The organism is Streptomyces sp. A 4/2 (genome assembly GCF_940670765.1).
Classification (GTDB): Bacteria; Actinomycetota; Actinomycetes; order Streptomycetales; family Streptomycetaceae; genus Streptomyces.
The window spans coordinates 1-230,686 of record NZ_CALNVW010000016.1; the positions used below are offsets into that span (position 1 = coordinate 1).

The following is a 230,686-nucleotide window of genomic DNA, read 5'->3' on the forward strand; positions in this document are numbered from 1 at the left end:
GGTGCTAGGCCGTGTATCGGAAGTGGATCTCGAACGGTGCGGCGAAGGTTCAAATCGCGGTGGGAGATCCAAAGTTGATCAGTCATTGACGGCGACCGGGACCCGATCGACACAGCCGCAGTAGCACAACAGAAGCAGCAGTGGGCCCGTGGTGTCGGTCGGCACCGTGGGCCTACGTGCGTACGCCGATCATCAGTCCCAGATCAGCCTGCCGCCCTGAACACGTCCAGTTGCGCCCTGCACCCCCGCAGAAATCTGCTCCATGAGGACGACCGTCTCGCTGAACAGAACGGTCAGTGACTCGTGAACTCCGAAGGATGGCGCATCCCCATCGCCGAATGAACCGATCTGACCGCTACGCACATCCAGGAACTTGCCGTAACAAGCATCATCGTCCGAGATGATCGGAATCCACTGCTCATGCCAGAAGGGAAACTCCGGATCGTCGGACGGGTCGTCGCGCTCGATCTCCATCTTGAAGTGGTACGTCCGTTCCATGGCCGCGAGTCCCAGCAAATCGCGGTTGCCGGGCACGACCCCCTCCGTGACACCCTCAGGGTCATTGTCGGCCCCGGATGCCTGGAGCCACGTCCGAAGCTCGACCGGGAAAACGACGCACATGCGCTCCTCAGCCGCAGTGATCGCTGCCGGCGGAGCGGGAGCAAGGATCGACGACGCAGTCGTCGGTGCATTCGTCTCCAGCCAGTCCACCAATCGCTGCCACGCCAACTGCACGTCCCCCATGGTCATTCCTTCCTCTGAACGTCTACCTCACGGCCTGACGGCGCACCCTACGGCCCCGGCAGCGAAGCGCCCCAGAAGCGCAACGTCGTGCGCGAGGACGACTTCGGCTGTGTGTTCTGCGGCATGAAACCTGGATCCCACCGCATGACAGCCGAGGGTCACAGCCACTCGTTGACGGCCGCGAGATGAGGACGGTCGCCTCGTAGCGGACCGCGAGCTTGTCGTACCTCGTGGCCACAGCTCGGTGTCTCTTGAGGCGGTTTGATACCGCACTCGACAGCGTGGCGCTCACCGTAGTCGACCGGGTCGAAACGTGGCGGCCGGCCGCCACGGGAGCCGCGTATTCTTCGGTTGCGCGCCTGGTCGGCCTTGTCAGGGATGGTGCAGCGGATGCCGCGGCGGTGTAGGTAGGCGCGGTTCGCGCGGGAGGCGTACGCCTTGTCAGCGCGCACGCGATCAGGGCGGACACGTGGCCGTCCCGGCCCTGCGCGAGGCACAACGGCTCCAGCACCGTCCACTGCTCGTCCGTGAGATTTTCACGCCCCATGAACCGGGATCATCCATTACTCAAGATCCATTTTCGATACACGGCCCAGGCGACCAAGATCAAGTCCTTAGCGCCAACGGCTGTACCGCTGGTCCCCAACGCCGTGTCAGGACCACGAAGCCGGGGCCGCGAACGTGACGTCCGCGGCCTGAACGGTGACCTCGGCCTCGCTGCCCAGGGCCCATGCGGCGACCCGTGAGACCGCAGCGGCCGGGATCTCCTCACTGATCCCGGGCGCCGCCGGGACGTCGTGTGTCGCGTGGGCGTCGTACGGCAGGACGACGCGGTACCCCCGGGCCAGGGCCGTGCGGGCCGTCGCCTGGACGCACATCTCCGACATCGTGCCGCAGACGGCGAGCGACCGTACGCCCGATTCGGCCAACAGGCCACCCAGTGACGTCCCTTCGAAGCCGTCGTCCCTGGTCTTGCGGATCACGGCCTCCGTGAGGCCGGGCTCGACGGGGTGGTGGAGTGCCCAGCCGGGCGTGTGTGGCTCGTCGTCCGCTCCGGGCCGCCCGTCGTTCTACACGTGGACGACGAGCGCCCCGCTGCTTCGCGCCCGCCTGATCAGGTCCGTCGTCCGGTCCAGGAGCCGGGCCGCCCCGGGAACCGCCCTGGCCCCGGAGACAGCGGCCGACTGGACATCCACCACGATCAGGGCATCAACGATCAATGCATCAGCGGGAAGCGCGCGATGGTCCATGGCGTCATCATGAACGCGGGCGCCGCGCCCTTCCAGTGATTTCGGATCATCCCCGGCGGCCCACGCTCTCGGGCTCGTCCCGCACGCCGACGACCGCGCAGTCCAGGGCCGCTGCTCTAGAAGACCGGTGGGCCTTGCTCGATGCGGTGCAGCACGGGTGCGAGCCGGTCGAGGTCGTCGCCGCTCTGCAGCTGCCGTTCGTCCCACCAGGTGGCACCGGCATCGATCAGCGGCCCGATCAGGTCGTGCGCCTTGGCCGGGGCCGCGGGGCTGACACCACCGAGAACCACCTCGAAGGGCCGGTCGTCCTGGGCGTCGCGGTGCTGCCCGACGTACGCCACCAGATCCCGGACCTGATCGGCCGGCGGAACCTGCCCGTGCCTGGCGGAGGTGAACAGCGGGACCGCGCCGTCCCAGCGGGCCGCTCGGCGCATCGGCGGGCGGTTCGGCCAGAATCCGGCGATCCAGACAGGGGGACGGGGGCGCTGCACCGAAGCGGGCAGCAGCGTCACGTCCCGGACCTGGTAGTGCCGTCCGTGGTGGTTCACCGCCTCACCCGACCAGTAGCGTTGCAGCAGGTCCAGGCCCTCGTCCAGGCGTTCCGCGAGTACGGCGGGGTCGGTGGTCTCGCCGAAGCTTCCGTACTCGTCCTCGATCGGGCCGCCGAGACCCGCGGCGAAGATCACTCTCCCGTTACTGAGGCCGTCCAAGGTGGCGACCTGGCGGGCGAGTTGATGCGGGCGCCGACGGGCTACCGGTGTGACCAGAGTGCCCAGCCTGATTCGGGACGTCGCCAACGCCGCGGCGGTCAGCAACATCCAGGGGTCCCCGAAGGCCCGGCCCTGGTGCATGCGTTTGTCGTGCACGACGTGGTCCCAGACGAACAGCCCGTCCCAGCCCGCCTGTTCGGCCGCGACCGCCACCTTCGCCACCGTCCTGGCGTCGGCGAAGTCCCCGAAGTTCGGAATGTTGATCGAGAAGCGCATTCCTGCATACTGCTCCGCCGCGACGGTCACGGCAATCGGTTGAGGGCGTAATGCCGCCACGCCCCGTCCACCGGGCCGGAATTGGCGCACAGTGATCGTGAAGAAGACACCGTGTCACCTGAATACTGTGACATCAGGGGCAGCCAGGGCCGACAGGGGCGTTGGCGACACCGGCCGGAGGTACGAGCATGGCGGACCCAGCAGCTGCGCGATCAGCCGCCCACGACGGCGGGAACGACCACCTCGGCGGCGGCGAAAAGGGCGGCAGCCGTGCCGTGTTCACCAGTGGCACGGCCACCCGTTCGCCAGGGCACCGGCAGCGCCATGCGGTGGTCGTCGGCGGAAGTATCGCGGCCCTGCTGACCGCTCGGGCACTGGTCGGGCATGCCGACCGGGTGACCGTCGTCGAACGTGACCGCTTCCCCGACGGTCCCGGGCAACGTGCGGGTGTGCCGCAGGGCAGGCACATCCATGTCCTGCTGGAGGGCGGCGCACGGGCCATGGAGGAACTACTGCCCGGCATCGTCGCCGAGCTGAGCGAGCACGGCGCACCCCGGGTCGGAATGCCCCGGGACCTCGTGCAGTGGCAGGCCGGACGCTTCTACCGCCGTACCACCACGACGGCCGATCTCCTCACCGGCTCCCGCCCCTTGCTGGAGTGGCTGGTCCGGCGTCGCGTCCTGGCCGATCCGCGGATCACCGTGATGGAGGGCACGGAGGTTGTGGGACTGCTCGGCGACGCGGCTCGCGTACGGGGCGTCCAACTGCGTGAGCGCGGCGCGCGCACCCGTACCGATGTACGGTCACTGACCGCCGATCTGGTCGTGGACGCCTCGGGTCGCGGGTCGCGCGCCCCGCAGTGGCTGGCTGCCATCGGCGCCGATCCCGCACACGAGGAGCGGATCGACACGGGCCTGTCCTACGCGACCAGGATCTACCGGAGCCCCGAGGACGCGGAGGGAGTGGAGACCGCCGGCTACTACTTCATCCCCGGTGGCGGAACCGAACGGGGCGCGGTCGCCCTGCCGTTCGAGGACGGCAGATATCTCGTCACCCTGTCGGGGCTCCGCGGGTGTGAGCCGCCTTCGGACGAGGACGCCTTCACCGAATTCACCGCGCGGCTCGCCCATCCGGTGCTGTACGAGTGGCTGTCGAAGGCCCGGCCCGAGTCCGCCGTACATTCCTTCCGCTCGACGGCCAATGTCCGGCGCCGCTACGACCGTCCAGGCCGCCGTCCGGCCGGATTCCTCGCCACCGGGGACGCGCTGTGCGCCTTCAACCCGGTGTACGGGCAAGGTATGACGGTTGCCGCGTTCGGTGCGCTCGCACTGCGGGACGCTCTGGCCGACCGACGTCGGACGCCTACCACACGGCGCGTCCAGAAGGTGCTGCTCCAGGCCTCGCGGCAGGCATGGGACATCGCGGCCGGCGCCGACAAGAACCTGCCGGCCGCCCGGGGCAACGTACGCGCCGGACGTGCGGTCGAACGGCCCGCGGTCTGGTACATGGCCCGGGTGGTCGAGCGGGCTCCGAACAACCCGGTGATCGGCACGGCGTTCCGTGGCGTCTGTGCGCTGGCCGAACCGACCAGCGCACTCTTCGCACCCGCCGTGGTGCGCGCGACCCTCTTCGGTGCGCTCCGCCCCGCGCTGACGGAACCGCCGTTGCGGCCCGAGTCCGTGGACGGCTGATCCCGGGTCGCCGCGTTCCCGGTGGCTTTCGCGGCGTTCTCCGTGGTCCGGACGGTCGGGAGCGAAGCCCCTGGGCCGACCCCACCCAAGCTGGTCCAGACCTATTGACGGCAGGTCTGGACCACTTTACGTTGAGTGGATCGCGCGGAGCCCTCGCGTCCATTTGTCAGGTCCACGCCATTTCTTGTTTCCGGTTCACGAAGGGACACGACATGATCCGTCGTACGACACGCCTCCTGGGGGTCGGCCTCGCGACGGCCGCCGCCGTGCAGATGCTCGTCGCAGCAGCGCCCCGCGCCACCCCGAGCGACGACACCTGCGCGGTCAAGTCGAGGCCCGCCGGCAAGGTGCTCCAGGGGTACTGGGAGAACTGGGACGGCGCGTCCAACGGTGTGCACCCGCCGCTGGGCTGGATCCCGGTCACCGATTCCCGCATCACCGACCACGGCTACAACGTGATCAACGCGGCCTTCCCGGTCATCCGTTCCGACGGCACCGTGCTGTGGGAGGACGGCATGGACTCGACCGTGAAGGTCCCGACGCCGACGGAGATGTGCCAGGCCAAGGCGTCCGGCCTCACGACCCTGATGTCCATCGGCGGGGCGACAGCCGGTATCGACCTCAGCTCCAGCGCTGTCGCCGACCGGTTCGTCGCGACGGTGGTACCGATCCTGAAGAAGTACAACTTCGACGGCATCGACATCGACATCGAGACCGGCCTCACCGGCAGCGGCAACATCAACGAACTGTCGGCCTCGCAGGCCAACCTCATCCGCATCATCGACGGCGTGCTCGCCCAGATGCCCTCGAACTTCGGCCTCACGATGGCACCCGAGACCGCCTACGTCACCGGGGGCAGCGTGACGTACGGCTCGATCTGGGGCGCGTACCTGCCCATCGTGAAGAAGTACGCGGACAACGGCCGGCTCTGGTGGCTGAACATGCAGTACTACAACGGCAGTATGTACGGCTGCTCCGGCGACTCGTACTCGGCCGGAACGGTGGAGGGCTTCACCGCGCAGACGGACTGCCTCGACAAGGGGCTCGTCGTCCAGGGCACCACGATCAAGGTTCCCTACGACAAGCAGGTGCCGGGGCTCCCCGCCCAACCCGGCGCCGGTGGCGGCTACATGTCGACCGGCCAGGTCGCCCAGGCCTGGGGCAACTACAACAACGGCCTCAAGGGGCTCATGACCTGGTCGCTCAACTGGGACGGGTCGGCGAACTGGACATTCGGCGACAACGTCAAGTCCCTGCAGGGGCGTTGATCTCCAGCACAAGGATCGGCCCGTGACGGCGCGGTGGGTGCGGAGGTCGGCCGCACCCACCACCGCTACGGCGGCGGCCGATCAGCAGGACAAGTTACCGCCCGCACTCGTGCCGAGGACCCCGACGAACTTCTGATAGAGGTTGATGCGGTCCTGGCGCTCGCCCGGGTTCTTGCCGTTGCACTCCAGGGCGCCGTTGATGCTGCGGATCGTCTCGCCGAAGCCCTTGTTGTGGACCATCGCGTCGTGCGCGGTCATGCTGCCCGCGCCCTTCTGGCTGTTCCAGAACCACAGACCGGTCTTCCACGAGACCGCGGCGTCCCGCTCCACCTTGTACGGGTCGTGCAGCAGGTCGATGTGCAGCGCGTCACCGGCAGCCTTGTAGTTGAAGTTCCAGCTCAGCTGCAGCGGGCCGCGCCCGTAGTAGGCGCTCTGCCCGGCCGGACAGCCGTACGGCTGCGAGGCGTCGCAGTAGTGGCTGTAGTTGGCCTTGTTCTGCTCGACGACATACTTCAGACCGCCGGTCTCATGGCTGACGTTCGCGAGGAAGGCCGCCGCCTCACGCTTCTTGGTCGTCTCGTCACCGGTATTGGCGAAGCCGGGGTAGGCCCCCAGGGCGGCGGTGAGCCCCTGGTACGTGTAGAAGGAATTGCGGCCCGGGAACATCTGGTTGAACTGGCCCTCGCTGACCACGAACCCGGCGCGGACGCTCTCGGATCCGGTGGCAGCCGAGGCAGTCAGCTGCCCGACCAGAGTGAGCGAACCGGCGAGGGCAGCGGAGGCCATCAAGGCAGTGATACGGCGTACGGACATTTTCATACTCCTTGCGCGGCTGGATGAGCCGCCGAAGCCGATCGATCGGATTTCTCCGGGTCCCGGAGCGAGACACCCGATGATCGTCCGCAGATCTTCCAGACATCAAGGGCAAAAGAAATGAACCACTCTCTTGGGTGAGTTGCCGGGCACGGCGCCAACCAGCCGTGTTCCGCGCCCGGTTGACCGGGACCCGATCCTCTCCGGCGCCGCGCGCATCGCCGCCCACCCGTCTCCGGCCGCCCGCACGCCTCGCGACGGCCACGGCCCCGCCCCCTCTGGCGCATATGTATTCGGCAAGGTGAGAATGTGGCTGCCGGGCCGTCCGGCGCACACGGCGGTACGGAGGCACGAGCTATGCGCGCCAGGGCGCAGGCGGACAGACACAGCGCAGCAGGCGACCCGTCCGGCCTCCTCCCCGTGCTGCGCCCGCCCAGGCTCGTCGGCCGCGAGGACGAACTCCGTTCCTTCACCGACGCGTTGGCGCAGCCACCGGCCGTGGTACTGGTCGAGGGGGAAGCCGGGATCGGCAAGAGCCGCCTGGTGCGCGAGGCGCTCGCCGGGCACTGCGGCACGGGGCGCCCACTGATCGCCGTATGCCCGCCGTTCCGCGAAGCTCTCACCCTCGGCCCCCTGGTGGACGCGGTCCGGGACGCCTGTCCCGACGGGGTCGCGGGCCTCGCGCTGACTCCCCTCGCGGGCGCGCTGCGGCCCCTCCTGCCCGAGTGGGCCGACGACCTCCCGGCCGCGCCCGAACCGGCTGCCGACGCGGGCGCGGCCCGGCACCGCCTGTTACGGGCACTCGCCGAACTCCTCGACCGCCTCGGCGTCTCCCCTCTCGTGATCGAAGATGTCCACTGGGCGGACGACGCCACCCTCGACTTCCTGCTCTTCCTCACCTCCAGTCCCACTCGCGACCTCGGCCTCGTCCTCACCTACCGCCCTGAGGACGTCCCCTCCGACTCGCTGCTGCCCCGCCTGACGTCCCGGCCGAGCGCGGGCGTCCGCCAGACCCGCATCACCCTCGGTCCGCTCGACGTGTCGCGCACCGCCGAGCTGGTCTCCTCCATGCTTGACGACGAGCGGGTCTCCGAGGCCTTCTCCGCCTTCCTGCGGGAGCGCACCGACGGCATCCCGCTCGCGCTGGAGGAATCGGTCCGGCTGCTGCGCGACCGTGCCGACCTGGTCCGACGCGACGACGAGTGGGTACGTCACGCGCTCGCGGACATCGCCGTCCCGCCGACCATCCGCGACGCGGTCAGCGAGCGCGCCGCCCGGCTGGGGCCCGATGCCGGACGTCTCCTCCAGGCTGCCGCCGTGATCGGCGAACCCGCCGAGGAGTCCGTGCTGTTCAGCGTGAGCGGCCTGCCGGAGGAACGCGCCCGCTCCGCCGTCGAGGCGGCGATCCGCAGCGGGCTGCTGACCGACGACGACTTCGGCCGGGTCGCCTTCCGGCACGTGCTCGCCGTGCGGGCGGTGTACGACGGCCTGACCGCGACCGACCGGCGCCGGCTGCACCGCAGGGCCGGGGACGCGCTGGAGACCGCCGGGCAGCCGTCCGCTTCCCGGCTGGCCCGGCACTTCCGTGAGGCGGGCGACACCGGACGATGGGGGAGGTACGGCGAACAGGCCGCCGATCTGGCCCTCGCCGCGGGTGACCACGCCACCGCCGTCGCCTTCCTCAAGGACCTGCTGGCCCGCCCCGGTCTGCCCGCCCCGGCCGTCACGCGCCTCGTACAGAAGATCCCGCTGCTCGCCATCGGCGGCTTTCCCGACCGGGCCGCGTTGATCCGTACGCTGCGCGCCTTCCTCGGCAGCGGCGCCCTGTCCCCGCGCGACAGCGCGGAGGTCCGTGCCCAGCTCGGCCGGCTGCTGATCGACGCCGGGGAGTACGGGGCCGGGACAGCCGAACTCGAACGGGCGCTGCCCGGCCTGTCCGACGAACCACTCGTCGTGGCCCGCGCCATGACCGTGCTCGGGGTACCCACCGGTTCCCCGGTGCCCGCCGCCCACCACCGGCGCTGGCTCGACCGCGCCGCGGAGCTCGTCGAACGCGAGGTCCCGCCCGCCGCGCGCCTGCCGTTCCTGGTCGACCACTCCAACGCGCTGCTCAGTCTCGGACAGCCCGACGGCTGGGCCGGTCTCGCGGCGCTCCCCGAGGACTCCGCTGACGCCGACCACGTACTGCACCTGGACCGCAGCAAGCTCAACGCGGGCGACGCCGCCATGCACTGGGGCCGCTACGAACAGGCCGGCCGGTGGCTCGACGACGCACTCGACCGTGCCGAGCGCCACCACTTCCAGGGACTGCACGATCTGATCAGGGCGACCCGGGTCCACCTGGACTGGTTCACCGGCCGCTGGGACGGCCTGGCCGGACGCGCGGCGGCGCTGGCCGATGTCGGCTCGGAGCCGCGGGTCCGGCTGGAGGGAATGCTCCTGACCGGTCTGCGGAGCCGCGCCGACGGCGACCTGCGGGCCGCGGAGGAGAACCTCGACGAGGTGTTCCAGGAGGGTCTGCGGCGCGACGTCATCGAGATGCAGCTCGAACCGGCCGCCGCACTCGCCGGTATAGCCCTCGCCCGCGGCGACACCGACCAGGCGCTCGCGCTCACCGACAACGCGGTGCGGGTCGTGGTGGGCAAGGAGATCTGGCTGTGGGGCACCGAGGTACTGCCGGTGCGCGTCCAGGGGCTGCTGGCCGCGGGCCGGTCCGAGGAGGCCGAGCGGATCGCGGAGGGTTTCGCACGCGGGCTGCTGGACTGTGATGCGGCGGCGCCCGCAGCGGCGCTCGCCGTCTGCCGGGCGCTGCTCACCGAAGGCCCGGGGCGCCACCGTGAGGCCGCCGAAGCATGGGAGAGCGCTGCTGCGGCGTGGCGGGCACTCCCCCGCCCGTACGATGCGCTGCTCGCCTCGGAACGGGCGGCGCTCTGCCGGCTCACGGCGAACGGCAGCACCGAGGGCAGCGCCGATAGCAGCGCGAACGGCAGCCCGGAAAGCAGCGCGGACTGCTTGGATCAACTGAGCTCACTGCACGGCCAGTTGGTCACTCTGGGGGCGCGTGGTGACGCCGAGCGGATCGCCGGCACACTCCGGGAACACGGCAGAGAACCCCGGCCGGTGTGGCGTGGCGGCCGACGGGGGTACGGTGACCGGCTCTCGCCGCGCGAGACGGAGGTGGTCAGGCTGCTGCTCAACGGCCTGACCAATCGTGAGATCGCGGCCGTGCTGTGCCGCTCGCCCAAGACCGTCGCGACGCAGCTGAATTCGGCGATGCGCAAGCACGGGGTGACCTCGCGGACGGCGTTGGCCCTGGGAGCGGCGCGCGCCGGAGTGACTCCGGCGGACCCGGACATCTCGTAGCGGCCGGGGCGGGACCGGCGACAGGACGAACCGCCGACCGGCCTCGCGGAAGGTTTTTTGGGTCATCCGCCGCATCGCAAAGCCCGTGCCGCGCCGCCCATACTCCTGTGCGGACCACCTGTCCCCAACCCCCGCGAGAGCGAAACCGATCCTGTGAGCACCCCAGGCGACGCCTCCCGTCGCACCGACGGTCAGGACCCTCGTCCCGAACCACTCCCCGATCCGAGCGATTCCGCCGAGGCCCCCGCGGTGGAGCCGTCCGACGCTTCCGGTCCCCGGCAGCAGCCGCCGTCCGCAGCCACGGACGGCGGCTACGAACCGCTCTGAACGGCCGCCACTTCCCCACCGACTTCCCCTCCGTGTTCTCCCTCCGTGTTCTCCCCCGTGCTGAAAGGCTGCTCGCCTTGAGACCCAGTCGAGGGCGCATACGCGCCCGAACATGCCTGCTGCTGGCCGGATGTCTCGGCTTCGCCGTCCTGTCCGCCGGACCGGCCTCGGCCGATCCGGCCACCCGCTCCGGCTCCGCCCCGACCGCCCCCGAGGCCCCGGCCGGCGGGCTGGACCGGCCCGACTACGCACCCGCCGGCTGCAACTCCCCCGATGTCGCACAGGGCGTGGCCCGCTGCTTCGCCATGGTGAGGACCGGCTCGAACCACGCGATCAGGTCGGCCGTCCCGGGTCCGCCGGCCACCGCCCTCGGCCCGGCCGACATCAAGGCCGCCTACCACCTGCCCGACGGCGGCGAGGGCCGGACGGTGGCGATCGTCGACGCCTTCGGTGACTCCCACGCCGAGGACGACCTGGCCGCCTTCCGGAAGCACTACGGGCTCCCCGCGTGCACCACCGCCAACGGCTGCTTCCGCAAGGTCGACCAGAACGGCGGCACGGACTACCCCGCCGACGACACCGGCTGGGCCACCGAGACCGCGCTCGACATCGACGCGGTCTCCGCCGCCTGCCCGGCCTGCAAGATCCTTCTGGTGCAGGGCGATTCGGCCGATGTGAACGATCTCGGCGCCGGGGTCGACACCGCTGTCCGGCTCGGCGCCAAGTACGTGTCGAACTCGTACGGCATCGCGGGCGAGACCCCCGAAGAGGCCACGTACGACCAGCACTACGACCATCCCGGCGTCGCCATCACCGCTTCCACCGGAGACACCGGCCATGTGCAGAACTGGCCCGCGGTGAATCCGCGGGTCGTCTCCGTCGGCGGCACCACACTGGTCCGGGAGCCGGGCAGTGACCGCGGTTGGGACGAGTCCGCGTGGGCGTCCGGCGGCTCCGGCTGCTCGCTCTACGAGGCCGAACCGGCGTACCAGCAGAACCTGGTCACCGGGTGCGACACCCGGTCGACGGCGGACATCTCCGCCGACGCCGACCCCGCGTCCGGCCTCGGCATCTACGACACCCTCGGCAGCGACGGCTGGTTGCAGGTGGGGGGCACCAGCCTCTCCTCGCCGCTGGTCGCCGCCATGTACGCGCTGGCCGGTGACCCCGAGCCGGGTACCTACCCGGTGACCTACCCGTATCTGAACGGCACCGGGCTCAACGATGTCACCAAGGGCGGCAACGACTCCGACGGCACCTGCGAGGACATCACCTGCACCGCGGGGGACGGCTACGACGGCCCCACCGGTCTGGGCACCCCGGACGGTCTGCGCGCGCTGACGTTCGGCGTCAGCGGGACGCTCACCGGACGCATCACCGACAAGGCGTCCGGTGACCCGGTCGCCGGCGCCACCGTGCTCGCCGAGGACAAGGCCGACGGCCGCAGCTACCACACACTCACCGGCCCGGACGGCCGGTACACCCTGCCCGCCGCGGTAGGCACCTACGACGTGACAGCTTCCGTGTTCGGCTACGGACGGTCCGTGCAGTCGGGCGTCGAGGTCACCAAGGACACCTCGACCGGCACGGACCTCGCCCTGTCCAGGACACCCAGCCACCGGGTCACCGGCAAGGTGACCGACAACTCCGGCCACGGCTGGCCGCTGTACGCGGGCATCACCGTGGACGGCTACCCCTACGGCACGGTCTTCACCGACCCGGCCACCGGCAAGTACTCAGTCGATCTGCCGGACGGCGCCACCTACCGGCTGCACGTCACTCCGGTCTCACCCGGGTACGAGCGCACCGATCTCAGCGTCCCCGTCGACACGGCGGACGTACGGAGCGACGTCAAGGCCGTGGTGGACAGGTCAACGTGTGTGGCACCCGGCTACTCCTTCGCGGGCAGCGCCGACTTCGAGGGCTGGACCGGCACCGAGGCGGGCAAGGGCTGGAGCGTGACGGGCGGCGGAGCGGCTCACGGCTGGGAGTTCGACGCCCCGGGGAACCTGCCGAACCTCACGGGGGGCGACGGCAACTTCGCGGCTGCGGCCCCCCTCGCGTACGACTCCGGCAGCGAGGACACCACCCTGGTGTCGCCGGTCGTGGATCTGCGCGGCCGGACACCGGAGCTCCAGCTCGACACCGCTTACCTGATGTCCGACACCAGCTCCGCGGACATCGATGTGACCACTGACGGCGGCCGGACGTGGACCACCGAGTGGCACGGCGCGGAGAGCGCGGGCGGTCATCTCACCGTCCCGCTGCCGCACGCCGCCGACCGGTCCCGTGTCCAGGTCCGCTTCCACTACAAGGGGAGCGGGACGACCCTGTGGCAGATCGACGACATCCACATCGGTTCGTGCACGGCCACCCCCGGCGCATTGCTCACCGGAACCGTCTCGGACGCCAACACCGGTAAGCCCGTCAACGGTGCGACCGTGACCGACAAGGCCGCTTCCGACGCCCCCGCCGTCAGCACGGCCACCCCGGACGACCAGGCCACCGCGGACGGCCGCTACACACTCTTCGTCCCCGGCACCGGCCGGCACACCCTCGCCACCGCCGCGGCCCGGTACGCGACGTCGACCCGTACGGTCAAGGCCGGTACCGACCAACTGGCCCAGGTGGAACTGCCCTTGCAGACCGGTCACGTGGTCGCCACCTCCCGGGTGTCCCTCGACGCCGAACAGGGCCGCCGGGCGACCAGGACCGTCACCCTCACCAACACCGGCAGGGCGCCGGTACGGGTCGCTCTCGGCGAGCAGACCACCGCGCCGAGCGCGGGTTCGGCGGCCCCGAGCGCCTGGCGCACGATCGCCGACTACCCCGAGCCGGTCATGGACAACATCGGCGGCACCTACCAGGGCAAGCTCTACTCCGTAGGCGGGATCAACCGGGTCGTCGGAGCGACCATCACCCGGCACGGTTACGTCCACGACCCGGCATCCGACTCCTGGAGCAGGATCGCCGACCTGCCGGAGCCGCTGTCCGCGACGGCCGGGGGCTTCCTCGACGGCACGCTGTACGTGGCGGGCGGCATCGGCGGGGACGAACAGCAGCCGCGGTCAGCGGTGTACGCCTACCACCCGGCGAGCAACAGCTGGACCAGGGCCGCCGACCTGCCGACGGCCGTCGCGACGGCGGGCTCCGCGGTCATCGACGGCAAGCTCTACGTCGTGGGCGGCTGCACCGGGGAGAGCTGCGCCACCCCGCTCGCGTCGCTCTACCGCTACGACCCGGCCGCCGACCACTGGACCCGTCTGGCCGACCGTCCGCTGGCCATCGACTGGGCGGGCTGCGCCGGTGTCTCCGACGCGATCGACTGCGTCGGTGGCTACGGTTCGGAGGGCGCCACGGCGGCGGGATACTCCTACCACCCGCGGACCAACACCTGGACCAGGCTGCCCGACGCACCGTTCACCGCGGCTGCGGCGTCCGTCGTGGGTGCCAATGGCAGGCTGCAGGTCATGGGCGGCTACGAGGTGGGCGCGTCCCTCAGGGACGCGGCCGAGTACGACCCGGTGTCCAACCGCTGGACCCGGATGCCCGCCACCGGCCAGGCGTCATGGCGCGCCGCCTCGGCTTGCGGCCTGTACCGGATCGGCGGTGGCGGGAGCGGCAAGTCCACCAACGTGGGGACCACGGGCGCCCAGTTGCTTCCCGGTTACGACCAGTGCGAGGGCGACGACGTGTCCTGGCTGTCGGAGAACCGCACCCGGTTCACCCTCGCCCCCGGTCACTCGGTCGAGGTCCGCGTGACCGCGGACGCCGGAGCGGTCGCCTCGCCCGGCCGGTACAAGGCGGAGCTGACCGTCGGCACCGACTCCCCGTACGCCGGCCAGACCATTGCGGTCGTCCTGCAGGCCGACCCGGCGAAGGGACATCACCACTGACCCCGTGAAGGGTCCTGCACAACCCCCTGCACAGGCCCCTGCACAGGCCTGACCGCCCGCCGGGAGTTCCTCGTTCCGTCGCCCCTTCTCCGGGGCGGCGGCGGGGTTCCGGCGGGCGGTCCGTCGTTCGCCCGGCGGCTCGACGGCGCCGGCGGGCAGGAAGCTTCGGTCAGCTCCGTACGGTGAAGCCGTCGACGATCATGTACTGGCCGCTCTTCATCACGCCCGTGAGGGTGTGCACGCCCGGGGAGAGCCCGCTGACCGAGTAGAGCGTCTTCTGGTACTCGCGCGTATCGCTGGTGGCGTCGACGGTCTTCCGGAAGACCCCGTCGACGGAGATGTCGATGGTCCCCTCGTCCGCGTTGAGCTCGGTGAGGAGGTCCGCTCCGGTCCCGTTGAAGGTGAAGGAGAAGGAATCGCCCACGGTGGTGGTCGCGTCGATGTCGTCCTGGAAGGAGTTCAGGCCGCCCGCCCGTGCGCCTCTCCATCCCCAGCCGGCCCCCGTGTAGGTGACACCGGCTGTGTTGTTGTACTGCTGGGCGCCGGTGGGCTTGACGAAGGTGACGGTGGTCGCGGACTGGGCGCGCCAGATCAGCGCGGTGACGGTGCTGCCGGGGGCGAGCCGGTTGTAGACCGTCCAGAAGCTGTCGCGGTCCGTCACCGCGGTCCCGTTCACCTCCCGGATCACGTCGAGGGGCCGCAGTCCCTGCCCGTAGGCGTACGAGGTGGAGGGCACGGCCTGCAGGTAGAGACCGTCGAAGTCGCCGAGCCCGACGGCGGACTGGGTGGCCTTGTCGTAGACCTGCCGGACGGTGGCTCCCATGAGCGGTTCGGGCTGCGTCTGGATCACGGTGTCGGGTACGGGAGCGGCCGGCCAGGTGACCGCGGGAGGTGTCGCCTCTCCGGCGGTTCCGGTGCCGAACCGGTCCATGGGGAAGTTGACGAAGCCGAGGGCCACCGCGGGAGAGCCGGACGCGAGGGTGTAGTCCGTCATCCCGGGAGAGTCCCAGGGGGATCCGTGGGTGAACTGCGGGTCCGCGGTGACGGAATGGGCGTCCAGCTTGGCGGCGCTCCACACGTCGGGCAGTGCGACCGGCCGGTCGTTGTCCCAGAACAGGTTCTTGTCCACGGTGTACTTCGCGGCGGCCGGATCGCTCCCGGTGAGCGAGTAGGGCGAGCCGGTCAGGATGACGTTCCTGGTGAGGGAGTCGTCGTTGTCGCGGTGCGAGATCTGCTCGTAGACCGATCCGTTGACCAGGATGTTGTTGCTGACCGTCCGGCGGAAACCGTCACGCAGTTTGATGCCGGCGTTGAGCAGGAGGTTGTTCTTCACGATGTAGTTGCTGGAGCCGTCGTCCAGGTCGATGGCCCATTCGCTGTTGTGCCAGATGCGGTTGTTGCTGATGGTGATCGGCTGGACGACATCGAGCAGTGCATAGCTCTTCTGCAGGGCGTCCGACTCCGCGCTGGGGTTGATGCTCGGACCGGCGATGGGCCAGTACCTGTCCCGGCCCCAGGCGTTGATCGGCCCGTGGTCCGAGGTCTCCTTCACGCAGTCGAAGATGTCGTTGTACTGGATCCGGTGGCCGCCCCAGGTGCCGTCGTTGATGTTGACGCCCGACCGGGGACTGCCGTGAATGGTGTTGTGGGCGACCGTGACCCGGCTGCTCATCGAGATGTTGACGCCGGCGCTCTGCTTCTCGAAGCGGCCCATGTCGGCCATGCTGTTGTAGCTGACAGTGATGTCGCGGGGGTAGTCCTCGGTTCTCGGACCGGGGGTCAGGTCGGTGGGCGGATCGACCATGTGCGCCCAGGTCGAGGGATTGCGCACCGCCTCGGTGGAGCCGACTACCTGGACGTCGCTGGCGCCGGAGCCGGTGAAGCGGTTCCTGGTGATGACATCGCCCTTGTTGTACCCGTCGACGAAGACGCCGTTGCCGCCGACCTGGGCGAAGGCGGAGCGGGAGACGGTGATGTTCCTGGCGTTCTTGAGGTGGACGGCGCCGGCCCGCGCTATGGCCCAGTCGCCGAGTTGCAGCGGCTCGTAGGGGGTGTCGAACAGTGTCCGGTGTGTCTCGGTGTAGGTGAAGCCGTCGAACGTGAGGTCGTGCACCGGCTTCGCGGCGGACGAGCCTTCGACGCGGACGAGTTCGTCCAGTTCCGCCGTTTCCACGGTGGCCGACGAGAGATCGGTCCCGGCCGGGGGTATCACGTACAGCTTCCCGGCAGCCTTGTCGTAGAACCACTCGCCGGGCGCGTCGAGTTCCTCGAAGATGCCTTCCGCCACGACGTGGTTGGTGTCCACGTCGCCACCGCGGTTGTTGTCGCCGACCCACTTGGTCTGCAGGGCGGAGTTGCTGCGCCCGGTGATCGTGTAGTCGTTGCCGCCCCAGTCGGACGAGTGCAGTCCGCGGATGTCACCGGTGGTGGGGTTCTTCCAGGCCGCGGAGCGTGCGTTCAGGGTGGCCATGGTGGTGGAGCCGCCCAGCACCGCGGTGTTGGGGTCGAAGTTCGGGAACCGGGCGAGCACCTGCTGGGTTCCGCCCACGAACAGCCCGTCGATCTTCAGGCCGGCGCCGACCTTCGCGACCTGGACCGCGGAGTTGTGCGGGTCGGCCGACCATGCGGCCGTCACCCGGCGCCCTCCGCTCAGTACGGCCTTCTCGCCCGGGTAGGAGGAGTACGTCACGGGGGCGGACGCCGTGCCGGAGTCCGCTTCGTCGAACGTCAGCGTGCCGGCGAGGTGGTAGGTGCCGCCGCGGACCCATACGTGGACCGCTCGGCCCTTCCTGGTTGCCTTCCGTGCGGCGGTCCGGGCAGCCGCCAGGGTCCGGAACGGCTTGTGCAGGGACCCGGAGTTGTGGTCGTTGCCGCTGGTAGACACGTAGAGGCTGGTCCCTGACGGCCCGTGGGCCGCCCACGCGTCGGTCGCGGTGAGCGCGGGGGCGCCCAGCGCCACGGCCGCGAGTACCGCCACTGCGGCAAGCCGCTTCGGGGCGGCTCTGCCTCCTGGTCTGCGAGTTGAGCTGCGGTGCACGTCTGACACTCCCTGACGAGGTAGGCCGAACTCCGCGTCGCCGTACGGACGCGATGGTGCGGAACTCTGCTCTCCGTCGCCATTGAGTGTCAATAGATCCGACGTTGCATGCGGGATATCGCCCCAAATCCAAGACGATCACGGCAATGCCCGGCAAGTGCTCCGATGACTACCGTCAGGGATACGTCGCCGCTGCTCTACTCGTGCTTCGTACCGTTGTGCCGGGCCCATGGGTGCCGCAGGTGGATCCAGACGTCCCGGGCCCGCCGTCCGGCCTCGGTGCGGCTGGCCGCGACGAGCGAGCGCGCCTGGTCGACGCTCTCCACCATGGGGCCGGATCCCAGCAGCGGCTTGCCCGCCGTCTCGTGCAGGAAGTAGGTGGAGACGAGTCCGACGACGCCCGCGACCATCAAGTAGTAAGCAGGGACCATGTCGTTCCCGGTCGCCTCCACCAGCGCCGAGGCGACCAGGGGCGTCGTACCGCCGAAGAGGGAGACCGATACGTTGAACGAGATCGACAGGGCCCCGTAGCGCAGCCGGGTCGGGAAGAGCGCGGGGAGCGTGGACGCCGAGGTACCGGCGAAGCACACCAGCAGCAGCCCCAGGATGAGGCAGCCGAACGCGGGCAGCAGAATGCCGCCCTCGCGGATCAGGAGCATCGCCGGGAACGCCAGGACGATCAGTGCGATGCTGCCCGCCATGAAGACGGGCCGGCGCCCCCAGCGGTCGGAGGTACGGCCCACGGTGGTGATGGTGAGCACCACCACGATCATGGTGCCGAGCACCAGCAGCTGGGCGGTGAGGGCGTCCTGACCTAGCGTCTCCGTCATGAAGGTCGGCAGGTACGAGGTCACCATGTAGTTGGTGACGTTGTAGAGCAGGACCAGCCCCATGCAGACGAGTACCGCCTGCCAGTGCTGGGTGAAGATCTCCTTCAGCCGCCCCTTGCCGGACTGCCGGGCCACCTCCACGGGGTCCTCGTCGCCCTCCGGGTGGGGTTCGCGCGCGTACTGGGCGGCGTTCTCCTCCGCCTGCTGCTTGAAGGCCGGGGTCTCCTCCAGCCGCAGCCGCATGTACAGGCCGATCAGCCCGAGTGGTCCGGCGATCAGGAAGGGCAGCCGCCAGCCCCAGTGCACCATCCCGTCGTGGCCGAGGGCGGCGGTGAGTACCGTGACGATGCCGGAGCCGAGCGAGTAGCCGACGAACGTGCCGAAGTCCAGCCAACTGCCCAGGAATCCGCGCCTCTTGTCCGGTGAGTACTCGGCGATGTAGGTGGTGGCGCCTGCGTATTCACCGCCCGTGGAGAAACCCTGGACGAGCCGGCAGACGAGCAGCAGGATCGGTGCGGTGAACCCGATCGAGTCGTAACTCGGCAGGAAGGCGACGGCGAACGTGCTGATCGCCATCATGATCATGGTGGCGGCGAGTACCCGTTTGCGGCCGATCCGGTCGCCGAGCGGACCGAACACCAAACCGCCCAGGGGCCGGACGAGGAAGGCCGCGGCGAAGGTCGCGAAGGTGGAGACCACCTGGGTCCCCGGCGAGCTCGACGGGAAGAACACTTCGCCCAGGATGCCCGCCAGATAGGCGTACACCCCGAAGTCGAACCACTCCATCATGTTGCCGAGCGCGGACGCCGACACGGCCCGGCGCACCTCAGGCTTGTCGGTGACCGTCACGTCCCCGGCGCTCAGCGACCTCTTGCGCCGCCGCAGCAGGATGCGAAGCAGCCGGTCGTTCGCGGAGCCGGCTCGACCGGCCGGGCGTGTGCCTCGTCGGGGGCGTCCCGTGCTCATGTGATCCCGTCCGTCGGGCGGCTTCGCCGCGTTCGTCCTCGCTCCGGTCCCCCTCCGACCAGTTTCAGCGGAGAACCGCGGGAATCCGCGCGGCGGCGCGCCTTCGGGTACGACTGAACTGCGGGATCAGCGGTTCGCTGTCGCGGACGCTCCGTTCAGGTCCTGGTGGATGACGCGGGATGCCGCCTCGATGGTGCCGACGCCGTACTTCATGGTCTTGTTGCCGCTCGACAGCACGGCCATGCCGTAGTCGTGGCCGCTCCCGGTGAATGCGCCGACGCTGTGGACCCGCCATGCGTCGTCGGTCGTCCGCGACAGCCAGCCGTTCTTGACGTGGGCCGTGGCCGAGGCGGGAGATCCCGCGGGGACGCCCCAGCGCTGGTCGGCGGCGACATGGCTCATCAGCCCGAGGGCGTAGTTGCGTGCCGACGTGTCGAGCACCGCGTTCTCCGTGGTCAGCAGCCGCATCAGGGTGACCTGGTCGGCGGCGGTGATCTGGGTGAGGCCCCACGATCCGCCCGCGCCCGGGACCGTGTCCCGCATCTTGGCCAGGTCCAGGAAGTGCTGGATGCCCTTCGGCCCGATCTGGCGCCACAGGGCGGAGGTCGAGTCGTTGTCCGACTTGGTGATCATCGCGGTGGTCAGTTTCACCTCGCGCGGTGTGAGATCGCGGTGCGCCTCCCCGGCCTGCCGCAGCAGCGCGCCGAGCACCGTGACCTTCACCACACTGGCCGAGTCGAAATGCGTGTCCGCCCTGAGCTCACAGCTGGTGCCGGTGCTCCGGTCATAGACGGCCAGCGCCGATGCGCCTTGGCGTCCCTTGAGCGCGTGGGCGATGTCACGCGACAGTTCGGGGGCCAGACCCGGCACCTTCGAGGTGCATACGACCGGCGAGCCCCCCGCGGAGGCGCTCGCGGCAGGGGCCGGGGCCGCGGCGGTGAGCGCGGTGAGCACAGTCCCGGCGGCCAGGGAAGCGGCCAGTCCGCGCCGTGCGCAGCGCGATATACGTGATCGGTGCATGAGCGTGTGTCCTGTCCCGCTGTGGGTCGGGGGCCGTACGGCCGGACCTCGCACGGCCGGCTGGAGCGCCGGTCTGCCGCTGTCCTGCCGGAGTCACGCCCGGCAAGGGGGCCGAACGGGCCGTCCGGCGTCGCGGGGCCCGTGGAGGAGGTCGCCGATCCGGGAGGCCGATCCGCCGTGCAGCTCGGCTCGGGTCCCGTTCATGGGTCAGGACAACCGTACGGGCAGCCCGGACGGACACAGCGAGAAATTCGGGCTATTTGTCCGAAATGAGAAGTATGTCGCTACGTGATGTTCATCAACCCGCGCGGCCGTCGGGTCGGCGGGTGCACCCGGGCCTCCGGCGCTGTCCGCGCAGGGGAACAGCGCCGGAGGCGTGGCGGGCTCAGCGGATGGTTCCCGTTGCCGGGTCCAGGACCTTCTCCGTGAGGAGTTCCAGGAGGCGGCGGTCGTCGGCCGCCGTACCGCGCAGGCCGGGCGAGTCCGGGTTGGTGTCGAGAAGCAGGTGGGTGGCGCCCAGCTCGGCGAGGGCGGTGAGGTCCTCGCGGATCTGGTCGACCGTGCCGTGCCCGACCGGGTGCTCCCCGTCGAGCCGCGCCTCGGTGATCCGCACCTGGAGCCGGGGTACGAGCGCGGGCGTCGGCCGCTCCGCGCGTTCCGCCTGCTCCGCGAGAACCGGGAGCGCCGCGCGCATCGCGGACAGGGTCGCCAGATAGGGGTGCCAGCCCTCGCCGAGCCGGGCGGCACGCCTGAGCGCCGTCGCCGAGTTGCCGCCTACCCAGACCGGCAGCCGCGGCGCGGTCGCGGGGGCCGGAGCGGTGCACACCCCCTCGTACGAGACGTACTCGCCCCGGAAGGTGGTGGGGTCTTCGGACCAGGCGGCGCGGATCGCGGTCAGGTACTCGTCCGTGATGCGGCCCCGCTCGGCGAACGGCACGCCCAGAGCGGCGTATTCGGCCCGCGACCAGCCGACGCCCGCGCCGAGGATGAACCCGTCGGCGTTCAGGCAGTCGATGTTGGCGGCCAGCCGGGCGGTGTGCAGCGGGTGCCGGTAGGGGATCACGGTCACCGTGGTCCCGAGTGTGAGTCCGGGCACCCGTCCCGCGATGTGGGACGCGAGCACGAACTGGTCGTAGAACGGGGCCGGGTACGCCTCTTGCACATCGGCGGTCACTGCGACGTGGTCGGAGATCATCGCGAACGAATATCCCAATTCCCTTGCGTACACTGCCTGTTGCAGGAGTGTGGCAGGTACGGTGCCGGGGCCGAAGTTGAGAATGTTCACGCCGAATTTCATCCGCAGAGCCTAACAACCCGGTCTGCGCCCTCGCGGTCTCGCCTGATCCGACAGTCCCGCATGGCCCCGGCCCGTGGAGGGAACGGACCGGTGCCGGTGGGACGGTCGGCGGTTCAGCCCTGGAGGCCCAGATCTGCCGTGTCGAGGATCTCGATCCGCTCGCCCGGCCGGTGCAGTTCGAGGATCACGAGCTCGTTGCGGCCGGCCCGCCACACCGGCGCGGGGGCGTAGAGCGTGCGCTGGGGGCCGCGGTCCCAATAGCGGCCCAGGGCGAAGCCGTTGAGCCAGACCTGGCCCTTGGTCCAGCCCGGCAGGGCGAGGAAACCATCGGCCGGAGCCGGGATCTCCACCTCTGCCCGGTGGAAGGCCGGGCCTTCGACGGCTTCGGGTGCCCCGAACCGCAGGGCGCTCGGATCGGTCAGCGGGAGAGGGCGGATCTCCCAACCGGACTGGTACTGGGTGTCGATCCGGACCCCGCCGCTGATGCCCTTGCGATCCTCCAGCCAGGGGCCGTAGTTGACCCGCCCCATGTTCTCCACCAGCAGGTCGAGCTGGGCTCCGGTCCCGGGAACGCTGATCGCCAGCGCGTCCAGTGGCCCGTCACGCTCCAGGAGACCGATCGGCTCTCCGTCCAGGAACACCTGGGCCCGGTCGGCCAGGCCGTGCACGCGCAGGGTCGATTCGGGGAACGGCCCGCGCAGTCGGGTGCGGTAGTGGATCAGGCCGAGTGACTGGCCCAGCGCCTCCATCGGCTCGGGCGAGAGCCGGTGGTGCGGGGTGGACAGCTCGTCCAGGCAGTTCAGCAGCGCCACCGTCCCGCTCGGGCCGACCGTCTGCGGGGCAAGCCGGGCCGGCTGCGCGGGCGCCTCGTGCCCGATCGGGCCGCGGTACCGCTCGATGACCTCGCGGAAGACGTGGAACTTCTCGGTCAGCTCCCCCGCCTCCCCGACCGGAGCGTCGTAGTCGTAGCTCGTGCAGGTGGACCGGTAGTCGGATTCGTCGCGGTTGGCGCCGTTCCACCAGCCGAAGTTGGTGCCGCCGTGGCCCATGTAGAGGTTGACCGAGGCGCCCCGGGACAGCATCCGGTCCAGTTCCGCGCCGGCCTCGCGCGGGTCGCGGACGTGGTGGTGCTCGCCCCAGTGGTCGAACCACCCGTGCCAGTACTCGGAGCACATCAGCGGGCCGGCCGGCTGGTGGCGGCGCAGGGTGTCGAGCGCCTCCTCCGGCTGCGAGCCGAACGTCGCGGTGGCCAAGGTACCGGGCAGGATGCCACCGCGCAGCACTCCATCGGTGGGACCGTCGGCCGTGAACAGCAGGCAGTCCACACCGCGTTGGCGCAAGCCCTGCCGCAGGTGGTCGAGGTAGGCGGTGTCGGTGCCGTAACTGCCGTACTCGTTCTCGATCTGGACGGCGACCACTCGCCCACCCCGGCCGGCGAGGAGCGGGCGCAGAACGGGGACCAGCTGGTCGAACCAGGCGTCCACGGCGGCCAGATAGCGCGGGTCGCTGCGGCGCAGGCGCAGCGTGGGATCGGCGAGGAGCCAGGCCGGCAGGCCGCCGAACTCCCACTCGGCGCAGATGTAGGGGCCGGGCCGCACGATCACGTCCAGGTCGAGGTGTGCGGCGGTGCGGATGAAGCGGGTGATGTCGGCCTGACCGGAGAAGTCGGTCCGGTCGGGGGTCGGCTGGTGCAGGTTCCAGGCGATGTAGGTCTCGATGGTGTTGACGCCCATGGCGCGCAGTCGGCGCAGCCGGTCCTCCCACAGCTCGGGGTGGACCCGGAAGTAGTGGATGGCGGCGGAGATGATCTGGTGGGGGCGGCCACCGCGCAGGAACCCGTGGTCGGTCGTGGTCAGTTCGGCGTCAGGGCGAAGACGGGCCACAACTACTCCCTGTGGTCGAGTGGTTTCAGGTGCTGACGGTCGTCGTGGCGGTGGGGCGGGCGACGGCCTCTGCGCCGCCTGCCCCACCGGGCCTTCAGGAGGCCGGGCGCAGATCCTGCAAGGTCAGCGTGGTGTCCGGACCGGCGGAGGTGTACGGCGTGTACGTGGCGGTTTCCGGGGTCGGCCAGCCGGTGAAGCGGCTGGAGTTGATGTCGACGAACGAGGCCGAGCCGCCGATCGGGATGAACGGTGCCTGCTGGGCGAGGATTCTCACCGCAGGGTCGGCCAGTTGCTTGAGCCGGGCGGAGTCGGCAGGGTCGACGGTAGCCATTTTCTTCAACTGGGCATTGTAGTCCGGGTCGTTGAAGCGGCCGAAGTTATTGACGGCCGGCTTGTCGAGCGGGGTGTAGTAGTCGCCGCTGAAGGCGTTCAGGGCTCCGAAGATGCTGCCGTCACCGGAGGGCGGGGTGAACGCGGTCTCCATCGAGAAGTCACCGACCGGCTCCTTCTGCGTGAAGGTGGCCTCCGGCATGTTGTCGACCGTGACGTCCAGGCCCAGGACCGATTTCCACTGGTCCTTCAGGGCGGTGCCCATGTCGACCCAGTTCGCGTAGGGCTGGAAGACGTTCAGCGTCAGCGGGTGGCTCTTCCCGTCCTTGCTGAGTTCTCCGTGCCGTACGGTCCAGCCGCCGGCGGCGAGTTCGGCGCGGGCACCGGCCGCGTCCTGCTTCAGGGTCCGGCCGGCCAGGTCGGCGGGCAGCCAGGCGGCACCGACCTTGTTGTTCAGCCCGGCCGGGTTGACCGCGGGTTGCCCCGTCCCCATCACCTTGAGCACCCTGGTCACGTCGACTGCCTTGGTCAGGGCCCGGCGGACGTGCACATCGGCGGTCGGGCCCTTCGCCGTGTTGAACAGCACGCCCTCGGACCCCAGCAGCGGATAGACCTGGTACTTGTGGTGCTCGGGGTCCGCAGCCACGTAGTTCTTGTCCGCGCCCTGCCAGGACATGGTGCTCCAGTCCAGCTTGTCCTTCAGGAGCAGGCTGCGCGTGCTGGACTCCTGCGCCGCGACGATGGCGACCTTCCTGACGGCCGGGAACGAACCGTTCCAGTAGTCCTTGCGGATCTTCAGGGTGATCTGCTGCGGGCTGAAGGAGTCCAGGGTGACCGGGCCGCTGCCGACCGGTTCGAGATTCTGATCCGTCTTCAGATTCCTGCCGCTCCAGATGTGCCGGGGGTAGATGTTGCGGTTCTTGAAGGCCCCGAGGTCGCTGTAGCCGACCTTCGGGTAGTGCACTACCACCGTGGTCCCGTCGGGTGCGTCGACCGAGGTGTAGGGCACGCCCGAGAGGTTCAACTCGCGGTGTTCCAGAGGCACGTCCAAGCTGTACTTGACGTCCTCGGCAGTGAGTGGTTTGCCGTCCGACCACTTCACTCCGGGGTGCAGGCGGAAGGTGAGGGTCCTGCCGCCGTCGCTGAACTTCCAGGAATCCGCCAGCCACGGCTGTGGCGAGGGCTTCTGGGGGTTGACCCGTATCAGCGGCTCGTAGAAGAAGGAAACTCCGGCGTTGGGCTGGGCCGCGAACGGGTTCCACCCGGCCTGGAAGGCCTGCGTCGGGTGGGTGGTGAGGCGCACGGTGCTCGTGGCCTCGGAACCGGATCCGTCCGACTTGGCAGTGCTGCAGCCGGTCAGCAGACCGGCGGTGGCCAGTACCGCGGCGGCTGCGGCCGTCGAGCGCTTCATGGAAGCTCCTTTGCGGGTGTTCTGTCGAGCTCGGCCGTGCGGCCGTGCTGGTGCAGCCAGCAGTGCGCCCACTGGCCGTCGGCGAAGGTGGTGCGGTCGGGGAAGGCGCGCCGGCAGTCGTCCATGACGAACGGGCAGCGGGGGTGGAAGCGGCAGCCACCGGGCGGCGCGGTCAGGTTGGGCGGCTCCCCCAGGTCCTCGGCGTCGTCCTGGTCGCCCAGGCCGCGTCCGGTCCGGCCGGGGTCGGGCGAGGAGTCGATCAGCAGGCGGGTGTACGGGTGCTTGGGCGACTGGATCACCGCTTCCTTGGGCCCGCCCTCCACCGTCTGCCCGGCGTACATCACCTGCACCTCGTCGCACAGATAGCGCGCGCCGGCGATGTCGTGGGTGATGTAGAGCAGTGCCAGGCCCTCCTCGTCGCGCAGCCGGGCCAGCAGGTTGAGCACGTCGAGGCGGATGGAGACGTCGAGCATGCTGATCGGCTCGTCGCCGAGGAGCACGGTCGGGCGTACCGCCAGTGCTCGGGCGATGGCCACACGTTGCAGCTGGCCCCCGGACATCTCGCGCGGACGCTTGTCGATGAACTCCTCGGCGGGGGTGAGGTTGACGCGGTTCAACAGGGCGAGGACCTGCTCGTCCGCCTCGGCGCGGGTGCGGGCGTGGCCGTGGAGGCGCAGAACCCGCCCGAGGATGTGCCGCACCGGATGGAGGGTGTTCAACGAGGAGAAGGGGTCCTGGAAGATCAGCTGCACCTGGCGGAAGTAGTCGCGCCCGGCGGGCGGTGCCGGCTGCCCTGCCAGCCGGATCTCCCCGGAGCTGACCGGGTGGAACTGGGCCAGCATCCGGGCCAACGTGGTCTTCCCACTGCCGCTCTCGCCGACCAGGGCCACCACGCGGCCTCGGTGCAGCGCCACCGAGGCGTGCTCGACGGCGTGCACGGTGGCCTTGCGGCCCAACTGATCGCGTACGGTGAAGTGTTTGCTGACGTCCACCGCCGCCAGCAGCGCGGGCTCGTCGGACGTGTCGGAGGTTCGGGACATCGATGTCATCGGGCGCCCTCGGGGTCGGTGGTGTCGTGCAGCAGACACGCCGCCTGCCGCTCGCCGCCGTGCGACGGGACCTGATGCAGACGCGGCACGACCTGCGCGCACTCCGGCAGGCGCCGGCCGCAACGGGGGTGGAAGGCGCAGCCGGGCGGGAGGTCGCGCAGGTCGGGCGGGCTTCCCGGGATGCCGGTGAGGTGTGTGAGCGGTGCGTGCAGGGGCGGGAAGGCGTCGCGCAGCCCGCGGGTGTACGGGTGCAGCGGATCGGCGTAGAGCTGGTCGGGCGCGCCGACCTCCACGATCCGGCCGGCGTACATGATGGCGATCCGGTCGGCGATCTCCATCAGCAAGGACAGGTCGTGGGTCACGAAGACCACGGCGAAGCCCAGTCGGCGCTGCAGGCGCAGGATCTGGCCCATGATCTGACGTTGCATCACCACATCGACGGCGGTGGTGGGTTCGTCCATGAGGACGAGCTCGGGTTCGCAGGCCAGGGCGAGCGCGATGAGGGCTCGCTGGCGCATCCCGCCGGACAGTTCGTGCGGGTAGGAGCGCTTGCGTTCGGGCGCGATGCCCACCATGCGCAGCAGCCGGCCGGTCCGCTCGGCCACCTCGTCGCGGGTGATGCCGGGCTGGTGCTCGGCCATCACGTCGGCGAACTGTGCCTGAAGCCGCATCACCGGGTTGAGCGCGGCCATCGCGCTCTGCAGCACGATCGCCAGGTCGGTCCAGCGCAGTGCGCGCATCCGGCGTTCGTCCAGGGTGACCAGGTCGAGCACGTGCCCGTCGCGGGTGTGATAGCGGATCTCGCCGCCAGTGGTCAGCGCGGGTGGCCGCTGAAGTCTGGCCAACGCGGTGATCAGGCTGCTCTTCCCGGAGCCGGACTCCCCCGCCAGGCCGAGGATCTCGCCGCGTCGCAGGGTGAAGGACACCTCGTTGCAGGCCGGTACCTCTCCGCGCTCGGTGACGTACTCCACCGTCAGCCGCGACACGTCGAGGAGCGGCTCGCCGCGCAGCGGAGAGGGAGGTGTGCTCGTCGGCCGGGTGGTGTCGAGGGGGCGGGCAGTCATGAGGTCACCTCTACGGTGTTCGTACGGTCCCGGCGTGCGGCCAGGTGTGCGCGGGCGCGCCGTATCGCGGCTCGTCCGCTGTGTCGCAGCACCGGATTGCCGATCTCGTCGAGGCCGAAGTTGACCAGTGCGGTGGCCGTCCCGAGCAGCGCGATGAACAGGCCCGGCGGCACGAACCACCACCACATGCCCCGCAGCACGCCGTCCTGCTGCTGAGCGAAGGCGATCATGGTTCCCCAGGTGACGCTGTCACCGCCGCCGATACCCAGGAAGCGCAGCCCCGCTTCGGCGAACACCCCGGTCACCACGGCCCGCAGGAACAGCGAGGAGAGGACGCCGCTCAGGTGCGGCATGATCTCCACGAGCACCATCCGCCAGCGGCTCTCGCCGACCATGCGCAGGGCCTGGACGAAGTCCCGCCCGCGCAGCGAAAGGGTCTGGGCACGTAGATAGCGGGCGCAGACCGGCCACTCGAACAGGCCGATCAGCAGGGCGATGACGACCGAATCCACCCGGGTCATGTATCCGGCCACGATCAGCATCAGCGGCAAGCTGGGCAGGGTGGCGAATATGTTGGTGACCGCGGTGAGCAGTTGGTCGGTGCGCCCGCCGAGGAAGCCGCCGGTCACGCCGATGAGGGCGGCCACCCCGACGGCCAGGACGCCGGAGAGCAGGCCCACCTCGACCGACCCCCGGCACCCGGTGAGCAACTGAGCCAGTACGTCCTGGCCCGAGCTGGTGGTGCCGAGCAGATGGTCCGCGCCGGGCGCCACCCCCAGGGCGTCGTAGTCGATCCGGTGCGGGTCCGTGCCCAGGACGGAACTCACCAGCCACGGCCCGACGAGAGCGAGCAGCAGGAAGCCACCGAGGATCACCAGCCCGATGCGGACCTTGCCGTTGGTCAGGAACTGCCTCATCGCTCCTCCCGGGTGCGTGGGTCGAGCAGCACGTAGGTCGAGTCGGCAATCAGGTTGGCGGCCAGCACACCCAGCGTGATCAGCAGAAAGATCGTCTGCATCAACGGGTAGTCGTGGCTGCTGACGGCCTGGAACAGTACGTAGCCCAGCCCGGGGTAGGTGAAGACGATCTCGGCGAAGACGACGCCGCCGAAGATGCTGCCGAGGGCCAGGGCGAGGCCGCTGACGTTGGGCAGGAGCGCGTTGCGTGCGGCGTACCGCAGCATCACCCGGCGCGGGCGCAGGCCCTTGGCGTGGGCGAGCAGCACGTAGTCCTCGCTGACGGTGCCGGCCATGACGTTGCGCATGGCGAACATCCAGCCGTTGATCCCGATGAAGATCAGCGTGAAGGCCGGGAGCGCGCCGTAGCGCAACACGCTGAGCAGGAACCACAGGTTGTTCAGCTGGAAGGGGACATCCGGGTCGTAGCCGCCGGAGATCGGGAACCAGCCGAGGGTGAAGCCGAATACGTAGACCGCCAGGAGCGCAAGCCAGAACGGCGGCAACGAGTAGAGGAAGGCGGTGATCGGGGTCAGCAGCGAGTCGGCCCGGCCGCCCGGCTTCCACCCGACGAAGGCGCCCAGCAGGGTGCCGAGCAGCCAGCCGATCACGGTGGTGGTACCGGCGAGGAGCACGGTCCACGGCAGTGCGTCGAGCACGATGCCGGAGACCGGGGTCGGGTAGTGGCTCACCGAGAGTCCGAAGTCGAAGTGCGCGAGGTTGTTCCAGTAGTCCAGGTACTGCTGGAGGAGGTTGCGCGTCGGATCGCCGTAGAACATCCGCACCGCCCGCACCGCCGCCGTGTTCGGCGCAGCGCCGGTGGTCTGCTGGAGGTTCTTCAACAGCGCGACCGCGGGGTCGCCCGGCATGAAGCGCGGGATCAGGAAGTTCAGTGTGATCGCGGCCCACGCGGTGACCAGGTAGAACCCCAGGCGGCGCAGCAGGAAGGTCCAGCCGGCGTGCGAACCGGTGCGTGGGCCACGGGACTTGCCCCGCGGTGTCGGCGCCGGCACGGGCGCGGCGCGTGTCGCAGCCATCCCCGCTCCTTTCGTCGGTGGTGCAGTGGTGGAACCGGTCGGTGCCGCGGCCTCGGGGATCAGCGGCCTGCGCCCGGCACGGTGATCCCCGAGGCCACCTCGGCGCGGACGGAGCAGGAGCGCTTGGGCGGTCATGAGCGCAGGAACTGAAGACAGATAGATCTGATGCATTTCACTCCGCGAGGCGGAGTACGTCGACCTGAGGGGCTGATCGTCACAGGTACGGAAGGTTCGACAGCGGTCACCGCGGGGCGCCCTTCACGTCAACTCCCTTACAGAGCAACCCGACCGGGACGGGAAGAGTCTGGAGTTATCGAGTCCCGGCGTCAAGGGTTTGGATGTGATTCACCGAGTCTCGATCGGCCCATGTATAGGAGACATTGACGGGCACCCAAGCCAGGATGGCAAGCCGGACAACGGGCATGGGCGGACAGACGTCCGCGGTCACAGGATCGGGCAGCACGCGCGGCTTCCTGGGCACCACAGCCTTCGGGACCGCCTCGGGTACCGGCGCGCGATCACCTTCACCGGCAGCCCCGCCCGGACGTACTCGCCGGCGTTCTCCGGCTGTTCGCAGGACCCGTGTGCGGGCGGGGGTACCACCGCCCGCACACGGGTGACCGCAGGCGAAGACCGCTCTCTCCGTAGCGAGAGAGCGGTCTTCCGCCGTCGCCGGACAACCGCCAACTCGCCTAATTCACCGTGACCTTGATCCGGTGGTTCACGGATGCGTCGGGCACTCCGCCTCCGTTGCGGGCCGTGATGGCGAAGGCCCTGGTGCCGGAACGGGTGGGTACTCCGGTGATCCCGCCGGTGTCCTTGTTGAGGGTCAGACCGGCCGGCAGGGCGCCGGACGTGATCTCGTAGCGCACCGTCCGGGGCGTGTTCGAGGTGACCTTGAACGTGTACAGCTCACCGACCTTGGCCCCGGGAGGCGCGGGCGTGGTGAAGCCGGGCCGCGGCGCCTGCACCACCTGCGGGGCGCCGACCGGGTTGTTGTCCGTGTCCATCTCCTGCAGCGACCAGCGGCTGCCGGCGCTCTCCTCGCCCAGGTGCCAGTACTTGCTCTTGTCCGCCATGAGCTGCTGCTGAGCGGAGGTGAAGGCACCGGCCGCGATCGCGGCGTTCCAGGTCTTGATGACAGCGAGGACCGCTGTGGTGTTGCCCCCCTGGGACAGGCTGCCCATGCTCGTCTCGAACCAGCCGAAGTTCACTCCGAGGGACGCGCCCCGCGCCAGGTTGGTCTCGATGTCGAGCGTCTTCGACCCGCCGTCGATCGGGAGCGAACCACCCATCAGGGGAAGGTAGTTGGCACGGTAGAAGTTGACGTTCCTGGACACCTGGTCGTAGTTGGAGTCGGACCAGCCGATGCCGCCCCAGCTGACCCGTGACTGGGCCTGCCAGGAGTTGGACGACGGGTTGGAGGCTTCGGAGATGAAGTTGTCCTGGGACTTCAGCTGACGGTGGAAGCCGTTGAGCATGTGTGCGAAGCCCTGTCCGCTCCAGCCGCTCCAGGCCACCTCTTCGAGCCCGTCGAACGAGATGTTCCTGATGCCGGTGGTGTTGCATGCCGTGGCGAGGCGGGTGGCGATCTCATCGACGACCGGCAGGTCGCCCCGTGCTCCGCCGTACTGGTTCTCGGAGATCCGGACGGCGTTGGTCCCCTGCGGGTAGGACGCCGCGACCGAGCCCCACTGGGCGCGCTTGACACCGGTGAACTGCCATTCTCCTGAGCCGACTTGGGACACGCTGGAGAAGGTGACGAACTCGTCGCCGAGGCGCAGGCGGGCACCGAGGACGTACCCGCCACCGCCCGGGTCGCCGTCGGCGTACAGGGTCGTGTCGGCGGCGGCGAGAGGGCGCGTCAGCTGCACCGTCCGGCCGACCGTGAACCGCTTGTCGGCCGGCGCCGGGACGATGTACGTGTCGTTGGAGGCAATGAAGTTGGACAAGGTGTGCACACCGACCCGCACACCGCTCGCGGCGGCCGTCGTCGCCATCTGGGTCGCGGTGGCGTCCGATCCGCCGAAATTGCCGTTGAACTGGTAGTGGCCGGTCGACTTCCAGGGCCCTGCGGCCCCCTCGACGGAGTAGACGTTCTTGATGCCTGCCTGCTGGGCGAACGCAACGGCGGCAGCCAGGTTGGTGGTGCTCAGGTCGTGCAGCACGAGGAACGGCTGCCGGGTCGCCTCGGCCACCTTCTGCCACTGCCCGTCGATGGTCGGATACGGCAGGTCCGCGTCCTGCGCGACCTGGCTGAGCACGGTGAGTACGAGATCCGGTGCACTGCCGTAGACCGCGAGCTTCGACCCGACGATCTTCGCTTCGGATCCGGAGAGCGGGCCGGTCGGGATCTGTCCGTCCCTGATCCTGGTCCTGGTGTAGTCGTAGGTGTAGGCGCGCAGGATGCTGCCCCAGGACGTCCTGGCGCCGGCGCTCCAGTCGTTCTGGGTCCCGCTCTGCCCGTACGGATTGGCCTCGACGTCCGCGCCGAATCCGAACTCGGCGAACTCCTTGGGCCAGGCACCGACAGTCTTGTCGTTGAGGGGGTGGATGCCGAACACGAAACTGCTGTCGCCGACGGCGCCGACGCTCTCGCCCACCGTCTGGTTGACGCGTGACGCGAGCGGCCCCCACAGCAGCGTCTGCACCTCGACGCCCGACGCGGCGTCGAGACCCACGACCTCCAGCGTCGAGTAGGCCGCGTGCGAGACGGCCTTGACCTCCACGGTCACCTTGTCGCTGCTGAACACCAGCACCCGCGGATCTCGTCGCGACGCCTGCACCCGGGCAGGGACTTCGTGCGTCCCGTCCGCCAGGACGACGGAGACCAAGGGGCCCGTTCTGTCCGCCGCCACGTAGTCGGTGCCGTTGCGCAGGTCCACGAGGCCGGCCACTCGGCCCGTCCGGTCAAGGCCTATCGACAGAAAGCCCGCCCTGATGCGCAGTGCGCCGGATCCGCCGGATTGACTGGATCCGCTGGACTCCTGTGCCGCGAAGGCCGGTTCGGTCAGCGCCGGGAGGGCAACCGTCGCCAGCGAACTCGCCCCGCCCGCGATCAGGAAACTCCGCCTGTCCATGATTCCTCCTGGTGGTAGTGATCAGTGCAGGTGCCAGTGCAGGTGCAGGTGCAGGTGCAGGTGCTGTCACGGACTCGTGACCCGGGCCTCGAATCGCCGGAGAACGAGCAGCCGAAGGACGATGCGCGTACGTCGCGGAGGCCCCCGCGGCGTACGGCGCAGCACGATGCGGCTGTACCGGCGCAGACCCAAGGAGCCGGCACCGCCCCGCCACTTCCGGAGGACAGGTCCCACCGTGAGCGTGGCGTTGACGGGGGTGGACGCGGGGAGAGCAGACACCCGGAGCGTCTCGGGGCGGGATCTTATGGCGGGCTCCAAGCGTTCTCGAAGGGCTCGTTCCTGGAGGTTCGTGCGCGTTCCGAGCGGGGGCTGGTGCGGGACCGGTGGAGCATCCTCCCGAGACGACGGGGCAGATGACTTGAACAATCGATCGAGGAGAGTCCATATTGTTTAGACTCTTTTGATTGCCGTACAGGCCGGGATGACGCTCTTGCGCCCGGCACCCCGCCTTCAAGCGCCCTTGGCCCAGAAAAAGTGTGCGGTTTAATCGCGAGCACGTCAAGAAGCGATGAACAATAGATCCGATACATCTTGAGAGCGCACATCACATAGACCTGCGACCTGGTAGCGGTGGTCAGGTCACCGAGGAGGAGACGACCGACCGGACAGGTGCTAAGACCGTTCCGGGCCGCGGTACGAGTCCATCAGATCGAGCAGCCCCTGCGGCGCGTCCGGACGGAAGGAGATCTGCAGGTTGGCCGCGGACACCTCGGCGGAGGGCTCACTGCGCGGGAACAACGCCTGTTCGTACATGGCAAGTGCCGATTCCGTGTCGCCGGGGTGCGCCACGACGGCAGCCGCCAGTTCGGCGCCGTCGAGCATCGCGAGATTGGCGCCCTCGCCCGCGAACGGAGACATCAGGTGCGCCGCGTCGCCGAGCAGAGTCACCCCGGGAACCCGGGTCCAGCTGTGACCGGCCGGCAGGACGTGGAGCGGCCGTGGAACGAAAGCACCGTCGGCGCCCTCGACGAGCGCGCGCAACTTCGCGTCCCAGCCGTCGAAGTGCTTGAGCAGTTCCGTCCTGGCCGCCTCGGTGTCGCCGAAGTCGATCCCGCCGGAGGACGCCCAGTCGGCAGGCACCTTCAGCGCGATGTAGAAGTGCACCCGGCCGTCGCTGTCGCGGTGGCCGACGAGCCCCTTCTCCTCCGCGAGGGCGAACAGGGAGCCACCCCCGACCAGGGCCGCGCTCTCCGGGTGGCGGGTGTCGACGTCGTCCAGGTGCGCCTCGACGAAGGTGATCCCGGTGTACACGGGTACGGCGTCGGAGACCAGCGGGCGCACCTTCGACCAGGCTCCGTCGGCGCCGATCAGCAGATCGGTGGTGAAGGCGGAGCCGTCGGCGAGTGTCACCTCGTGACGGCCGTCGCCGAGCGGGCGGGCTCCGGTGCACTTGGCGCCCCACCGGACCGTCCCCGCGGGCAGGCCGGCGAGGAGCAGATCGCGCAGGGCGCTCCGGTGCACCTCGGGCCGGTCGCCTCCGCCTTCGTCCGCCAGCCGGACCCGGGCCTGCTTGTCGAGGATGCGCATCGCCTCGCCCCCGGGATGGACGATCCGGAGGAACTCCTCGTAGAGCCCGGCAGCGCGCAACGCGGTCTGGCCCGAGTCCTCATGGATGTCCAGCATGCCGCCCTGCGCGCGAGTGGTGGGCGACGCGTCGAGGTCGTGCACGGTCGCATCGATCCCATGGGTGTGCAGGACGCGGGCGAACGTGAGTCCGGCGAGTCCCGCACCGATCACGGCGATGGGGTGGTGGGGCGTTTCGGCCGACATTCTGCTACCTCTTCCGGGAGGGGGCCGCGAACGTTCAGCGGCCCTCGGGGCTTTCGGGGGTGGGCGTGTGCAGCGTCCCGTTGATCAACATGTGGAATCCCCAGGCGAGACGGGCCTGCCCCGACCCGGAGAACAGTTCGGCGCCGAGGGCGGCAAGGTGGGGGTGCGTCTCGTCGGAGACGCCCCGCACCGCCCCTACGAGCGCGTTCCATTCGTCCCGGGAGTCGGGGTTCCGGCCCCTGTCGGCCTGCTCGGCCGCTGTCGCGGTCGCGTACTGGAGCAGGACGTCCACGCCCCAGGCCGCCCGGCCGGTCGGTACGCCCCCCTGGTCGAGCAGCGACAGCAGCGCCTCCAGCAGATTCAGATAGCGCTCCCCTGAAGGGCGGGCCACCAGCGCCGATCTGGCGAGGCTGGGGTGTTCGAGCAGGACGGATGTGTACGAGGTGAGGACCTGCACCAGCCGTTCCCGCCAGTCCCCCGCCGCCGTGGCCGGGCCGAGGTCGACCTCGCCGAGCAGCTCGTCGAGGACCGCCGCGTGCAGTTCGGCGGTGTTGCGGACGTAGACGTACAGCGATGCCGGTCCGGTGTCGAGCTCCTGCGCCAGGCGGCGCATGGTGACCCGCTGCATGCCTTCGGCACGCAGCAGTTCGACAGCGGTCGCGATGATGCCGTCCCGGGTCAGGGCCGGCTTCGCCGGCCGCTCGCGGCGACTGCGGGATGCTGGGGTGCGGGCTGTCATGCCTCGACCGTAACGAACATGTTCGTTACGTACAAGTTTCTGACGAACATGTTCGTCACACTCCTGCGGAATCCCGTCGCAAGTCACCCAGCACGTTCAACCTGATGAACACTTCCGTCGAAACAGAACGCAGAAAAGTCTGCTTCATTCACTTCGCAAGGAATACACGTTCAAGTACCGGAACCGATTTCACATTCGTCGCAAAGCCTTGTCGCGTCGTGGCGACACTCCTACGCTGTGCGCAGCCTCAACCGGCTGACGTTCCGCTCCATCTGCCATGAAGTCGGAAAGTGGGAGTGAGTGATGTTGAAAAGGTACCGACTGGCCGCCGGTCTCGCGGCCACGTGCGGGCTGCTCTTGGCCGCACCGCAGGCGAATGCCGAGGTCGAACCGGGGGGCTGGACCGCTCAGTCCCCGTCCTTCACCGTCCAGGAGAGGGGTTGCGGTCAGGTCGACGGACTGACCTTCACCCTGACGTGCGGCGACACGAGCGGCGAGCAGCGCGGTGAGCGGCGGTACGCCACCTACACCGGCGGTACGCACCAGTTCGAGGGCTACTTCCGCATCTCCAGCATGGGCGGCAGCCGCATCAGCCTCAAGCAGACCTTCCGGGACACCAGCGGCAACCAGGGGCCGTACTTCCTGATGGCCGTGGAGAACGGTGGGCGTCTGTACAGCGTGGAGGGGGGCACCACCCTGTCCGATGCGGGCACGGTCGGGGCCACGGTTCGCGTCAACACCGTCAACGAGGTCGGCAAGACACATCGGACGTACATCAACGGATCACTGGTCAACACGGTGGCCAGCCCGTCCGGCAGTTACTACGACAAGATCGGCGCCTACCGCACCAGCAGCGGGAACGGGCCGATCACTGTCACGTGGAGCAATGTGAAGTTCTGGAGCAAGTGAGCACGGGCCGCCCCCGGTTCGGTCCGCTCCGGAGGCGGCCACTCCCCCGGCCACCGAGTGCCTGCGAGGTCCCTGCCTTGAACCGCCGATTCCGCTCTCTGCTCCCCGCCCTTGCCGCGCTGCTCGTCTGCGGGGGGCTGGTGAGCTGTTCGGCCCGGGACGGGGGCCGAACAGCTCCCGCCGCGGTACCGGTCGCGGGGACTCTCCACGTGACACTCACATCGCCGGTCGACACGACTCTCACCTGGACGGACGGCGGCCGGGGCGTCGCCGGGCAGGCGGTGGAGTTCGCGACCGCTCCCGGCGGCCCTTACACACTGCTGAGTTACGTACCGGCCGGGCAGCACACCTACCACCACCCCGACCTGATGCCGCAGACCCCCTTCTACTACCGGCTCCGCCCGTACTACGGACCGGCCTCGCGGGCGGTGGACGTCGACCTGCCGCCGGGCGGACCCGGCAAGCAGGACAAGAGGGACGACAACGTCTGGGCCGAACCCCGGACGGTGCACGGCAGGAGCAAGGTGTCCACCCGGTCGCTGCACGTGCCCGGCGAGGGCGCCCCGACGGGTCTCACGGCAACCGTGATGCAGGCGAACGGCATCAAGTTCACCTGGACCGACCATGCCCGGGACGAGCAGGGGTACCTGCTGGAGGACAGGACACGAGGCAGTGCCCGCTACCGGGTCGTCGCCGTACTCGCCCCCGACATCGACTCCTTCGGACTGAGCACCCTGCCGGACGAGAAGCACGCCTCGTACCGGGTCCGGGCGTTCTACTACGGCAAGCGTTCCCGCACGGTGCACGTGACGACCGGCAGGGCCCCGGACGGGCAGTAGGCCCTGCCCGGCCTCACCACGACTGCTCGCCACGGCCAGGCCGGGCAGGGCCCGGTTCGGTTCACGCCTGGTGACTGGCCTCGAACTCGGCCCGCTCGACCTCGTACCGCCACTGCAGGGACGCCTTCGGGCTGGCGTTCAGCAGCGCACGGCAGCTCGCGGTGACCCTGCCGGTGCGCGGATCGCTCGTCGCGCAGGCCCTGGCGGGACGGTGGTCACCCACGGCGCGCCACAGGCTGCGGCCCTGGATGAACGCGTGCTCCAGCGAGGTGCGGGCGCTGTCCCGCAGCTGCCGGTACGACAGGTGGTGGTCGGTGACGGCTCGCGCGTACTCAAGGGTGATGTCGGTACGGGACACCCCCTGGTCGTCCGTGGACAGGGCGACGGGAACCCCGGCGGCCAGGTAACGCCTCAACGGGTGGTCGTCACCGCACACTTCCAGGATCTGGCAGTTGCTCGTCAGCGGAACCTCGACGGCGATGTGCCTGCGGGCCATGGTGCGCAGCAGTTCCTGCGGCCGGTCCTCGCTCATGATGTCCACGCCGTGGCCGATGCGTTCGGCTCCGGCCGTCTCGATGGCGTCCCGGACATGGAAGCGCAGATCCTCACGCGGGGCGACCTTGCTGGTCAGTTCGCCCGCGTGGAGCGTGACATGGGCCTTGCCGTAGACGGAGCGCAGGTACTTGATCATGCGCATCTGCAGCCGGTAGTCGCGCAGGGCGATCGGCGCGTCCTCGGCCTGGACCAGGTTCACACCCACGTAGCGGGGGTCCTGCTCGGCCATCTCGAACCCGGCGAGGAGCTGGGTGAACACGTACTGCGGATCGGCGGCGCGGCCGACCTGGAAGTCGAATCGCACCTGCACGCCGCAGGCCCGCTGCGGATCGGCCGTTCCGCAGCCGAGCACGTCGCGCTCCTCGGCGAGCTCCCTGTCGGTCTCCGCCTTCGCGTCACCGAGGATGCGGCTCAACTTGCCGTCCGCCAGCAGGGAGGCGCGTACGGCGGCGAAGTCGGGGCTCCACTTCACGTCCGCTCCGAGATCCCACAGGGCGCCGCCCTGCGGGGTGAAGAGCGGTTCCACGTAGTCCTGGTGGTTCTCGGCGGCCACCTTGGCGACCTCGGCGACCAGCCTGCCCCGGTGCGACCCGGTGACGGCCTTGAACTTGCCGAAGGTGGCGAAGAAGTGGTCGTGGCCGCTCTCGGTGGCGGACTCCTTGAAGTCCTCCATCGTCCAGGCGCGGATCACGCTCTGCCTGAAGTCGTGGTCGGAGACGGCGTCGCGGGCCGGGCGGGTGCCGGCGGCGCAAGGCGCCGCGACCGCGGTGAAGGTGGTCGCGTCGATGCACAGCCCGTCGTCCGCGGCGAAGCGGATCAGGGCCTCGGCGGGTACGGCGCCGGAGAGATGCGTGTGGAGGTCTCCGCCCTTGGGCATCGGGCGCAGGAAGTCCCGGAGCCGCTCGGGGTTGTCCCGCACCCTGTCCAGGTACCGCTGCGTTCCGGTGGCGCCGTCCGCCCAAGCGCCGTCCGCCCAAGTGCGGTCCGCGGCAGGCTTGTTCGCCGGGAGGACGGTTGCCGACGCACTGGGCACGGCGGCCACCAGAGCGGCCGTGGCGGCGGCGAGGAGCGACGCGCCGACGCGGAAAGCGGCCCGGGTGCGGGCCCGTTGGGCAGCTCTGGCGGTGCGCGCCGAGACTGATCGGAGGGGTCCTCTTGTGTTCATGCGCAAGGAATACCCGATCTTGATCCACATTCCGGTGGAACAGGCCCGTGCCCCCCGATAAGAGTGATGATGAACCCGCCTGTCCGGCTGGACCGTTCGGTTTCCGGAACGCGGCTGCCGCCGTACTCCCCTCCGTCCCGGGGTGTACGGCGGCAGTGTGCAGCGGCGTCAGTCCTGCGGGGTCAGCCGCACCGGGAGCGTGGCGGTGCTGTTCGAGAACAGCGACGGGACGGGGGGCAGCCGCTCCGGGTCCGCGGCGAGGGTCAGGCCCGGGTACCGGGCGAAGACGGCCGGCAGCGCCACCGCGGCCTCCAGCCTGGCCAGCGGGGCGCCGAGGCAGAAGTGCGGGCCGTGGCCGAAGGCCAGGTGCTTGCGCTGCTCCCGGGTGATGTCGAAGCTCGTGGCGTCCTCGCCGTGGTGCTGCTCGTCCCGGCCCACCGCACTGTACGGGGCCATGATCGCCTCCCCCTTGGGGATCCGGACCCCGGCGATCTCGACGTCCTCCAGCGGGTACCTGAAGGGGAAGTTCCCGATCGGGGCGTCCCAGCGGAGGGTCTCCTCCACCACGTTCGCCCAGACCGACGCGTCGCCCTGCTCGGCGAACGCCCGCTGTTCGGGGTGGGTCAGCAGCGCACGTACCGCATTGGTGATGAGGCTGAGTGTGGTCTCCTGCCCTGCGGAGAGCATCACCAGCAGCGTGCCCACGAGCTCTTCCTCGCTCAGCGCGTCGGGGTCCGCCTCGCGGGCGGCCACGAGGGCGCTCGTCAGGTCGTCGCCGGGCTGCTTCCGCCGCGTTTCGACCACCCGGGCGAGGAGCTGGTACTGCTCGATCTGGCTCGCTCCGACCTCCTCCGGGGAGAGGTCCGAGCGGAAGATGTTGTCCATCAGTTCACGCAGGCGCGGCCGTTCGTGCTCCGGGACGCCGAACAGTTCACAGATGACCTGCATGGGCACCGGATGGGCGAAGTGCAGACGCAGATCGACGGTGCCGTCCGGGCCGGCCTGCGAGGGAAGCGCGTCCAGCAGGTCCTGCACGATCTTCTCGATGCGGGGCCGCAGTTCCTGCACCCGGCGGGGGGTGAAGGTCTCGGTCACCAGCCTGCGCAGCCTGCGGTGCTCCTGGCCGTCCGCGGTCACCATGTTGGTGACCTTCACCATGCCTATGAGCGGCCAGTCGTCCGATATCTCGCCGCGCAGGACGGCGTTCCAGTGGTGCCAGTCCTTACTGAAACGGGGGTCCGCGACCAGGTCGTTCAGCAGGCCGTGATCGGTGACCGACCAGGCCAGGACGTCTCCGGGCAGCCGCACCCGTACGACAGGACCGCTCTCACGGAGCAGCGCCGCCTCCGCATGGTGATCGGTTCCGTGCGGGTCCAGGGTGATGACCGGGACCTCCGGGGACGGGGGCACCGAGTGCGAGGTCATGTGTCTCTCCAAGCTGACGCGAGGGATGGGTGTCCGGTCACTGGGATGTCTCGGCGCCTGCCTCGGCAACCGCTCCGTACTGCGCGGAGAAGTCGACGGGCAGCGAGACGGGGACGCGTGTCCAGGGCGAGGGGCGCCAGGCCACGTCCTCGGCGGGGATGCTGAGCCGCATGTCGGGCAGCAGGTGCAGCACGGTGTTGACCGCGGTACGGGTGATCAACCGGGCGGGTACCTGCGCGGGGCATACGTGCGCACCTGAGGAGAACGCCAGATGCGCGCGGTTGCCGGGCTCCACGCCGCCGGTGGCCGACCGGACCGCGGGGTCGTCGTTGGCCGCTCCGATCCCGAGGATGAGGACGTCGCCGCGTCTGATCTGCTGGCCGCCGAGCTCGGTGTCGCGCAGCGCGTAGCGGGCCGGCATGTTGTTCATCGGCGGGTCACGCCACAGCGCCTCGTCCAGCGCGTCGTCCACTCCCAGCCGGCCACCGTGCATCCGGGCCGCGAAGCGCGGATCGGTGAGCATCAGCCGCAGGGTGTGGGAGATCCAGGCGGTGACCGTCTCGTTGCCCGCGGAGATCATCACCACCATCGACTGGAGGTGTTCGGCCTCGTCCCGCAGGTTCGGGTGACGGAGCAGAGCGGTCGTCAGATCGTCCTTCGGCTCGTCACGGCGGGCCCGCAGGGTGTCCGCGAGGATCTCCTCGAAGTGACGGTTGCCGACCTGTGAGTCGTCGGCGCTGCCGAACAGCGCGATGAGCGCGCGCAGCAGTTCGCGTCCTTCACCGCTGTCCAGTCCGAACAGGGAGGCCAGGGAGAGCATCGGGATGATCGTGGCGTACTCGTTCACCAGGTCCGCGTGGCCGCGCCCGGAGAACTCGCCGATGAGTTTGGCGCACATGGCCTCGACCTGGCGCCGTGTTCTGCGCTGGTCGATCCGGGCGACTCCGTCGTCGAGCGGCTGGCGCAGTCTGCGGTGTTCGGGGCCGTCGGCCCCGATGACATTGGCCCGCCAGGCCATCATCGGGAGCAGGCCCGAGTCCGGCGAGACCACACCGTCGTCGAGGTCGCGCCAGTTCCGGGCGTCCCGGGAGTAGACCTGTTCCTGGCGGGTGATCGTCAGCAACTCGCGGTAGCCCATGACGAGCCAGGCGGGGACGCCGGGCTCCAGTTCCACCTTGGCGACGCTCCCCCACTGCTCACGCAGCCGGCGGTAGGCACCCTGTGGATCCTTGGAGCCGACCGCTTCGGCCAGCGGGAGCAGGCCGGTCGTGAGGCCGTGTGCCGGACACGTCGCCGGAGGAAGGGGGTGGCTCATCAGACGTTCTCCGTCACACGCGCCGTGTCGGCGCTCATCACGTAGTGGACCAGGCTGATCAGGGCGTCGAGTGAGGAGGTCCGCTCGCGTGCGTCGCAGATCACCACGGGGGTGTCCGGCAGCAGATCGAGGGCCGTCCGCAGCTCTTCGGTGGAGTAGTACTCGCTGTCGGGGAACTGGTTGACCGCGACGGCGAACGGCAGCCCGCGGATCTCCAGTTGCTCCAGTACGTCGAAGCTGTCCTCGATCCTGCGGGTGTCGACGAGCACGAGCACCCCGATGGCCCCTTCGGCCAGTCCCTCCCACAGGTCCCAGAACCGGCGCTGGCCGGGGGTCCCGAAAAGATAGAGGACCAGCCGGGAGGTGACGGTGATCCGTCCGAAGTCCATCGCGACGGTCGTGGTGGTCTTCGTTCCCATTCCGGCGAGGTCGTCCACCCCGATGCTCGCCTGGGTCATCACCTCCTCGGTGCGCAGCGGTTCGATCTCACTGACCGATCCGACCAGGGTGGTCTTCCCGACGCCGAAGGCGCCGACGACGAGGATCTTGACGGCCTGCTGGACGGTGTTGGCCAAATAGCGGTCAGCGGAGTCGGCGGAGACCATCGAGTACCTCCTGGAGCAGTTGTCTGTCGGGCGGAACGGCCTGTGGGACACCGGAGCGCGCCGACAGATGACCGCTGTCGACGAGATCGGACACCAGCACCTTGACCAGGCTGACCGGCAGTTGGAGGTGGGCGGCCGCCTCCACCAGGGAGAGCAGCCGCCGGCACATCCGCATGAGGGCGCGTTCTTCCCGGGTGGCGGAGACGGGCAGGTCGCGTGGAGGGTCGACGGCGATGAGAAGTGTCTCGATACCGATGGTGTTACGGGTGGGACGGGAACGCCCCTTGCTGATCACATAGGGACGTAACGCCCGGTCCGCGTACTCCCCCTCCGGGTCGCTCACAGAACGGAGCCCGGCCTCGGCGGGCTGCTCAGGTTGGCGGCGCCGATTCTCATCACCTGGGCCTGCATCTGCCGGGCGACGAGCTTCGGGTCCACCACCGGGCCGGTCACCACGGCGAGATGGACGTTGTCGGCGCTGCGCATGAACAGGAAGCCGCCGTTGAACTCGACCATCTGCTGGTGCACGGCGCCGCCCTCCTCCCCGAACTCCCGGCCGAGGCTGCGGCCCAGGGACTGCAGACCCGAGCAGTTCGCCGACAGCCGGTCGGCGGAGTCCCGGTCCATGCCCTCGGAGCTGACCAGAAGCAGGCCGTCGGCGCTGAAGACGATCGCCTGTCGCACGCCCGGCACGGCGGCGACCTCCGAGATCATCCAGCCTCGCTGCTCCGGGTTCTCCACGTAACTCATGCTCACGCCTGTCCTTCTATGGAATCGGGGGTGTGGGGGGAAGATCCGTCCTCGCCGACGTGCGGTCCGGAGCGTGGGTCGGGCACCGAACGGCCGCCTTCGAAGAAGGCCTCCATCCAGTCACCCGCCTCGTCGGGTGTCGCCGACGACATGGCGGGGGCAGCGGTTTCTCCGGCCGTTCCGGTCCCGGGACGGAACTCGTCGCGGCGCGAACGCCGGCGCGGGAGCCGGCCGGCCCGCGAAGGGTCCGGCGCGGCGTGCCGGGCGTGGCCGGGGGCGTCGTCCGCCCCGGGCCCGGGGGCGGTGGTGTCCGGGGCGGGCCGGGGGGCGTGCTCCTCGCCGTACACCGTCGCCGGTGTACGGGAGGCCTGACCCGGTACGGTCGGCGCCGGGCCTGCTCCCTCCGTCGTTCCTGCCGTGGCCCCGGGCGGTGATGCGGGCGGCGGTACGACGAGGGAGCGGTCGGCGGAGCTGCCGGCCGGGGCGATCGTCTCCAGGACGTCCGTGGGGATCAGTACGACGCCGCGAACACCTCCGTAGGGTGAGGGGCCCAAGTCGACGTGGAAGCCGTGGCGTTGGGCGAACCGGCCGACCACCGCGAAGCCGGTCTGCGGAATCTCACCGACGTCACCGACACCCAGCAGCCTGCGGCCCGAGGCGACTTCGCGTGCTTCGGCGAGCCGGTACTCGTCCAGACCCAGGCCGCCGTCGTCCACCTCGATGACGGCGCCGCGCTGCACGGTCCGCACCGTCACCGGGACCGCGGTGCTCGGCGGGGAGTACTCGGTCGCATTGGCGAGCAGCTCCGCCATCAGATGGATCAGCGGCTCGACGACGGGTGCGGCGATGCCCACGTCCGGGTCGCCGGACACCTCGATGCGGGTGTACGCGACGATCCGTCCGGAGGCGGCCCGTACCGCGTCCACCAGGGCCAGCGGCTTCTGCCACTGCTGGCCGGGCCACTCACCGCACAGCACCTTGAGGCTCTGGGCGTGCCGGGCCTGCTGGGTGGCCGCGTGGTCCACCTGCATGGTGGATTCGAGCAGTTCGGCGTCGGTCGGATACCGGTCCGCCAGCCCCGTCACGGCGGCCTGGATCCGGTGGGCCGACGTCTGGACGCGGCTGGCCAGTTCGACCAGGGCCAGTCGCTGCGACTCCTCGCGGTGTTCGACGGCTTCGTGCACCTCGGCCAGCAGCCGGTCCAGGAGTCCGGCCACGGTCTCGTCCAGCGGCCACCCGCCGGACAGCGGGCCCGGGTCCTGCCTGCCGTCGAGCGCGGCGGGCAGCCGCTCCTTGACGACGTGCTCGACCTCGGCCTGGATCAGGCTGTTCTGCTGCTGGGACCTGCGGCGCCATTCGGCGTCGAGGCGGGCCGTGTCGTCCGCGCGCTCCCCGGCGTCGCGCAGATGGCTCGCCGCCTCGGACCGGGCCTTTCTGAACTGCCCGCGCAGTCCGACCAGGAGCGCGAGATCCGACAGGGCGACCACTACGTAGATCACGACGGCTAGGGGACCGCTGGTCGTGCCGGACACCAGCGGCGCCGCGAACACGAGGAACGTGAGGACCAGAGCCGTCGGCCAGAGGTACTGCGTCCGGCGTGGTGGGGGTACGGACGCGGAGGAACGGGCCATGAAGAACCTTTGAATCGGCTTCGAATTGGCTGGGAACCGCTGCTCAGTTGGGGAGAACAACGGCCCCCACGGGGGCACTACAACGCTACGGCGCCGACGCATCCATCAGGAACAGACCTGGTACGGGCCTGCCCCGTCGGCACTCTGACAAGCTTTCACCCCGCACTACGGCTCATCTGTCCGTCTACCGGACGGCTTAGCGAGATCGTATAGTCGCCTTGCATATCCCCAGAGCGCTTTTCAGCCACTCTTCGGTCCTTCGGTCACCTTGGGACGCGGGAGGCGACGGCGCACCCGTCCGGCCCCCGGCTCTCCGGCAGTTACAGCTTGCGGGCCGCGCCGTGAGAAGTGCCGCCGGAACACACCTCAGGTCTCCAGAGGCAGCGGCTGCCAGGTCCAGTCGGCCACCTCGGGCAGGTCGGTGCCGTGTTCCCGGATCCAGGAGTGGTGCCGCAGCCGGGCGTCCTCCATCACCTGCCGGGTGTGCGTCGCGCGGACCGCGAGGCCCGGCACCCGGTCGATGACGTCCAGAACGAGCCGGTAGCGGTCCAGGTCGTTGCGTACCACCATGTCGAAGGGCGTGGTGGTCGTCCCCGATTCCTTGTACCCCCGCACGTGCAGGTTCCGGTGTCCGGCCTGGCGGTAGGCGAGGCGGTGGATGAGCCACGGGTAGCCGTGGTAGGCGAAGATCACCGGCTTGTCGCGGGTGAACAGCGCGTCGTACTGCCTGGCGGACAGTCCGTGCGGGTGCTCCGACTCGGGGAGCAGCCGGGCGAGGTCGACGACATTGACGACGCGGACGGCGAGCTGCGGCAGATGACGGCGGAGCAACAGGGCGGCTGCCAGCACCTCCTGGGTCGGGACGTCACCCGCGCAGGCCAGCACGACATCGGGTTCCTCGCCCTCCCGCTCGGTACCGGCCCACTCCCAGACGCCCGCCCCCCGCGCGCAGTGGGCCCGTGCCTCGTCCAGCGTGAGCCAGTCGAAGGTCGGCTGCTTCCCGGCGATGACCACATTGACGTAGTCACGGCTGTGCAGGACGTGTTCGGCCACCGAGAGCAGCGTGTTGGTGTCCGGCGGCAGGTACACCCGTACGACCTCGGGCGCCTTGTTGAGCACGTGGTCGACGAAGCCGGGGTCCTGGTGGGAGAAGCCGTTGTGGTCCTGGCGCCATACGTGCGAGGTGAGCAGGTAGTTGAGGGAGGCGATCGGGCGGCGCCAGGGCAGCGTGCGGGACACCTTCAGCCACTTGATGTGCTGGTTCACCATGGAGTCGACGATGTGCACGAAGGCTTCGTAGCAGGAGAAGAGCCCGTGCCTGCCGGTGAGGAGATAGCCCTCCAGCCAGCCCTGGCAGGTGTGTTCGGACAGGATCTCCATGACGCGGCCGTGCCGGTCGAGGTTTTCGTCGACGTCGCGGGTCCGGGCCTGCCAGGCCTTTCCGGTGGCCCCGTACAGGGCCTGGAGCCGGTTGGAGGCCGTCTCGTCCGGGCCGACGACACGGAAGTCGCGGCGCTCCTTCGTGGCGTCCATGACCGCTTCCAGCAACTCCCCCAGGACCCGGGTCGGTTCGTGGGAGGTCGCGCCCGGCCGGTCGACCCGCACGGCGTACCCGTCCAGGGGCGGCACGGGGAGCCGGCGGAGCAGCAGTCCGCCGTTGGCGTACGGGGTGGCGCCGAGCCGACGGGCGCCGTCAGGGACGCAGGCCAGGACCTGCGGGCGGGGGCTGCCGTTGTCGTCGAACAGTTCCGCGGGCCGGTACGAACGCAGCCAGTCCTCCAACTGCCGGAGGTGTTGCGGGTTTTCGCGTACGTTCGGCAGCGGCACCTGGTGGGCGCGCCAGGTGCCTTCGACCGGCAGCCCGTCGACGCTCACCGGCCCGGTCCAGCCCTTGGGCGTGCTCAGGACGATCATGGGCCAGCGCGGACGCACGGTGGCCCCGGCCTCCCGGGCGGCGCGCTGGATCCGTGCGATGCGGTCCAGCGCGGTGTCCATGGCCGCGGCCATGGCACGGTGGACCGATTCGGGGTCGTCGCCGGTGACATGGAGTACGTCGTGGCCGTAGCCGCGGAGCAGCTCGTCCAGTTCCGCCTCGGGGACGCGGGCGAGCACGGTCGGATTGGCGATCTTGTAGCCGTTGAGGTGCAGGATCGGCAGCACGGCGCCGTCGTGCACCGGGTCGAGGAACTTGTTGGAGTGCCAGGACGCGGCGAGCGGGCCGGTCTCCGCCTCGCCGTCACCGATCACACACGCGACCAGCAGGTCCGGATGGTCGAGCGCGGCTCCGTAGGCGTGGGAGAGGGAGTAGCCCAGCTCGCCGCCCTCGTGGATCGATCCCGGTGTCTCGGGTGCGACATGGCTGGGGACTCCTCCGGGGAAGGAGAACTGGCGGAAGAGCCGGGCCATGCCGTCGCTGTCCCGGCCGATGTCCGGATACGTCTCGGAGTAGCTGCCCTCCAGCCAGGAGTTGGCCAGCACGGCCGGGCCGCCGTGTCCGGGACCCCAGACGCAGACCGCGTCCTGTCCGCGCGCCTTGACGACACGGTTGAGGTGGGTGTGGACCAGGTTCAGCCCGGGAGAAGTGCCCCAGTGACCGAGCAGGCGGGGTTTGATGTGTTCGGGCCGCAGCTCCTCGGTGAGCAGCGGATTGCTCATGAGGTAGATCTGGCCGACCGCCAGGTAGTTCGCGGCGCGCCAGTGGGCGATCAGCGAGGCCAGCTCCTCGTCGCCGACCGATGCGCGTGCTTCCGTGCCGGTGTCGCCCATGGCATTCCTCCGCTGCGGTGGATGTCCTTGCCAGCCTTACGCCGAGCGGGCGGCGCCCGCGACCCGCCGGGACCGTCCGGGCCACCGGGCCGGAACGGCCGGGCGCCCGTACCGGCTCATCCGTGCGGGACGACCGCCACCGGGCAGGGCGCGTGGTGCACGGCTGCCGACAGGACGTGTCCCACCGGGGACGACCAGGTGGGACGGTTCCTGCGGCGGCCGACGACCAGCAGTCCGCCGCCCGCGGCGCCCCGTACGACGGCGCTCGCGGGGCTCTCCATCAGCACCCGGTCGACCGTGCGCACTCCGGGGAACTTCGCCCGCCAGGGGCGCAGCGCCTCGGTGAGTTCCCGCTGGGCTTCCTTGGCGACCTCACCCGACACGAAGGGGTCGATCCCGTCACGGGTGTAGGCGGGTGCCGGGAGGCTTCTGCCGTGCACGGCGCGCAGTGCGACGCCCCGTCTGGCCGCGGCCTCGAAGGCGAACTCGAACACGGCGTCGTACGGGCCGTGCAGACCCAGCCCCACCACCACGTCACCGTCCTGGGCCACGGGCCCGGTGTCCCGGCGCGCACGGACGAGAACGGTCGGGCACCCGGCCCGTGCCACCACGTGCAGACCGATGTCGCCGAGGAAGTAGCTGGCCAGCGGCGCCATGTCCCGCGAGCCGAGGACCAGCAGCTCCGACTCCCCGGCGGCTTCCAGCAGCGCGTGCGCCGGGTCCTCGGCGATCAGGTCCTCCATGACGGACAGGCCCGGGTAGCGCTCCTCGATGACGCGGCGCGCCCGGTCCACGATCCACTGGGGCCAGTCGTTCCGGTCGCCCTCCACGGCCTGCCGGGCCGGGTCCTCGGGTACCGGTACCCACGCGTGCAGCACGCGCAGGGTCGCGTGGCGCGACTCTGCTTCCTGGGCCGCCCAGTGGGCGGCGGACAACGCCTCGGACGTGCTGTCCAGGCCGACGGTGACGATCGGCGTCATGTCGATGCTCCGTTCCCGGCGGGTCCGCCTCGTCGACGCTCCGGTGGATGCGCCGTTTTTCGACCGCGGGCAGCCGCCTCACATTCTGCACCGCACCGGGACGAACCGCCTCTCGCTCCGGCTCCGGGTGCCGGTGTCCGGAGCCTCACGCCGGACGCCCCGACGCCGTAGGGCCGGGACAGCGGAGGGCCGGGACAGCGGATGCGCCGTCCCGGCCCCGTTTCCGGCTCGCTCGATCTTTAACCTGTGCGGCGCGGATCAGGTGGGCAGGGCCCAGATCTGATTCTGCTGGTTCGGCCGGGAGGTGCCGCAGTCACCGACGATGAGCGGGTTGTCGTCGGCGGTGAGAGAGGCGTAATCGTCCAGGCACAGGCCGGTCAGGCCGGTGTTCTGGAGGAAACCGTTGCGCTGGTAGGACCACTTCTGGGTGGCACGGCCGTCGCAGGGCTCCAGTACCGCCCAGTAGCCGGTGTACCTGCTGTCGTCGTTCCGGTACGAGGCGTCCAGGCACTGGCCGAGGGTGCGCACCGTGCCGTCGCCGGGCAGCGTCCACCGCTGGTTGGTGCCCGCGTCGCAGTTGTGGAGGACCACCGGATTGCCGGCCGCGGTGCCCGAACCGCTGTCGTCGACGCACTTGCCGCCGATCCCGGTGAGCTGGCCGGTGGGCTGCTGACCGGTGCAGCCCGCTCCGGGAGTGACCCGGAAGACGGCGGTGCTGTGGGCGTCGAGGGTGGCGCCGATGGTTCCGTCGGTGGTCGAAGTGGCGCCCGTCCAGAGGTCCTTGACCTTGGCCCGGCACTGGCTTCCGGTGAATCCGACCCCGGCCAGCGTGGTGCTCGCGGGGACCGCGGTGGTACCGCGGTTGAGGAGTGCGACGGCCCGGTCGCCGTTGGCGAGCGGCCGTGCGAGGACGTCCACCGTGCCGTCACGCGAGACGACACCCGCCTGCCGCCCCAGACCGTCCTGGTCGACCGCGATGACGTCCTTGTTGCCGAGGGTCTTCAGCGACGGCGCGGACAGCGCTGCGACATCGGTGCTGAGGATCAGCGGCGAGGCCATCATCGCCCAGAGCGACACCTGGGTCCGCGACTCGGCGTCGGTCAGCCCGTCCCCGGTGATCAGGAAGTCCGGGTCGTTCCAGTCACCCGGCCCCGAGTACCGCGCGAGCAGCGAGTTGTACCCGTACTGGGTCATCACTCCGCTGCCGTTGGACGTCTTGTCCCAGGCCGAGCCGCCCATGTGCAACATCTTGACGTCATTGCCCTCGCGCCACAGCTGCCCGCTCTGCGAGGCTCCGTCGATGACCGTGTACCAGTCGGACAGGTCGGAGACGCCGATGGAGAAGTACGCGGGCGACGACTCCGAGAACACCATGTCCCGCTTGGAGGAGTTGGCCTTCATCGCGGCGCCGAAGTCCTTGTACGCCTTGATGTAACCGCTCGCGCTGTCCGCCTCCGACGGCATGTTGCAGCCGTCGAGCTTGATGTAGTCCACGCCCCAGGCGGCGAACTGGTCGGCGTCCTGCTGGAAGTGGTTCCAACTGCCGGGGAAACCACCGCAGGTGTACGTGCCGATGTCCTCGTAGATGCCGAACTTCAGCCCCATGTCGTGCAGTCGGCGGCCCAGGTCGGCCATGCCCCGGGGGAACTTGCCGGTGTCGGTGACCAGGGCGCCCTGCGCGTCGCGTGCGTGGGTCATCCAGCAGTCGTCGACCGTGACGGTCCGGTAGCCCTTGGCCGCAAGCCCGTTGTCCACCAGAGCGCGGGCCTGCCCGAGGATCAGGCTCTCGGTGGGGCCGGTGTCACCGGGATTGGGGGCGTCGGGCCCGCAGCCGAACCGGGCCCAGTTGTTGAAGCCCATCGGTGGGGTCACCGCCAGCGCGTGGCCCTGCGGACTGGTGGCGGTCGTGGACGCTTCTGCCGCGGGGGCCAGCAGCGCGCCCACCAGTGCCGCTGCCACCGTCGCCGTCAAGGCGACACGTCTCGGGCGCCGCGACTGATGTCGGCTCCTCATGGTTTCGACTCCTGACATTGATACGCGTGCATGACAACGAATCAGATGGCCATCAGTGCAACGCACCAACGGCCCTACGTCAATAGGTGATTGAAACTCCGCCACTTCGAGCAGTACCGATCATTTTCAGCTCAGACCGAGCTGCGATCGTCGCGACCGGGAGAAGGCCGCACAGTCGCACCGGGCGCGCTTCCGCGTCCCGCCGACAGCGGTCCACAGCCGCTCCGTAGGGTGGAAGCCCCGGCGCGAACCCCGCGCCGGCCCCGGTCCGTCACGTCATCCGCACGAAAGCCAGAGGTATCCCATGAGCCGGCAGTTGGTCACTGTGGTCACAGGCGGCAGCCGCGGCATCGGCGCGGCCATCTGCAGGCGGCTGGCCGACGACGGTCACCATGTCGCTCTCGGATACCGCTCCGACGCCGCAGCGGCCGAGACCGTGGCCGCCTCGGTGCGCGAGACGGGCCGCCGTTGCGTGACCGTACGCGTCGACACCACCGACGAGGCCGCGGTCGACCGGATCTTCGAGACCGCGGCCTCCGAACTCGGCCCGGTCACCGGCCTGGTGAACAACGCCGGAGTCGGCGGTCCGCTCGGTCCGCTCGCCGAAGCGGACGCGGCCGGCATCCGCCACGCCCTGGACGTCAACGTCATGGGATACCTGCTCTGCGCCCGCCGGGCCGTCCGCGACCTGACCCGGACCGGCGGCGGGGCCGTCGTGAACATCTCGTCCGCCGCGGCGACCCTCGGCAGCCCGGGAGAGTACGTCCACTACGCCGCGGCCAAAGCCGCCGTCGACGCGCTGACCGTCGGCCTCTCGAAGGAGGTCGCGGCTGCCGGGATCCGGGTGAACGCCGTGGCGCCCGGCCTCGTCCGGACCGAATTCCACGAAGACCCCGAGCGCCCCGACAAACTGGCCTCGACCGTACCCCTGGGGCGGGCGGGCAACCCGGACGAGATCGCCGGCGCCGTCTCGTGGCTCCTGTCGGACGACGCCTCGTACACCACGGGGGCCGTCCTGCGGGTGGCCGGAGGCCGGTAGTCCGATCCGGCCGGGCGCCCGGCCGCTCCCCGCCCCGCGCCCGGCCCGGGGACCGGCACCCCCAAGATTGACATGTTCCTGATATTTTGATCGCCCGTTCCGTCCCGGGCACGCCCTCGCCGGCCCCGCCCTGTCGCGCGAGGCCCCGGTCCGCCCACCGACCCGGAAAGGCTCACATGCCCTCACCACGTAGACGCAGCGCACTGTTGGCAGTGATGTCGTGCCTGCTGCTCGGTTCGCTCCCGTCCGTGGCGTCCGCCGACGCCCGGTCCGCCCTCTGCAACAAGTACTGCGACGCCCGCGACCCCTCGGCGGCCTCGTCCGACCGGGTCCCGGTGAACACCACCATCTACTCGCGCAGCATCCAACTGCACCTCTCCGACAACGATGTCATGGGATGGGCCTCGATCGACAACGGCAACCCCGGGGACGAGGTCTGGCTGGACCGCTCCTTCGACGGCGGCCGGACCTGGGCCTCCGGCAGCAAACTGGGTGACACCAGGACACCCCAGGGATCGGGGGGTTGGCGCTCCCAGATGTACAACGTCGACGACTGGAACACCGCGGGGGTGGGCGCGCTCCGGGCCTGCGGCAAGGCCGGGGACCGCCCGGAGATCGCCTGTACCGGGTGGGCGCGTGTCGACTGGAACGCCGGAAGCAGGAGCACCGCCGCCGCGACCGCACTGATGATGTCCTTCGACCGCAACTCCGGCCTGTTCGGGGGCAACGGCTGGTGGACGAGCGCCAACGCACTGACGGCGGTCATCGACAACATCCGCGTCAGCGGGATGCCCAGCTACACGTACGCCGTCTCCAGCACCTACGACAAGAACATCGACGCGCAGGGCGGCAACTTCACCAACGACTATCTCGACGACACCGGGTGGTGGGGGCTGGCCTGGGTGGCCGCGTACGACCTGACCGGCGACAGCCGGTACCTCGACACCGCGCGGGCCGATGCCGACCACATGTTCGCCAACTGGACGGGCGCCTGCGGAGGCGGTGTTCTCTGGAACGAGAACAAGACCTACAAGAACGCCATCACCAACGAGCTGTTCCTCCAGCTCAACGCCGCACTGCACAACCGCATCCCCGGCGACTCGGCCTATCTGGACCGCGCCGAGAAGGAGTGGTCGTGGTTCAGCGCGAGCGGCATGATCAACTCCGACCACATGATCAACGACGGCCTGGACGACGGCTGTTCGAACAACGGGCAGCAGACCTGGACGTACAACCAGGGCGTGATCCTCGGCGGGCTGGCCGAACTGCACCGGGCCACCGGGGACAACACCCTGCTGGACACCGCGCGCACCCTGGCCGACGCCTCCACCACCCGGCTGGAGACCGACGGGGTGCTGCGCGAGCCCGGTGAGTCCGACGACTGCACCGGTGACGGCCCCTCCTTCAAGGGCGCCTATGTCCGCGGTCTCGGCAAACTGAACGGCGAGCTGACCGGCCACCCCTACGACACGCCGCTGGCCCGGTGGGCGAACGCCGCCCACGACAAGGACCGCAACGCCCTCGACATGTACGGGCCGCACTGGAACGGGCCGTGGGCCGGTACGCCCGACTACGGCTGCCAGCAGAGCACGCTCGATCTGCTCGACGCGGCTCCCGCGGGCTGAGCCGACGGGCCGACCGCGCGGGGGCACTCGACTGCCCCCGCGTATCCGGTCAGGTCATCGACGGGTCGCCCTTGATCAGCGCGAAGACCGCCCCGGCGGGGTCCTTCAGCAGCGCCAGCCGTCCGACGCCCGGCGCGTTGCTCGGCGGCATCAGGGTCGTGGCACCTCGCTCGGTGGCCGCCGCGAAGGTGGCGTCGCAGTCCTCGACCCCGAAGTACGGGTGCCACTCCGATGTCGAGCCGGCCCGGACGTTCTCCTTGGGGAGGGCCATGATGCCGCCCTGTGACGTGTCGTCGTCCTTGCCGCCGCCCGCCGCGGACACGACGGTGTAGACCATTCCGTCGCCCATGGGCATGTCCTCGTACTGCCAGGAGAAGACCGACCGGTAGAAGCCCTTCGCCGCCTGCGCGTCGGTGGTGTGCAGCTCGGTCCAGCAGAGCGAGTTGGGTTCCATGACCGTCTGAAGGCCAGCGTTCTCGCCCGGCTGCCACACTCCGAACTCACCGCCCGTCGGATCCGTGAACGCCGCCATCCGCCCCGCGGTGAAGACGTCCGTCGGGGGGACGCGGACCTTGCCTCCCCCCTGCTCGACGGCGTTGCGGGTGCTGTCGGCGTCCGGCGTGTGGAAGTAGACGGTCCAGGCGGATGCCGCCCCCTTCTCCGTCAACGGGCCGACGGCCGCGACCACCTTGCCGTCCCGCTGGAAGAAGCCGTAGCCGCCCGCGTCCGGACCCGCGGGCTCGAAGGTCCAGCCGAACACGGCGGTGTAGAAGGCGACAGCGGCGTCGGTGTCCGGGGACCCGAGATCGAGCCAGTTCGGTGCGCCCGGGACGTAGTCGGTCGTCAGCATGGGGAGATCCTCCGTCGTACGGGTGGTGGTGGCGCCCGCCGCCCGCGGCCCGGGAATGCCTCTTCCTCGACGGGCACGGCAGCCATCGGCTCTTGTCCGATGGTTACCGGCCGCACGCCCCTGCCGAAACGGGAAGCGGGTCCGGGGCCTGCGGACGGACCTCCATCCTCACCCGTACGGCCCGACGTTCACTTCCTGCCGGGGAGCCACTTCTTCCAGATGTCCGGATTCTGCTTCACCCAGCGCTCGGCCGCCTCGTCGGCGGTCAGGCCCTGCGAGGCGATCATCGCGGAGACCTTGTTCTGATCGTCCTTCGTCCACCTGAAGTTCTTCAGGAACGTCGCGGCGTCACCACCGGTCCTGGTGAACTCCGTGTTGAAGTACTTCTGCAGCGGAGTCGACGGGTAGGCGCAGTCGACGGACTTCGGGTCCTCGACCCCCTTGTCCCCGCACTTCGCGGTGTAGGCGGGGAGTGCGACCTCCTTCATCGGTACCTCGTTGAACAGCCACTGCGGCTCGTACCAGTACGTGAGGAAGGGCTTCCTCGCCTTGGCGAACTGCTGGATCTGGGTGATCTGCGCGGCCTCCGACCCGGCGAAGACCACATCGAAGTTCAGCTTGAGGTTCTTCACCAGCGCCTTGTCGTTGGTGACGTAGGACGGCGAGCCGTCCATCAGCTGGCCCTTGCCGCCGCTCTCCGCCGTACGCAGCTGACCGGCGTACTTGTTGAGGTTCTTCCAGTCGGTGACGTCGGGGTGCGCGTCCGCCCAGTACTTCGGCACGAACCAGCCGATGTGGCCGGTGACTCCGAGATCTCCGCCGGCGGTGATCGTCTTCTTCTCCTCGACGTACCGCTTCTCCTGGTCCGCGTGGCCCCAGTCCTCCAGGATCGCGTCGACGCGGCCCTGGCTGAGCGCGTCCCAGGCGGGGATCTCGTCCACCTGGACGGTGTCGACGCGGTAGTCCATCTCGTGTTCGAGCAGGTACGTGGCCACGGCGACGTTCGCCTGGGCCCCGACCCAGCTCTGCACCGAGAGCGTCACGGACTTGGCGCCCTTGGCCGCGGCGAACGGCGAGGACTGCTTGGTCATGTCGGCCGCGCCGCAGCCGCTGAGCGCGACCAGCAGGGCGCCCACTGCCAGGGCCGTCACGGCGATCGTGGTCCGACGGCTGTCTGTGATGCGGGTACCGGTCATGGCTCAGGCTCCCTTCCTGGTACGGCGTTCGGTGGGCTGGGTGACGCGGTCGAGCATCAGCCCCAGGCAGACGATGGCCACGCCCGCGACGAGTCCGACCGCGAGGTCACCCGTCGCCAGTCCGGTGACCACGTCGTAGCCGAGGGCGCCGCCGCCCACCAGGCCGCCGATGATGACCACGGCGAGCACCAGGACCACGCCCTGGTTGACGGCGAGCAGCAGAGCCGGGCGGGCGAGCGGGAGTTGGACCTGGCGCAGCGTCTGCCAGCGGGTGGCACCGAGCGACCGGGCGGCCTCCACCGCCGCGGGGTCGACCTGTCGCAGACCCTGGGTGGTGATGCGGATGACGGCGGGCAGCGCGTAGACGACTGCTGCCGCCGCGGCGGGTGCGCGGCCCACGGCGAAGAGCGCGACGACCGGGATGAGATACACGAACTGCGGCATGGTCTGCATGACGTCGAGGACGGGCCGCAGTACGGCTTCGGTCCGGCGACTGCCCGCGGCGAGCACGCCGATGCCGAAGCCGACGACGAGGGTGACCGCCAGGGCCGCCAGGACCTGGGAGAGGGTGTCCATCGAGGGCTTCCACATGCCGAGGACGCCGATGGCGCAGAGCGCGAGCACCGCGGTGAGGGCCGTCTGCCAGGTGCCGATGAGCCAGGCCAGGGCGGCGACGATCAGCAGCGCGCCCCACCAGGGCAGGCCGGTCAGTCCGTCCCGCAGCGGGTCCAGGACCCAGGACGTGAAGTGCGCGGCCCAGTCGGCGGTGCCACCGACCACCGGGACACCGGAGTAGAGGTGGTCGACCATCCAGCCCTTGAAGTCGTTGACGGGCCGGGCGATGGCGATCGTGGCGCCGTTCGGCCAGAGCGCGGATCCGGCCAGCCTGCCCGCGACCGCCACGACGGCCGTGACGGCGACCGCGAGGGCCCAGCCGCGCCGGCCGCGTACGGCCCGGGGACCGCTGGGTTCGCTGCCCAGCCGGGCGCCCGCGGCGGCGGTGGTGCGGTCCATGACGACGGCCAGCAGCACGATCGGGACGGCGGCGGCCAGGGCGCCGCCGACGTCCACGGAGGCCAGGGCCTGGTAGACACGGTCGCCGAGGCCCGCGGCGCCGATGAGTGAGGCGATGACGGCCATCGAGAGCGCCATCATGATGGTCTGGTTGAGCCCGAGCAGGATTTCCTTGCGGGCCAGCGGCAGCCGCGCGGTGATGAGCCGCTGCCGGGCGGTGGAGCCCAGTGAGGTGACGGCCTCCAGCACTCCGGCGTCGGCGCCGCGCAGTCCGAGCGCGGTGAGCCGGGCCATCGGCGGGGCCGCGTAGACGACGGTGGCCAGCAGAGCGGCCGGCACGCCGATGCCGAAGACGAGGACCACCGGCAGCAGATAGGCGAAGGCGGGCAGCACCTGCATGGTGTCCAGGACAGGGCGCAGCAGCCGGAAGAGCCGGTCGGACAGACCGCCCGCCAGGCCCAGGACAGCGCCTACGACGGCGGAGACGACGACGGCCACCACCATCAGCGCGAGTGTCTGCATGGTCGGCACCCACATGCCCAGCAGGCCGCTGACCAGGAACGAGATCAGCGCGGTGAGGGCGATGCGCGGTCCGGCGACCCGCCAGGCCACGAGTGTGGCGGCGGCGGTGACGCCGGTCCAGCCCAGGGCGAGGAGCAGCAGGTACACGGCTCGCACGGCGATGATCACGGCATTGCTGAGGTAGCCGAGGAAGTACAGGAACAGCGGGTGGGTGTCGCGGTTGTCGATGATCCAGTCGCTGACATCTCCCAGGGGCCGGGAGACGTCCACGGTCAGCGCGCCGGGCCACAGTCCACTGCCCCAGTGGGCGTTCGCGATCGGCACGAGGACGGCCGCGACGACGGCGAGTACCAGGAGTTTGCCCGGCCATCGGTGGAGCAGCGCGGCCCGGAGCCGCTCCGCGCCGTCCTTCGCGGACCGCGGGGTGCCGGTGCCGGCGGAGTCGGCGGTGGTGGCCGTCATGCCCGCCTCCGCCGCACGGTACGGGCGGGGGTGGTGCCCGGAGTCGGATGCGGGCGCATCAGGCGGCCACCTCCGCCCTGTCCAGCCGGGACACGACGGAGAGCAGACAGGCGTGGTCCACGACGCCCAGGCAGCGTCCGTCCTGGACGACGCGGACGGGACGGCCCGCGCGGACGACGACGTCGATGGCGTCACTGATGAGCGCGGTGGGGTCGAGGCTCTCGTCCTCGTCGCCCTCCGCGCCGACTGCCGGGCGCATGGCGCGGCGAACAGTGAGGACCTGTTCGCGCGGCACGTCACGGACGAAGTCCCGTACGTAGTCGTCGGCCGGGGATCCGACGATCTCCTCGGGGGTGCCGAGTTGCACGATCCTTCCGTCGCGCATGAGGGCGATGCGGTCGCCGAGTGTCAGTGCCTCGGACAGGTCGTGGGTGATGAAGACCATGGTGCGGCCTTCTTCCTTGTGCAGCCGGACGACCTCTTCCTGCATGTCGCGCCGGATGAGCGGGTCCAGTGCGCTGAACGGCTCGTCGAACAGCAGGACTTCGGGGTCCACGGCCAGGGCGCGGGCGAGGCCGACGCGTTGCTGCTGGCCTCCGGAGAGTTCGCTGGGCCGTCGCTGTTCCAGGCCCGTGAGGCCGACCTTCCGGATGAACTCGGCTGCTCTGGCACGTCGTTCGACCCGGCCCACCCCCTGGATCTCCAGCCCGTAGCCGACGTTGTCCAGGACCGTGCGGTGCGGAAGCAGGCCGAAGTGCTGGAAGACCATGGCGGCCCGGTGCCTGCGCAGTTCGCGCAGTTGGGCCTTGTCCATGGCCCGGACGTCCTCGCCGTCCATGCCGAGGCTGCCGCTGGTGGGCTCGATGAGCCGGGTCAGGCAGCGGACCAGGGTGGACTTGCCGGAGCCGGAGAGCCCCATCACCACGAAGACCTCGCCCTCGTGGACGTCGAAGGAGACATCGCGGACGGCCGCGGTGCATCCGGTGCGCTCGCGCAGTTCCTCGGCGGACAGTCCGGTGAGCGAGGCGTCGCCGGGGATCCGGTCGGCCCTGGGTCCGAAGACCTTCCACAGGTTACGGACGGAGAAGACGAGTGCGCGGGGGTCCGTCGCGGGCTCGGGGGCGGGGGCGGGTGCGGTGGTCGCCATCAGACGTCACCTCCCGGTTTCGGGGCCGCGGCCAGCAGTTCGGCGCACTTCTCGCCCACCATAAGGACGCCGATCATCGGGTTGACCGCGGGCATCGTCGGGAAGACCGACGCGTCGGCGATGCGGATGCCCGACAGGCCGCGGACCCGCAGTTCGGGGTCGACCACGGCCAGGGCGTCGTCGGCCGCGCCGATGCGGCAGGTGCCCGCCGGGTGGTAGACGGTGTGGGCGACCTTGCGGGCGTACTCGCTGAGGTCCTCGTCGGAGGTGACCTCGGGGCCGGGGCAGACCTCGCGCTTCAGCCAGTGGGCCAGCGGTTCGGTCTTCGCGATCTCGCGGGCGAGGCGGATGCCGTCGACCAGTGTCCGGCCGTCGTAGTCGTCCTCGTCGGTGAAGTACCGGAAGTCGAGGGCCGGTTTGGCCTCGGGGTCGGAGCTGGTGAGGTAGAGCCGTCCGCGGCTGCGCGGCTTGGGGATGTTGGGTGTCATCGACACTCCGTGCTCGGGCTTCTCGTAGCCGAGACGTTCGGGGTTGTCGGTGAACGGGATCTGGTAGAAGTGGAACATCAGGTCGGGCCCGCGGGATCCGGGGTCACGCCGTACGAAGAGTCCTGCGTCGGAGTCCATCGCGGAGTTCTCCGGGATGGGTCCGTCGGTCTCCCAGACGATGACCGACTCGGGGTGGTCGAGGAGGTTCTCGCCGACGCCCGGCAGGTCGTGCACGACGGGTATGCCCAGGGCTTCCAGGTCCTGCTGTGGGCCTATGCCGGACAGCATCAGCAGCCGCGGCGTGTCCACCGCGCCCGCGCAGACGAGCACTTCGCGCCCGGCCCGCAGGAGGATCTCCTCACCGTCCTTGGTACGGACGTGCACGCCGGTGACCCGGTTGTCCGCCAGTTCCAGCTTGTGGGCCCAGGTCTCCAGCATGATGCGGAGGTTGGGGCGGTCCCCGGCCTCGATGTGCGGGTGGAGATAGGCCACCGACGCGGAGGACCGCTTGTTGTTCTCCGGGTGGTAGGCGAGGTCGAAGAAGCCGACGCCCTCGTGGAAGGGCTCTTTGTTGAACCCCTCGACCCGCGGGACGTCCGCGGCCTGCTGGGCCGCCGCCACGAAGTCCCGGGCGATGGCGTTCCGGTCCTCCTCGTCCACGGCGACGATGTTGTTGCGGAGCCTGTCGAAGTAGGGGTCCATGGACTTCGCGTCCCAGCCGGCGGCGCCCCGCTCGGACCACTCGTCCCAGTCGCCGGGCAGCGGCTTGAAGGAGATCAGCGTGTTGTGCGACGAGCAGCCGCCGAGCACCCGGGCGCGGCTGTGCAGGATGTGCGAATTGCCGCGCGGCTGCTCGGTGGTGGGGTACGCGTAGTCGAGGTCGCCGCCCAGCAGGCCGAGCCAGCGCCGGAGGGTGAGGACGTCGTCGCGGTCGATGTCGGTCGGGCCGCCTTCGACGACGACGACGCTGACACCGGGGTCCTCGGTGAGCCGGGAGGCGATCACCGAACCCGCGGTGCCGCCGCCGACGACGACGTAGTCGGCGGTGAGCGTGGATATCTCGGAGGGCATGAGGCGTGGCTCCTTCTGCTTCTGCGAAGTGCTGGCGCGCTGAAGACGTGACGCGGTGAACAGAGAGGGGCTCAGCCCGCGAACCAGCGGACCGGTGCGGGCCGCAGGTTCTCGTAGATGTGCTTCGACTCGCGGTACTCGTCGAGGCCCGAGGGGCCCAGTTCCCGGCCGATGCCCGACTTGCCGAAGCCGCCCCACTCCGCCTGCGGGAGGTAGGGGTGGTAGTCGTTGATCCAGACGGTGCCGTGCCGCAGCCGGGCGGCGACGCGCCGGGCGCGGGCGGTGTCGCCCGACCAGACGGCGCCCGCCAGTCCGTACTCGGTGTCGTTGGCGAGGGCCACGGCCTCCTCCTCGTCGCGGAAGGACTCCACGGTCAGGATGGGGCCGAAGGTCTCCTCACGGACGACCTTCATCTCGCGGTGGCAGCCGTCCAGGACGGTGGGCAGGTAGAAGTAGCCGGTGGCGGGCCGCAGTTCGGACGGTTCCGGGCGCTGTCCGCCGCAGCGCAGCTTCGCGCCCTCGGCCAGCGCGGAGGCGACGTACGCCTCGACCTTGTCGAGTTGCTGCTGGGAGACGAGCGGTCCGCACTCGACGCCGTCGGCGGTGCCCCGGCCGAGCCTGATCTTCTCGGCGCGGTGGGCGAGTTCGGTGACGAAGCGGTCCTTGACGGACTCCTCGACGATGAGCCGGGCGCCTGCCGAGCAGACCTGGCCGCTGTGGATGAAGGCGGCGTTCAGGGCCTGGTCGACGGCGGTGTCGAAGCCGTCCTCGGTGGCGCAGGCGTCGGCGAAGACCACATTGGGGTTCTTGCCGCCCAGTTCCAGTGCGATCCGCTTCGCCCCGGCGACCGCGGACTGTGCGGCCCTGGTGCCGCTGGCCAGTCCGCCGGTGAAGGAGAACAGGTCGACCTGCGGGTGTTCGGCCAGCCGGGCGCCGACGGGGACGCCCGGTCCGGTGACGATGTTCGCCACTCCGGCGGGCAGACCGGCCTCCACCAGCAGCTTCACCAGGTGCACGGTGGACAGCGGGGTGACCTCGCTGGGCTTGACGACGAAGGTGTTGCCCGCCGCGAGGGCCGGTGCGATCTTCCAGCTGGCCTGCAGCAGGGGGTAGTTCCAGGGCGTGATGAGGGCGCAGACGCCGACCGGCTCGTGCACGACCACGCTGTGCACATCGGGCGATCCGGCGTCCACGACCCGGCCGCCGCTCTCGTTCGTCACCAGATCGGCGAAGTAACCGAAGGCGTTCGTGACGTCGTCGACGTCCACCCGGCCCTCTTCCAGGGTCTTGCCGGTGTCGCGGCTCTCGATGAGCGCGAGCTCCTCACGGTCCCGCTGCAGCAGTCCGGCGACCCGGCGGAGCAGGGCGGCGCGTTCGGCCACCGGGGTGCGCGGCCAGGTGCCCTGTCCGCCGTCGAAGGCGCGGTGCGCTGCCAGGACCGCGGCGTCGGCGTCCGCCGCGCCGCCCTCCGCCACGGTACGGAACGGCCGGGCATCGGCGGGGTCGAGAACCTCCCGTACGGCGCCGGATGCGGCGGCTCGCCACACCCCGTCTACATGAATGGTCTCTGCTGCCGACACGTTGTTCTGCCTTTCCTTACCCAGCACTTGCCACTGGTTCCGACCAGCGACTTGGTCACCTCCCCGATTGCTCTTTACCTATGCCTGAACTTCACCGGAAAGTGATCCGGCTCACCGAATGGACGTACGGAACCGGTCCGGCCCGCCCCGGCGAACGCACTGGTGCGTGGTCGGCGGGCCTGACCTGCTCCGTCGTCAGGCCGTGTGCAGCGGCCCGTTGTCGAGCCCCGTGGGGCCGTCCGACCGCAGTGCCCGCAGGAACCGCAGCTGCTCCAGGTCCTGGAAGTAGCCCCCTCCTTCGTGCCGGTTCCAGGGCCACACCCGGATGCTGCGCGGCCCCGCCCAGTGGTTGTACGCGGCGAAGACCGTCGACGGCGGGCAGATGTCGTCCATCAGCGCCACCGAGAACAGCGCGGGAACGTGCGCCCGCGCGGCGAAGTTGACCCCGTCGAAGTAGGACAGGGTCCGGAAGACCTGTTCCGCGGAGTCGCGGTGGGTCCGCAGATACGTCCAGATCTCGCGGTAGGCGTTGCCTTCCACCACGTCGAGTGCCCGTCGGAAGTGGCACAGCGACGGCTGGTCGACCAGGGCGGCGGTCACCCCGTCGGCCAGTGCCGATGCGGCGAGCGCGATGCCGCCGCCCTGGCTGCCGCCGGCGATGACGATGCGCTCGGGGTCGACCGACGGGTGGCTGCGGGCGGCGTCCACGGCGCGTACCGCGTCGGTGAAGACCCGGCGGTAGTAGTAGTCGGCCGGGTCCTGGATCCCGCGGGTGACCATGCCGGGCGACGACGAACCGGCGCTGCCGTGCGGGTCGCCGGTGGCACCGGGCTGCAGTGAGCCGCCCTGGCCGCGGGTGTCCATCAGCAGATGGGCGTACCCGGCGGACGGCCAGGTCAGCCACTCGTACGGGAAGCCGCGCCCGCCGCCGTAGCCGAGGAAGCCGACCACGCAGGGCAGTGGTCCGGTGGCGGAGGCGGGGACCAGCAGCCAGCCGGCCACCGGGTCGCCCCCGAAGCCGGGGAAGCTCACGTCGAAGACGTTCACCTCGGTCAGGCAGGCGTCGTACGGGGTGAAGACCGCAGGCCGGTCGTGACGGCGGGCCTCGGCGAGGGTTTCGTTCCAGAACGCGTCGAAGTCCTCGGGTTCCTCCCGGTCCGGGAGGTAACTCCGCAGCTCCTCCAGGGGTTTGTCCATCAGCGGCACGGGGGCAGCTCCCCGGTTCCGGGGGTGGTGTGTTCCGGACGGGCCGGGCCGTGCGGGGGCGGATTCGGGTGCGCCCCGCGCTCGGCGCCCCGGACGGTGAGCTGGTCCGGTGCGTCCACCCGGGCCCGGCCCGCCGCGTCGAGCGATACGGACAGGGGGGCGCCGGCGACCTGGAAGCCGCTCAGGTCCAGCGGGCCCAGGCCGTCCGAGGCGTGCGGGGCCAGGCGCAGCGTGCCGCCGGGCACGTCCGCCTCCAGGCCGAGGGCCGCTTGGAGCAGCAGTACGACCGAGGCCGCCGACCAGGCCTGCGGGCGGCAGGACGCCGGGTAGGGCGCGGGGGAACTGTCGACGGCGGATCCGTGGCCCGCGAACAGTTCGGGGAGCCGGGCGTCGAAGGCCGCGGAGGCCTCGACCAGTCCGGCGGCCAACGAGGCGGCCTCGCGCGGGAATCCGGCCCTGACCAGGCCGTGCACCGCGATGGCGGTGTCGTGCGGCCAGATGGAACCGATGTGGTAGCCGAAGGGGTTGAACCCGGTGGAGTCGGTGCTGAGGGTCCGCAGTCCGAAGCCGGAGTCCAGCTCGGGTCCAGCGAGGCGGGCGGCGAGCAGGGCGCTCTCCTCCGGGTCGAGCAGCCCGGTGCCCAGGAGATGGCCGAAGCCCGAAGTGACCGCGTCCACCGGGCGCTTGTCGGCGTCCAGCGCCACCGCCGGGTAGCGACCCGACGCGTCCTCGACCCAGAAGCTCTCCCGGAAGCGGACCCGCAGCCGGGCGGCCCACTCCTCCCAGCGTTCGGCGCCCGGCCGGTCGAAGGCACGGAGCAGCGCGGCCCCGGCGAGCGCGGCCTCGTAGCCGTACGCCTGCACCTCGCACAGCGCGATGGGGGCCTCGGCGAGGCGGCCGTCCCGCCAGCGGATGGAGTCGCCGGAGTCCTTCCAGCCCTGGTTGGCGAGGCCGTGGCCGGTGGTGTCGATGTATTCGAGCAGACCGTCCCCGTCGGCGTCGCCGTGGGTGGCGAGCCATTCCAGGGCGGCCTCCATGTGCGGCAGCAAGTCCCGTACCTGCTCGGGATCCAGACCCCAGCGCCAGGCGTCGTGCAGCAGGATCACCCACAGGGGGGTGGCGTCCACGGTTCCGTAGTAGACCGGCGGCAGAACGGGTCCCTCTGCCAAGTCGCGTTCGTCGCGGCGGACTTCGTGCAGGATCTTGCCGGGCTGTTCCTCGGTGTCCGGGTCGGTGACCGCGCCCTGCCGCCGGGCGAGGGTGCGCAGGGTGCCCGCGGCCAGTTCGGTGCCGAGCGGCAGCAGCATCCGCGCGGCCCAGAGGGAGTCCCGCCCGAAGAGCGTGAGGAACCACGGGGAGCCGGCCGCGAGGAAGCGGTCACCCGGGTCGAGCGGGTCGGACAGCAGCAGCCGCCCCAGATCGTCCACGGACCGGGCGAGCAGCCGGTCCAGGCGCCGGTCGGCGCTGCGCAGTTCGACGGGCGACCACGGTACGGCGTCACGGGCCACGGCCGGGAACTGGTCCGGCTCCGCGTCGACGACGGTGCACTCGACGGACGTCCGCCAGGTACCGCCGGAAGGAATCGTCACCTGGTAGTGCAGCGCGCCGTCGGCGGGCTCGATCCGCGGGGACCCGGAAGCGGGGCGCAGCCGGACGGTGACCTCTCCGTCGCTCCAGGCCAGGCCGTCGCCCTCGGCACGGGCGGGCAGCGCGGGACGGGGCCGGCCTGCCTTGACGTCGGCCATCCGCGCCAGATCGGTCCCCGCGGTGAGGGTCATCGCGAACCGGACCTCCTGGAGCCCGGCGTTGGTGATCTCCACGTCCTCGCGCAGGGTGCCCGGGTCGACCGAGCGGCGGCGCAGGAGGGTGACCGCGGGGTCGGCGGTGTGCTCACCCACACCGCGCAGGACTGCCCGGAAGACGGTCTGCTCGGCGGATATCAGCACGGTGCCGACCGGTGCCAGCGGGATGTTCCGGACCTGGAGGGACAGCGTCGCGAGCATCCGGCGATCGCCGTGGAAGAACCCGTCGGCTCCGCCCGCGAAGTCCCCGTGCGACCTGGAGAGCACCAGGCTGGGGGCGTAGAGCGTGGTGCAGGTGTCATGCAGGAAGGGCTGCAGACCCTCGGTGACGACGTCCGTGGGCGGAGGGCCCCCGGCGGGGTGTCCCTGGACGGCCATGTTCACTGGGTGGCGCCTCTCGTTCATGGGATCGCGGTTGCGGACCGCGGATTTTGGATCGATCAAAATTCACCCTAGCCCTTGCCAAGCTGGTGTTGAAGAGAGTTTTATCGATCCATCGCAGATGCAGCGCCGCATTTCGAGTGGGCGGCGTACGGATGACGGAGGCTGTTGGTGGCACGTACAACCCCTGGTGGCGGGCGCGGAAACGCGCCGGTCACGCTGGCTCTGGTAGCCCAGCGCGCGGGAGTGTCCACGCAGACGGTCTCCAACGCGCTCAACTCCCCCGAGCTGCTGGCACCGAGGACACTGGAGCGGGTCCGGGCCGCGATCACCGAGCTGGACTACCGTCCGCACCAGGCCGCCCGCTCGCTGCGCACCCGTTCGAGCCGGCTGATCGGATACGGCATCCAGCCGACGCCACCGGGTCTGTCGACGCCCGTGCACGATCACTTCCTGCACGCACTGTCGGACTCGGCGGACAAGGCCGGGTACCGCATGCTGCTGTTCGCCGCCCCCATCGGCGGGGACGACGAGACCGAGCGTTACGACGATCTGCTGCGGGAACACTCGGTCGACGCCTTTGTGCTCAGCAACACCTACCGCGGCGACCGCCGGCACGCCTGGTTGCACAAACACGGCGTTCCCTTCGTCGCGTTCGGCCGGACCTGGGCCGCTCGCGACATCAGTGACTGGGTGGACGTCGACGGCGCCCACGGCACCGGGGCCGCGGTCGATCATCTGGTGGCCGCCGGTCACCGCAAGATCGCCTTCCTCGGCTGGCCGCGCGGTTCCGGTGTCGGCGACGACCGGGCCCGCGGCTGGCGGGAGGCGATGCGGCAGCACGGTCTGCCCGTACGCGAACTACGGGTGTCCTCGGTGGACGACGTGGACGCCGCACGGGACGCGGTGGGACCTGTCCTGACGCGTGCCACGGCGGTCGTCGCGGCCAGCGACACCCTGGCGCTGGGCTGCTACCGGGCGCTGCGCGACAGCGGCCGGAGTCCGGGCAGGGACGTGGCGGTGGTCGGCTTCGACGACTCCCCCGCCGCCGGTCTGCTCTCCCCGAGCCTCAGCAGCGTCCGCCAGCCGCTGGAGGAGGTCGGCCGGGCGTGCACCCGGCTGCTCATGTCCCGTATCAACGACCGGCGGGTCGAGCCGGAGCAGATCCTGCTGGCACCGGAACTGGTGGTCCGGGAGAGCTCTGCGACCACGCTCCGCCCGTAACGGCCCTTTGCCCCGCCCCCTTTCACTTTCACCCTCACCACCTTCACCTTCACCCTGCACGCCTCAGCTCCGCCTTCGGCGTCTCTCCGTCCCGTACAGAAAGCCCTGGAGAAAACGATGACAGTACGCAGAGCCGCGACCGCCACCGCTGTGTGCGGCGCGTTCCTGCTCACCGGGTGTTCGTCCAACTTCGGCAGCAACAGCAGCGCCGAACAGGACACCAAGAGCAAACAGAGCCTCAACGTGATGATCGGCTCCTCGGGCGACGCCGAGACGAAGGCCGTCAGGACAGCGGCTGCGGCCTGGGCGAAGAAGACCGGCAACACCGTCACGGTGGTGCCCGCCCAGAATCTGGACCAGCAGCTCGGCCAGGCGCTGGCGGGAGGCAAGCCGCCGGACGTCTTCTACGTGGGCTCGTCGGTCTTCGCCAACTACGCCAAGGGCAACTCGCTGTACGCCTACGGGGACCAGCTCGCGGACAAGGACGACTTCTCGGCGTCGCTGCGCAAGTCCTTCAGCTACGGCGGCAAGTTCATGTGCGCGCCCAAGGACAGCTCCACCCTGGCGCTGGCGGTCAACACCACGATGTGGAAGAAGGCCGGTCTCACCGAGGCCGACTACCCGAAGACCTGGGAGGACCTGGAGAAGACCGCCAGGAGGCTGACCACGAAGAAGGTCACCGGTCTGGTCGTGGACGGCTCGTACAACGAGCTCGGCGGCTTCCTCAAGCAGTCCGGCGGATGGATAACCGACGCCGGGCAGACCAAGGTGACCGCTGACAGCGCCGCCAACGTCAAGGCGCTGACGTACCTCAAGAAGCTGCTGGGCGAAGGCGTGCTGAAGTACCCCAAGCAGGTCGACACCGGCTGGGGCGGCGAGGCGCTCGGTACGCAGAAGGCCGCGATGACCATCGAGGGCAACTGGCTGACCGGGGCGATGAAGACGGACTACCCGTCCGTGGGCTACAAGGTCGTCGCCCTGCCCGAGGGGCCGTCCGGCAAGGGCACGCTGTCCTTCAGCACCTGCTGGGGCATCGCCAACAAGAGCTCCCACCACGCCGCCGCCGTGTCGCTGGTCAAGGCGCTCACCACCGCGGAGCAGCAGCTGTCCTTCGCCGATGCCTTCGGGGTCATGCCGTCGCGGGACAGCGCACTGGCCACCTTCAAGGAGAAGCACCCGCAGGACAAGGCGTTCAGCGACGGGGCGGCGTACGCGCAGGGCCCGGTCACCGTTCCCGGGTTCACCAAGGTGCTGACCCAGTTCGACACCGATCTGGCCGGGCTGGCGACCGCCGATCCCAAGAAGATCCTTTCCGACCTGCAGACCAATGGTGAGCAGGTACTCAAGGGCGGCAACTGACCCGTCTGCAGCACCTGGTTCCACTTGATGTCGCACGACGCCCGCCGGGCCCCACCGGCGGGCGCAGGAGGAGAGAACAATGAGCCAGCACGGCAACGGCGCCGTCGCGGTGCCGGTGGGGGCCGGAGGTGCCGGCGCGGGACCGGCCGGCCGCGCCCGCGGCGCCGGAACGCAGCGCGGACGCCGCGGCCCCGGGGGTCGCCGAGGCACCGGTATCAAGGGCCGCCAGGGAATGTGGGGGTGGCTGTTCGTCAGCCCCATGGTGATCGTCCTCGGGCTGTTCCTGCTGCTGCCCATCGGGATGGCCCTGTGGGTGAGCATGCTGCACTGGGACGGGCAGTCGAACCCGTTCAGCGGCGCCGCCGACTTCGTAGGAGTGCACAACTACACCGATCTGCTGACCCGCGAGGGGCAGGACCGGAAACTGTTCATGACGTCGGTACGCAACAACCTGTACTACGTCCTGCTGGTGGTGCCGTTGCAGACGGCCCTCTCGCTGGGGCTGGCCATCGCCGTCAACAGCCGCCGGATCAAGGGGAAAGGGTTGTTCCGGACCGTCTTCTACTTCCCCTCGGTGACCAGTTCCATCGCCATCTCGACCGTCTTCCTCTTCCTGTTCCAGGGCAGCGGCGCGGTGAACGCGCTGCTGAAGTGGGTCGGCATCACCGGACCGAAGTGGTTCACCGACGCCCACGGCCTGGTGTGGAGCCTGCTCGGCATGCTCGGCATCGTCGACCCCGACAGGCCGGTGCCCGCGCTCGCGGCCCACGGATTCCTGGGACTGTCCTGGTGGGACTGGCTGTCCGGGCCGTCCATCGCGATGTGCACCATCATCGTGCTGGCGGTGTGGACCACCTCGGGCACCTACATGCTGATCTTCCTCGCCGCGCTCCAGGACGTCCCCGCCGAGTTGGAGGAGGCGGCGCTGCTGGACGGCGCCAGCCGCTGGCAGTCCTTCCGCAACGTCACGCTCCCGGCCCTCAGGCCGGTGCTGTTCCTGGTGGTCACCCTCGGACTGATCGGCTCCTGGCAGGTCTTCGACGCGGTCTACGTGATGAGCCAGGGCGCACCCGCCAACACCACGCTCACCCCCGCGTTCCTCTCGTACACCGCCGGATTCCAGGATGCCGACTACGGGCGCGCGGCAGCGATCGCCTTCATCCTGCTGGCGATCATCCTGGCGATGACCGTGGTGCAGCGCGTGCTGCTCCGCGACCGCGACGCGGCCGGCACCGGTACGCGTGGCCGGTTCCCCCGCAGGAGGACCTCATGAGCAGCCGGACCACCACCACGGCCCGTCGCCGTCCGACCGGCGGTACGGGGGACCGCACCGTGCGCACGGTCGTGTACCTGCTGCTCGCCGGTGTCGGGCTGATGTACCTGCTGCCGTTCGTCATCCAGGTCGTGACGTCCCTCAAGACCGATCCGGACGCTGCCGCGCATCCGCTGTCGCTCCTGCCGGACCCGTTCTCGCTGAATTCCTACCGGCGGCTGTTCGGGCTGGGCGGGACCGGCGACGCCGTGCCGTTCACCCGGTGGCTGGCGAACTCCGCACTGGTCACCCTCTTCATCACCGCCGGGCGGGTCTTCTTCGACTCGCTGGCCGGGTACGCGCTGGCCCGGCTGGACTTCCGCGGGCGCGCCCTGCTCTTCAACGGGCTGCTCGCGGTGATGTCGGTGCCCGGTGTGGTGCTGCTGATCCCCAAGTTCCTGGTCCTCAACCAGCTGGGCATCTTCGACAGTTACGCCGGCATGGTGATCCCGTTGCTGGTGGACGGGGCCGGCGTGTTCATCATGCGGCAGTTCTTCGTGTCGGTCCCCAGGGAGGTGGAGGAGGCGGCCAGGATCGACGGGGCGAGCATCTTCCGTACGTTCTGGTCGGTGGTCCTGCCGATGGCGAGGCCCGCGCTGATCACCCTGACGATCCTCTCGTTCCAGGGTTCGTGGAACGAGTTCACCCACTTCCTGGTGGCCACCCAGTCCCCGCAGTACGAGACGCTGACGACCGGTCTGGCACATCTCGTCTCGGGCAGCCTGAGCGCGGGCACCCAGTACCCGCTCAAGCTCACCGCGGCGCTGCTCGCGACCGTCCCGGTGGCCGTGCTGTTCTTCGCCTTCCAGCGGCACTTCGTGCGCAGCGCGAACTCCGGAGCGGTCAAACAGTGACAGTGGCCGGGAAGTAGCAGCGGTCAGGGAGGAGCAGCGGACCGGCGGTGACACCGGTCGGGGAGGAGCACCGGGCGCCCGGAGCGCCCCTCACTTCTCGGCGGACGCCCCCACCTGACGGGGGGCGTCCGCCGTTTCCGTATCCGCCGCCCGACCGGTCCGGTACGCCGCCCGTCCCCCCGAGACCGCTGCCCGCCCGCCGTTGTGGAGCTCGAAGCGCAGGTCCGGGGAGGCTGCTGCGTCGGTGGGCTCCCAGGTGTGTGCCGTGAGGAGGTCGCCCGGGAAGACGGGGGCGGCGAACCGCCCTTCCAGCCGGACCAGGTCGGCCGGATGGGCGCCGGCGTACCGGGCGAGCGGAAGTGTCGCCGCGGCGAGCGAGCACAGACCGTGCAGGAACGGCCGCGGCTGCCCGGCCGCGCGGGCCGCCTCCGGGTCGATGTGCATGGCGTGGCGGTCGCCGAGCAGACGGTAGAGCGCCGCCTGGTTCGGCGCCGTCGCCACCTCGGTCCGGTGGTCCGTCGGCCCCGGCGGGACGGCCGGCGCCGACGGTCCGCGTTCGCCGCCGAACCCGCCGCGGCCCGGCGCGAAGAGGGACCAGGTCGCTACGGAGAAGTCGCTGACCACCACGACGTCGAACACCGCGGCCGAGCCCTTGTCCCACACGTCCCCGACGTACGCCCGCATCGCCACCTTCCCGGCACGCGGCAGCGGAGCCAGCACCTCCAGCCGCTGGGCGCCGTGCACCGCGGTGCGGATGTCGAACGCGCCCAGCGCGCCCAGCGCGTCGGGGGCCCACTGGGCCAGGGTGAGGGCGAACGTCGGCAGCACCCTGAGGCGCTCCTCGAAGACCAGGTCCAGGTCGGTGGCGTCCGCGCCGATCGCCAGGGCGTAGAGGATCGCGTCGCTCTCCTCGTACGAGACGGTGCGCTCCCCCAGCGGACGGCCCCGCCAGGCACCCGCCCCGGTCCCTTCCGGCGCGCTCACCCGGCCGCGCCCAGGACGAGGCCGCTGGTGGGTACGCCGGTGCCCGCGGTCACCAGCACATGGCCCACGTCCGGTGGCTGGTTGACGGAGGTGCGGCGGATGAGGCGGACCGCCTCGGCGATGCCGTTCATCCCGTGCAGATAGGCCTCACCGAGCTGGCCGCCGTGGGTGTTGGTGGGCAGCAGGCCACCGATTTCCAGGTGCCCGTCGGCGATGAAGTCCTTCGCCTCGCCGGGCGCGCAGAACCCCAGTTCCTCCAGTTGCGGGAGGACCAGCGGGGTGAAGTGGTCGTAGAGGACGGCGGCGTCCATGTCGGCGGGGCCGAGGCCGCTCTGGGCGTAGAGCTGTTCGCCGACCAGACCCATCTCGGGGATGGCTGCGGCCCCGGTCCGGTAGTAGCTGGTCATCATGTGCTGGTCGCGTCCCGATCCCTGTGCCGCGCCGAGGACCTGGGCCGGGGGATGCGGCAGGTCGCGGGCGCGCTCGGCCGACACCAGGACGAGCGCCTGGCCGCCGTCGGTCTCCTGGCAGCAGTCGAGGAGCCGCAGCGGTTCGGCGATCCAGCGGGAGGCCTGGTGGTCCGCCAGGGTGATGGGCCGGCCGTGGAACCAGGCCGCCGGGTTCGTCGCCGCGTGCTTGCGGTCCACGACGGCGACCCGGCCGAAGTCCTCGCTGGTGGCGCCGTATTCGTACATGTAGCGGCGGGCGAACATCGCCACCCACTGGGCGGGGGTGCTCAGGCCGTGCGGTGTCATCCAGGAGTACGCGGCCCGGTCGGCGCCGGTGTCCATGGCCCGGTCGGCCTGGCCGAGCCCGTAGCGCTCGCCGGAGCGTTCGTTGAACGCCCGGTAACAGACCACGACTTCGGCCACCCCGGTGGCGATGGCCATGGCGGCCTGCTGCACCGTTCCGCACGCGGCGCCGCCGCCGTAGCCGACGCGGGAGAAGAACTTCAGCTCCCCCATGCCGGTGTTGCGGGCGATGTGGATCTCGGAACTGGTGTCGGAGGTGAAGGTCACGAGCCCGTCGACGTCGGACGGTGTGAGCCCCGCGTCCGCGACGGCGGCGAGCACGGCCTCGCAGGCGAGCCGCAGTTCGCTGCGCCCGGACTTCTTGGAGAACTCGGTCGCGCCGATACCGGCGATGGCGGCGGCGCCGGACAGGGCGTTCATCGGGATTCCTCCTGCGCGAACTGGACGACGACGGTGCCGGTGACATGGCTGCCCAGGCGGTTGTCACCGCGGACCCGGATCTCGGCCCGGCCCGCGTCCACGGCGGTCACGGTGCCGCTGAGGACCATCGTGTCGCCGGGGTGGTTGGGGACGCCCAGCCGGATGCGGATCGCTTTGACGACGGCGGACGGTCCGGCCCACGCGCTGACGAACCGGTCGACCAGGCCGTTGGTGGTCAGGATGTTCATGAAGATGTCCGCCGACCCTCGCTCGACGGCCGAATCCGGGTCGTGGTGCACGTCCTGGAAGTCGCGGCTCGCGAGGGCGGTGGCCACGATCATCGTCCGGGTGAGCGGAACCGACAGCTCGGGGAGGGTGTCGCCGACGGCCGGCCCGGTTCGGGCGCGGGCCGTCACGGCGTCACCGGTCCGCCGCCGGCGAGTTCGGCGCCGAGCTGCGCGAGGGTGGCCCCCGCGCCGCCGAGGGTGCCCGCGATCTGCCTGCCCCACAGGAAGTGCCGGTGCACCGGGTAGTCGGTGTCGACGCCGATCCCGCCGTGCACGTGCTGCACCCGGTGGACCACGTTCAGGCCCGCCTCGTTCGCCCACCACCGTGCCACCAGCACCGCCCGCGCGGCTTCCGCGCCCGCCTCCAGGTCGGAGACCGCCTGCCAGTGGGTCACCCGCATCGCGTCGATGTCGATGTAGCAGTCGGCGAGCTGGTGCTGCACGGCCTGGAAGGTCGCCAGCGGCCTGCCGAACTGCTCCCGCTCACTGAGATAGGCGGCGGCATGTGCCAACGCACCCTGTGCGACGCCCAGTTGGACGGCGGAGAGGGCGACGGACGCGCGGTCGAGCAGCCACTCCAGCACACCGGTTCCGGGGGTGCCCACGGCCTGCGCGGCGGCGTCGTCCAGGACGAGATGCCCGCTGAGGTCGTACGTCGTGGTCTCGGCGGCCTCCCAGCGGGCCCCCTCGGTGTCCGTCTCGACCAGGAAGAGCCCGGTGCCCTGCTCGGCGGTGGCCGCGACCAGGACGTGCCCGGCCCCGAACGGTGAGGGGACGGCGGCCTTCGTCCCGGTCAGCCGCCAGGCCGCCGGTCCGTCGCCGTCCACCGGGACGGCCCGCGCCCGGCACGCGGGGTGGGCCGCGTCCGCCGGACCGAACTCCTCCAGTGCGACGGTGAGCCGTCCGCTCCCGTCCACGGCCCCCGGCAACAGCGCGGCCCGCTGCCCGGGGGTGCCGTGCGCGGCGACCGCCAGGGCGCCGACCCCGGCCGACCACAGCGGTACGGGTGCGACACGGCGTCCCTGCTCCTCCAGGAGCACGCTGAACGCGCCGAGTCCGAGGCCCGCCCCGCCCGCGTCCACGGGCAGCACGATGCCCAGCAGCCCGGCCTTCGCCAGCTGCGCCCACAGCTCCGGGTCGGTACGGTCCGGCCCGCTCTCCACCTCACGCAGCCGGGCGGAGGTGGCCCGGTCGGTGAAGATCTCGGCCGCGAGGTCGCGGACCGCCAGCAGTTCCTCGTCGAGCGTGAAGTCCATCAGTGTGCTTCCTCCTGCGCGAGCGGCCGGAACACCGGCAGTGACAGCTCCGGATCGGGGTCGGTCCAGTCGAGTACGACGTCCATGCCGACGTGCACGCCGGACGGTTCGACACCCGTCAGGCCGGCGATCAGCCGGGTGCCCTCGGTGAGTTCGACGACCGCCACGACCAGGGGGAAGTCGAACGCGGGGTGGCGGGGGTGGTGGTTGACGGTGAAGCTGTGGACGGTTCCGCCGCCCGCGGCCCCGACGGTGTCCCAGTCGAAGGAGTGGCAGTCCGGGCAGCAGGGCCCGGTCGGATGGCGCAGGGCACCGCAGCCCGTGCAGCGCTGGATGACCAGCCGGTGTTCCCGGGCGGCAGCGAACCAGAAGGCGTTGTCGCTGTTGAGCGCGGGCCGCGGGCGCAGCGCGGGCGGCTCCTGGGCCTGCGTGTTCCGCGGCCGGAACCGCAGGGTGCGCCAGCGCTGGGTGGCGACGGTCCCGCCCTGCGCGTCGGTGTACGTCTTCAGGGTGGTGACGAACCGGCCCTCGCCCAGCGCGGTGGTCTTCTGCGGGGAGATCGCCTCGACGACCTCGGTCACGGAGATGTGGTCGCCCGGGACCAGTTCGCGGAAGAACTCCAGCTCGGAGTCGGTCGCCACCACCGAGGTGTATCCGCCTTCGGCGAGCAGCCCGGTCAGTTCACCGAAGGCTCCCTGGTCACCGGCGGCTGTGGCGGCGGCGTAGCCGGGCATGGTCCATGCCTGGATCATCGAGGCGGGGGCGACCACGCCGGGGCGGCCGGCGGCCCGCGCCGCTGCGTCGTCCAGATGCACGCGATTGCTGTCGCCCATCGCCTCGGCCCAGTGCCGGATCATCGGTACGTTGACCGGGTCGGGTCCGGGTGTCACCGGCCGCAGTTCGCGTCCGGTGAAGGCCTGGAGCCGCTTCTCGTACACGTCGCTCATGCGCTCCTCCTCCGCCGCGGCAGGCCCAGGCCGTTGGTGGCGACCAGGTCGCGGAGAATTTCGTTCACACCGCCGCCGAAGGTGTTCACGATGCCCTGCCGGGAGAGCTGTTCGACCTGTCCCGACAGTGCGGCGCCGGGTGACTCCGGGCGGATCCGGCCGGCCGCGCCGAGGATGCCGGTGAGGGTGCGCTGTACGTCGACGTGCGTCTCGGTGCCGTACGCCTTGGCCGCGCCCGCGTCGGCGCCGGACAGGGTGGAGCGGGCGACCTCGCCCGTCATCTTCCAGTTCATCAGGCGCATCGCCTCCAGCTTGGCGTAGCTGCGGGCGAAGTCCCGCTGGACCCAAGGGAGTTCGGCGAGGCCGTTCTCCTTGGCCCACTCCAGGGTCTGCTCCCACAGGTCGATGGTCCGGCCGCCGAGCGCGGCGAGTCCGATGCGCTCGTGGTTGAGCTGTGTGGTGATCAGCTGCCAGCCGCCGTTCACCTCGCCGACCACATGGCCCGCTGGGACCCGGACGCCGCTGTAGTAGGTGGCGGTCACCAGCAGGCCGCCGACCGTGCGGATCGGGCTCCAGGAGAACCCCGGGTCGGTGGTCGGGACGGTGAGGACGGAGATGCCCCGGTGCTTGGGCGCGCCGGGGTCGGTGCGGCAGGCGAGCCAGATGTGGTCGGCGGTGTTGGCGCCGCTGGTGAAGATCTTGCTGCCGTCGATGACGAAGTCGTCGCCGTCCCGTACGGCCCGGGTGGTCAGCGAGGCGAGGTCGGTCCCGGCGCCGGGTTCCGTGTAGCCGATGGCGAAGACGATGTCGCCGGAGAGGATGCCGGGCAGGAACTTCTTCTTCTGTTCGGGGGTGCCGTACGCCATCAGCGTCGGGCCGACCGTGTTGACGGTGACGAACGGGAACGGCAGCCCGGCCCGTTGCACCTCGTCGAAGAACACGTACTGCTCCGCCACGGAGCGGCCCTGACCGCCGTACTCCTCGGGCCAGCCGATGCCGAGCCAGCCGTCGGCGCCGAGCCTGGCAACCACCTCGCGGAAGCGGTCGCCGCCGACTCCCGCCTCGCCGGCCCGGCGTCGCTCGTCGGCCGGGAGCAGTCCGGCGAAGTACGTCCGCAGCTCCTCGCGGAGCCGGCGGTGCGCTGGTGTCTCGCGCAGGTCCATGGATGTGCTCTCAATCTGGTGCGGCCCCCAGGGGCCGGGAAGGGCGGGCTACGGAAGGAAGCGCCGGCGGCCGTACAGCAGGAACTCCTCGCGCAGCCGCTGCTTGTCCTCGCCGGTCATCAGGGCGTACGCGGGCCGGTCGCGGCCCGCCCAGCGGTGCACCGGGTCGTCGGTGTGCCAGCCGACGAGCTGCATCTCCTTCTTGCGGAGCTTGTTGGAGCCCGTCGTGGGCAGCTCGGTGGAGAGCCTGACGAAGCGCGGTGCGCTCTTCGTGCCGAGGTCGTCCTGCCGGTCCAGGAACTCCGGCAGCCGCAGGTCCTCGAAGGCGGTGCCTTCGGCGACTTCCAGCGCGGCCATCACCTGGTCGCCGGAGCGGGGGTCGGGGACGCCGAACACCGCTGCGGCGAGGACCTGGGGGTGGCGGCGCAGGATGCGTTCGACGAGCAGGGCGGAGGTGTTCTCCCCGTCGGCGCGTATCCAGTCGCCGGAGCGGCCCGCGAAGTACAGACAGCCGTCGGGGTCGAGGTAGCCGAGGTCTCCGGTCCAGTACCAGCCGTTGCGGACGCGTTCGGCGTTCGCCGCGTCGTTCTTGTAGTAGCCCTCGAACTTGGCCGCGCCGTGCCGGTCGACGATCTCGCCGATCGCCTCCTCGGCGTTGGTGACGCGGCCGTACGCGTCGAGCAGGGCCGGCGGGCGGACCTCGAAGGTCTCGGGGTTCACGACCGCCACCCCGTCGTGGGCGGGGCGGCCCAGTGCGCCCGGCGGGGCGTCGGGGTCGAGGCGGATCATGCCGCTGCCCTCGCTGGATCCGTACCCCTCGAAGAGCCGCGCCCCGAACCGGCGCCGGAAGGCCGCCTGGTCCTCCGGGGAGGCCTCGGTGCCGAAGCCGTGGGTCAGCGGGTTGTCGTGGTCGTCGGGGCTCTCCGGGGTGCCGAGCAGATAGCCGATCGCCTTGCCGACATAGGTGAAGTAGGTCGCGCCGTGGAAGCGTACGTCGGGCAGGAAACCCGATGCGGAGAACTTCGGTACGAGTGCGACGCACGCGCCCGCGGCCAGCGACGGCGCCCAGAGGGCCATCAGCGCGTTGCCGTGGAAGAGCGGCATGCAGCAGTAACTGATGTCGTCCCGGCCGATGTCGTACTTGGCGCTGTTGGAGTGGCCGAGGGCCGCGAGCCGCCCCTGGGAACAGCTCGCCGCCTTGGACGCCCCCGTGGTGCCCGAGGTGAAGAGCAGCAGCATCCGGGTGTCCGGTGCGATGTCCGGGGCCTTCCGCGGGACTGCCGGAGTGAGCGTCCGGGCGGTGTACGACGCGTCGTCGACCAGCAGGAAGCGGTCGGGCGGAACCCCGGTGTCCAGCCCGTCGAGGAGTTCCTGGCCGGCCCGGTCGGTGATCAGCAGCTGGCAGTCGGTGTGCCGGACCTCCTGTTCCAGATCGGGGCCGCGCCGGGTGGAGTTGATCCCGACGACGGTCGCGCCGCTCAGCGCCGCGCCGCCGAGCCAGAACAGGAACTCGGGGACGTTGGCCAGCAGGATCCCGATGTGGAAGGGGCCTTCGGTCCGCAGCTCCGTGGCGAGTGCGGCGCGGGCCGCGCTCTCCTTCACCACGTCGTCCCAGGTCCAGGTCCGTTCGCGGGTCCGCAGCCCGGGACGGTTGTCGCCGAGCCGGTCGAGCAGCAGGTCGGCGATCGTGTCGTGCTGCACCCTTCTGTCTCCTTCCTCTGCCTTCGCTGTCCGCCGTGGGGGCGGAGTGGTCGTGGAGCCGTTCACGAGACCGTGGTGCGGCCCCAGTTGTCACCGCGCGGGCTGCTCGTCTCCACCAGGACGCAGCGGGTTCCGTTGAAGGAGGCGGGCATGCACTTGTTGCAGTGGATGCACAGGGAGCGGGTCTTCTCGTCCGCGCGGATGCGGTTGATCAGGTCCGGCTCGCGGAGCAGGGCGCGGGCCATGGCGACGAACTCGAAGCCCTCGGCCATGGCGCGGTCCATGACGGGTTTGTCGGTGACTCCGCCGAGCAGCACCATCGGCGTCTTCACCGCGGCCCTGATCTGTTTGGCGTCCTCCAGGAGGTAGGCGTCCTGGTAGGGGTAGCTGCGCAGTTTCTGCTTCCCGAAGAGCTGCACGCCGAGTTTGACCGGCTGGGGCATGACGGCGGCGAACTCCTTGAGCGGCGCGTCGCCCTTGAAGAGGTACATCGGGTTCAACAGCGAGCTGCCCACGGTGAGTTCGAGTGCGTCGAGGCAGCCGTCCGCGTCCAGCCACTGGGCGACCGGGATCGCCTCGTCGAGCCAGATGCCGCCGGGGACGCCGTCGTCCATGTTCAGTTTGGCGAGGACCGCGATCCGGTCGCCGACCGCCTCCCGCACCGCCGTGGTGATCTCGCGGGCGAACCTGGCCCGGTTCTTCAGGCTGCCGCCGTAGCCGTCGGTCCGGTGGTTGATCTTCGGGCTGAGGAACGAACTGGCCAGGTAGTTGTGGCCGAGGTGGATCTCCACCGCGTCGAAACCGGTGTCGGCGGCCATCCGGGCGGCGTCCGCGTGGGCGCGGGTGATGCGGCTGATGTCGTCGCGGGTGGCTTCCTTCGCGAAGCTCAGCGAGGTGAGGTGGAACTGGCGGGACGGCGACAGCGCGGGCAGCCGGTTGCCCTTCGGGTTGGCGACGGGACCGCCGTGCCCGATCTGCGCCGAGACCGCGGCGCCCTCCGCGTGGACCGCTTCGGTGAGTTTGCGCAGGCCGGGCGCTGCCTCCGGTTCCCAGAGGAGCTGGTGGCGGTCGGTGCGTCCCTCGGGTGCGACCGCGCAGTACGCAACAGTGGTCATCCCGACACCGCCCGCGGCGTACCTGCGGTGGAACTCGATCAGTTCCTCGGTGACCCTGCTGCGGTAACTCAGGGCCTCGTAGGTGGCCGCTTTGATGATGCGGTTGCGCAGCTGCACCGGGCCGAGACGGGCGGGCGCCAGTACGTCGGGCACCGCGGGGCCGTCAGGGGTCGAGGGGGTCTCAGGGCTCATGAAGATTCCTCCGTCCACGCGCGGGGCGTGGGGCGTGTGGTCATCCGAAGTGGGCCTGGCCGCCGTCGAGCGGAACGGTGGCGCCGGTCAGGTAGCGGGCGTCGGGGCCCGCGAGCATCACGACCGCACGGCCGATGTCCTGCTCGCAGTCACCGATGTATCCCAGGGGAATGGTCCGGCGGAACGCCTCCGCCTCCTCCGGGTTGGTCTCCGTCCAGCTCTTCAGGCCGGGCGAGAGTGCGTGCGGGGCAATGGAGTTGGCCCTGATCCCGTCGGCGCCCCATTCGGCCGCCGCGGTGCGTGTCAGCGAGCGCAGGGCCTGTTTGGCAGCCGCGTAGGCTCCGTACGTCGTCGGATCCCAGCGCACCATCGCCGAGCTGACCAGGTTGATGACGCTGCCCCCTCCGTTCCTCCTGAGGTGCGGATGGCAGGCCTTCATGAACGCGAAGGCGGCGAACGGCCCGCTGTGGAAACCCCGTCGGAAGTCGTCCTCGGTCATGGACAGCAGGCGCCCGTAAGCTCCGTCGTAGGCGTTGTTGACGAGAATGTCCACACCTCCGAGGTCGGCGACCACGCTGTCGACGACTGCGGGGATCGTCTCGGTGCGGCTCACGTCGCACACGTACGCCTCTGCTCGCACACCGCGTTCCCGCAGCGTCAGGCAGGTGGTCTCCAAGCGGGCGCGGGTACGTCCGACGACAGCGATGTCCGCGCCTTCGGCCGCCAGCGCCAATGCGATTCCCTGGCCCACCCCCTGGCCTGCGCCGGTGACGAGTGCGACCTTCCCCGCGAGGGTTCCCATGGGTGTTCCTCCCGTGATCATCTCCTGGAGTGCCCCATCATCGGGGCGGCGTGGTGCGGGTGGTCGGGGCTGTCCCGCTCATCGGGACCGGCCGCCCGGCGGGTTCGGGTGTCGCGGCCACAATGTCGGCGCACGGGCTCGACGTCACCGAGGGAGAGATGTGCCATGGCCAGGCCGACGGATCAGCATGCGGTTCCTTCCGCCCCAGCAGCCGGTCCCACCGGACCGGGCGAACCGTTCGAACTCGTCGACGAGGAGGTTCTCGGCGCCCGGATGCCGGTGTTCAAGAACCGTCGCAGAGCGCTGCACGAACTGCTCGCCGACTCCTTGCGCCACGGTGAGAGCGACTACGTGGTCACCACGGACGAGCGGCTGACCTTCACGGGGCACGCCGCGCTGGTCTCGTCGCTGGCCGAGTCGCTGCGTACGGATCACGGAGTGCGCAAGGGCGACCGGGTGGCCATCGCGGCGGCCAACTCGCCCGAGTGGATCATGTCGTTCTGGGCCGCGGTGTCCATCGGGGCCGTCGCGGTGGGCTTCAACGCCTGGTGGTCGGGGCGTGAACTGGCCTACGGCATCGGGCATGTCCGGCCCACGGTGGTGATCGCGGACGCCAAGCGGGCCGCGCTGATCGACGATCCGCGGGTGCCCGTGCTGAGCGTCGAGACGGACGTGCCGCTCCTCGCCCGGAAATACCCGCAGGCCGCGCTGCCGTCCTGCGACGTGGCCGAGGACGACCCGGCCGTCATCCTCTACACCAGCGGCACCTCGGGCCTGCCGAAGGGCGCGGTGCACTCGCACCGCAATCTCCTGGCCGTGGTGGACTTCCACGCGTTCAGCAACTCGCGCGCGCAGGAGTACGGCGGACCGGCCGCCGCCGCGCGCCGCCATCTGCTGGCGCTGCCCCTCTTCCACATCGCCGGTCTGCACAATCTGGTGGTGCCCCAGCTCGCGGCCGGCGGCACGGTGGTGATGCACCGGGGTGCGTTCGACGTGGACAAGGTGCTCCGGCTCATCGAGCGGGAGCGGGTCACCAACTGGGGCGCCGTGCCCACCATGGCGCACCGGCTCGTCGAGCACGGCGATCTGTCCGGTTACGACCTGTCGTCACTGACCGCCTTCTCGCTCGCCTCCGCACCGTCGTCACCGGCGTTCAAGGACCGGCTGCGCGAGGCGCTGCCGGTGGCGCGGCAGGCGTTGGTGGACAGTTACGGACTCACCGAGACGTCCACCGGGGTGGCCGCGGCCACCCCGGCGGAGCTGGCCGAGTTCCCGGGCACGCTGGGCAGGCCGAACGTCACCGTCACGGTGGAGATCCGGGATCCCGCAGGGAACGCCCTTCCGGAGGGCGAGGAGGGCGAGGTGTGTGTGCGCAGCGCGTTCAACATGCTGGGCTACTGGGAGGATCCGGAAGCCACCGCGAAGACGGTCCGGGCCGGGCGCTGGCTGCACACCGGTGACATCGGCCGGATCGACGGGGGCCTGCTGCGGCTGACCAGCCGGCGTTCGGACCTGATTCTGCGCGGTGGCGAGAACGTCTATCCGGCCGAGATCGAGAACGTCCTGGCGGAGCACCCGGGGGTGCGGGAGTGCATCGTCCTGGGCGTGCCCCATCCGGACCTGGGGCAGGAGGTCGGCGCGGTGGTCGTGACGCAGGGCGAACCGGCGCCGACCGAGCGGGAGTTGACGGCGTACGCACGCGAGCGGCTGGCCCACTACAAGGTGCCGTCCCGGTGGCGGATCACCGGCGAGGAGCTGCCGCGCGGGGCCAGTGGGAAGGTCGTACGCCGGGACGTCCGGCTCTGACGGACAGCGGCGTACGGGGGGGCGGGGCGCCGGATGGATCCGGCGCCCCGCCCCCGTACGCCGGTCACGCCCGTGCGGCCGGTTCGTCACCGTCTCAGCGTGGCCGCTCCGGCTGGACGGCGATGAACAGCCCCTCCGCGCTGACGCAGACCTTTCCGGCGGCCGTGATGGCGCCGGCCGTACTGATCTTGCGTCCGTCGACCGATGTCTGACGGCCCGTCACGGTCAGCGGTTCGAACAGCGGGGTCGGCCGGTGGTAGCGCAGGGTCAGTTCGGCGGTCATGCCCGACGGGCCGCCCCAGTGGTTGGCCACGCCGAGTGTGTGGTCGAGCAGGAGCGCCGAGACGCCCCCGTGCACGTACCCGGGCGGCCCCTGGTACGGCAGGCCCAGCGTGGTGGTGGCGGTCACCGAACCGTCGTCCTTGCCCCGCAGCACGAGCGGCGGGGCGATGGCGTTCTCCGGGCCGGTGACCGGGTCGTGGCGGGTGACGCCCTCCCCGGCCCACATGGTGACGAGCCGTTCCTTCAACGGCGGGGCGTGCTCGTCGAGATGGTCGGCGACCTCGTGGAGCGTGCTCGCCACCCGGCCGAGGTCCGCGCCGGGCGCGTCGCCCGCGGCGAGCAGGGCGGCGATCACCCTGCGGGCGGCGGCCACCGCGGCGTCGACGCCGGTGTCCCGGGTGTCGGCGGTCAGGGCCGGACGGCTGTCCTGCGGCCGGGCGGTGTGCACTCCGGGGTCCGCGGTCATGACATCACCTCGGCGGTCGCCCGGCTGAGCACGGGCGCGCCGTCGCGTTCCGGGCAGGTCGATTCCAGGGTGAGCGCACCGTTCTCGCGCCAGACCGCCGTACGGAGCGTCTCGCCCGGCAGAAGCGGTCCCGCGAACCGGACCGACAGTCCGGTGAGTGCGTCGGTGTCGCCGTCGAGCACCCTGTCGACCAGGGTCTTGGCCAGCACTCCGTAGGACGCCAGCCCGTGCAGGACGGGCCGTTCGAAGCCCGCGGAGGCTGCGAACGCGGGGTCCGCGTGCAGCGGGTTGAGGTCTCCGTTGAGCCGGTAGAGCAGTGCCTGTCCCTGGGTGGTCGGTACGTCGACGACCTGGTCCGGCGCGCGATCGGGGGCCCGCCAGGGGGCCTCCGTCCCCGGGTCGCCGCCGAAGCCGCCCTCGCCGCGGGCCCAGATGTCCATGGTGGCGGTCCACAGCGGGGCGCCGTCCGGGTCGGCCGCGATCTGTTCGAGGGTGACCAGCGCGGCCTTCCCCTTGTCCCGGAGCCCGGCCACTCGGGTGGTGATGTCCGCGGTGCCCGAGGACGGGAGCGGCCGGTGCAGGGTCAGCGCCTGTCCGGCGTGCAGCATCCCGCGCGGGTCGAGGTCGAGGCCGGGCAGGTCGAGCGGCGCCGCCGCCCGCTCCCCGGCGGACGGTCCACGGCCGGCCACCATGGCGAAGGTGGGCAGTACGCGGAGCCCGCGTTCGTAGGTGTACGGGAGTTCGGGGTCGGTGGCGGCGTGCGTGCCCGCGCCCAGCGAGAGGTGGTACAGGAGGACGTCCCGCACGGTCCAGCTCACCCGCTCGGCCGGGGTGGTGGCCCCGAGCGCCTTGTCGGGATCGATCGGCATCGTCTGTATTCCTTCGTCTCTTCGCTTCTTCGTTCGCTGTCCGGCCGGTGCCGGACGGCGTCGGCCGCGCTCGTGGGGTCGACCGGTCAGCCGCGCGGTACCGGAGCGGGATCGCGGGCGAGTCCCAGCAGGCGCTCGCCGATGATGTTCAGCTGTACGTCGGTGGTGCCGCCCGCGATCGACAGGCACCGGGTGTTGAGGAACATCCAGGTGGCGGTGCGCGGCCGGTCCGCCCGCACCGGCGGACGCGGCTCGTCCGGGCCGGGGTCGCAGGCGGGTGCCACCGTCAGCGCGTCGGCGCCCTGCCAGTCCATCGCGGTCTCCCACACCTGCTGCATGTGTTCCACACCGAGGAGCTTGGCGACGCTGGACTCCGCCCCCGGCTGCCCGCCGGCCAGCGAGCGCAGGGTCTGGCGCAGGCCGAGCAGCCCGGTCGACTGGGCGTCGCAGAGGATCTGGCCGAGCACCGTGAGCCGTTCCTCGCCGGGGTCCCGGCCGGCGAGTGCGAGCAGTTCCTCGCCTCCGGAGCCGAGCGAGGAGTCGTTCGAGAGCGAGACGCGCTCGTTGGCCAGCGTCGTGCGGGCGAGTTTCCAGCCGTCTCCCGGACCTGCGACCAGCAGGGCGTCGGGGACGAAGACGTCGTCCAGGAAGACCTCGTTGAACAGGGACTCGCCGGTGAGTTCACGCAGCGGACGGATGTCGATGCCGGGGCTGCGCATGTCCACCAGGAAGTAGGAGATCCCCCGGTGCTTGGGCACACTCGCGTCGGTGCGGGCCAGGCAGATGCCCCAGTCCGCCTCGCGCGCCATGGACGTCCACACCTTCTGCCCGGTGAGCCGCCAGCCGCCTTCGGCCCGTTCCGCCCTGGTGCTGAGCCCGGCCAGGTCGGATCCGGCTCCCGGCTCGCTGAACAGCTGGCACCAGACGAGGTCGCCGCGGAGCGTCGGCGGCAGGAAGCGGCGTTGCTGTTCCTCGCTGCCGTGCTCGATGAGGGTCGGTACCACCCAGCCACCGATGATCATGTCGGCGGGTTCCAGCCCCGCCGCGCCCAACTCCTCGGCGATGACGAGCTGCGCCACCGCGTCGGCGCCCTTGCCCCAGGGGGCCGGCAGGTGCGGGGCGGTGTAGCCGTGCTCCGCCAGGTAGCTGGTGCGCTCCGCGCCGTCCAGCGCGATGGCGGGCGCGAGTTCGGCCCGGGTCCCGGCACGGACCGTCTCGGCCTCCGGCGGCAGGTCGACGGAGAACCTGCGACGGGTACCGGCGCGGGTGAGTGCGGCGACCCGGCGCTGCCAGCCGGTGGTCGGTCCGAGCAGGATGCGGAGCGTCTGGGCGCGGCGCAGGTACAGTCCCGCGTCGTGCTCCCAGGTGAAGCCGATGCCGCCGAGGGTCTGCACACAGTCCTTCGCGGTGGTGAAGCCCGCCTCGACACTCGTGGCGCCCGCGACCGCCACGGCGAGGGCGGCCTCCTCGGGGGTCCCGACGGCGCCGGGGTCCTGGGCGCGGGCCGCGTCCCAGGCGCACGCGCGGGCCTGTTCGGCGCGGGCCGCCATGCGGGCGCAGCGGTGCTTGACCCCCTGGAACTGTCCGATCGGCCGCCCGAACTGCTCGCGGACCTTCGCGTACTCGGCGGCGGTCGACGTGGCCCGGTCGGCCAGCCCGGAGGCCTCGGCGGCGAACAGCGTGGCGGCGAGGTCCAGGGGCAGCCGGGGGTCGATTCCGGAGAGCAGCCGCTCCGGGGAGAGTTCCAGGTCCCGCAGGGCTACGCGGACCAGTCGGCGTGTCGGGTCGTGGCTGTCGACGGCGGTGACCTCGGCGTCCGTACGAGCCACCACTGCCCAGCGGGTCCGGCCGCGGGACTCGACCGGCAGGACGAACACATCGGCGGGCCCGCCGCCGAGTACCGGCGCGGAGGTGCCGGAGACCCGCAGGGTGCCCGCCGCGTCCCGGGTCGCCGTCAGGGTGCCCGGGGCGAGGGCGGTGGCCCCGACCGTACTGCCGTCGGCCAGCCCCGCCAGCCGGTCCCGGTGGCCCGCCCGGTCCAGGACGGCGCTGGTGAGCACCGTGGACAGAAAGGGGCCGGGGACCAGGTTGCGGCCCAATTCCTCTGTCACCACGGCCAGTTCGAGCATGCCGTAGCCGGACCCGATGTCCTCGGGAAGATGCAGGGAGAGCAGCCCCTGTCCGGCCAGGGCCGCCCAGAACGGCGGGAGTTGCTCGGTCCCGGCGTCGGCGGCGGCGCGGACGACGGTGGTGGTGATGTGCCGTGCGGCGAAGGCACGGACGGAGTCCCGCAGGTCGCGGTGCTCCTCGGTCAGTCCCATGGTCATGGTGGTTCAGATCCGTTCGATGATGGTGCCCGTGGCGTGGGCACCGCCGGCGCACATGGTGACGAGAGCGGTCGACTTGTCGGACCGTTCGAGTTCGTGCAGGGCCTGGGTGAGCAGCCGGGCACCGGTGGAGCCCACGGCGTGTCCCAGCGCGATGGCGCCGCCGTTGACGTTGACCCGGTCCATGTCGGCCCGGTGGACCCGCGCCCAGGACAGGACCACGGAGGCGAACGCCTCGTTGATCTCGACCAGATCGATGTCGGAGAGTTTCATCCCCGCCCGGCGCAGTACGTGTTCGGTGGCCGCGACGGGCCCGTCGAGGTGGTAGTACGGGTCCGCGCCGACCATGCCGGAGGCGACGATCCGGGCGCGCGGGCGCAGCCCGAGTTCCCTGGCCCGTTCTGCGCTCATCAGCAGTACAGCAGCCGCCCCGTCGCTGATCTGCGAGGAGTTGCCCGCGGTGTGGATGCCGTCGGGCACTACGGGACGCAGCCCGGCCAGCCCCTCCGCGGTGGTCTCCCGCAGCCCCTGGTCCCGGGTGACGACGGCGGTCCGGCCGGTCGGCTCCCCGGACTCCAGGACAGGGGCCCGTACGGGAACGATCTGGCTGTCGAACCGGCCCGCCGCCCAGGCCTCGGCGGCCTTGCGCTGGGAGGCCAGACCGAAGGCGTCGACGTCCTGGCGGGTGATCCCGCGGTTGCGGGCGATCCGTTCGGCCGCGGTGAACTGATCGGGCAGGTCGAGTGCCCAGCTCTCCGGTACGGGTGATCCCGTTTCCGGCGTACTGGCCTGGCCGAGGAACACCCGGCTCATGGCTTCGACACCGCAGCCGATGCCGATGTCGACGGCGCCGGACGCGATCAGCCCGGCGATCAGGTGGACGGCCTGCTGGGACGAGCCACAGGCGCAGTCGACGGTGGTGCAGGCGGTGGTGTACGGCAGGCCGCTGTGCAGCCACGCGGTGCGGGTGACGTTGTTGGACTGCTCCCCCGCCTGCGTGACGCAGCCGCCTATCACCTGGCCCACCTGGTCCGGGGCGACGCCCGCGCGTGCCACGACCTCCTGCTGCACCGCGCCGAGCAGTTCCGCGGGGTGCAGCCCCGACAGGACGCCCCGGCGGCGTCCGACCGGGGTGCGTACGGCTTCGACGATGACGGCCTCAGGCATGGGTCCTCCTCGCAGTGGTGGCCGCGACACAGCGGCGGCCACCACAAAACTAGAATCAATTCTCGTTCAGTACAAGGGAAGGTCGCCCGTTTCTGTCGGGGCGTCAGACATGCTCCCCGGGTGTCAGAACTGCTCCGGTCCGCGGAGCGTGGCCTCGGCGCCGCCGTCGACGTACACCACCTGACCGGTGATGTGGGAGTTCTCCGGCGCGGTCAGCCAGGCCAGGGCGTGTGCCACGGTTTCGGGGTCCGCGTATCCGTTCAGCGGCATGGGGACGGCTTCCCGCATCACTTCACGCATCCGCTCGTCGGCGACGAGTTCCGCGGACATGGGCGTCAGGACCACGCCGGGGGCCACCGCGTTGAGCGGGATCCCGGCGTCGGCCCAGCCCGGTGAGACGCAGGTGCGCCGGAGCCACTGGGCGAGCGCCGCCTTGGACGAGGGGTAGAGCTGCCGCGCGTCGCCCCGGGCGACCGCCTCCTCCGCCCGCGCCGTGGCAAGGGACTCGTCACCGGACAGGCAGGCGGCCACGATCCGCGGATCGCCCTGCTGTGTACCGGAGATGGAGCCGACCACGCCGACCCGGGGCCGGTCGGCCGCGGCGAGGGCCGGGCGCAGGGCCGTCACTAGCTCGGTGGTCCCGAAGTAGTTGACGCTGATCATCAGCCGTCCGGGCGCCGCCACCCCGGCGCAGGTGATGAGCGCGTCGAGGACGCCGTCGCAGCGTTCCAGGACTCCGCCGACGGCGCTCGCGCGGCCGTCGGGCGTGGAGAGGTCCGCGCAGACCTCGGCGTCGGCCAGGTCGACGCCGATCACCTCGTCACCGCGCGCGGTGAGCAGGGCGGCCAGCGCGTGGCCGATACCGGAAGCGGCGCCGGTGACGGCGACATGACGTGTCATGGGTTCTCCTCGGTGGCAGTGCCGGCCGGTGAAGGGTGCCGGTGGGGTCCGGCCGGGCGGGCCGCGCAAGCAGGACGGGCGGCCGACGGCCGGACGCTAGCGGGCGGGCCGCACCCCGCGCGGGCTCCCTCCCGCTCACCGGGAGAGGAGATCCCGAACCGGCGCGACGTATGCCCCGCGCCGTGACCGCTCAGTGGGACCGGCGCCCCGGCACCGCCCGGGGAGCGGTTGGCTGGCTTTCGCAAGGAATTCCGGCCGGTTCCCGCCCCCGGGACGGGCAACGGGCCTCGCCGGATCAGTCGGCCCCTCGTATCAGGAGAGACACATGGGATCAGCTCTCAGGCCGCCGGGCGGCCGGATCACGGTCGTCACCGCGGTCGCGACCGTCGTCCTCGCGGGACTCACCCCGCTCGCGGCGCAGGCCCACGAACCGCATGCCCCGGCCCCGGTCTCGGACACGGCCGCCGGAACCCTCCCCGGTCAGCGCGGCTCGCTGCTCACCGAACGGACACTGACCGGAGTGGCGGCGCTGCCGAGCGCGGCCGAGAACCGCACGGTGACCTATCTGTCGGAGGACAGCCAGGGACGCCGGATCGTGGTGTCCGGCACGGTGTCCCTGCCGAAGACACCACCGCCGCCGGGCGGCTGGCCGGTCATCAGCTGGGCGCACGGCACCACGGGACTGGCCGACATCTGTGCCCCGTCGGCCGACACCCCGGACGGCCCGGAGCACGAACAGCTCGCCCAGCAGGTCCAGACCCTCGACCAGTGGGTGACACACGGCTACGCGGTCGTACGGACCGACTACGAGGGCCTGGGAACCCCGGGCGACCATCCCTATCTGAACGGCCGCAGCGCGGCGAACACGGTCGTGGACTTGGTCAGGGCGGCCCGCAGGGTCGACCCGCGGGTGGGCCGTCGCTGGCTCGCGGTGGGGCACAGCCAGGGCGGTCACGCGGCGCTGTTCTCGGCCGCCGCCGCTTCCACCGGCAAGGACGTGCAGCTGGTCGGCGCCGTCGCCATCGCCCCCGGTGGGTGGGAAGTGAGCCAGACCGTGCCGTACATCCGTGCCGGCGGTCCCGGCGCCCAGGCCTCCGTGGCCTTCCTGCCCCCGCTGCTGCTCGGCGCGGCGGCGGCGGATCCGGCGGTCGTCCCCGAGGACCTGCTGACCAAGAAGGCCCTGCCGCTGATCACCGCCGCCCGTACCGGCTGTCTGGAGAGCGTGCGTGAGGTGGCGGCGACGATCCCGCCCGAGGACGTCTTCAAGCCGGACGCCGATGTCGCGCCGCTCACCGACTACTTGAAGAAGCAGGAGACGGGCGGGCTGAAACTGCGGGTGCCCACGTTCGTGGCGCAGGGCGCGGACGACCAGCTCGTCGCGAGGTCCACCACCGACGACCTGGTGAAGAGTCTGCGCAAGACGTCACGCGACGTCAGTTACCGGGTGTATCCGGGTGCGGACCACCGCGGTTCCATCGCCGCCTCGTGGGGTGACGCCGAGAGGTTCGCCGACGCCCTGTTCTCGCAACACCGGCCAAACGCCTCGCGCTGAGCCGGGCACCGGGGCCTTCACGCGCGAGCGGCGCGGCCGGCTTCGCGCAGGCCCCGGTACTGGTTCAGAGCAGGTTGTCCTCGACGGTGAGACCGAACGCGCCCCGGCCGTACATGGCCAGGGTGCGCTCCACGTCGTTCGCCACGTGCACGCTCCCGGCGTGCGCGTCCCGCCAGGCGCGCTCGACGGGGTTCCCCCGCCGCAGGGAGTTCCCCCCTGCGGTCTTGAAGAGGATGTCGACGGCCTCCAGCGCCCGTTCGGTGCCGCGCACCTGGTCGCGGCGGGTCCGCAGCCGCAGTTCCATGGGGATCTCACCGCCGTTCGTGGCACAGGCGTACAGCTCACCGATGTTGCGGTCCGTCTGGAGGACGGCGGCATCGATCTCGGAGGCGGCGCGCCCCACCGCGACCTGGGCGAATCCGTCGTCGGCGAACCGCCCGCCGCCCAGGCTCCGCCGGGACCGCTCCCGCATGGCGTCGACGTAGGACCGGTAGCACCCGGCCACGGCGCCGACGACGGGTGCGGTGATCGCCGAGGTGAAGACGGCCCCGAACGGCATCCGGTAGAGCGGTCCCGGGTTCACCCGCTGCCCCGGCCCGCGCAGCCTGGAGTGCTCGTAGTTGCGCAGGGTCCGGTGCGCGGGGACGAAGACCCGGTCGGCGGCGATGTCGTTGCTGCCGGTGCCACGCAGCCCGATCACGTCCCAGACGTCCAGGATGCGGTAGTCCTCCCGTGGCACCAGGACCGTCATGAAGTCGACCGGCTTGCCCTCGGCGCCCACCAGCAGCGCGCCCAGCAGCGCCCACGAGGCGTGGTCGCAGCCCGAGGAGAAACTCCAGCGGCCACTGAGCTCGTACCCGCCGTCCACCGGGGTGAGCCGGCCGACGGGGGCGTACGACGACGAGATCAGCGTGTCCGGGCCGGGCCCCCACACCTCGTCCTGGGCGCGCTCGGGGAACAACCCCAGCTGCCAGGCGTGCACACCGAGCACGGAGGCCACCCAGCCGGTCGAGGCGCAGGCGCCGGAGACCTCCCTGACCACCTCGTAGAAGTGCACGGGGTCGCTCTCGGCCCCGCCGTACCGCTTCGGCTGGAGCATCCGGAAGAATCCGGCCGCACGCAGTTCGCGCACGCTCTCACCGGGCACCACCCGGTTCTCGTCCGTCGCTCCCGCGCGCTCCGCGATGGCGGGGAGCAGCGGGCGGACCGACTCCAGAACGCCGTTGCTCGCCATGTGTCCTCCCAGGTGTGTCGGAACTGCCGGGATCGATGGTGCGCCGTGTCACCGCCCGGCGCCCCGGGCGGTTCCGGTCAGTGGGACTCGGCGGTTGCCGCGCGTCACCGGCGCCTACGTTTCGGGAGGAGGAATCCGGGCTCTCAAGGGATGGGTGAGCATGACCGCAGTGGAGTCTCAGAACGACGGCGTCCGCAGTATCGAGGCAGCGGCGGCCCCGGCCCGCTTCGCCCGTGGCTGGCACTGTCTGGGCACGGCCGCGAGGTTCAAGGACGGTTCGCCGCACGCGATCCACGCCTTCGGGCAGAAGCTGGTCGTCTTCCGGAGCGGTGACGGCTCGCTGAACGTTCTGGATGCCTACTGCCGGCACATGGGCGGTGACCTGTCGCAGGGCACCGTCAAGGGCGATGCGCTGGCCTGCCCCTTCCACGACTGGCGGTGGGGAGGCGACGGACGCTGCCGGCAGATCCCGTACAGCCGCCGGGTCCCGCTCAGGGCGCGCACGGCCGCCTGGATCACCATGGAGCAGGACGGTCTGCTGTTCCTCTGGAACGATCCCGAGGGCAATCCGCCGCCGCCGGACGTGACGATCCCCCGTATGGCGGGAGCGAGCAGGGACGACTGGACCGACTGGCTCTGGAGCGAGATCACGGTCAGGAGCAACTGCCGCGAAGTGATCGACAACGTGGTGGACATGGCGCACTTCTTCTATGTGCACTTCTCCTTCCCGACGTACTTCAAGAACGTCTTCGAGGGGCACGTGGCGAGCCAGTTCCAGAAGGGTGTCGGCCGCGAGGACCGGCGCCCCGCCGCGACCGGCGACGAGCCGAAGCTCCTCGGGAACACCTCGGTGGCCGCCTACCACGGGCCGTCGTTCATGATCGACGAACTGACCTACCACTACGACCGGATGGACCTGAACTCCGTCCTGATCAACTGCCACTACCCGGTGGACGAGAACTCCTTCGTGCTCCAGTACGGCGTGATGGTGGAGCGCAGCGACGCGCTCGAAGGCGACGCCGCGGACGAAATGGCGGCGAAGATGGCCGACTTCATCAGGATCGGCTTCGAGCAGGACGTGGCCATCTGGCAGAACAAGACCCGCATCGACAACCCGCTGCTCTGCGAGGAGGACGGCCCGGTCTACCAACTGCGCCGCTGGTACGAGCAGTTCTACGTGGACGTCGCCGATGTCCGGCCGGAGATGGTGGAGCGGTACGAGTTCGAACTCGACACGGAGCGCCCCGTCGAGGCGTGGCGCAAGGAGGTCGAGGACAACCTCGCCCGCCAGGCGTCCGAGGGCGCCGCAAGTGGGCCGTCGCGGTGACGCCGCGGGACAACCGCCTGCTGGACGCGCCCATGCGACCGGTGGCGTGCCTGCGGTGCGAGGCCACCGTGCTGGTCCGCAAGAGCAGTTGGCACCAGACCAGCATCCAGTGGGACGGCGCCGCCATGTCCGCGTGCGCGGAGCGGCCGGCCGCCGCGACGGACGCCGGGCGGCTCGAGACCTGCCGGTCGCTGCGTGACAGCGTCCGGCAGGCGGCGCTGACCGGCGCCATCGAGGTACCGGACCCGCGGACGGAAGACGCAGCAGAGAACGACGCGGACGACCAGGCAGACGGCGAGAGGAGCACTCCGTGATCGACAGGGGCACGTACGGACCGTGGGCGGTCGTCGCGGGCGGATCCGAGGGGGTGGGATCCGCCTTCGCCCACCAGTTGGCCGACGCCGGTCTCAACCTGGTGCTGATCGCCAGGAAGCCCGGACCGCTCCATGACACCGCGGAGCAGGTACGCGCGAAGGGCGTCGAGGTCCGCACGCTGGAACTCGACCTCCTCGCCCCGGACGCACTCGGAGCGGTCCGCGCGGTCACCGACGGACTTGAGGTCGGGCTGCTGGTCTTCAACGCGGGCGCCAACAGTTACGGCCACGAGTTCGTCACCGGCGACCTCGACGGGGTACAGGGCGTCATCGACCTGAACATCACCGCGCAGCTCCGGCTCACCCACCATTTCGGCGCCCTGATGAAGGAGCGGCGCCGGGGTGGCATCCTGCTCGTCGGTTCGCTCGCCGGGTACATGGGCCAGGCGCACATGAGCATCTACTCCGCCGCGAAGGCGTTCGGAAGGATCTTCGCGGAAGGGCTGTGGCTGGAACTCAGGGAGTACGACGTCCAGGTGCTGGAGCTGGTGCTCGGCGTCACCCGGACCCCCGCCATGGTCCGTGCCGGACTGGACTTCGACCTTCCGGGGCTGCGGGTCGCCGACCCCGAGGACGTGGCGCGGGAAGGGCTCGACCATCTCCACGAGGGGCCGGTGCGGATCGCGGGCGGCAACGAGGCGACCGCCGCGCAGCGCGGCGGCCCGGACCGGGCCGCCCTGGTGGCGGGGGCGCACGAGGCGTCGAAGCGGCTGCTCCGCCGTACCTGAACCCGCCCCGCTGCGGCGGCGCTCGTACCTCCGCTCCGCGGACCTCCCGAACAAGCCTTCTCCGTAAGCCTTCTCCGTAAGTCATCTCCGTAACGAAAGGTGCGCCGATGCGCATCGGTATTGTCAGCCCCGTCGTGACCCGGGTCCCCGGCGCGCACGCGGAGTGGGAACGCTCCGCCGGCATCGAGGAACTCGCCCGGATCGCACGCACCGCCGACGGGCTCGGTTTCCATCACCTCACCTGCAGCGAACATGTCGCCGTCCCGGCCGATGTCGCCGAGCAACGGGGCGGCACCTACTGGGATCCGCTCGCGACCCTCGGCCATCTCGCCGCGCACACCGAGCGGATCCGGCTGGCCACCCAGGTCCTCGTCCTCGGCTACCACCACCCGCTGGAGATCGCCAAGCGGTACGGCACGCTCGACCGGGTCAGCGGCGGCAGGCTCGTACTCGGCCTCGGTGTCGGCAGTCTGGCGGAGGAATTCGCCCTGCTGGACGCCCCGTTCGAGGGGCGCGGGGCGCGCGCCGACGACGCGCTCGCCGCGCTGCGCGCTTCGCTGTCCCGGCGCGAACCCGAATACCACGGCGCGTTCTACGACTTCGAGGGCTTCGTCGTCGACCCGCACGCCGTCCAGCCCCAGGTGCCGTTGTGGATCGGCGGGCGCACCGCCCGGTCGCTGCGCCGGGCCGTGGAGTACGGCGACGGGTGGGTGCCCTTCGGGCTGCCGGTGGACCGGCTGGCCGAGATGCTGGCCGCCGCGGAACTCCCCGAGAACTTCGACGTGGTGCTCTCCGCGGGGCGGACCGACCCCTCCGGGGACCCGGAGGCCACCGGACGTGCCCTGCGGCGGGTACGGGAGGCCGGGGCCACCGTGGTGAGCACCGCCATCGACGCGCGCTCGGCCACCCACTACTGCGAACAGCTCGAAGCACTGTGGGCGCTGGCCGGGAAGACCGACTGACAGCCGGGAGGCCGAGATGACAGTGATGCACGGGAACGACGACACCGGTGCGCCTGGCCGGGACGGCGCAGCCGGTACGCAGGGCGCGGACGGGAGCGCGCGGCGCCTCGCCGCCGTCGAGGAACGCCTCGCGCAGTTGGAGGACGAACGGGAGATCACCCGGCTGATCGCCTCGTACGGGCCGCTGGCCGACAGCGCGGAGGCCGATTCGGTGGCCGCCCTCTGGGAGCCGGACGGCGTGTACGACGTCGAGGGGTGGCTGATGACGGGCCGCGCCGAGATCGCCGCGATGGTGGGTTCCGAACGGCACGGACAGTGGATCTCCGGCGGCTGCGCGCATGTCGTGGGGCCGCCCCGGGTGGCGGTGACCGGTGACGAGGCGGTGGCGGTCTGCCATTCGCTGATGGTCGTGCACGGCGAGAGCGGCTTCACGGTCCACCGGGCGACCGCCAACCACTGGCGGCTGCACAGGAGTTCGGCCGGGTGGCTGGTGACGTACCGGACCAACCGCGTGCTGGACGGGCGCCCCGAGTCGCCCCGGCTGCTCGCGTCGGGTTTCGAGTCCGGGACCTGACCTTCCAGAAGACGCGGCGGTGTGCCGGGAGGGAAGCGATTCCCTCCCGGCACACCGCTGTGCGTTCCGGTCCGCGCTGCCGGTCAGTGCACGGCCTGGCCCGCGGGGACGCTCCGCACGGCCGCCCCCGCGCCTTCCCGTGGACCGGCGAAGGTGGCCGCGATCGCGGCACACAGACCCACCGCGGCCATCGTCAGGAAGGCGGCGACGAAACCGGATTCGGGGTACATCGTGCTCCTCCCGGCCGTCACGACGCCCGGCGCCGCGAGTATGACCACGAGCATCTGCGTACCGAAGGCGCTGCCGAGGGAACCGGTCAGATTGAGCATGCCGCCCGCGATGCCCTGCACCTGGGCCGGCACGTGCTGCACCAGCAGGTTGGGCAGCGCGGACGAGGAAGTGCCCAGGCCGATCCCGAAGACGACCATCGCGATCATCATCTGGGGAACGGTGTCGTGCCGCAGGGCCAGCAGTACCGCTCCCCCGGCCACCGCGACACCGCCGAACATCAGGGCGGGCCGGGCACCGAACCGCCTGGACGCGTGGCCCGCCAGGGGACCCGAGATCATGGCCACGATGCCGAGCGGCAGCATGAAACGCGCCACCCCGAGCGCGCTGGAGCCGAATCCGTACCCGAGACCCGCGGACTCGGGCATCATCACCAGCATCGGGACGAGCATCGACTGTCCGACGAAGGCGATCTGTACGACGGCGCTGGCCGTCAGGGCCATCGCCACCGGTCGTTGCTTCAGCAGTGCGAGGTCGATCAGCGGCTCCGGCAGGCGGCGTTCGTGGGTCAGCCAGACGGCCAGGACGACGACACCGCCGATCACGCACACCAGGGTCCGGCCGGAGGTGAATCCCCAGTCCTTGGACTCGCTCAGCCCGAGCAGCAGCACGGTGGCGCCGAGCGACAGCAGTCCCGCGCCCGCCCAGTCGAGCCGGGCGCGGGCACGCAGAGCGCTCTCCGGCAGCAGCACGGCCACCAGGGTCAGGGCGATCAGCGCATGGACGACCTGGAACCAGAAGAGGCCGGTGTAGCCGAAGTGGTCGATGAGATATCCGCCGACCACCGGGCCGATGACCGCGCTGATTCCCATACCGGTGGAGACGAGGCCCAGCGCCACCGCGACGAGCTTGGGCCGGAAGATGTCCCGCACCAGCCCGTACGCGAGCACCATGACCGGCAGCCCGATCCCCTGGAGCGCCCGGCCCGTGAGCAGCAGGGGGAAGTCCGGGGCGAGCGCGGCGAGCAGCGAGCCGGCCACGAAGACCACCGCGACGGCCAGCAACACCCGCTTCTTGCCGTGGACGTCGCCGAGCTTGCCCACGACCGGTGTCGCGGCGGCGCCCACCAGCGTGGTGAGAGTGATCACCCAGGCGACCTGGGTGGTACTGAATTCCTCGGCGATCTGCGTCAGCGCCGGTGTCACCAGCGTGTAGGTGAGCGGGACGATCTCGACCAGCAGAACAATCACGAGGAGCAGAAGGACGGAACGTCCGCGGGAGAGCGGAGGCCGTTCGGCCTCGCCCGTCGGCATAGGTATCTGATTCATGGTGAGACTCCCGGCCTTGCGCATGAGGAGGAGTGAGATACGGCCAGGCCGAGGCCGGTTCATCGGAACCGTGACGTCTCGGTGAGCCGGAATCGAACGTCCGGCTGGCCTGTAATTGATTTCACCAGCGACCCATCAAGCGGTCAAGAGAATGGACCGATATCCCGGCAACACGAGGTGCAAAACGGGGTCAGATCGGTTATTCAGGAACACTCGACGTGCAGAACATAACTAGAATTCAATCTAGTTAATGCATTGCAGGCATGCCAGGGCCACGGAATTCCAGGAGCGGGGGAACGCCGGGTCAGCCGGATGCGTGGCCGCCGGGTGACACGCCCCGGAGCAGCAGGGTGCAGGCGAGCCGCAGATCCGCCTCGGCATCCGGCATGGAGATGCGGCCGTTCAGGCTGGACTGCAGGATGCCGAACCACACCTGGAGCAGCAGGCGGACGACCGCGAGGTCGTCGGCGGTGGGCCGGTCCACCCCGGCCGCGGCCAGCAGCACGTCACGGAAGGTCGCGTCGATCCGCGCGACGTCCGTCACGACGGCGGCGTTGGCCGCGTTCGAGGACTGGATCATGGCCTTCGCCAGGGCCGGCTTGCTCAGCAGCGACCGGTTGGCACGGACCAGTACGTCGAAGACGCGTTCCGCGGCGTCGGCCTTGCCGCGCGGACGCCTGGCGATGCCTTCGCTCATCCGGTCCACCTGGTGCGCCATCACACCGACGAACAGGTGGATCTTGGAGGGGAAGTAGCGGTAGAGCGTCCCGATCGCCACCCCGGCCCGCTTGGCCACCTCGTGCATCTGGACACGGTCGAGGTCCTTCTCGGTGGCGAGTTCCTCCGCGGCGTCCAGGATCCGGATGTGCCGGGCCCGCTGCTCGACCGAGCTCGGTTCGACCGCGGCTCTGCCCGCTGCGACTCTGGGCACCGTTCCTCCACCTGTCATGGTCCGACCGGCCCGAGGATACCCAGGCCGGCGGCGCCGGGCCCACACCCGCACCCCAGGGGTCCGCACACCGTCCGGACGCGAGCCCCGAACCCGGCCCCCGCACCCGATCCCGCGCGCGCCCTGCCCCCGGATCCGGTCAGCTCCGGTCGAGCGCGCTCTTGAGCACCTTGCCGACCGCGTTGCGCGGCAGCCGGTCCACGACCACCACGTCGCGCGGCACCTTGAAGTTGGCCAGCCGCCCCCGGCAGAAGGCGATCACCTCGCCGGGGTCGGGGCGCTCCCCCGGCCGGGCGGTGACATAGGCCCGGCCCACCTCGCCCAGCCGGGGGTCCGGTATCCCGACGACCGCGGCCTCGGAGATCTGCCGGTGCCTGGTGAGGAGTTGCTCGATCTCGGCGGGGTACACGTTGAACCCGCCGACCAGGAACATGTCCTTGAGCCGGTCGGTGATCGTCAGGTTGCCGTGCGCGTCGAGGTGCCCGACGTCTCCGGTGTGCAGCCGGCCCTGGGCGTCGACGGCCTCGGCGGTGGCCGCCGGGTCCTCGAAGTAGCCGCGCATCACGTTGTACCCGCCCACCACGATCTCACCGGTCCCGCCCGGCCCGAGCGGTGCTCCCGCCGGGTCGACGACCTGGAGTGCGACGCCGTCCACGGCGCGGCCGGAGGTCGTGGCGACGGTCCGGGTGTCGTCGGCGACCGTACACATGGAGACCATGCCGCAGGCCTCGGTGAGGCCGTACGCGGTCAGTACGGTCAGGTGCAGTTCGTCCCGCATGCGCTCGACGAGTGCGACCGGGACCACGGCGGCGCCGGTCACCGCGAGGCGCAGCGACGTGATGTCGTAGGCGTGCCGGTCGGGGTGGTCGAGGATCGACGTGTAGACGGCGGGCGGGCCCGGCAGCACGCTCACCTGCTCCTCGCTCACCAGCCGCAGCGTCTCCCGGACCTCGAACACCGGCTGGAGGACCATGGTGGCCGCCCTGAGCAGACAGGCGAGCACCCCCGCCTTGTAACCGAAGGTGTGGAACAGCGGGTTGACGATGAGATAGCGGTCGCCGTGGCGCAGTCCGGCCCGTTCGCTCCACGCCTGGTAGGCGCGGATGTTCTGCCCGTGCGCGGTGAGTGCGCCCTTGGGCCGGCCGGTGGTGCCCGAGGTGAAGAACATGTCGCAGACGTCCTCCTCACCGACCTCGGCGGCGCGGCGGTCGGCCGCCGCGTCGGGAATGTCCCCGCCCGCGGCGAGGAACTCCGGCCAGGTCCGCGCGCCGGTGACCTCGGCGCCGCCGATGAGTACGACGTCGAGCAGGTCCGGCAGCGCGGGGACCGGGCGTCCGGCGGCCGGCGTTCCGGGGGCGGACGCGCCACTGTCCCGCAGCATGTCCAGGTAGTCGTGGCCGAGGAACCCGTTGTCCACGAAGAGCGTCCGGGCCTTGCTCCTGGCCAGCAGCCAGGCGGCCTCCTCCCCCTTGTAGCGGGTGTTGACGGGTACCAGCACGGCGCCCGCGCCGAGCGCGCCGAGGGCGGCCACCACCCACCGGTGCCCGTTGGGCGCCCAGATCGCCACCCGGTCGCCCGGGGCGATGCCGGACGCCATGGCCGCCGCCGTGGCCCGCCGTACCTGCGCGGCGAGTTCGCGGTACGTCAGCCGGACCGCGCCGTCGACCAGCGCCTCCGTGTCGGGGTGTCGCTGCGCCGTGGCGGCGAGAACACGGGGAACGGTACGGACCGGGCCGTCCTGGGTCATGGGGACTCCTCATCCACTCATCGGCTCATCCACGCATACATCGGAATTCATTGCACTTCCGCATTCAGCGCACTCTAGTCCACCTACCAAACGCTTGGTAGGTTTGCTCGACACCCGGCCGCCTTCCGTGGCGTCCGGACCCGGACGCCACGGAAGGCAACGCATGAGCATCAGCAATCCGGTGGACTTCACCGGACGGGCGGTCGTCGTCACGGGAGGCACCAAGGGCATCGGCTTCGCCATCGCCGAGGCGTTCCTCGGAGCCGGGGCGGACGTCCTGGTCTGCGGTCGCGGCGAGCCCCTCGCCCTGCCCACGGCGGGCGGCCGGACCGCGCACTTCCTCGCCGCCGATGTCCGCGATCCCGCCGCGGCGAGCGGTCTCGTCGAGCATGCGGCGGCTAGCTTCGGCCGACTGGACGTGCTCGTCAACAACGCGGGCGGCTCGCCCGACGCCGACGCCGCCACGGTCTCGCCGCGGTTCGTCGAGAAGATCGTCGCCCTCAACCTGCTGGCCCCCTTCTACACGGCGCAGGCCGCCAACCGGGTCATGCAGCCGCAGGAGAGCGGCGGTTCGGTCATCAACATCGGCAGCGTCTCGGGGCACGACCCGCAGCCGGGCACGGCCGCGTACTCCGCGGCCAAGGCCGGACTGCTGGGCCTGACCCGCGCCCTGGCCCTGGAGTGGGCGCCCCGGGTCCGGGTCAACCACATCACCACCGGACTGATCCGCACCGAGAACGCGGCGGCCGTCTACGGAGACGACGGCGGAGCGGCCGTGGCCAGGACGATCCCGATGAGCCGGATGGCCGCCCCCGGGGACGTGGCGGGTGCGTGCCTCTACCTCGCGAGCGGCCTGGCGTCGTACGTGAACGGCGCGGATCTGGCGGTCCACGGGGGCGGCGAGTTCCCCGCGCGCTATCTCGCCGTGCAGGACGGAGCGCGGGCGCACGGACCGGAGTCCAGGACCGTGGAAGGTGCCACGACCCTGGACCGCTGAGCGTGGCGTCCCGCCACCCCCTGTCGCAGAATTAGAATTCATACTAGCTTGGTAGGTGTCCGGGTCCCCCGTGCCGGGACCGTCGTGCAACGAGGAGCGAAGCCATGCATGAAGCAGTCAGCCTGGACGGCCGGACGGCCGTCGTCACCGGCGCTGGTGCGGGCGTCGGCCGCGCCGAGGCGCTGGCCCTGGCCGCGGCCGGGGCCAGGGTCGTCGTCAACGACGTGGGCCCCGCCGCCCAGGCCGTGGTCGACGAGATCATCAGCGGGGGCGGACAGGCCACGGCCGTCGTCGGCGACGTGGGTGACTGGTCACTGGGCGAACGGCTGGTGGAGAAGGCAGTCACCCGGTACGGCAGCCTGGACATCCTCGTCAACAACGCAGGCGTACTGCGCGACATGATGCTCTTCAACCTGACCGAGACCGCCTGGGACGACGTCATCCGTGTCCACCTGAAGGGACACGCGTCGGTCTCACGGGCCGCCGCCGTCCACTGGCGCGCCCTCAGCAAGACCACCGGGGGTCCGGTCTACGGACGGGTCGTCAACACCTCGTCGGAAGCGTTCCTGTTCGGCGCCGCGGGCCAGCCCAACTACTCGGCCGCCAAAGCCGGCATCGTCGCGCTGACCCTCTCCACCGCCCAGGGGCTGAGCCGGTACGGCGTGCGGGCCAACGCCATCTGCCCGCGGGCCCGTACCGGCATGACCGAGCACGTCTTCGGCGAGGCGGCCGACGGCGCGGGTGAGCTGGACATCCTGGCCCCGGAGCGGATCGGCACGTTCGTCGGCTACCTGGCGTCACCTGCGGCGGCGGAGATCAACGGCCAGGTCTTCGTGGTCTACGGCGACATGGTGGCGCTGATGGCCGCACCCCAGGTGGAGCGGCAGTTCCGCACCACGGGCCCGGCGTTCACCCCCGACGAACTGGACCAGCAACTGACCCCGTACTTCAAGGGCCGCAGTCCTTACCAGTCGTACGCGGCATACAGCGTGGCCGACCTCGACACCACCGGTGTGCAGAGCGCCGCGAACTGAGACCTCTCCGGATTCCCCGCCGGCGGGCGGGGAATCCGGAGAATCACGGCGCGGGCGCGGGAGGCGACATCCCGGCGAGCAGCATCCGGCAGCCCAGCCGTAGATCCGACTCCACCTCCGGCATCGAGATCCGCCCCTGCAGGCCCGACTGAAGTACTCCGTACCAGAGTTGGAGCAGCAGCCGGACGCGGGTCAGGTCCTCGGGGGTGGGATGTTCCAGACCGATCACGTCCAGGATGACGGCACGGATGCCGCTGTCGATCGCGGCCACCCCGGGCACCTTCCCGGCATCGGCGTTGGTGGCCGAGGTGAGCATCGCGTTGGCCAGCTCGGGGCGGCGCAGCAGTGCACGGCTGGCCTGCTGGAGGACACCGAACGCGGCCTCGTGGGACGGCAGTCCGGCGACGGGCCGCCGCTGGGCGAAGGTGTCGCCGAGGCGTCCCACCTGATCGGCCATCACTCCGACGAACAAGTGCGTCTTGGACGGGAAATACCGGTAGAGGGTCCCGATGGCGACGCGGGCCTGCCGGGCCACCTCGTGCATCTGGACCCGCTCCAGTCCGTTCACGGCGGCCAGCTGGGCAGCCGCCTCCAGCAGACGCAGCCGCCGGGCCCGCTGGTCCGGCGAGCTGGGCTCCGCCGCCGGGCGGTTCTCCGCAACTCTGGGCACTGGCTTCCCCGTTCCTCGGATTCAGGACGGCCGGGACTTCTTCACCGTCCCGGCCGTCCTGGGTGAGCGGCATCAGCCGGTCACGAGCACACCGGCCCCGTGCCGATACGCCGTCACCTCGCGCACGGCACAGGCACACGGCGTCGTAGGGGCCTTCGGGTCAGCGCTCCTCTCCCGCGGGCAGCGGGGCGAAGGCGGCCAGCGGCTGGGTGCCGGACCAGTCGTGGCCCCAGTAGCTGTCGGCGGTGATCTCCTCGGCCGTGTAGTGGGTCTCGTCGACGAGCATCCCCTCACTGCCGTACTCGACGTCCCAGCCGCCGGGCGCCCGGACGTAGAAGGACACCATCTTGTCGTTGGTGTGCCGGCCGAGGGTCGAGGACAGCGGGAAGCCGTGCTGATGCACCCGGTCGAGGGCGATCCCGACGGCGTCGAGGCTGTCCGCCTCGACCATCAGGTGCACCAGGCCGGGCGCTTCGCCGTGCGGCGCGGGAACGACCGCCAGGCTGTGGTGGCGCTCGTTGACGCCCAGGAAACGCACCCGGCGCGGCGGGTCGGTGACCGGGCCGCCGAGCCGCATCGCGCCGCGCGGCAGGAAGTCCAGGACCTCGGTGTAGAAGGTGACCGTCTCGTCCATCCGGGTCGTGGGCAGTACGACATGTCCCATGCCGGCGCCCCCCGTGACGAACCGCTGGCCCGCGCCCGTGAGCAGGGGGCTGTGGTCGAGTACCGGCGCGTAGAAGACTTCGAGCGGGGTGCCCCCGGGGTCGGTGAAGGCAATGGCCTCCTCCACACCCCGCTCCGACGTCCGGTCCGGGGAGAGCTCCTTCACCGCTGTGCCGGAGGCCTCGACGGCGTGCCGTACCCGGGCGAGTGCGAACTGGTCGCGCACCTCCCAGCCCACGGCCTCCACCCGGTCGCTGTCGCCGGGGAGCAGGGTCAGCCGGGCCCTGCGCTCGTCCATGCGCAGGTACAGCCCTTCGGGGTCGGGCCCCTTCCCCTCGGCGAACCCGAGTGCGTCGACGGCCAGTTCACGCCAGCGGTCGAGGTGTCGGGTGCGGACCACGAGGTATCCCAGTGCGCGGATCTCAGCCATCTGTCGTCGGCTCCATCGTCAGGTCGGAACGGGTCCGGGCGGGTCGGGCCGGCCCGGTGCGGGCCCTTGCGGGCCCGGGGCACGGGTGTCAGATCATCGAGCGCATCGGCCCCTGCGGCGGCTCGATGCCCAGGTCGGTGAGCGCCGAGGCGTGGAACACCGAACCGGGTACGTGGATGGCGTGCGCGAGGCCGGTGTGCGCGTCGCGCCAGAAGCGCTGCAAGGGGTTGTCCATGCGCATGGCGTTGCCCCCGGAGCGGGCGACGATCTCGTCCATCGCACGGACCGCTCGCCAGGCCGCCCCGACCTGGATGCGCCGGCCCGCCGCCCGGTCCCCGAAGGTCACTTCCCGTCCGGCCTCGACGGTGTCGTACATCCGGGAGACGTTGTCGAGCAGGGCGGTGCGGGCCGCGCCGATCTCGGCGGTGGCCTCGCTGAGCGCGTACAGGGCGTGCGGGTCGTCCTTGATCCTGGTGCCGGTCACCGTGGTGCGGTGGCGCTGGTACTCCACGTGGTGGGCGAGTGCGCCCTCGGCGATGCCGATGACCGCGGAGGTGATGCCCAGCGGGAAGGCGCAGGAGAACGGCAGATGGTAGGCGGGGTTGGTCAGGCCCGCTTCCTTGGCGGCGGTGCCGTCGACCACCTTGTTGTACGGGATGACCCGGTGGTCGGGGACGAACGCGTCCGTGACGACGACGTCCTTGCTGCCGGTGCCGCGCAGCCCGACGACGTCCCACGAGTCCTCGATGATCTCGTAGTCGGAGCGGGGCAGGATCAGGTGCAGCGACTGCGGGGGCGATACGGGGGTGCCGTCGGCGTCCCCCAGGAAGCCGCCCAGAAAGATCCACCGGCAGTGGTCGGTCCCGGAGGAGAACTGCCAGTGCCCGCTGAAGAGATAGCCGCCGTCGACCGGCCTGGCCACACCCATCGGGGCGTACGGGGAGGCGATCCAGGTGTCCTGGTCCTCGCCCCAGACCTCCTCCTGGACCTTCGGGTCGGCGAAGGCCATCTCCCACGGGTGCACCCCCACCACGCCGCTGACCCAGCCGGTGGCGCCGTCCAGTGCGGCGACCGCCATCACGGTCTCGGCGAACTCACGCGGGTGTGCCTCCAGGCCTCCGTGCGTCTTCGGCTGGAGCATCCGCATGGTTCCGGCCTCGCGGAGCAGTTCGGCCGTCCGGTCGGTGAGCCTGCCCCGGGCCTCGTTGCGCGGGCCGAGTTCGCGGAGCTCGTCCGCCCTGGCCATGATCCTGTCGAGTGCGGTGTCGGCCATCTCTTCCTCAATTCCTCTGCTGCGCTGCGGCCCTGTCGGACCGGGGGGACTGCTCAGGCGCCGACGGCTGCCTTGTTCTTCGCCGCCAGACCGACGGCGATCTCGATCAGCTGGTCCTCCTGGCCGCCGACGAGTTCGCGCCGTCCGGCCTCGATGAGGATCTCCGCGCCGGACACCCCGTAGCGCCGGGCCTGCCGGTCCGCGTGCTTGAGGAAGCTGGAGTACACCCCCGCGTAGCCCATGGTCAGGGAGAGCCGGTCGAGCAGGCACTCGCCGTCCATCACGGGACGGACCACGTCCTCCGCCGCGTCGATGATCTTCAGGGTGTCGATGCCGGTCCGGATGCCGAGCTTCTCCGCGACGGCCGCGAAGGCCTCGACCGGGGTGTTGCCCGCACCGGCCCCGAACCGCCGGGTCGAGCCGTCGATCTGGAGGGCGCCGGCCCGTACGGCGAGTACGGAGTTGGCCACTCCCAGCCCGAGGTTCTCGTGTCCGTGGAATCCCACCTGGGCGTCCGCGCCGAGCTCGGCGACCAGGGCCGCCACCCGGTCACTGGTCTGCTCCAGCACCAGTGCCCCGGCCGAGTCCACGATGTAGACGCACTGGCAGCCCGCGTCGGCCATGATGCGGGCCTGCGTCGCCAGGGCCTCCGGCGGACTGCTGTGCGACATCATCAGGAAACCCACGGTCTCCAGGCCGAGTTCGCGGGCCAGTCCGAAGTGCTGGACGGAGATGTCCGCCTCGGTGCAGTGGGTGGCGATGCGGCAGATGGCCGCGCCGTTGTCGGCCGCGCTCCGGATGTCGTCCTGTACGCCCAGTCCGGGCAGCATGAGGAAGGCGATCCGGGCCCGGGTGGCGGTCTCCACCGCGGCCTTGATCAGTTCCTGCTCGGGGGTGTGGCTGAAGCCGTAGTTGAAGGACGATCCGCCGAGTCCGTCGCCGTGGGTGACCTCGATGACGGGCACTCCCGCGTCGTCGAGAGCCGCCACGATCGAGCGGACGTGCTCGACGGTGAACTGGTGCTGCTTGGCGTGCGAGCCGTCCCGCAGCGAGGAGTCGGTGACCCGGATGTCGAGGTCTGCGCTGTAGGGCATGTGAAGGTGTCTCCCTCGAAGAGGTGGGGGCCCGGGGCCGGTCAGGCCCGGCCCGTGGTGATCTGCCGGGCGAAGCCCTCGCCGACCCTGGTGGCGGCGGCGGTCATGATGTCGAGGTTCCCGGAGTACGGCGGCAGGAAGTCACCGGCGCCCTCGACCTCCAGGAAGACCGCGACACGGGCGAACCCGCCGCTGCCGGGGCCGGGATCGTCGAACTGCGGCTCGGCGCGCAGCCGGTAGCCGGGGACGTACGCGGCCACGTCGGCCACCATCCGGTGGACGGAGGCGGAGACGGCCGAGCGGTCCGCGTCGGCCGGGAGCGAGCAGAACACCGTGTCCCGCATGAGCATGGGCGGTTCGGCCGGGTTGAGGATGATGATGGCTTTGCCCTTGCGGGCGCCGCCGATCCGCTCGATGCCCCGGCTGGTGGCGTGGGTGAACTCGTCGATGTTCTGCCGGGTGCCCGGCCCCGCCGACGGCGACGCGACGCTCGCCACGATCTCGGCGTACGCCACCTCGGTCACCCGGGACACGGCGTGCACGATCGGGATGGTCGCCTGGCCCCCGCAGGTGATGAGGCTGACGTTCGGGGCCTCCAGGTGCTCGCCCTGGTTGACGGCCGGCACCACGGCCGGACCGATGGCCGCGGGCGTCAGATCGACGGCCTGGATGCCCAGTTCGGCGTAGCGCGGGGCGTTGGCCCGGTGGACGTGGGCGGAGGTCGCCTCGAAGACGATGTCGGGGAGTTCGTCCTGTTCCAGCAGCGGGCCGACCCCCGTGGAGCCGGTGGTCAGGCCGTGGTCGGCCGCACGTTTCAGTCCGGGGCTGTCCGCGTCGACGCCGATCATCCAGCGGGGCTCGATGGCGTCCGAGCGGAGCAACTTGTACATCAGATCGGTGCCGATGTTCCCGGAACCGACAATGGCTGCACTGGCCTTGGTCACTGCTCTCGCCTCACTGGAAGATGACGGACACGGAGCCGAGTCCGCCGAACTCGGCATGGAAGTCGTCCCCGGGGCGGACGTCGACCGCCCGGGTGCACGAACCGGGCAGGACGAGGTGACCGGCCTCCAGCCGCACGCCGAACGCGGCGACCTTGCGGGCCAGCCAGGCGACGGCGGTGGTGGGGTCGCCCAGGACCGCGCCGGTGTTGCCGCGGGCGGCCTCCTGGCCGCGGCGGTGCAGTACGGCGGGTATGTCGGCGAGGTCCAGGTCCGACGGCCGGACCCGCGCGGCGCCGAGCACCACCCCGGCGGAGGAGGCGTTGTCGGCGACCGTGTCCGGGAGTCCGATCCGCCAGTCCTTGATCCGGCTGTCGATCAGCTCGATGCTCGGTACGACGTACTCCGTGGCGGCGAGTACGTCCGCCGTCGTACAGCCCTCACCGGGCAGGGCGGCGCCCAGCAGGAACCCGACCTCCACCTCGACCCGGGGGTAGCAGTAGTCGCCGGTCTCCACCGGCACGTCCTCGGACAGCACCATGCCGGAGAGCAGATGGCCGTAGTCCGGTTCGTCCACCCCCATCATCTGCTGCATGACCTCCGAGGAGAGCCCGACCTTGTGACCGCGCACCGTGGCGCCGTCGGCGAGTTGGCGGCGGATGTTGGCCAGTTGGATCTCGTAGGCGTCGACCACGTCGATGCCGGGGTAGCTGTCGGTCAGCGGGGAGACCGGGGAGCGGTCCCGCTGTGCCGCCCACAACAGGTCTGCGGCTTCGGCACGTTGCGCCGCATCGAGCATCGGGACCTCCTGGAACCGAATCGGGAAGGGAAGAGCGAGGACCGGGGTACGTGGGTACGGGCCGTGGGGACACGGGAAAGGTTGCAGTCCCCGTGCGGTCGCAGGAGCCCGCTCCCGCTGAGTGGGAATCGCGCCGGGGCCCGGAGCCTGTCGTCCGGATCAGGCGCTACGCGTCATAGCTGACCGAGAGCCGTTCGGTGAGCGCGGTGGACTGGCAGGCGAGGATGTAGCCCTCGTCGAGGTCGGCCTGTTCCAGTACCTCGTTGCGTTCCATGGCGACCTCACCGGCCAGGAGCCGGCAGGCGCAGGCACTGCACGAGCCCTCCCGGCAGGAGAACGGCGCGTCCAGACCGGCCGCCAGCAGGGCGTCCAGCAGTCTGGTTCCCGGAGGCAGGGGTACCGTGCGGGTCTCGCCGTCGAGCCGGACCTCGGCGGTGCCCGCGGGGCCCGCCGGATCCTCGGACGCCGCCGGACCGGTGGGCTCCGGTCCTGCGAACGGGTCTCCCGCCAGGGAGGAGAACCGTTCGACGTGCACCCGCTCCGCCGGCATGCCGAGCCCGGTGAGCACCGCCACCACGGCGTCCATGAAGGGGCCGGGGCCGCAGACGAAGGCCTCCCCGGCCGTGCGGGACAGGGCGAGTTGGCGCAGTCCGGCTTCGGTGGGCAGGCCCTGGACCGACTCCAGCCAGTGCACGACGTGCAGCCGCCGGGGGTACTCGCGGGCGAGCGCGATGAGCTCGTCGCGGTAGATCACCGAGCCCTCGTCCCGGTTGGCGTAGACGAGCGTCACGGTGCCCGAACCGGCGTGCAGCGCCGATTTGAGGATCGACATGACCGGCGTGATGCCGCTGCCCCCGGCGAACAGGACGAAGTCGGTGTCCAGCGATGCCGGGGTGAACGTACCGGCGGGGCGCAGGACTTCCAGCGTGCAGCCCTCCCGGACGGTGTCGCAGATCCAGTTGGATCCGTGGCCGCCGCGGGTGCGCTTGACGGTGATCCTCGGCTTCTCGCCGAGGACGGGAGAGCTGGCGAGCGAGTAGCAGCGCGCCACGCTGCCGGTCCCGCCACCGGCCTCCGGTATCCGGACGGTGAGGAACTGGCCGGGGCGGTAGGCGAACCGTCCGGCGTCGCCGGGGGCCGGTTCGAGAACGAGTGAGTACGCGTCCGGGGTCTCGGCGAGCATCTCGACGACCCGGACACGGAGCGGGCGGGGATGTGACATCGGTCGGTCTCCTGGAGTCCTACGCCGGATGCGTCGGCGTGGCGCGGGCCGCGTGCCGCGCGGCGATGTGGCCGAACACCATGGCCGGGCCGATCGTCGCGCCCGCCCCCGCGTACTCACGGCCCATGACGGAGGCGGAGGTGTTCCCGGTGGCGTACAGACCGGGGATCGCGCTGTGGTCGGCGCGCAGCACCCGGCTGTGCTCGTCACAGACGAGACCGCCCTTGGTGCCGAGGTCGCCGACCTCGATACGGACGGCGTAGAAGGGGCCCCGGTCGATCTCGTCGAGATTGGGGTTCTTCAGGGTGGGGTCGCCGTAGTAGCGGTCGTACGCGCTGTCCCCCCGGCCGAAGTCCTCGTCCCGGCCCGCGCGGGCGAAGCCGTTGAACCGCTGGACGGTACGGGTCAGGGCGTCGGCCGGTACGCCGATGCGCTCCGCCAGCCCGGCCAGGGTGTCGGCCCGGTGGACGACTCCGCTGTCGTAGAAACCCTGCGGGAAGGGGACGCCTGGCAGGACCTGTGCGAAGGGGTAGCGGGATCGGGCCTTGGCGTCCATGACGAACCAGGCGGGGACGTGGCCGCCGTCGAGCTGATCGTGCACGAAGTTGACATAGGGCGCCGATTCGTTGGTGAACCGCTCCCCCGCCCCGGACACGATGACGGACGGCGGTATGCAGCGCTCCGAGACCAGCGGGATCACCACGCCGGACGGGTGCTTGACCGACGGCATCCACCACGCGTCGTCCATCAGGTCCACGGCAGCTCCGGCCTGCTGGCCCGCGATGATGCCGTCCCCGACGTTCTCCTGGGCGCCGGCGCTGACGTCCTCCCGGCCGCCCGCGGGCAGGTGGCGTTCGCGCAGGCCCGTGTGGTGGTCGAACCCGCCGGTGGCGAGCAGGACACCCCGGCGGGCGCGGATCCGTACGGTCCGGCCCTGGTGTTCCACGACCGCGCCGGTGACCGTACCGTCGGCATCGGTCACCAGGGAGCGCATCGGGGACCGCAGCCACAGCGGGATGTCGTGGTCCTTCAGCGCCATGCGCAGCCGGGCCACCAGGGCGCGCCCTCCGGTGGCCATGTGCCGTCGGCGGACCACGTTGGAGGAGACCCGCCAGGCCGCGACCAGGGAGGCGCGGCGGCCCTTCCAGGTCCGCTTGACCATGGCGAGGTCGTGGTAGTCCTTCGACGTCACCCAGAGGCCGAGCGGCCCCTTGAGGCTGTTGGGCCGCTGGTACTCCTCGTCCGCGCCGAGCCTGCGGGTGTCGAAGGGCAGCGCCTCGATGGTGCGGCCCAGCGGACGTCCGCCGCTCTTCTCCGGGTGGTAGTCGGAGTAGCCCTTGACCCAGAAGAAGCGCAGGTGCGGGCTGCGGTCGAGCAGGTCCATCAGCGGGGCGCCCTGGTCGACATAGGCGTCGAGCCGCGCCTGCGGCACCTCGCCCTCGGTGAGGGCGCCGAGGTAGCGCAGGATGGATTCCCGGTCGTCGACGACTCCCTTGCGGCGCAGGGTCGGGTTGTTGGGGATCCAGATACCGCCGCCGGAGATGGCGGTGGAGCCGCCGAACGTACGGCCCTTCTCGACGATCAGGGTGTCCAGGCCGGCGTCGGCCGCGCTCAGCGCGGCGGCCATGCCACCGCCTCCGCTGCCGACGATCAGGAAGTCGACCTGCTGGTCCCAGCCGTCGGATCCGGCGGCCGGGTTCGTGGCGCGCGTGGCGTCCGCGGTCATCGTGCGCTCCCTTCGCGCGTGAGGAACGCGAGCACCGCGCTCTCGAACGCGGCTTTCTGTTCGATCATCACCCAGTGGCCGCAGTCCGGGAAGACGTGCAGTTCGCCACGCGGCAGGGTGCGCATCGGCAGCAGCGCCATGTCGACGGGGCTGACCCGGTCGTCGCGCCCCCAGGTCAGCAGGGTGGGTGCCTGCACCTTGTGCAACTGGGCCCAGTACGGGGCGGTGTCCGAGGCCGCGGCTGCGGCAGCCTGTCCGGCGAACGCGGCCCTGCCGTACATCTGCCGGGCGCTCGCCAGCGTGACCGGGTCGGTGGCCTGCGTCCAGCGTTCCTCGATGAGTTCCTCGGTGACCAGCGCCGGGTCGTGCACCATCGAGAGGAGCCACCGCACCAGGGCCTCCCGGGTGGGGTTCTCGGTGAAGTCCATGAGCAGCCTGATGCCTTCGCCCGGCCCCGGGCTGAAGATGTTCTTGCCGACGCCGCCGATGGTGACGAGCTTCTCGACCCGCTCGGGGTGGGCGATCGCGAACCGGGTGGCGACGATCCCGCCCATCGAGTTGCCGACGATGTGTACGCGGTCCAGCCCGAGCCCGTCCAGGAAGCGTTCCACGCTCCGCTGCGCGGTCACCATGGGAGGCCCGTCGGCGGGGTCGCTGACCCCGAAGCCGGGGAATTCCAGGATCAGGCAGCGGAAGTGCTCCGCGAAGAAGCCGAGGTTGCCACGGTAGTTGCGCCAGCCGGTCACCCCGGGCCCCGACCCGTGCAACAGCAGCAGTGGCGGGCCCTCCCCGGCCTCGTGGTAGCGCAGGACGCCGCCGTCGGTGGCCAGTTCGCGCAGGGTGGCCCGGTAACTCGTATCAGTGGTCATCGTCCGCCTCGGTCGGGGTGGTTCGGGTGAATGAGGATCGGCTGGGGTGGGGTTCGGGTGCGGTGGGTGCCCGTCGCCAGGACCGTAGGCCGCCGGGCCCGGCGCCGCGGGTCACGTCCCGATCAGCGGGATCCCGGGCACCGGCCCCGGCGCCGTTCCACTGAGCGGGATCCCTCCCTGCGCTCCCGGGGCCCGGTCCTACGGTCGTCGCCGATGTCACCGGTGTCCGGCCGGTGGCCCGCTCACGATCGGAGGTGTCCCGTATGCCGGCCGAGGCGCTCTCCCGCACGGCTCCCGCGGACGTCCGTACGCCGAGCCCCGCCGAACTGCGCACGGCCATGGGCCGGTTCGCCAGCGGTGTCACGGTGGTCACGGGCCACGACGAGGAAGGACCGGCCGGTTTCGCCTGCCAGTCCTTCGCGTCGGTTTCCCTTGAGCCGCCGCTCGTTCTCTTCTGCGCGGACCACCGCGGCCGGGCCTGGCCGCGGATCCGCGCCACGGGCCGGTTCTGTGTGAATGTGCTGGCCGCACACCAGACCGAGGTGTGCGCACGCTTCGGCTCCAGCCGGGGCAGGAAGTTCGACGGCCTGGACTGGCAGTTGTCGCGCTGGGGGGCGCCCGCCCTGCCCGGCGTGCTGTTGCGGGTGCACGCGTCGGTCGACTCGGTCCGGGCGGCCGGTGACCACGACGTGGTGCTCGGCCGGGTGCTGGAACTGGACACGCCGGGCGAGGAACCGCCGATGATCTTCTACCGCGGAGGGTTCGACCTCGGCCGGGACGCCGCGCCGCAGGGCGCGGGGACCGGCCCGGCGCTGCCGCCGGTCTGGGGGCCGGGCGACCGCTGGGGCTGAGAGGCCGGCGGGTGGCCCGCGACCGGGCGGCCACCCGACAGCCGCTGGGCCCGGGGCGGCCCGGCCCCGCGGCTCCACGGTCCCGGGCCGGTGTACGGTGCGGCGCCGCCGTGCTCGGACGCGCCGGTCCGGACCGGTCGGCGCCACCGGGAACGGTGTCAGATCCATTCCCCGTCCCGGCCCGCGCTGATCAGCCGGTCCATGACCTCCGGCGACCAGGTGCGCTCCGGGATCTGCGGCCCGCGGCTGCTGCGGCGTACGGTCTCCCGCTCCGGGAACAGACTGCGTGAGACCTCTCGGGCGGCGTTGACCACGAGGGGGGCCACCCGTTCCAGCCGGGCGGTCCGCTCGTCACCGCTGAGGGAGATGGCCGCGACGGGCCCCTCCGGTCCGCGCAGCGGCGCCGCGGCACACGACACGCCGGGGATCGCCTCTCCCCGGTCGAAGGCGAGACCGTGCCGCCGCCTGATCCGGTCGAGCTCCTGCCGGAGCGCCGGAAGGCCGGTGATGGTGCGTTCGGTACTCCGGGGCAGCGCCTCGGGCAGGAGGGTGTCCACCTGCTCGGGTTCGAGCCAGGCGAGCATGGCCTTGCCCACCCCCGTGGCGTGGGCGGGCGCGTGTCCGCCGACCCGCGAGGGCAGGCCGCTGGCGAACCGGCCGCCGATCTTGTCGAGGTACACGATCTCGGCACCTTCGAGTACGGCGAGATGCACCACCATGCCGGTGCGCAGGTGGAGTTCGTGGAGCAGGGGGGCGGCGGCCTCACGGATCTCGCCCCGGCTGCCGTCCTGGCCGCCGAGTCCGAGGGCGCGCGGGCCGAGCCGGTAGCCGTACGAGGTGTGTTCCAACCACTGGCAGCCGACGAGTTGGTCCAGGATGCGGTGCGCGGTCGACCGTGGCAGCCGGGTGCGGTACGCGACCTCTTCGAGAGTCAGCCGCGAGGAACGGTTTTCGAACGCGTCGATGATCAGGGTCATCCGCCCGATCATCGACGGAGGGAGTTCACAGGGTCGAGGTGTTGCCCACACGGGGTGGGGTGAATCGACGAGGGGCATCGAAGCCTCCGAGTCCTTCGCCAGGGCGACGGAAGTTCACAGAACTGAAATGAATTCTTGAAAAACGTAGCAGGACACTTCCGTCCGGGGAAGACACCGGACGCTCCGGCTCGTGGATCACCCCCGCTCACGGGCCGTGCGGGCACCCCGGCAGGACCAGGGCCGGGGTGCCCGCACGGCGGGCCGGTCACTGCGCGCCGTATACCGGCTGGGGCAGTTCGGCGGCGCCCAGCAGGACCAGGGCGGCCTCGCCCGCCTCGGCCGGGGTCCAGCGCGCCCCCTTGTCGGCGCTCGGGCCGGGCCGCCAGCCCTCCATGACGGTGATCCGCCCGGCCTCCGCCTCGAAGACGCGGCCGGTGACGCCCGCGGCGGCCTCCGACGCCAGCCAGACCACGAGCGGCGAGACGTTCTCCGGCGCCATCGCGTCGAAGCCGCCCTCACCGGACGCGGTCATGGCCTCGGCGAAGACCTCTTCGGTCATCCGGGTCCGGGCGGCGGGCGCGATGGCGTTGACCTGGACCCCGTACCGCCCCAGTTCGGCGGCGGCCACCAGGGTCAGCCCCAGGATCCCGGCCTTGGCGGCCGAGTAGTTGCCCTGCCCCACGCTCCCCAGCAGTCCCGCGCCGGAGCTGGTGTTGATCACCCGCGCCTGCGGCGCGCGCCCCGCCTTGGCCTCCGCACGCCAGTGCGCCCCGGCGTACTTGAGCGCCAGGAAGTGGCCCTTGAGATGGACGCGCATCACCGCGTCCCAGGCGTCCTCGTCGAGGTTGACGAGCATCTTGTCGCGCAGGAACCCGGCGTTGTTGACCAGGATGTCGAGCCGGCCGAAGGTCTCCACGGCGGTGGCGACCAGGGAGGCCGCGCCGACCGTGGTGGCGATGTCGCCGCCATGGGCGACCGCCTCACCGCCCGCCGCGACGATCTCGTCGACCACGTCCTGCGCAGGTCCCGCCGAGCCGCCCGCCCCGTCGAGTCCGACACCCAGGTCGTTGACGACGACCCGCGCGCCCTCCGCCGCCAGGGCGTGCGCATGGGCGCGGCCCAGGCCGCGGCCTGCGCCGGTGACGACGGCGACGCGTCCGGCGCAGAGCCCGGAGCCGTTTCCTGTGGCGTTTCCTGTGGCGTTTCCTGTGCCGCTTCCGGTGGTGCTCGAAGTCATCTCACTTCTCCTTCTCGGCAGTTGCGGGAGCCGGGACGCCGGGCGCCCCCTCCCGCGGTACGCGAAGCACTGCTACCTTCTCACCTAACAAATGTTTGGTGGAAAGGTAGCTGATCTGCTCATGGGTGTCTCCACCTCAAGCCCGCACGACGGCGTCAGTGTGGTCACCGTCGACTTCCCTCCCGTCAACGCCCTGCCCGTACAGGGCTGGTTCGCCCTGGCCCAAGCGGTGCGCGCCGCAGGGGCCGACCCCACCGTCCGCTGCGTGGTGCTGACCGCCGCCGGACGTGGCTTCAACGCCGGCGTCGACATCAAGGAGATGCAGCGCTCCGAAGGCCACGGAGCGCTGGTCGGCGCCAACCACGGCTGCGCCGAGGCCTTCGCCGCCGTATACGAGTGCGAGGTGCCCGTCGTCGCCGCGGTGGGCGGGTACTGCCTGGGCGGCGGTATCGGCCTCGTCGGCAACGCCGACGCGATCGTGGCGAGCGACGACGCCACCTTCGGCCTCCCCGAGCTGGACCGCGGCGCGCTCGGCGCCGCCACGCACCTCGCCCGGCTGGTCCCCCAGCACCTGATGCGCACCTTGTACTACACCTCCCGTACCGCCACGGCGCAGGAACTCCACCGGCACGGCTCGGTGTGGCAGGTCGTTCCCCGCGACGGGCTGCTGGACGCGGCGGTGGCTCTGGCCGTCGAGATCGCCGCCAAGGACGGCACGCTGATCCGCCTCGCCAAGGCCGCGATCAACGGCATCGACCCGGTCGACGTCCGCCGCAGTTACCGCTTCGAACAGGGCTTCACCTTCGAGGCGAACCTCGTGGGGATCGCCGACCAGGTCCGTAACACCTTCGGAAACAAGGAGGAGAAGTCGTGAGCAGCGACACCCCTGAGAGGACCGGCAAGGTCATGTCCGCGGAGGACGTCGTCGGACGGCTGCGCAGCGGTATGACGCTGGGCATCGGCGGCTGGGGTTCCCGGCGCAAGCCCATGGCGCTCGTCCGCGCCCTGCTGCGGTCGGACGTCACCGATCTGACCGTCATCTCCTACGGCGGCCCCGACGTGGGCCTGCTGGCCGCCGCCGGAAAGATCCGCAAGCTGGTCGCCGCCTTCGCCACGCTCGACTCCATCCCGCTGGAGCCGCACTTCCGGGCGGCCCGCCAGCGCGGTGACTTCGAGCTGACGGAACTGGACGAGGCGATGTTCATGTGGGGGCTGACCGCCGCTGCCCACCGACTGCCGTTCATGCCGATCCGGGCCGGTCTCGGATCGGACGTGATGACGGTCAACCCGGAGCTGCGGACGGTCACTTCACCGTACGCGGACGGTGAGGAGCTGGTGGCCGTACCGGCGCTGCGGATGGACGCGGCCCTCGTCCACGTCAACCGCGCGGACGCCCGCGGCAACGGCCAGTACCTGGGCCCCGACCCGTACTTCGACGACCTCTTCTGCGAAGCGGCCACCGACGCCTACGTCTCCTGCGAACGGATCGTGCCGAGCTCGGAGTTCGCCGCCGCCGGCCCTCCGCAGACCCTGCTCGTGGGGCGCCACTCGGTCACCGGGGTCGTCGAGACCCCGAACGGCGCGCACTTCACCTCGTGCATCCCCGACTACGGGCGCGACGAGGCGTTCCAGACGGCGTACGCCAAGGCAGCCGCGGACCCGGACGCCTGGCGCGAGTTCACCGACCGCTTCCTGTCCGGGGACGAGGACACCTACCAGGCCGCGGTCGCGGCCTTCGCCAAGGAGGGCGCATGAGTACGCAGGAGACCGCTCAGGGCGCGGAGACCGGCGTCACCCGCGCCGAGTACTGCGTCATCGCCTGCGCCGAGGCGTGGCGGGGTGACGGCGAGGTGCTGGCCAGCCCGATGGGCACCGTGCCGTCGGTCGGCGCCCGGCTCGCCAAGCTGACCTTCTCGCCCGATCTGCTGCTCACCGACGGTGAGGCCCTGGTGATCGGTGATGTACCGGCGATCGGCGCGCAGCCGGAGACCGTCGAGGGATGGCTGCCCTACCGCAGGCATCTGGCCATGGTCGCCGGCGGCAAGCGGCACGTCATGATGGGCGCCAGCCAGCTGGACCGGCACGGCAACCAGAACATCAGCTGCATCGGCGACTGGAAGCAGCCGGCCCGCCAGCTGCTGGGCGTGCGCGGCGCGCCGGTCAACACCATCAACAACCCGACGAGTTACTGGATCCCCCGGCATTCTCCCCGGGTGTTCGTCGAGAAGGTCGACATGGTCAGCGGCGTCGGGCACGACCGCGCCGCCGCGGCCGGTCCGTCCGCGACCCGGTTCCACCAGCTCCGCCGGGTCGTCACGGACCTGGCGGTGCTGGACTTCGAGACCCCCGGACGGACCCTGCGCGTCAGGTCCCTGCACCCGGGGGTGAGCGCCGCGCAGGTGCGGGAGGCCACCGGCTTCGAGCTCCCGGTCCCGGACGACGTCCCCCGTACCCGCGAGCCGAGCGCGGAGGAGCTCCGGCTGATCCGTACGGTCATCGACCCGCGGGGCCTGCGCAACCGCGAGGTGCGGACGTGAGCGGGAGCGGATTCACGCTGTCCACCCGGCTCACCGAGCTGGTCGGCGTCCGCCATCCGATCGTCCAGACGGGCATGGGGTGGGTGGCGGGCCCCCGGCTGGTGTCGGCGACGGCCGATGCGGGGGCGCTGGGCATCCTCGCCTCCGCGACCATGACCCTGGAGCAGCTGCGCTCCGCGGTACGCGAGGTGAAGTCCCGGACCGACCGTCCTTTCGGCGTCAACCTCCGGGCGGACGCGGGCGATGCGGCGGAGCGGGTGGGCGTCATCATCGACGAGGGTGTGCGGGTCGCGTCCTTCGCGCTGGCGCCGTCCGAGGCGCTGATCGGGCGGCTGAAGGACGCGGGTGTCGTCGTGATCCCGTCGATCGGCGCGCGCCGCCATGCGGAGAAGGTCGCGGCGTGGGGCGCCGACGCGGTCATCGTGCAGGGCGGCGAGGGCGGCGGGCACACCGGCGAGGTGGCCACCACCGTGCTGCTGCCGCAGGTCGTCGACGCGGTCGGGATTCCGGTGATCGCCGCGGGCGGCTTCCGGGACGGGCGGGGTCTCGTCGCTGCGCTGGCGCACGGGGCGGCGGGGGTCGCCATGGGCACCCGCTTCCTGCTCACCTCGGACAGCACGGTGCCGGACGCCGTGAAGGCGGAGTACCTCGCGGCGGGCGTCAAGGACATCACCGTCACCACCAAGGTCGACGGCCTTCCGCACCGGATGCTGCGGACACCCCTGGTCGCGGCGCTGGAGCGCTCGGGCCGCCCGGCCGCGCTGGTGCGGGCGCTGCGGCACGCCGCCGGCTTCAAGGCGCACTCCGGGCTGAGCTGGGCCGGAATGGTCCGTGACGGCCTCGCCATGAAGCACGGCAAGGATCTGACGTGGAGTCAGGTACTGCTGGCGGCCAACACCCCGATGATGCTGAAGGCCTCGATGGTGGACGGCCGCCCGGATCTGGGGGTGATGGCCTCGGGCCAGGTCGCCGGCCTGATCGACGACCTGCCCTCCTGCGCCGAACTCGTCGACCGGATCATGGCCGAGGCCCAGGACACGCTGAGCTCCCTCGCCGCGCTGGGCGCGCCCTCGGCGTCCCGGGCAGGCTGAGCCCCCTCCGGGCGAACCGCCCGCGCCCTTCCCGGTACCGTCGAGTGCCGGGAAGGGCGCGGGCGTTGGTGTGCATCAGGTCCTGTCCGGCGGCCTGCGCCGTCAGAGGCGTTCGATGATGGTGACGTTGGCCTGACCGCCGCCCTCGCACATCGTCTGCAGCCCGTACCGGCCGCCGGTGCGCTCCAGTTCGTGCAGCAGGGTCGTCATCAGTTTGGTGCCGGTCGCGCCCAGCGGGTGGCCGAGCGCGATGGCGCCGCCGTTGACATTGACCTTCTCCGGGTCGGCGCCGGTCTCCTTCAGCCAGGCCAGCGCCACGGAGGCGAAGGCCTCGTTGATCTCGACCAGATCGATGTCGGCGATCGTCAGACCGGTCTTCTTCAGCGCGTGGGCGGTGGCCGCTATGGGCGCGGAGAGCATCCGGATCGGGTCCTCGGCGCGTACGGAGAGATGGTGGATGCGCGCCCGCGGCGTCAGCCCGTGGTCGCGGACGGCCTGTTCGGAGGCGATCAGCATGGCCGAGGCGCCGTCCGAGACCTGCGAGGAGACAGCCGCGGTCAGCCTGCCGCCGTCCACGACGGGCTTGAGCCCGGCCATCTTCTCCAGTGAGGTGTCCCGGCGCGGGCCCTCGTCCACGGTGACGTCCCCGTACGCGACGGTCTCCCGGGCGAAGCGGCCCTCGTCGATGGCGCGCGCGGCGCGCTGGTGCGAGCGGAGCGCGAACTCCTCCATGTCCCGGCGGGAGATGTTCCACTGCTCGGCGATCATCTCGGCGCCGTGGAACTGGTTGACCGGCTGGTCGCCGTAGCGCGCCCGCCACCCGACGGACCCGGCGTACGGGCCTTCGGTGAGCCCGAGCGGCTCGGCCGCCTGCCGGCTGGCGAAGGCGATCGGGATCATCGACATGTTCTGCGTGCCGCCCGCGACGACCAGGTCCTGGGTGCCGGAGAGCACGCCCTGGGCGGCGAAGTGGACGGCCTGCTGGGAGGAGCCGCACTGCCGGTCGACGGTCACACCCGGCACCTCTTCGGGCAGGCCGGCGGCCAGCCAGCAGGTCCGCGCGATGTCACCCGCCTGCGGGCCCACCGTGTCGAGGCAGCCGAACACGACGTCCTCCACGGCGGACGGGTCGATGCCGGTGCGCTCCACGAGCGCACCGAGCACATGCGCGCCGAGGTCGGCCGGGTGAACGGCGCTGAGCCCGCCCTTGCGCCGGCCGACCGGGGTACGTACCGCTTCGACGATGTAGGCCTCAGCCATGACTGCTCCTCCATGCGGAACCTGGTAGGGGTAGGGCCTCCCGTCCGGGCCGGGCTCGCGGGGTCCGGCCCGGACGGAAGACGCTATGTGTCCTGCGGGGGCCCGGAGGCGATGCCGTCCAGCACCATCGCCAGGTACTGGCGGGCGATCTCCTCGGGGCTGTGCTGTCCGCCCGGCCGGTACCAGCTCGCGGCGACCCAGACGGTGTCGCGGACGAAGCGGTAGGTGAGGCGGATGTCGAGATCTGAGCGGAAGGCCCCGTCGGCCACGCCGCGTTCGAGCGTGCCGAGCCATGCCTTCTCGAACTTCTCCTGCGAGTCGGCGAGATAGCCGAAACGGGGCTGGATCGAAAGGTACTTGGACTCCTTCTGGTAGATGGCGACGGCGGCGCGGTGCCGGTCGATCTCCCGGAAGGACTCGGTGACCAGGTCTTCGATGGTCTGCCTGGGGCTCTGCCCGGCGGCGAGGACTGCGTCGTAACGGGCCCACAGCTCGTCCAGGAAGGTGCTCAGGATCTCGTCGAGCATCGACTCCTTGGAGTCGAAGTGGTAGTAGAGGCTGCCGGCCAGGATCCCGGCCTCGTCCGCGATCTTCCGCACCGTGGTGGCGTTGTAGCCCTGCGCGGCGAACACCTCGGCGGCGGTGGACAGCAGCTCCCGGCGCCGCGCGGGCGACGGGCTCATCGTGGTCTTCTTCTTGGCTGTAGGCACACGTCCATTGTCGTTCCCCGCTCAGGCGTGCTGGCTGCTGACCGACACCGTCTCGCCGGTCATGTACGACGAGTAGCCGCTGGCCAGGAAGACGATGACGTTGGCGATCTCCCACGGCTCGGCGTACCGGCCGAAGGCCTCGGCCTCGGTCAGCCGCTCCAGCAGTTCGGGCGTGGTGACCTTCACCAGGTGCGGATGCATGGCGAGGCTCGGCGAGACGGCGTTGACGCGTACGCCGTACTCCGCGGCCTCGACGGCGGCGCACCGCGTCAGCGCCATCACGCCGGCCTTGGCCGCCGCGTAGTGGGCCTGTCCGCGCTGGGCGCGCCAGCCCACCACCGAGGCGTTGTTGACGATGACGCCGCCCGCGCCGGACTGCTTCATCCGGCGCAGCGCGGCGCGGGTGCAGCGGAAGGTGCCGTTCAGGGTGACGTCGATGACCTTGTCCCACTGGGCGTCGGTCATCTCGACCAGGTCCGCGGTGCCGCCGAGACCCGCGTTGTTGACGACGAGGTCGAGCCGCCCGTGTCGTTCCTCCGCGAGGTCGAGGAGGGCGGCGACCTGTTCCTCGTCGGTGACGTCGCAGGGCACCCCGGCGACCCGGTCCGCACCGAACTCCTCGGCCAGCGCCTGCACCGTCTCCGCCAGCCGGCGTGCGTGGCTGTCGCCGAGGACGACGCGGGCCTCCTCCTCCAGGAATCTGCGCGCGGTCGCGCCGCCGATCCCGGCGCCCGCGGCGGCGGTGATCACGGCGGTACGGCCGGCGAGCAGCTGGTGCCCGGGGAGGTACTTCGGGGGCTGGTTCACGGCTGCCCACCTGGGACAGGTCCTGCTGATGCGGTCCGCGGCCGGGCGGGGTTCCCGGTGCCGTATTCCTCGACGCTGCTCATGGCCGTAGGTTAACCTACCAAACACTTGTTAGGGAAGGAGTCGCCGATGACCGCCGATCACCAGCCGTCCGTGGTGCGTTACGAGCGGCAGGGCCCGGTCGCCCTCGTCACCATGAACCGCCCGGACTACCGCAACGCCCAGAACTCCGCGATGACCTACGCCCTCGACCGCGCCTTCTACCGCGCGGCCGACGACAGCGAGGTCAAGGCCGTCGTGCTGGCCGGCGCGGGCGAGCACTTCTCCGCGGGCCACGACATCGGCACGCCGGAGCGCGACGCCCACCTGCCCTTCGACCGCACAGCGGGTCTCTGGTGGGACCACTCGGACAAGACCGGGGCCGAGAGCCGTTTCGCCCGGGAGTCCGAGGTCTACCTGGGCATGTGCCGACGGTGGCGCGAGCTGCCGAAGCCGATGATCGCCTCCGTACAGGGGGCCTGCGTGGCCGGCGGTCTGATGCTCGCCTGGATCTGCGACCTGATCGTCGCCTCCGAGGACGCCTTCTTCGCGGACCCGGTCGTGCGGATGGGCATCCCGGGTGTCGAGTACTTCGCCCACCCGTGGGTGATGCCGCCACGCATCGCGAAGGAGTTCCTCTTCACCGGGGAGCGGATGAGCGCCCGCCGTGCCTACGAGCTCGGCATGGTCAACCGCGTCGTGCCCGGCACCGAACTCACCGCCCGCACCCATGAACTGGCCTCCCGGGTCGCAGAGATGCCGCGGATGGGCCTGGCCCTGGCCAAGCGCGCGGTCAACCAGGCCGAGGACCTCCAGGGCCTGCACACCGGCCTGGACTCGGTCTTCGGTCTCCACCACCTGGCCCACGCGCACAACGCCGAGACCGCGGCCGACTCCCTCGGCGGTATGGACATCGGCGCGATGAAGAAGGCGGGACGCTGATGGACCTCGACTTCACCACCGAGGACGACGCCTTCCGGGCCGAGGCCCGCGACTGGCTCGCCGCGCACGTCCCGGCCCGCCCGCTGCCCTCCCTGGAAACGGCCGAGGGCTTCGCCGCCCACCGCGCCTGGGAACGCACCCTGTCGACGGGCCGCTGGTCGGCGGTCTCCTGGCCCGTGGAGCAGGGCGGCCGGGGCGCGTCGATCCTGCACTGGCTGATCTTCGAGGAGGAGTACTACGCGGCGGGGGCACCGGGCCGCGTCAGCCAGAACGGCATCAACCTCCTCGCCCCCACCCTCTTCGAGCACGGCAGCCCCGAGCAGCGGGCCAGGATCCTGCCCGCGATGGCGAGCGGTGAGGTGATCTGGGCGCAGGCCTGGTCCGAGCCGGAGTCCGGGTCGGACCTGGCGTCGTTGCGTTCCACCGCCGTGCGGGTGGCAGGCGGCTGGCTGCTCAACGGCCAGAAGGCCTGGTCGTCGCGGGCCGCCTTCGCCGACCGCGCCTTCGGGCTCTTCCGCAGCGATCCCGGGGCGGACCGGCCGCACCGGGGCCTCACCTATCTGATGTTCCCGCTCGACGCGAAGGGCGTGACCGTACGACCCGTCGGCCGCCTCGACGGGAAGCCCGCCTTCGCCGAACTCTTCCTCGACGACGTCTTCGTCCCCGACGAGGACGTCATCGGCGAGCCCGGCCGCGGCTGGCAGGTGGCGATGAGCACCGCGGGGAACGAACGCGGTCTGACCCTGCGCAGCCCCGGCCGGTTCACCGCCGCGGCCGAGAAGCTCACCGCCCTCTGGCGGGACGAGGCCGACCCCGCGGACACCGCGCTGCGCGACCGGGTGGCCGACGCCGTGATCCGCTCCCGCGCCTATCGGCTCTTCACCTACGCCAACGCCTCGCGCATCGCCGCGGGCGGCTCCATCGGCGCCGAGTCCAGCCTGAACAAGGTCTTCTGGTCGGAGCTGGACATCAGCCTGCACGAGACGGCGCTCGATCTGCTGGGCCCGCGCGGCGAGCTGTCCGACGAGGCCGGGGAGGCCCCCGCCGACGGCAGTTGGGCCGACGGATACACCTTCTCGCTGGCCGGGCCCATCTACGCGGGCACCAATGAGATCCAGCGCGACATCATCGCCGAGCGGCTGCTGGGCCTGCCGAAAGGACGCCGGTCATGAAGTTCCTGCTGGACGACGAGCAGGCCGAGTTCGGGCGGACCCTGGACCGCATGCTGACGGCCGCCGACACCCCCGCGGCCGTACGCGCCTGGGGCGACGGCGACACCGGCCGGGGGCGCGCCCTGTGGGCCCGGATCGCCGAGGCGGGAGTGTTCGCCCTGGCCGTACCCGAAGCGCAGGACGGCATGGGGCTGCTGCCCGTCGAACTCGCCGTGTCCTTCGTCGAACTGGGGCGGCACGCGGTGCCGGGGCCGCTCGTGGAGAGCGTCGCGGCCGGTGTGCTCCTCGGCGGTCTGGCCGAGCGCGGAGACACCGCCGCGGCAGACGCGTGGTTGCCCCGGATCGCCTCCGGGCAGGCCATGGTGTCCCTGGCGCTGGCGGAGGGCGGGCCGTACGCCCTGGACGCGGACGCGGCCGACGTCACCTTCGTGGTGACCGGCGCCGACGCGCCCGGAACCGCCGAACTGCGAACGACCGCCGGACACGGGCCTGTTCAGCCTTCGCTCGACCCGGCGCGGCGCCTCGCCCGCCCGCTGCCCGGCACCGGTGCGACGCTCGCCATCAGCCCGGCCGTCGAGGCGGCGGCCACGGCCGCCGCCGACTGGGCCGCGTTCGCCACCGCCGCCCAGACGCTGGGGGTCGGCCTCGCCCTGGTCGAGAGGACCGTCGCCTACGCCAAGCAGCGCACCCAGTTCTCCACCACCATCGGCGCCTTCCAGGCCGTCAAGCACCGGCTCGCGGACGCCCTCATCGGCCTGGAGTTCGCCCGTCCGCTGGTGCACGGCGCCGCGGTGGCCCTGTCCGGGAAGTCGGCCGACGCCGGGGCGGAGATCGCCGCCGCGAAGGTGGCGGCGGGCGAAGCGGCGTACGCGGCGGCCCGTACCGCCCTGCAACTGCACGGCGCCATCGGCTACACCGCCGAGTACGACCTGTCGCTGTGGATCCGCAAGGCCCGCGCGCTGCGCTCGGCCTGGGGCACACCGTCCGCCTGCCGGGCCCGGGTGCTCGCCGGTCCGGTCGCCCCCTCTCCGGGAGTCTCCCCCGCGACCGGCCCCGCGCAGGTGCCGTAACCCTCCCTCCGGACACCGGACTTGAGGCGACGAACGACGGGGGCCGGATGCCCGCCGACCGGGACGGCACCGGCCCCCGTCGCCAGCGGACCGGGCGGCTTTCGCGCGCCTTCGTCCCGTTTCGTGCGGGTTCCTGGCATGATCCGACTCTTCGTCGGTGGCCACGGACGGAACCACCCCGGGCAGCAGGGAGCAGCAGGTGAAGGGACTCTCACCCACTTCGGTGAAGGTGCCGTGGGCACTGGCGGCGCTCTCCCTGATCGCTGGAGCACTGCTCGATCTCACCGCGCCCCAGCCCTACATGGGCCTCCCGTTGCTGGCCGCATCGCCGATGATCGCGGGAGCGATGCTGTCGCTCCGCGCGACCGTCGTCTTCGGGGGTCTGGCCTGCGTGGCCTCGGTGACGCTGGACTACCACCACGCCCGTCCACTCTCGGCGAACTTCGTCGATCTGGCGGTCGTCGCGCTCATCGGGGTGCTGGCCGTCCTGGTCAACCGGCTCATGGAACGCCAGGGGCGCGATCTCGCGGTGGCCAGAGACGTCGCCGAGGCCCTGCAACGGGCCGTACTTCCGGATCCTCCGACGCACGCCGGTCACCTGGCAGTGGCCGCGGGGTACACGGCCGCCGAGACAGAGGCCCGGATCGGCGGCGATCTCTTCGCTGTACAGGACACCCCGTTCGGCGTGCGCATGATGATCGGCGACGTACGGGGCAAGGGACTCCAGGCCATCTCGTCGGTCTCGGTCACCGTCGGGGCGTTCCGCCAGGAGGCCGAGCGTGCCTCCAGCCTCGCGGAGCTGGCGCACCAGCTGGACGAGGCGCTGTCCAGGGAGGCGGAGCGCAGCAGCCGGGAGATCGCCGGTGAGGATTTCACCACCGTGGTGCTGGCCGAGGTCTCACCCGACGGCGGCGTGCTGCGGCTGGTGAACCGGGGGCACCCCGCCCCGTACCTGCTCGACGGGGGGCGGCTGCTCCGGCTGGACCCGACCGTCCCGCAACTACCGCTCGGTATGCGGCTGGCGGGCCCGGCGACTCCGGAGGACGACGCGCAGGTCGATGTCCTGCGGCTGCCGCCGACTGCGATGCTCCTGATGATCACCGACGGAGTGACCGAGGCGCGGAACCGCGACGGCGTCTTCTACGACCCGTGCACCTCCCGGCTCGCGGGTCACCGGTTCACGGATCCCGCTTCGCTGATCGACGCGCTGACCGCGGATGTCACACGCTGGACGGGCGGCACCCGCCAGGACGACATGGCCATCCTGGCGATCGCCGGACGGAACGCGGAGGACACGGCCGCCTGACGGAGGCCGGTGGGCCGAAGCCGGAGCGCCGAAGCCGGAGCGCGATGCGGGGGCGCGTGGTGCGCGGCGGGGAAAGGGCGGTGTCTCCGTGACCGCGTGGGCGACAGCGGTCACGGAGACACTTCGGGTGCCCATCGGGATCCCGGTCCTCGCCGGACCGGATCCGGGACTACTTCTCGACGGTCCCGGAAGCCGAGACGGCGATCTTCGAGCTGGTCGCGCCGGAGCGGGAGCCCAGCGCCTCGATCTTCCTGACCAGGTCCTGGCCCTCGACGACCTCGCCGAACACGACGTGCTTGCCGTCCAGCCACGACGTCACCACCGTGGTGATGAAGAACTGGGAGCCGTTGGTGTTGGCCCCGGCGTTCGCCATGGACAGCAGGAACGGACGGTCGTGCTTCAGCGTGAAGTTCTCGTCGGCGAACTTCTCGCCGTAGATGCTCTTGCCGCCCGTGCCGTTGCCCCGGGTGAAGTCGCCACCCTGGAGCATGAAGTCGGGGATCACGCGGTGGAAGGGCGAGCCCGCGTAGCCGAAGCCGTGCTCGCCGGTGGCCAGCTCGCGGAAGTTCTGGGCGGTCTTGGGGACGATGTCGTCGAACAGCTCGAAGACGATCCGTCCGGCGGGCTGCTCATCGATGGTGACGTCGAAGAATACGTTGGTAGACATAGGGACATCCTGTCACGTTCGCCTCAGGGACCCCATCCACCACACGTGCCCGGGTCTCCGACGGGTGTGGTATCCGTACCCCCGTTCACGCCCCGCATCAGTTCGGCCGAGGCGTCACACACCGTCTGGAGCTGCGACGACGAAGGCTGCGCCTCCAACGACCTGGCGAGCGTCGCACCCGTGACGGGCACGGCGGGGGTGTCCTGCTGGCCCTGATGTCCCGCCGCTATCTGCACCGGGCCTCGGCGGGTGTCCCGGTGGTGCTGGCGGGTCTGGCGTTCGCCACGGGCCGGCGGGACGCCGTCGACTCGGGCGATGTCGTGCCGGGCGAACCGGCCGGGTGGATCGTGGGCCGTCTGACGACGTCGCAGTGGTCCGCCGTCGGCCACTGCGTCGCCCGGGGCGGGTCTGGTCATCGCACTGTGGAGCGCCGTCGTGGTCCCGGTGGTCGTCGAGCGGTACGCGCTCGGCCGCCCGGTCGTCGCGCTGTACGAACGGGAACGCCCGGACGATCCGGCGACCACCCGTGTCTGCGTCCCGCGAAAGCGGCAGCTGTGAACCCGCGTGCGGTCCTCGCGGCCGTCCTCGGGGCCGTCGAACACCGGCGCCGTGCCCGGCGGCCGGGACGGGCCGGAACCCGGAGGTCAACGCCGTGCGGCCACGGCCGAGTTGCTGTGGCAGACTTCGCCGACAAGGCGCTGGTCGGTCGGGTTGCGGTGGGATGTGAGTGAGCTGTTCGAGTCTCCGCGGTGGGGGAACGGCGGCGGCAGTGCCCGCCCGGCCGCGGGACCCGGTACGGCAGTCGCTCGCCCGGCACCCCCTCCCCCGGCCTGTTCCCGCCTCTCTCATCCACTCCTCGCGCAACGGAGTCCGTCATGACGGCAGCCACACCCACGCCCCGGATCGACACGAGCAAGCCTCATCCCGCGCGGGTGTACGACTGGCTCCTGGGCGGCAAGGACAACTACCCCGTCGACCAGGAGGTGGGGGAACAACTCCCCACCGAGGCGAAGGATGCCGCCCGGCAGAACCGTGAGTTCATGCACCGCGCCGCCGCCTGGCTGGCGGGCAGTGGCATCGATCAGTTCCTCGACATAGGCACCGGCATCCCGACCCGGCCGAACCTGCACCAGATCGTCCAGCGGACCACCCCTTCGGCCCGGATCGTCTACACGGACAACGACCCCATCGTGCTGCGTCACGCCGAGGCCCTGCTGATCAGCCGGCCGGAGGGCGCCACCGACTACATCCAGGCCGATGTGCGCGAACCGCAGTCGATCATCGACCACGCCAGGGGCTTCCTCGACTTCGACCGGCCGATCGCGCTCTCCCTCATCGCGCTCATGCACTTCGTCCCGGACGACCAGGATCCGTACGGCATCGTCCGCACCCTGGTCGACACCCTGCCGTCCGGCAGTTACCTGGTGATGTCCCATGCCGCGTCCGATCTGTACTCGGAACTGGCGGCGATGGTCACCGCGGAGTACGCGAAGGGCGGCATGCGGCTGGGATTCCGCACCCGTGACGAGGTCGCCCGGTTCTTCGACGGGCTCGACCTGGTCGGGCCGGGACTGGTGACGGCCCCGGAATGGTTCAAGGACGGCTCCGCCCCGCAGCCGGAAGGCAGCGGCATCTACTCCGCCGTCGCCCGGATCCGCTAGGACCTGGCCGGACCGGGCCGCCCCCTCGCGTACGGGGTGGCCCGGTCCGGCAGTGGCGGAGCACACTGGTGGAAGAGGACCGGAAGGCTCCGGCCGCGCCCCTCAACGGGAGAGGCCGCTGCCAGGAAGGGGACTCATGTCTCACCGTGCTGCGCTGGGCGGCCGGAACACCGTTCCGACCCACCACCACCATCCTGTACTCCTCGGCCCGGGACGGGTCCGGACCGGAACCGAGCCGCTGACCGCGTACAGCGCGCTGGGGCTGCGCCTGGTGCTCTCGGTCACCGCGCTTCCCGTATTCGCCGCAGGGGCCGCCGGGTTCTCCCTGTGGGCCGTCTCCGCACCGGCCGGATCGCCCGGCCCGGGGTTCCTGGTGACCCTGGCCGTCATCTGCGGTGTCCTGGCGATCGTGGCGGCGATCGACATCGTCGTCATCCGGCGCCGACGCTCCGAGGGTCAGGGCTGAGCGTCGGCGCCGTCGCCGGACTCGTGCCGCACCGCGCGGATGTAACCCTCCCGGAGACGCTGGTACTCCGCGCTCTCGTGGGTGGAGAGCGCCTGCCCCTGCCGCGTCCTGAGGAACTCACGGACCGCCTCGTTCCACACCGCGGACGGGCGTACGGAATCGGGTTCCACGGGATTCAGGCGCATGGGACGAGATTATGAGGCAGGCACGCGGCCGGAGGGTATCTCCCGGCCCGCCTTTTCCGGCCCGCACACCATATCGGCGGAGATACCCGTGACAGCAGCGGGAACACGGACCCGGTGGGGCCACCGTGCATCGCCCGCACCCGCGGAGGGCATGGACCTCATGTCCCACGCGGGGGCACAAGGTGTCATTAGAGTCGCTTTGCGGAGAATTCCGCAGACACTGGAGGCGGAGAGACTGTGAACCGTGACGTCATGCTTGCCCTGGTCCCTGATGAACAGGGTGTCCTGCACGTGGCAGCGGCCGACGTGAGCCACATGCTGCGGACGCTGGGCGCCGGCTGGCTCCAGGCGGTACGCGACGACGCGTCGAACGCCGACGAGAACACCGTGGCCGCCCTGACCATCGAACTGGCCAAACTCGCCGACCAGATCGACGTCGAATGCATCGCCCACACGTCCAAGGACGGCAACGAGGGCGCGCGAGGTGCGGGCCGGTAACCTCCGCGAGGAGACCGGCCCGCCCCAGCCGTGATCACCGGACGGCGTCCGTGATCACCAGATGGCGTCGACCCATTCGGGGTGGTCGATGAACGGGTTGCGGTTGTGCTGGTAGTCGTTGTAGATCACGTCGTTGCGGTTCTTCTCGAAGGCGTCCGGCGGGTCCTGGTCGCTCCACTGCTTCAGTACGCTGATGCGTCCGATGGCGGGCGCAGAGCCGTTGTTCACCTTGTCGTTGGGCTCCAGGTCGGGGAAGCCGTCACCGCCGTCGTACCGCACCGCCATGTAGAGGATCATGCGTGCGACATCGCCCTTGACCGCGTCCCTCGGCTCGAAGGAGTCGGAATCGGTGTAGTTGCCGGGAGCACCGGCGACCGCCGTGCCGCCGTTGTCGAAGTCCTTGTTCCCCCGGATGCCGTTCACCGCGACATCCGCGGGCCGCAGATGGTGCAGGTCGGTACCCGGGCCGGTGGCGGTGCCGAAGTCGCCGTGCGACTTGGCCCAGACGTGCTCCCGGTTCCAGTCGCCCGTGCTGCCGCCCTGGCTGGTCTTGGGTATGGACCGGCCGGTGTACAGCTCGATCACGTCGGACGCGTTGGCGGGATCCTGGTCCGTGTGGTCCAGGGCGTCCCAGACCTGGGCGTAGGTGACCTTCGACTGCACGCTGATGATGGTGTGCAGCGCGCTCTTGAGCGCCGGGCCGGTCTTGCCCTCGGCGCCCGCGTAGTACGAGTCGTCCAGCACCGTGGAGGCGGCTGCCGCCGGGGTGGCACGCGCCGGGGTCGCGGCCGGCGTGGGGGGTGCGGCGCTCAGGACCGCGGCCGCCGCGAAGGCGGTCGCGGTGGCGGTGATCCATCTCGTCGTCATAAGACGGGACATGTGGGGTGTCCTCTCCAACTGCCGCGCTGTAGCGCGCTGTTGACGTCGGTTGCGGTTCCCGGGACATTGCCACAGCCGTCGATCCGGCGGGTGAAGAACGCGGAACAAGCATGTGCCGATCTCCCCACGGGACCGGGGCCGGGCCGGGCCGCACCGAAGGGCCGGACGCCACGGATGCTCTACTGGGAGTTGGGGCAACTGATGCCATCGGGCCGATCCCGGCCCCTCGGTCCGGGAGAACAGGGCACGCAATGAAGATCTGCATCGAGGCGACCGCCCTCCCGGGCCGCACCAGCGCCGCCTTCGCCGACGCCGTGGACATCCAGGTGGGAGTTCAGGCCAAGGACCGGCCGCAGGACGTAGTGGAACTGCACGCGGGTGACAGCCCGTCCGCCTCGTGGACCCTGGACTGCACGACGACCGTCACCCCGGATTCCATCACCCTCGCCGGTCCGTACATCCAGCACCGCTTCGGCGGGCGGTTCATCTATCTGTCCTGGACCACCACGGACGGGACCGGTACCGCCACCATGTTCCGCCGGGCCAAACTGATGCTCGACGCGGTCCCGACCGAGGTGCTGGACGCCGCGGTCCTGGCCGGTCGGCTCACCGCGGAACTGCGCCTCACGGACGCCGCGGGGGCGCCGCTCTGCGGTTCCGTCCGGCCCCCGCTGATCATCTGGTCGGCCGGACCGAACACCCCGTGAAGGCCTGACCAGGGAGTAGGGCCCACACAGGAGGCGCTACGCCTCGGCGCCGCTCGCCGTACGGCACTCCGGATGACCCCAGCCGTCCGTGTTCTTGGCGATGGACTCGCCCGTGGCGTACGAGCGACCGCACCGGCAGCGGCCGGGGAACTTGGCCTGGAGCGTACGCGTCGACGTGCGCTGCCGCGGCGCTGCCGACTTCGCCGCCCCACCGGAGGAGCGACGGGACGCGCCGCCCGTCCGTACGGTGTCGGGTGAGGCCGGCGGCTCGGGAGAACCCTGATCGCTGCCCGCGGGCTGCTGCACGATCGCCGTCCGACTGGCGGCCCGGTCGGCGAAGTCGTTGAGCGGATCGCCGTTCACCTGGTGCGCGGGCACGTAGCGGAACTCGACGGAGCGCCCCGTGAGCAGCGTGTCGATGCGGACGACGAGTTCCTGGTTGGCGACCGGCTTGCCGGAAGAGGTCTTCCAGCCCTTGCGCTTCCAGCCGGGCAGCCAGGTCGTGACCGCTTTCATCGCGTACTGGGAGTCCATCCGGATCTCCATCGGAACCGTCGGATCGACAGCCGCCAACAGCCGCTCCAGGGCTGTCAGTTCGGCGACGTTGTTGGTCGCGGTGCCCAGCGGACCCGCCTCCCAGCGGACGGGCGTCCCCGCACTGTCGGCAATGACCCAGGCCCAGCCCGCGGGCCCCGGATTTCCTTTCGACGCCCCGTCACACGCGGCGATAACGCGTTCAGTCATGCCCTCGATCATTCCAGTACCGGCGGCAGGTCCGCGCCACACCCCCCATATCGTCCGAATCTACGCACACAATCCGCCTTGTTTACCATTACTTGACCTGCGCTAGAGTATTCGCAGGGCCAAGGGCCGTTCCTGCGAACCGGCCGAAGGCTCGTGTGATCCGGAGGGCGCCGGCCGGGACAGCGTCCACGCCGCACCCCCGGGCCCGCCGACCATTCCCGCACCTGTGCCCGCACACCGCCCCTGCATGCCCGTATGGAGCCTCCTATGGAACCCGCCGCGCACGTCCGGAAGACCAGCCTGCCGGGAGTCGGCACCCGGTACGACCTCAACACCGAGGCCGGACAGCACATTTCGGTCGTGGTGCACCAGGACGGACGCCGCATCGTCGCCTTCCACGACCCCGAGGACGACGACAACTGCCGCAACGCGACCCCGCTGGCCTCGCACGAAGCGACCGCGCTGTCCAGGCTGCTCACCCCGGACCCGGTGGCCCATCTCCGGGAGTACCTGGAGATCGATCTGGTGACCGAGCACGTCCTGATCACCAAGAGGTCGCCGTACGCGGGCCGCACCCTCGGCGCCACTCAGGCGCGTACCAGGACCGGTGCCTCCGTCGTCGCCGTGCTGCGACGCACCGCAGCGTTCCCCTCGCCCGCCCCGGACTTCCGCTTCGCCAGCGGCGACACCCTCGTTGTCGTCGGCACCCGCGAGGGCGTGGACGCCGTCGCCGAACTGATCACCGGAGGATAGACGCCTGTGCACAACACGTCCGCGCTGCTCATCGAACTCGGGGCGGTCATCCTCGCCCTCGGCCTCCTCGGCCGCTTCGCAGGGCGCATCGGGTTCTCACCGATCCCCCTGTATCTGCTGGCCGGTCTCGCCTTCGGCCACGGCGGACTCATCCCCCTGGACGCCAGTGAGGAATTCACCGCCACCGGCGCCGAAATAGGCGTCATCCTGCTGCTGCTCCTGCTGGGACTCGAGTACAGCGCATCGGAACTCGTCACCAACCTCAAGACCCAGTACCCGTCCGGCATCGTCGACTTCGTACTCAACGCGACTCCCGGCGCCGCCGCCGCGCTCCTGCTCGGCTGGGGACCGGTCGCGGCCGTCGCCCTCGCCGGGGTCACCTGGATCTCCTCCTCCGGCGTCATCGCCAAAGTCCTGGGAGACCTCGGCCGCCTCGGCAACCGCGAGACGCCCGTCATCCTGGGTGTCCTGGTCATCGAAGACCTCGCCATGGCCGTCTACCTGCCACTGCTGACCGCGATGCTCGCCGGGCTGAGCCTGGCCGGGGGAAGTCTCACCCTGCTGATCTCGCTGGGCACCGTCGGCGCCGTTCTCTATGTGGCCCTGCGCCACGGCCGGTTCATCAGCCGGGCTGTCTCCTCCGACAACCCCGAGATGCTGCTCCTCGTCGTCCTCGGACTGACCCTGTTCGTCGCGGGTATCGCCCAGCAACTGCAGGTTTCCGCCGCGGTGGGTGCGTTCCTCGTCGGTATCGCGCTCTCCGGTGAAGTCGCCGAAGGCGCCCACAACCTGCTCACCCCGCTGCGCGACCTGTTCGCCGCGGTCTTCTTCGTCTTCTTCGGCCTGAGCACCAACCCCGCCGACATCCCGCCCGTCCTGCTGCCCGCACTGCTGCTCGCGGTCGTGACGGTCCTCACGAAGATCGGCACCGGCTGGTACGCGGCCCGGCGGGCCGGAATCAGAACAGCGGGACGCTGGCGCGCGGGCGGCACGCTGGTCGCCCGCGGCGAGTTCTCCATCGTGATCGCGGGCCTCGCGGTCGGCGTCGAGCCCCGCATCGGGCCGCTGGCGACCGCGTACGTACTCATCCTGGTCATCGTCGGCCCGCTCACCGCACGCTGGACCGAGCCGCTGGCCCGTCGCCTCTCCGGTCGCCTCGCCGGGAGCAGGACCGCGCCCGCCGCACCTGCCGCGCCGCAGCCGGCCGACACCACCGGCACTGCCGACACCGCCGGAACGCGCGGCTGAGCGCCGGCGTCGCGCACCGGGCGTACGGGCCGGGGCGCCTCGTTACCACCTCGCTCAGCTCGCCTCGTTCAGCTCGCCTCGTTCACCTCGCCGCGTCGGACGGCAGGCAGGCGAGGTAGGTGGCGCGGTGCACGGCGCGGGCCATCCGGGCGCCCCACCGCGACCGGGGTCCCGCGAAGGACTCCACGGCACCGGGCGGGCCGAGCGACGGATCCCGGGCCGCGACGCACACGGCGTCGGTGGGCGTTCCCGAGGCGTCGACGCCCGCGTCACGCAGCGCCTGGACCTTGGCCTCGGTGGCGGTGGCGACCGCGTTCACCAGCGCCGCATCCGTCAGCGGCACCGGAACGGCCACAATGATGTTGATCGTCCCCGCGGGCAGGGGCGCCGCGCTGCCGATGCCCGGGGCGGCGGCCCAGCCGTGCACCCCGATGCCCGCGGTGACCAGGGCCTGCGCCTCCCCGTCCACGGCTGAACGGGCGTTCCGTACGGAAGCAGCGGTCATCAGGCCGACTCCGGGGCCCGTGGCGCCGGCCTGCGCGGCGAGTTCGGACAGGTGGCGTTCGCTGTCCGTCCGTGCGTAGCCTGGACGGACCTGGGCGTTGAGCACCCAGTGCCGCTCACCCAGACCACCACCCAGCACGGCGCTGGAGATCATGCGATTGCCGGGGCCCGGCGTCCAGAGGAGCAGCGGCCAGGACCCACCCTCTTCTTCGCGGTCCAGCACCCGTACGTCATCGAGGGAACGCGGCCCCGCAGCTCTCGTCAGCACCCCGTACCCTAACGCGCGACAACCGCGCGCCGGGATGCGGGCTGCGGCCCTAACCCTCGGGGCGGTCCGTGGCTGATTCTTCCGTGGCCAGGCTCTGCGCGGCGAGAGCGGTGGCACCTCCGCCGGCCTGAATCGCCTCGACCACCATCTGGTGCAGTTCGCGGCTGAGCGCTTCGGAGCCACAGGGCACAGGACTGCCGGTGAGCGTGAACCAGTCCGAGGAGCCGCTGTACTGCACGGCGAACTGCACCTGATCGTCCGACCACGTGGTGTGCACCGTGACGTCGCCGGTCAGCACGCCGATCTCCTCCGTACGGACCCCGCCGGGTCCTGCGAAGATTCCGCTGGTTGTCCACGATGCCCAGGTCATGGCGGGTCGCCTTTCAGCCTTTCGAGCGCATTTCGATTATGGCACCGCAGCTCGTGACATGCACGGCAGCTACCGGACGACCTGGCACTTGTCCGGCCGGCCGGTAGCGTGGTGTGAACCGGTGACTGCGTACGCGAACGAAGGGGCACGGAGATGGGGCGTACCGCACAGGACCTGCTCAGGGCCGGCAAGGCCGAACTGGCACCGGCCGCAGCGGCCAACCCCCTCGTTCCGCTGATCGCGGCGGGTACGGCCCGCCTCGGCGCGCTCCGTGCGCTCGCTCTGGAGCAGCGGCACATCATCGCGAGCGACCGCAGCTCCTTCCACCACCTCGCCGTGCGGTGCACGGAGCGCCGGGAGAGCGCCGCCGCGGCCTTCTTCACGAGTCTCGAAGAGGGTGAGGAAGCCGCTCTGGAGCAGTTGGCCGCACTGATCGCCGCGTGCGGACTCGACGAGGCCGACGTCACCGGGTACGAGCCGACGGCCGGCTGCCAGGCCTACCCGTCGTACGTGGCCAGGCTGGCCCTCACCGGCAGACCGGCCGAGGCCGCCCTCGCGCTCACCGCCAACTTCGCTGCCTGGGGCGGCTACTGCGCCACGATCGCGCAGGGCCTGCGCACCCATTACGGCTTCGACGACAAGGCCTGCGGATTCTTCGACTTCTTCGCACAACCGGCCCCCGGTCTCGACGCACAGGCAACGGCCGCGGTACAGGCAGGACTTGACGCCGGACCAGGCAGCACCTTCGACATCACGGTCGCCCGCAGGCACGGACGGCTGCTGCAGAGTTACGAGTCGATGTTCTGGGACTCCCTGGCCCGGCTCGCCTGACTCTCCTGACCTCGGACAGAGGGTTCCCCGTCGCAGCGGGTCAGGTCGCGACGGGCACACCCGTGGACGGACTCGCTCCGGCGGCGACCAGACCGGCGAAGCGGCGGGTGAACTCGCCCCAGACGTCGGCGGACAACGGCGCGTCCGCCTCCGCCGCGGCGATCAGTGTGGGTGGATCGAATCCGAGGGCGCGGAGCCCCTGCTCGTCCCACGCCGCGATGTGCGCGGCTTCTGCCTCCGGGTGGAACTGCACACCCCAGGCCCGGTCGCCGACCCGGAACGCCTGGTGGGGGCAGGCGTCGCTCTCCGCGAGCCAGGTGCTGCCCGGTGGCAGCCCGGTGATGGTGTCCACATGACGTTCGATGGCCGGAACCACGCCCGGCAGCCCCTGGAACAGGGGATCGCCGGCCGCTTCGGCGCGCAGCCGGATCGGCGTACTGCCGCATTCCGGGGTCCCCGTCCCGCCCTGGACCGTGCCTCCGGCCACCTGGGCGAGGAGCTGTCCGCCCAGGCAGATTCCCAGCATCGGGATGCCTGCGTCGAGAGCTTCGCGCACCAGGGCGCGGGTTCCCGGGAGCCAGGGTGCGCGTTGGTCGTCGTCGGGAAGATAGCCGCCGCCGAGTACGACCAGGGCACGGCGCCCGAGCCGTTCGGGGAGCGGGTCGCCGTTCCAGGGGTGCACGACATCCAGGTACAACCCGGCGTCCCGCAGCCAGGATCCGACCCGGCGGGGGCCGCCGTCCGGAGTGTTCTGCACCACGAGGACCCGGGGCGCGGATACCTGTCGTTCGCTCATCCCGCCATTCGACCACGCGGGTTCAGTGCTCGGACTCCCGGTCGTCGAACTCCTCCGGGAACGGACTGTCCGTACCCTGCGGGGGCTCGGGCCCGTACTCCGTCATGATGACGGTCTGCTCGACACGGACGATGCGGTAGACGCGCTCGCCGATGATGATCTGGTCCGCCCCGTTCTCGACGGCCTCGGCGGCCTGGGCGTAGCGGGCGCCTGCCGGGGCGTGCGCCGTCAGCTGGCGCAGGACCGCGGCCAGATCGAGGCGGGCCTCGTCCTCGCTCGGCTGGGCGGGGAACATCTGCCGCCAGCCGGCACCTTCGAGGACCATGGCCGCGTATGCGGTGTAGGGCGCCATCCGGGTCCGCTCGAATGACGTCGACTCGATCGGGTAGCGGCGGCGCAGCTTCTCCTCGCGGGCGCCGACCGCGAGTACCTGTCGCGCTTCCTCGTCGAAAGCGTTCTGGCTGCCCGCGGTCTCGTCGTGATCGCTCATGAGGCCATCATCACGCCCCCGGCCGCGTCGTCGGAAGGTTTGAGCGTGGTGTCCGGCCCCGGCATCCGCGACGTGCGCCGGGGCCGGACACGGCGCGGATCGTCCCAGGGGTCCGCGCGCGACCGCGCCCACGGACCCCTGGGACAGCGCTGCTACTTCAGGCCGGCCCGGTCCAGGATCCCGGCGATCGCCCTGGTCTCCTGCTCGTCCAGGCGGCGCATGGGCGGGCTGACGGTGTTGTGGGCGATGATGCCGCGCACCTGGAGCGCGGTCTTGAACGCGCCGAGGCCGGCGGAGGTCCCGGACGAGGTGGCCGGGTCGGCGACGAAGACGATGTCGAACAGCTCGGCCAGCCGGTCCTGTTCGGCCTTGGCGGCCACCCAGTCGCCGCGGTCGGCCGCGTCGTGCAGACGCCGGTAGCCGTGCGGGTCGACGTTGCCGAGACCCGGTACGGATCCGTCGGCGCCGCCGAGCAGCATGGCGTCGACCACGACCTCGTGCCCGGTCAGCAGGGCGAATTCGGGCATCTCCTTCAGGTCGATGGCCAGCCGGCGGAACGCCACGTCGTCGCCGCTGGAGTCCTTGACGCCGGCCAGCACGCCGTCCTTGGCCAGCGACAGGATCAGTGAGCGGTCCAGCTTGTTGTTGACGCAGACGGGGATGTCGTACGCGAAGAGGGGCAGGTCCACGGCCGCGGAGATCAGCCGGAAGTGCCGGTCGATCTCGGTGGCGTGGGTGCGGGTGTAGAAGGGGGCGGTGGCGACCAGGGCGTCGACGCCCTGGCGGGCCGCGGCCTCGGCGCGTTCGACGACCTTGTTGGTGGTGGTCTCGATGACTCCGGCGAGGACGGGCACCTGACCGCCGGCCGCGCCGACGATCACGTCGAGGACAGTGGCCTGCTGCTGGTCGGTGAGGTAGGCGACCTCGCCGGAACTGCCGAGAGCGAACAGGCCGTTCACTCCCCCGTCGATCAGGAAGGCGACCAGCTTTTCCAGGGAGTCGGTGTCGACCTGCCCGTCGGGCAGGAGCGGGGTGACGACGGGGGGAACGACTCCGTGGATGCGGGGCGTGCGGGGGGTCAAGACGTGCTCCTTGCGGTGGTGTCGGGGAGTGCGGCGGCCGTGTTCGCCACGGCCGGCTGGGGGTGGACGCAGTGCCAGCGGTGCTCGTCGGGGCCGGTGGCCACGGGGAAGACCGTGGCGCAGTCGTCCTCCGCCTTCCAGCAGCGCGTACGGAAAGGGCAGCCGGTCGGCGGGTTGGTCGCCGAGGGCACCGGCCCGGTCAGGACGATGCGCTCGGTGGTCGTCAGCAGGCTGGGGGTCGCTGACAGCAGCGCCTCGGTGTACGGATGTGCGGGTGCCGAGGCGACGGCCGACGCGGTGCCCTGTTCGACGATCCGGCCGAGGTAGAGCACGGCGAGACGGTCGGAGAGATAGCGCACCGTCTGGATGTCGTGGGAGATGAACACCATGCCGAGGCCGAGGCGGGCCCGCAGGTCCATGAGCAGGTTGAGCACCTGGGCACGGACCGACACGTCGAGCGCGCTGGTGGGTTCGTCGGCGACGATCAGCTCCGGTTCCAGGGCGAGTGCGCGCGCGATGGCGACACGCTGCCGCTGGCCCCCGGAGAGCTGGCTGGGCAGTGCCCGCAGGGTGTGCCCCGGCAGGCCGACCAGATCGAGGAGTTCCTCGACCCGCTCCTCGCGTTCCTGGACCGTGCCGCGCTGATGCACGTCCAGCGGGTCGCGCAGGATCCGGCCCACGGACATCCGGGGGTTGAGCGCGGTGGCGGGGTCCTGGAAGACGACGCCCACGGCCGAGCCGAATTCGCGCCGCCGCCGTGCCGCGGGGATCTCCCAGAGGTCCTCGCCACGGAAGAGCATGCGCCCTTCGGTGGGCTTCTGCAGTCCGGTGAGGACCCGGGCCAGCGTGGACTTCCCGCAGCCGGACTCACCCACCAGGCCGACGATCTCGCCGCGTTCGACCTGCAGGGTGGCGTCGGTCAGGGCGTGGACGGAGTCGCGGTGGAACAGGCCGCCGCTGCGGGCGCGGTGGCGGACGTGTACGCCTTCGAGCTGGATCATCGGGCACTCTTCTCCAGCAGCGCGGGGACCGCCGGGTGGTGACAGGCGAAGCCGTGGTCGTCCGCGCTGCGGTCGGTCAGGGCAGGGGGCGTGGTGCGGCAGAGCTCGGTGGCCGCCGGGCACCTGGAGGCGAAGCGGCAGCCGGTCCCGAAGTACTTCGGGGCGGGGACCACTCCCTTGATCTGGTGCAGGCGTTCCGCGCCGGTCTCCAGTGAGGTCACCGAGCCCAGCAGTCCGCGGCTGTAGTGGTGCGCGGGATCGGTCAGCAGCGGCCGGGTGGCGCCCACTTCGGCGATCTGGCCCGCGTACATCACCGCGATGCGGTGCGCGAGGTCGCCGACCAGTGCCAGGTCGTGGGAGACCAGGACCATGGCGAAGCCGAGTTCGTCGCGCAGCTGGACCAGGAGTTCGACGACCTGGGCCTGCACGGTGACGTCGAGCGCGGTGGTCGGTTCGTCGGCGATCAGCAGCCGGGGGCTACGGGAGAGCGCCATGGCGATCAGCACGCGCTGGCGCTGGCCGCCGGAGAGCTCGTGCGGGTAGCTGCGGAGGGTGCGTTCCGGTGCGAGACCGACCAGTTCGAGCAGTTCCGCGGGGGTCTTGGTGCCGCCGCGTGAGGTGAGCTGCTTGAGCTGGGTCCCGACCAGTACGGACGGGTTGAGCGAGGAGAGCGCGTCCTGGTAGACCATCGCGATCTCGGGTCCCGCCAGGGAGCGGCGCTCCTTGGGGTTCATCGTGAGCAGGTCCCGGCCGCGGTACTCGATGGCCCCGCTGACCTCGGCGTTGCGCGCCAGCAGGCCCATGACGGCGAGGCTGGTGATGCTCTTGCCGCACCCGGACTCGCCGACCAGTCCAAGGGTTTCGCCCTCGTGGACGGTGAAGGAGATGCCGTCCACGACCTTGACGTCGCCGTAGCGGTCCGGGAAGCGGATGGCCAGATCCTTCACGGCCAGCAGCTCGGCCGCGGTGTCCGGTACGGGGGTGATCCGCGACGGGGTACGCAGCACCTGGGCGGCGAGCGCCGCCAAGGCCTCGTTCACGGTGTCCTGGTCCACGGCCTGTTGCGCGAGGCCGTCGGCCGCGGCACCCGATACGGCCTGTCCGTCCGGGTCTTCGACCGTCTCCTGCCCGGCCGGCGTGGGCGCGGGGGCGGCGCCGACCGCGGCGGTGGCTGCGGGATCGACCTGGTCGGCCCTGGCCCCGCCGGGCGCGGCTGAGGCGTCGGTGAGGCCCTCGGAGAGGATGTTGAGGGCCAGTACGGTGATCAGCAGGACGAGCCCGGGGAAGAGGGTGGCCCACCAGCCGCCGGACAGCAGGATCTGCCGGCCGTAGGAGAGGACGTTGCCCCAGCTGGGTTCGGGGTCCTGCACACCGGCGCCGATGAAGGACAGGCTGGCCTCGAAGATGATGGCTTCGGCGACGAGCACGGTGGCGAACACCATGACGGGCGCGGCGCAGTTGACCGCCACGTGGCGTCGCACGATGTAGCTGCGGCGGGCGCCGATGACCTTCTCGGCGGCGACGTAGTCCTCGCCGTACTGGGAGAGCACGTTGGCGCGGACCACGCGGGCCAGCGACGGGACGTACACGAAGGCGATGGTGAAGATCAGGACGGGCACGCTGGAGCCGAAGACCGTGACGAGCACGGCGGCCAGCGCGATCGGCGGGAAGGACATGACGATGTCCAGGGTCCGCATCACCGATTCGTCGCCCCACTTGCGCGACGTGGCGGCGAACGAGCCGATGACCGCGCCGAGTACGACGGCGACGGCTGTGGCGCCGAGTCCGATCATCAGTGAGTACCGGGCGCCGTAGACGACGCGTGCGAAGATGTCGCGGCCCACCCGGTCGGTGCCGAACCAGTGGTCACCGCTGGGTGACTGAGCAGGCATCCCGGTGGCGAGCGGGTCGGAGGCGACCAGGGGTGCGAAGATCGCGGCGAGCACGACAACGACGAGCAGGCCGAGGGCGATGCGTGAAGTGACCGGCAGGGAGCGGAAGCGGATGCCGGGGCGGGACAGCCTCTTGGCGAGGCCGATGCGGCCAGTGAACATGTCACACCGTCCTGATACGCGGGTTGACCAGCAGGTAGAGCAGGTCGACGATGACGTTGACGACAAGGAACGCGATGGCGATCGTGAGGACAGTGCCCTGCACCAGCGCCACGTCCCCGCCGGTGACGCCTTCGAGGATCAGCTTGCCCATGCCCGGAAGGTCGAAGATCGCCTCGATGACGACCGCGCCGCTGAGCAGATATCCGACCTTGATGCCGAGCACGGTCAGCGGGGTGACGAGCGCGTTGCGCAGGACACCGCGGATGACGAGCAGGCGCGGCAGGCCGTTGCCGGTGGCGGTGCGTACGTAGTCACGGTCCAGTTCGGTGACCATCGAGGTACGGATCAGCCGGGCCAGCGAGGCTGCCACCGGGACGGCGAGGGAGATCGCGGGCAGCGTCATGCACTTCAGCCACCCGCTGAAGGAGTCCGCTGGACTGATGTACCCCCCGGTGGGAAAGATCGGGGAGCGCAGGGCGAACTGCTGGATCAGCAGGACCCCGAGCCAGAACGAAGGCACCGCGACACCCGCCATGGACAGCACGCGGATCAGCTGGTCGGGCCACCGGTCACGGAAGACGGCGCCGGTCACACCCAGGAGCACCGCGAGGACGACGGCCAGCACGAGGCCCAGCAGGGTGAGTTGGAGGGTGAGCGGGAAGGCCACCGAGATGCGGTCGGCCACCTGCTGGCTGGGCGGCACGGTCACGCCGAGATTGCCGTGGACCAGGTCTTTCAGAAAGTCGAAGTAGCGTACCGGCAGCGGGTCGTTGAGGCCGTTGGCCTCGGCGAACGCGGCGCGGGCGGCAGCAGTCGAGCTCTCTCCGAGGGCGTTGTAGGCCGGATCGGCCGGGGAGAACTGAAGCACCACGAAGACCAGGAGCGTGATGCCGAGAATCATCACCGGCATCATCGCGATACGGCGCAACGCGAGCCGGAGAAAAGCAACCATCGTGAGGTTCCTTGCGGTTTGGGAGGGTACGGCCGGCGCCGGGTGCACCCGGCGCCGGCGATCCGGTCAGGCGCGGGCGACGTCCAGGAAGGACAGACCGGTGGTGGGAACCGGCTTGAAGCCGGAGAGCGCGCTGTCGTCCCAGGCGGTGGGCAGCTTGCGGTGCAGGATCGGGTAGAGCGGGGCCTGCTCGGCGACGATGTCCGTGACCTGCCCCCACAGGTCCTTGCGCTTCGCCTCGTCGGTGGCCTGCGCCGCCTCGTCGAGCAGCTTGACGACCTTCTTGGCCTCGGCGGTGCCGGACCAGTGGAACCGGGACTCGGGCCAGGTGCCCACGTAGAACCAGCGCATCAGCAGGTCCACGTCGTTGCCGAACACCGAGGGGTCGCCGGGCGCGACGAGCACCTCGAAGTCGCCCTGGTCGACCTTGGCGTACTGCGCGGAGGACTGGCCGATGTCCAGGGTGGTCTGGACGCCCACGGCGTCCCAGCACTCCTTGACCAGCGGGGCGATGTCCTGGACCCAGGAGGTGTCGGTCAGGAGCAGCTTCACCTTGAGGCCCTTGACGCCGGCGTCCTTCAGCAGCTGCTGGGCCTTGGCCTTGTCGTACGTGTAGACCGTGGAGGCCTTGCGGTAGTCGGGGTGCGTGGTCTGCAGGTACCCGGAGGCCGCCGTCGCGCCGCCGCCCATCGCGGTGGTGATGATCTTCTGGGTGTCCAGGGCGTAGTGCAGGGCCTGCCGGACCCGCTTGTCGGTGTACGGCGCCTTGGTGCAGTTGAACATCAGGAAGAGCTGGCCGAAGGACTGCGCCGACTCGACCTTGGACTTCTTCTCCAGCCCGGCCATGTCGATGTAGGGAACGTCCTCGATCGCCTGGACGCGGCCGGACTGCATGGCGCTGACCCGGGCGGAGGCGTCGGAGACCAGGTTCCACACCATGTTCTCGGCCTTGGCCGGGTAATGGCCGTTGTAGGCCGCGTGCTTCTTGAAGACGATCTTGTCCTCGCGCGTCGCGGAGACGAGCTTGTAGGGACCGGACCCGACCGGCTTGGCGTCGAAGCCCTTCTGGTCGGCCTGGACGATCTTCTTCGGGACGATCTTGGCGACCGATATGCGCGAGGGGAAGAGCGCGAACGCGTACTTGAGCTTGAACTCGACGGTCTTGGCGTCCACCGCCTTGACGCTCTTCAGGAACGGCAGGAACTGCGCCATCAGCGAGGCGTTCTTGACGTCCAGGATGCGCTCGAAGCTGAAGACGACGTCCTCGGGCGTGACGGCCGAGCCGTCGTGGAAGGTGGCGCCGTCACGCAGTGTGGCGTGGTACGTCGTGGCGTCGATCTTCGTCGGCATCTTGGTGGAGAGCGCGGGCCGGGCGACCAGTGTGACCGGGTCGAGGTCGACCAGGCCTTCGAAGACATGCCAGTTGGCCGCCACCGGGGTGGCACCGGAGGAGGTCATCGGGTCGAAGCCGGTGGACAGCGCGTACGAGATGCCGGCTTCGATCGTGGTCTTGTCACCCGACGAGGCGGAGGTGCCCTTCGTCGAGGCGGGGCCGCCACAGGCGGCGAGAGTGCCCGTGAATGCGGCGGCGGCACCCACCGCCCCGGCGAAGCGCAGGAAGCTACGGCGGTCGACTCTGGCAGGTGTCTTCTGAGACACGGGGCCCTCCTTGGTGCGGGGGAACGAAACAGCGTCGGCATCGGGCGAGCTTACTTGTCCGATGTCTGATGTCTGATGGCTGATAACGTGTGAACGTAGCTGGGACAAGGAGAGGGGTCAAGGGGTGGAGAGCAGGCAAATCCTGGAAGGACGTCAGGGGCGTTCCCTGCTGAGGAAGGAGGTCAGCGAGGGAATCAAGCGTTACATCCTGGACAACAAGCTCCGTCCGGGAGACCCGCTGCCCACCGAGAGCGAGTTGAGCGCGACACTCGGGGCGAGCCGGTCGAGCGTGCGCGAGGCCGTCAAGACGCTGGACGCGCTCGATATCGTCGAGGTCAGGCACGGACACGGCACCTACGTCGGACGGCTGAGCCTGTCCGCACTGGTGGAGGGACTCACCTTCCGCGGCCTGCTCAGCCGCGACGACGATTTCAAGGTCATGTCGGACCTGGTGGACGTGCGCGAGCTCTTCGAACGTGGCATGGCCGAGCGGATCGTCGCCTCCCTGGACACCGAGCACGTGGACACGCTGTACCGGATCGTCGACGACATGGAACGGTCCGGCAGCGGCGACGGCACCGGCTTCGTCGAGGCCGACCGCTCCTTCCACGCCCTACTGGTCGCCCCGCTGGGCAACGAACTCATCGGGCAGTTGTCGCTGGCGTTCTGGGACGTCTACACGATCGTGGTGCCCCACCTCGGGGTGATCACCAGCAAGGACGAGGCCGAGACCGTGGCCAATCACCGCAGGATCGTCGACGCCGCCCGCGCCGGTGACGTCGACGCCTTCGCGCGCGCCATCGCCGAGCACTACGCGCCGGTGCGGCGACGGGTCGAGGAGGCGCGGGCGGCGGTTCCGGCCGCCGACTGACCCCTTCCCCTGCCCCTGCGGGCCCGGCCCCTCGTCCTGATCTTGACGAGGGGCCGGGCCCGTCTTATCGTCACAACCCTCAAGACGTCTGACGTCATATGTCATGGTTGTGGAGGAGTGCCGAATGCCACTGACGGATCTCACACTTGCCGAGTGTCTCGCCTACCGCTCGGAAGCGACCGCTCCAGCGGCCTTCGACACCTTCTGGGCCGGCACACTCGCCGATTCCAGGCCCGTCGAGCCGGTCTTCACACCGGTGGACAGCGGCCTCAGCCAGATACGCGTCTACGACGTGACCTTCCCGGGCTTCGACGGCGCCCCGGTCCGCGGCTGGCTCCGCCTTCCCGCCGGGCCGCCGCGCCGACTGGGCTGCGTGGTCGAGTTCCTGGGGTACGGGCGCGGCCGGGGACTGGCCCACGAGAACCTGCTCTGGCCCGCGGCCGGATTCGCACACCTGGTGATGGACACCCGCGGTCAGGGCTGGTCGTCGGCCCCGGGCTGCACCCCCGACGAGGGCCCCTCGGGCGTCGGCCCGGTGCCGGGCTTCCTCACCCGGGGCGTGCAGTCACCCGAAACGCACTACTACCGGCGGCTGTACACGGACGCGGTCCGGTGCGTGGAGGCCGCCCGCAGCCACCCCGAGATCGACCCCGACCGTATCGTCGTCGCCGGGGTCAGCCAGGGCGGCGGCATCACTCTCGCGGTGTCCGGGCTGGTACCCGGGCTGGCCGGGGTGATGCCCGACGTCCCGTTCCTGTGCGACATGCGCCGCGGGGTGGAGCGTGCCGCGATGCCCCCGTACACCGAGATCGCCGAGTACCTCCAGCTCAACCGGGACCGCACGCAGAGCGTCTTCGAGACGCTCTCGTACTTCGACGGGGTGCACTTCGCAGCGCGCGCCACCGCCCCCGCGTTCTTCTCCATCGCGCTGATGGACCCGATCTGCCCGCCGTCGACCTGCTTCGGCGCCTACCACGCGTACGCGGGTCCCAAGCAGGTCGAGGTCTACGGCTTCAACGGGCACGAGGGCGGCGGTGAACACCACCGGGCGCTGCAACTCGCCTGGGTGCGGGAGCTGATCGGCTGATCACGCCTCCTTCCCGGCGCCGCCGGTGTCAGCCCAGAGCGGCCAGTACGTCAGTGACCCGGCCGCTGAACACGGGCGCATTGGCGGCGCCGTTGCACTGGGTCCCCACCACGCGTACCGGCGCGGTTCCGGTGCAGGTGACCGTCAGGTTCGACAGGGTGCAGCCGGACAGCAGCCAGCCGGTGCCCGCGAGGTCGGTGGCCCGGATGTCGGTGTACCAGAGCGTGTTGCCGGTGAAGGTCGGCGGCAGCAGTCCGTTCACGACGATGCCGGAGCCCGGATCCAGCGCCGAACCGCCCACCGGGAAGGCCGCGTTGGCGCTCCACAGGGCTTTCGCCCCGCCGTTGGAGTGGTTGAACGTGTTGCCGCTCAGGGTTCCGTGGTTCCAGTTGTCCGAGGTCAGGGACCCGTACGGGCTGGTGCGGGCGAACGAGTAGTAGGCGCCGTAACAGCCCATCACCGAGTTGTCGTTGATCGTCCAGTTGCCCGACGAGTTCCAGATGGCGAGCCGGCAGTAGGTGAAGGTGTTGTCGCTGAGGACCGAGTACTCGCAGCGGTCGGCGATCGAGACGCCGAAGTAGCAGCGGTCGAAGGTGTTGCCCCGCAGTTTGGACCGGTAGGCGAAGTAGTCGTCGCTCGCCGACCCGGTGACCGCGATCCCCGCTCCACGCCAGTGGGTGAAGTCGCAGTCGAGGACGCGGGTGTTGGTGCAGCGGTCCAGCCGGAGGCCGACGTGGCCGAAGGAGGCCGCCGAGCCCAGCGGGTCGGCGGTCCTGCCGAGGAAGGTGATGCCGGTGAGTGTGATGTTGCTCCGGCCGGTGGCCTTCAGCGCACCGATCGTGTCCCCGGTGACGGTGACGGTTGCCCCGTTGCCCACGATCCGGCAGCCGTCGGGCAGTTCGACCGTGGCGGACAGGGTGTAGGTGGCGCCGGGTACCAGCTGGACCTGCGGGGTCGCGGCCAGTACGGACGCCCAGTCGGCGCCCACGGCCAGCACCGGGAGGCCCGTCGCCGCTGTCGCGGCGCTCGCGGGGGTGGCCGGTGCCAGCGCGGTCACGGTACCTGCTGCCGCGACGGCGGCCAGCGCCCTGCGAGTGAGCGACGGACCGCCCGATGCCGGATTCATGTCTGCTGCAACTCCTCTGTTTCGTGCGGTGGCGTGGTGCGGGGACGGGGTCAGGACTGCTGGGCCCAGTCGAGTGTGAAGCTGCTGAACACGATGCCGCCGGTGGCGCCGATCTCGTACAGGTCACCGATCGACCCGTTGCCGAGTACCGCCGTGGTCGAGTAGCCGGCCTCGCCGGACTTGATCAGCACCTGGTGCGGCCAGGTCACCCCGTCGTCCTTGCTCACCCGTACGGTCAGCTCGCTGCGGCCGGTGGACGCGTTGTTGCTCTGCAGGGCGACAGCGGTCCTGGTGGGGTAACCGCTCGCTGAGACGTCGGTGGGCTTGAGGTAGGAGAGCTCGTCGGAGTTGCAGCCCGGGTCGATCAGACCGGAGTTCCAGGCCGTGCCGAAGGCGCCCGCGACGTCGGTACCCGCGGCGGTGTCGGCGGCCGTGGCGTACCAGCGGTTGCCGCCGCTGTTGGAGCGCAGGTTCTGTACGACCTGACCGGTGCTGCGCTGGATCGCCTTGTTCTCGTTCACTCCGGTCCCGGCCGAGGCACCCGCGTGCCAGGTGACGCCGTGGTCGTCGGAGTAGATGTTGCCGGCGTGGTCGACGCCCGCCTCGTTGTAGACGATCGGCTGCACCAGCCGGCCGCTCGACAGTTGGATGCCGTGTCCGGACGAGGCGAACATACCTGCCCACGAGACGCTCTTGACCTGCGGGTTCAGGTCGACCGGGGCGCTCCAGGTGGCGCCGTTGTCGGTGGAGCTGATGTAGCGGATGTGCATCGCGGTCTTGTCGGTCGCGGAGTTGGAGCCCGCCTTGGATCCGTAGTAGCCGACGCCGGGCGCGGGTGCGTAGTTGATGAAGGCGTACACCTTGCCGTTGGGACCGGCCGAGCGGTCGACCAGCAGGCTGCTGTCCCCGTACCCCTCGGTGGTGGTGTCCGTGTGGGCGACGGTGGACGCGGGGGTCCAGCTGGCGCCGCCGTCGGTGCTGCGCCGCATCGCCACCTGGATGTTGTTGCTGGCGCCGCCGAGGTCGGCGGCGGAGTCGACCCGGGCGTCGGTCATGGCGATGATCGTGCCGTTGTTGGTGACGGCCATCGACGGGATACGGACCGACACCGCGGTGCCGGTGTAGCTCTCGTACCCGGTACCGGCCGCGTTCCGGCGGTTCATCCCGGAGATCGGCGTTCCGGCGGAGGTGCTGGTCCGGGCCTCGAACAGGGTCTGTGTGTTCATCCCCGGGGTACCCACGCCCAGGCCGCAGGTCGCGGTGCCGCTCTCGGTGCGGTCGAAGCCGGTGGCCGTCGTGTGGAGGCTGTAGGCGGCGCCGTTGGCCACCGTCCAGTAGAGCGAGTCGTCCGAACTGTGCGCCGCGACGGTACGGGTCCAGGGCGAACCGGAGCGTCCCGGCCACGCGACGGTGAACGTCTTCGCCGCGTCCGACCTGTTGACCAGGGTGAGCTTGAGCCGGTGGGTCGCGGGCAGCGAGCCGTCCGTGTTGCGCGGGCACTCGGTGCTCACCTGTGCGGCCATGGACGTGCTGCAGTTCAGCGTGCCCGCGGTGGTGTTGTCCAGCCCCTGGGGGGTGGTGGTGTGGAACGAGTAGTCCGTACCACTGGGCTTCGTGAAGTACAGGTCGCTGCGGTCACCGGCAGCCACCGCGCTGGTCCAGGTACCGGCGCCCGGCCAGGTGACGGTGAAGGTCGTCGCGGCCGAGGTGGGGTTGAGCAGGACCACCCGGATCCGGCTGCTCGTGCAGTCCTGGCTGACCACGACCGACTGACTGCCGGTCGCGGCGGAAGCGGGGGCCGTCGTCACCAGCGAGGTACCGGCCACCGCAGTCAGTCCCAGCAGACCAACAGCCCAGCGGCGCATGGGTGTTGCCGCTCTCCACGTCAATGCCATCAGCTCGAACACTCCTTGGTGCGAGAGGGGGGATTGGCAGAACACCTGACGAAGGACGTCAGACGTCATGCATCAAGTGGTCGAGACCTTAGGAGTGGTCGCACAGAGGCGTCAATAGCCTGTACGCAGCTGCCATTTGCCCCGGACACGGGGAGCGGCCCCGCGGACGAGGCCGCGAGGCCGCAGGAAAAGCTCGGGCGGGCCTTCCCGCGACAGCCCTGAGGGCCGCGCCGGAAGCGCCGGGTCAGCCGAGTGAGAAGACCGATGCCAGCGTGCGCCACCCGTCGCGCGGCAGGTCCGTAGCGCGGTCGCCCTCCAGCACCTGGAGGGCGACATGGTCCGCGCCCGCAGACCGGTACTCTTCCACCCGGGCCCGCACGGTTTCCGGACCGCCCAGCGCGAACAGCGCGTCCAGGAGCCGGTTGCTGCCGCCGTCGGTGAAGTCGCTCGCGTCGAAGCCGAGCCGGACCAGGTTGTCGGTGTAGTTGGGCAGTTGCAGATACATGGCGAGCGTGCCCCTGGCGACGGTTCGCGCCCGGTCCAGGTCCGGGTCGAGTACGACCTTGAGCTCCGGCGCGAGGAGCGCGTCCGGGCCGAGCGCCGAGCGGGCCTGTGCCGTGTGCTCCGCGGTGACCAGATAGGGGTGCGCGCCGGCGGCCCGCCCGGCGGACAGCTTCAGCATCTTCGGGCCGAGCGCCGCCAGTACCCGGCGCTCCGCAGGGACCGGGTGGGCCGCGGCGTCCAGCGCGTCGAGGTAGGAGACCATCGCGGAATACGGCCGCGCGTACTGCGGGGCGAGCGCGTCGTGACTGACCCCCAGCCCCAGGACGAACTGGCCCGGGTGGCTCTTCTCGATCCGCTCGAACCGGTCCGCGACATCGGCCGCCCGGTGCTGCCAGATGCTCAGGATCCCGGTCGCCACCGTGATCCGCCGGGTCGCTCCGACGACCTGCGCCGCCTGGTCGACGGACGGGCTGCCACCGATCCAGATCGTGCCGTAACCGAGCTCGTCCAACTCGGCCACGGCGTCGTCCACTTCGCCGCGGCGGCCGGGATCCGTGGGGTGCAGGGCCGAACTCCAGATACCGATACTGCCGAAACGGGCGTGCGCGTCAGAGGTCATGGAGGCCCCAACGCGCCCCGTCCCGCGGGTTATTCCAGTACGTCCTGCCTGTCACCCGGCCGGCCCAGGACCGTTCCGGATCCGGCGCTCGCGGGCCGGTCGGCGCGCAGGCCTGCCAGCTGCTGCGCGAACGGCAGCATGCTCTCGTACGCGTCCTCGGCGCCGCCGACCGCGGCCCGGCCCGCCATCAGGGCGGCCAGTTCCCGCCCGGCCCGCGCGATGCGCCCCGGCAGGTGTTCGGTCTGCGCGTCACCGTCCGAGCCCCAGTCCTCCGAAGCCGCGTAGACGGCCGTGGGGACGACCACCGCCCGCAGATAGGAGAAGAGCGGGCGCAGCGCGTGTTCCAGTACCAGCGAGTGACGTGCGGTACCGCCGGTCGCCGCCACGAGGACGGGCTTCCCGGTGAGCGCGGTGTTGTCGATCAGGTCGAAGAACGACTTGAACAGCCCGCTGTACGAGGCGGTGAAGACCGGCGTCACCGCGATCAGGCCGTCGGCCTCCGTCACCGCGTCGATGGCGTCGCGCAGGGCCGGGTTCGGGAAGCCGGTCACCAGATGGTTGGCGATGGCGGTCGCCAGATCGCGCACCTCGACGACCCGCACCTCGACCTCCGCGTCGGGGAGCTGCGCCGTGGTGGCCTCGGCCAGCCGGTCGGCCAGCAGCCTGGTCGACGACGGCCGGCTGAGGCCGGCGGACACGGCTACGAGCTTCAGGGGCGTCATGCCGTCACCTCCGTGTTCTTCCCGCCGGACGCTCCCGCGCCCGGCCTGCTCGATTCGGACGCGCTCGCGTCACGTGCGGCGACGAGCGCCGCGTGGGTGGGACCGTCCGGCACCTCGGCCGGGCGGCCCTTGGCGAATTCCTCGCGCAGGACGGGGACGACCTCCTCGCCGAGGATGTCGAGCTGTTCGAGCACGGTCTTCAGCGGCAGGCCGGCGTGGTCCATCAGGAACAGCTGACGCTGGTAGTCGCCGAAGGAGTCACGGAAGGCCAGCGTCTTCTCGATGACCTCCTGCGGGCTGCCCACGGTCAGCGGCGTCTCCTCGGTGAACTCCTCCAGCGAGGGGCCGTGCCCGTACACCGGCGCGTTGTCGAAGTACGGACGGAACTCACGTACGGCGTCCTGCGAGTTCTTCCGCATGAACACCTGCCCGCCGAGCCCCACGGTCGCCTCCTGCGGCGTCCCGTGCCCGTAGAAGGCGAAGCGCTCGCGGTAGAACTTGATCAGCCGCTTGAAGTGGTCCTTGGGCCAGAAGATGTTGTTCGCGAAGAAGCCGTCTCCGTAGTAGGCGGCCTGCTCGGCGATCTCCGGGCTGCGGATCGAGCCGTGCCAGACGAAGGGCGGCACACCGTCGAGCGGCCGGGGTGTGGCGGTGAAACTCTGGAGCGGCGTACGGAACTTGCCCTCCCAGTTCACGACGTCCTTGCGCCACAGCTCGTGCAGCAGCGCGTAGTTCTCCACGGCGAGCGGGATGCCCTGCCGGATGTCCTGCCCGAACCACGGGTACACCGGTCCGGTGTTGCCGCGCCCCATCATCAGGTCGACGCGGCCGTCGGCCAGGTGCTGGAGCATCGCGTAGTCCTCGGCGATCTTCACCGGGTCGTTCGTCGTGATGAGGGTGGTCGAGGTAGAGAGGATGATGTTCTCGGTCCGGGCCGCGATGTGGCCCAGCATGGTCGTGGGGGACGACGGGACGAACGGCGGGTTGTGGTGCTCGCCGGTCGCGAAGACGTCCAGCCCGACCTCCTCCGCCTTGAGCGCGATGGCGACCATCGCCTTGATCCGCTCGTGCTCGGACGGCGTCTTCCCCGTGGTCGGGTCGGTCGTGACGTCTCCGACGGTGAAGATCCCGAACTGCATCGCACTCACCTCTCGAAGCCCTGAAGTCATTAGTTGAATGTTGAACTGAATCGTACAACGGTGGACCCTCCACCTGTATTCCGGCCCCGTATTCCGGCCCCCGCGATCAGCCACTGTTCATCCGGGTGACCCTCCGTACCCTCCGCCCGTCCGGCGCCGTTGGCACGCCGACAGTCCGGGCGGCGCCCGGGAGACAGTCCACGGGAGAGGGAGTCACTGATGCACTGGAGAGGGATGCGACGCGGCGGGAGGCTCGCCCTCGCGGCGCTGGCCGCCACGGTGGCGGCGACGGCCCCGGCGCTGGCGGACGACGGCGTCCCCCGCGAGGCCTGGCACACCTGGAGTCCCGCGGGACCGCAGCGCGACGAGGAGCTGCGCGGGGTGGCGGCCCGGGGCCCGGCGGACGCGTGGGCCGTGGGCTATCGGGAGAACACCGCGGGGGTGGACGTCCCCGTCGCCGAGCGTTTCGACGGGCGGGCCTGGCGGGCGACGTCCGTGACCGGCCACTCCGGTGCCGGTCAGCTGGACGCCGTGCTGCCGCTCTCGGGCCGCGACGTCTGGGCCGTCGGGACCTGGAACGACGCCCCCGCCGCCCAGGACCGCTCGCTCGCCGAACACTTCGACGGCCGGGTCTGGCGCTCGGTCCCGCTGCCGCAGGAGCCCGCCGACAGGTCGGCGTATCCGTCGGCGCTCGCCGCCGTACGGGCCGACGACGTCTGGGCGGTCGGGGTCACCGCGGAGGACCGGGTCGGCACGCCGCGCCCGCTGGCCTACCACTGGGACGGCCACAGCTGGACGTCCGTCCCCACCCCCGGCACCGGCGGCGACGCCATGCTCCAGGGTGCGACCGCCGACGGGGCGGGCGGGGTGTGGGCGGTCGGGGTGGCGTACGACGCCCAGGGGGCCGGACGCCCGCTGACCGAGCACTGGAACGGCCGGTCCTGGCGGATCGTCGACGCCCCGCACACCGCGGGGCAGGGCGAGTCGCTGACCGCGGTCACCGCTGTGGCACCGGACGACGTCTGGGCGGTCGGCGGCGGCGGTCCGGCCGACGGGACCTCGCACCCGCTCTCCCTGCACTGGGACGGACGCAGCTGGACGCCCGTCGCCGTGCCGAAGGCCGACGCGAATCTGCACGCGGTGTCCGCGGACAGCCGCGGTGGGCTGTGGGCCGTCGGTGAACAACAGGGCGTGGACACACCGGCGTTCACCATGCGCTGGAACGGCCGGGCCTGGCGCATCGTGCCCGCCGCCACCGGACCGGGCGGCAAGGGAGCCTCACTCTTCGGCGTGACCACCGTCCCGCACGCCCGGCCGGGCGGCCCCAGCGCCTGGGCGGTCGGCTCCACGCTGCCTCGGCTGCAGCCGACCTGGCACCCGGTGATCGAGGGGTTCGGCGCGGCTCCGGCCCCGACGAGCTGACGGGGTCCGGCACCGCTCCGGCCTCGCCGGGCCGACGGGATGACGGGATGACGGGGGTGACGTCGCGCACCGCGGGCGGAATCCGGCGGCGCGCGACGTGCACCGGGCCGTCCGACCTGCTCACGAGTGCTCATGCCAGGCCGTGCGAGATGCTCACACCGGGCGGTGCGAGGCGGACTCCAGCTCCGTCAGTGCCAGAACGAGCTGTGGTCCCACGTGATCCCGGCTCCACTCCCGCTCCTGCGGCCCGGCCTCCCGCGGCACCACCTCCACGAGCATGATCAGGTAGAGGTAGCAGCGGTAGAGCGCCAGCCGGGTGCGTACCGAGACGCCGAAGTGCACGGGGCCGCCGGACTCCGCGTACCCGGCCAGGAAGTCCTTGTCGTCCTCGATGTTCCCGAAGAGCGCCGGAGAGACGAAATCGGCGACCGGATCGCCCCAGAACATCCGCTCGCCGTCGATGACACCGCTGAGGCTCCGCTCCCCCGCCGCCCCTTCGAGCAGCAGATTGCCCTGCCAGAGATCGAAATGGACCAGGGCGGGCCGGGTGACGTCGTCGAGTACGTCCGACGCGCCCGCGAGGACCCGGCGGATCTCCGGCACCGGACGCGGCAGCCGGGCCCCGTACCGCTCCGCGTCGGCGAGCAGCGCGTCCGTCATCGAGGTGAAGGCCTCGCGCCAGGTGGCCGCCAACGGACCCAGGGGCTCGGCGGGATATCCGTAACCGGGCCCGGTGACCGTGTGGAGACGCCCGGTCAGCCGTCCCAGCCGGCGCCGGAGGCGGCTGCGTTCTCCGTCCGGCATCCCGGCGTCGCACTCGTGCCAGGGGGCGCCGGGGCGCGCGGTCATGATCACGTACCGGCCCGCGGCGGCCTCCGGATCGGGTTCGCTGTGCACGACCTCGGGGACCGCCGGGTCCAGTCCGGCCGCCGCGGTGTAGAAGGCGATCTCACCCTTCAGCAGATCCCGCTCGTAGCTGAGCCCGGCCGACCCGGCGGGCGGTATCTTCACCACCCAGTCACGGCTGTCGTCGAGCGTGACGCGGAAGACGGTGTTGTACGTGCCGCCGGCGAGCGGCTCGCAGCGTACCGTCCGGTCCTCCGCCACCCCGGCCGCCCCGAGAGCGGCGACGACCCTCGTGAGCGCATCCGCACGGTGTCCGGTCAATTCTGTTCCCCCTCGATCCATGACGGCGGTTCCGGCGTACGCCGCCGTCCGTCCTCGCCGTCCCCCGCGCCCGGCCGGAGCCGCAGCCCGTACTCCTCGACCGCAACTGCCCGGCGCACGGCCGCAGTCGGCTCCCGCTCGCGCATCATCGTAGACAGTCCGGTCACGACCGGCCGGGGGATGCCCGCACAGACCATCCAGCAGACGTCCGGCAGCCGGGTCACCGCGGGGCGGCCTCCCCGTCCGGGAGGTCCGGCGCGGTCACCGCAGCGACCGCCGGCGCGTCCTGGCGGCGCCACGCCGTCCGGCGCACATGACGGAAGGCCCCTGCCCGGGGCGCGCCGGACGGCACACTGTGCTTCAGCCAACGGGAAGGAGCACGGTGATGAACCACCCCACCGACAGCGGCGAGGACGGTAACAGCGGATACGGGAAGAAGCCGTTCAAGCGGTCCAGGAGCCACTTCGCGGACCGCATCACGGCGGACGGACGGGACGGCTGGCCGGTCGAGGCGGGCCGCTACCGGCTGGTCGTCAGCCTGGCCTGTCCGTGGGCGAGCCGTGCTCTCGTCTCACGGCGGCTGCTCGGCCTGGAGGACGCGCTCTCCCTCGGCGTCACCGACCCGATCCAGGACGACCGGAGCTGGCGCTTCACCCTGGACCCGGACGACCGGGACCCCGTGCTCGGCATCCGCTTCCTCAGCGAGGCCTACGACGCGCGGGAGGCGGACTACCCGGGCGGGGTGAGTGTGCCCGCGATCGTGGACGTACCCAGCGGGAAGCTGGTCACCAACGACTTCCAGCAGATCACGCTGGACCTCGCCACCGAGTGGACGGCGCTGCACCGGCCCGGCGCGCCCGACCTCTACCCGGAGCGGCTGCGCGGTGAGATCGACGAGGTCGTCGAGGGCATCTACCGCGATGTCAACAACGGGGTGTACCGGGCGGGTTTCGCGGCCGGGCAGAGCGAGTACGAGGACGCCTACCGTGCCGTGTTCCGGCGGCTGGACCTGACCTCCGAGAGGCTGGCCGACCGTCGCTACCTGGTGGGTGACACGCTCACCGAGGCGGACATCCGGCTGTTCACCACGCTGGTGCGGTTCGACGCGGTGTACCACGGCCACTTCAAGTGCAACCGGTCGAAACTGACCGAGGACCCGGTCCTCTGGGCGTATGCGAGGGATCTCTACCAGACGCCCGGCTTCGGCGACACCGTCGACTTCGACCACATCAAGCGGCACTACTACGAGGTGCACAAGGGCATCAACCCGACCGGCATCGTGCCGGTCGGCCCGGACCTGTCGGGCTGGCTGACCCCGCACCACCGGGAGCAGCTGGGTGGCCGCCCGTTCGGGGACGGCACCCCGCCGGGGCCGGTGCCACCGGGCGAGGAGATCGGCGTGGCCGGGCGTCCCCCGCGGCGCTGACCCGCGCGGCCGGTCCGGCCACCGGAAGGGCGAGGAGTGACGGGTCCCGGCACCGGGTGAGGTGCTGCCGGAACCCGTCACTCTTCGCGCGCTCCCAGCGAGCGTCCGGCGGACCGTGCGGTGAGAATCGAGCAGTGACGAATTCCCAGAAACTCGATCATCTCGCTCAGGTGACGACGGGCTGGGTCGCGCGCGACCTGAGCTCTCCGCACGGCCGGCTCAGGGATGCGCTGATCAACTGGCGCCAGGCCTTTCCGCCTTCCTTCACCACCGACTCGGCCGGTGCCAGCACCGCGAGGATGGTGATCGCACCGCCGGGCCCCGCACGTCCCGAGGACGCGATGCTGCTCCATCTGACGCGTGCCGAGGCGGACCGCCTCATCGGCCTGCTGCACCAGGACACCACGCACCAGTTGGACGGGCGCACCGGGGTGTCCGTCCAACTGGGCGTGCGCGGCTGAACATCCGGGCGGTCGGGCACGGTTCCCGAGTGCGGGCGTACGGGATTGCCGGGTTACGGAAGCTTGGGCTGCCGCGTGCGGGCGGGCGTTAACATCCCATGTCAGCCCGCAGCCCGTCCGCAGGAGGAAACGTTGTCCTCGCCCTTCGCCCCCGGTGTCGTCGCCGATACGGCCCGCCTCGTCCGCGACGCGGCCGACGGGCAGCGCGGTGCGTTGTGGCGGCTCACCGACCCGGCGCGCCAGCTGGACTCCAATACGATCCGCCTCGCGCCGGGCACCGGGGTCGCCGGACATGTCGAGCCCGATCTGGACGTACTGCTGTGTGTGCTCGACGGCGACGGACAGCTGGAAACGGCAGAAGGGCAGCAGGAGTTGCGGCCCGGGACACTCGCCTGGCTGCCGCGTGGCGTCCGGCGCGCCCTGACCGCCGGCCCCGGGGGGCTCGTCTACCTCACCGTGCACCGCCGACGCGCCGGTCTCTCCATCGCGTCGCCCGCAGGGGAACGTGCGGGCGGCGAGGCACCGTGTCTGCTCCACCGGGTCTGTCCCGGCTGCGGCCGGCTGACCGGGGAGTCCGAGGCGCGCTTCTGCAGCCGGTGCGGTGACGAACTTCCCACCGGTTAAACCCCTTTCGGGAAATCCCACTTCAGCCGGTTTCCGGTCCTGACAGAAGCATTCCCGTTTATGTTGCTTGACATGTCTCCGTCGATTCATCGCAGGCTGCGAGGGTCCGGCGGAGAGTCATCCCCATAGGAGGACATATGTCAGGTCAACGGTTCAGACGCCTTCCGCTCCGCCTGCGCGCCGCACTGCTCGGCATCACCGCCGCGGGCCTCGCGCTCACCGCGGCGGGCGGTACCGGCAACGCCGCCGCGGCCGGTTCCGATTCGCTGCCGCTCTCCGGCGCCACCGGGTCGGGCCTTCACAACACCTACGATCCCGCCACCTTCCCCTATCTCGCCCAGGCCCTGGACACCGGCACCTCGATGATCGAACTGGACGTCTGGGACGACATCGTCACCAAGGAGTGGAAAGTCAGCCACTCCAACCCGCTGGGCAACAGCAACAACTGCGTGAACGCCACCACGCCCGACCAGCTCTACAGCGGTGGCGCGAACAAGGACCTGGAGAGCTGCCTGGACGATGTGCGGGTCTGGCTGGCGGCCCACCCCGGGCACGCGCCGCTGATGATCAAGCTGGAGATGAAGGCGGGTTTCCAGAACAACCTCGGCCTCGGGCCTGCCCAGTTGGACCAGGCCATCAGCGCCCACCTCGGCTCCGCCGTCTTCCGCCCGGCAGATCTGCTCGCCAAGCCGGACGGCGGGGAGTACGCCACCCTGGACGAAGCGGCCACCGCGGGCAACTGGCCCACGCGCGCACAGCTCGCGGGCAAGGTGATCCTGGAGGTCATTCCCGGCACGGTCGAGGAGAACAACCCCACCGACTCGCTGTGGACGGACCGCGAGTACGCGGGGTACCTGCGCGACCTGCACGCCGCCGGGCGGACCGCCCAGGCGCAGGTCTTCCCCGCGGTCCACAACGCCCAGGCCGGGGACCCCCGGTCGCGGTACACGGACGCCTCGCTCCGTCCCTGGTTCGTCCTCTTCGACGGTGACGCCGCCTCCTACGGCTCCATCGACACCGCCTGGTACGACACGCATCACTACCTGCTGATGATGACCGACGCACAGAACGTCGCACCCGCACTGGACGACAAGAACCCGGCCGAGGCCGACGCGCGGGCCCGCGTGGCGCAGCTCGCCAAGGCCCACGCGAGCATCGTCTCCAACGACTGGACCCTGCTCCCCCAGGTCCAGTCGTCGGCCCTGCCACGCGGCTGACCACCGGTCCGCGCCTCCACGAGGGGCGCGGACCACGGGGCACCCCGTCGCCCGGCCCGTTCCGGTTCGGCCCGTTCCGGTTCGACCCGATCCCCTCCGGTTCGACCTCCAAGGATTGGCAATGGTCTAGTCCAAGTCGTTGACGCGCACCCGACAGCACTCGATTCTGGCGGCCCCTCCCTCACTCAGGAGACCGTCGAATGAAACGCATCCGTGCCCTGCTCTGCGGAGTGGCGACCGCCGCACTGGCCGCCGCCGGCCTGACCGCGCTCACCACCGCCCAGGCTTCCGGCGCCACCACCGGGACCACCGCGCTCAGCAACCGGTGGTACGCCGCCGCGCCCTACCTCATGCCCACGGACAACAACCCGCCGGACGCAGGCGCGATCATGGACGCGACCGGCCTGAAGGCGTTCCAGCTCGCCTTCGTCCTGGCCCCCAACGGCGGCGGCTGCAGCCCCACTTGGGGCGGCACTTCGCCCGTCTCCTCGGACACGGCGGTGGGCTCCGTCATCAGCGCGATCCGGGCCAAGGGCGGTGACGTGTCCGTCTCCATCGGCGGCTACGGCGGCACCAAACTCGGCCAGGCCTGCTCCGACGCGGCCTCGACCGCCGCCGCCTACCAGCAGGTCATCACCAAGTACCAGCTGAAGGCCATCGACTTCGACCTGGAGGAGCCGGAGTACGAGAACACGGCCGCCGTCGCCCACGAGATCGGCGCGGCAAAGATCCTCCAGCAGAACAACCCGGGCCTCTACGTCTCGGTCACCACCGCGGGCACGGCCGACGGCACCGGCTGGTTCGGCAAGCAGATGCTGAACGAGGCCAAGGCGCAGGGGTTCACGCCCAACAACTTCTCGATCATGCCCTTCGACGGCGGCTTCAGCGGAGCCGCCGCCCAGACCAGCGCCCTGACCAACTTCAACGCCATCCTCCAGTCGACCTTCGGCTGGAGCGCCGATACCGCCTACGCCCACGAGGGCTTCTCCGGCATGAACGGCCGCAGCGACACCGGCGAGTACTTCCGGCAGGCGGACTTCCAGACCGTCCTGGACTACGCCACCAGCCACCACATGGACCGCTTCACCTTCTGGTCGCTCAACCGCGACCGGGAGTGCAGCCCGCCGGACAACGGCACCACGTCCGGCACCTGCAGCAGCGTGCCGCAGTCGGCGTGGGAGTTCGCCAAGTACGCGGTGACGTTCGCCGGGGCCACACCCCCCACCACACCGCCGACGACCCCACCGGTCTCGACCTCCCCCACCCCTCCGGGCGGCTCGTGCAGCGCCGCCGCCTGGAGTGGCGCCACCGCCTACACGGGCGGCAACCTGGTCTCGTACAACGGACATACCTGGCAGGCGCAGTGGTGGACCCAGAACGAGGAACCCGGCGCCACCGGCGGTTCGGGCGTCTGGCGGGACCAGGGAGCCTGCTGACACCGCACAGCTGAAAGCATCGAACCATCCGGGAAATGTCCCGCCGGGTCACTTGTCCCAGTGGGACATTCTCAGGTGTACGGTGAAGACATGAACGATGAGGGACCCGGCCAGGACCGGCGCGGCCGCAAGGCCCGCCGGACCCGGGAAGCGCTCGCGGAGGCCGCCTGCACCCTCGTGTGCGACCGTGGACTCAAGGCCGTCACCGTCGAGGACATCGCCGACCGCGCCGACGTCACCCGCCGGACGTTCAGCCGCTACTTCTCCAGCAAGGAGGACGCGGTACTGGACTCCGTACGGGCCGACGGCGACCGGATCAACGACGCCCTGCGGTCCCGGCCGGCCGATGAGCCGCCGCTGGTCGCCTACCGCAACGCGGTCGACGACTGGCTGAGCGACGACGCGCACCCGGCCTGGCACCGGCGGCCCCGGATCTTCGAACTCATGCGGATCGCGGACCGTGAGCCCACGCTCTACGCGGCTTTCCAGCACATCCGCGTCGAGGCCCAGGCGGATTCCATCCGCATCCTCGCCGCCCGTATGGGTGTCGACCACGAGCGCGATCTGCGCCCAGCCGTTCTGGTGGGTGCCGGGGCAGGTGCTCTGGTGGCCGCCCAGGCGGCCTGGGTCCGGAGCTCCCGCGAGGACGCCCTTCCCGGCATCGTTCATGCCGCGTTCGCCGCTCTCGCCGGCGAACTGCCGCAGGGGTGACCCCGCTGCGGCGCACTGTACGAAAGGAACACACGCACCATGAGCAACACCACCCCCACAGCTGAGTTCACCGGCCGGACCGCACTGGTCACGGGCGCCGCGTCCGGCATCGGCCTCGCCGTAGCCCGCCGGCTCGCCGACGGCGGCGCCGCCGTCGTCGTGGCCGACTACAACGAGGAAGGTGCCCGCGAGGCCGCCGCCCAGCTGGAGAAGTCGGGTGCCCGCGCCACCGCGGTCACCGTCGACGTCACCGACCCCGCCTCGGTGGAGCGCGCGGTCCAGCACGCCGTCGACACCTTCGGCGCACTGCACCTGGCCGTGAACAACGCCGGGATCGGCGGCCCCAGCGTGCCCACCGGCGCCTACGAGGTGGCCGACTGGCAGCGCGTCATCGACACCAACCTCAACGGAGTCTTCTACTCGCTGAAGTACGAGCTGCCCGCGATCCTGGCCGCCGGTGGTGGCGCGATCGTCAACATGGCCTCGATCCTCGGCACCAACGGCTTCGCGGGATCGCCCGCCTACGTCGCGGCGAAGCACGGCGTCGTGGGACTCACCAAGACCGCCGCCCTCGAATACGCGGCGCAGAACATCCGTGTGAACGCCGTGGGGCCGGGCTTCATCGACACCCCGCTGCTGCACCACACCGACAACCCGATGCGCGAGCAGCTGATCTCGCTGCACCCCGCGGGCCGGCTGGGAACAGCTGAGGAAGTGGCCGAACTGACGGTGTTCCTGCTGTCGGACCGCGCCTCGTTCATCCACGGCAGCTACCACCTCGTCGACGGCGGCTACGCCGCACGCTGACCGGATTCACCGCAGGGTCCGGGTACGGGGACCGGCGCCTGCCGCACAGTTGAGGAGCACACGATGAAAGCAGTTCAGTACCGCACGGTCGGCGCCGCACCCGAGGTCGTCACCATCCCCGATCCGGAGCCGGGCCCTGGCCAGGTGCTGCTGAAGGTCACCGCCGCGGGCGTCTGTCACTCGGACTTCGCCGTGATGAGCCGGCCCGCGGACAGCTTGCCGTACGACCTTCCCCTCACCCTCGGGCACGAGGGCGCCGGCACGGTCGCCGCGCTCGGCGCCGGGGTCACCGGCCTCACCATCGGCGACCCGGTCGCCGTCTACGGTCCGTGGGGCTGCGGCAACTGCGTCAAGTGCGCCGAGGGCAAGGAGAATTACTGCCTGCGCGCCGATGAGCTGGGCATCCGTCCGCCCGGACTCGGCGCTCCCGGCGCGATGGCCGAGTACATGATCGTGGACAGTGCCCGCCATCTCGTACCGCTCGGTGGCCTCGACCCGGTCAAGGCCGTCCCGCTCACCGATGCCGGTCTGACGCCGTACCACGCGATCAAGCGCTCGCTGCCGAAGCTCACGCCCGGGACCACCGCGGTGGTCATCGGCACCGGCGGGCTCGGGCACGTGGCCATCCAGCTGCTGCGCGCGATGACCGCCGCGCGGGTCATCGCCCTGGACGTCACCGAGGACAAGCTCGCGCTCGCGAAGACGGTCGGCGCCCACGAAGCGGTGCTCTCGGACGACAAGGCCGCGGCGGCGGTCCGCGCGCTGACCGGCGGGCTCGGCGCCCAGGCGGTCTTCGACTTCGTCGGTGTCCCGCCCACCGTGGCGATGGCCGGCGCGATGGCCGGTGTGGAGGCCGATGTCACGCTGGTCGGGATCGGCGGCGGCACGCTGCCCGTCGGATTCGGGGCACTCCCCTTCGAGGTCTCGGTCACCGCGCCCTACTGGGGCTCGCGTTCAGAGCTCACGGAGGTGCTCGACCTCGCACGCGCCGGAGCGGTGGACGTCCACGTGGAGACGTACTCCATCGACGAGGCGCCGCTCGCCTACGAAAGGCTGCACGCCGGAAAGATCAATGGCCGGGCGGTCATCCTGCCGCAGAGCTGAACACCACGGTGGAGCTGCTCAGCATGGCCAGCAGGGCAGCTCCCGAGGGGAGACCCTCCCATTGAGCGGAACGGAAATCACCGTGGCTCCCGCCCTGCGTATGCATCACCAGGGGGCCGCGGTGGTCCGCTTCCGATTCGGCCACCGACGGTGCGAGTGAGGGAACGGCGCGCTGCATCCGCAGCGCGTCGACCGACTCGGCGAGCAGTTCGTACTCCGTCGTGTCGTCGTGGATCGCGAACCGCATGAGGCCGCCGCCGGCCAGCACTTCGGCGGCCTTTCGCTGCGGTCCCGCACCGTCCCGCCAGGCACGGAACGCCCCTGGCACGTCGGGCGCGTCCGCCGGCAGCTCGAACAGGGCCCGCGCCGGGAGACCGGCGCTGTCCGGACGGGGATCCAGCCGCTCCGAGATCCAGGTGGCGCGGTCCCGCAGCCACCACAGGGCCAGCGGCAGGGTGGGTGCCCGGTACGTTCCCAGTGGCACACCGACACGCCGACCACCGCAGACACCGTACGCGGTGACGTGGCACAGGAATTCGTCGTGCACAGCCACTCCCCCAGGGCAGTTTGCGGCTAGGCAGTGAACGCGGTTCATTGGCTGATCAGGAATGAATCGCACAGAATTCAACCTTCTCAGTCAACGAGTATCTTCTCTCCCAGCCCATTGTCACCATGTGGTTCTGGCCATATCCCCGGCATATCCAGCGCCCGGCATGGCCGAAAAACAGTGACCCCTCGGATGCCGTCCGGCGCACGGACAGAAGTGCCCCGACTGGTCGGGGGAGGCCAGCCGGGGCGGTTTCGGGGCGGATACGGACGGCGTCGCCGTCGTACCCACATAGGGATAAACGGTGAACAGTGCCGGAACGTTCCGGCTTCCGGCACATTTCCGGATGTGAGCTGCGGCACTCTGCCGGACGAGGTCACCGGAGCGGCCGGACGGCCCCGCCGTAGCGGCGCTCGAAGCGCTCCACCCGGCCCGCGGTGTCCAGCACCCTGGCCCTGCCGGTGTAGAAGGGATGACTCTCCGACGAGATCTCCACGTCGACGACGGGGTACGTGTTCCCGTCCTCCCATTCCGTGAACTTCGCGGAATCGACCGTGGAACGCGTCAGGAATGCGGAGTCCGCGGCACGGTCACGGAAGACGACCGGACGGGAGACGGGGTGAATACGAGACTTCATGCGAGATCCTTCCTTGGTGCGAGCCAGTCCTGAGCACTAATGATTGTCGTTTCCATTAGTGGATCCACCCGTACAACACAGCGGACCACGCCCGAATTCCCCGCCCCTCCGGTCGGCCTGGGGCATATGCCAGAAGCACCACCACATCGAGTGTCGCCAATTCCCTTACAGGCTGTCGCGGGCTGTGCAACAGTCGTAACGGTCCATCCCGCAGCCCTGGCCGCGCCGCGCCCGTATCGGAGTACGTCATGCCGTCCCATGTGTTCGCGGACCGTCCCGCCCCGCAGCCACCCGAGCGGGGCGCGGTCGACGCGCTCATCACCCGGACCCGCCGACTGCGCGGTGACATGGACGCCGTGCGGCGCGACGCCGTGGCGGACGACGACAACGTCCAGGGCCGCTGGCAGCGGGCCCTGTGCGACCTGGCCGTCCACCATCTCGACGATCTGGGCACGCATCTGGGCCAGCTCAAGGAAGGCCTCCCGGCGGACGGGATGGACGGACTGGCCGACGAGATCTCCGGGAGTGGCGCCTTCGCCCACCCGGTGACCGACCAGCCGCCCGGTTCGCTGCTCAGCCGCGTCGGCAGCGCCGACTGGGACCTCCTCACCGACGAGGTCAGCTGGACCGACGAGCTGTACCAGATCTTCGGGCGCCCGCCGGAGAGCGGACCGCTCTCACTGGACGAGCTCCCCTCCGTACTGACGGCCGAGGACCAGCCGCGGCTCATGGCGATGGTCACCGACTGCCTCGTCGACGGAAAGCCGATCGACGGGGAGTTCCGGATCGTGCGGCCCGACGGGACGCCCCGCACCCTGCACATGATGGGCGAGCCGGTGCTCGACGGCGACGGCTGCACCGCTTCCATGTGGGCGGTCCTGCGGGACGTGAGCGACCTCCGGCGCAGCCAGCTCGCGGTACGTGAGACGGAGGACTCCCTCCAGCGCCGGCAGCACATCGCCCGGACGGAACGCCAGGTCGCCGTCGAGCTCCAGGAAGCCGTACTGCCGCCCTGGCGCGGCTCGGTCCAGCTCCCGCAGGACGGACCCGCGACGCTCGACCTGGCGGCGCACTACCTGCCGTCCGCCGCCCACACCCTGATCGGCGGCGACTGGTACGACGCGATGGAACTCCCCGACGGGCGCTCGCTGCTCACCGTGGGCGACCTCACCGGCCACGGGGTGAGTGCCACCTCCGGGATGGCGATGATGCTCGGTGCGCTGCGCGGTCTGGCCGTGGCCGGCATCGACCCCGGCCCCCTCATGGGCCACCTCAACCAGCTGCTGGAAACGTCCGCGCAGCCCGCACTGGGCAGCGCCCTCTGCTGCCGGTACGACCCGGCCGCACGGACCCTGGTCTGGTCGCAGTCGGGACACCCCGCTCCCCTGCTGTTCCGCGGGGGAGCGGGGTGCGCGCTGACACCTCCGAGCGGCGTGCTGCTCGGAGCCATGCCGGGGACCACGTACGGACAGGCCGTCGAGCAGCTCCACGCCGGGGACGTGCTGGTCCTGCACACCACCGGACTGACGCCGCACGGCGCCCCGGACGAGCCGGTCCCGGACGGGCTGCTCGCACTCGCGCCCCGGTTCGCCGACGCCGGTACCGCACAGGAGTGCATGCGGCTGGTCATCGAGGAGTGCGGCCACACCGACCGTCGTCAGGACGACGCGTGTGTGCTGGTCGCCCGGGTCGGCGACCACTGACCGGTCAGCCTCTTCGGCCGGTCACCCGTGCTGTTCCTGGTCGCTCTGCTCCATGGGCTACGCTTCCGCGCTCCTGGGGCGCTTCGCCTGCCTGGGCAGCGCGAGTTCGATCTCCTCCCGAAGGTCCTGGATGGTCCGGTGGTTCGCGTACTGCCCGGTCAGCCGGTACATCTCGCGCAGCCGGTCCCAGGTGCGGTGCGAGGAGGTCTCCCCCATCGACACCAGGGCGAGCCGGGCGTACCGGTCGGCCTGTTCCGGGTCGTCGGAGATGAAGCACGCCGAGGCCAGGGAGATGTAGTCGAAGATCTTCGAACGCTGGCGCCCGTTGATCCGCAGCTCCAGCGCCCGCTTGGCGTGGCGCTGCGCGGTCGTGGCGGCGGAGGGTTCGTGCTCGGCGAGCGTACGGAAGGCCAGGGCCTGCATGCCGTGCAGATCCGCCTCGTCGAACATCTGCATCCAGCTCGGCGCCTCGTCGCCCGGATCCGACACGAACAGTTCCTCGGCCTCGCCGAGGGTGCGGCGCATGGCCTGGCCGCGGCCCATCGAAGCCTGCGCCCAGGCCTCGATGGTGTGCAGCATGGCGCGGGTGCGCGGCAGGGTCTGCTCGCCGGAACCGTCGTGCGCGAGCTTCATCAGGTCCAGTGCGTCGTCCGGCCGGCCGAGGTGGACCATCTGACGGGCGGCCCGGGAGAGGGCCTCGCCCGCGCGCGGCCGGTCGCCGCCCTCGCGGGCCGCGTGCGCGGCGATGACGAAGTACTTCTGGGCCGTGGGTTCGAGACCGACGTCGTGGGACATCCAGCCCGCGAGGACGGCGAGGTTGGCGGCGACACCCCACAGGCGCCGCTGGAGGTTGTCGGGGTGGCGGTAGGAGAGCATGCCTCCCACCTCGTTGAGCTGTCCCACGACCGCCTTGCGCTGGAGTCCCCCGCCGCGTGAGGCGTCCCAGGCCCGGAAGATCTCGACGGAGTGTTCCAGCGCCTCGATCTCCTGCGACCCGATGGGGGCGGCCTCGTAACGGTCGAACCCGGCAGGCTCGGCGTGCAGGGGATTGCCGACACGTGGGGCGTCGGAGGAGAGAGCCGGATCGGTGTGGAGCCAGTCGTGCATGGCGCTGCTGAGTGCGGATCCTGCGGTCAGCGCAGCGCCTGCGCCCACCAAGCCGCGTCGGTTGAGCATGAGGTCCATTCCCGTGAATTCGGTGAGGACCGCTGCCGTCCGTTCTGGCGCCCAAGGGAGGCCGTCCGGATTCGCTGTCTGTTCCGCGCTCCCGACGGCCTGCCGTTTCCCCGCGCGCCCAGGCCGTACGAACCCGAGGTCCTCGATGGTCACGACACGACCGAGCCGCTCGGTGAACAGGGCTGCCAGCACCTTCGGTACAGGATCACGCGGGCTCTCACCCATGTCGATCCAGCGCCTCACCCGCGAGGTGTCGGTCGCCAGCTGCTGGTGGCCCATCACGGCCGCCTGCCGGTTCACGAGTCTCGCGAGTTCGCCCTTGGACCAGCCGGCCAGGCCGAACAGGTCTGCCAGGCGGGTGTTGGGTTCTCCGGTCACGTCAAGCCCCCAGGTTCTCGGCTGTTCCGACAGTAACCGCCTGTCAGATGCGTTGCGACTATTCGCCAGGGTTCGCCAGGGTCCGCCACATGGTGTGCCACCCACGCGCCGGTGTCAGGTAGGAACGCGCCACCCCGACCCGGCGGCCGACCGTACTCCCCAGGGTATGTACCGGCCGCCGGGGCGGGCAGCACACGTAACTCGTCGGCACACGAAGGGATCTGTATCCCCATGTACACAGCATCGTCCTCCGTGTCCGCCCCACCTCGGCCGCACCGCACCCTCCCGGCCGGTGGCGGACCGTACCTCGACCCTTCCCAGGCCGCAGCGGCGCTCGGCACCGGCAGGGTCCGGCGGGCAGCGGGACCGGGTACCCAACCGCTCAGCGGGAGACTCGACTTGTCCGGTCCCCAGGGCGCGCAGCTGCGTATGGCGATCGCGTCGGTGCAACGCATCTGTCCGGAGTTCAACCCGGTGCAGATACTGCGCCGAAGCGGGCGTTCGGTACTGCTCGTCGGAACAACCGGGCGTGCTACCGCAGTTGCCAAGTGTCTACTGGACCACTCCCCCGCCTGGTCGGAAAGCTTCCGCCACGAAATAGCTACGTATCGCACTTTCGTCCGGCACCGTCCGCCGGTCCGGGTGCCGAGGCTCATCGCCGCCGACCCCGAGAACTGCACGCTGGTGATCGAGCGAATGGCCGGACGGGCGGCGGGGCTTCAGCGCCACCCGGTGGAGGCTCCGCCCCGCGCGGACATCCGGGCGGTGCTGACCGCGATCACCCGGGTCAACGCCTGGCGACCGCCGAGCGGGCTGTTCGGTCAGCCGCTCGACTACGCCTCACGGATCTCCCGATACCACGAGCTCGGTCTCTTCACGGACCGGGACCTGGGGGATCTGCAGAAGCTGCTGCACGGTCTCGCGCACTCGGGCGGGCGGCAGGGGACCGGGGAGTTCTGCCACGGTGACGCGCTGCTCTCCAACATCCTGCTGTCGCCGACGGGTCCCGTCCTGGTCGACTGGGAGCACGCGGGCTGGTACCTGCCCGGGTACGACCTGGCGACGCTGTGGTCCGTGCTCGGCGAGGCCCCGGTGGCGCGGCGGCAGATCAGTCAGCTGGCGCAGTCCCGGGGACCGGCGTCCAGGGACGCGTTCCTGGTGAATCTGATGCTGGTGCTGACCCGCGAGATCCGGACGTACGAAACGGCCGTCCAGCGCACCATGCGCGAGGCCGCCCCGACCGGCGCGGGCCACCACAGCCAGTCAGGGCTCCTGTCCCACGGCGAGGAGCAGCGTCTGCTCCTGCGCCGTCTGCACGACGACTGCGCCCTGGCCCGGCGGGCCGTGCGCGCGGCTGTCGGCACCCGCTGAGCCGCGGGGGGCGCGGCCGGATCCAGCCGGATCGCGAGGGGGACGCGTGGTGCGCGCCCGGTGCCGACACACCGGGCGCGCACCACGCTGTTCCGCGCCCTCCGCCCGCAGGAGCAAAACCCCAGTTCAGTGCGTACGCACGATGTCGACGTCGGACGCATTGACGAAGGCCACCCGGTGACCGATCTGCACGGTCACGTACTTCGTCCCGCCGGGGAAGTACGTGTGGTCGTAGGGGTAGGACGAGTCGATGGTCGGGGCGTAGTAGTAGCCCGTCGGGGCCTCGCCACCGCCCGGGTACGCCTGGCCCTGCTTGATCGTGTACTGCAGGGGGGTGCCCAGGTGCGCCGCGGTGAAGTCCGCCGGGTACTCGCTCTTCTCCGGGTAGGCCACGCCGTACACCGGCACATCGGTCCTTCCCGCCTTCGGCCGGACCACGTAGCCGCCGGTCGGTGTGGTGGTCCTGGTGTGCTCCGGGCTCCGGAACCAGGCCTTCTGTCCGTACCACCAGATCGCGGTCCAGCCCGGCTTGCGCTCGGCCACGACGGCCTGCTGCGACGCGCTGATCTTGCTTCCCCAGTCGGCGATGCAGTTGGTGCCGGCCGAGCCGTCGGTGTGCAGCCCGGGGTCGGAGAAGAGCGGGGCCTTGGTGGAGGGCTCGGTGTACAGGGGCACGGCGCTGGAGGGCTGGGCCGGGAGGTCGATGTTCTTCTCGCAGTCGCGGAAGGACTGGATGTTCTGCTTGAACACCGGGCTGACGGTGACCAGTTGGCTCGTGGATCCGGCGGTCGGGACGGTGGGTCTGCCCACGAGGGACATGAAGTAGTCCCAGTCCCAGAACGTCCCGGGGTCCCAGTGCATGGCCGCGGCGCCCGCGGCGCTGGTGGGCGGAACGTTGTCGTGACCGATGATGTGCTGGCGGTCCAGCGGGATGTCGTACTTGGCCGCGAGGTACCGCACGAGCTGCGCCGTCGACCGGTACATCGCCGGGGTGAACCACTTGGCGCCCTCGGTGGCGATGCCCTCCTGCTCGATGCCGATGGACTGCTGGTTGATGTACCAGTTACCGGCCTGCCAGGCGACGTCCTTGTCCTTGACCATCTGCGCCACATGACCGTCGGCGGAGCGGACCACGTAGTGGGCCGACGTCTGGTTGTGCGGGTCCTGGAAGATCTGCAGCGTCCTGTCGAAGGTTTCCTCGGTGTCGTGCAGGACGATGTACTTGATCTTCCCGGTGTGCGGACGGTCGGCGGTGTCGTAGCTGCCGTACGTCTCCTTGTCCGCGGGATCGCCCGTCTGCTGGTAGGCGGCGGGGACCCACTCGCAGTCGAGGGTACGGGGACACTCCGGCCGGGTGTCCTGCGTGCGGGCCTCTGCGGCAGGGCTGAGGAGGGCGAGGCTGAAGGCGCTCGCGGCGGTCAGCGCGAGCGCGAGTCTGATCCTCTGCTGGGACGTCATGACAGCCCTTCTTGCCGGGAGTTGCGCCGTGGTGATCTCTCGAACGGTATGGGCGCACTCTCGGACCTGAGGTGAAGGCGCGTCAAGAGCGCCGCACAAGAAGGCTGTTGAAACAGTTGTCCAGACCACTGGCATGGCCATTGACCTGCGAAGAAAGAGGAACAACCAGGCTCTGACGGAGGCGGGTCCGGCCGGTTCCGGCGGACTTCCGGGTACCGGGAGCGGGGCCGGTCAGCCCTGCTGGAACATCTCGGCGGGCAGCGGCTTCAGCAGCGCGTACAGGTCGTCGGTGATCGGCCGGTCCCAACTGGCGATCGTGACAAGGACGTTGTCGCTGCGGTCGAACTGGACGCAGGAGATGCGGCTTTCGGAGAGCTTCAGGCGTCGCACGATGAGGAGGTTGTCACCCTGCATCACCGGGGTGTCCTCGGTGTCGAGCACCTCGATGGGCTCGTCGTTCTCCAGCGCCGCCAGCAGCTGCGCCACCTCGAAGGGCACCTGCCCGTCGGTGAGCTCCCGGGCCGGGGAGCCCTCCGGCAGATTGCCGATGATCATCGCGGGTCCACGGCCGCCGAAGAGGTCGTACCGCAGGAAGACGCCCTGGCAGCTGCCGTCGGGAGCGGGAAGCAGTCCGGCGCCGAGATTGCCGGGCCAGTCACCCGGGTCCATGGCCAGGACATCGAAATCCGGGCCCGCGGGAGTGGCGGCGCTGCGGCGGCGGAGGAAGGACATGCAGCCATGGTACGTGCCCCGGGCGGTCCGCCGAAGCCGGGGCACCCGGGGCCGCACCCGGTGGATTCACTGCCCGCGCCGCCCCCGGTACTCCCTGTCGACGACGGTGCCCCTCGGGTGGCCGCTACCGGTTCGCCGACTTCTGCCGTTCGTGGTGACGGGCCACCCTGGCGCGGTTCCCGCAGGACGGTTTGCACCACTCCTGACGCGGGTGCTCCTTGAGGAAGTAACGCACGCAGCGCGGGGCGTGGCAGGCGCGCAGCCGCTCGGCGTCCGGTCCGGCCAGAAAGGCCACGGCGGCGCGGGCGAGCGCGGCGGTCAGCGCCTGGCGCTCCTCGCTGACGGCACAGGACGGCCGCAGTACGGCGACCGGTTCCCCGTCCTGCGGCCAGCGCAGGACGGGCACGGTGGGGACGGCCGCCGCCGCGGCGTTGATCCTGGCGAGCGCCTCCTCCGGGGGCAGCAGACGCCGGGCGTCGGCGGGGCTCGGCGCTGCCGGAGCGACCGCGCGGGCGAACAGCGCCCGGACGGCCGCGCGCAGCTCCCGGACCGCCGTGAGCGTCTCGGCGTCCGCGACGACGGCACCGGCGCCGGGCACCTCGGCCAGGGCTTCGGCATGATCACGCACCCAGCGGCTCAGCCCCTCGGGGTGCTCCAGGTCATCGGCCACTCCCCCGTGTCCGTCGTGCCGGACGGTGAGGGCGAGATCGAGTACGAGAGTGCCGTCGGCCATGACCGTAATGCTAGCTCTGCCGATGACCATTAGGAACGGGCCCTGGGCCCCGCCCGACAGCGCCGACCGACAGCTCCGCCCGACAGCCCCGTCCGACAGCCTCAGGTCAGATCGAAGTCGCCGTCGCGCGCACCCAGCACGAAGGCCCGCCATTCGCCGGGGTCGAAGATCAGCGACGGGCTGTCCGGCCTGCCGCCGTTGCGCATCGCGATGAACCCCTCGACGAAGGCGATCTGAACGTCGCCCCGCCCCTGGCTCCCCGACTGCCAGTCGGCGTCGGTGAGATCGAGATCCGGCTTGTCCCAGCCCACAAGGGGTCGCTGAGGGGTGGTGCTGTCGGCCACGTCCGTGCTCCTCCCGGTTCGTCGTCCGAGGCCACACTAGCGAGCGGCGCGCCCGCCGGACAGGCCACGGCCGGCCGCAGTGACCGTGGCCGCCGCGGTCAGCCGGTGGGCGGTTCCGAGCCCACCAGCCACATGGAGAAGAACTGCGAGCCACCGCCGTAGGCGTGCCCGAGCGCCTTGCGGGCACCGTCCACCTGGTGCTCCCCGGCCTGTCCGCGCACCTGCAGAGCCGCCTCGGCGAACCTGATCATGCCGGAGGCGCCGATGGGGTTGGTGGAGAGAACACCCCCCGAGGGGTTCACCGGAAGGTCTCCGTCGAGTTCGGTGACGCCGGACTCGGTGAGTTTCCAGCCCTCGCCCTCGGCGGCGAATCCCAGGTTCTCCAGCCACATCGGCTCGTACCAGGAGAACGGCACGTACATCTCCACGGCGTCGATCTCCCGGCGCGGGTCGGTGATACCGGCCTGCCGGTACACATCGGCCGCGCAGTCCTTGCCCGCCTGCGGTGACACGAAGTCCTTGCCCGCGAACAGCGTCGGCTCGCTGCGCATGGCACCGCCGTGCACCCAGGCGGGCGGCTGCGGTGAACGGGCCGCGCCCGCACGGTCGGTGAGGACCATCGCGCAGGCGCCGTCCGACGAGGGGCAGGTCTCGGAGTACCGGATCGGGTCCCAGAGCATCGGCGACGCCTGGACCTTCTCCAGGGTGATGTCCTTCTCGTGGAGATGCGCGTAGGGGTTCTTCAGCGCGTTGCGGCGGTCCTTGTACGCGACGAGCGAGCCCACGGTGTCGGGGGCTCCGGCCCGGCGCATGTACGCCCGCACGTGCGGGGCGAAGAATCCGCCCGCACCGGCGAGCAGGGGCTGCTGGAAGGGAACGGGCAGGGAGAGCCCCCACATGGCGTTGGACTCGGACTGCTTCTCGAAGGCGAGGGTGAGGACGGTCCGGTGCACCCGGGCCGCGACCAGGTTGGACGCGACGAGCGCGGTGGATCCGCCCACCGAGCCCGCCGTGTGCACCCGCATCATCGGCTTGCCGACGGCGCCCAGCGCGTCGGCGAGGTAGAGCTCGGGCATCATCACGCCCTCGAAGAAGTCCGGCGCCTTGCCGATGACGACCGCGTCGATGTCCGACCACGTCAACTGGGCGTCGTCGAGCGCCCGTCGGGCGGCCTCGCGGACCAGCCCGGCGATGGACACGTCGTGCCGGGCCGCGACATGGTGGGTCTGGCCGATACCGACGACCGCGACGGGTTCCTTGTGCGCCGCGCTCCGGGACCCGGCCGCGCCCTGCGGACCCGCTGCACCCCGCGGACCCGCTGCACCTTGCCGACTCACTGCGCCTTGCGGACTCGCTGCACCTTGCGGACTCACTGCGCCTTGTGGACTCACTGGGCCTCTCCTTCGAGGACGGCGACCAGGTTCTGTTGCAGACAGGGGCCGGACGTGGCGTGGGCCAGGGCGCGGTCGGACTCGCCCCGGTGGATCCGGGCCGCTGCCTCGCCGAGCCGGATGAGCCCGGCCGCCATGACGGGGTTGGCGGCGAGCGCGCCGCCCGACGGGTTGACGCGGACGTCGTCGCCGAGGTCCAGCGCCTTGCGCAGCACGACTTCCTGGGAGGAGAACGGGGCGTGCAGTTCGGCGGTGTCCACCGGGCGTTCGAAGGCCCCGGCGCGCTCGGCGGCGAGCCGGGCGGACGGCGAGTCGGTGAGGTCGCGCACGCCCAGGCTGTGCGCCTCGATGCGGTGGTCCATCCCGCGGATCCAGGCGGGCCGTCCGCACAGCTCGCGGGCCCGGTCCCCCGCGGCGAGGACGACGGCCGCCGCGCCGTCCCCGACGGGCGGGCAGTCGCCGGTGCGCAGCGGCTGTACGACATAGCCGCCCTGCGGCCGGGCGCCGCGCAGTTGGGCATGCGGGTTGTCCGCGGCGGCGCCCCGGCTGCGGGCCGCGATCTCGGCGAGCGCCGGTTCCCCGGTGTCCCCCGCGTCGATCAGTGCCTGTGCCTGGAGCGCGGCGAGCGCCACCGAGTCGGGCCAGAGCGGCGCGACGTAGTACGGGTCGAGCTGCCGGGTCAGTACGTCCCTGACCACGCCGGGCGAGGACTTGCCGTACGAGTAGACGAGCGCGGTGTCCGCCTCGCCGGTGAGCAGTTTGACCCAGGCCTCGTACAGCGCCCAGGCCCCGTCCATCTCCACATGGGACTCCGAGATGGGCGGCCAGGCGCCGACCCCGTCGAGCGTCATGGTGAAGGAGAAGGCCCGTCCGGCGAGGTAGTCGCTCGACCCGGAGCAGGTGAAGTCGATGTCGCTCGCCTTCAGCCCGGTCTGCGCGAGGACTCCGTGCAGGACGGGCATCACCATCTCGACCTCGGAGAGGTCGTCTGTGCTCCGCCGGTGGTCGGTCTGCGCGAAGGCGACGATCGCGACCTCTCGCATCAGATCAGCTCCTTGTAGGTGTCGTAGTCGGCGTCGGGCTCGCCGGTGGGCCGGTAGTGGTCGGGGAAGCGCCCGCCCTCGGTCCACACCGGTTCGACGCGCAGCCCCATCCGCACCTGGTCGTACGGGATGCCGCCGATGCGGCCGTGCAGCGGGAGGCCGGCTCCGTCCAGCGCGATATGCCCGTAGACGTAGGGCACTTCGATGTCGAGACCGCGGGCCTTGATGTTGACGATGCAGTACGTCGTGAGGGTGCCCGCGGGGCCGACCTCGACCTGCTCGTCCGTCGCGACTCCGCAGGTGGGGCAGGCGCCGCGCGGAGGTACGTACACCTTGCGGCAGGACGGGCAGCGCTCGCCGACGGTCTTGCGTCCGGCGAGGGCGTTGATGTAGTCGCTCTGGGCGCGGCCGGGGCTGTAGACGTAGTCGAGGCGGGCCTGCGCGATGATGCCGGTGACCGTGTCCGCGAACTCGCCGGTGTGCGGGGTCGCGGCGCCGGGCTCGCCCTCGTACGGCTCGAAGCAGGCGATGTCCGTGATGGCGCCGGTGCGTTCACCGGCCCAGCGGATGCGGACCCGCTGCCCGGTGCGGACGGCGTCGTGGCCCGTCGCGTCGAGGACGTGGAGCAGCGCGGTGTCGGCTCCGTCGAGTTTCACCAGCACCCAGGCGAACGGGGTGGCCAGCGGCTGGTCGCGCCGCGGGTCCGGATTCCAGGCCCAGGTGGTGACCGTCCCGGTCGGGGCCACCTCGACGAGGTCGCGTATCTCGTCGGCGGTGACCGGGTCGTACTCGACCGGGGGTACCAGGACCTTGCCGTCGCTGGTCCGCACCCCCAGGACGGTGCGCTCGCGCAGTCCGGTCAGGAAGGCGCTCTGCACGGGCCCGAGGGAGCGGGTGAAGGGGAACTCGACGACGAGGGGGGCGCGGAGCACCTCCGGTGAGGGAGCGGCTGTCATGGGTGGGCTCCAATTTCTCCGCGGCGGGCGGGGGTAGCTCCGGCGGCGCCGGAGGGGAGGGCGGGGCATGAGGAAGGGGGGCGAGGACGTCCCGGGGTCAGGCCCGGCGGTAGACCGGCGGGCGCTTCTCGGCGAAGGCCCGGGAGCCCTCCTTGGCGTCGGCCGTGTCGAACACCGGCCATCCACGGGCCAGTTCGGCCTTCAGCCCCTCGGTCTCGGTCAGCTCGGCGGTCTCGTACACCGACGCCTTGACGGCCTCGACGGCGAGCGGCCCGCAGTCGTTGATCTGTCCGGCGATCTCCAGGGCCTTCTCCAGTGCGGTGCCGTCGGGGACGACATGCCCGATGAGTCCGACGGCGGCGGCTTCGGCGGCGGTGTACGGGCGCCCGGTGAGCAGCATTTCCAGTGCGTGGGTACGGGGGATCTGGCGCTGGAGCCGGACGGTCGAACCGCCGATCGGGAACAGCCCCCGCTTGACCTCGAAGAGGCCGAAGGTGGCGCTCTCGCCACCGACCCGGATGTCGGTGCCCTGAAGGATTTCCGTGCCGCCCGCGACGCAGTACCCCTCGACCGCGGCGATCACCGGTTTCCGCGGGCGGTGGTGGCGGAGCATCGCCTTCCAGTGCAGATCGGGGTCGGCCTTCAACCGGTCCCGGTACTGGTCGCCCTCCATTCCGCGGCCCGCGAGGGCCTTGAGGTCCATGCCCGCGCAGAACGCGCCGCCCGCTCCGGTGAGTACCACCGAGCGGACCGTGTCGTCCTCGTCGGCCTCCAGCCAGCCGTCGTACAGGCCGACCAGCATCGGCAGCGAGAGCGCGTTCTTCGCCTCGGGCCTGTTCAGAGTGAGCACAAGTGTGGCGCCTTCACGCCGCACGGTGAGGTGTTCGGTACCACCCATGACCGTCCTCCCGTCTCAAGACGTAGAACAGGTTGCAGGAGGTGGGGTTCCAGTTCAATAGTTTTCTGACACTCAGTCAGATTTCTTCGCGGGGCCTCTTCCCACTTTCCGTGCGCGGCGCTGTAATGACCGGCGGGTCACTGGACGCCGGCGTCAGGAGAAGTGGTGGAGTACAACCTTGCCGACCTGTTCGAGTCCGTCGTCGACGCGGTCCCGGACCGCGAGGCACTCGTCTTCATCGACCACCCCGGCACGGGGGCGGAGCGCAGACTCACCTATGCCGAACTGGACACAGCGGCCAACCGCATCGCGCACCATCTGATCGACAGCGGCATCGGCCCCGGCGAGCATCTGGGGCTCCACCTCTACAACGGGGTGGAGTACCTGCAGACGGTGCTCGGCTGCCTCAAGGCGCGCATCGTGCCGGTCAACGTCAACTACCGTTACGTGGAAGACGAGTTGGTCTACCTCTACCGCGACGCCGATCTCGCGGCGCTGGTCTTCGACGCGGAGTTCACCGAGCGGGTGGCGGCTGCCCTGCCGCAGACGGAGAAGCTGCGCCATCTCGTACGGGTCGGGGCGCCTCCCGAGGGGGCGCCGGAGCCCGGGATCGCGCCGGTGGCGTATGCGGAGGCCGAGGCGGCGGGAGCGCCCGGACGCGGCTTCGGACCCCGGTCCGCGGACGACCAGTTCATCATCTACACCGGGGGCACCACGGGGATGCCCAAGGGGGTGATGTGGCGTGCGGAGGACCTGTTCTTCTCCGGGCTCGGCGGCGGCGCCCCGACGGGTGAGCCGGTCGGCACGCCGGAGGAGCTGGCCGAGCGGGTGGCCGCGGGCGGCGACGGGATCACCTTCTTCCCCACGCCCCCGCTGATGCACGGCACCTCCACCCTCACCGCCTTCATCGCCCTGAACTTCGGTCAGCGCATCGTCATCCACCGGAAGTTCGTGCCCGACGAGGTGCTCCGTACGATCGAGAAGGAGAAGGTCACCAGCGTGTCGCTGGTCGGCGACGCGATGCTGCGCCCGCTGGTCGACGCCCTCCGGGGGCCGCTCGAAGGCACGGACTGCTCGGCGCTGTTCAGCGTCTCCAGCTCGGGCGCGATCATGTCGGACACGGTGCGCGCGCAGTTCCAGGAACTCGTGCCGAACGCCATGCTGCTCAACAACTTCGGTTCGTCGGAGTCCGGGTTCAACGGCACCGCGACACCCGACTCGGGCCCGGACAAGGGGTTCAGGCTGCGGATGAACTCCCGTACGGCGGTGGTCGATCCGGCCACGTACCGCCGGGTCGCCGTCGGGGAGGTGGGCCGGATCGCCCAGCGCGGGCATGTCCCGCTCGGCTACTACAACGACCCGAAGAAGACCGCGGAGACCTTCTTCGAGGCCGACGGGGAGCGCTGGGTGCTGCTCGGTGACATGGCAACCGTCGACGAGGAGGGCATCGTCACCGTCCTGGGGCGTGGCTCGCAGTGCATCAACACCGGCGGCGAGAAGGTGTATCCGGAAGAGGTCGAGCAGGCGCTCAAGTCCCACCCCGATGTGTACGACGCCCTGGTGGCCGGGGTACCGGACGCCAAGTGGGGCAACCATGTGGCGGCCGTGGTGCAGGTGCGCTCCGGGGCGGACGAGCCCAGCCTCGACGAGATCCAGGCCCACTGCCGCACCAGGATCGCCGGATACAAGGTCCCCCGCCAGCTGGTGATCGCGCCGGAGATCCAGCGGTCGCCGAGCGGCAAGGCCGACTACCGCTGGGCGCGCGGGGTGGCGGTGGCGGCCGAATAGGGTCTGCCCGGCCGGCCCTTGCCGGGCCCGCGGAACGTCGCACGGCAGGCGCTCGGGGACACCCCGAGCGCCTCGTGCAGATGGACACGAAACACCTTCGGCTCGTACGCGCCGCTCCGGGTCGCTGTCGGAGCTGCGTGCGGGGCGGCCACCTGCTGTCGCTGCTGATCGCGCGACCGGCCGCGGCCTCGCGTCCCTCAGCCGCAGACCGACCGCAGTGAGCGGGCCAGCGCCACCGTGTGCAGGGTGTCCAGCCGCTCGGTGCGACGCGCGTGCAGGGCCGAGAGCGCCAGTCCGGCGCCGCAGAACGGTGCGGCGCGGTCGGCCGACGCGTCGGCGACCGCCCGGACGAGCGCGCCGTTGACACGGTTGATCTCGGCGCGCACCACGGCCAGGTCCGGCCGCCGGGCCGGGGCCTTCGACGGCTCGGCGTCCCAGGCACGGATGAGTGCGCGCTGCACGTCCTTGTTCGCCTCGATCTGGTCCCGGAAGATCCGCCGGGTCGCTCCGGGGTCCACCCCCAGCCCGCGCACCTGCCGCGCCGCCGCGTCGAGGACCGACCGCTCCCGGGCCGGGTCGTCGACGGGGCTGCCCGTTCCGTACTTGGCTGCGGCCACCAGGTCGGCGGTGCGCAGCCGCTGGGCGGAGAGTGCGGCGACCGGATCGAGCCGGGCAACGGTTCCCGCGGGAGTACCGGGGCCCGGCGCCGCGGCAGCCGGTCCGGCCCCGGCGCTCAGCACGGCTGCCACGGCGCCCGCGGCCAGCACGGCGACAAGTGGTGTGGTCAGCTGCACGGTTCGCCCCTTGATCGGCCGGTTCGGCCTCGATCGTAGGGGCGTTGCCCACCACTCCCCCGGGAGGACGCGCGCCGCCGGGAGTCCCCGCACATCCCTTGACGCCCCACCCCGCTCCTGAATTACTGATCACGAACAGATCGACCGAATGATCGGTCGTCCGGTTGGGACGGGAGTGACCCCATGGCAGCTCTGCTGGACGCGGCGGAACGGCTCAGTCGTGAAGAGCTCGAAGCACTGCAGACCGAGCGCCTGCGCGCCTCGCTGCGGCACGCGTACGAGAACGTCGCCTTCTACCGCGAGTCCTTCGACCGGGCGGGGTTGCGCCCCGACGACTGCCGCACGCTCGCCGATCTCGCCCGTTTCCCGTTCACCGTCAAGGCCGATCTGCGCGACCACTACCCCTTCGGGATGTTCGCCGTACCGCAGGCCGACGTCCGCCGTATCCATGCCTCCAGCGGCACGACCGGCCGCCCGACGGTCGTCGGCTACACCGAAGGCGACCTGTCCACCTGGGCGGACCTGGTGGCCCGTTCGATCCGTGCGGCCGGTGGCCGGCCCGGTGACAAGGTGCATGTGGCGTACGGATACGGGCTGTTCACCGGCGGCCTCGGGGCGCATTACGGCGCCGAGCGGCTCGGCTGCACCGTGATCCCCGCGTCCGGCGGGATGACTTCACGTCAGGTTCAGCTGATCCAGGACTTCCGCCCCGAGATCATCATGGTGACGCCGACCTACCTGCTCACCCTGCTGGACGAGTTCGAACGTCAGGGCATCGACGCGCGGACCACCTCGCTCAAGGCCGGCATCCTGGGGGCCGAGCCGTGGACCGAGGAGATGCGGCGCGAGATCGAGGAGCGGTTCGCCATCGACGCCGTCGACATCTACGGGCTCTCGGAGGTCATGGGGCCCGGTGTCGCATCGGAGTGCGTCGAGGCCAAGGACGGGCTCCACATCTGGGAGGACCACTTCTACCCCGAGGTCGTCGACCCGGTCACCGGTGAGGTCCTGCCGGACGGGGAGCAGGGGGAGCTGGTGTTCACCTCGCTCACCAAGGAGGCCATGCCGGTGATCCGCTACCGGACGCGCGACCTGACCCGGCTGCTGCCCGGCACGGCCAGGGTGTTCCGGCGAATGGAGCGGATCACCGGGCGCAGCGACGACCTGATCATCGTGCGGGGAGTGAACCTCTTCCCCACGCAGGTCGAGGAGATCCTGCTCCGTACGCCCGGTCTCGCCCCGCACTTCCAGCTGCGGCTGACCCGGGAGGGCCGGCTGGACGCGCTGACCGTACGGGTGGAGGCGCGGCCGGACGCCGCGCCCGGGATCCGGGCCGCGGCGGCCCGTAGCGTCGCCGCGGCCGTGAAGGAGTCCATCGGGGTCTCGGCCGGGGTGGAGGTCGTCGACCCCGAGGTGCTCGAACGGTCCGTCGGCAAGATCAGGCGGATCGTGGATCTGCGAAACGGTCCCGCAGCTCGCGCTTGAGGATCTTCCCGCTGGCGTTGCGCGGCAGACCATCGACGAAGAGCACCCGTTTCGGGGCCTTGAAGTGCGGAAGCTTCTCCCGGGTGTGGGCGAGCAGTTCGGCCTCGGTGACGTCGCCGCGCGCCACGACCACGGCGGTGACGGCCTCGATCCAGCGCTCGTCGGGCAGCCCGACGACCGCCGCCTCGGCGACGCCGGGGTGGGTGTAGAGCGCGTCCTCGACCTGGCGCGAAGCGACCAGTACGCCACCGGAGTTGATGACGTCCTTCACCCGGTCGACGACCGTGAAGTACCCCTGTGCGTCGCGTACCGCCAGGTCACCGGAGTGGAACCAGCCGTCGCGGAAGGCGTCCGCCGTCTCCTGCGGCTGGTCCCAGTAGCCTTCGCACAGCTGCGGGGAGCGGTAGACGACTTCGCCCGAGGTCCCGTCCGGCACCTCGGCGCCCTGCTCGTCGACCACCCTGGCCTCGACGAAGAGGACGGGCCTGCCGCAGGCGTCCATCCGGCCCTCGTGCTCGTCGGGGCCCAGGACCATGGCGAGCGGGCCGATCTCGCTCTGCCCGAAGCAGTTGGAGAAGCCCAGTCCCGGCAGGCGGGCGCGCAGCCGTCCCAGGACGGGCACCGGCATGATCGAGGCGCCGTAGAACGCCTTGCGGAGTCCGGTCAGATCACGGGACCCGAAGTCGGGGTGGTTCGCGAGGGCGATCCACACGGTGGGCGGGGCGAAGAGGCTGTCCGCGCGTCCCGACTCGACCAGGTCGAAGATCCGCGTGGCGTCGGGGGCGTCCAGGATCGTGTTCTCGGCGCCCACCGCGAGGTACGGCAGCAGGAAGACGTGCAGTTGGGCCGAGTGGTAGAGCGGCAGGGAGTGCAGCGGCCGGTCCGTCTCGTGCAGGCCCAGCGCGGTGATGGCGCTGACGTACTCGTGCACGAGTGCCCGGTGCGTCATCATCGCGCCCTTGGCGAGTGCGGTGGTGCCCGACGTGTAGAGCAGTTGGACCAGGTCCTCGGCCTCGGGCTCCCGGTCCGGGGTGAAGGGCCGGGGCGTGGCCAGCTCGGCGAGCAGCGAGTCGTCGCTGTCGCGCAGCAGCCGTACCGCTACGCCTTCGGGGATCCGCGCCGCGAGGGCCGGATCGGTGAGGACCAGGGCGCTGCCCGACTGACCGAGGATGTACGCGAGGTCGTCACCGGTGAGGTTCTGGTTCACCGGGACGTGGATCAGGCCCGCGCGGGCGCAGGCGAGGAAGCCGATGAGGTAGGCGTCCGAGTTGTGGCCGTAGGAGGCGACCCGGTCGCCGGGGCGCAGGCCGTGCTCCGCCAGTACGGCGGCTGCGGTGGTGACCGCCTCGTCGAGCCGGGCGTAGGTCCACGAGCGGTCCCCGTAGTGGACCGCGGTGCGCTCGGGCACCCGCCTCGCGCTGCGGCGCAGGATTCCGTCGACTGTGCTGCTGCGTACACCTGTCATGGCGTGATCCTGCGGTTTGCCGGGGCGGGGGTCAAGGGAGAGGAAGGGGTCGGGTCGAGGGACGGACGGTGCGCGGGTGGGCCGAGGGGGCGCGCAGGCTCAGGGGCTGACGGCCAGGAAGACGAAGGCCGCGAAGAGTACGAGATGGATTCCGCCCTGCATCAGGGTCGCCCTGCCGGGGAGGATGGTGAGGGCGCTCACCACGACGGTGAGCGTGAGCAGCACCATGTGGGTGGCTCCCAGGCCGAGCAGCAGCGGTCCGGGGAGCCAGATCGATGCCAGGGCGATGGCGGGGACCGTCAGCCCGATGCTCGCCATCGCGGAGCCCAGTCCCAGGTTGAGGCTGGTCTGCACGCGGTCCCGGCGGGCCGCCCGTACGGCCGCGAGCGTTTCGGGCAGGAGCACGAGCAGCGCGATGACCACGCCGACGACCGCGTGCGGCAGCCCCGCCGCCTCGACGCCCGACTCCAGTGTCGGCGAGATCGCTTTGGCGTTGCCGACCACGGCGACGAGTGCGACCAGCAGCAGCCCCAGGCTCTGCAGGGCCACCCGTCTGCTCGGCGGTGGCGCGTGGCCGTCCGTGTCCTGGATCTCGCCCTGCTGGGTGAGCGGCAGGAAGTAGTCACGGTGGCGCACGGTCTGCACGGCGACGAAGAGGCCGTACAGACAGAGCGAGGAGATCGCGGCGAAGGCCAGCTGCGGTCCGGAGAATTCCGGGCCGGGCTTGCTCGTGGTGAAGGTCGGCAGGACCAGGGTGAGGGTGGCCAGGGCGGCGACGGAGGACAGCGCGGTACCCGATCCCTCGGCGTTGAAGACGGCGAGGCCGCGGCGTAACGCCCCGACGAGCAGGGAGAGGCCGATGATGCCGTTGCACGTGATCATCACGGCGGCGAAGACGGTGTCCCGGGCGAGCGAGGAGTACTTGGTGCCCCCGTCGGCCATCAGGGTGACGATCAGCGCGACCTCGATGACGGTGACGGCCACGGCGAGCACCAGTGACCCGAAGGGCTCCCCCACCCGGTGGGCGATCACCTCCGCGTGGTGCACGGCGGCCAGCACCGCTCCGGCCAGGCACAGCGCCACCAGGACCACGGCGAACACCGGCAGGTGGCGGCCCCAGCTGAAGATCAGGGCCACCACCGCGACCACGGGGACCACTACGGTCCACTGTTCCGCCAGTGTCCGGCTCGGCGCTCTCATGAGGCCACGCTGACAGAGGTGATCAGCTGTCGCCCGGTGAGCGTCCCCGCCGGGCCCGGCGGTTCACAGCGCGCGCTGGTGGCCCTCCCAGTACGGGTCGCGCAGACGCCTCTTGTAGAGCTTGCCGTTGGGGTCGCGCGGCATCGCCTCGGTGAAGTCGACGCTCTTCGGGCGTTTGTATCCGGCGAGCAGGGTCTCGCAGTGCGTGAGGATCTCGGCGGCGAGGGCCGCTCCGGGCTCGTGTCCCTCGGCGGGTTCGACGACGGCCTTCACCTCCTCGCCCCAGTCGGCGTGCGGTATGCCGAAGGCCGCGGCGTCGGCGACCGCCGGGTGGGTGAGCAGCGCGGACTCGATCTCGGCCGGGTAGATGTTGACGCCACCGGAGATGATCATGTCGATCTTGCGGTCGCGGAGGAAGAGATAGCCGTCCTCGTCGAGGATGCCGAGGTCGCCGACGGTGAAGAAGTCACCGATGCGGTTCTTCTTCGTCTTGGATTCGTCCTTGTGGTAGCTGAACCCGCCGGTGGACATCTTCATGTACACGGTGCCGAGTTCGCCGGGCGGCAGCCGGTTCCCGTCGTCGTCGAAGACGGCCAGTTCACTGATGGGCCAGGCCTTGCCGACCGTGCCGGGCTTCTTCAGCCAGTCGTCGGCGGTGGCGAAGGCGCCGCCGCCCTCGCTGGCCGCGTAGTACTCCTCGACGCACCGCCCCCACCAGTCGATCATCGCCCGCTTGACGTGGTCGGGGCACGGCGCCGCCCCGTGGATGGCGTGGCGCATCGCCGTCACGTCGTAGCGCTGCTTGACCTCGTCGGGCAGCGCCAGGAGGCGGTGGAACTGGGTCGGCACCATGTGGGTGTGCGTGCACCGGTAGGCGTCCATCTGGCGCAGCATGTCCTCCGGGGTCCATTTGTCCATCAGGACCAGCGGGTGGCCGATGTGCAGGGCCGCTCCCGCGAACTGGAGTACGGCGGTGTGGTAGAGCGGCGAGCAGACCAGATGGACGTTGCCGTCGAAGGGCCGGATGCCGAAGATCCCGAGGAATCCACCGAGGTAGGTCTCCTCGGGCAGCTTGCCGGGCAGCGGGCGGCGGATGCCGCGGGGCCGCCCCGTGGTGCCCGAGGTGTAGTTCATGACCCAGCCGAGGGTGCGGTCCTCGGGTACGGATTCGGGCTGCCCGCCCGGGAGTTGGGCGTAGGGGCGGAATCCGGGGATGTCACCGACGGCGTAGCGGTGGTCGGCGGGCAGTCCGGCTTCCTCCGCGGCGGCCACGGCGGCCTCCGCGAACCGCTCGTGGGCGATGAGGACCTTCGCCCCCGAGTCGGAGACGATCCAGGCGATTTCCAGGCCGACGAAGTGGTGGTTGACGGGGACCAGGTAGAAACCGGCCTGGGAGGCGGCGAGGTACGCGGTGAGGAACTCGACGCCGTTCGGCAGTACGACCGCGAAGGCGTCACCGCGTTCGAGACCGGCGGCGCGCAGCCCGTGCACCAGCTGGTTGGCGGACGCGTGCAGTTGTCCGGCGCTCCACTGCGCGCCGTCGGGCGCGGTCAGTACCGTACGGCCGGGGTCGGCTGCGGCCTGGGCCCAGAAGCCGTTGGGGTTCTCGTTCTGCGACGCCATCACTGACTCCGTCCGGCGATGCGGTTGATGCGGTCGACGGCCCGCTCGAAGCCGCGGGTCAGATCGTCGAAGACCGCCTGCACACTGCGCTCGGAGTTCATCCGGCCGACGATCTGGCCGACGGGGGTGCCGAGCAGCGGGTCGGTCTCGTACTTCTGGATTCGGGAGATGGCGTCGGCGACGAGCAGCCCCTGGAGCGGCATGGGCAGGGTGCCGGGGCCGCTGGGGTCGTCCCAGGCATCGGTCCATTCGGTACGCAGCTGGCGGGCGGGCTTGCCGGTGAGGGCGCGGGAGCGCACGGTGTCGCCGGAGCCCGCGTCGAGGAGTTTCCGGGTGAGGGCGCGGGAGTGCATCTCGGCCTCGGTGGTGGTGAGCCAGAGCGAGCCGAGCCACACCCCCTGGGCGCCCAGCGCGATGCCCGCCGCGATCTGTTCCCCGCTGCCGATGCCTCCGGCTGCCAGGACGGGCAACGGGGACACGGCGTCGACCACTTCGGGTGTGAGCACCATGGAAGCGATGTCGCCGGTGTGGCCGCCCGCCTCGTACCCCTGCGCGACGACGACGTCGATGCCCGCTTCGGCGTGCCGCCGGGCGTGCTTGGCGCTGCCTGCCAGGGCTGCGACCAGGACGTCGTGCCGGTGGGCGCGCTCGATGACGTCGGCGGGCGGGGAGCCGAGGGCGTTGGCGAGGAGTCTGACGGGGTAGTCGAACGCGACGTCGAGCTGGTTGCGGGCGACCTGCTCCATCCAGCCGGTGATGCGCCAGCCGGAGACGTCGCCCTCGGCCAGTTCGGGGACGCCGTACTTGGCGAGGGTGTCCCGGACGAACTGGCGGTGTCCCTCCGGGATCATCGCCTCGACCTCGGCCTCGGTCACCCCCTCCACCTTCTTGGCCGGCATCACGACGTCGAGGCCGTACGGCAGCCCGTCGGTGTGTTCCTGCATCCAGTCGAGATCACGCGCCAGATCGTCGGGGGCGGTGTAGCGGACCGCTCCGAGTACGCCGAATCCGCCGGCCCTGGTGATGGCGGCGGCCACGGCGGGGAAGGGCGTGAAGCCGAAGATGGCGTGCTCGATCCCCAGTTTCTTACTCAGCTCCGTCTCCATGGGGCGCAGGATGCCCCAGCGGAGCGACCGAGGGAAGAGATTTTCTGATGCTGTGTCAGATTCTTTGGCGCACCGGCCCCTTGAGACCCCGGGAACAACGGAGCACCGGGGACACGCGGGGTGAGGGTTGACAGCCTCGCACTGATGGCAGAAAGTTTCCGCAGTTGATCGAGGCGCCGAAAGATACTTTCAAGGAGTGCTGTGATGAGCGGGAACGCAAAGGGCGGGGACCTCAGCAGACGTCGGCTCGGTGGCGGAATGCTGGCCCTGGGCGGCGCACTCGCTCTCGCGTCACTGCCCGCGGGACCGGCCGCCGCGGTCACCGGAGCCGCCACGGGCGCCGGAGCCCCTGGCAGATCCGGCCGTCCGACGCTGCGGCGCGGCACCGCGGAGCAGGCCGGGCTGCTGTCCCACCACCTGGAACTGCTCGTGAAGGACGCCGTGACGTTCCTCGGCCCCTCCCCCAAGCACCCGTGGTACGCGAGCGCCGTACTGCTGGCCGGACGCGGGGGCACGGTCGCGCTGCACCAGCCGATCGGGCAGGCGGTGCGGTACTCGGCGTACGACGAGAAGTCCGACACCGGCGTCGAGTTCCCGGCGGACCAGCAGATCCCGGCGGCCGACGACACCCTCTACGACCTGGCGTCCGTCTCCAAGCTGTTCACCTCGCTCCTGGCGGTGCAGCAGATCGAGCGCGGCGCGCTGGAACTGACGGCGAAGGTGGCCTCGTACCTCCCGGAGTTCGGAGCCGCGGGCAAGCAGGACGTGACGGTGCGCCAACTGCTCACGCACACCTCGGGGTTCCGCGCGACGCTGGCCCTCTACAAGGAGCCGACGCGGGAGGGGAAGCTGCGGCTGCTGTGGAACGAGGCGCCGATCAGTGCCCCCGGCACCGCGTACCTCTACTCCGACCTCAATCTCATCTCCGTGCAACTGGTCCTGGAGAAGATCACCGGCCGGACCCTGGACGTGCTGCTCCACGACGAGATCACCGCTCCGCTCGGAATGCACCGCACCCGTTACAACCCGCCCGCCGCCTGGAAGCCGAAGATCGCCGCCACCGAGGACGCCCGGCTGCCCTGGTCGGGACTCGACCGCGGGCTCGTGTGGGGCGAGGTGCACGACGAGAACGCCTACAGTCTCGGCGGCGTCGCCGGTCATGCCGGAGTCTTCTCCTGCGCCTGGGACCTGGCGGTCCTCGCCCGCACCCTGCTGAACGGCGGCGCGTACGGAAAGGCCCGCATCCTCGGCGCGGAGTCGGTCGATCTGCTGTTCACCGACTTCAACACCGACTTCCCCGGCGACAACCACGGCCTGGGATTCGAGCTCTACCAGCACTGGTACATGGGGGCGCTGGCCACCCCGCGCACCGCGGGCCACACCGGATTCACCGGCACCAGCCTGGTACTCGACCCGTCCACCGATTCCTTCCTGATCGTGCTGGGCAACTCGGTCCATCCGGTGCGCAACTGGCGTACCGGAAGCGCGCCCCGGGTCGCCGCGGGCAACCATCTGGCCCGAGCCGTGCCCGTGCGGCCCCCGCACGGGCGCACCGCGTGGTTCTCCGGGATGGAGAGCGCCACGACCGCCACGCTCACACTGCCCGGCCTCGGTCCGGTGTCGGAGCGGGCGCACCTCAGCGCCTCCGTCTGGTGGGACACCGAGCCGCACTCCGACTTCCTGCGCCTGGAGGCTTCCGCGGACGCCGGAGCGACCTGGCAGCCGGTGCCGTTCTCCACCACCCGCAAGGGCCAGGGCCCCGAGTCGCATCCGACGGGCTCGGTGGACGGGTGGTCCGGACGTGTCTGGCACCGGTTGGACGCGGACCTGACGGCGTGGCACGGCAAGGAGATCCGGCTGCGCTGGCGGTACACCACCGATCCGCTGTACGTCGGCCGCGGCACGTACGTCGACGCGATCCTGGTCGAGGACGGCCGGCGTACGGTCTTCGACGGGACGCGGACCCGCGACGCCTCCCTGATCGAGGCGGTGGGCTGGACCCGGTCCGCCGACTGACACCGTCCGGTGACCTCCGGTGACGGCCGGTCAGGAGGGCTTTCCCGCAAGGGTTGTTCTCCTGACCGGACGAGACCTATGTCACACCCATCAGTTCGGTCTTACTGCAACCGCCCCGGGGATCCGGGCGTGATGACGGACGTAGATCATCTGCTGCCCACACCGGAGGCCCCACACCCATGAACACACAGCTCAGCCGCCTTCCCCGCCGCGTCGCCGCGCTGCTCGCCGTCACGGCTCTGAGCCTGGGTGCCGCCGCCTGTTCGTCCTCCTCCGACAGCAAGGGATCGAGCGCGAAGGACAGTTCCGCCTCCGCCTCGGACTCCTCGGGCTCGTCCTCGTCCGACAGCACCAAGGACGGCAGCGGCAATCCCCCCGAGGCCGCGGGCACCGGGTCCACCGGTGGTGCGAAGCCCGCCGCCGCCCCCAACTCCTCCAGCGGCAAGGGCGCCCCGGCCGCTGCCTCTGCGTCGTCCCGCTGCCACACGTCCGAGCTGAAGGCCGGCTTCGCCATGGGCGGTGACGCCGCCCCGGACATGAAGTCCGACAACCAGACGCAGGCTTCGGTCGCGCTGACCAACATCAGCAAGCGCACCTGCACGCTGAGCGGGTTCCCGGGCGTCGACATCGTCGGCAACCAGGCAAGTGACGGCACCTGGTCGCTGGCCCGGTCGTCGAAGCCGGTCACCACGATCTCGCTGTCGCCCGGTGACACCACCGACTTCAGCATCACCCTCGGTGCCACCCTGGAGAAGGGCTCAGGCACGTTCGAGCCCGGTCTGGTGCGTATCACCCCGCCCAACGAGAAGACGCAGTTCGCGCTCCAGTGGCCGTTCGGTGGTGCCATCACCAAGCAGGACGGCGCCACGCACCCGGCGACCTACGTGAACCCGATCGGTTCCTGACCTGCCGGACAGGTCCTGGTGCCGGTCGCGGCACTAGTTTCCGAGGACCGCCATGGCGGCGTTGTGGCCGGGGATGCCACTGACACCGCCACCCCGGACGGCGCCCGCGCCACAGAGCAGGACATTCGCGTGCGCCGTCTCCACACCCCACCGGCCGGGGTGCTCGCCGTCCGGGTCCGCGTACGGGAAGGCGAGCGCCCGGTGGAAGATGTTGCCGCCGGGCAGCCGGAGTTCACGTTCCAGGTCCAGTGGCGTCTTCGCCTCGATACACGGACGGCCGTCCGCGTCGAGCGCGAGGCAGTCGGTGACCGGCTCCTCCAGATGCGCGTCGAGCTGGGCGAGCGTCGCCTTCAACAGGGCATCGCGCGCCGCGTCGTTGTCGTGGGCGAAGAGCCGGGCCGGGGTGTGCAGACCGAAGAGGGTGAGTGTCTGGTACCCCTCCGCGGCAAGGCCGGGACCGAGGATCGACGGGTCGCTCAGCGAGTGGCAGTAGATCTCGGACGGCGGCGCGGCCGGGAGCCCGCCGGCCGCCGCCTGCGCGTGGGCCGTGGCCAGTTGCCCGTACCCCTCGGCGATGTGGAAGGTACCCGCGAAGGCCTCGCACGGGTCGACGGTACGGTCGCGCAGCCTGGGCAGCCTGCGCAGCAGCATGTTGACCTTGAGCTGAGCACCCTCGGCAGGCGGGGGCCGCTCCTCCCCGAGGAGTGTCGCGAGGACCTCGGGCGACGCGTTCACCAGCACATGACCCGCGGCGACGCTCGCCTCACGGTCCTCCGTACGGAACGTCACCTCGGCCCGGACACCGTCCGTCTCGATACGGGTCGCCTCGTGCCCGGTGACGATCTCGGCGCCCGCGTCACGGGCGGCCGTCGCGAGGGCGTCGGTGAGCGCGCCCATGCCGCCCACCGGGACGTCCCAGTCGCCCGTGCCGTTGCCGATGACGTGGTAAAGGAAGCAGCGGTTCTGTTCCAGTGACGGATCGTGCGCGTCGGCGAACGTGCCGATGAGCGCGTCGGTGAGCACCACCCCGCGGACCAGGTCGTCGTCGAACCGCTCCTCGATCGTGGCGCCGATGGGCTCCTCGAAGAGCATCCGCCAGGCCTGGTCGTCGGCGATCCGCTCCCGCAGCTCCGCGCGGCCGGGCAGCGGTTCGGTGAGTGTCGGGAACACCCGCTCGGCGACCTGCCGGGTCGTCCCGTAGAACGAGCGCCACGCCTCGTACTCCGCGTCCCCGCCGGTCAGCGCCGCGAAGGACGCGCGGGTACGGTCCGCTCCCCCGCCGACGAGCAGCCCGGTGGGCCGGCCGCCCCGCACCGCCGGGGTGTACGAGGAGACCGTGCGCCCGCGGACCTCGAACCGGAGCCCCAGCTCCCGCACGATCATCCGCGGCAACAGGCTGACCAGGTACGAGTAGCGCGAGAGCCGTACGTCGACACCGTCGAAGGGCCGGGTGGACACGGCGGCCCCGCCGGTGTGCCCCAGCCGTTCGACGACCAGGACGGAGCGTCCGGCGCGGGCGAGGTAGGCGGCGGCGACGAGTCCGTTGTGGCCGCCGCCGACGATCACGATGTCGTACGAGTCCTGTGCGGGCATGCCCCTTCGTAGCACGTGCCGATCACCGGCCGCCGGAGTCAGTGGCCCTGCGCGCTCCGCTGCTGCCGCCGCGCGGCGACCTGCCGGTAGAGCTCGGCGGCCTCGCTGCCGCGGCCGAGCTGTTCCAGGCAGTGCGCCTCGTCGTTGCGGCTGGCCAGTGCGTCGGGGTGGTCGACGCCGAGCACCCGCTCACGGTCCGCGGCGACCTGCCGGTAGACTAGGAGGGCATCCGCCCAGCGGCCCAGCCAGCCCAGCCCCACCGCGATCTCGCGGCGGCTGACGAGCGTGTCGGGGTGATCGGCGCCGAGCACCTGCGCACGGAGCGCGCCGACCTCGCGCGCCTCGGCGAGCGCCTCCTCCCAGCGGGTGAGGCGGCCGAGGTTCACCCCCAGGCCGTGGCGGGCGCGCAGCGTCTCCGGGTCGGCGGGGCCGTGGACCCGGGTGCGATCGGCGACCAGGGTGCGGAAGAGTTCGAGCGCTTCGGCGCTGCGGCCCAGCCTGCCGAGGCTGATCCCGACCTCGTAGCGGGCCGCGAGGGTGTCGGGGTGGTCGGCGCCGAGCGCCTGCGCACGGGCCGCCGCCACTTCCTGGTAGGTCGCCAGCGCCTCCGGCCACCGCCCCAACTGGCCCAGCGTGTACGCCACTTCGTACCGGGTGACCAACGTGTCCGGGTGACCCGCACCGAGCAACCGGGCCCGCACCGCGGCGACGTCGCACGCCATCCGGTAGGAGTCCTCCAGCCGTCCGAGCCTGCTGAGGTTGAACGCGAGGTTGTGGCGACAGCGCAGCGTGTCCGGGTGATCGGGGCCGACGGTGCGCTGCCGTGCGGCGAGCACCGACGCGTACACCTGGTGCGCCTCGAAGTGCCTGCCCAACTGCCCGAGGACGTACGCCATCTCCTGGCGGGCGGCGAGGGTCTCCGGGTGGTCGGCGCCCAGGGCCCGTTCACGGCCGTCGGCGACCCGGGTGAACTCGCGCAGCGCGTCCGCCGCCCGCCCGGTGCGGCTGAGCGTGAACCCGACCTCGTAGTGGCTGGCCAGGGTGTCCGGGTGGCCGGGGCCCAGTACATGTTCCCGCTCGGCCGCCACCGCGCGGTGCACCTCACCCGCCTCCGCCCAACGGCCCAGCCTGCTCAGGCTGAGGCCCGCGTTGTGGCGGCCGGTGAGCGTGGCCACGAGCCCCGGGTCCGGGGTGGGGCGCTGCCCGGTGGACGACAGCGGGACCGGGCCGGTACCGCGCGGCGCCGCCGTGGTCCATTCGCCGGTCAGCGCCGTGGCCCGGTCGGTCGGGGTGGAGGTCACCGTCCAGGTGCCGGTCGCCTTGTGGCCGGTGGTCATCCCGCGGGTCCAGGACGGCAGCGCCGGGGCGGCGGACGGCAGTTGCTCCGGGGGCCGCGGCGCGGGGACCGCGGGCAGCTCCGGGGCGGGAGCACCGGCGGCGAGACGCCGGCCGAGTTCCCTGGCGTCCCTGGGCCGGTCGTCCGGGCTCTTGGCGAGCAGTTCCAGGACGACCCGGTCGAAGAACGCGGGCAGTTCGGCCCGGTGGCTGCGCGGCGGCTCGGGCACGGTGTCCCGGTGGCTCACCAGGATCGCCCAGGCGTCGTCGAGGTCGAAGGGCGGCTGCCCGGTGGCGATCTCGTAGAGCACGCAGCCCAGCGAGTAGAGATCGCTGCGGTGGTCGACCTCGCCCCCGCCGCCGATCTGTTCCGGCGACATGTAGTGCGGGGTTCCCATGGCGATGCCGGTTCCGGTGAGCCGGGAGGTGAAGCCGATGTCGTGGCCCAGCCGGGCGATCCCGAAGTCGCAGATCTTCACGGTGCCGTCGGCGAGCCGCATGATGTTGGCGGGCTTCAGGTCCCGGTGGACGATGCCCTGATCATGGGTGTACGCGAGGGCCGAGGCCACCTGACGCGCGATGTCGACGACCACGGGCACCGGCAGCTGATGCTGTTCGTCGGCCTCCAGGAGCTGGCTGAGGTTACGGCCGTCCAGCAGTTCCATGACGAGGTAGAGGACACCCTCGTACTCCCCGAAGTCATGGACGACGGTGACACCGCGGTGCTGGAGTGCGGCTGCCACCCGGGCCTCCCGCCGGAAGCGTTCGCGCAGCACCCTGGTGAAGGACTGGTCGTGCTGGGGTCCCAGCGGCTTGAGGCACTTGACCGCGACGAGGCGGCCCAGTGACTCGTCACGTGCCCGCCACACCTCGCCCATGCCCCCGCGCCCGATCAGATCGAGCAGCCGGTACCGGCCGTGGATCAGCCTGGTGTCCGCCATCTCGTGCTGTCGCCCCCGTCGCGTAGCTGCACCCTCTCCGGCCCGTCCAGTATGGCGTCCGGTGTCCGGAGTTTGTACGGTGCCGGGCGGCTGCCGGGGCCCAGGCGTGCCATGGCTTTCAGAATATGGCCTGGTGGCAGCTGCCAGCGAAGCCGGGCAGGGATGCAGCGCAGGGCGTTGCCCGCGACGGTGAGCCGACGGGTGACGGTCTCCTCGGCGGGCGCCGGTCTGCCGTAGAGCTCGTGGGCGTACGGAGGCAGGGAGGCGTAAGCGAGCGCGGCCACCTGTCGCCAGAGCACTTCGCGCGCCGGCGTGAGCAGGGCGGGAACGGGCGGCCTGCGCAGGAAGTCGTCGACCTCGCGTGATTCCGCGGTGGCGGCGAGTTCGGGGCGCACGGCCGCGAAGTACCCGTCGAGTGCGGCCCGGTCGGCGGGCACCGCGGCCGGGTCGAGACCGACCAGCCGGGCGCTCTCCCGGTTCTCGTCGATGTAGCGGTCGGCCCGGTCGTCGCCGGTCAGCGCCCCCGAACGGCGCAGGACGCTCACGTACGAGTCGACCTCCGCGCAGTGCACCCAGAGCAGCAGTGCGGGCTCGTCGACCCCGTACCGCTCCCCGGTGTCCGGATCGGTGGCCCCGAGGTGGCGGTGAATCCTCCGGACCCGGGCCCCCGCCTGCTCGGCGGCCTCCGTCGTCCCGTAGGTGACCGTCCCGACGAAACCCGCGGTACGCATCAGCCGGCCCCAGGCGTCCCGGCGGAAGTCCGAGTTCTGCATGACGCCGCGCACCGCCCGGGGGTGCAGCGCCTGGAGGTAGAGGGCGCGGATCCCGGCCACCCACATGATCGGGTCGGAGTGCAGCTGCCAGGTCACCGAGGCGGGGCCGAAGAGGCCGGGATCCGCTCCGTACGTCGTCCGGGGTGCATCGCTCATGCTCCGCAGTATGACCGCAGCCTCCTTGGGGGCGTTGACGGCCTTCGGCGTTCCTCTGTGCAATGCGGGAGCCAACCGGCTGTGCGGCTTCGGCGACCCGCGTGATGCCGCGCCCGGCCGTGGTCCCGGTACGCCTCGGACGGGTACCGCCCCCTGCTGGTCGCACTTCCGCGAACAGCAGACGGCGGTACCCGTGTGGTGCCGTCGGCTACGCCTGGGGGCGAACCTCGGCCCGCAGTGCCGCGACGGCGGCCGAGGACCCGACCTGGACGTCGAAGGTTCCCGGTTCGACCTGCCAGGCGTGGGCCTCGACGTCCCAGTGGGCGAACACCCGGGCCGGCAGGGCGATACGCACCCGGACGGACTCGCCGGGCTGCGCGGTGGCGGCGGCGAAGCCCGCGAACCACTGCACCGGCCGCTCGACGGCGGACTCCGGGCGGCCGAGATACGCCTGGACGACCTCCCGGCCGGGCCGCGTCCCGGTGTTGGTCACCTCGACGAGCAACTCGCAGCTGCCGTCGGCGCCCTGGTGAACGGCGAGGGAGTCGTAGGACCAGGTGGTGTAGCCGAGGCCGTGGCCGAACCAGAACGCCGGCTCCGCGCCGCTGCGCAGCCACGCCCGGTGGCCGATGTGCAGTCCCTCGCCGTAGCGCAGCACCCCGTCGGCGGGGGTGACATCGATGACCGGGACGTCCTCCTGGCGGGCGGCCCAGGTGGTGGGCAGCCGGCCGCCGGGCTCGCGGTGGCCGAGCAGAACGTCTGCCAGGGCGTTGCCGTACTCCTGGCCGGGGAACCAGTTGAGCAGTACGGCCGGGGCCCGGTCGGCCCAGGGCATCAGGACCGGACCGCCGGAGTTGATGGCGACCACGGTGGTCGGGGCGACGGCCAGGATGCGGGCCGCGAGCTCGTCCTGCCCCTCGGGGAGGGCGAGAGTGGTGCGGTCGTAGCCCTCGCTCTCGACCTGCTCGTTGGTGCCGAGCACCAGGACCACGGCGTCGGCGGAGGCTGCCAGCTCGACGGCGTGGTCGAGTTCGGCCGCGCTGTCCCGGCGCGGGGTGCGCAGCGCGGCGGTCAGGATGACCGCGCCGAGAGCGTTGCTGACCACGGTGTGGACCAGCCGGTAGACCACCTCCTGCCCGGCTTCCAGATGCATCTCGGTGTAGCGCTGCGGGGGGTTGAGGAAGGCCTCGACCGGGTCACCGCTCTCCAGGGTGACGGTCTCGTCGATGCGGACCTCTCCGTCGATCTCCAGCCGCATCGAGCCGGCGCCGGCCAGGCCGATGCGGTGCACGCCGGCCTCCTCGGCGCGCAGGCGTGCGGTGACCTCGACCGTCGCCGTGTGCTCCAGGGCAGGGACGCCCAGGTAGACGAGGCGGCCACTGGTGCGGTGCTCGCTGAGGAGTTCCGCGCCGTCGGCGTCCAGCAGGCGGGCCCGTACGCCGGGGAGTCCGCTGACCGGGTCGACGACCTGGTCGGCGGTGAAGGGGGCCATGGTGGTGGTCGCGTAGGCGCCGGGAGTGTGGACGACCTCGACGCCGTGGGCGGACAGCGCGTCGGTGAGGCCCTGGAGCGGGGAGATCGCGTAGGGGGCGTTGACGGTGGCACTGCCGCCGCCCTGGATACGGGCGTGGGCGGCGTTGGGGCCGATCACGGCGACCCGGCGCAGGGCGCCGGGGTTCAGCGGGAGGGTACCGGCGTCGTTGCGCAGCAGGACGGTACCGGCGGCTGCGGCTTCGCGGAGCAGGGCGGCGATGTCCTGGTCGGCCACGGGTGCGGGGGCCGGGGCAGCCGGTGCGAAGCCGTCCAGCGCACCGACCCGGGCGGCGAGGCGGAGCAGGCGGCGTACCTTCTCGTCGATCGCCGACTGCGGGACCCGTCCCTCGCGCACGGCGGTCACCAGGGCGTCGCCCCACGGCCCGGCGGGTCCGGGCATCGCCAGGTCGTTGCCCGCGGCCCCCGCCGCGTCGGTGGAGCGCACCGCGGTCCAGTCGGAGACGACCGCGCCGTCGAAGCCCCACTCCGCCTTGAGGACGTCGTCGATCAGCGGGTTCTCGGTCATGGTGGGTCCGTTGACCGCGTTGTAGGAGGCCATCACCAGCCAGGGACCGGCGTCGGCGACGATCTGCTCGAACGGGGCCAGGTAGAGCTCGCGCAGGGTGCGCTCGTCGACCTGGACATCGACGGTCATCCGTTCGGTCTCGGAGTCGTTGCCGACGAAGTGCTTGGGCGTGGCGGCCACACCGTGCTCCTGCACGCCGTTGACGTAGGCCGCGCCGATGCGGGCGGTGAGCAGCGGGTCCTCGGAGAAGCACTCGAAGTGGCGGCCGCCCAGCGGGCTGCGGTGCAGGTTGACGGTGGGGCCGAGCAGGACGTCCACGCCCTTGCGGCGGGCCTCGGCCGCCAGCAGCGCGCCGAGCCGGTGGACCAGTTCCTCGTCCCAGGTCGCCGCGACAGCGGTGGGAGAGGGGAGGTTGGCCGAGGTGTCCCGCTCGTCCCACGCCTCACCGCGGACGCCGGCCGGGCCGTCGGACAGCACCATGCGGCGCAGACCGACCGCTGCTTCGGGATGGGTGCTCCACATCCCTTCGCCGGTCAGCAGGCGGACCTTGCCTTCGAGATCGAGTCCGGTGAGCAGTTCTTCGATACGGGCCTCGACGGCCTCGTTGTGCTGCATGAGATCTCCTTGCGGGGTGCGGTGCCCGCCGTCGACCGGTGTCAGGTCCGGCCGACGGCGGATCCTCGGGAAAGAGCGGCGGTCACGGTGTCACCCCGTGTCCACTGCTGTTCCGTTTTTTGGGGGGTGGTCAGGGGTCAGCGGACCGAGCGGATCGGCTGCACGCTCAGCGCCGCGGCCACGACCAGGACGATCGCGACGGCGAACAGCGGGCGGTACCCGCCGAGCAGGCCGATGACGGCGGCAGCCACGGCCGGGGCCAGGGCCTGGGGTGCGGAGTTGGCGATGTTGAGGACGCCCATGTCCTTGGCGGCGTCGCCCTGGTTCGGCAGGACCTGGGTCATCAGGGCGGTGTCCACGGCCATGTAGGTGCCGAAGGCGAATCCCGCGATCACGGCGAAGGCGAACATGGCCCCCTCCGAGCGGACGATGAACGGCACGACCAGCGCGACCGCCATGCCCAGGGAGGAGGCGACGACGAAGGGCTTGCGGCGGCCGACGCGGTCCGACAGCGGTCCCATCACCAAGATCATGACGATCATGCCGGGCAGCATCGCGAGGCTCAGCAGCGGCACCAGGTCGTTGGCGCGGCTGTGACTCAGGCCGATGTAGTCCTCCAGGATGTAGAGCTGGTAGGACGAGACGCTGTAGTAGCCCAGGATCATCAGGAAGCGGCCCAGGAAGGCCCAGGCGAAGTCCGGGTGGCGACGCGGGCTGACCCAGAAGCCGGCCAGGAACGCCTTCAGGTGGAAGGGGGCGACCTCGGCGCCGGCGGTGGAGGGTTCCCTGTTGAGCAGGAGGAACACGGCCGTACCGGCGATGACCAGCAGGCCGAAGACGGCGAATCCGAGGCCCAGCGCGTTGGCGAAACCGGCGGCGAGTGCGGTACCGAGAGTCGCGCCGAGCATCTGCGCCAGGCCGGCCGCCGAGGAGAAGACGCCTCGCCGGTGCACGGGGGTGCGGTCGGGGACGACCGCGGTCAGCGGCGCCTGCAGGCCGTTGAAACATATCTGCGCGAGGGTCCAGGCGACGGCGATCCACAGGAGGCTGTTGCCCGACCCGACCGCGATCAGCGACAGTCCGCCCAGCAGGGCTCCGCCCGCCATCCACGGCGCGCGCCGCCCGAAGCGGCTGCGGGTGCGGTCGGACAGCGCCCCGGCGATCGGGTTGGCCAGCATCGCGGCGATCGCGCCGATGGCGCTGATGACTCCCAGCGCGGTGGACTTGTTCTCGGGGTCCACCTGGCCGACCAGGTCGGCCAGCAGCACGGCCGGTACCGCGCCGTAGACGGCGTACAGCGCGACGCTGTTGGCCATGAGGCCGCCCAGCAGGCGGCGCTCGCCGGGCTGCCGTCCGGGGCTGGTGCCCGGCTCGTCCACGAGCGCGGTACCGGAGTCGGCGCGGTGCCCGGATCTCGAAGTGATCATGGTGACCTCGTTGTCAGTCATGCGGAGGGCGTCGGCGTCCTGGCACGGTTCGCGCGGCTCGTACGGCTCCGGGGAAGGCATTGCTCACACGTGTGAGCATCTCCATGATGTTCACACGTGTGAGCAGATTTGTGAAGCCCCACCGGAGGCCCGGCTAGGATTCGGGACCGAAGCCACAGATTCGCAGGAGACGCCGTGAACTCAGCCGCCGGACGGGCACCCACCAGCGCGGACGTCGCGCGGCTGGCACGCGTGTCGCGCTCCACGGTCTCGCTCGTCGTCAACGACGTCCCCAACTCCCGCATCGCGCCATCCACACGTGAACGCGTCCTGGCCGCCGTGCGGGAGCTCGGCTACGCCCCCAATGTGTCGGCGCGCCAACTACGCGCGGGAACCAGCCGGCTGGTGGTGATGCCGCTGCCCGAGCTCCCGCTCGGTCCCATCATCGACGCCACCATCGAGCACCTCTCCGACAAGCTCCGGGCCGACGGCCTGACCCTGCTGGTGCACGGGGATCGCGGGACCACCGGCATGGCGGCGGCACGCATGTGGGCGGAACTGCACCCCGCGGCGGTCCTGGTGACGGCCGACCGGTGTACGAAATCCTCCGTCGCCCTGCTGCGCCGCGCCGGGACCGAGGTTCTGATGATCTCCAGCGGCCCCACGCCCTGGGCCGACACGCTGGAGTTCGACCAGGGACGGATCGGCGCCGAAGCAGCAGCGCACCTGCTCGCCGTCGGGCACCGGCGCCTCGCGGCCATCATCCCCGCCGGGCCGTTGGAGGGCCTGGGCCGTGCCCGCGCCGAAGGGCTGGAGAACGCGGCTCGCGCGGCCGGCGCGCGCGGTGAGGAGATCACCATGGAGGCCACCCACGAATCAGCGGCCTCCGCAGCCGCCACCGTGCGGCGGCCCGGCGGTCCGACCGCCGTATTCACCTACAACGACGAGTACGGGGCGCTGCTGCACCGCGCCCTGAACGACCAGGGCGCGACGATACCGGGCGATGTCGCCCTGGTGGGCGCCGACAACCTGGCCATCGCCACATTCCTGCGGCCGATGCTCTCCTCGGTCGCCCTCGATCCCGTGGAGATCGCCGACCATCTGTGCGTTGCGGTGCGTTCCGTGCTGGAACGGCCCGCACGCACGGAATCGGTAGTGGCCGGCGTGCTGGCCACCCCCTTCCTGGTCCGCCGCGAGACGTCCTGAGCCGCGCGTCCCCCGCCCACGAGCGGTCGGCGCGGGGGCGGCCACTCGTGGGCGAGGGCGTCGGAGCCGGTCCGGGTTCGACCGGGGTTCGGTCAGCGCCACGTCGCGGTTCGGGGCGCTCCTGCGGGAGCCCTGGCCACCGAGCCGGCGGCGGGCCAGGCCCGGCCGTCCGTACTCCTCCGGTGCGAGCGCGACGGCCGGCGCTCCGCCCAGGACGATTCCGCGAGGCTCGGCACGTCGGCGCGCGGCGGTTCCTCCACAGGTGCGAAGGCCGGGTGAGCGGCCTGGTCAACGGGACAGTACGCAGTCCCCGCACAGAGCCCCTGAGGCACCGGGCGCGGCGCGGTAGATCAGGCAGCAGCTGCGCCGCCGGAACGCTCCGTCGGGCCCCGTACAGCTCGCGTCGCGCAGTGGGGGCCGTTCCAGGAGACGTGAGGTGATGGCACGGGTCCGTGCGGTGAGGTCCGGGCGGGTAGTCGTGATCATGGACGCGGCTCCGTTGACGGCCGAGGCGGTGTTGCCCCACAGGATGCGCCGGGAGACCGTGAACTCCGCCATCGCATCGGCGAGTTCACGCAGTGGGCCGTCCAGCAGACGACTGCTCAGCTCGTCGGCGAGCCGGGTCGGCGCAACCGTGGATCCGCCGGTGCAGGCACCGGCGGGCAGCGACAGGTCGGTGAAGGCATCGCTGGGCAGCGACAGGGGGATCTGGCCGCCGATCACGGGCTGCCACCGGAGATCCGCGAGGCCGGGGGCGGGTACCAGGCCGTGCAGGACGGCGGCGGCCAGTGCGGGTGAGATCAGCCGGGCGGCCAGTCCCAGGTGGGCGACGGATGCCGCGACCCGGATCTCGACCGCGTCGGGCGACTGCCCGCCGGCCGCGGCCAGCCATTCCCGTACACCCGTCACACGGGCTTCGAGCAGCGAGCGGGTGATCCGCTGCCAGGGCTCGGGCGGCTCCACACCGGGTGGGTGGGCCTGCACGGCGAAGAACGGACCGAGCTCGGCGATCTCCCCGATCACCGCGCTCGCCGCAGGAGGGCTGCTCATGCCGGAACAGGGTCCGGCTGCTGCGAGGTGGCGGTCCCGATCGCGCCCGGTGCGGCCACCGGACGGAATGTGGAAACGGTGCTCAAGGTGAGCCCTCCCTCTGGGATCGTGCGTCCCTTGCGTGTACGGGCAGAGTGAGGGCTCGGTGTCCGACTCGCCGGCCACCTTCCGGTGGCGTGGCTCACAGTGGCGCGACCGTGCTGGAATCTCACCAGCTTCCTTGTGCCATCACTACGCGGGGAGCGTAGGGCCCGTTTCTCCGGCGGGTCAATCAAGGCCTACGCAGCGTCTTCAGGATCCTCGTGGAGAGGCCCCGATCGGGCGCTTTCCAGCATCGATCGAGACAGCTCCATGCCGTAGGGATGTTGGTGGTTCAGTAGGCGCATGAGCCCACCGGGGGCATGGTTCCAGTGGTCATTGAGACTGACCTTCGTGCCGAGGCTGTCGAGTAGTTGAGAGATGACCCAGGCGGCTTCGGTGGGCCGGTCGCCCCAGCCGTCACCCCACCAGAGATGATCGCTTGGAGTGCAGGGACCAGGATAGATACCCCCGTCCGTGGTCGTGATCCAGACGATGTCGTCGAGGATCACCGAGCGCAGCCGAGCGCCGGAATCGGGCAGGCGCAGCGGGCTGAGGAAGACCCAGGTGCTCTGCCGATGTGCGCGTCTGCGGACGGCGGGGATCCCGGTTGCCTCATCGGTGTAGAAGGTCGCATCCTCCGCGTCGCCGGCGAGAACCGCGTGCAGGGCTGTGGGCGCACATGCGGTGAGCTGCTGGGCCCAGCGGCGGGACGTAGCAAGGTTGGTGGGAACTTCCGTCTGCGGCCCGTACGGCAGGAGCCTACTGTCGTGAATCCTGCCAATGCGCAAAGGCTCGTAGGCTTCGAAGAGTTGGCTGGCGGCAATGGTCCGCCACCCTTCGGCCAGCAGTTCTTGGTCATCGATGCGCGGCAAGGGGTATCCCTCGGTTCGGTGCTGTGCAGCGATGAGGAGGCGTTCGCCCTTAAGGCGAGAGCTGTGGCGGCCGAAGATTCGAATATCGGAGTTGACGCTTTCGGCCCGCTGGTTGCGCAGCGCGTTGGCCAGGTCGGTGAGCGCGGTGCGCTCCACGTGGTCGAACGCCCCGCTCTCTGCGGCGCGGCGCAGAGTCGTCTCCTGTTTGCCGGGCAGAACCTCCGCGACGGTGATCGGCGCGCCCGGGGACCACTGGCTGATGACGTCGGCCCGACGCAGCAGGCGGGGCCACCAGGGCAGTGCATGTCCGGCGAGCTTCATCACGAGATTCCACTGGGCCTCGTATTCCAGCTGCGGCTGCGCGGTGTCAGCCGCGAGAAGGGCGGGTCCGGACCATCCGATGTCTCCGATCAAGGCACACACTGTGACCACTCCGTGTGCTCCGCCGCCCTCCTTCGCCAGTTCCTCGGCCATGGCCGAGGCCGCGCCGTGTTTCGTGGTGTGGATGACGCGGATGGCGCCGAGCTCAGTCTGCCAGTCCATCGCCGGCCCATGCGGGGTGGATTGATAGCCAATCCATCGCCCGGCCTCGGAGGTCTGCACGCGCAGATCGGGGTTCAGGAGCAAGGCGCCGCGGTCACGGAACCGTGTGGAGAGTGCGGCCCACCGATATACACCACCGCCGTCCCATCCCCAGTCGGGTTCCTCACCAGCCGCATACTGGAAAGGGCTCGGCTCGTCTTGCTGGGTGGCGGGGAAGTGCTCATCGGAATCGATCAGTTCGGTCAGCTCCTCTGCGGTAACGCCCAGGAGCTTCTCCACCTCGGGTCTGCGGAGAAAATGATCTGTCTGTCTCAAGATGGCGCCCCCTCAGTGCCGTTGAGCAGTCGAACCGATGCGGTGGAGAGTCGGCTGGCACGACGGAGCCGAGGTCGCCAGGCCACAGCCTCTGCAGCCTAACGGTTCAAGGCGACACGCGAACGTCCGCTTACCTCCTGGAGCCCGCCGGTCCTGCAGGCCTCCGCATCGTTAGCGCCTGACGCGAGCGGCGCGAGGCCATCCAGCCTGGACGCGCGAACGCCCGTCTCACCCTCGATGGCCTGGCCTTTCCAGTAACGTATCTCCACACTCATGGCATCAGCACCCAGTCCGGCAGGCGAACACACGACTATCTGCGCGGAGTTGAACGCCCCCGCGTGCAGGCTGCCGGGGTGGGGTACGGCTGCACAACGGAGGCTGCGCCGATGGCAGGCGTTCACCTCGCAGTGTCTGGCGGCCCAGCCTCCCCTGGCCCTCTAAAGGAAGGTGCGGATGCCCAGCGGAATTTGGCACCTGGAGCCCCGGCGGATCCGCCTCTGTTACGAGCGCGGTGTCACGCTCACCTTGCACCACCCGACTATCAGGACATACCTGTCCCTGAATCGCGACGAGGTCACGGAAGAACGCCTGCGTCAGGCCTTCGATGAACCCCCGCTCATCACCGAGGTCCTGAGGTCCTGAGGTCCAGCAGCGAGTACCGCGAACTCCGCGAGCGGGCCGCCCGACGCGACGCCCACCGCCAGCGACTCACTGAGACACGCGACCTGTGTTGGGCCACTCCATTTCTTGCCCTGCTCCTGAGCGTTGGCTTGCTGCGCTGGCTGCTGGACTCGATCATTGGGCTTCCCTTGTGGGTGTCGGTGCTCCTGCTGATCTGGCCAATTGGCTACTTCGGGGTGGTCGAATTCCGGAGTGAAGAGAACCGCGCCAATTTCATATCCCAGATGCAGACGGCCGCATACTTCATCGTCTGGGTCCCGAGTGCGGCCGACACCGAGATACGACTTTGGTGGTGGGGCAGCAACAAACTGCCGCGCACCATAGCCCCGATCATGCGGCGCGAGATCGCTGCACTACTCGGGCCCGATCACGAGTCCCTGTTGGTCGCCCGAAGTCACGACGGCCTCATCGACGCCGCCAACCCCCAGTACTGGGTGTCGACAGACGTGGAACGCACACTGAAACGGAAGCTCGACCAGATGGGCGGCGGGGCCATCGCGATCTGCGGCCCGCGCGGCGTCGGCAAGAGCACTCTGCTCAAGAAGGCGTGCCAGGGCCGGCTCGGCCATGTCCGGCAGTTCCATTTCGACGTCGTCGTTCAGACGCCCGCCAACTACCGCCCCGAAGAGTTCCTACTCTCCCTCTTCCAATCAGTCTGCCGCAGTTACCTCAAATTGTACGGTCGCCGACCACGCACTCCGTTCCTGTTCCGCTCGCGTTCACGCGCCACCAACAGGACGCGACGGCTCTATTACTCCGCACGCCGCTGGGCACAGCTCCTCCTCGGCCTGCTCCTCGTCGCTTTGGCAGTCCAGGATGGAGTGCGGAGCCTCGCGGTCGGGATCTATCAATCCAGTTATCCCGCCAGCACCAACTGGGCTCTGGAAGCATGGACGTGGGCCCTGAGAGCGTGGCACGAGCATCCCATGGTCACGCACCTCGTTCTCGCCGCGGCCGGATCTGCTCTGGTCGTGTGGACCGATCCCAGGGGGTGGATCAAGGGGCGTCCATCCCGTCGCCTCGTCCAGGATTGCCACAACTACCTGAACCTGCTGCAGCACATCCAGACCATCAGCTCTACGACATCGCTCGGCGGGACCGCTCGCGCGTTCAGCTTGAGCCTCGGCCGAACCAGCGGAAGCACGTCGCGCACCTTCACCTACCCCGAGCTCGTGTCGGAGTTCCGCGACCTTCTGTCGCGGATCAGCGAAGTCGAGCGCGAAGACAACTGGAAGGTCTTCATAGGCATCGACGAGCTCGATCGGCTGGGTTCAACAGAGCAGGCGCGAGCCTTCCTCTCCGAGATCAAGGCCATCTTCGACATCCCCCGTGTCTACTTCATCCTCTCCGTCTCGGAAGACATCGGTGCCGCGTTCATCCGAAGGGGCCTTCCCACCCGCGACGTCACCGACAGCTCCCTGGAAGATGTCCTCCCCATTGAGGCAAGGACACTGAATGAGTCCGGAGTCCTGCTCCAGACCCGGGTCCCTGGATTCACCGACCCATTCGTCGCCCTCGTCCACGCATTGTCGGGAGGAATTCCTCGCGACCTGATCCGGTACACCCGCAAGGTGACAGAAACCCATCGACGGACCGATCAACACAGCCTGTCGGCTCTGGCGAGGGACTTGTTGTGGGAAGAGGCCGCGCAGGCCCTGTCCGGATTTCGTGTACTGCTGGCCAACCACAGCGACTCCGGACGCTGGGCGGAGACCGTTCACTCTTTACACAACACCATCACCATGATTCGCGGCGCGGATCCCAGAGGGCCAAACCACGATGTCGAACAGCGTCTGCTGGCGCTGGCCCAGCAAGGCGAGCCTGCTGCGTCCAACAGCAGCGAGCCTGCTGCGGAACTCAGCCACCGGTGGGAGGAACTCTCCTGTTACGCCCTGTTCATCCTCACGCTTCTGGAAGTCTTCGCCCGCAGGGACTTCGCGGTGCGGCGGGCGGCCTACACCAGACCGGAGAAACCGCAGGCGGACCTCCAGCGGCTCGCCGACGCCCGATTGGAGATGGGCGTCTCGCCGCACAGTGCCCGGAAGATCATCGACACGTTCCGTGGGCACTGGGCGCTGCGTTCCGCCACACGTACCGTTATCCCCCAGCAGCCGGGCCCCAACGGACAGAGCAGCCGCACTCGAGTGCGCGACGGCAGTTGAGGGGCTCAGTCCCGCTCCCGGCTCCGATGTGAAGGCCCCCGAGGGGGGTATATGCGGACCCGCCGCCCAGCATGCCACCCAAGGACGCCGGAGGAGCCGCGTTGGCCCTGGGTACGGGCCGCGGCGTGGCCCGCATGCCGATCAGTCGAACGCTGTGCCCAGGGCCTCCACCGCCGCGAGGAACATGTCTGACTCGGCGTAGTGGGCCGAGACGATGTGCGGAGCGACGATCCCGCACGCTGCGAGAGCCTTCGCCTTTCGGAGCGCCTGCGGTCGGACGGCGGCCGTCAGCCAGTTGCTGGTCCCGTGGCCGGGTGAGCGGAACATGCCCCATTGCTTCTGCGGGTCGGGCCGCTTCTCCGGGTCCTTCTCCAAGAACGCGGCCAGTGTGTCGGTCATGCTGTTGGGTACGGCGCTCAGGTCCGGTTCGGCGGTGGCGATGCGGTGCATGAGCTCGGCAGAGCTCTCTCCGGTGAAGGCGGGGCTGCGTCCAGCGGAGGCGAGCCAGACCAGGGTTGAAGCTGTCGAGAACAAATCCGAGGCAGGTGAGATGTCTACTCCTTGGACCTGTTCCGGTGACATGAACGGGGGAGTGCCTGGATGCATGGCACCGGCCGTGGTCAGTTTGCTCCCCAACTCGAAGTGGGAAATGCCGAGATCCAGCAGCGCAAGTTCTGGTCCGGGAGCAGACCGGCCCAGGGCAAGGTTGGACGGCTTGACGTCCCGATGGGCCACCCCGCGCTCCTGCAGGGGTGTCAGCGCCCGGAGCAGCCGACGGGCGAGGAACAGCAGAGCGTCCTCATCGGGCGGGCCGAACACGCGCACGCTGTCCTCAAGGGTCGCGTAGGGCAGGTACTGCATCGCGTACCAGAGGTTCCCTGGCTCCAGACTGGCTGCGAGCGGGGCGGGGACCGGCGATGGTTTCGGCTCTGCATACCAGTCGGGCAACAGCAGATCGGTGGGCTCTGCCGGCCGGTCGGGCTGCGGGATCTTGCGGGCGACCGGGATCTGTGCTGCCACCTGCTTGCCCAGGTGGGTCCAGTCGTAGATGTGTTCCGCCGTGTCGATCTCGTTGCGGAACCTTGCCACGATCCTGCTGTCGGCCGAGATGTCGCGATGGATGACTTTCAAGGCGACCGGGCCGCGGCTGAGGGCATCCCACGGGGTTGGGATGTTCAAGTTCTTGGTTTGCGGGAGTACCTGGCTGGAGTAGGTACCGGTCGACTTGACCTTGGTGAAGGGCAGAGCATGCCCAGACATCTCCACCGGGTCGTGAGGTGCCGCGAGATAGACGGCGCCCATGCCGCCTTCGCCCAGGCGGGCTATGAGGCGCCAGCCGCCTATGTGCGCGGGGTCTGTGGGTTCCAAAGGTCGCATGAGTGTGTAACTGCCCCTGTCGGTATCCCAGTTATGCATCGCAGCCTTCTCCGGCTTTACCCGCCGGCGCTCGGCTACGTGGACTTCCTCGGCCTCTTCCTTGTGGCGGCGTGTCAGCAGAGGGGCTCATGGAGCCGGGGGCAATGGCACCGTTCAGGTATAGGGGGACCCGCGTGACCTTCGCCTGATGTGGGCATAGATCAACGGAGGAACCTGCGGGGCGGCTGGGCGCGGGATTTGTACGCGGACACCACCCGGCATCACCGTCCCGCCCCCAAGCTCAGTGTCAACAATCCTCGGCATGTGACAACTACCGTCTGCGATCACACCGCAGGGCCTACCGCCGCACGCGGGGCATCCCCAGCCCGATCCAGGAGATGATTTCCCGCTGGATCTCGTTGTTGCCGCCACCGAAGGTGAAGATGACGGCCGACCGGTAGCCGCGCTCCAGTTCACCGTGGAGCACCGCGCCCGTGGATCCCTCCTTGAGAGATCCTGCCGCGCCGACGACCTCCATGAGCCAGGCGTAGGCGTCCCGGCGGGCCTCCGATCCGTACACCTTGACCGCCGAGGCGTCCTGCGGGGTGAGCGTCCCGTTCTGCACGGCGTTGACCATCTGCCAGTTCAGGAGCTTCATCGCGTCGAGCCTGGTGTGGGTCCTCGCGAGGCGCCCGCGCACCCAGCCCAGGTCGATGACCCGGCGCCCGTCGGCGAGCTCGGTGTCGGCCGCCCAGCGCTGCACGTTGTGCAGGGCGCGGATGGCCATGGTGCCGTGGGCGGCCAGGGTGACGCGCTCGTGGTTGAGCTGGTTGGTGATCAGCCGCCAGCCCTTGTTCTCCTCACCGACGCGGCGGGAGGCGGGGACCGTGATGTTCTCGTAGTAGCTGGCGGTGGTGTCGTGCGAGGCGAGGGTGTTGATGAGGGTGCAGGAGTACCCGGGGTCGTCGGTCGGCACCAGCAGCATCGTGATGCCCTTGTGCGCGGGGGCGGCCGGGTCCGTACGGACAGCGAGCCAGACCCAGTCGGCGGTGTCGCCGTTGGTGGTCCAGATCTTCTGCCCGTTCACCGTGTAGTGCCCGGTGGTCACGTCGCCCTCGCGTACGGCCCGGGTCTTGAGCGCGGCGAGATCGGTGCCCGCGTCGGGCTCGCTGTAGCCGATCGCGAAGTCGATCTCGCCCTTGAGGATCTTCGGCAGGAAGTACGCCTTCTGCTCGTCGGTGCCGAACCGCATGAGGGTCGGACCCACGGTGTTGAGCGCCATGAGCGGCAGCGGTACGCCCGCCTGCGCGGCCTCGTCGAAGAAGATGAACTGCTCCATCGGGGAGAGTCCGCGACCGCCGAACTCCTCGGGCCAGCCGACGCCCAGCCAGCCGTCGGTGCCCAGTCTGCGCACCGTCTCGCGGTAGAAGCGTTTCTGGGCTCCCGCGTCCGCGTAGCGCGCGTAGGCGTTGTCCGGCACCAGTTCGGCGAAGTAGGTGCGCAGTTCGGCGCGCAGCCGCTGCTGCTCGGGGGTGTATTCGAGGTGCACGGCCCCTCCTCGGTAACGGCATCGGATCGAGGGGCACAGTAGAACGCGTTCCAGTCTTTTGGAATGGCGATGACCGGTCTTCTTCGGATCTCCGGAATCGGCCGGGCCGTACGAAGGACCGCCGTCCGGGCAGCCGATGCGACAGGGGCCCTGGGCCGTTGCACTCTGGATCCAGTGGGTCGGCGCGGGCCGCCCCTGCCCGAGGCATCATCCGGACGAGGCAAGGAATGATCGTGAACGCGGTTCCCACCATCACCCTGAACAACGGCGTCCAGATCCCCCAGCTGGGCTTCGGCACCTTCCAGATCGAGCCGGCCGACACGAAGGCGGCGACGCTGGCCGCGCTGGAGATCGGCTACCGGCACATCGACACCGCCGAGATGTACGGCAACGAGAAGGAAGTCGGTCAGGCGGTCGTCGCGTCCGGACTCCCCCGTACGGACGTCTTCGTCACCAGCAAGTTGAACAACGGCTTCCACGCGCACGACGACGCGCTCAAGGCCTTCGACCGGACCCTCTCCGAGCTGGGCTTCGACTACCTCGACCTGTTCCTGATCCACTGGCCGCTGCCCGAGGTCGGTGACTTCGTCGAGACCTGGAAGGCCATGGAGGAGATCTACCGCTCCGGACGGGCCAAGGCCATCGGGGTGTCCAATTTCCAGCCGCACCATCTGCGGCGGCTCCTCCAGGAGACCGAGATCGTGCCCGCGGTGAACCAGATCGAGGTGCACCCCTATCTGACGCAGGACGAGGTCCGCGCTTTCGGCGCCGGGCACCGGATCGCCACCGAGGCCTGGTCCCCGATCGCCCAGGGCAAGGTCCTCGACGACCCGACGATCACCGGCATCGCCCGGCGGCTGGGGCGTTCCACGGCCCAGGTCACGCTGCGCTGGCACCTCCAGCGGGACGACATCGTGTTCCCGAAGTCCGTCACGCGCTCCCGCGTCGAGGAGAACTTCGCGCTCTTCGACTTCGAGCTGACCGAGGCCGACATGGCGGCGATCACCGCCCTGGACCGCGGGGAGCGCACCGGTCCCGACCCGGACACCTTCAACTACGTGCCGTAGGGCGGTGGACCCGTGGGGTACTGGCGGGCGGTGGACCCGTGGTACCGGCGGGCGTGACCGGTCCGCCCGGCCGGACAGCCGGGCCGGACCGGTACGTGGGGGTCAGCCCACGACGGTGGGAGCGAGGGAGCCGAGCTTGTCGACGGCCTGGTAGTACGTCCAGGCCAGCCCGGTGCAAGCGGCCCCGCTCGCACCCGAGTACCCGGCGCACACCCGCTTGAGGTCTGCGTACAGCGCGCTGTCGATACGCGCCTTGTTGGCGGCGAAGGTGCCCGCGGCCTTGTAGTTGCGGTAGCCGAAGTCGTGGCGCGCGCAGGCGGTCTTGAACGGGAACCCGAAGGGGTTGTCGGGCGAGCTGGAGCAGTAGTCGGTGGACCAGTCGAAGCCGTACGCGCTCCAGGCGCCCTGGTTCTGGTGGGCGGCGTTCCAGGAGTTGTAACTGGCCGCGCTGGTCTGGGTCCAGCTGCTGAGCACCTGGCCCTTGTCCGCCGGGGCGGCGACCGCGGGAGAGGCGGCCAGTACGGCGGCGCAGAGGGAAAGGGCGAGAGCGGCGAGCCGCCCTGCGGATCGGGTACGCATGAGGAAGTCCTCCGTGGGGGGGATACGTGCGGTGCGGGGGATGCGGGGGATGCGGGGGATGCGTGGGGGCATACCAGCAGGAACGGTCCCGGGTGATGGCGCCCGGGACACTTCCATGATGGCGCCCGTCATCCTCAACGGAACAGATGCAAAAGGGTGTTGCCGGGAGGTGTAGGGGCTTGCTCAGTCCTCTGCACCGGGCGGTTCGAATTCGCACCAGACGGCCTTGCCGTCGCCGCGCGGCTCCACGCCCCACCGCGCCGATACGGCGTCGATGAGCATCAGGCCACGTCCCGAGGTCGCCGCTTCGCCGGGCGTCCGCCGTCGCGGCCAGGCGCTCGACCGGTCCTTGACCCAGAGCCTGATCCGCCGCACCGGCTCGGGCAGCACCTCCAGGGTGAGCACGGCGCCGCCCTCCGTATGGAGCAGGACGTTCACCAGCAGTTCGCCCGCGGCGAGTTCCACGTCGTCGACGAGTTCCGCCATCCCCCACGCCTCAAGGGCGTTGCGCAGTACGGTGCGTGCCTCCGCCAGACCTTCCGGGTCCGCCTGGTGGATGTACTGATGGATACGGGGAGCCTGCGGCGTCCCGGGGTCGGGCGCCCTGCGCAGTACCAGCAGCGCGACGTCGTCGCCGGTGCCCCAGCGTTCCCACAGCCGGTCCGCCAGGTGATCGGCGAGCTGCTCCGCCCCCACCGGCCCGCCGCCCACCGCGTCGGCGAGGGCCTCCATACCGACGCCGATGTCGGCCCCGGGTTCCTCGACCAGGCCGTCGGTGCACAGCACGAGTGTCTCCCCGGGCACCAGGTCCAGCCGGGTTTCGGGGTACTCCTCCCGCCCGAAGTCAGTGGCGAGGCCGAGTGGCAGGCCACCGCGGAGATTCGGCCAGCCGACTCGTCCGTCGGTATGCCGGATGAGCGGACCGAGGTGCCCGGCCCGAACCGCCCTGATCCCGCCGGACGTCAGGTCGATCTGGGCGTAGGTGCAGGTGGCGAACCGTTCGGTGTCGAGCTCCGCCAGGAAGCGGGAGGCCCGTGCGAGCACGGTCGCCGGGGAGTGTCCCTCGCCCGCGTACGCCCGCAGGGCGATGCGCAGTTGGCCCATGATGGCGGCGGCGTGGGTGTCGTGTCCCTGTACGTCGCCGACGACGATGCCGACCCTGCCGCGCGGCAGCGGGACGACGTCGTACCAGTCGCCGCCCACCTCCCGGCCGCTCCAGGCCGCGTGGTAGCGCACCGCGATCTCGGCGCCCGGGACCTCCGGAATGCGCCGGGGCAGCATGAACGACTGGAGTCCGGTCGCGAACTCCCGCTCCTGGTCGAAGAGCATGGCGCGCTGCAAGGACTGGGCGACGATGCCCGCCAGGCCCAGACAGAGGTTGCGGTCCTCGGAGGAGAAGCTGTTACGGCCCCGGTAGAAGAGCGCCAGCGCACCGATGGAACGGGCCTGGGCGATCAGCGGGAGGAACGCCGCCGCGTCGGCCTCCAGCCGCCGGGCATACGGACGCAGCCGGGGGAACCGCTGCGACAGCTCCGCCGGTGAGGTCACGAATCGGGGCCGCTGGGTGAGGACCACCTCGGCGAGCGGAAGCGAATCGTCCAGCCGGTGGCGTCGCAGATCCTCCAGGACGTTCATCGAGTCGCCGGAGAGCGCCACCAGATCGAGCGCTCCGCCCACGACCAGTCCCAGGGCGAGTCCGTCGGCACCGAAGCGTTCAAGACCGCCCTCGCCGGTCAGCACCGCGGTGACGTCGTCGACGGTGACGGCCCTCGACAGGGCGTCCGTGGTGCCCTGGAGCATCGTGGTCAGCCGTCGGCGGCCCGCCTCGACGGGGCTGATCGTGGTGAATTCGGTGAGTTCGGCCGTGGCATTGCGGACGATGCCGACGACCCGGTACGGGACGCCCTGCTCGTCGCGCAGGACCCGCCCCCGTACGTGGGTCCACTGCCGGACCCCGGTACGGCGGCGGAGCTGGAAGTACACCCCGTAGGAGGACCGGCCGTCGCGGATCGCCTGCATCAGGGCGGCGTCGAGACGGCTCCCCTCCTCGGACGGTATCCGGCTGACGAGGGACTCCGGTCTGCCGTCGTACTCACCGGGACGCAGATCGAACACGGCCAGGCCCGGCTCGTCGAACTCCAGCGTGCCGCCGCGCAGATCCCAGTCGAAGCTGCCCATGCGGTTCAGGGCCAGTCGCTCGCCCGGCCCGATCAGCGGAAGATCTCGTCCTGCCATACGGTCGCTCCGAGGAGGGCTGAGGGGGCCAAAGCGTAACTTTCCGCCGTTCTGCTCGCACTGCGGCTGCCGCCTATCGGGGACTGGAGTCCCGCCGCGCCCGCCGTACGGCCGCACCCGGCGGGACTGGAGTCCCGCCGCGCCCGCCGTACGGCCGCACCCGGCGGGCACCGGCCCCGCAGGTTCGCGGGAAGGCCGGGAACCTGCTCCCCGGGTGCAGTGGCTAACGGCGGGCCAGGGCCCCCCGGACGAAGGCCGCCTGGCCGGCATGCTGCAGGTCGTCGGCGATGACACTGACCAGCCGGACCCCGAGGGTGACCGGCGGCGACCACGTCTCGTCGACCACCCGGTCGAGCGCGGCGTCGTCGAGCCCGCGGACGAACCCGGCCGTCTGCTCGTGCACCGCGTCGAAGTAGCCGAGCAGCAGATCGGCGCCCACCCGCACCTGCGTCACCTGCTTGCTGTTCTGGCCGTATCCGGTCTCGCCCTCCGGGAAGGGCAGACCGAAGCGGTCCGCCCAGCCCCCGGTGAGCCACACCTGTTCCAGACCGGCGGCTCCGGCCACATGGTCGTCCTGGATCCGCGACAGATGCCATACGAGCCAGGCGATCGAATTCGCCCCGCCGTCCAGTCTGGTGGAGAGGGCTTCCTCCGACAGCCCTTCGACCGCGCCGTGCACGGACTCCTGAATGCGCTCGAATGCGTCTGCCAGGACCTCTGCGGTGTTCATCGGCTGCTCCCCGGCCGGAAGAGTGGGCCGCCCCGGTCGGCCGCGCCCGGAGTGGTCGTCTGCGGAACCACCTTGGCCGCTCGCCCGCTCCGGCTGTGTGTTCGACACGCGCCGGACCGCACAACCCTGCCGGACGTCTCACGCGCTCCCTGCCTCGCCCTTCACCCGTCGTTCACCGGATGGGCCTCAGGGGTCATTTCCCGTACCGCACAAGCGACTTAAGATCTCCGACGCCCCCCGCTTCCGCTTCGCTTCACGGAAGGCTCCGCTCCATGCTCTTCAGACCGTCCCGCGCCCCCGGCAGAACCGCGGCGTCAGCGACCGCCGTCGGGCTGGCCGCCGCACTGGCCGCCACCCTGCTCGCACCGGCGGCCGAGGCCGCACCGGCCGTGGCACACCCGACCGCCTATGTCGATCCGCTGATCGGCACGGCGAACGGCGGCAACACCTATCCGGGGGCCGACGCGCCGTACGGAATGATCGGCTGGTCCCCGACCAGCACGGCCGGCGACCAGACGAACACCGCCGCCGCCAACGGCTACTCGTACGACACGACCCGGATGCGGGGCCTGAGCCTCACCCATGTCAACGGCGCCGGATGCGCGCCCGGCGCCGCGGGAGACATCCCGATCATGCCGTTCGTGGGGGACGTCACCACCTCGCCCTCGGCGGACACCAAGGACGCCGTCTACGCCGCCGACTTCACCCACGCGGACGAGAGCGCCACTCCGGGCCGCTACCAGGTCGGCCTCGCCTCCGGGGCCTCCGCCGATCTCGCCGTGAGCGAGCGGGCCGGGGTGGGCGATTTCGCCTTTCCCGCGGGCAAGCCCGCGAATCTGCTCTTCCGCGTCTCCAACTCGCTCAACGGCAGCGAGGACGCACATGTCGACATCGACACCGTGCACCGCAAGGTGACCGGCTGGGTGCTCACCGGAGCCTTCTGCGGCCGACGCGCCAACGGGGGTACCAACAACCGTAAGAGCTACTACAAGCTCTACTTCAGCGCCTCCTTCGACCGGGCCTTCTCCACCACGGGCACCTGGAAGGACGGAACGCTCTCCCCCGGATCGGTCACGGGTTCGGGCGGCGAGGGATACGCGACGGGGGCGGACCGCGCGGGCCGCGGTTCGGGCGGCTGGGTCGGCTTCGACACCTCGTCCGACAACGATGTCAGGATGCGTCTCGGCATCTCGTACGTCAGCCTCGCGGGCGCCGAGACCAACCTCCGCAAGGAGATCGTGCCGCGTGCGAGCGCCGCCGACGTCGCGAAGCGCACCCGCGCGGCCTGGGACCGCGAACTGCGCGCCGTGCGGATCAGCGGCGGCAGCACCGCACAGCGCACCGCCTTCTACACCGCGCTGTACCACGCGCTGATGCAGCCGAGCCTGATCAGTGACACCGACGGCCGCTACCCCGGCATGGACGGCGTGCCGCACCGGATCGGCCGGGGCCAGCAGGCGCAGTACAGCAACTTCTCGGGCTGGGACCAGTACCGTGCGCAGATCCAGCTGCTGGCCGCGCTGAAGCCGGAGGTGGCCGGCGACTTCGCGCAGTCGCTGTACAACTTCTCCCGCCAGAACGGCGGTGTGTGGGACCGCTGGGTGCACATCAACGGCGCCACGCACGTCATGACGGGTGATCCCACGGCGGCGACGCTGGCCACCTTCTACGCCATGGGCGTCCGCAACTTCGACTACCGCGGCGCCTTCGACTCGCTGGTGCGCCAGGCCACCGTTCCGGTGCCGGACGATCTGTCGGACGCCGGGTGTCCCGGACAGTGCACCGGACAACGCCCCAACCTGGCACAGTACTTGACCTCGCACTACGCGCCCCAGGACACCTGCCACTGCTGGGGCGGCGCGGCCGAGACCCTGGAGGACGCGGTCGCCGACTCCGCACTCGCGAAGTGGGCCCAGCTGCTCGGCCGTACGAAGGAGGCCGCCGACTTCACCGAACGCGGCGGCTGGTGGCGCAATGTCTTCAACCCGGAGGCCACCGCGGACGGCGGTTACATCCAGGCCCGCAACACCGACGGTTCCTGGGTGACGCCCTTCAGCCCCGGCAGCGAGCTCGGCTTCGCGCAGGGCACCAGCGCGACCTACAGCTGGATGGTCCCGCAGGATGTCCAGGGCCTGGCCGGCGCGATGGGCGGGCGGGAGACCGCGGCGCAGCGGCTGGACGGATTCTTCCACCGGGCGGACGGCTCCTGGTCGGTCAAGGGCGGTGACGCCCTGCGCTACGACCCGACCAACGAGCCCGGTATCCACGCCCCGTGGCTCTACAACGGGCTCGGCCAGCCGTGGAAGACCCAGGCCACGGTCCGGGAGATCCTCGACACCGTCTACGGCACCGGTCCGGCCGGCCTGCCGGGCAACGACGACCTGGGCACGATGTCCGCCTGGTACGTGTTCTCGGCGCTCGGCCTGTATCCGCAGACCCCGGGCAGCGCCACCATGCTCGTGGGCGCACCGCTGTTCCCGAAGGCGGTGATCAGCCGCGCGGGCCGGGGTGACATCACGGTCAGCGCTCCTGGCGCCGATTCCGCGCACCGCTACATCGGCGGCCTGTCGGTCAACGGCCGTGGCAGCGACCGTTCCTGGACCGACGCGTCCCTGATCACCTCGGGCGGCAGCCTCACCTACCGGCTGACGGACCGGCCCGACACCACCTGGGCCACCGCGCCGGGCAGCCTTCCGCACTGATCCTGTGTGGGGGCCGGGTCACGTACCCCGGCCCCCACCGGTGACCGGCCGTCAGCGCTCCTCGTCCTGCGCCGCCGCACCGTCGGCGACCTCTTGCAGGGTGCGTCCGGTACGGACCGAGCGGGCCCGGCGCGGATCCGTCGGACCCGCACTCCCGCCGGTCCGTTCCTTGCCCGTCCCGTGCGACGTGGAGCCGTCCCGGGCCTCGGCCGGGGCACCCCTCTCCTTGCCGGTTTTCTCCCTCGCCTTGACCAGGAGCCACGCCTCGGGGTCGGTGCTGTCGGCGCCACCGTGGAAGCGGGTGAGCGCGTACTCACCGTGCAGCTTGGTCCCGTCGAGCCAGAAGGTGGCGTGACCGCGCTCCAGGGACTCCGCGAACGGGATGCCACGGCCCCGGCGGTCGTGGCTGAGCGGGCGGTAGGTGCCCTCGTCCCACACGATGACGGTGCCGCCGCCGTACTCGCCGCGCGGGATCACCCCCTCGAACTCCCGGTACTCCAGCGGGTGGTCCTCGGTCGGTACGGCGAGCCGCTTGTCCCGCGGGTCGGCCGACGGGCCCTTCGGCACGGCCCAGGACTTCAGTACGCCTGCCACCTCCAGCCGGAAGTCGAAGTGCATCCGGCGCGCGTCATGGATCTGCACCACGAAACAGGGGGCGTCACCGGACCCGCCGGTCTCACCGCGGGGCTCCGACGTCGTATCGAAATGCCGTTTGCCACGGTAGGTCCGCAGCGCCTCTTCATCGCTCATGTCCGGCGCCTCCCTGGGGGCTGTCATCGGGGTACCGCCCGGCCGCGACGGTCGGGCCTCTCGGCGGTCATACGGCCTGCGAGTCCGGCGGACCGGCCTGCGCGGGCGGCCGTTCGGAGAGTGGTCCGGCGATGTCCTCCAGCGACCTGCCCTCGGCGTCCACGGCGAACACCACGGCGACCAGGCCCGCCGCGACCATCAGTGCGGCGCCGATGCAGAACGCGAGGACCGCGTCGCCGACCACACCGCTCGACGTGAGACCGGAGAAGACCAGCGGCCCCGAGATCCCGCCCGCCGCGGTGCCGAGTGCGTAGAACAGCGCGATCGCCATGGCGCGGGTCTCCATCGGGAAGATCTCACTCACCGTCAGGTAGGCCGAACTGGCACCGGCCGACGCGAAGAACAGCACACCGCACCAGCACACCGTCATCGTGGTGGCGTCGAGCCAGCCCTGGTCGAACACCCAAGCGGTGACGAAGAGCAGCAACCCGGAGAGGATGTACGTCCCCGAGATCATCTTCTTGCGCCCGACGGTGTCGAAGAGCCTGCCGAGCAGCAGGGGTCCGAGGAAGTTCCCGAATGCGATGACAGCGAAGAAATAGCCGGTCGTACCGCTGGACACACCGAAGAACTTCACCAGGATCGAACTGAACCCGAAGGTGATGGCGTTGTAGAGGAACGCCTGTCCGATGAAGAGGGAGAAGCCGAGTGTGGCGCGCTTGGGATACGAGCGGAAGAGGGTCCTGCCGATCTCCACGAAGCTGACGCTCGTCCGCTGTTCGATGGTGATGGACCGCCCCGCTTCCGGCAGTTCGATGCCCTTCTCCTGCTCGATCTCCCGCTCCACGCCGTCCACGATCGCGTTCGCGCCGTCGGACCTGCCGTGGATGAACATCCACCGCGGGCTCTCCGGCACGTGCCGGCGGACCAGCAGGATCACCAGGCCGAGGACGACGCCGAGTGCGAAGGTGAGCCGCCAGCCGATGTTCTCGGGGAAGATGCCGGTGTCGAGCGCCAGGACGGAGAGCAGCGCACCGCCCATCGCACCGAGCCAGTAACTGCCGTTGATGATCAGGTCGACCCGGCCGCGGTACTTACCGGGGATCAGTTCGTCGATGGCCGAGTTGATGGCCGCGTACTCGCCACCGATCCCGAAACCGGTGAGGAACCGGAAGAGGAAGAACCACCACGCCGAGAAGGACAGGGCTGTCATCGCGGTCGCCGCGAGGTAGACGGCGAGCGTGACGAGGAAGAGTTTCTTGCGGCCGAAGCGGTCGGTGAGCCAGCCGAAGACCAGTGCGCCGGAACACGCGCCCGCCACGTAGAGGGCGGCGCCGAGGCCCGTCACCTGGGAGTCGGTGATGGAGAGCCCGCTGCCGCTCTCGGAGAGCCTGCTGGCGATGTTGCCCACGACGGTGACTTCGAGGCCGTCCAGGATCCAGACGGTCCCGAGACCGATCACGATCATCCAGTGCCAGCGGGACCAGGGCAGCCGGTCCAGCCGTGCGGGAACCTCGGTGGTGATGATGTGCGTCCCGGAGGTAGCGGCGTGGCTCATCGGGCTCCTCCTGGGTGCGGTGACTCCGGTGGCTCCGCAGCAGCACGAACTGCGGGCATCCAGCAGATCATCCACACAAAAAGGACAGCGCGCCCGCCGGGCGCACCCGCGCGGCCCATTCCCCGGAACGGCTCGTGGCGACGGGGTGGGAGCGGGGTGGCGGCGGGGTTCGTTCCGCCCCGGTACGGCTTCGGCGTACGAACACCGCGTGAAGATCCTGAAACGACAGCGCCCGCCCCCGGCCGGAAGCCGGGGGCGGGCGCGAACCGCCGGATCAGGCCGCGGTGATGTTCTCCGCCTGCGGGCCCTTCTGACCCTGCGTGATGTCGAAGTTCACCTTCTGACCCTCCTGCAGCTCGCGGAAACCCTGAGCGTTGATGTTGGAGTAGTGGGCGAAGACGTCCGGGCCCCCACCATCCTGCTCAATGAAGCCGAAACCCTTTTCCGCGTTGAACCACTTAACGGTGCCACTGGCCATGATTGCCCTCCAAGGGGACTCGAAGTCGGTTCCCGCACCGCGCGGGAGCCGGAGGTGATCGCCCTGGTCCTCGGAGACGCCGAACAGCAGACCCGCCCGTGCATGTACGCACGGGCGAGAGGTACTTCGGAACCACGACAGCTGAGTGAGACGCTACACGGCCGAACGTGCGACGACCCCGTCGGCCGGTCCGTTGCACCCCTCCTGGCGGACATCCGACCCTCGCATTGCGTTCGATATGGCGAGCAATGCCCCCACTCGCCCCTGCCTGGGCGCTCACGAAAACCGGGACGAAAGAAATCGGGCGCCCGTCGGCTCGCGAATTCGGCCGGATCCCGACGGCGGGACAGTCATTGGCATGGACCTGCCCAACCGGTGTGGGCTACGCTCCGCTGCGGCACACTCTGAGAGCGCTCTCACTCGAAAGCGTTCACGGACGCCTGCTGTTCCACCCCCACGATGCTGGAACAACAGAAGGGCCAGACCCTTGAGACGCAGCACGCTCACCCGCACCGCCCTGTCCGCACTCCTCGTTCTGGGAACCTGGGCGACCGTCGGACTCGCCCCGGCCTCCGCAGCCGATCACTCCGCCCCCTCCGCCGCGAGGCCGGCCTCCGACGGTCTGCTCTCGGCCATGCAGCACGATCTGGGCCTGACGAAGAGCCAGGCCCTGACCCGCCTGACCGCAGAGAAGACCGCAACCTCCGTCCAGCCGAAGGCGCGTCGCGCCGCAGGCTCCTCGTACGGCGGCTCCTGGTTCGACGCGGCCACCGGGAAACTGACGGTCGCCCTCACCGACTCCACGAAGGCGGACGCCGTACGGGCGACCGGCGCGGCCGTCGAACAGGTGGCGCACAGCGCCCGCCAACTCGACGCGACCAAGAAGCAGATGGACAGAGGCACCGCGCCGGCGGGCGTCAACAGCTGGCACGTGGACCCCGAGGCCAGCCGGGTCGTCGTGGACATCGTCGCTTCAGCAAAGAATGACAACGATGTCCAAGCTTTTGTCGCACGCGCCAGGAAGACCGGACCCGTCTCGGTGGAGCTCGCCCCCGAGGCGGCGAAGACCCTGTCCGCGGGCACGGTGGGCGGAGATCCGTACTACACGGGCAACGTCCGCTGCTCCATCGGCTTCTCCGTCAACGGCGGTTTCGTCACCGCGGGCCACTGCGCGCAGCCGGGCGCGGCGGTCAGCGGCTGGGACGGCTCGGCCATAGGTACGTTCCAGGGTTCGTCGTTCCCAGGAGACGACTACGCCTGGGTCGGCGTCGGCAACGGCTGGTGGACGGTTCCGGTGGTCCTCGGCTGGGGCACGGTCTCCGACCAGCTGGTCCGCGGCTCCGCGGAGGCGCCCATCGGGGCCTCGATCTGCCGCTCCGGCTCCACGTCGCACTGGCACTGCGGGAACGTCCTGGCCACCGACGAGACCGTGAACTACAGCCAGGGCGCGGTCAGTCAGCTGACCAGGACCAACGTCTGCGCCGAGCCGGGCGACTCGGGCGGCTCCTTCATCAGTGGTGACCAGGCCCAGGGTGTCACCTCGGGCGGCTGGGGCGACTGCACCGGCGGGGGCGAGACCTGGTTCCAGCCGGTCAACGAGATCCTGAGCAGGTACGGCCTCACCCTCACCACGGCCTGACCCGCCGCCGCACCCGGACCGGCCCACCGCACGGGCCGGAACGGCAGCGCGCCCCGGCGATCGGATCGCCGGGGCCGTTGTCACAAGACGCTGCCATGTCGTTGTCACGAGGCGTTGCCATGCCGTTGTCACGAGGGACGGCCCGGCCCCGCGCTTCCGGCCGCCCTGACGCGTCCTGCACAAAGCGCGCCCCGGAAATAAGATGGTTCTTATCTCTTCCACACGGTGCGGGCCGTGGTCGCCGGAGAGGAAGGACCCGATCGACTGCCCGCACAGCCTGCTCCGCGGCGGGCAGGCCCTGTCCGCCGCAGCCCGGGCACGAACGCACCGCGGAGCGGCACATGAACCGGCGTCGTCCCTCCAGCGCAGCAAGCGCCGACGAGCTCCTCACCACGCTGCAGCAGCTCACCGCCCAGGCGCGGCGGGAGGTGGAACTGCACCAGGCACGGGTCGAGCTGGCCGAGGCCCTGCAGCGCGGCATGCTCACGCGTACCCTCCCCTCGCCCCCCGGCCTCCGGGCGGCGGCTCGCTACAGCCCCGCGCGCAGCGGTCTGGACATCGGCGGTGACTGGTACGACGGGTTCCCGCTGCCGGACGGATCCTTCGGCTACGCCATCGGGGACGTACAGGGCCATGACGTCGAGGCCGCCGCGTTCATGGGGCAGATCCGTATCGGTATGCGTGCCGTGGCCACCACCACGGCGGATCCGGGCAAGATCATGGGCCGGACCAACAACCTGCTGCTGTCCGCGGACTCCGCGCTCTTCGCCACCTGTACCTTTCTGCGTTTCGACCCGGTCACCTGGGAACTGGACTCCGCCCGAGCCGGACACGTCCCCTCGGTCTGGGCCTCGGTCGACGGACGGGCGGTCGTCGCGGAGGACGCCGGGGGTCTGCCGCTCGGTATCCAGGCGGACCAGTCGTACCCCGTCACCCGGCGGAAGCTGAGGCAGGCGGGCGCGTTCGTGCTCTTCACCGACGGGGTGATCGAGGGGCCGTCCTTCTCGATCGAGGACGGTCTGGAGAACGTGATGCGCAAGGTGGCCTCGCACGCCGCCGACGAGGCCGACGAACTGGCAGACGCGGTCATCCTGACCGCGGCGCTCACCGGGCATCAGGACGACGCCGCCGTTCTCGTCCTGCGCCACGACGCCGCGCCCGGCGGCGGGTGACGGCCTTCGCCCGCCCGCGCGTGTCATGTCCGGCCCGGACCTCGGGCGCGGTGTCTGATGAGCTGCGTGATCCGGAGCGAGACAACCAGACGTACGACCGTGACCGTACTGCGGGTCCTGGCCGTCGCCGCCGTGTACTACGGGTCCGGGCGGCTCGGCCTGCTGAGCCGGGTCACCGTGCGCGGCGCGACCGTCACACCGCTGTGGCCTCCCACCGGAATCGCGCTGGGCAGCCTATTGCTCTGGGGCACCCGGATGTGGCCGGGGATCGCGCTCGGCGCCCTGCTCGTGATCACCGCGACCGGAGACGTCTTCGACCGCGGCGACCTCACCATCATCGCGGGCAACACCCTGGCTCCGGTCCTCGCCTTCGTCATGCTCCGCCGGGTCGGCTTCCGTACGGACCTGGCCCATCTGCGGGACGGCACCGTCCTGGTCTTCGTAGGGGCGCTCGGCGGGATGCTCATCAGCGCGACGACCGGGACCACCGTGCTGCTGTTCGAGGACAAGCTCCCGGAGGGCGGCTACTGGCCGGTCTGGTTCGCCTGGTGGGTGGGGGACGCCATGGGCGTGCTCGTCGTCACCCCGCTGCTCCTGGTACTGCGCAGGGTGCGGTGGCCCCGGGCTTCCGACCGGTGGGCCGAGGCCATCGCGCTGACCCTTGCGGTCGCGGTCGTCGCTCCGCTGGCGACCCGGAGTCACCTCACCTTGCTCTTCACGGTCTTTCCGCTGCTGATCTGGGCGGCCCTGCGCTTCCAGCTCGCCGGAAGCGCTCCCAGTGCGCTGCTGGTCACCGTGCTGGCGGTCGTGTCCGCCACCCACCGGCTGGGGCCCTTCGACAACCTCACCCTGTTCGAGGCGATGATCAACGTCGCGGTGCTCAACGGATCGGTGGCACTGACCTCGCTGCTCCTGGCCGCCGTCGTCACCGAGCAGCGGAACATCCGCCTCAGGATCGAGCGGGCCTGCGAGGAACTGGCCGATGTGGTCGACCACCTCGCGCCGGGCAAGTCCGCGCAGACCTGGCTTCCCCCTGAGGACGGGTCGCGCTGGGGTCTCTGACGGGACTCGATCGGCGGCCACGGCCAGGGGCGTCTTCACCTGCCGGACGGGTCACGGATCCGGCAGGCGGTCTCACTTCCCGGCAGCACGCACCCATGCGTCGGCGGTGAGGACATCCGCCTGCCGGGGGAACACCTTCCCGGTGAGCACCCGGTGCACCTCGGGGTCGGCGTCCAGACAGCAGTCCTCCAGCACCGTGAGAACGAAGTCGAGGTCAGCGGCCTGGCGCAGCGTGGAGAGCACCACACCGCTGGTGGCGATGCCGGTGAGGACGAGGCTGTCGATGCCGCCCGCCCTCAGCACCATGTCGAGGTCGCTGCCCGCGAACGCGCTGACGCGTTTCTTCGTGACGACGACGTCCCCCGGCTGCGGTGCCACATCGGGATGGATCCGGGCGGCCGGATCGCCTTCGGCGAAGCCCCCGCCGTGCAGGGCGCTCTGGCTGCCCGGGAGTGCGCCGAAGTTCTTGTTGCGGGAGGTGATCTCGGGGTGTCCGGTACGGAATCCGACAACCACGTAGACCACGGGGAGGCCACCCGTCCGCGCCGCGTCGATCACCTCCCGCAGCCGCGACAGATACGCGGGGTCCTCGCCGAACCGTTCCACGATGCCCTGCTGGACGTCCATCACGAGGAGTGCGCTCTTCGTGATGTTCTCTTCCTGGTCACTGGAGCCGCCGGGGCTGCTGACGTCGGGCCGGCTGCTCGCACCGGTCGGGTCGCTGGAGTTGGTGGGGCCGACGGGGCTGGTGGGACGACGGCCGCGCAGCGCCGAGGCGAGCGCGGCCACCACCGCCATGGCCGCGGCAGCGCTGAAGACGGTGACGAGGCCGTGGTGGAACGGGCCCGAGACCAGTTCGGGGAAGAACCGGGTCCCGGTCAGGGTGCGCGCCGCGGACTCGGGGAGTCTGTCCAACACGCCGCTGGGACCGAGCAGTTGACTGATCGGGTTCTTACCGAGGAACGTCGCGAACAGCGTGCTCACCGGAGGCAGCCCCGCCACCTTTTCAGCCGTACCTGCGGGTACCCCCTGTCCCTGCAGACCACTGCTCAGCGTGTGCGGAAGCGTTCCGGCGAGACCGGAGATCATCAGCGAGAACGACAGGCCGATCGACAGCGCCGTACCCGAGTTCTGGAACGTCGCGCGCATGCCGGACGCCACCCCGCGCTGTTCCGGCGGGACACTGCCCATGATCGCGGAGGTGTTCGGGGCGGAGAACATTCCCTGCCCGATCCCGCTGAGCAGCAGCAGCGCCGCGAAGTAGAGGTACGAGAAGTTCACCGGCAGGATCAGCAGACCGACGAAAGCGGCGGCCACCAGCGCGAGCCCGGTGGTGGAGAACAGCCGCGCGCCGTAACGGTCCGACAGGATGCCGGACATCGGCCCGGCGATGAGAAATCCGACGGTCAGCGGCAGCATGAAGATGCCGGCCCACAGCGGCGTCTGTTCGAAGTCGTATCCGCGCAGGGGCAGCCAGATCCCCTGCAACCAGATGATCAGCATGAACTGGAGCCCGCCACGGGCAATCGCGGTGAGCAGCGCGGCCAGGTTCCCGGCGGCGAAGGCGCGGATGCGGAACAGGCCGAGCTGGAACATCGGTTCGGCGACCCGGGTCTCGACGAGACAGAAGGCCACGAGCAGCAGCACTCCCCCACCGAGCCCGCCGAGCACCCAGGGGTTGGTCCAGCCCGTCGGATGGCCGCCGTAGGGCTGGATCCCGTACGTGATGGCGGCGAGCAGGATGCCCGCGCCCGCGGTGAAGGTGAGGTTGCCCGCCCAGTCGATGCGCCCCGGCTTGCGGGAACCGGTCTCGCGCAGACTGCGGTACGACCAGATCGTGCCGAACACCCCGATCGGCACGCTGATCCAGAACACCGCACGCCAGTCGATGGTGGCCAGCAGCCCACCCGCGAGCAGCCCGAGGAACTGTCCGGCCAGCGCGGTGATCTGGTTGACGCCCAGGGCCATGCCGCGCTGCTCGGCGGGGAAGGCGTCGGTGAGGATGGCTGCGGAGTTCGCGGTCAGCATCGACCCGCCGACGGCCTGCACGATGCGGAAGCCGATCAGCCACAGCGCGCCGGGGCCGCCTTTCAGCGGGTCGAGCGAGAGGGCGAGCGAGGCGCAGGCGAAGATCGCGAAGCCCATGTTGTACATCCGGACCCGGCCGAACATGTCGCCGAGCCGGCCGAGCACGACCACCAGCACCGCGGAGACCAGCAGATAGCCCAGGATCATCCAGAGCAGGTAGCCGATGTTGCCCGGGGCGAGCGGGTCGAGACCGATCCCGCGGAAGATGGCCGGGAGGGAGATGATCACGATCGACGCGTCCATGGTCGCGATCAGCACACCGAGCGTGGTGTTGGAGAGCGCGACCCATTTGTAACGCTCACCGACCGCGGCGTCGCCGCTCCGCCGGGCAGCGTTCCCGCGGCGTCGCGCGGCCATCACAGCCGCTCCGCCAGGCGTTCGAGCAGCGGTACGACCGCGAGCAGTCGTCGCCGCTCGGCGGGGGTGAACTCCTCGTCGAGGACTTCGGTGAGGCGCTGGACGGATTCCGAGCGCCGTTCCCGCAGCACGCTGCGGCCCGCGTCGGTGACCGTCATCACCGCGCGTCTGCGGTCGGCGGGATCCTGCCGGCGGCTCACCAGGCCGCGCTCCTCAAGTGCGGCCAGAGTGGACGCCATGGCCTGTGGGCGCACCCGTTCCAGTTCGGCGAGCGAGCCGGGGGAATCCGCGCCGTCGCGGCTCAGCCTGGCCAGTACGGACACCTCCGAAAGGGTCACGTCGCCCACGGCGTGGGTCTGTCGCAGCCTCCGTGCGATGCGGGCCACGGCCAGCCGGACCGCCGCTCCGGTGCGGGCGGCGTCGTCCGCTGCTTCCGACTCCTCAACCCCATCCACAATTACTAACGATAGGCTTATCAAGCAGTCGTAACTAGTGGGGCGGTTCTCGGCCGGTGCAGAGATCCACCGTCCGGCGGTATGCCGCGACGACACGGCCGTCTGCCGGGCGGGCTTGGCCGCCCGCCCGCAGACCTCGGCCATAGCCTTCCGAGCACGAGACCTCACGGCAGCCACGTCTGTCCACGCGATGGCGTTAGTTACTTTCCGGGTCGGGTTCACCAAGAAGGAAGCTGCATGGACGACTCCCTGCCCACCCGTCCCAGGCGTACCGGAACCCGTCGGCTCGTCACCGTGCCGGTCCGGGCGGAGCAGCGCGATCGGCTGCCCGACGCCGCGCCACCGCAGTGGCACCGGGGCCTGACCCTGATCGCCGTCACCAGCCTGTTCATCGGTACCCGCGCCCTCTGGACGCAGGCGACCGCGTCCCACCCGCCGCTCGCCGCGATCGTCACCGTCTGCTACGCCGGGATCCTGGTGTGCGGTGTCCTGGCCCTGGCCGTACGCGGACGCCGCGCCCTGGCCGGAGTGGACCTGGGCGTGCTGGTCCTGGCGATCGTGCTGGTGCTCGGCCACTACTGGCTGGACCACGCGGGCTCGGACGAAGGCGTACTCACCGCGCAGGCCGCGAAGGCGATCCTGCACGGTCAGCCCGTCTACGGTCAGCCCTGGCCGTGGCTCTTCGGCACATCGAGCGTCGGCGTCACCAAGACGATGTCCGGTGGCGTCGACTACACGTACGCCTATCCGCCACTGACCGCCCTGCTCACCGCGCCGGTGCATGCCTTCGTGCACACCACGGCTGCCGCGACCCTGGTGACCACCGCCGCGCTGCTCGTCGGGACGGTCACACTGTGGTGGCTGCTCCCGGCGCCGTGGCGGTCGTCGGCCACCGCGGTCTGTCTCGGATTCGGTCTGCTGCCCGGTTACGCGCGCTCCGGCTACCCGGCCGTCCTCGCGCTCGCCTTCCTCGTCCCGACAGTGGTCCGCTGGCCCGACACGGGGGCGGGCGGACGCCTCGGGCGGTACGGAGTGCTGCGCGCCGTCTGCCTCGGCGCGGCCTGCGCAAGCCAGCAACTCGCCTGGTTCCTGGTCCCGTTCCTGCTGGTCGGCATCCACGCCGTGCGCCGGGGGGAGCTGGGCGGGCGCGCCGCGCTCGCCCTGATCGCCCGCTATGCCGGCATCGCCGCCCTGGTCTGGCTGCTGGTCAACGCGTACTTCGCCGCTCAGGACTTCCACGACTGGCTGGAGGGGTCCTTCCTGCCCATCACGCAGGGGGCGATCCTGCACGGCCAGGGCGCCATGGGCCTGACGTACTACTTCACCGACGGCAGTCGCCATCTGGACTTCTACTCGTACGCGAGCCTGCTGCTGTTCCTCGGGCTGCTCACCGCCACGGTTCTCTTCGTCCGGCGGCTGGGTCCCGCCCTCACCGTCATGCCGTGGCTGTCCTTCTATCTCGCCACGCGTTCGCAGGACGGCTACTTCCTGTTGATGACACCGCTGTGGCTGGCGGCAGCCGCCACCGTGCCCGCCACCGCACTGGCCACCGCCTGGCAGCCGCGGATTCCCCGGCTGCGCAGCCGCCGGGTCAAAGCCACCCTGGCTGTCGGGCTGCTGGTTCCGTCCCTGCTGTGCTTCACGGTGGCGGCGGCGAGCGCGCCGCCGCTGCGGATGACCGTCACTCCCCGGCTCACCGACCGGCCCCACCGGGGAATCACCTCGGTGCTCGTCCGGGCCGTGAACACCACCGGGACCGCGCTCCGTCCCCACTTCGCCAGCCGGACCGGCCAGGGCGCCTCCAGTTGGTGGAGCATCCGCTCGGGCCCGGCCACGCTCGGCCCGCATGCCTCCGCCACGTACGTCGTGCGGCCACCGGGCGGCTTCCGTGCACTGCCCCGCTCCCGCTTCTATCTGATCGCGGTGACCGACAAACCGATGACCATCACCACCGTCGGGCTGCCCTCCGCGCCGTCCGCGGCACCGGTCCCGTCGGGAGGCTCCTCGCGCGAACACCCGGCGTACGCCCCGGGGTTGTTCAGTACGTACGTCAACTCCGGTGGTGATCAGCGTTCCTGCCCGTGTGCCGCCGGGGCAGGTGACACGGGTGGCCGGGCCGTCCGAAGGGTTTCGCAGTCGTGAACGGAAAAAAAGGCGAAAACCCAGCGGGCCGGAGCAGCCGGAACGGTCAGAACGGCCCGGACACCGCCTCCAGCTCGATCGTCTCCGTACCGAAGCTCAGCGAGGAACAGTCCAGGCTGCTGCGGGTGGTCGGGTACGAGTGGGGGCGGGTGTCCGCGGCGCCCGACGCCTGGCGCCGCGCCCTGCCCGTCGACCCCGATGTCGGCAGCTACCCGGAGCCCGCGCAGGTCGTACCGGCCCGCTTCGGCCGTATCGTCCCCGTGGCGCCGCTCCTCGGGCAGCCTTCCGGTGCGCAACCCCGTGAACTGGAGGTGAGCTGGGAGGACTCGGGCCGGAAGGCCGGCATCGGGGCTCGCGTCCGACGTGCGGTGCTGGGGGCGCCACTGCGGAGCACGGCCCTCGCGCGGGAGCGGATGCGCAAACTGGTGGCGCTGCCGGTCCTCTCGGCGGACGCGTTGTCGTCGGTGGCGTACGGTCCCGAGGCGCTGCTGGCGGTGCTGGTGCTGGGCGGCAGCGCGGGGCTCTCCTACTCGCTGCCGGTGTCCCTGGCGATCGTGTTCCTGATGCTGGCCGTCGGGGTGTCGTACCGCCAGACGATCCGTGCGTACCCGAAGGGCGGTGGTTCCTACATCGTCGCCACCGACAACCTCGGGCGGATCCCCGGGCTGGTGGCCGCGGCCGGTCTGATGACCGACTACATCCTGACCGTCGCCGTCTCCATCTCGTCCGGGACCGCGGCCGTCACCTCGGCGCTCCCGCAGCTCTCCGGGGACATCGTCCCGATCGGCGTGCTGGTCATCGCCGTCCTGCTCGCCGGGAACCTGCGCGGGGTCCGGCAGGCAGGCGCGTTGTTCGCCGCGCCGACGTACGCCTTCATCATCGCCGTCCTGGCGATGATGGCCGTCGGCCTGCACCAGGCGGCCGGGCGCGGCTTCACTTCACTTCCGACCCCACCCTCGCACGCGGTCGAAGGAGCCGGTCTGCTGCTGGTCATGCGGGCCTTCGCCTCCGGGTCGACCGCCATGACCGGTATCGAGGCGATCTCCAACGCTGTACCCGTGTTCCAGCCCGTCACCTGGCGCAACGCGCGCACCACCCTGACCTGGATGATCGGGCTCCTGATCGCGCTGTTCGCCGGAACCGTCGCCATCGCCCATCTGAACGGGGTCCTCCCGGAGTCGAAGGAGACCGTGCTGTCGCAGCTCGCCCACCACAGCTTCGGATCGGGCGGGATGTACGTGTTCACCCAGACGGCGACCGCGCTGGTGCTCCTGCTCGCGGCGAACACCGCGTACAACGACTTTCCGCGGGTGCTCTTCCTGCTGGCGCGCGACAACCACGCGCCCCGGGTCTTCCTGCGGCTCGGTGACCGGCTGGCGTTCAGCAACGGGGTCATCGTGCTGTCGCTGGCGGCGGCCGTGGTCTACATCGCGTTCAGCGGTCTGACGGCTTCGCTGATTCCGCTGTACGCCGTCGGGGTCTTCCTCGCGTTCACGCTGTCCCAGAGCGGCATGGTCGTGCACTGGTGGCGCAGCCGCGCCAAGCACTGGCGCAAGAGTCTGTGCTTCAACGCCACCGGCGCCCTGCTCTCCGCCATCGTCTTCGTCACCGCCGGGATCACCAAGTTCACCGCCGGGGCATGGCTCGCCCTTGTCGCCGTGGGGCTGTTCCTGCTGGTGACGACGAGGATCCGGCGTCACTACGACATGGTGACCGCGGCGCTGCGGCTGCACACGCAGACGATCGAGATCCCGAGCCGTTCGATCTCGCCGCGCTCCTGTGACGCGCCTCCGGCCGCTCCGCCCGTACCCCCACCTGCGACAGGCCCGTCCGGGTCCGGGGAGGAGAACGGTGAGTCCGAGGACTCGCCGGAGGAGATCAGCCATCTGTCCGTCGTACTGATCGACGCACTGCACCAGGCGAGCATGCGTGCGCTCGCCTACGCCGCCTCCCTCCAGCAGCCGGTCCTCGCTCTGCACGTCAGCGCCAGCGACGAGGACGCCGAGCGCTTCCGTGAGGCCTGGCATCTCTGGGGGGACCATCTGCCCCTGCGGATCGTCATCTCCCCGTACCGCGCGACCGTGGCCCCGCTGATCGGCTACATCGGGTCGCTGCACCACCAGCGTCCGGACCTGACCATCACGGTCATCCTCCCGGAGATCGTGGTGCGCCACTGGCGGCACCGCCTGCTGCACAGCCCGCTCGGCGGGCGGCTGCGGCGCGCGCTGCGTCCCCTGCCGAAGATCGTGGTGACGACCGTCCCCTTCCACGTCTGAATCCGGCGGTACTGCCGCCCCCGCTCCGCTGAGCGCGGCAATACCGCACGAGGAATACAGTGGAACCAAGGACGGGAATCACCTGTCGGCCGAGGCCGCTTCCCTTGCGGGAATCGCGGCACAGGGAGGCCGTATCGCCCATGAATTCGGAACGTGCCACTCGTCTGGTATCGGCACTGCGCGCCCGTGGGGTGATGGCTCATGTGGCCGAGGTGGGTGTCTATCAATTCGGTGTGCGTGTCGTGATCGACTGGAACATCGAGGCGGTCTGGGACACCGATGGTGCTGCGGGGCTCGATGCGCAGGTACTCAGCGACGGAATGCTCGTGGGTTTCGTGCCGCATATCGAAGGCTCGGAGGATTTCACCGAACAGCAATTGGTGGACGCCATTGCGACCACCGGCTATTCCACCGAAGGTCTCCGTCCGCCGACCGACACGGAACGGCGTGGTGACGCGGCCCCGTCGGCGCCTGCCGAACCGCCATCGGCCCCGGCTCCGGCTCCGGCTCCGGCTCCGGCGCCGTCGTCGGCGCCCCGGCACCGTAAGCCCCGCAAGGACCGCTGGTGGCGCAGCTGACGCGTACCGAAAACCCGGAGGCCTCGGCAACGGGTTGACTGCTACAGGCCGGGTGCCCCCCATACGGGGAACCACCGCGCGAGGTCGGGTTCGATCCGGAGATCGTCACCCAGTACCGCTCTGACCTGGAGTTCTCGCTGGCTGTCCCGCTTCTCGCCGCCGCCCGGTACAGGTGCGAACGGGAAGAACGTGCCTCGTTTGTAGAGGTAGACAAGGGCCAGGGGCCGCTCGTCGGCGTCCTTGAAGGCGAGCAGCGAGCAGAGGAGCTGCGGGCCGAATCCGCCGTCCTCCAGGAGCGTGTTGACCGCGTGCAGGTCGTTGACGAGAGCTGCCGTGTCGTCGGGATCCTGCTGGGCGAGCAGCCAGGTGTAGCCGTACGAGTCGTTACTGAACCGCACCGGGGAGCCGCCCCGCCCGGTGTCGGCGTCGAGCAGTTCCTCCACGTCCTGTTTGATCCGGGCGAAGCCCCCGCCCTCGACGCCCGCGAAGCAGACCGAACCCAGCCCGGTGGGTGTGAATCCGGCACCCGCTTGCAGGGTGAGCGCGGCGGACGGCAGGGCGAAGAGCTGATCCAGATCGGGGCGGACCGGCTTGCTCCGGCCGAGGATGCTGTCGAGAAGGCCCACGAGTCGTACTCCTACGGTCCAGGCGGTTCAGGTTCAGGGGGCCGCGGTCAGCGGCACGGCACGGAGCGGGTCGTCACCGCGGTGCGCCGTCACCCCCGCGGGAGAGTTCGGTGGAGATGCGGGCGAGCTGGTCCAGGCGCTGTTCGAGCGTCGGGTGCGAGGAGAACAGGCGGCCCAGGCTCTCCTTCGAGGAGAAGGCCGGCATGAAGTAGAAGGCGTTGTACGGCTCGGCCTGCCGCAGGTCCTCCGTCGGGATCCGCGCCATCTGGCCGTTCACCTTGGTGAGCGCCGACGCGAGCGCCGAGGGGCGGCCGGTGAGCAGTGCGGCGGCCCGGTCGGCGGAGAGTTCCCGGTAGCGGGAGAGCAGCCGGGTCAGCAGGAAGCTGAGCGCGTACACCACGGCGCTGGCCAGCGGGACCAGCAGGATCGCGATACCGAGCGGACCGGCGTTGCGGCTGCCCCGGGCGAGGCCGCTCCACAGGGTGATCCTGGTGATCAGACCGGCGAGCACACCGAGGAACGAGGCGATGGTCATGACCGCGGCGTCACGGTGGGCGACGTGCGACATCTCGTGGGCCAGCACGCCTTCCAGCTCTTCGGGCTCCAGTCTGCGCATCAGTCCGGTGGTGGCGCAGACGAGTGCCGTGCGTTCGCTGCGGCCGGTCGCGAAAGCGTTCGGAATGTCACTCCGGGCGATCGCCACCCGTGGTTTCTCCATATCGGCCAGCGCGCAGATACGGTCGACCGCGCCGTGCAGTTCCGGCGCCTCCTCGGCGGTGACTTCCCGCGCCCCCATGCTCAGAGCCGCGATCTTGTCGCTGAACCAGAATTGCGCGACGAAGAGCACACCCGCGATGATCAGAATGGCCGGCCAGGCACCACGCAACAGAACCAGCAGCACGCCGACCAGTACGACGTACAGCAGGCCGATGAGAAACATGGTGGTCACCATGCGCGTGGTGAGACCACGATCAAGGGTGTAGCGGCTTCGCTTCATCGTTGTCTCCTGTCGCGTTTCTCCCCGTACCCAATTCTCCTCCTTCCGCATAAGGAGAGGGTATGCAGTGACGCGTCAGGATGTGCGGCAAGCCGGTGCCGCGGTCCCCCGGTGGCGGGCGATCCGCGGCACCGGGCGGTTCACCAGACGACTGGCAGCTCGTGGACGCCGTACACGGCCATGTCGGTACGGAAGGAAATCTCTTCCAGCGGGCGGGCCAGCCGGAGTCCGGGCAGCCGCCGCAGGAGTGCGGGGTAGGCGAGCTGGAGCTCGATCCGGGCGAGGTTCTGGCCCAGGCACTGGTGCGGACCGGAGCCGAAGGCGAGGTGGCGGCGGGCCTGCCGGTCGATGTTCAGCCTGTCCGGCTCGTCGAAGACCTCCGGGTCCCGGTTGGCGATGTCGTTGGCGCAGATGACCGCGTCGCCCGCCTTGATGGTCTGTCCGCCGATCTCGATGTCCTGAGCGGCGACCCGCCGCCGTCCCATGTGGGTGATGGACAGGTATCGCAGCAGTTCCTCGACCGCGCCCGCGACGCGCTCGGGGCTGCCGTCGCGAACGGCTGCCAGCTGCTCGGGGTTCTGGAGCAGCGCGCAGGTACCGAGGGCGATCATGTTGGCCGTCGTCTCGTGTCCGGCCACCAGCAGCAGCCGGGCCTGCTTGGCGCACTCGTCGCGGGTGCTCTGCCCGGTCACCAGATACTGCGCGGCCAGTCGGCTGAGCAGGTCGTCCCCGGGATTCTTGGCTTTCGACTCGACCAGGTCGCCCAGGTACTCGACCAGTTCCTGGGAGGCGGCGAGGGCGTCCGGCACGGAGCTGCGCGTGTCGATGATGACGGAGCTGGCCCGCTGGAAGAACCCGTGGTCCTCGTACGGGACACCGAGCAGTTCGCAGATCACCAGCGAGGGAAGCGGCAGGGCGAAGGAGGTGACCAGATCGGCCGGGGGGCCCGCCTTCTCCATGGCGTCGAGCAGGTCGTCGATGATGCGCTCGACGCGTACCCGCAGTGCTTGGGTGCGCTTGATGGTGAAGTCGCCGGTGAACCGTTTGCGCTGCTCGTTGTGTTCCGGCTCGTCCATCGTGATGAACGTGCGGTTGTGCGCGCGGGTGGCCTCGTTGCCCGCGCTCACGCTCGGATAGTTCGGCCGCTGGTTGTCCGCGCTGATGCGCTCGTCCCGCAGCAGCGCGACCTGATCGGCGTGACGTGTCACGAACCAGGCCTGCTCCCCGTTCCACAGGGTGACGCGGGACAAAGGCTCCGCTTCCTGCAGCCGGGACATCTCGGGAGGCGGGTCGAACGGACACCCGGAGGCGCGACGGGTGGTGAAGGCGGGTGCTGCGGTGGGGACCTCGGTCATCGTTGTCCTTCCACGGTGGGTCACGGTGGGGGGTGCGGGGCCGGATCAGGTGAGGGTGATCGCAGCGGCCGGACAGATCTGCGCGGCCTCTTCCACTGCCGCGTGCTGGTCGGCGGGCGGCGTGGCGTTCAGCACCACCACGATCCCGTCCTCGTCACGCTGATCGAATACTTCGGGGGCGGCGAGTACGCACTGGCCGGCAGCACAGCACTTGTCGGTGTCCACGGCGATCTGCACGTCGTTCCTCCAGGGGACTGGGGCTGGCAGGACTTGAGCAGGTGCGTTACTTAACTAAAGTAACTTCCTGTCGCGGACGGTAGTACTCCGTTCACGCACGGGGGAACCCCAAGTTCATGCATAGGGCATCTTTTTGGCCACGCCCCTTGAACCGTGCCGTGGCCCTCCCGGCCACGCCGGCCGCGCACGGCGGGACCGGCGGCCTCATCGGCCGTGACCCGTCGGCGCGTAAATTGGCCCGAACGGATCCGCCCGGCGGGCCCGCGGAACGCAGTACGCCCCCGGCGTCCGTGACGTCGGGGGCGTACGCGTATGCGGTGACCGGTGCCGGTCGCTTGGGCAGTGCCGTCAGGCGCTCTGCCAGAGCCGGGTCATGACGCGGACACCGAACCGCAGCCCCTCCAGCGGCACGCGCTCGTCCACTCCGTGGAAGAGCCGGCCGTAGTCCAGGTCGTGCGGGAGCTTGAGCCCCTTGAAACCGAAGCACCGGATGCCCAGGTGCGTGAAGGCCTTGGCGTCCGTGCCGCCCGGGTTGCAGTACGGCACGGGGTGCCCGTCCGGGTCCTCCGCGCGTACCGCCGCACACATCGCGTCGACCAGCGGGCCGTCGAACGTGGTCTCCATGGCGATGTCGTGGTTGACCCACTCCCGGCTGACCGAAGGCAGCAGCAGGGCGTCGATGGCGTCGATCAGTTCCTGCTCGTGGCCGGGCAGGAAGCGGCCGTCGACACGGGCGGTGGCCCGGCCGGGGATGACGTTCGTCTGGTATCCGGCCTGGAACATGGTGGGGTTCGCCGAGTTGCGGAGCACCACCTGCATGAAGTCCGAGACCGGGCCGAGCCGGGCGAGGCTGCCCTCGATGTCGTTCTCGTCGAACTCGACACCGTACAGCCGGGCGGCCTCGACGAGCAGGGCCCGCACCGGCTCGATGAGACGGATGGGGAACGTGTGACGACCGATGCGGTTGATCGACTCGGCCAGGTCGGTGACCGCGTTCTCGTCGTTGGGCGACGAGCCGTGACCCGCCCGGCCGGTGGCCGTCAGCTCCATCCACGCCATGCCGCGCTGGGCGTTCTCGATCGGGTAGAGCCTGCGGTCGTCGTCGATCGCGAAGGAGAATCCGCCGCCCTCGCCGATCGCCTCGGTGACTCCGGCGAAGAGTTCGGGACGGTGCTCGACCAGCCAGTGGCCGCCGAACTTGCCGCCCGCCTCCTCGTCGGCGAGGAAGGCCAGCACCAGGTCCCTGGACGGGCGGATACCGGTCCGCGCGAAGTGCCGGGCGGTGGCCAGCATCACGGCCACCGTGTCCTTCATGTCGATGGCTCCGCGGCCCCACAGGTAGCCGTCGCGGATCTCCCCGGAGAACGGCGGCACCTGCCACTCGGCGGCGTCCGCCGGGACGACGTCGAGGTGGCCGTGGACCAGCAGCGCGCCGCGCTCACGGTCCGCGCCCTCGATCCGGGCGATGACGCTGGCCCGGCCGGGCGCGCTCTCGATCAGTTCCGAGTCGATGCCGACCTCCGCCAGCCGGGCCACGACCCAGTCGGCGCAGGCCCGCTCGTTGCTGATGGGGTTGGAGGTGTCGAAGCGGATCAGCTCGGCGCAGAGTTCGACGACCTCGCGCTGTGCCTCTTCGGAAGCGGGGATCGGCTCCGTGCTGATCGGGTCGGGGTCAGGGGTGTTCATGCCGCTCCCACGGGGGTGTTGGTGTCGTGAACGGGGAGTTCCGGGGTGGTCTCCACGGCGGAGGTGCCGTACGGCTTGATCCAGCCCAGCAGGCCGAGTCCCGCGTACAGCACGAAGGCGGTGATCAGCGAGTTGAGCGCCGGGATGCCGCCGTCGTAGAACTTGCCGACGCAGAACGCCGCCACCCAGATGA

At 70.6% G+C, this 230,686-nt stretch carries 191 protein-coding genes, 4 pseudogenes and 1 riboswitch (1 of these 196 cut by a window edge); of the genes and pseudogenes, 66 read left to right on the forward strand and 129 right to left on the reverse strand.

Annotated elements, in window-relative coordinates; genetic code table 11:
- Positions 1-192 precede the first annotated feature (192 nt).
- The 4 genes and pseudogenes from NBY69_RS09655 to NBY69_RS09670 all read right to left on the reverse strand — a co-directional run bounded on the left by NBY69_RS09655 (position 193) and on the right by NBY69_RS09670 (position 2,980).
- On the reverse strand, positions 193-744 hold the full coding sequence (locus NBY69_RS09655) for an SMI1/KNR4 family protein (RefSeq protein ID WP_250299891.1): 552 nt from the start codon (positions 742-744) through the stop codon (positions 193-195).
- Positions 745-902: 158 nt separating this feature from the next.
- Positions 903-1,241, reverse strand: a pseudogene (locus NBY69_RS37615) (transposase); the annotation flags it as partial.
- A 156-nt stretch (positions 1,242-1,397) separates the two neighbouring features.
- Positions 1,398-1,994 (reverse strand): annotated as a pseudogene (locus NBY69_RS09665) (isochorismatase family protein).
- A 116-nt stretch (positions 1,995-2,110) separates the two neighbouring features.
- Positions 2,111-2,980: an LLM class flavin-dependent oxidoreductase gene (locus tag NBY69_RS09670; protein WP_250299894.1), complete on the reverse strand. Its 870-nt coding sequence runs from the start codon at positions 2,978-2,980 to the stop codon at positions 2,111-2,113.
- A gap of 188 nt (positions 2,981-3,168) precedes the next feature.
- On the opposite strand from NBY69_RS09670, the gene NBY69_RS09675 reads away from it, so the two are divergent.
- Both NBY69_RS09675 and NBY69_RS09680 read left to right on the forward strand, forming a co-directional pair.
- Positions 3,169-4,671 (forward strand): NAD(P)/FAD-dependent oxidoreductase, encoded by a 1,503-nt coding sequence (locus tag NBY69_RS09675; protein WP_250299896.1) that lies wholly within the window; start codon positions 3,169-3,171, stop codon positions 4,669-4,671.
- 212 nt (positions 4,672-4,883) lie between these two features.
- Entirely contained in the window at positions 4,884-5,939 is a 1,056-nt protein-coding gene (locus NBY69_RS09680; protein WP_374211244.1) for a chitinase, read from the forward strand.
- 81 nt (positions 5,940-6,020) lie between these two features.
- On the opposite strand, the gene NBY69_RS09685 is transcribed toward NBY69_RS09680, so the two are convergent.
- On the reverse strand, positions 6,021-6,752 hold the full coding sequence (locus NBY69_RS09685) for a chitinase (protein ID WP_250299898.1): 732 nt from the start codon (positions 6,750-6,752) through the stop codon (positions 6,021-6,023).
- 357 nt (positions 6,753-7,109) lie between these two features.
- Here NBY69_RS09685 and NBY69_RS09690 point away from each other — a divergent pair, with 357 nt between their 5' ends.
- Complete coding sequence (locus tag NBY69_RS09690) at positions 7,110-10,115, forward strand: LuxR family transcriptional regulator (RefSeq protein ID WP_250299900.1); 3,006 nt, start codon at positions 7,110-7,112, stop codon at positions 10,113-10,115.
- 404 nt (positions 10,116-10,519) lie between these two features.
- Positions 10,520-14,338, forward strand: coding sequence for a kelch repeat-containing protein (locus NBY69_RS09695; protein ID WP_250299901.1), 3,819 nt, complete (start codon positions 10,520-10,522; stop codon positions 14,336-14,338).
- Between the two features lie 169 nt (positions 14,339-14,507).
- Here NBY69_RS09695 and NBY69_RS09700 read toward each other — a convergent pair whose 3' ends face one another.
- The 13 genes from NBY69_RS09700 to NBY69_RS09760 form a co-directional block, all read right to left on the reverse strand.
- Positions 14,508-17,375 carry a right-handed parallel beta-helix repeat-containing protein gene (locus NBY69_RS09700; RefSeq protein WP_250299902.1) on the reverse strand — a complete coding sequence of 956 codons (2,868 nt, stop codon included), beginning with the start codon at positions 17,373-17,375 and terminating at the stop codon, positions 14,508-14,510.
- 197 nt (positions 17,376-17,572) lie between these two features.
- Entirely contained in the window at positions 17,573-19,171 is a 1,599-nt protein-coding gene (proP, locus tag NBY69_RS09705) for a glycine betaine/L-proline transporter ProP (protein WP_374211245.1), read from the reverse strand.
- A gap of 126 nt (positions 19,172-19,297) precedes the next feature.
- Positions 19,298-20,191, reverse strand: coding sequence for a serine hydrolase (locus tag NBY69_RS09710; protein WP_250299904.1), 894 nt, complete (start codon positions 20,189-20,191; stop codon positions 19,298-19,300).
- A 385-nt stretch (positions 20,192-20,576) separates the two neighbouring features.
- Positions 20,577-21,488, reverse strand: a complete 912-nt coding sequence (locus tag NBY69_RS09715; protein ID WP_250299906.1) for a TIGR03619 family F420-dependent LLM class oxidoreductase — start codon at positions 21,486-21,488, stop codon at positions 20,577-20,579.
- A 113-nt stretch (positions 21,489-21,601) separates the two neighbouring features.
- Positions 21,602-23,371 carry a beta-galactosidase family protein gene (locus tag NBY69_RS09720; RefSeq protein ID WP_250299907.1) on the reverse strand — a complete coding sequence of 590 codons (1,770 nt, stop codon included), beginning with the start codon at positions 23,369-23,371 and terminating at the stop codon, positions 21,602-21,604.
- Positions 23,372-23,465: 94 nt separating this feature from the next.
- Complete coding sequence (locus tag NBY69_RS09725; protein WP_250299908.1) at positions 23,466-25,112, reverse strand: ABC transporter substrate-binding protein; 1,647 nt, start codon at positions 25,110-25,112, stop codon at positions 23,466-23,468.
- Positions 25,109-26,161, reverse strand: a complete 1,053-nt coding sequence (locus NBY69_RS09730) for an ABC transporter ATP-binding protein (protein ID WP_250299909.1) — start codon at positions 26,159-26,161, stop codon at positions 25,109-25,111. Before NBY69_RS09730 ends, NBY69_RS09725 begins: the two co-directional genes overlap by 4 nt.
- Positions 26,158-27,225, reverse strand: a complete 1,068-nt coding sequence (locus NBY69_RS09735) for an ABC transporter ATP-binding protein (RefSeq protein WP_250299910.1) — start codon at positions 27,223-27,225, stop codon at positions 26,158-26,160. The genes NBY69_RS09730 and NBY69_RS09735 overlap by 4 nt, the downstream gene beginning before the upstream one ends.
- The gene (locus NBY69_RS09740; RefSeq protein WP_250299911.1) at positions 27,222-28,142 is read right to left on the reverse strand and encodes an ABC transporter permease; all 921 of its coding nucleotides are present in this window, start codon (positions 28,140-28,142) and stop codon (positions 27,222-27,224) included. The genes NBY69_RS09735 and NBY69_RS09740 overlap by 4 nt, the downstream gene beginning before the upstream one ends.
- Positions 28,139-29,218, reverse strand: a complete 1,080-nt coding sequence (locus NBY69_RS09745) for an ABC transporter permease (protein ID WP_250299914.1) — start codon at positions 29,216-29,218, stop codon at positions 28,139-28,141. Before NBY69_RS09745 ends, NBY69_RS09740 begins: the two co-directional genes overlap by 4 nt.
- A 692-nt stretch (positions 29,219-29,910) precedes the next feature.
- A complete protein-coding gene (locus tag NBY69_RS09750) occupies positions 29,911-32,298 on the reverse strand; it encodes an Ig domain-containing protein (protein WP_250299917.1) in 2,388 nt (795 codons plus the stop codon).
- Between the two features lie 672 nt (positions 32,299-32,970).
- Complete coding sequence (locus NBY69_RS09755; RefSeq protein WP_250299920.1) at positions 32,971-34,128, reverse strand: NAD(P)/FAD-dependent oxidoreductase; 1,158 nt, start codon at positions 34,126-34,128, stop codon at positions 32,971-32,973.
- 34 nt (positions 34,129-34,162) lie between these two features.
- Positions 34,163-34,867 (reverse strand): TetR/AcrR family transcriptional regulator, encoded by a 705-nt coding sequence (locus tag NBY69_RS09760; RefSeq protein ID WP_250299923.1) that lies wholly within the window; start codon positions 34,865-34,867, stop codon positions 34,163-34,165.
- Between the two features lie 303 nt (positions 34,868-35,170).
- Between NBY69_RS09760 and NBY69_RS09765 the strand changes: the two genes are divergently transcribed.
- Both NBY69_RS09765 and NBY69_RS09770 read left to right on the forward strand, forming a co-directional pair.
- On the forward strand, positions 35,171-35,776 hold the full coding sequence (locus NBY69_RS09765; protein ID WP_250299927.1) for a hypothetical protein: 606 nt from the start codon (positions 35,171-35,173) through the stop codon (positions 35,774-35,776).
- A 209-nt stretch (positions 35,777-35,985) separates the two neighbouring features.
- The gene (locus NBY69_RS09770) at positions 35,986-36,615 is read left to right on the forward strand and encodes a fibronectin type III domain-containing protein (RefSeq protein ID WP_250299931.1); all 630 of its coding nucleotides are present in this window, start codon (positions 35,986-35,988) and stop codon (positions 36,613-36,615) included.
- A 61-nt stretch (positions 36,616-36,676) separates the two neighbouring features.
- Here the strand turns inward: NBY69_RS09770 and NBY69_RS09775 are convergent, their stop codons facing one another.
- The 10 genes from NBY69_RS09775 to NBY69_RS09820 all read right to left on the reverse strand — a co-directional run bounded on the left by NBY69_RS09775 (position 36,677) and on the right by NBY69_RS09820 (position 49,820).
- Positions 36,677-38,335 carry an adenosine deaminase gene (locus tag NBY69_RS09775; RefSeq protein WP_250299934.1) on the reverse strand — a complete coding sequence of 553 codons (1,659 nt, stop codon included), beginning with the start codon at positions 38,333-38,335 and terminating at the stop codon, positions 36,677-36,679.
- Between the two features lie 168 nt (positions 38,336-38,503).
- Positions 38,504-39,760, reverse strand: coding sequence for a cytochrome P450 (locus NBY69_RS09780; protein WP_250299938.1), 1,257 nt, complete (start codon positions 39,758-39,760; stop codon positions 38,504-38,506).
- Between the two features lie 37 nt (positions 39,761-39,797).
- The gene (locus tag NBY69_RS09785) at positions 39,798-41,075 is read right to left on the reverse strand and encodes a cytochrome P450 (protein WP_250299942.1); all 1,278 of its coding nucleotides are present in this window, start codon (positions 41,073-41,075) and stop codon (positions 39,798-39,800) included.
- Positions 41,075-41,680, reverse strand: a complete 606-nt coding sequence (locus NBY69_RS09790) for an ATP/GTP-binding protein (RefSeq protein ID WP_250299946.1) — start codon at positions 41,678-41,680, stop codon at positions 41,075-41,077. Before NBY69_RS09790 ends, NBY69_RS09785 begins: the two co-directional genes overlap by 1 nt.
- The gene (locus tag NBY69_RS09795) at positions 41,658-42,023 is read right to left on the reverse strand and encodes a DUF742 domain-containing protein (RefSeq protein WP_250299952.1); all 366 of its coding nucleotides are present in this window, start codon (positions 42,021-42,023) and stop codon (positions 41,658-41,660) included. The genes NBY69_RS09790 and NBY69_RS09795 overlap by 23 nt, the downstream gene beginning before the upstream one ends.
- Entirely contained in the window at positions 42,020-42,430 is a 411-nt protein-coding gene (locus NBY69_RS09800; RefSeq protein WP_250299957.1) for a roadblock/LC7 domain-containing protein, read from the reverse strand. The genes NBY69_RS09795 and NBY69_RS09800 overlap by 4 nt, the downstream gene beginning before the upstream one ends.
- A 2-nt stretch (positions 42,431-42,432) precedes the next feature.
- Positions 42,433-44,061 (reverse strand): ATP-binding protein, encoded by a 1,629-nt coding sequence (locus NBY69_RS09805; RefSeq protein ID WP_250299961.1) that lies wholly within the window; start codon positions 44,059-44,061, stop codon positions 42,433-42,435.
- Between the two features lie 366 nt (positions 44,062-44,427).
- Entirely contained in the window at positions 44,428-46,827 is a 2,400-nt protein-coding gene (locus NBY69_RS09810; protein ID WP_250299964.1) for a phosphoketolase, read from the reverse strand.
- A gap of 116 nt (positions 46,828-46,943) precedes the next feature.
- Positions 46,944-47,807, reverse strand: a complete 864-nt coding sequence (locus NBY69_RS09815) for a universal stress protein (protein ID WP_250299968.1) — start codon at positions 47,805-47,807, stop codon at positions 46,944-46,946.
- Between the two features lie 258 nt (positions 47,808-48,065).
- Complete coding sequence (locus NBY69_RS09820; RefSeq protein ID WP_250299973.1) at positions 48,066-49,820, reverse strand: ricin-type beta-trefoil lectin domain protein; 1,755 nt, start codon at positions 49,818-49,820, stop codon at positions 48,066-48,068.
- 304 nt (positions 49,821-50,124) lie between these two features.
- Here NBY69_RS09820 and NBY69_RS09825 point away from each other — a divergent pair, with 304 nt between their 5' ends.
- Together NBY69_RS09825 and NBY69_RS09830 are read left to right on the forward strand one after the other, a co-directional pair.
- The gene (locus NBY69_RS09825) at positions 50,125-50,859 is read left to right on the forward strand and encodes an SDR family NAD(P)-dependent oxidoreductase (protein ID WP_250299976.1); all 735 of its coding nucleotides are present in this window, start codon (positions 50,125-50,127) and stop codon (positions 50,857-50,859) included.
- A gap of 176 nt (positions 50,860-51,035) precedes the next feature.
- The gene (locus NBY69_RS09830; protein WP_250299982.1) at positions 51,036-52,484 is read left to right on the forward strand and encodes a glycoside hydrolase family 76 protein; all 1,449 of its coding nucleotides are present in this window, start codon (positions 51,036-51,038) and stop codon (positions 52,482-52,484) included.
- 49 nt (positions 52,485-52,533) lie between these two features.
- Here NBY69_RS09830 and NBY69_RS09835 read toward each other — a convergent pair whose 3' ends face one another.
- The 8 genes from NBY69_RS09835 to NBY69_RS09870 form a co-directional block, all read right to left on the reverse strand.
- A complete protein-coding gene (locus NBY69_RS09835; RefSeq protein WP_250299986.1) occupies positions 52,534-53,334 on the reverse strand; it encodes a VOC family protein in 801 nt (266 codons plus the stop codon).
- Between the two features lie 188 nt (positions 53,335-53,522).
- Positions 53,523-54,530, reverse strand: coding sequence for an ABC transporter substrate-binding protein (locus NBY69_RS09840; RefSeq protein ID WP_250299990.1), 1,008 nt, complete (start codon positions 54,528-54,530; stop codon positions 53,523-53,525).
- A gap of 3 nt (positions 54,531-54,533) precedes the next feature.
- A complete protein-coding gene (locus NBY69_RS09845) occupies positions 54,534-56,528 on the reverse strand; it encodes a proline/glycine betaine ABC transporter permease (RefSeq protein WP_250299993.1) in 1,995 nt (664 codons plus the stop codon).
- A 58-nt stretch (positions 56,529-56,586) separates the two neighbouring features.
- Entirely contained in the window at positions 56,587-57,675 is a 1,089-nt protein-coding gene (locus tag NBY69_RS09850) for a glycine betaine/L-proline ABC transporter ATP-binding protein (RefSeq protein WP_250299996.1), read from the reverse strand.
- A complete protein-coding gene (locus NBY69_RS09855; RefSeq protein ID WP_250299998.1) occupies positions 57,675-59,234 on the reverse strand; it encodes a GMC family oxidoreductase in 1,560 nt (519 codons plus the stop codon). The genes NBY69_RS09850 and NBY69_RS09855 overlap by 1 nt, the downstream gene beginning before the upstream one ends.
- Positions 59,235-59,305: 71 nt before the next feature.
- Complete coding sequence (locus NBY69_RS09860) at positions 59,306-60,814, reverse strand: aldehyde dehydrogenase family protein (RefSeq protein ID WP_250299999.1); 1,509 nt, start codon at positions 60,812-60,814, stop codon at positions 59,306-59,308.
- Between the two features lie 195 nt (positions 60,815-61,009).
- A complete protein-coding gene (locus NBY69_RS09865) occupies positions 61,010-62,020 on the reverse strand; it encodes an acetylxylan esterase (RefSeq protein ID WP_250300001.1) in 1,011 nt (336 codons plus the stop codon).
- Entirely contained in the window at positions 62,011-64,200 is a 2,190-nt protein-coding gene (locus NBY69_RS09870) for a glycogen debranching N-terminal domain-containing protein (protein WP_250300005.1), read from the reverse strand. Before NBY69_RS09870 ends, NBY69_RS09865 begins: the two co-directional genes overlap by 10 nt.
- Before the next feature lie 174 nt (positions 64,201-64,374).
- Here NBY69_RS09870 and NBY69_RS09875 point away from each other — a divergent pair, with 174 nt between their 5' ends.
- From NBY69_RS09875 to NBY69_RS09890, 4 genes are all read left to right on the forward strand, one after another.
- A complete protein-coding gene (locus tag NBY69_RS09875; protein WP_250300009.1) occupies positions 64,375-65,427 on the forward strand; it encodes a LacI family DNA-binding transcriptional regulator in 1,053 nt (350 codons plus the stop codon).
- Positions 65,428-65,544: 117 nt separating this feature from the next.
- Positions 65,545-66,786: an extracellular solute-binding protein gene (locus NBY69_RS09880; RefSeq protein ID WP_250300014.1), complete on the forward strand. Its 1,242-nt coding sequence runs from the start codon at positions 65,545-65,547 to the stop codon at positions 66,784-66,786.
- 79 nt (positions 66,787-66,865) lie between these two features.
- Positions 66,866-68,059 carry a carbohydrate ABC transporter permease gene (locus NBY69_RS09885; protein WP_250300017.1) on the forward strand — a complete coding sequence of 398 codons (1,194 nt, stop codon included), beginning with the start codon at positions 66,866-66,868 and terminating at the stop codon, positions 68,057-68,059.
- Positions 68,056-68,952: a carbohydrate ABC transporter permease gene (locus NBY69_RS09890; protein ID WP_250300023.1), complete on the forward strand. Its 897-nt coding sequence runs from the start codon at positions 68,056-68,058 to the stop codon at positions 68,950-68,952. The genes NBY69_RS09885 and NBY69_RS09890 overlap by 4 nt, the downstream gene beginning before the upstream one ends.
- 90 nt (positions 68,953-69,042) lie before the next feature.
- Here the strand turns inward: NBY69_RS09890 and NBY69_RS09895 are convergent, their stop codons facing one another.
- The 9 genes from NBY69_RS09895 to NBY69_RS09935 form a co-directional block, all read right to left on the reverse strand.
- Positions 69,043-69,936, reverse strand: coding sequence for a MaoC/PaaZ C-terminal domain-containing protein (locus NBY69_RS09895; RefSeq protein ID WP_250300027.1), 894 nt, complete (start codon positions 69,934-69,936; stop codon positions 69,043-69,045).
- Positions 69,933-71,108, reverse strand: coding sequence for a lipid-transfer protein (locus NBY69_RS09900; protein ID WP_250300031.1), 1,176 nt, complete (start codon positions 71,106-71,108; stop codon positions 69,933-69,935). Before NBY69_RS09900 ends, NBY69_RS09895 begins: the two co-directional genes overlap by 4 nt.
- Positions 71,105-71,524: a MaoC family dehydratase gene (locus tag NBY69_RS09905; RefSeq protein WP_374211246.1), complete on the reverse strand. Its 420-nt coding sequence runs from the start codon at positions 71,522-71,524 to the stop codon at positions 71,105-71,107. Before NBY69_RS09905 ends, NBY69_RS09900 begins: the two co-directional genes overlap by 4 nt.
- Positions 71,521-72,651 carry an acyl-CoA dehydrogenase family protein gene (locus NBY69_RS09910; protein ID WP_250300036.1) on the reverse strand — a complete coding sequence of 377 codons (1,131 nt, stop codon included), beginning with the start codon at positions 72,649-72,651 and terminating at the stop codon, positions 71,521-71,523. The genes NBY69_RS09905 and NBY69_RS09910 overlap by 4 nt, the downstream gene beginning before the upstream one ends.
- The gene (locus NBY69_RS09915; protein WP_250300041.1) at positions 72,651-73,598 is read right to left on the reverse strand and encodes a bifunctional MaoC family dehydratase N-terminal/OB-fold nucleic acid binding domain-containing protein; all 948 of its coding nucleotides are present in this window, start codon (positions 73,596-73,598) and stop codon (positions 72,651-72,653) included. The genes NBY69_RS09910 and NBY69_RS09915 overlap by 1 nt, the downstream gene beginning before the upstream one ends.
- Positions 73,595-74,761: an acyl-CoA dehydrogenase family protein gene (locus NBY69_RS09920; RefSeq protein ID WP_250300051.1), complete on the reverse strand. Its 1,167-nt coding sequence runs from the start codon at positions 74,759-74,761 to the stop codon at positions 73,595-73,597. Before NBY69_RS09920 ends, NBY69_RS09915 begins: the two co-directional genes overlap by 4 nt.
- Before the next feature lie 48 nt (positions 74,762-74,809).
- Entirely contained in the window at positions 74,810-76,462 is a 1,653-nt protein-coding gene (locus NBY69_RS09925; protein ID WP_250300056.1) for an AMP-binding protein, read from the reverse strand.
- 62 nt (positions 76,463-76,524) lie between these two features.
- Complete coding sequence (locus NBY69_RS09930) at positions 76,525-77,769, reverse strand: NADH:flavin oxidoreductase (RefSeq protein ID WP_250300062.1); 1,245 nt, start codon at positions 77,767-77,769, stop codon at positions 76,525-76,527.
- Between the two features lie 40 nt (positions 77,770-77,809).
- Positions 77,810-78,571, reverse strand: a complete 762-nt coding sequence (locus NBY69_RS09935; RefSeq protein WP_250300064.1) for an SDR family NAD(P)-dependent oxidoreductase — start codon at positions 78,569-78,571, stop codon at positions 77,810-77,812.
- Between the two features lie 165 nt (positions 78,572-78,736).
- Between NBY69_RS09935 and NBY69_RS09940 the strand changes: the two genes are divergently transcribed.
- The gene (locus NBY69_RS09940; RefSeq protein WP_250300068.1) at positions 78,737-80,377 is read left to right on the forward strand and encodes a class I adenylate-forming enzyme family protein; all 1,641 of its coding nucleotides are present in this window, start codon (positions 78,737-78,739) and stop codon (positions 80,375-80,377) included.
- Between the two features lie 94 nt (positions 80,378-80,471).
- On the opposite strand, the gene NBY69_RS09945 is transcribed toward NBY69_RS09940, so the two are convergent.
- The 5 genes from NBY69_RS09945 to NBY69_RS09965 form a co-directional block, all read right to left on the reverse strand.
- On the reverse strand, positions 80,472-81,125 hold the full coding sequence (locus tag NBY69_RS09945) for a PaaI family thioesterase (protein WP_250300072.1): 654 nt from the start codon (positions 81,123-81,125) through the stop codon (positions 80,472-80,474).
- Complete coding sequence (locus tag NBY69_RS09950; protein WP_250300077.1) at positions 81,122-81,994, reverse strand: MaoC/PaaZ C-terminal domain-containing protein; 873 nt, start codon at positions 81,992-81,994, stop codon at positions 81,122-81,124. Before NBY69_RS09950 ends, NBY69_RS09945 begins: the two co-directional genes overlap by 4 nt.
- 86 nt (positions 81,995-82,080) lie before the next feature.
- Entirely contained in the window at positions 82,081-84,321 is a 2,241-nt protein-coding gene (locus NBY69_RS09955) for an acyl-CoA dehydrogenase (RefSeq protein WP_250300081.1), read from the reverse strand.
- 6 nt (positions 84,322-84,327) lie between these two features.
- Positions 84,328-85,488, reverse strand: a complete 1,161-nt coding sequence (locus tag NBY69_RS09960; protein ID WP_250300083.1) for a steroid 3-ketoacyl-CoA thiolase — start codon at positions 85,486-85,488, stop codon at positions 84,328-84,330.
- A 123-nt stretch (positions 85,489-85,611) separates the two neighbouring features.
- Positions 85,612-86,388 (reverse strand): SDR family oxidoreductase, encoded by a 777-nt coding sequence (locus NBY69_RS09965; protein WP_250300085.1) that lies wholly within the window; start codon positions 86,386-86,388, stop codon positions 85,612-85,614.
- 325 nt (positions 86,389-86,713) lie between these two features.
- On the opposite strand from NBY69_RS09965, the gene NBY69_RS09970 reads away from it, so the two are divergent.
- Positions 86,714-87,940, forward strand: coding sequence for a S9 family peptidase (locus tag NBY69_RS09970; protein WP_250300087.1), 1,227 nt, complete (start codon positions 86,714-86,716; stop codon positions 87,938-87,940).
- Between the two features lie 64 nt (positions 87,941-88,004).
- Here the strand turns inward: NBY69_RS09970 and hsaA are convergent, their stop codons facing one another.
- Positions 88,005-89,174, reverse strand: coding sequence for a 3-hydroxy-9,10-secoandrosta-1,3,5(10)-triene-9,17-dione monooxygenase oxygenase subunit (gene hsaA / locus NBY69_RS09975; RefSeq protein ID WP_250300088.1), 1,170 nt, complete (start codon positions 89,172-89,174; stop codon positions 88,005-88,007).
- Positions 89,175-89,334: 160 nt separating this feature from the next.
- Between hsaA and NBY69_RS09980 the strand changes: the two genes are divergently transcribed.
- The 5 genes from NBY69_RS09980 to NBY69_RS10000 all read left to right on the forward strand — a co-directional run bounded on the left by NBY69_RS09980 (position 89,335) and on the right by NBY69_RS10000 (position 93,139).
- Positions 89,335-90,501 (forward strand): Rieske 2Fe-2S domain-containing protein, encoded by a 1,167-nt coding sequence (locus NBY69_RS09980; RefSeq protein ID WP_250300090.1) that lies wholly within the window; start codon positions 89,335-89,337, stop codon positions 90,499-90,501.
- A gap of 32 nt (positions 90,502-90,533) precedes the next feature.
- Positions 90,534-90,815 (forward strand): ferredoxin, encoded by a 282-nt coding sequence (locus tag NBY69_RS09985; protein ID WP_250300093.1) that lies wholly within the window; start codon positions 90,534-90,536, stop codon positions 90,813-90,815.
- Positions 90,812-91,603: an SDR family oxidoreductase gene (locus tag NBY69_RS09990; protein WP_250300095.1), complete on the forward strand. Its 792-nt coding sequence runs from the start codon at positions 90,812-90,814 to the stop codon at positions 91,601-91,603. Before NBY69_RS09985 ends, NBY69_RS09990 begins: the two co-directional genes overlap by 4 nt.
- Positions 91,604-91,710: 107 nt before the next feature.
- Positions 91,711-92,565 (forward strand): LLM class F420-dependent oxidoreductase, encoded by an 855-nt coding sequence (locus NBY69_RS09995; protein WP_250300098.1) that lies wholly within the window; start codon positions 91,711-91,713, stop codon positions 92,563-92,565.
- Between the two features lie 16 nt (positions 92,566-92,581).
- On the forward strand, positions 92,582-93,139 hold the full coding sequence (locus NBY69_RS10000; RefSeq protein ID WP_250300100.1) for a nuclear transport factor 2 family protein: 558 nt from the start codon (positions 92,582-92,584) through the stop codon (positions 93,137-93,139).
- Between the two features lie 83 nt (positions 93,140-93,222).
- Here NBY69_RS10000 and NBY69_RS10005 read toward each other — a convergent pair whose 3' ends face one another.
- The 3 genes from NBY69_RS10005 to NBY69_RS10015 form a co-directional block, all read right to left on the reverse strand.
- Positions 93,223-94,695, reverse strand: coding sequence for an MFS transporter (locus tag NBY69_RS10005; protein WP_250300103.1), 1,473 nt, complete (start codon positions 94,693-94,695; stop codon positions 93,223-93,225).
- A gap of 304 nt (positions 94,696-94,999) precedes the next feature.
- The gene (locus NBY69_RS10010; RefSeq protein WP_250300105.1) at positions 95,000-95,626 is read right to left on the reverse strand and encodes a TetR family transcriptional regulator; all 627 of its coding nucleotides are present in this window, start codon (positions 95,624-95,626) and stop codon (positions 95,000-95,002) included.
- A 157-nt stretch (positions 95,627-95,783) separates the two neighbouring features.
- On the reverse strand, positions 95,784-97,391 hold the full coding sequence (locus NBY69_RS10015; protein WP_250300108.1) for a FadD3 family acyl-CoA ligase: 1,608 nt from the start codon (positions 97,389-97,391) through the stop codon (positions 95,784-95,786).
- Between the two features lie 163 nt (positions 97,392-97,554).
- Here NBY69_RS10015 and NBY69_RS10020 point away from each other — a divergent pair, with 163 nt between their 5' ends.
- Both NBY69_RS10020 and NBY69_RS10025 read left to right on the forward strand, forming a co-directional pair.
- A complete protein-coding gene (locus NBY69_RS10020; RefSeq protein ID WP_250300110.1) occupies positions 97,555-98,388 on the forward strand; it encodes an SDR family oxidoreductase in 834 nt (277 codons plus the stop codon).
- Between the two features lie 104 nt (positions 98,389-98,492).
- Positions 98,493-99,422 (forward strand): 3-oxoacyl-ACP reductase, encoded by a 930-nt coding sequence (locus tag NBY69_RS10025; RefSeq protein ID WP_250300113.1) that lies wholly within the window; start codon positions 98,493-98,495, stop codon positions 99,420-99,422.
- Positions 99,423-99,465: 43 nt separating this feature from the next.
- On the opposite strand, the gene NBY69_RS10030 is transcribed toward NBY69_RS10025, so the two are convergent.
- The 9 genes from NBY69_RS10030 to NBY69_RS10070 form a co-directional block, all read right to left on the reverse strand.
- Positions 99,466-100,092, reverse strand: a complete 627-nt coding sequence (locus NBY69_RS10030) for a TetR family transcriptional regulator (protein WP_250300115.1) — start codon at positions 100,090-100,092, stop codon at positions 99,466-99,468.
- A gap of 160 nt (positions 100,093-100,252) precedes the next feature.
- Entirely contained in the window at positions 100,253-101,185 is a 933-nt protein-coding gene (locus tag NBY69_RS10035; protein ID WP_250300117.1) for a VOC family protein, read from the reverse strand.
- 88 nt (positions 101,186-101,273) lie between these two features.
- Complete coding sequence (locus NBY69_RS10040; RefSeq protein ID WP_250300119.1) at positions 101,274-102,458, reverse strand: acyl-CoA dehydrogenase family protein; 1,185 nt, start codon at positions 102,456-102,458, stop codon at positions 101,274-101,276.
- 53 nt (positions 102,459-102,511) lie between these two features.
- Positions 102,512-103,552, reverse strand: a complete 1,041-nt coding sequence (gene dmpG / locus NBY69_RS10045; protein ID WP_250300120.1) for a 4-hydroxy-2-oxovalerate aldolase — start codon at positions 103,550-103,552, stop codon at positions 102,512-102,514.
- Positions 103,553-103,593: 41 nt separating this feature from the next.
- The gene (locus NBY69_RS10050; protein ID WP_374211250.1) at positions 103,594-104,553 is read right to left on the reverse strand and encodes an acetaldehyde dehydrogenase (acetylating); all 960 of its coding nucleotides are present in this window, start codon (positions 104,551-104,553) and stop codon (positions 103,594-103,596) included.
- Positions 104,507-105,292, reverse strand: coding sequence for a 2-keto-4-pentenoate hydratase (locus tag NBY69_RS10055; RefSeq protein ID WP_250300124.1), 786 nt, complete (start codon positions 105,290-105,292; stop codon positions 104,507-104,509). Before NBY69_RS10055 ends, NBY69_RS10050 begins: the two co-directional genes overlap by 47 nt.
- Before the next feature lie 166 nt (positions 105,293-105,458).
- A complete protein-coding gene (locus NBY69_RS10060) occupies positions 105,459-106,514 on the reverse strand; it encodes a ferredoxin--NADP reductase (protein WP_250300126.1) in 1,056 nt (351 codons plus the stop codon).
- Between the two features lie 19 nt (positions 106,515-106,533).
- On the reverse strand, positions 106,534-108,240 hold the full coding sequence (locus NBY69_RS10065) for an FAD-binding protein (protein ID WP_250300128.1): 1,707 nt from the start codon (positions 108,238-108,240) through the stop codon (positions 106,534-106,536).
- A complete protein-coding gene (locus NBY69_RS10070) occupies positions 108,237-109,109 on the reverse strand; it encodes an alpha/beta fold hydrolase (protein ID WP_250300131.1) in 873 nt (290 codons plus the stop codon). The genes NBY69_RS10065 and NBY69_RS10070 overlap by 4 nt, the downstream gene beginning before the upstream one ends.
- 263 nt (positions 109,110-109,372) lie before the next feature.
- Here NBY69_RS10070 and NBY69_RS10075 point away from each other — a divergent pair, with 263 nt between their 5' ends.
- Entirely contained in the window at positions 109,373-109,960 is a 588-nt protein-coding gene (locus NBY69_RS10075; RefSeq protein ID WP_250300133.1) for a flavin reductase family protein, read from the forward strand.
- Positions 109,961-110,118: 158 nt separating this feature from the next.
- On the opposite strand, the gene NBY69_RS10080 is transcribed toward NBY69_RS10075, so the two are convergent.
- Together NBY69_RS10080 and NBY69_RS10085 are read right to left on the reverse strand one after the other, a co-directional pair.
- On the reverse strand, positions 110,119-110,937 hold the full coding sequence (locus NBY69_RS10080) for an IclR family transcriptional regulator (protein ID WP_250300136.1): 819 nt from the start codon (positions 110,935-110,937) through the stop codon (positions 110,119-110,121).
- A gap of 265 nt (positions 110,938-111,202) precedes the next feature.
- On the reverse strand, positions 111,203-112,174 hold the full coding sequence (locus NBY69_RS10085) for an SDR family oxidoreductase (protein WP_250300137.1): 972 nt from the start codon (positions 112,172-112,174) through the stop codon (positions 111,203-111,205).
- A gap of 121 nt (positions 112,175-112,295) precedes the next feature.
- Here NBY69_RS10085 and NBY69_RS10090 point away from each other — a divergent pair, with 121 nt between their 5' ends.
- Genes NBY69_RS10090 through NBY69_RS10105 form a run of 4 tightly spaced genes read left to right on the forward strand, consistent with a single transcriptional unit; the run spans position 112,296 to position 115,802 of the window.
- Positions 112,296-113,048: an enoyl-CoA hydratase family protein gene (locus NBY69_RS10090; RefSeq protein WP_250300139.1), complete on the forward strand. Its 753-nt coding sequence runs from the start codon at positions 112,296-112,298 to the stop codon at positions 113,046-113,048.
- A gap of 32 nt (positions 113,049-113,080) precedes the next feature.
- Entirely contained in the window at positions 113,081-113,929 is an 849-nt protein-coding gene (locus NBY69_RS10095; RefSeq protein ID WP_250300421.1) for a CoA transferase subunit A, read from the forward strand.
- Entirely contained in the window at positions 113,926-114,711 is a 786-nt protein-coding gene (locus NBY69_RS10100; RefSeq protein WP_250300141.1) for a CoA-transferase subunit beta, read from the forward strand. The genes NBY69_RS10095 and NBY69_RS10100 overlap by 4 nt, the downstream gene beginning before the upstream one ends.
- 17 nt (positions 114,712-114,728) lie before the next feature.
- The gene (locus tag NBY69_RS10105; RefSeq protein WP_250300423.1) at positions 114,729-115,802 is read left to right on the forward strand and encodes a nitronate monooxygenase family protein; all 1,074 of its coding nucleotides are present in this window, start codon (positions 114,729-114,731) and stop codon (positions 115,800-115,802) included.
- A 102-nt stretch (positions 115,803-115,904) separates the two neighbouring features.
- Here the strand turns inward: NBY69_RS10105 and NBY69_RS10110 are convergent, their stop codons facing one another.
- The 3 genes from NBY69_RS10110 to NBY69_RS10120 all read right to left on the reverse strand — a co-directional run bounded on the left by NBY69_RS10110 (position 115,905) and on the right by NBY69_RS10120 (position 118,579).
- A complete protein-coding gene (locus NBY69_RS10110) occupies positions 115,905-117,062 on the reverse strand; it encodes an acetyl-CoA C-acetyltransferase (protein WP_250300143.1) in 1,158 nt (385 codons plus the stop codon).
- Positions 117,063-117,145: 83 nt separating this feature from the next.
- Complete coding sequence (locus tag NBY69_RS10115; protein WP_250300424.1) at positions 117,146-117,745, reverse strand: TetR/AcrR family transcriptional regulator; 600 nt, start codon at positions 117,743-117,745, stop codon at positions 117,146-117,148.
- A gap of 48 nt (positions 117,746-117,793) precedes the next feature.
- Positions 117,794-118,579 carry an SDR family oxidoreductase gene (locus NBY69_RS10120; protein ID WP_250300145.1) on the reverse strand — a complete coding sequence of 262 codons (786 nt, stop codon included), beginning with the start codon at positions 118,577-118,579 and terminating at the stop codon, positions 117,794-117,796.
- 129 nt (positions 118,580-118,708) lie between these two features.
- Between NBY69_RS10120 and NBY69_RS10125 the strand changes: the two genes are divergently transcribed.
- From NBY69_RS10125 to NBY69_RS10140, 4 genes are all read left to right on the forward strand, one after another.
- Entirely contained in the window at positions 118,709-119,560 is an 852-nt protein-coding gene (locus NBY69_RS10125; RefSeq protein WP_250300147.1) for an enoyl-CoA hydratase, read from the forward strand.
- Entirely contained in the window at positions 119,560-120,732 is a 1,173-nt protein-coding gene (locus tag NBY69_RS10130) for an acyl-CoA dehydrogenase family protein (RefSeq protein WP_250300149.1), read from the forward strand. The genes NBY69_RS10125 and NBY69_RS10130 overlap by 1 nt, the downstream gene beginning before the upstream one ends.
- Positions 120,729-121,802, forward strand: a complete 1,074-nt coding sequence (locus NBY69_RS10135; RefSeq protein WP_250300151.1) for an acyl-CoA dehydrogenase family protein — start codon at positions 120,729-120,731, stop codon at positions 121,800-121,802. The genes NBY69_RS10130 and NBY69_RS10135 overlap by 4 nt, the downstream gene beginning before the upstream one ends.
- A gap of 157 nt (positions 121,803-121,959) precedes the next feature.
- Complete coding sequence (locus NBY69_RS10140; protein WP_250300153.1) at positions 121,960-123,108, forward strand: PP2C family protein-serine/threonine phosphatase; 1,149 nt, start codon at positions 121,960-121,962, stop codon at positions 123,106-123,108.
- Positions 123,109-123,277: 169 nt separating this feature from the next.
- Here the strand turns inward: NBY69_RS10140 and NBY69_RS10145 are convergent, their stop codons facing one another.
- Both NBY69_RS10145 and NBY69_RS10150 read right to left on the reverse strand, forming a co-directional pair.
- Entirely contained in the window at positions 123,278-123,775 is a 498-nt protein-coding gene (locus NBY69_RS10145; protein ID WP_250300155.1) for a peptidylprolyl isomerase, read from the reverse strand.
- A gap of 23 nt (positions 123,776-123,798) precedes the next feature.
- Positions 123,799-124,191, reverse strand: coding sequence for a hypothetical protein (locus NBY69_RS10150; protein ID WP_250300156.1), 393 nt, complete (start codon positions 124,189-124,191; stop codon positions 123,799-123,801).
- A 19-nt stretch (positions 124,192-124,210) separates the two neighbouring features.
- On the opposite strand from NBY69_RS10150, the gene NBY69_RS37320 reads away from it, so the two are divergent.
- The 3 genes from NBY69_RS37320 to NBY69_RS10160 all read left to right on the forward strand — a co-directional run bounded on the left by NBY69_RS37320 (position 124,211) and on the right by NBY69_RS10160 (position 125,902).
- Positions 124,211-124,333: a hypothetical protein gene (locus tag NBY69_RS37320; RefSeq protein WP_266644466.1), complete on the forward strand. Its 123-nt coding sequence runs from the start codon at positions 124,211-124,213 to the stop codon at positions 124,331-124,333.
- 317 nt (positions 124,334-124,650) lie between these two features.
- On the forward strand, positions 124,651-125,436 hold the full coding sequence (locus NBY69_RS10155) for an SAM-dependent methyltransferase (protein ID WP_250300157.1): 786 nt from the start codon (positions 124,651-124,653) through the stop codon (positions 125,434-125,436).
- A 136-nt stretch (positions 125,437-125,572) separates the two neighbouring features.
- Positions 125,573-125,902 (forward strand): DUF6343 family protein, encoded by a 330-nt coding sequence (locus tag NBY69_RS10160; RefSeq protein ID WP_250300159.1) that lies wholly within the window; start codon positions 125,573-125,575, stop codon positions 125,900-125,902.
- On the opposite strand, the gene NBY69_RS10165 is transcribed toward NBY69_RS10160, so the two are convergent.
- The gene (locus NBY69_RS10165; protein ID WP_250300162.1) at positions 125,893-126,087 is read right to left on the reverse strand and encodes a hypothetical protein; all 195 of its coding nucleotides are present in this window, start codon (positions 126,085-126,087) and stop codon (positions 125,893-125,895) included. The genes NBY69_RS10160 and NBY69_RS10165 overlap by 10 nt on opposite strands.
- A gap of 237 nt (positions 126,088-126,324) precedes the next feature.
- Between NBY69_RS10165 and NBY69_RS10170 the strand changes: the two genes are divergently transcribed.
- Positions 126,325-126,585, forward strand: a complete 261-nt coding sequence (locus tag NBY69_RS10170; RefSeq protein ID WP_250300163.1) for a DUF6213 family protein — start codon at positions 126,325-126,327, stop codon at positions 126,583-126,585.
- 54 nt (positions 126,586-126,639) lie between these two features.
- Here NBY69_RS10170 and NBY69_RS10175 read toward each other — a convergent pair whose 3' ends face one another.
- The gene (locus tag NBY69_RS10175; protein ID WP_374211251.1) at positions 126,640-127,464 is read right to left on the reverse strand and encodes an endonuclease I family protein; all 825 of its coding nucleotides are present in this window, start codon (positions 127,462-127,464) and stop codon (positions 126,640-126,642) included.
- Positions 127,465-127,715: 251 nt separating this feature from the next.
- On the opposite strand from NBY69_RS10175, the gene NBY69_RS10180 reads away from it, so the two are divergent.
- Positions 127,716-128,171 carry a DUF5990 family protein gene (locus NBY69_RS10180; RefSeq protein ID WP_250300166.1) on the forward strand — a complete coding sequence of 152 codons (456 nt, stop codon included), beginning with the start codon at positions 127,716-127,718 and terminating at the stop codon, positions 128,169-128,171.
- 36 nt (positions 128,172-128,207) lie between these two features.
- Here NBY69_RS10180 and NBY69_RS10185 read toward each other — a convergent pair whose 3' ends face one another.
- On the reverse strand, positions 128,208-128,927 hold the full coding sequence (locus NBY69_RS10185; RefSeq protein ID WP_250300167.1) for a ribonuclease H: 720 nt from the start codon (positions 128,925-128,927) through the stop codon (positions 128,208-128,210).
- Between the two features lie 255 nt (positions 128,928-129,182).
- Between NBY69_RS10185 and NBY69_RS10190 the strand changes: the two genes are divergently transcribed.
- On the forward strand, positions 129,183-129,668 hold the full coding sequence (locus NBY69_RS10190) for a cation:proton antiporter regulatory subunit (RefSeq protein ID WP_250300169.1): 486 nt from the start codon (positions 129,183-129,185) through the stop codon (positions 129,666-129,668).
- A 6-nt stretch (positions 129,669-129,674) separates the two neighbouring features.
- Entirely contained in the window at positions 129,675-130,916 is a 1,242-nt protein-coding gene (locus NBY69_RS10195) for a cation:proton antiporter (RefSeq protein ID WP_250300170.1), read from the forward strand.
- An 82-nt stretch (positions 130,917-130,998) separates the two neighbouring features.
- Here the strand turns inward: NBY69_RS10195 and NBY69_RS10200 are convergent, their stop codons facing one another.
- Together NBY69_RS10200 and NBY69_RS10205 are read right to left on the reverse strand one after the other, a co-directional pair.
- Positions 130,999-131,688, reverse strand: a complete 690-nt coding sequence (locus NBY69_RS10200; RefSeq protein WP_374211252.1) for an adenosylcobinamide amidohydrolase — start codon at positions 131,686-131,688, stop codon at positions 130,999-131,001.
- Between the two features lie 49 nt (positions 131,689-131,737).
- On the reverse strand, positions 131,738-132,058 hold the full coding sequence (locus tag NBY69_RS10205; protein WP_250300172.1) for a hypothetical protein: 321 nt from the start codon (positions 132,056-132,058) through the stop codon (positions 131,738-131,740).
- Positions 132,059-132,211: 153 nt separating this feature from the next.
- Here NBY69_RS10205 and NBY69_RS10210 point away from each other — a divergent pair, with 153 nt between their 5' ends.
- Positions 132,212-132,889: a transcriptional regulator gene (locus NBY69_RS10210; RefSeq protein ID WP_250300175.1), complete on the forward strand. Its 678-nt coding sequence runs from the start codon at positions 132,212-132,214 to the stop codon at positions 132,887-132,889.
- A gap of 40 nt (positions 132,890-132,929) precedes the next feature.
- Here the strand turns inward: NBY69_RS10210 and NBY69_RS10215 are convergent, their stop codons facing one another.
- The 7 genes from NBY69_RS10215 to NBY69_RS10245 form a co-directional block, all read right to left on the reverse strand.
- Positions 132,930-133,685, reverse strand: a complete 756-nt coding sequence (locus NBY69_RS10215) for a type 1 glutamine amidotransferase (protein ID WP_250300177.1) — start codon at positions 133,683-133,685, stop codon at positions 132,930-132,932.
- A gap of 22 nt (positions 133,686-133,707) precedes the next feature.
- Positions 133,708-134,175 carry a DUF5954 family protein gene (locus NBY69_RS10220; protein WP_250300179.1) on the reverse strand — a complete coding sequence of 156 codons (468 nt, stop codon included), beginning with the start codon at positions 134,173-134,175 and terminating at the stop codon, positions 133,708-133,710.
- A gap of 152 nt (positions 134,176-134,327) precedes the next feature.
- The gene (locus NBY69_RS10225; protein ID WP_250300181.1) at positions 134,328-135,257 is read right to left on the reverse strand and encodes a dihydrodipicolinate synthase family protein; all 930 of its coding nucleotides are present in this window, start codon (positions 135,255-135,257) and stop codon (positions 134,328-134,330) included.
- Positions 135,254-136,258: an ABC transporter ATP-binding protein gene (locus NBY69_RS10230; protein WP_250300183.1), complete on the reverse strand. Its 1,005-nt coding sequence runs from the start codon at positions 136,256-136,258 to the stop codon at positions 135,254-135,256. Before NBY69_RS10230 ends, NBY69_RS10225 begins: the two co-directional genes overlap by 4 nt.
- The gene (locus NBY69_RS10235; protein WP_250300185.1) at positions 136,255-138,312 is read right to left on the reverse strand and encodes a dipeptide/oligopeptide/nickel ABC transporter permease/ATP-binding protein; all 2,058 of its coding nucleotides are present in this window, start codon (positions 138,310-138,312) and stop codon (positions 136,255-136,257) included. Before NBY69_RS10235 ends, NBY69_RS10230 begins: the two co-directional genes overlap by 4 nt.
- 1 nt (position 138,313) lies before the next feature.
- A complete protein-coding gene (locus NBY69_RS10240) occupies positions 138,314-139,264 on the reverse strand; it encodes an ABC transporter permease (protein ID WP_250300187.1) in 951 nt (316 codons plus the stop codon).
- Positions 139,265-139,330: 66 nt separating this feature from the next.
- On the reverse strand, positions 139,331-140,923 hold the full coding sequence (locus tag NBY69_RS10245) for an ABC transporter substrate-binding protein (protein ID WP_250300189.1): 1,593 nt from the start codon (positions 140,921-140,923) through the stop codon (positions 139,331-139,333).
- Between the two features lie 124 nt (positions 140,924-141,047).
- Between NBY69_RS10245 and NBY69_RS10250 the strand changes: the two genes are divergently transcribed.
- Positions 141,048-141,794, forward strand: coding sequence for a FadR/GntR family transcriptional regulator (locus NBY69_RS10250; protein WP_374211253.1), 747 nt, complete (start codon positions 141,048-141,050; stop codon positions 141,792-141,794).
- 124 nt (positions 141,795-141,918) lie between these two features.
- Positions 141,919-142,881 (forward strand): acetylxylan esterase, encoded by a 963-nt coding sequence (locus NBY69_RS10255; RefSeq protein WP_250300191.1) that lies wholly within the window; start codon positions 141,919-141,921, stop codon positions 142,879-142,881.
- Positions 142,882-142,909: 28 nt separating this feature from the next.
- Here NBY69_RS10255 and NBY69_RS10260 read toward each other — a convergent pair whose 3' ends face one another.
- From NBY69_RS10260 to NBY69_RS10280, 5 genes are all read right to left on the reverse strand, one after another.
- The gene (locus NBY69_RS10260) at positions 142,910-144,007 is read right to left on the reverse strand and encodes a right-handed parallel beta-helix repeat-containing protein (RefSeq protein WP_250300193.1); all 1,098 of its coding nucleotides are present in this window, start codon (positions 144,005-144,007) and stop codon (positions 142,910-142,912) included.
- Positions 144,008-144,057: 50 nt separating this feature from the next.
- Complete coding sequence (locus NBY69_RS10265; RefSeq protein WP_250300195.1) at positions 144,058-145,902, reverse strand: exo-alpha-sialidase; 1,845 nt, start codon at positions 145,900-145,902, stop codon at positions 144,058-144,060.
- A 244-nt stretch (positions 145,903-146,146) separates the two neighbouring features.
- Entirely contained in the window at positions 146,147-147,025 is an 879-nt protein-coding gene (locus NBY69_RS10270; RefSeq protein ID WP_250300197.1) for an LLM class F420-dependent oxidoreductase, read from the reverse strand.
- Positions 147,026-147,054: 29 nt separating this feature from the next.
- Positions 147,055-147,747: an FMN reductase gene (locus tag NBY69_RS10275; protein ID WP_250300199.1), complete on the reverse strand. Its 693-nt coding sequence runs from the start codon at positions 147,745-147,747 to the stop codon at positions 147,055-147,057.
- Positions 147,744-148,886 (reverse strand): LLM class flavin-dependent oxidoreductase, encoded by a 1,143-nt coding sequence (locus tag NBY69_RS10280; RefSeq protein ID WP_250300202.1) that lies wholly within the window; start codon positions 148,884-148,886, stop codon positions 147,744-147,746. Before NBY69_RS10280 ends, NBY69_RS10275 begins: the two co-directional genes overlap by 4 nt.
- Positions 148,887-149,105: 219 nt before the next feature.
- Between NBY69_RS10280 and NBY69_RS10285 the strand changes: the two genes are divergently transcribed.
- Entirely contained in the window at positions 149,106-150,308 is a 1,203-nt protein-coding gene (locus NBY69_RS10285; protein ID WP_250300204.1) for a hypothetical protein, read from the forward strand.
- 153 nt (positions 150,309-150,461) lie between these two features.
- Here NBY69_RS10285 and NBY69_RS10290 read toward each other — a convergent pair whose 3' ends face one another.
- Positions 150,462-151,475 carry a phosphotransferase family protein gene (locus NBY69_RS10290; RefSeq protein ID WP_374211254.1) on the reverse strand — a complete coding sequence of 338 codons (1,014 nt, stop codon included), beginning with the start codon at positions 151,473-151,475 and terminating at the stop codon, positions 150,462-150,464.
- Positions 151,472-151,699, reverse strand: coding sequence for a hypothetical protein (locus NBY69_RS10295; protein WP_250300207.1), 228 nt, complete (start codon positions 151,697-151,699; stop codon positions 151,472-151,474). Before NBY69_RS10295 ends, NBY69_RS10290 begins: the two co-directional genes overlap by 4 nt.
- Before the next feature lie 161 nt (positions 151,700-151,860).
- On the opposite strand from NBY69_RS10295, the gene NBY69_RS10300 reads away from it, so the two are divergent.
- The 8 genes from NBY69_RS10300 (at position 151,861) to NBY69_RS10335 (ending at position 159,261) form a co-directional block, all read left to right on the forward strand.
- On the forward strand, positions 151,861-152,901 hold the full coding sequence (locus NBY69_RS10300) for a glutathione S-transferase family protein (protein WP_250300208.1): 1,041 nt from the start codon (positions 151,861-151,863) through the stop codon (positions 152,899-152,901).
- Between the two features lie 134 nt (positions 152,902-153,035).
- Entirely contained in the window at positions 153,036-153,362 is a 327-nt protein-coding gene (locus NBY69_RS10305) for a hypothetical protein (RefSeq protein WP_250300211.1), read from the forward strand.
- Positions 153,363-153,494: 132 nt separating this feature from the next.
- Complete coding sequence (locus NBY69_RS10310; protein ID WP_250300212.1) at positions 153,495-153,986, forward strand: hypothetical protein; 492 nt, start codon at positions 153,495-153,497, stop codon at positions 153,984-153,986.
- A gap of 137 nt (positions 153,987-154,123) precedes the next feature.
- A complete protein-coding gene (locus tag NBY69_RS10315; protein WP_250300215.1) occupies positions 154,124-155,203 on the forward strand; it encodes a phosphatidylinositol-specific phospholipase C domain-containing protein in 1,080 nt (359 codons plus the stop codon).
- A 200-nt stretch (positions 155,204-155,403) separates the two neighbouring features.
- Positions 155,404-156,639: a chitinase gene (locus tag NBY69_RS10320; protein ID WP_250300217.1), complete on the forward strand. Its 1,236-nt coding sequence runs from the start codon at positions 155,404-155,406 to the stop codon at positions 156,637-156,639.
- 90 nt (positions 156,640-156,729) lie between these two features.
- Complete coding sequence (locus NBY69_RS10325; RefSeq protein WP_250300219.1) at positions 156,730-157,350, forward strand: TetR/AcrR family transcriptional regulator; 621 nt, start codon at positions 156,730-156,732, stop codon at positions 157,348-157,350.
- 39 nt (positions 157,351-157,389) lie between these two features.
- A complete protein-coding gene (locus NBY69_RS10330; RefSeq protein WP_250300221.1) occupies positions 157,390-158,157 on the forward strand; it encodes an SDR family NAD(P)-dependent oxidoreductase in 768 nt (255 codons plus the stop codon).
- A gap of 63 nt (positions 158,158-158,220) precedes the next feature.
- Entirely contained in the window at positions 158,221-159,261 is a 1,041-nt protein-coding gene (locus NBY69_RS10335; protein ID WP_250300223.1) for an NAD(P)-dependent alcohol dehydrogenase, read from the forward strand.
- 139 nt (positions 159,262-159,400) lie between these two features.
- Here the strand turns inward: NBY69_RS10335 and NBY69_RS10340 are convergent.
- Positions 159,401-159,808, reverse strand: a pseudogene (locus tag NBY69_RS10340) (hypothetical protein); the annotation flags it as partial.
- A 376-nt stretch (positions 159,809-160,184) separates the two neighbouring features.
- Positions 160,185-160,445 carry a type B 50S ribosomal protein L31 gene (locus tag NBY69_RS10345; RefSeq protein ID WP_250300224.1) on the reverse strand — a complete coding sequence of 87 codons (261 nt, stop codon included), beginning with the start codon at positions 160,443-160,445 and terminating at the stop codon, positions 160,185-160,187.
- A 248-nt stretch (positions 160,446-160,693) separates the two neighbouring features.
- Here NBY69_RS10345 and NBY69_RS10350 point away from each other — a divergent pair, with 248 nt between their 5' ends.
- The gene (locus tag NBY69_RS10350) at positions 160,694-162,148 is read left to right on the forward strand and encodes a PP2C family protein-serine/threonine phosphatase (RefSeq protein ID WP_250300226.1); all 1,455 of its coding nucleotides are present in this window, start codon (positions 160,694-160,696) and stop codon (positions 162,146-162,148) included.
- Between the two features lie 57 nt (positions 162,149-162,205).
- Here NBY69_RS10350 and NBY69_RS10355 read toward each other — a convergent pair whose 3' ends face one another.
- Positions 162,206-163,702 carry a hypothetical protein gene (locus NBY69_RS10355; RefSeq protein WP_250300229.1) on the reverse strand — a complete coding sequence of 499 codons (1,497 nt, stop codon included), beginning with the start codon at positions 163,700-163,702 and terminating at the stop codon, positions 162,206-162,208.
- Positions 163,703-163,933: 231 nt separating this feature from the next.
- Between NBY69_RS10355 and NBY69_RS10360 the strand changes: the two genes are divergently transcribed.
- Positions 163,934-165,073: an aminoglycoside phosphotransferase family protein gene (locus NBY69_RS10360; protein WP_250300231.1), complete on the forward strand. Its 1,140-nt coding sequence runs from the start codon at positions 163,934-163,936 to the stop codon at positions 165,071-165,073.
- Positions 165,074-165,199: 126 nt separating this feature from the next.
- On the opposite strand, the gene NBY69_RS10365 is transcribed toward NBY69_RS10360, so the two are convergent.
- The 8 genes from NBY69_RS10365 to NBY69_RS10400 all read right to left on the reverse strand — a co-directional run bounded on the left by NBY69_RS10365 (position 165,200) and on the right by NBY69_RS10400 (position 172,628).
- On the reverse strand, positions 165,200-166,531 hold the full coding sequence (locus tag NBY69_RS10365) for an N-acetylmuramoyl-L-alanine amidase (protein WP_250300232.1): 1,332 nt from the start codon (positions 166,529-166,531) through the stop codon (positions 165,200-165,202).
- A 231-nt stretch (positions 166,532-166,762) separates the two neighbouring features.
- Complete coding sequence (locus NBY69_RS10370) at positions 166,763-167,263, reverse strand: hypothetical protein (RefSeq protein ID WP_250300233.1); 501 nt, start codon at positions 167,261-167,263, stop codon at positions 166,763-166,765.
- A gap of 124 nt (positions 167,264-167,387) precedes the next feature.
- Complete coding sequence (locus tag NBY69_RS10375) at positions 167,388-167,996, reverse strand: ABATE domain-containing protein (protein ID WP_250300235.1); 609 nt, start codon at positions 167,994-167,996, stop codon at positions 167,388-167,390.
- 101 nt (positions 167,997-168,097) lie between these two features.
- Positions 168,098-168,340 (reverse strand): DUF397 domain-containing protein, encoded by a 243-nt coding sequence (locus tag NBY69_RS10380; RefSeq protein WP_250300237.1) that lies wholly within the window; start codon positions 168,338-168,340, stop codon positions 168,098-168,100.
- Between the two features lie 98 nt (positions 168,341-168,438).
- Positions 168,439-169,677, reverse strand: a complete 1,239-nt coding sequence (locus NBY69_RS10385) for a thiolase domain-containing protein (protein WP_266644427.1) — start codon at positions 169,675-169,677, stop codon at positions 168,439-168,441.
- Between the two features lie 50 nt (positions 169,678-169,727).
- Positions 169,728-170,774, reverse strand: a complete 1,047-nt coding sequence (locus NBY69_RS10390; RefSeq protein WP_250300239.1) for a thiolase domain-containing protein — start codon at positions 170,772-170,774, stop codon at positions 169,728-169,730.
- Positions 170,774-171,730 (reverse strand): Zn-ribbon domain-containing OB-fold protein, encoded by a 957-nt coding sequence (locus NBY69_RS10395; protein WP_250300241.1) that lies wholly within the window; start codon positions 171,728-171,730, stop codon positions 170,774-170,776. The genes NBY69_RS10390 and NBY69_RS10395 overlap by 1 nt, the downstream gene beginning before the upstream one ends.
- Before the next feature lie 97 nt (positions 171,731-171,827).
- The gene (locus NBY69_RS10400; protein WP_250300243.1) at positions 171,828-172,628 is read right to left on the reverse strand and encodes a crotonase/enoyl-CoA hydratase family protein; all 801 of its coding nucleotides are present in this window, start codon (positions 172,626-172,628) and stop codon (positions 171,828-171,830) included.
- Between the two features lie 165 nt (positions 172,629-172,793).
- Between NBY69_RS10400 and NBY69_RS10405 the strand changes: the two genes are divergently transcribed.
- Positions 172,794-174,416, forward strand: coding sequence for an acyl-CoA synthetase (locus NBY69_RS10405; RefSeq protein ID WP_250300245.1), 1,623 nt, complete (start codon positions 172,794-172,796; stop codon positions 174,414-174,416).
- Positions 174,417-174,613: 197 nt separating this feature from the next.
- On the opposite strand, the gene aroQ is transcribed toward NBY69_RS10405, so the two are convergent.
- Positions 174,614-175,210 (reverse strand): gamma subclass chorismate mutase AroQ, encoded by a 597-nt coding sequence (gene aroQ / locus NBY69_RS10410; protein ID WP_250300247.1) that lies wholly within the window; start codon positions 175,208-175,210, stop codon positions 174,614-174,616.
- Positions 175,211-175,393: 183 nt separating this feature from the next.
- Here aroQ and paaK point away from each other — a divergent pair, with 183 nt between their 5' ends.
- Positions 175,394-176,695: a phenylacetate--CoA ligase PaaK gene (paaK, locus tag NBY69_RS10415; RefSeq protein ID WP_250300249.1), complete on the forward strand. Its 1,302-nt coding sequence runs from the start codon at positions 175,394-175,396 to the stop codon at positions 176,693-176,695.
- Here the strand turns inward: paaK and NBY69_RS10420 are convergent.
- From NBY69_RS10420 to NBY69_RS10435, 4 genes are all read right to left on the reverse strand, one after another.
- Entirely contained in the window at positions 176,649-178,160 is a 1,512-nt protein-coding gene (locus NBY69_RS10420) for an acyl-CoA synthetase (protein ID WP_250300251.1), read from the reverse strand. The two genes, paaK and NBY69_RS10420, sit on opposite strands and share 47 nt — an antisense overlap.
- A 99-nt stretch (positions 178,161-178,259) precedes the next feature.
- A complete protein-coding gene (locus NBY69_RS10425; protein ID WP_250300253.1) occupies positions 178,260-179,360 on the reverse strand; it encodes a calcium:proton antiporter in 1,101 nt (366 codons plus the stop codon).
- Positions 179,361-179,423: 63 nt separating this feature from the next.
- On the reverse strand, positions 179,424-180,983 hold the full coding sequence (locus NBY69_RS10430; protein WP_250300255.1) for an acyl-CoA synthetase: 1,560 nt from the start codon (positions 180,981-180,983) through the stop codon (positions 179,424-179,426).
- On the reverse strand, positions 180,983-182,089 hold the full coding sequence (locus NBY69_RS10435) for a nitronate monooxygenase family protein (protein WP_250300256.1): 1,107 nt from the start codon (positions 182,087-182,089) through the stop codon (positions 180,983-180,985). The genes NBY69_RS10430 and NBY69_RS10435 overlap by 1 nt, the downstream gene beginning before the upstream one ends.
- 204 nt (positions 182,090-182,293) lie before the next feature.
- Between NBY69_RS10435 and NBY69_RS10440 the strand changes: the two genes are divergently transcribed.
- Both NBY69_RS10440 and NBY69_RS10445 read left to right on the forward strand, forming a co-directional pair.
- Entirely contained in the window at positions 182,294-184,105 is a 1,812-nt protein-coding gene (locus NBY69_RS10440) for a serine hydrolase (protein WP_250300258.1), read from the forward strand.
- Positions 184,106-184,284: 179 nt separating this feature from the next.
- The gene (locus tag NBY69_RS10445) at positions 184,285-185,010 is read left to right on the forward strand and encodes a DUF4232 domain-containing protein (protein ID WP_250300260.1); all 726 of its coding nucleotides are present in this window, start codon (positions 184,285-184,287) and stop codon (positions 185,008-185,010) included.
- Between the two features lie 33 nt (positions 185,011-185,043).
- On the opposite strand, the gene NBY69_RS10450 is transcribed toward NBY69_RS10445, so the two are convergent.
- From NBY69_RS10450 to NBY69_RS10470, 5 genes are all read right to left on the reverse strand, one after another.
- Positions 185,044-186,603 (reverse strand): NAD(P)/FAD-dependent oxidoreductase, encoded by a 1,560-nt coding sequence (locus NBY69_RS10450; protein ID WP_250300261.1) that lies wholly within the window; start codon positions 186,601-186,603, stop codon positions 185,044-185,046.
- A 38-nt stretch (positions 186,604-186,641) separates the two neighbouring features.
- Positions 186,642-188,879, reverse strand: a complete 2,238-nt coding sequence (locus NBY69_RS10455; RefSeq protein WP_250300263.1) for a serine/threonine-protein kinase — start codon at positions 188,877-188,879, stop codon at positions 186,642-186,644.
- A complete protein-coding gene (locus tag NBY69_RS10460) occupies positions 188,861-189,808 on the reverse strand; it encodes an oxygenase MpaB family protein (protein WP_250300265.1) in 948 nt (315 codons plus the stop codon). Before NBY69_RS10460 ends, NBY69_RS10455 begins: the two co-directional genes overlap by 19 nt.
- A 208-nt stretch (positions 189,809-190,016) precedes the next feature.
- Positions 190,017-192,482: a beta-glucosidase gene (locus NBY69_RS10465; RefSeq protein ID WP_250300268.1), complete on the reverse strand. Its 2,466-nt coding sequence runs from the start codon at positions 192,480-192,482 to the stop codon at positions 190,017-190,019.
- A 137-nt stretch (positions 192,483-192,619) separates the two neighbouring features.
- Positions 192,620-193,930: an MFS transporter gene (locus NBY69_RS10470; RefSeq protein WP_250300270.1), complete on the reverse strand. Its 1,311-nt coding sequence runs from the start codon at positions 193,928-193,930 to the stop codon at positions 192,620-192,622.
- Between the two features lie 174 nt (positions 193,931-194,104).
- Between NBY69_RS10470 and NBY69_RS10475 the strand changes: the two genes are divergently transcribed.
- Positions 194,105-195,115: a LacI family DNA-binding transcriptional regulator gene (locus NBY69_RS10475; RefSeq protein WP_250300272.1), complete on the forward strand. Its 1,011-nt coding sequence runs from the start codon at positions 194,105-194,107 to the stop codon at positions 195,113-195,115.
- 288 nt (positions 195,116-195,403) lie between these two features.
- Here the strand turns inward: NBY69_RS10475 and NBY69_RS10480 are convergent, their stop codons facing one another.
- Positions 195,404-196,165: a (2Fe-2S)-binding protein gene (locus tag NBY69_RS10480; protein WP_250300274.1), complete on the reverse strand. Its 762-nt coding sequence runs from the start codon at positions 196,163-196,165 to the stop codon at positions 195,404-195,406.
- Positions 196,166-196,310: 145 nt separating this feature from the next.
- Positions 196,311-196,385, reverse strand: a riboswitch (cobalamin riboswitch).
- Positions 196,386-196,443: 58 nt separating this feature from the next.
- Entirely contained in the window at positions 196,444-197,940 is a 1,497-nt protein-coding gene (locus NBY69_RS10485) for a hypothetical protein (protein ID WP_250300275.1), read from the reverse strand.
- Between the two features lie 489 nt (positions 197,941-198,429).
- Here NBY69_RS10485 and NBY69_RS10490 point away from each other — a divergent pair, with 489 nt between their 5' ends.
- Positions 198,430-198,618 (forward strand): hypothetical protein, encoded by a 189-nt coding sequence (locus tag NBY69_RS10490; RefSeq protein WP_250300277.1) that lies wholly within the window; start codon positions 198,430-198,432, stop codon positions 198,616-198,618.
- 128 nt (positions 198,619-198,746) lie between these two features.
- Positions 198,747-200,819, forward strand: a complete 2,073-nt coding sequence (locus tag NBY69_RS10495) for a P-loop NTPase fold protein (RefSeq protein WP_250300279.1) — start codon at positions 198,747-198,749, stop codon at positions 200,817-200,819.
- Between the two features lie 141 nt (positions 200,820-200,960).
- Here NBY69_RS10495 and NBY69_RS10500 read toward each other — a convergent pair whose 3' ends face one another.
- Both NBY69_RS10500 and NBY69_RS10505 read right to left on the reverse strand, forming a co-directional pair.
- Positions 200,961-202,121 carry a protein kinase domain-containing protein gene (locus NBY69_RS10500; RefSeq protein ID WP_250300281.1) on the reverse strand — a complete coding sequence of 387 codons (1,161 nt, stop codon included), beginning with the start codon at positions 202,119-202,121 and terminating at the stop codon, positions 200,961-200,963.
- A gap of 412 nt (positions 202,122-202,533) precedes the next feature.
- Positions 202,534-203,724, reverse strand: a complete 1,191-nt coding sequence (locus NBY69_RS10505; RefSeq protein WP_250300283.1) for an acyl-CoA dehydrogenase family protein — start codon at positions 203,722-203,724, stop codon at positions 202,534-202,536.
- Between the two features lie 227 nt (positions 203,725-203,951).
- On the opposite strand from NBY69_RS10505, the gene NBY69_RS10510 reads away from it, so the two are divergent.
- Complete coding sequence (locus NBY69_RS10510; protein WP_374211255.1) at positions 203,952-204,791, forward strand: aldo/keto reductase; 840 nt, start codon at positions 203,952-203,954, stop codon at positions 204,789-204,791.
- Positions 204,792-204,893: 102 nt separating this feature from the next.
- On the opposite strand, the gene NBY69_RS10515 is transcribed toward NBY69_RS10510, so the two are convergent.
- The 3 genes from NBY69_RS10515 to NBY69_RS10525 form a co-directional block, all read right to left on the reverse strand.
- Positions 204,894-205,370: a phospholipase gene (locus tag NBY69_RS10515; protein WP_250300288.1), complete on the reverse strand. Its 477-nt coding sequence runs from the start codon at positions 205,368-205,370 to the stop codon at positions 204,894-204,896.
- Between the two features lie 183 nt (positions 205,371-205,553).
- Positions 205,554-207,605 carry a SpoIIE family protein phosphatase gene (locus NBY69_RS10520; protein WP_250300291.1) on the reverse strand — a complete coding sequence of 684 codons (2,052 nt, stop codon included), beginning with the start codon at positions 207,603-207,605 and terminating at the stop codon, positions 205,554-205,556.
- A 223-nt stretch (positions 207,606-207,828) separates the two neighbouring features.
- Positions 207,829-208,335, reverse strand: a complete 507-nt coding sequence (locus NBY69_RS10525) for a mycothiol transferase (protein ID WP_250300293.1) — start codon at positions 208,333-208,335, stop codon at positions 207,829-207,831.
- 272 nt (positions 208,336-208,607) lie between these two features.
- Between NBY69_RS10525 and NBY69_RS10530 the strand changes: the two genes are divergently transcribed.
- Positions 208,608-211,037 (forward strand): GH92 family glycosyl hydrolase, encoded by a 2,430-nt coding sequence (locus NBY69_RS10530; protein ID WP_250300295.1) that lies wholly within the window; start codon positions 208,608-208,610, stop codon positions 211,035-211,037.
- Positions 211,038-211,088: 51 nt separating this feature from the next.
- Here the strand turns inward: NBY69_RS10530 and NBY69_RS10535 are convergent, their stop codons facing one another.
- From NBY69_RS10535 to NBY69_RS10545, 3 genes are all read right to left on the reverse strand, one after another.
- Positions 211,089-211,787, reverse strand: a complete 699-nt coding sequence (locus NBY69_RS10535) for a DNA polymerase ligase N-terminal domain-containing protein (protein ID WP_250300297.1) — start codon at positions 211,785-211,787, stop codon at positions 211,089-211,091.
- Positions 211,788-211,854: 67 nt separating this feature from the next.
- Positions 211,855-213,345, reverse strand: coding sequence for an MFS transporter (locus NBY69_RS10540; protein ID WP_250300299.1), 1,491 nt, complete (start codon positions 213,343-213,345; stop codon positions 211,855-211,857).
- A 274-nt stretch (positions 213,346-213,619) separates the two neighbouring features.
- On the reverse strand, positions 213,620-213,823 hold the full coding sequence (locus tag NBY69_RS10545; protein ID WP_250300301.1) for a cold-shock protein: 204 nt from the start codon (positions 213,821-213,823) through the stop codon (positions 213,620-213,622).
- Between the two features lie 487 nt (positions 213,824-214,310).
- Here NBY69_RS10545 and NBY69_RS10550 point away from each other — a divergent pair, with 487 nt between their 5' ends.
- The 3 genes from NBY69_RS10550 to NBY69_RS10560 all read left to right on the forward strand — a co-directional run bounded on the left by NBY69_RS10550 (position 214,311) and on the right by NBY69_RS10560 (position 217,696).
- The gene (locus NBY69_RS10550; protein WP_250300303.1) at positions 214,311-215,462 is read left to right on the forward strand and encodes a S1 family peptidase; all 1,152 of its coding nucleotides are present in this window, start codon (positions 214,311-214,313) and stop codon (positions 215,460-215,462) included.
- Positions 215,463-215,803: 341 nt separating this feature from the next.
- Entirely contained in the window at positions 215,804-216,634 is an 831-nt protein-coding gene (locus NBY69_RS10555; RefSeq protein WP_250300304.1) for a PP2C family protein-serine/threonine phosphatase, read from the forward strand.
- Positions 216,635-216,700: 66 nt separating this feature from the next.
- Positions 216,701-217,696: an MASE1 domain-containing protein gene (locus NBY69_RS10560; RefSeq protein ID WP_250300306.1), complete on the forward strand. Its 996-nt coding sequence runs from the start codon at positions 216,701-216,703 to the stop codon at positions 217,694-217,696.
- Positions 217,697-217,768: 72 nt separating this feature from the next.
- Here NBY69_RS10560 and NBY69_RS10565 read toward each other — a convergent pair whose 3' ends face one another.
- From NBY69_RS10565 to NBY69_RS10575, 3 genes and pseudogenes are all read right to left on the reverse strand, one after another.
- Entirely contained in the window at positions 217,769-218,347 is a 579-nt protein-coding gene (locus NBY69_RS10565) for a cysteine hydrolase family protein (protein WP_250300434.1), read from the reverse strand.
- Positions 218,348-218,866: 519 nt separating this feature from the next.
- Positions 218,867-220,141 (reverse strand): annotated as a pseudogene (locus tag NBY69_RS10570) (MFS transporter); the annotation flags it as partial.
- Positions 220,141-220,596 (reverse strand): MarR family winged helix-turn-helix transcriptional regulator, encoded by a 456-nt coding sequence (locus NBY69_RS10575; RefSeq protein WP_250300307.1) that lies wholly within the window; start codon positions 220,594-220,596, stop codon positions 220,141-220,143. The gene NBY69_RS10575 and the pseudogene NBY69_RS10570, both read right to left, overlap by 1 nt.
- 237 nt (positions 220,597-220,833) lie before the next feature.
- On the opposite strand from NBY69_RS10575, the gene NBY69_RS10580 reads away from it, so the two are divergent.
- The 3 genes from NBY69_RS10580 to NBY69_RS10590 all read left to right on the forward strand — a co-directional run bounded on the left by NBY69_RS10580 (position 220,834) and on the right by NBY69_RS10590 (position 225,592).
- Complete coding sequence (locus NBY69_RS10580; RefSeq protein ID WP_250300308.1) at positions 220,834-222,738, forward strand: hypothetical protein; 1,905 nt, start codon at positions 220,834-220,836, stop codon at positions 222,736-222,738.
- Between the two features lie 413 nt (positions 222,739-223,151).
- Positions 223,152-225,014 (forward strand): APC family permease, encoded by a 1,863-nt coding sequence (locus NBY69_RS10585; RefSeq protein ID WP_250300436.1) that lies wholly within the window; start codon positions 223,152-223,154, stop codon positions 225,012-225,014.
- Between the two features lie 140 nt (positions 225,015-225,154).
- A complete protein-coding gene (locus NBY69_RS10590; RefSeq protein WP_250300310.1) occupies positions 225,155-225,592 on the forward strand; it encodes a hypothetical protein in 438 nt (145 codons plus the stop codon).
- Positions 225,593-225,633: 41 nt separating this feature from the next.
- Here the strand turns inward: NBY69_RS10590 and NBY69_RS10595 are convergent, their stop codons facing one another.
- The 6 genes from NBY69_RS10595 to NBY69_RS10620 form a co-directional block, all read right to left on the reverse strand.
- On the reverse strand, positions 225,634-226,218 hold the full coding sequence (locus NBY69_RS10595) for a PspA-associated protein PspAB (RefSeq protein WP_250300313.1): 585 nt from the start codon (positions 226,216-226,218) through the stop codon (positions 225,634-225,636).
- Between the two features lie 73 nt (positions 226,219-226,291).
- Entirely contained in the window at positions 226,292-227,215 is a 924-nt protein-coding gene (htpX, locus tag NBY69_RS10600; protein WP_250300314.1) for a zinc metalloprotease HtpX, read from the reverse strand.
- Between the two features lie 140 nt (positions 227,216-227,355).
- On the reverse strand, positions 227,356-228,570 hold the full coding sequence (locus NBY69_RS10605) for a cytochrome P450 (protein ID WP_250300316.1): 1,215 nt from the start codon (positions 228,568-228,570) through the stop codon (positions 227,356-227,358).
- A gap of 45 nt (positions 228,571-228,615) precedes the next feature.
- Positions 228,616-228,807: a ferredoxin gene (locus NBY69_RS10610; protein ID WP_250300318.1), complete on the reverse strand. Its 192-nt coding sequence runs from the start codon at positions 228,805-228,807 to the stop codon at positions 228,616-228,618.
- Positions 228,808-229,155: 348 nt separating this feature from the next.
- Positions 229,156-230,493, reverse strand: a complete 1,338-nt coding sequence (locus NBY69_RS10615) for a M20/M25/M40 family metallo-hydrolase (protein WP_250300320.1) — start codon at positions 230,491-230,493, stop codon at positions 229,156-229,158.
- Positions 230,490-230,686, reverse strand: the 3' end of a protein-coding gene (locus NBY69_RS10620; protein ID WP_250300322.1) for a cytosine permease. It continues 1,180 nt past the right edge of the window; only the last 197 of its 1,377 coding nucleotides appear in the window; the start codon falls outside the window, past its right edge — the gene reads right to left on this strand; its stop codon occupies positions 230,490-230,492. The genes NBY69_RS10615 and NBY69_RS10620 overlap by 4 nt, the downstream gene beginning before the upstream one ends.

Bases quoted from the DNA above. Each gene is read 5' to 3' on its own strand.
- NBY69_RS09845 (WP_250299993.1), bottom strand. From the start codon at position 56,528: ATGACGGCCACCACCGCCGACTCCGCCGGCACCGGCACCCCGCGGTCC.
- NBY69_RS09745 (WP_250299914.1), bottom strand. From the start codon at position 29,218: ATGGCTGCGACACGCGCCGCGCCCGTGCCGGCGCCGACACCGCGGGGC.
- NBY69_RS10465 (WP_250300268.1), bottom strand. From the start codon at position 192,482: ATGCAGCACAACGAGGCCGTCGAGGCCCGTATCGAAGAACTGCTCACC.
- NBY69_RS10320 (WP_250300217.1), top strand. From the start codon at position 155,404: ATGAAACGCATCCGTGCCCTGCTCTGCGGAGTGGCGACCGCCGCACTG.
- NBY69_RS10070 (WP_250300131.1), bottom strand. From the start codon at position 109,109: ATGACCACTGATACGAGTTACCGGGCCACCCTGCGCGAACTGGCCACC.
- NBY69_RS10335 (WP_250300223.1), top strand. From the start codon at position 158,221: ATGAAAGCAGTTCAGTACCGCACGGTCGGCGCCGCACCCGAGGTCGTC.
- NBY69_RS09960 (WP_250300083.1), bottom strand. From the start codon at position 85,488: ATGCCTGAGGCCGTCATCGTCGAAGCCGTACGCACCCCGGTCGGACGC.
- NBY69_RS09835 (WP_250299986.1), bottom strand. From the start codon at position 53,334: ATGCTGACGACCGACTACGTCCCGGGCGCACCGAACTGGCTCGATCTC.
- NBY69_RS09955 (WP_250300081.1), bottom strand. From the start codon at position 84,321: ATGACCATGGGACTGACCGAGGAGCACCGCGACCTGCGGGACTCCGTC.
- NBY69_RS10395 (WP_250300241.1), bottom strand. From the start codon at position 171,730: ATGACAGCCGCTCCCTCACCGGAGGTGCTCCGCGCCCCCCTCGTCGTC.
- NBY69_RS09805 (WP_250299961.1), bottom strand. From the start codon at position 44,061: ATGGCCCGTTCCTCCGCGTCCGTACCCCCACCACGCCGGACGCAGTAC.
- NBY69_RS10375 (WP_250300235.1), bottom strand. From the start codon at position 167,996: ATGGCCGACGGCACTCTCGTACTCGATCTCGCCCTCACCGTCCGGCAC.
- NBY69_RS09855 (WP_250299998.1), bottom strand. From the start codon at position 59,234: ATGCCCTCCGAGATATCCACGCTCACCGCCGACTACGTCGTCGTCGGC.
- NBY69_RS10275 (WP_250300199.1), bottom strand. From the start codon at position 147,747: ATGACGCCCCTGAAGCTCGTAGCCGTGTCCGCCGGCCTCAGCCGGCCG.
- NBY69_RS09670 (WP_250299894.1), bottom strand. From the start codon at position 2,980: ATGCGCTTCTCGATCAACATTCCGAACTTCGGGGACTTCGCCGACGCC.
- NBY69_RS09890 (WP_250300023.1), top strand. From the start codon at position 68,056: ATGAGCAGCCGGACCACCACCACGGCCCGTCGCCGTCCGACCGGCGGT.
- NBY69_RS10455 (WP_250300263.1), bottom strand. From the start codon at position 188,879: ATGGCGGACACCAGGCTGATCCACGGCCGGTACCGGCTGCTCGATCTG.
- NBY69_RS10520 (WP_250300291.1), bottom strand. From the start codon at position 207,605: ATGGCAGGACGAGATCTTCCGCTGATCGGGCCGGGCGAGCGACTGGCC.
- NBY69_RS10345 (WP_250300224.1), bottom strand. From the start codon at position 160,445: ATGAAGTCTCGTATTCACCCCGTCTCCCGTCCGGTCGTCTTCCGTGAC.
- NBY69_RS10545 (WP_250300301.1), bottom strand. From the start codon at position 213,823: ATGGCCAGTGGCACCGTTAAGTGGTTCAACGCGGAAAAGGGTTTCGGC.
- NBY69_RS09780 (WP_250299938.1), bottom strand. From the start codon at position 39,760: ATGACCTCGCACTCGGTGCCCCCGTCCCCGGAGGTCCCGGTCATCACC.
- NBY69_RS10020 (WP_250300110.1), top strand. From the start codon at position 97,555: ATGAGCATCAGCAATCCGGTGGACTTCACCGGACGGGCGGTCGTCGTC.
- NBY69_RS09910 (WP_250300036.1), bottom strand. From the start codon at position 72,651: ATGGACTTCACGCTCGACGAGGAACTGCTGGCGGTCCGCGACCTCGCG.
- NBY69_RS10350 (WP_250300226.1), top strand. From the start codon at position 160,694: ATGCCGTCCCATGTGTTCGCGGACCGTCCCGCCCCGCAGCCACCCGAG.
- NBY69_RS10135 (WP_250300151.1), top strand. From the start codon at position 120,729: ATGAAGTTCCTGCTGGACGACGAGCAGGCCGAGTTCGGGCGGACCCTG.
- NBY69_RS10025 (WP_250300113.1), top strand. From the start codon at position 98,493: ATGCATGAAGCAGTCAGCCTGGACGGCCGGACGGCCGTCGTCACCGGC.
- NBY69_RS10190 (WP_250300169.1), top strand. From the start codon at position 129,183: ATGGAACCCGCCGCGCACGTCCGGAAGACCAGCCTGCCGGGAGTCGGC.
- NBY69_RS10005 (WP_250300103.1), bottom strand. From the start codon at position 94,695: ATGAATCAGATACCTATGCCGACGGGCGAGGCCGAACGGCCTCCGCTC.
- NBY69_RS10390 (WP_250300239.1), bottom strand. From the start codon at position 170,774: ATGCGAGAGGTCGCGATCGTCGCCTTCGCGCAGACCGACCACCGGCGG.
- NBY69_RS09815 (WP_250299968.1), bottom strand. From the start codon at position 47,807: ATGACGCCGATCGTCACCGTCGGCCTGGACAGCACGTCCGAGGCGTTG.
- NBY69_RS09935 (WP_250300064.1), bottom strand. From the start codon at position 78,571: ATGGGAACCCTCGCGGGGAAGGTCGCACTCGTCACCGGCGCAGGCCAG.
- NBY69_RS10040 (WP_250300119.1), bottom strand. From the start codon at position 102,458: ATGGCCGACACCGCACTCGACAGGATCATGGCCAGGGCGGACGAGCTC.
- NBY69_RS10585 (WP_250300436.1), top strand. From the start codon at position 223,152: ATGCGCAAACTGGTGGCGCTGCCGGTCCTCTCGGCGGACGCGTTGTCG.
- NBY69_RS10280 (WP_250300202.1), bottom strand. From the start codon at position 148,886: ATGCAGTTCGGGATCTTCACCGTCGGAGACGTCACGACCGACCCGACC.
- NBY69_RS10400 (WP_250300243.1), bottom strand. From the start codon at position 172,628: ATGGGTGGTACCGAACACCTCACCGTGCGGCGTGAAGGCGCCACACTT.
- NBY69_RS09735 (WP_250299910.1), bottom strand. From the start codon at position 27,225: ATGACTGCCCGCCCCCTCGACACCACCCGGCCGACGAGCACACCTCCC.
- NBY69_RS10230 (WP_250300183.1), bottom strand. From the start codon at position 136,258: ATGATCCAGCTCGAAGGCGTACACGTCCGCCACCGCGCCCGCAGCGGC.
- NBY69_RS09915 (WP_250300041.1), bottom strand. From the start codon at position 73,598: ATGAGCGACGTGTACGAGAAGCGGCTCCAGGCCTTCACCGGACGCGAA.
- NBY69_RS10445 (WP_250300260.1), top strand. From the start codon at position 184,285: ATGAACACACAGCTCAGCCGCCTTCCCCGCCGCGTCGCCGCGCTGCTC.
- NBY69_RS10035 (WP_250300117.1), bottom strand. From the start codon at position 101,185: ATGGCTGAGATCCGCGCACTGGGATACCTCGTGGTCCGCACCCGACAC.
- NBY69_RS10265 (WP_250300195.1), bottom strand. From the start codon at position 145,902: ATGGCATTGACGTGGAGAGCGGCAACACCCATGCGCCGCTGGGCTGTT.
- NBY69_RS10075 (WP_250300133.1), top strand. From the start codon at position 109,373: ATGCCGGCCGAGGCGCTCTCCCGCACGGCTCCCGCGGACGTCCGTACG.
- NBY69_RS10240 (WP_250300187.1), bottom strand. From the start codon at position 139,264: ATGGTTGCTTTTCTCCGGCTCGCGTTGCGCCGTATCGCGATGATGCCG.
- NBY69_RS10360 (WP_250300231.1), top strand. From the start codon at position 163,934: ATGTACACAGCATCGTCCTCCGTGTCCGCCCCACCTCGGCCGCACCGC.
- NBY69_RS10060 (WP_250300126.1), bottom strand. From the start codon at position 106,514: ATGTCACATCCCCGCCCGCTCCGTGTCCGGGTCGTCGAGATGCTCGCC.
- NBY69_RS10370 (WP_250300233.1), bottom strand. From the start codon at position 167,263: ATGTCCTTCCTCCGCCGCCGCAGCGCCGCCACTCCCGCGGGCCCGGAT.
- NBY69_RS10235 (WP_250300185.1), bottom strand. From the start codon at position 138,312: ATGTTCACTGGCCGCATCGGCCTCGCCAAGAGGCTGTCCCGCCCCGGC.
- NBY69_RS09980 (WP_250300090.1), top strand. From the start codon at position 89,335: ATGACCGCAGTGGAGTCTCAGAACGACGGCGTCCGCAGTATCGAGGCA.
- NBY69_RS09765 (WP_250299927.1), top strand. From the start codon at position 35,171: ATGTTGAAAAGGTACCGACTGGCCGCCGGTCTCGCGGCCACGTGCGGG.
- NBY69_RS09730 (WP_250299909.1), bottom strand. From the start codon at position 26,161: ATGACATCGATGTCCCGAACCTCCGACACGTCCGACGAGCCCGCGCTG.
- NBY69_RS09950 (WP_250300077.1), bottom strand. From the start codon at position 81,994: ATGCCGATCGATCCCGACAAGGCGCTCGGGGCCACCACCCCGGCCGAG.
- NBY69_RS09840 (WP_250299990.1), bottom strand. From the start codon at position 54,530: ATGACCGGTACCCGCATCACAGACAGCCGTCGGACCACGATCGCCGTG.
- proP (WP_374211245.1), bottom strand. From the start codon at position 19,171: ATGAGCACGGGACGCCCCCGACGAGGCACACGCCCGGCCGGTCGAGCC.
- NBY69_RS09775 (WP_250299934.1), bottom strand. From the start codon at position 38,335: ATGAACACAAGAGGACCCCTCCGATCAGTCTCGGCGCGCACCGCCAGA.
- NBY69_RS10145 (WP_250300155.1), bottom strand. From the start codon at position 123,775: ATGTCTACCAACGTATTCTTCGACGTCACCATCGATGAGCAGCCCGCC.
- NBY69_RS09850 (WP_250299996.1), bottom strand. From the start codon at position 57,675: ATGGCGACCACCGCACCCGCCCCCGCCCCCGAGCCCGCGACGGACCCC.
- NBY69_RS10155 (WP_250300157.1), top strand. From the start codon at position 124,651: ATGACGGCAGCCACACCCACGCCCCGGATCGACACGAGCAAGCCTCAT.
- NBY69_RS10500 (WP_250300281.1), bottom strand. From the start codon at position 202,121: ATGGGCGCCGTCTATCTCGCGGCACCTCACGACCCGGTGGAGATGTCT.
- NBY69_RS09945 (WP_250300072.1), bottom strand. From the start codon at position 81,125: ATGACCGCGGACCCCGGAGTGCACACCGCCCGGCCGCAGGACAGCCGT.
- NBY69_RS10425 (WP_250300253.1), bottom strand. From the start codon at position 179,360: ATGAGAGCGCCGAGCCGGACACTGGCGGAACAGTGGACCGTAGTGGTC.
- NBY69_RS10270 (WP_250300197.1), bottom strand. From the start codon at position 147,025: ATGACCTCTGACGCGCACGCCCGTTTCGGCAGTATCGGTATCTGGAGT.
- NBY69_RS10205 (WP_250300172.1), bottom strand. From the start codon at position 132,058: ATGACCTGGGCATCGTGGACAACCAGCGGAATCTTCGCAGGACCCGGC.
- NBY69_RS10555 (WP_250300304.1), top strand. From the start codon at position 215,804: ATGAACCGGCGTCGTCCCTCCAGCGCAGCAAGCGCCGACGAGCTCCTC.
- NBY69_RS10615 (WP_250300320.1), bottom strand. From the start codon at position 230,493: ATGAACACCCCTGACCCCGACCCGATCAGCACGGAGCCGATCCCCGCT.
- NBY69_RS10000 (WP_250300100.1), top strand. From the start codon at position 92,582: ATGACAGTGATGCACGGGAACGACGACACCGGTGCGCCTGGCCGGGAC.
- NBY69_RS10525 (WP_250300293.1), bottom strand. From the start codon at position 208,335: ATGAACACCGCAGAGGTCCTGGCAGACGCATTCGAGCGCATTCAGGAG.
- NBY69_RS10165 (WP_250300162.1), bottom strand. From the start codon at position 126,087: ATGCGCCTGAATCCCGTGGAACCCGATTCCGTACGCCCGTCCGCGGTG.
- NBY69_RS09685 (WP_250299898.1), bottom strand. From the start codon at position 6,752: ATGTCCGTACGCCGTATCACTGCCTTGATGGCCTCCGCTGCCCTCGCC.
- NBY69_RS10085 (WP_250300137.1), bottom strand. From the start codon at position 112,174: ATGACTTCGAGCACCACCGGAAGCGGCACAGGAAACGCCACAGGAAAC.
- NBY69_RS10590 (WP_250300310.1), top strand. From the start codon at position 225,155: ATGAATTCGGAACGTGCCACTCGTCTGGTATCGGCACTGCGCGCCCGT.
- NBY69_RS10440 (WP_250300258.1), top strand. From the start codon at position 182,294: ATGAGCGGGAACGCAAAGGGCGGGGACCTCAGCAGACGTCGGCTCGGT.
- NBY69_RS10325 (WP_250300219.1), top strand. From the start codon at position 156,730: ATGAACGATGAGGGACCCGGCCAGGACCGGCGCGGCCGCAAGGCCCGC.
- NBY69_RS09655 (WP_250299891.1), bottom strand. From the start codon at position 744: ATGGGGGACGTGCAGTTGGCGTGGCAGCGATTGGTGGACTGGCTGGAG.
- NBY69_RS09810 (WP_250299964.1), bottom strand. From the start codon at position 46,827: ATGGGCGACACCGGCACGGAAGCACGCGCATCGGTCGGCGACGAGGAG.
- NBY69_RS09995 (WP_250300098.1), top strand. From the start codon at position 91,711: ATGCGCATCGGTATTGTCAGCCCCGTCGTGACCCGGGTCCCCGGCGCG.
- NBY69_RS09790 (WP_250299946.1), bottom strand. From the start codon at position 41,680: ATGGTCTCCGCCGACTCCGCTGACCGCTATTTGGCCAACACCGTCCAG.
- NBY69_RS09830 (WP_250299982.1), top strand. From the start codon at position 51,036: ATGCCCTCACCACGTAGACGCAGCGCACTGTTGGCAGTGATGTCGTGC.
- NBY69_RS10185 (WP_250300167.1), bottom strand. From the start codon at position 128,927: ATGATCGAGGGCATGACTGAACGCGTTATCGCCGCGTGTGACGGGGCG.
- NBY69_RS09755 (WP_250299920.1), bottom strand. From the start codon at position 34,128: ATGTCGGCCGAAACGCCCCACCACCCCATCGCCGTGATCGGTGCGGGA.
- NBY69_RS10115 (WP_250300424.1), bottom strand. From the start codon at position 117,745: ATGAGCCCGTCGCCCGCGCGGCGCCGGGAGCTGCTGTCCACCGCCGCC.
- NBY69_RS09885 (WP_250300017.1), top strand. From the start codon at position 66,866: ATGAGCCAGCACGGCAACGGCGCCGTCGCGGTGCCGGTGGGGGCCGGA.
- NBY69_RS10580 (WP_250300308.1), top strand. From the start codon at position 220,834: ATGGACGACTCCCTGCCCACCCGTCCCAGGCGTACCGGAACCCGTCGG.
- NBY69_RS10220 (WP_250300179.1), bottom strand. From the start codon at position 134,175: ATGAGCGATCACGACGAGACCGCGGGCAGCCAGAACGCTTTCGACGAG.
- htpX (WP_250300314.1), bottom strand. From the start codon at position 227,215: ATGAAGCGAAGCCGCTACACCCTTGATCGTGGTCTCACCACGCGCATG.
- NBY69_RS09800 (WP_250299957.1), bottom strand. From the start codon at position 42,430: ATGAGTTACGTGGAGAACCCGGAGCAGCGAGGCTGGATGATCTCGGAG.
- NBY69_RS10130 (WP_250300149.1), top strand. From the start codon at position 119,560: ATGGACCTCGACTTCACCACCGAGGACGACGCCTTCCGGGCCGAGGCC.
- NBY69_RS10260 (WP_250300193.1), bottom strand. From the start codon at position 144,007: ATGAATCCGGCATCGGGCGGTCCGTCGCTCACTCGCAGGGCGCTGGCC.
- NBY69_RS10530 (WP_250300295.1), top strand. From the start codon at position 208,608: ATGCTCTTCAGACCGTCCCGCGCCCCCGGCAGAACCGCGGCGTCAGCG.
- NBY69_RS10050 (WP_374211250.1), bottom strand. From the start codon at position 104,553: ATGCCGAGTTCGGCGGACTCGGCTCCGTGTCCGTCATCTTCCAGTGAG.
- NBY69_RS10015 (WP_250300108.1), bottom strand. From the start codon at position 97,391: ATGACCCAGGACGGCCCGGTCCGTACCGTTCCCCGTGTTCTCGCCGCC.
- NBY69_RS10100 (WP_250300141.1), top strand. From the start codon at position 113,926: ATGAGTACGCAGGAGACCGCTCAGGGCGCGGAGACCGGCGTCACCCGC.
- NBY69_RS10540 (WP_250300299.1), bottom strand. From the start codon at position 213,345: ATGAGCCACGCCGCTACCTCCGGGACGCACATCATCACCACCGAGGTT.
- NBY69_RS10065 (WP_250300128.1), bottom strand. From the start codon at position 108,240: ATGACCGCGGACGCCACGCGCGCCACGAACCCGGCCGCCGGATCCGAC.
- NBY69_RS10470 (WP_250300270.1), bottom strand. From the start codon at position 193,930: ATGACTGACAACGAGGTCACCATGATCACTTCGAGATCCGGGCACCGC.
- NBY69_RS10285 (WP_250300204.1), top strand. From the start codon at position 149,106: ATGCACTGGAGAGGGATGCGACGCGGCGGGAGGCTCGCCCTCGCGGCG.
- dmpG (WP_250300120.1), bottom strand. From the start codon at position 103,552: ATGCCCTACAGCGCAGACCTCGACATCCGGGTCACCGACTCCTCGCTG.
- NBY69_RS10055 (WP_250300124.1), bottom strand. From the start codon at position 105,292: ATGCTCGATGCGGCGCAACGTGCCGAAGCCGCAGACCTGTTGTGGGCG.
- NBY69_RS10125 (WP_250300147.1), top strand. From the start codon at position 118,709: ATGACCGCCGATCACCAGCCGTCCGTGGTGCGTTACGAGCGGCAGGGC.
- NBY69_RS10435 (WP_250300256.1), bottom strand. From the start codon at position 182,089: ATGGAGACGGAGCTGAGTAAGAAACTGGGGATCGAGCACGCCATCTTC.
- NBY69_RS10315 (WP_250300215.1), top strand. From the start codon at position 154,124: ATGTCAGGTCAACGGTTCAGACGCCTTCCGCTCCGCCTGCGCGCCGCA.
- NBY69_RS09690 (WP_250299900.1), top strand. From the start codon at position 7,110: ATGCGCGCCAGGGCGCAGGCGGACAGACACAGCGCAGCAGGCGACCCG.
- NBY69_RS10090 (WP_250300139.1), top strand. From the start codon at position 112,296: ATGGGTGTCTCCACCTCAAGCCCGCACGACGGCGTCAGTGTGGTCACC.
- NBY69_RS10110 (WP_250300143.1), bottom strand. From the start codon at position 117,062: ATGGCTGAGGCCTACATCGTCGAAGCGGTACGTACCCCGGTCGGCCGG.
- NBY69_RS09870 (WP_250300005.1), bottom strand. From the start codon at position 64,200: ATGGCCGTCCAGGGACACCCCGCCGGGGGCCCTCCGCCCACGGACGTC.
- NBY69_RS10480 (WP_250300274.1), bottom strand. From the start codon at position 196,165: ATGAGCAGCCCTCCTGCGGCGAGCGCGGTGATCGGGGAGATCGCCGAG.
- NBY69_RS09760 (WP_250299923.1), bottom strand. From the start codon at position 34,867: ATGACAGCCCGCACCCCAGCATCCCGCAGTCGCCGCGAGCGGCCGGCG.
- NBY69_RS10490 (WP_250300277.1), top strand. From the start codon at position 198,430: ATGCCCAGCGGAATTTGGCACCTGGAGCCCCGGCGGATCCGCCTCTGT.
- NBY69_RS10215 (WP_250300177.1), bottom strand. From the start codon at position 133,685: ATGAGCGAACGACAGGTATCCGCGCCCCGGGTCCTCGTGGTGCAGAAC.
- NBY69_RS09725 (WP_250299908.1), bottom strand. From the start codon at position 25,112: ATGAAGCGCTCGACGGCCGCAGCCGCCGCGGTACTGGCCACCGCCGGT.
- hsaA (WP_250300088.1), bottom strand. From the start codon at position 89,174: ATGGCGAGCAACGGCGTTCTGGAGTCGGTCCGCCCGCTGCTCCCCGCC.
- NBY69_RS09825 (WP_250299976.1), top strand. From the start codon at position 50,125: ATGAGCCGGCAGTTGGTCACTGTGGTCACAGGCGGCAGCCGCGGCATC.
- NBY69_RS10450 (WP_250300261.1), bottom strand. From the start codon at position 186,603: ATGCCCGCACAGGACTCGTACGACATCGTGATCGTCGGCGGCGGCCAC.
- NBY69_RS09985 (WP_250300093.1), top strand. From the start codon at position 90,534: ATGCGACCGGTGGCGTGCCTGCGGTGCGAGGCCACCGTGCTGGTCCGC.
- NBY69_RS09715 (WP_250299906.1), bottom strand. From the start codon at position 21,488: ATGAAATTCGGCGTGAACATTCTCAACTTCGGCCCCGGCACCGTACCT.
- NBY69_RS09675 (WP_250299896.1), top strand. From the start codon at position 3,169: ATGGCGGACCCAGCAGCTGCGCGATCAGCCGCCCACGACGGCGGGAAC.
- NBY69_RS10420 (WP_250300251.1), bottom strand. From the start codon at position 178,160: ATGACAGGTGTACGCAGCAGCACAGTCGACGGAATCCTGCGCCGCAGC.
- NBY69_RS09880 (WP_250300014.1), top strand. From the start codon at position 65,545: ATGACAGTACGCAGAGCCGCGACCGCCACCGCTGTGTGCGGCGCGTTC.
- NBY69_RS10460 (WP_250300265.1), bottom strand. From the start codon at position 189,808: ATGAGCGATGCACCCCGGACGACGTACGGAGCGGATCCCGGCCTCTTC.
- NBY69_RS10180 (WP_250300166.1), top strand. From the start codon at position 127,716: ATGAAGATCTGCATCGAGGCGACCGCCCTCCCGGGCCGCACCAGCGCC.
- NBY69_RS10535 (WP_250300297.1), bottom strand. From the start codon at position 211,787: ATGAGCGATGAAGAGGCGCTGCGGACCTACCGTGGCAAACGGCATTTC.
- NBY69_RS10605 (WP_250300316.1), bottom strand. From the start codon at position 228,570: ATGACCGAGGTCCCCACCGCAGCACCCGCCTTCACCACCCGTCGCGCC.
- NBY69_RS09820 (WP_250299973.1), bottom strand. From the start codon at position 49,820: ATGAGGAGCCGACATCAGTCGCGGCGCCCGAGACGTGTCGCCTTGACG.
- NBY69_RS10210 (WP_250300175.1), top strand. From the start codon at position 132,212: ATGGGGCGTACCGCACAGGACCTGCTCAGGGCCGGCAAGGCCGAACTG.
- paaK (WP_250300249.1), top strand. From the start codon at position 175,394: ATGGCAGCTCTGCTGGACGCGGCGGAACGGCTCAGTCGTGAAGAGCTC.
- NBY69_RS10160 (WP_250300159.1), top strand. From the start codon at position 125,573: ATGTCTCACCGTGCTGCGCTGGGCGGCCGGAACACCGTTCCGACCCAC.
- NBY69_RS10515 (WP_250300288.1), bottom strand. From the start codon at position 205,370: ATGCGTACCCGATCCGCAGGGCGGCTCGCCGCTCTCGCCCTTTCCCTC.
- NBY69_RS09920 (WP_250300051.1), bottom strand. From the start codon at position 74,761: ATGGACCTGCGCGAGACACCAGCGCACCGCCGGCTCCGCGAGGAGCTG.
- NBY69_RS09680 (WP_374211244.1), top strand. From the start codon at position 4,884: ATGATCCGTCGTACGACACGCCTCCTGGGGGTCGGCCTCGCGACGGCC.
- NBY69_RS09940 (WP_250300068.1), top strand. From the start codon at position 78,737: ATGGCCAGGCCGACGGATCAGCATGCGGTTCCTTCCGCCCCAGCAGCC.
- NBY69_RS10255 (WP_250300191.1), top strand. From the start codon at position 141,919: ATGCCACTGACGGATCTCACACTTGCCGAGTGTCTCGCCTACCGCTCG.
- NBY69_RS09900 (WP_250300031.1), bottom strand. From the start codon at position 71,108: ATGAACGCCCTGTCCGGCGCCGCCGCCATCGCCGGTATCGGCGCGACC.
- NBY69_RS09710 (WP_250299904.1), bottom strand. From the start codon at position 20,191: ATGCACCGATCACGTATATCGCGCTGCGCACGGCGCGGACTGGCCGCT.
- NBY69_RS10080 (WP_250300136.1), bottom strand. From the start codon at position 110,937: ATGACCCTGATCATCGACGCGTTCGAAAACCGTTCCTCGCGGCTGACT.
- NBY69_RS10510 (WP_374211255.1), top strand. From the start codon at position 203,952: ATGATCGTGAACGCGGTTCCCACCATCACCCTGAACAACGGCGTCCAG.
- NBY69_RS10150 (WP_250300156.1), bottom strand. From the start codon at position 124,191: ATGACCAGACCCGCCCCGGGCGACGCAGTGGCCGACGGCGGACCACTG.
- NBY69_RS09785 (WP_250299942.1), bottom strand. From the start codon at position 41,075: ATGAGCCACCCCCTTCCTCCGGCGACGTGTCCGGCACACGGCCTCACG.
- NBY69_RS10175 (WP_374211251.1), bottom strand. From the start codon at position 127,464: ATGTCCCGTCTTATGACGACGAGATGGATCACCGCCACCGCGACCGCC.
- NBY69_RS09740 (WP_250299911.1), bottom strand. From the start codon at position 28,142: ATGAGGCAGTTCCTGACCAACGGCAAGGTCCGCATCGGGCTGGTGATC.
- NBY69_RS10430 (WP_250300255.1), bottom strand. From the start codon at position 180,983: ATGGCGTCGCAGAACGAGAACCCCAACGGCTTCTGGGCCCAGGCCGCA.
- NBY69_RS10365 (WP_250300232.1), bottom strand. From the start codon at position 166,531: ATGACGTCCCAGCAGAGGATCAGACTCGCGCTCGCGCTGACCGCCGCG.
- NBY69_RS09965 (WP_250300085.1), bottom strand. From the start codon at position 86,388: ATGACACGTCATGTCGCCGTCACCGGCGCCGCTTCCGGTATCGGCCAC.
- NBY69_RS09930 (WP_250300062.1), bottom strand. From the start codon at position 77,769: ATGAGCCCTGAGACCCCCTCGACCCCTGACGGCCCCGCGGTGCCCGAC.
- NBY69_RS10095 (WP_250300421.1), top strand. From the start codon at position 113,081: ATGTCCGCGGAGGACGTCGTCGGACGGCTGCGCAGCGGTATGACGCTG.
- NBY69_RS10330 (WP_250300221.1), top strand. From the start codon at position 157,390: ATGAGCAACACCACCCCCACAGCTGAGTTCACCGGCCGGACCGCACTG.
- NBY69_RS09970 (WP_250300087.1), top strand. From the start codon at position 86,714: ATGGGATCAGCTCTCAGGCCGCCGGGCGGCCGGATCACGGTCGTCACC.
- NBY69_RS09750 (WP_250299917.1), bottom strand. From the start codon at position 32,298: ATGGACAGGCGGAGTTTCCTGATCGCGGGCGGGGCGAGTTCGCTGGCG.
- NBY69_RS10300 (WP_250300208.1), top strand. From the start codon at position 151,861: ATGAACCACCCCACCGACAGCGGCGAGGACGGTAACAGCGGATACGGG.